Source organism: Pseudomonas sp. P4795 (assembly GCF_048822895.1).
Lineage (GTDB): Bacteria > Pseudomonadota > Gammaproteobacteria > Pseudomonadales > Pseudomonadaceae > Aquipseudomonas.
The window spans coordinates 1-229,062 of record NZ_JBMFBT010000009.1; the positions used below are offsets into that span (position 1 = coordinate 1).

Sequence of the window (229,062 nt, forward strand, 5' to 3'; positions counted from 1 at the left end):
GATCTTATTCGGGTAATTCGACCAACCCATCAACATCAGTCATCGCCCGCTCCAGCAGATCGGCCGGCAGACTTTTACTCGCCCGCGCACCCAACAATTTCAGCTGTTCGCTGCGACTGACCAGATTGCCGCGCCCTTCGGTGAGCTTGTTACGCGCCGAACTGTAGGCCTTATCGAGCTGCTGCAAGCGATTGCCGACCTCGTCCAGATCCTGGATAAACAGTACGAACTTGTCGTACAGCCAACCGGCGCGCTCGGCAATTTCGCGGGCGTTCTGGCTCTGGCGTTCCTGTTTCCACAGGCTGTCGATCACGCGCAAGGTTGCGAGCAACGTGGTCGGGCTGACGATCACGATGTTGCGATCAAAGGCTTCCTGAAACAGCGTTGGCTCAGCCTGCAACGCGGCAGAAAACGCCGCTTCGATTGGTACGAACAGCAAGACGAAATCGAGACTGTGCAAGCCGTCGAGACGTTTGTAATCCTTGCCGGCCAGGCCTTTGACGTGATTGCGCAGCGACACGACGTGCTGCTTGATGGCGATCTGGCCGATGGCGTCGTCGTCCGCTGCGACGTATTGCTGATACGCGGTGAGACTGACTTTGGAGTCGACCACCACTTGCTTGTCGCCCGGCAGATAGATAATCACGTCCGGCTGAAAGCGCTCGCCGTCCGGACCTTTGAGATTGACCTGAGTCTGATACTCGCGCCCCTTCTCCAGGCCAGCATGTTCGAGTACGCGCTCGAGAATCAGCTCGCCCCAATTGCCTTGGGTTTTCTGGCCTTTGAGGGCGCGGGTCAGGTTGGTGGCTTCGTCGCTCAGGCGCAGGTTGAGCTGTTGCAGACGCTCAAGCTCCTTGGCCAGCGAGAAACGCTCGCGAGCTTCTGCCTGATAACTTTCTTCGACGCGTTTCTCGAAGGACTGGATGCGTTCTTTGAGCGGATCGAGCAACTGGCCGAGGCTCTTCTGGCTGGTTTCGGCGAACCGCTGTTCGCGCTCATCGAAGATCTTGCCGGCCAGTTCTGCGAACTGTGCGCGCAGTTCATCACGCGAGCCTTGCAGGTCGTCGAGGCGTTGCTGGTGGCTTTCCTGCTGCTCGCGCAACTCGGCGTTCAGCGAAGCGGCCTGGGCGTCGAGACGGCGCAGCTCGGCTTCTTTGTTGGCGCGCTCCAGATTCCACGCGTGCGATGCATCACGGGCGTCGTCGCGTTCGATTTGCAGCAACTCGACTTCGCGGCGCACCGCGGCCAGGTCAGCTTGCTTGGCGGCGTTGGCCTGAGCGAGGTCGGCGATTTCATCGCGACTGGCTTCAAGCTGCGCGTTGAGACCGTCCTGAGCCATTTGCGCCATGGCCAGTCGCTCTTCGAGCAGCGCGACATCAGCCTGACTGGTGCTGGCCCGGCGTTGCAGTTGCCAGGCAAGCGCCAGTAACGGCAGCGCCGCGCCCGCCAGACCGAGCAGGATGCTGGTCAAGTCCATCGCCATCGTCATTCCCGCCGATCAAATAAAGCCTGAAGGTTAACCAAGGCATCAGGTCTTGGACAGCCCAGTCTGCGATCAGACCGAGTTCCTGTTGTGCGCGACGGTCACCAGCGCGGGCGGCCTGGCGCAGCAGGTCCTGGCCAATCCGGCGATCGCGGGCGTTGCCGCACTCACGGCACATCAATTGACCGAGACGGCTTTGCGCAACCACCACACCTTCGCGCGCAGGCTGTTTGAGCAGGCGGCCGGCGAGGTGCTTGGCATTCTGATTGTCACTCAGGCACGGGCTGTCCAGCAGCCATTCGGCCACGCGAACGGAAAATCGCTTGGGAGCGGTAACACGCGGGGTCTGTGAGGTAACAGCTTCTGGCGTTGAGCGAAACTTCATAAAGCACTGTAGGGCAGATCGGAAGGCGCGCCACTCTACTCTTTTTTTCGCACAGGTAAAGTCGAAAAAACCCGGCACGCCCGTGCTAGAGCAAGCGCTCGGGACAATCCACAGAAGCTGTGGATAAGTCAGTGGACAACCCACTTTGAACTCTCGCAAAGCCTTGTGGAATGGGCCTCGCAGTCAAACTGACGATTTTTTCACCAGTTAAAAAAACCGATGTTTTTCATTGACTTAAACTTTCGGTGCAGGCAGCTACCTGAGTCAGGATTGATATGACAGCGCCGTTACCGCGTGCGCAACTAATGTGCACAAGTACCTGTTACGCGGTTATATGGATGCACGTTTTTGGGCATTCACTAGCAACGCACGCCAACTCAGTCAATCTATTTTCATATTGTGGGTTGCTCTCTTCGAAGGGTTCCATTACTATCCGCGGCGTTAGTACCAAGCTGAAAGTCAATTCCGGTCGAACAACTCCTCGCGGTCAACCTTCTCAACAGAAGCCTTCACCGACAAAACAGGATCGACCCCTCGATGGTTTCCAGGTAAATCTTGCGCCGACACAACCTTTGAAATGAATGCAAAGGGTGTTGCGAAGAACATTTACTCTGACCGAACCAACCTGCAAATTGATCAGGATCTTCACCCCGGGCCCAGAACCTTTGCCCTTGATGTGTTGCCTGCCCTCCTAAGTACCTACCTGCCAGCCCAAGCGCGCCAATTTATCAGCGCTTCAAACTGGCTGCTTTGTTCCAGTCGGGTTCTTCGTTCGACCAATGGTGGTCAACGTCACTGGAACGTTTTAACGCTGCACGGTTCTTATCCGTGTCATTTGTAGGAACACCTAATAACTATGTCGACTCAAATCCATACTCAGGATGCCATTCGCACCCTAACCAACGCTTTTGCTCCAATGAACTGCCTGATCATGGCCGCTCGCAAAGGCTGCTTCAGCTTCACCCTGGTCAATGAACACGGGATCGCCCGCCACAGCGAGCGTCTGTATCCCGACCAGTACTCCAGCGCCGAACCGCTGCAGGCTATCATTGACCGTACTCGCCAGGCACTGGTTGCCTGAGACGACGAAACGGCTGAAAAAGCAAAGCCTCGCTTAAAACGCGGGGCTTTTTATTGCCTGATATTTCACTTTTCCCGGTTTCCGGCTAAGCACCAACCGATATAACGGTTATAACTGCTCGCCGGAAATATTGTAAAAACAGGCCTTTACGTCGCGAATATGACACTACACTTCAACTCAAGCGGCGTAATCCGCTTCCGGCGAGCCTGACTCGATCCACCGCTGCCAAGCCCCACCTCAGGCATCGCCGCCCACTTCGTATTTCGAGGGTTTTATGGGTATCGCTGCCAGCGAACTGTGCCGTTATGTGATTCGTCCTACGCTGATTTATCTGGGACGCCACTGCGCAACTGCCGAAGCCCTGCTGCTGGGTATCGCTGCCAGTCAGTCTGCCCTTGGTTCTGCTCTGCATGACCGCCGTGGCCACGGCCTGTACCGCATTGCCGAACACCGGCATCAGGCGCTGTGGGATCACTACCTGGCGCTGGATCCGGAGCGCGCCAGCCTGGTGCGCGGCCTCGCCAGCCAGCATGCGTTTCTCAGCGGCCCGCATCTGGAACTGACCGTCAATCTGCGTTACGCCACTGCCATTGCCTGGCTGCTGGTAGAAGAACAGAACCCCATCCTCCCCGACTCCGACGATCTGCTGGGCATGGCGCGCATCTGGCGCCAGACTTTTCAGCCGCAAGGTCGCCTGCGCGATTTCACCTCTGCCTGGCAAACCTGTGTTTCATCCATGAATCAGGTCGCTTGCTGACCCACCAGTTTCGCAAGATCCTGCAACAGGTCGCGAATTTGGTCGGATTGTCCTACAAAACCGCTCTAACTCAAGCCATACGGACTATAGCGCTGAGGCGAAAATCTTGGTAATTTCCGCCCCGGTGATCACCAGGAGTTCTAATAATGAAAAAAGTAATGCTCAAAACCACCCTTAGCCTTGCCGTTACCGTGGCATCCACGCAGATTTTCGCCGCTGGCTTTGCCATCAACGAACACAGCATCAGCGGGATGGGGACTGGGTACGCCGGGCGATCTTCTTCTGCCGACGACGCAAGTACTGTTTATGGCAACCCTGCCGGCATGTCGCGCATCAAGCGCGAACAAGTGACTGGCGGTGTTGCGTTCCTCGACGCTTCGACCGATATCAGCGACGGTAGCTCCAGCCCGAATGGCGGGAGCAACAAAGGCGATATGGTGCCCTTCACCTCCGTACCTATGGGCTACTACGTCAAGCCGATCGATGATCACTGGGCATTCGGTTTTGGCGTATACGTCCCGTTTGGTCTGATTACCGATTACGAAAACGGCTTCGCCGGCCGCTATTTCGGCAGCAAGTCCGAAGTACAAGTCATCACCATGCAGCCGACGATCAGCTACGCCTTCAACGACAAGGTGTCGATCGGTTTCGGTCCGACCATCAACCGCATCGACGGTGCGCTGGAATCCAACCTGTCGATCACCCAGGCCCTGCCGGACGGCAAAGTCAAGATCAAGGGTGACGACACCGCTCTGGGCTACAACATCGGCGTGCTGGTACAAGCTACCGACAGCACTCGCGTGGGTCTGACTTACCACTCGAAAGTCGACTACAAACTCGAAGGCAACACCAAGGTCAACTACGGTGCCTTGGCCTTGGCCGGACTCAGCTCCAGCCAGAAGTACGACGCTTCGCTGAAGATCACCACGCCTGAATCGGTGGATCTGTCGGTTACCCAGGCGATCAACGATCAGTGGAACGTTTACGCCGGTACGACTTTCACCCGCTGGAGCCAGCTGAAGGAAATCACCGTCAAGAACTCCGGCGTGCAACCTGCACTGGCTGGTCAGTTCGGCGAAATCACCGAAGACCAGAACTGGCACGACTCTTGGGCTTACGCCATCGGTACTTCGTATCAGTTGAACAAGGAATGGGTTCTGCGTACCGGTCTGACCTTCGACCAGTCGCCGACTAACAACGTCGACCGTTCGCCGCGTATTCCTACCGGCGACCGCACGATTTTCAGCCTCGGTGCCGGCTGGAGCCCGACCGAAGACCTGACCATCGACGTCGCGTATTCGTACCTGAAGGAAGAGAAGGTCAACATCCGCAACGAGAACGCACGCGGCCAGACTTACAATTCCCAGTATGAAAACTCGGCAAACGGCTTCGGTGTCGGCGCAACTTACCGCTTCTGATGCTGTACGGCGAGGCTGACCCCTCGCCCACCAAAAAGCCCCGCGCTCGTTAAAGAGGCGGGGCTTTTTCAATGGGCGTCGATCAGGGTTTCAACGGTTTCGAGGCGATGGCTTTCTCGATGGCAGCGATGAATTCCGGATCATCCGGTTTGGTCAGGCTGGAGAAGTTGGCAATGACCTTGCCCTGACGATCAATCACGTACTTGTAGAAATTCCACTTCGGCGCGCTGCTCTGCGCGGCCAGCACCTGAAACATGTGGGTGGCGTCGTCACCACGGACTTTCTGCGGCTCGGTCATGTTGAACGTTACGCCATAGTTGGCGTAACAAACCTTGGCGGTCTCTGCGCTGTCCTTGGACTCTTGCTTGAAGTCATTCGAGGGGACGCCAAGCATTTCCAGGCCTTGCGCCTTGTAGCGCTGATTCAGCGCCTCCAGACCTTCGAACTGCGGGGCAAAACCGCAGAAGCTGGCGGTGTTGATCACCACCAGCGGCTTGTCGGCGTATTGTCGGCACAGATCAATCGATTCCTTGGCGCGCAACTTGGGCAGCGAACCCTGTAACACCTCCGGGCAGTCCGCCGCCTGGGCCAGTCCGGTCAACGCCATCAGCAACGCAGGAACAGCACACCAGCGCTTGAGCATGTCGGGCATCCTTCTAAGTCGTCAGGCTTCGACGTTACTCGCGCTCGCCGCCTGCTAGCAAGCGGCTTTCTAGCAAATGCTCATGCCCAGTTGCATCAGCGCCAGTCCACCCTGATGCCAGCCCCACCACACCAGCGCGAGCAATGCGGCACCGAGTGCAGTGACGAGGATCTGCGGCCAGTAACGATTCATGCAGCGTTCGCCCGGGTTTGCAGGCGCGCCACCGGACGCTCGCGCACCGGCCAGTTCAGCGCGGCCGCCAACAGGCTCAAGAGAATCGCCACTTGCCAGATCAAGTCATAACTCCCGGTTCGGTCATACACCACCCCGCCCAGCCAGCCGCCGAGGAACGAGCCGAGCTGATGGAACAGAAACACGATGCCTCCGAGCATGGACAGGTTGCGCACGCCAAACAAGGTCGCCACGGTGCCGTTGGTCAGCGGCACGGTCGACAGCCAGAGGAAGCCCATAGCCATGCCGAACGCATACGCCGTGATCGTCGTCACCGGCAACCAAAGGAACAAGCCGATCACCACCGCCCGCAGCAAGTACAACCCGGTGAGCAGACGCGGCTTGGACATACGCCCGCCGAGCCAGCCGGCGGTGTAGGTGCCGAAGATGTTGAACAGCCCGATCAGCGCCAGCACCGTGGTGCCAACCGTCGCCGGCAAGTGCTGATCGACCAGATACGCCGGCAGATGCACACCAATGAACACCACTTGAAAACCGCATACGAAAAAACCGAACGCCAGCAGCCAGAAACCGGAGTGCGAGCAGGCTTCACGCAACGCTTCAGACAAGGTTTGCTCGTGGCCGAGCACCGGCAGTGGCTTGTCCTTGAGCATGCTCACCAACGGCACGATCAGCGCCACTAGCAAACCCAGCACCAGCAATGCCGCCGACCAGCCGAGCCAGCTGATCAGCCCGAGCGTGCCGGGCAGCATGGCGAACTGGCCGAAGGAGCCGGCGGCACTGGCGATGCCCATGCCCATGCTGCGTTTCTCTGGCGGCACGGCGCGACCAACCACACCAAGAATCACCGAGAACGAAGTCCCGGACAGGCCGAGGCCGATCAACAACCCGGCACTCAGCGACAGCGTCACCGCCGAATCAGACAAGCCCATGAAGACCAGTCCGAGCGCATAAAGCACGCCGCCGACCAGCACCACTTTTGCCGCACCAAAACGGTCGGCGAGTGCCCCGGTGAACGGCTGCGCCAGACCCCAAATCAAATTCTGCAGGGCGATGGCGAAGGCAAACACACCGCGCCCCCAGCCGAACTCGGCGCTCATCGGCGAGAGAAACAGACCGAACCCGTGGCGCACGCCCAATGACAACGCCAGAATCAGCGCACTCCCGAGCAACACCCAACCGCACGTACGCCACATTGAACTCATTGTTATTCTCCAGTCACGGGTATATACCCGCTTAAGGTCGGCAAAACCGGCGTTACGCCAGTTCGTCCAGCAGTCTCAGCAAGGTTTCACGCTTCTCGGCGCCCAATTTATCGATCAATCGCTGTTGCGCCGCTTCCCACGCCGGCAGGGCCGCTGCCAAGCGATGTGCACCGATTTCGGTGAGCTTGACGATGCGGTTACGCATGTCTTCGCCCTCGGCCAGCGCCACCAGGCCCTCGCCTTCCAGCACCCGCAGATTGCGCCCGAGGGTGCTGCGATCCAGGCCCATGGCTTCGGCCAGCTCGGAAATGCTCGGCTGATCCAGCCGCTGCAAATTGCACAGTAAAGAATACTGGGCAACGTTGATCCCGAAGCCGTCGAGGGCGCCGTCGTAATGCCTGCTGACGCCACGAGCGGCGCGACGCAGGTTGGTGCACAAACACTGAGAAGGAAGCATGATGCGTGTATATACCCGCGAGTCTGTTAAATCAAGTTACACATCAAAATAATGCCAGTCCGACGAGGACTGCCATCTCGAGCAATTCCAGCAGCGCGCCAGCGGTATCACCGGTGGTTCCGCCCAATCGTCGCACCGTCAGATGCCGCAACCAGACAAACCCTGCGAGCGCCACCAGCAACGCAACGAGACCGCTGAATCCAGCCAGCAACACGCAACCCAACGCACTTACCGCAAGCACCCGCCAACCCGCCTTGCGCGGCAGATGATCCGCCAGCGCCTGCCCCAATCCTCCGGCGCGCACGTAAGGCGTAGTCAGGAACAACCCGAGCAACGCCGCGCGACCGATCAGCGGCACGATGATCAAAGCCATGCCTTGCTGCTGCTCGATCACCGCCAGCAACGCCGCAAACTTCAGCAGCAGCACCAACACCAGCGTCACCACCGCAATCGGCCCGCTGCGCGGATCTTTCATGATCAGCAGCGTGCGTTCGCGATCACCAAACCCACCGAGCCAGGCATCGGCGCTGTCCGCCAGCCCATCGAGATGCAATGCGCCGCTGAGCAGCACCCACACCGTCAGCAACAATGCCGCATGCAGCAGGATTGGTGCACCGGCCAACGCAATGCTCAGCGCCCACAGAATCAGCCCGAACAGCAATCCCACCAGCGGATAAAACAGCAAAGAACGACCAAGCGCCTCAGGTGCGGGCATCCCCGGCAGACGCACCGGCAGGCTGCTGAGAAATTGCAGGGCGATCCACAGTGGCAGCATCTCAGCAGACTTCCTTGAGCACGCCGTCAGCCGCGACGTTCAGCGAAAACAGACTTGCGTGAGCGACCTCGACATTGAGCAATTGCTCCCGCGGCAAACCACGTGCGCGGGCCAGCAATAAACGCATCACGCCGCCATGACTGATCAGCAAAACGCGTTCGCCGGCATAGGCTGCATGCAACCGCTCGACTGCTGCCAGAACCCGTCTGGAAAACTCAATCACCGGCTCACCCTGCGGCGGCGTAAACCCATACGGGTCAGCCCAGAACAAACCCAGCGCCTCGGCATCGGTCTCCATCAACGCCGCCGCGCTCTGGCCCTCCCAAGCGCCGAAGTGCAGTTCTTGCAAATCCTTGTCCAGCGTCACCGGCAGATCCAGTTGCGCGCCGAGCTCCTCAGCGAATCGCGCACAACGCTGCAACGGCGAGCTGACCACTCGATCCCACGGCCCCTGCCCGACCACCGCCGCACGCATCTGCGCCCAGCCTTTTTCGGTCAAAGCGTCGTCAAGACTTCCGCGCAGGCCGCCGCCGAGTTCGGTTTCACCGTGGCGCAGCAGATCCAGACGTAACGTCATGCCGGACGATCCGCCACTGCCGCTTCGGCGAAGGTCGCCATCTGCCCGTGCAGATCACATGCCAGACGCAGCAACGGCACCGCCAGCGCGGCACCACTGCCCTCGCCCAAGCGCAGACCGAGTTCCAGTAATGGCTCGGCATTCAGCGTTTCCAGCACATGCCGATGACCCGGCTCGGCACCGCGATGACCGAACAGCAGCCACTCGCGGCAGGCCGGATTCAGACGCACCGCCACCAGCGCAGCGACCGTGCAGATAAAGCCGTCAACCAACACCGCAACGCCTTCTTGGGCACACGCCAGATAAGCGCCGACCAGCGCCGCGATTTCGAAACCGCCGAGGTTGAACAGGGTTTGCAAAGCATCGCCACGTTGCGCGGCATGCAGCGCCAGTGCGCGCTCGATCACTTGCGCCTTGTGGCTGACGCCTTCGGCATTCAGCCCGGTGCCGGGGCCGGTCAGGTGAATCACCGGGCAGTCGAGCAACGCGCAGGCCAGCGCACTGGCGGCAGTGGTGTTGCCGATGCCCATTTCGCCGCCGATAAACAATTGCGCGCCGGCCGCTTTCGCACGCAGCACGCTGTCACGCCCGGCCTGCAACGCCAGCTCACCCTGCGCCGCAGTCATGGCCGAGCCGTGGGCGAAATTCGCCGTGCCCGGGCCGATATTCAAATGACGCACGCCCGGCAGATTCAGCGACGGCGTGACCGTGCCCAGATCCACCACTTCAAGTTGCGCGCCGAGTTGTCGCGCCAGCACGCTGATCGCCGCGCCGCCGCTGACAAAGTTCAGCAGCATCTGCCCGGTGACTTCCTGCGGAAACGCCGACACGCCTTCAGCGACCACGCCGTGATCGCCCGCGAAAATCGCGATCCACACCTGATCCAGACGCGGCTTGACCTGCCCCTGCAACCCGGCCAGTTGCACCGCCACAGATTCCAGACGCCCGAGCGAACCAGCGGGTTTGGTCAGTTGCTGCTGACGCGCCGCCGCTTGTGCAACGGCATCGGCATCCAGCGCTTGGCACGGGTTCAGCCACCAGGTTTGGGTCATAACGCAGGTCCTTTCAAAGTCAGGGGCAGGCCGGCGACGGTCAGGACCACTCGCTGACAACGCTCGGCCAAAGCTTGATGCAGCCAACCGGCTTCATCGACATAGCGGCGAGTCAATTCGCCCAGCGGCACGACACCCATTCCGGTCTCGTTGCTGACAAAAATGATTTCCCCCGGCAGCGTCGCCAGGCAATCAAGCAGCGCTTCGCGTTCGGCGGCGAGGCGCTCGGCATCGTCGAGCATCAGCAGGTTGGTCAGCCACAACGTCAGGCAATCGACCAGCAGGCACCGCTCGGCGCTGGCGTTTTCGCGCAGGACGCTGGCCAGTTCCAGCGGTTCTTCGATCAACGCCCATTCGGCGGGACGACGCTCGCGATGATGGGCCACGCGTTCGCTCATTTCACCGTCGAGCGGTTGGCTGGTGGCGATATAGGTCACGGCCAACGCGCTGTCGCTGGCGAGTTTTTCTGCCAGACGACTTTTGCCGGAGCGCGCGCCGCCGAGGATCAGTTGGAGCATGAAGGCATCCTGAAAATTGTATGTTGTGGCTACTGGCCCCATCGCGGGCAAGCCCGCTCCCACAGGGGTTGCGGTGGATCAAGCAACTCACAAACCTGTGGGAGCGGGCTTGCCCGCGATGGGGTCATTGAATTCACCTCAAATCCCACAGAGCTGACGCAACAAATCGGTATCGAGGTGCTGCTCCACCAGATCCGCCAGGCGTTCGATATCGCGCTCGCGCAAGCCGTGGTAATCCACCTCCTGAACATCGCTCAACCCGGCCCAACGCAACAGCGCCGCACTGGCCGCCGGCGACTCAAACAGCCCGTGCAAATAAGTGCCGAAAATCTGCCCATCGAGACTTTGTGCGCCATCGCAACGACCGTCATCCAGATGCACCGCAGCCTGTTCCAGCGCCGGCCCGGTGGTCACGCCCGCATGAATTTCATAACCGCTGACCTCGGCATCTTCCAGCGCCAGCCGCCCACGCACATTGCGCAATTGCTTCTCGGCTTCGAGTTGGGTGGCGAACGCGAGCAAGCCGAGGCCGGCACTGGAACCCGGTGCGCCCTCAAGACCCAAAGGATCGAGCACCTGCTCGCCAAGCATTTGCAGACCGCCACAAATCCCCAGCAGTTTTCCGCCGTAGCGCAGGTGGCGACTGATCGCCGTGTCCCAGCCATTCGCGCGCAAATACGCGAGGTCGCTGCGTACGCTTTTCGAGCCGGGCAGGATGATCAGATCGGCCGGCGGGATCGCCTGGCCGGGGCCGATGAATTGCAGGTCCACTTGCGGGTGCAACCGCAGCGGATCGAAATCGGTGTGGTTGCTGATGCGCGGCAAAACCGGCACCACGACTTTGAGCACTTGCTCGGCCTTGTCAGTCTGGCGCTGATCAATGCCGTCCTCGGCCTCAAGATGCAGATCCATCACGTACGGCAGCACGCCGATCACCGGTTTGCCGGTGCGCTGTTCCAGCCAGTCGAGGCCCGGTTGCAGTAAGGCGATGTCGCCGCGAAAACGGTTGATGATGAAGCCTTTTACGCGTGCCTGTTCGCTCGGCGACAGCAGCTCCAGCGTGCCAACCAGATGCGCGAAAACCCCGCCACGATTGATGTCGGCGATCAGCACAACCGGGCAGTCCACCGCCTCGGCGAAGCCCATGTTGGCAATGTCGCCGGCACGCAGATTGATTTCGGCTGGCGAGCCTGCGCCCTCGACCATGACCAGCGGATACGCCGCGCTCAAGCGCTGATGCGAGGCGAGCACGGCTTGCATGGCGATGGCTTTGTAGTCGTGATAGGCCACGGCGTTCATGCTGGTGACCGCGCGACCATGAATGATCACTTGCGCGCCCGTGTCGCTGTTGGGTTTGAGCAGCACCGGGTTCATGTCGGTGTGCGGCTCGAGAAACGCGGCTTGCGCCTGCACCGCTTGCGCGCGGCCGATCTCGCCACCGTCAGCGGTTACGGCGCTGTTGAGCGCCATGTTCTGCGGCTTGAACGGCACGACAGCGATGCCCTGACGTGTGGCCCAGCGGCATAGGGCCGTGACCAGCGTACTTTTGCCGGCATCGGACGTGGTGCCCTGCACCATCAATGTGGTCATGAACGTTCCTTGGCGAAAGCTTGCAGCGCTTGTTCGAGACGCGCTTCTTCGGCGCTATCGGCAGGCAGGCCGAAACGCAGACTGCTGTTGTGCGCGAAGATGCGCAGGAGGATGCCGCGTCGGGCCATGAATTCGTGCAGTTCGGCGGCCTGTTCGGTGGTCAGCCACTGGAACAATGCGCAGCCGCCATGAGGTTTGAAGCCGTAACGCTCAAGCAGCAACGCCAGCCGTTCACTGGCCTCGTCGCTGCGGATACGCTGTTGCGTGTGACCTTCAGTGTCTTGTAGACAGGCCTGGCCGAGTACACGGGCCGGCCCGCTGACGGCCCAGGGCCCGACTTGTTCGGCGAGCAACTTGAGCAATCTGCGCTCGGCCAGCACAAAGCCCAGTCGCACCCCGGCCAGACCAAAAAACTTGCCGAACGAGCGCAACACGATCAGGCCGACCAGATGGGTAAACCCGGCCAGGCTCAAATGCGGGGTGTTGTCCATAAACGCTTCATCAACCACCAGCCAGCCACCGCGTTGCGCCAATCGCGCGTGCCAGTCGAGCAACCGCGCCGGAGTCAGACTCAGGCCGGTCGGGTTGTTCGGGTTAACGACAACCAGTACATCGAGGCTGTCGATGAAGAAGTCGACTTCCTGCTCCAGCACTTCACGCACGATGTAGCCGCTGCGGCGCCAGGCTTCGGCGTGTTCGGCATAACACGGCGATAACACGCCGACTTTGCCGGCCCGGCGCAAACGCGGCAGCAACTGAATGGCCATCTGCGAACCGGCGACCGGCAGCACGTGCGCGGCGCCGTAGTAATCGCAGGCAGCCTGCTCCAGACCGTCATCGGTTTCCGGCAGCCGCGCCCAGGCGCGCAACGGAATGTCCGGGACCGGAAACGGCCACGGCGCGAGACCGCTGGACAGGTCGAGCCAGTCTTCCTCGGCGATCCCGTATTCAAGCGCCGCCCTGCGCAACCGGCCACCGTGCTCAAGCATAGAATTCAGCCCCCACGCAGAGAATCAGCAGCCATAACCATACGCCGCGCTGGACCAATTGCCAGCCACGGTCGATGGAGTCGGCATCGGCCGGCGCGCCTTCGCCGAGTTGCGGGCGCTGGTGCAGTTCACCGTGATAAATCGCCGGCCCACCGAGCTCCACGCCGAGCGCACCGGCACCGGCGGCCATCACTGGACCAGCATTGGGGCTGTCCCACTGCGGCGCTTGCGTGCGCCAGCATTTGAGGGCGAGTCGGGTTTTGCCCAGCAGCGCGTAGGTCAACGCCACCAGTCGTGCAGGAATGTAGTTGAGCATGTCGTCGATTTTCGCCGCTGCCCAGCCGAAACGCTCGAAGCGTTCGTTGCGATAGCCCCACATCGCATCCAGCGTATTGCTCAAGCGATAGAGCACCACGCCCGGCGCGCCGGCCACGACAAACCAGAACAGCGCGGCGAACACCGCATCGCTGCCGTTCTCCAGTACCGATTCGGTGGCGGCACGGGCGACGGCGGTGCTGTCGAGTTCATCGGTCTGCCGGCTGACCAGATAACCGACGCGCTTGCGTGCTTCTTCCAGGTCGTCGCTGCGCAAAGCCTTGGCCACCGGTTCGAGGTGCTCGCCGAGACTGCGCATGCCGAGCGCGCAATACAGCGCGAGAATCTCGACGATCCAGCCCACGTATGGCGCCCAGGAAAATGCCGTGGCGAGCAAGGTCAGCGGCAACACCGCAATCACCCACGCAGTGACGCCATGACTGCGCCAACCGCGACCGCCGCTATTGAAACGTTGCTCGATGCGCCCGGCAAAATTGCCGAACGCCACCAGCGGATGCCAGCGTTTGGGTTCACCCAGCAGCGCATCCAGCGCCACTGCGGCGACACTCAACAACGCCACACTCATTGACTCACTCCCCAATAATTTTCGTACAGCAACTCATTAAGCGGACGCGCCTGCGCCCACCCTTCGAGTACCAGCATCGGCGCCGGATAGAATTCCTTGACCGGCCCGAGGCAAAGCACCGCCAACGGCTTGGCCCCGGCCGGCAGATTCAACAAATCAGCCAGCGCTTGCGGTTCGAACAGCGAGACCCAGCCCATGCCCAGCCCCTCAACGCGCGCGGCCAGCCACAGGTTCTGAATTGCACAGGACAGCGAGGCCATGTCCATTTCCGGCAGCGTGCGCCGACCGAAAATATGCCGCTCGCGATCATCCATCAGCGCGGCGACCAGCACTTCGGCGCAGTCGTTGATGCCTTCGACTTTCAGCGTCATGAACTCGTCGCTGCGCTCACCGAGGGCTTCGGCGGTGCGCACGCGTTCTTCTTCGACGAGGGTTTGAATCTGCCCACGCAAGGCGCGGTCGCTGATGCGGATGAAGCGCCACGGCTGCATCAGGCCCACGCTGGGTGCCTGATGTGCGGCTTCGAGCAGACGCCGCAGCAAGTCAGGCTCGACGGTGCCGCCACTGAAGTGGCGCATGTCGCGGCGTTCGGCGATGGCTTTATAGACCGCTGCACGTTCGGCTTCGGTATATGCGTTGTCAGTCATGGCCTCATCGCTGGCAGGCCAGCTCCCACAGTGGGCGGTGCAATACCTGACGAAACGCAATCCCCTGTGGGAGCTGCGGTGCGACGATTCGACTTGCCAGCGATGGCGGCCTCAAGGTCTGGTGTAAACAGAGCAGCGACAGCCACAGGATTCGACGGAAAATAAAAGTGCACGTAAGACGCGGTCATCCGCCCCTGCCGATAAACCGCTTCCGCACCGCGTCCGCCGTTGGGGCTGTGGCCTCGGGCAATCGGTGTCAGTTCGGTGGTGGTCAGGGAATGGTGATAAGTGTGGCCGCGCAGTGCGCCCTCCGGCACTTCGACGTCCTGCAACGCCAGCGCCGCCAGACGTTTCTGCATCGTCGCATCGCCGCGCAACAGGCCGACCAGTTCGGCGCGGGTGCCTTCGACATCAGTCAACGAATCGAGCAGATAGAGCATGCCGCCGCACTCGGCGAGCAGCGGTTTGCCGGCCGCGTGATGTTGGCGGATCGCATCAAGCATCGAGGTGTTCTGTGCCAGCGCGACGTGGTGCAATTCCGGGTAACCGCCAGGCAGATACAAACTGTCCGCCTCGGGGATTTGCGTGTCGCGGATCGGCGAGAAGAAGCTCAATTCGGCGCCCATTGCGCGCAGCAGATCAAGGCTGGCGCCGTAAGTGAAGGCAAAGGCTTCATCGCGGGCCACGGCAATCCGTACGCCTTTGAGCAGTGGTTCGACGACCAACTCGTCCGGCGCGGCGAATTCGACGGCCGGTGGCAGCGCTACCTCGCAACTGCTGGCCAGTGCATCGGCAGCGGCGTCGAGGCGCACGTCCAGATCATTCAGCTCGCTGGCCTGCACCAGTCCGAGGTGACGGCTCGGCAGTTCGATGCCGGTCTCGCGCGACAATGCGCCGTACCAACGCAGCCCTTCAGTCAGGCTGCCTTCAAGCAATTGCGCATGCCGCAGCGTGCCGACGCGGTTGGCCAACACCCCGGCAAACGGCAAGTCCGGCTGATAACGCGCCAGGCCCAGCGCCAGTGCGCCGAAGGTCTGCGCCATGGCGGTGCCGTCGATCACGCCGAGCACCGGCACACCGAAGTGCCGCGCCAGATCGGCGCTCGACGGCGTGCCGTCAAACAGCCCCATCACACCTTCGATCAGAATCAGATCGGCTTCGGCGGCGGCTTCCCACAGCAAGCGGCGACTTTCCTGTTCGCCGACCATCCACATGTCCAGTTGATAGACCGGCGCACCGCTGGCGCGCTCGAGGATCATCGGGTCGAGAAAGTCCGGGCCGCATTTGAACACGCGCACCTTGCGCCCCTGATTGCGATGCAAACGAGCGAGCGCAGCGGTGACGGTGGTCTTGCCCTGACCGGAGGCCGGCGCGGCGATCAGTACCGCCGGGCAGTGACGTGGTTGCTTCAAAGTTCGACGCCTTTCTGCGCTTTGATCCCGGACTGGAAGGCGTGCTTGAGCATGCCCATCTCGGTGACCGTGTCGCCCATCTCGATCATTTCCGGCTTGGCGCCGCGCCCGGTGACGACCACATGCTGCATCGGCGGACGCGCCTGCAAATCGCTGAGCACTTGATCGAGATCGAGGTACCCGTGCTTGAGCGCGATGTTCAGTTCATCGAGCACCACCAGACCAATCGACGGATCGCGCAGCAGTTCACGAGAGACTTCCCAAGCGGCTTCGGCAGCGGCGATATCGCGCTGGCGATCCTGGGTTTCCCAGGTAAAGCCCTCGCCCATCACATGGAAGCGCACTTGCTCGGGGAAGCGACGGAAGAACAATTCCTCACCCGTGCTGTTGCGGCCCTTGATGAACTGCACCACGCCGCACTGCATACCGTGGCCCATGGCGCGAGCGAGCATGCCGAACGCCGAACTGCTTTTGCCTTTGCCGTTGCCGGTCAGCACCAGCACCAGGCCGCACTCGTCCGGCGAATTGGCGATGCGTTCGTCGATCACGGCTTTTTTACGCTGCATGCGCGCCAGATGGCGTTCGTCGCGCTCGGGGGAATCGGTCATGGGGGAGCTCTCCGTTGAGGCTGGATAACGGCGGGCAGGCACAAGAATAGACGGCAAAAAGCCTGGCATCGCCCACCGTGATGCCGCTGGATGGATCAGGCCGGTCTCCGGGCTCATGAGCGGCGCATTCGTCGGACTGCGCGCCTTCCCGCTTGTTCAGCAGTGGCATCAGACGCAGTTTTTACTCATTTACCGTTGCGGGGGCAGCGCCGGGATCGTGATCGGTCTTCGCTTGAAGACAATCCTCACCGGCTTCCCTGTTTCACTCTGTCGACGTACGTCACAGAGCACCTGAAACAAGCGGCGAAGGTTAGAGGGTTGGGGGTGGAGCGTCAATTAAAGAGGGGCGCGCTCGCGTAATAACTGCCGCCGATCAAATATATACCGCCATTGTTGTGCCACACTCTCAGCAGTGATATCAAAGAGCCATGCTTTTACCAAAAAAGCGCCATCACAATAACAAGGGAGTGCACCATGCAAGGCATGATCATCAGCAACCCGCGACTGGAGTTCCTGCGCCCGGTGCTGGAACGCTGGTTTGACTGTATCGACCGCTACAACGCCGTGCGCGGCGACAACGACACGCCGTACTGGCATGACGAAAAAGCCAACCTCGGCCTGCTCTCGGCAGCCGCGTGGATGGCCGAGTTCGTTACGCTGCGCGATACGGCCACGCGCAAGCAGAACGAGGAAGGCGAGCGCAATGCGCGCGCCGATCTGTTTCTCGCCGGGGCCGAAGACCGCGCATTCATTCAGGCGACTCAGCGCTGGCCGCGAGTCAACAGCCTGAATCTGACTCAAGCCCTGGCGGATATCACCAGCGAAGCCAAGCGCATCAGCTACGCCAGCGACCTCAAACTCGGCTGCCTGTTCGTCGCCCCGCAAAAGGCCCAGCACAGCGCCAGCCCGGAAGAATTGCAGGACATGGTCGACGACCTGCAAAAGGAAAACACCTGCGCCGTGGCCTGGTATTTCCCCTACGCCTACCGCAAATTGCACAGCGACGCCGGCAACTATCATCCGGGCATCGCCGTGCTGTTCAAAGAGGCGCGCGGCTGAGCAGTTGAACCATCGGGCTTGTACGCTTCTCTATGATTAACAATGCATTCATAGGGAAGATCAGCAATGCGCAAGCCCCAGCTCGTTTTTGTCATCGCGCTCGCCGGAGGGCTCGCCGCCTGTGGTGAATCCTCCAGCCTGCAAGTCATCGACGGCACCGGCCCGTCACCGAAGCTGCCAGAACCGAACAAAACCCTGATCCCGACGGTGAACATCGCCCCGGCAGTCGGCTGGCCGGCGGGGGCGAAACCGACGGCGGCGGCCGGCACTCAGGTCGCAGCGTTCGCGGAAAACCTCGACCATCCACGCTGGCTGTATGTGCTGCCGAATGGTGACGTGCTGGTCGCGGAAACCAATGCGCCGCCCAAACCTGATGACGGCAAAGGCATTCGTGGCTGGGTGATGGAAAAAGTCATGGGCCGTGCCGGTGCCGGTGTGCCGAGTCCGAATCGCATCACCCTGTTGCGCGACGCCGACCACGACGGCGTGGCTGAGACGCGCACGGTGTTTCTGCAAAATCTCAACTCGCCGTTCGGCATGACACTGGTCGGCAATGACCTTTATGTCGCCGACACCGATCGGCTGCTGCGCTTCCATTACGAAGCCGGCGCCACCGAGATCAAGACCCAGCCGATCAAAGTCGTGGATCTGCCCGGCGGCACGCTGAACCATCACTGGACCAAAAACGTCATCGCCAGCAAGGACGGCAGCAAGCTGTACGTGACCGTCGGCTCGAACAGCAACGTCGGCGAGAACGGGCTGGATAAAGAGGAAGGTCGCGCGGCGATCTGGGAAGTGGATCGCGCTACAGGCAATCACCGCATATTCGCTTCGGGTATCCGTAATCCCAACGGCTTGGCCTGGGAGCCGCAGAGCGGTGCATTGTGGACGGCAGTCAACGAGCGTGACGAGATCGGCAGCGATCTGGTGCCAGACTACATCACGTCGGTCAAGGATGGCGGCTTCTATGGCTGGCCATTCAGCTATTACGGTCAGCACGTCGATGTCCGCGTCGAGCCGCAGAGTCCGGATCTGGTAGCCAAGGCAATCGCGCCGGATTACGCGGTCGGCCCACACACTGCTTCGCTGGGTCTGACATTCGCTGAAAGCAACACGCTGCCGGCGCAATTCAAGGAAGGCGCATTCATCGGCCAGCACGGCTCGTGGAACCGTAAACCGCACAGTGGCTACAAAGTGATTTTCGTGCCGTTTGCGGCGGGCAAGCCGACTGGCAAACCGGTGGATGTGCTGACCGGGTTCCTCGACAAGGATGAAAATGCCTTGGGTCGCCCGGTGGGCGTGGTGATTGATCAGCAGGGTGGATTGCTGGTCGCGGATGACGTGGGGAACAAGGTGTGGCGGGTTTCGGCCAGCAAATAACCGATCATTGCCTGACGCATAAAAAAAATGTGGGAGCCAGCCTGCTGGCTCCCACATTTGTTTTGTGCAGCTTGGGTTACGGGTTATGCGCCAGATGCTCCGGCTGCAACACTCGTTTGGCGCTCAAGTAAGCTTTCTGCCAATAAGCCTTGGACAGACTGTCCAGTTTCACCGTGCCGCCAGTCGCTGGTGCATGCACGAAGCGCCCTTCTCCGACGTAAATCCCCGCATGACTGACCTGCGAGCCGCCATTGGTGGCGAAGAAGATCAGGTCACCGGTCTGCAAGCCTTCTTTGCCGACATTCGGCGCCCGCATCACGATCAGCTCGCGGGTCGAACGCGGCAGGCTGATGCCGGCCGCATCGCGGTAGACAAAACCGATCAGACCGCTGCAATCAAAACCTGAATCCGGCGTGTTGCCGCCCCAGCGATAAGGCGTGCCTACCAGCCCGAGCGCGCGGAACAGCACGTCTTCGGCAGCAGGCGAAAAACTTTGAGAAGGACTGAACACGACCGGCGCGCGTACAACCGGCGTGGGCGGCGGCGTGCGACTGGCGCAGCCACTGAGCAGCGCTGCGAAAAGCATGAAGGTGAGGCGGGCCGACATCGTCATAAGCAGAACATCCTGATCTGGCTGCGGCTTTAACTGCCGATTCGACAGAAAACAAAACCGCCTGCGTCAGACGCAGGCGGTTTGCCATCAATATAGATTCAGGATTCTAGCGGCTACGCGGCAAACTTCAAGTAAGACTTTAACTTCACCTTGTAAAGTTTAGGTCTATTACTCCTGAAGGGCCGTTTTTGTCGCCACGGACGTGGCGACAACAGGGTGATTACTTGCGAGCGGTAACCACGGTAGGCGCGTTCGCCAAAGCGCGTTTGGCTTCGATGAAGGTCTTGCTCCAGTAGCTGTCACCCAGGCTGTCGATGCGAACACCGCCACTGCGACGACTGCTGGAATGGATGAACTGGTTGTCACCCAGGTAGATCCCGGCGTGACTTACGCGACCGCGACGACCGTTAGTGGCGAAGAACAGCAAATCGCCCGGCTCAAGATTACTGCGCGCAACCAGAGGTGCATCGACGTTGATCATTTCGCGGGTAGAACGCGGCAGGTTCATGCCGGCCTCTTCGCGGAACAGATAGCCAATGAAACCGCTGCAATCGAAACCGGCTTCAGAGGTACCACCGAAACGGTAACGGGTACCGATCAGGGACATGCCGCGTTCAAGGATGCTGTCAGCCAGAACTGGAAGCTGGTAAGGCTTGCTGCCGTTGAAATTGGCCAGTTCTTTTTCGGTGTCCAGCTCTTCCTGATAAATAACGGAAGACTGAGCAGTGGCAGAATTTTTAACCTGTTGGGGCTGCTCTTGGACTGGAGAATGAGCAGCGCAACCGAATAACAGGGTGACGAGTGCGAGAGGCACGAGGGGTGCGAAGCGCTTTAGCATGGGCACGACCGTGGCTGATAGTTGTAAAGAAGCCGAGACTATGCCCGCTATCATCCTCATTTGCAAATTCAATCGATCTTTTTGTGACTTCCGAGTTTCTCGTTTACATCTAAGCGCTTAAGCCCATTTGAAACGATACGCAGCTGGCACACCGTGCCGGAAAGCGGATTTTCTGGCGCCTGAAAGATGCCGAAACGCGCTGAAAGCTACGTTTCAAGCGGGTCTCACCAGCCGAGGGTTTCTTTCAGAAAGGGGATGGTCAGCTTGCGCTGAGCTTGCAATGACGCCTGATCGAGCTGCTCCAGCAGATCAAACAGTGCGCTCATGCTGCGCGTGCCGCGAGTCAGAATGAAATGCCCGACTTCATCGGTCAGGTGCAGACCGCGACGTGAGGCACGCAATTGCAGCGCACGCAATTTGTCTTCGTCGGAAAGAGGACGCATCTGGAAAATCAGCGCCAGGGTCAGGCGTGATTTCAAGTCAGCCAATTTGACCGGCAACTCACGTGGCGAAGTCGATGCGGCGATCAACAAGCGCCGACCGCTGTCACGCAGACGATTGAACAGGTGAAACATCGCCTCTTCCCAGTCAGCCTTGCCGGCAATCACCTGCAAGTCATCCAGGCACACCAGTTCGTACTGCTCAAGGTTGTCGAGGATGGTCACGCCGCGATCCATCAACTCGGCCAGCGGCAGGTAAACCGCCGGTTCCCCCATCTGTTCGAAGCGCAGACACGCAGCCTGCAACAGATGCGTACGCCCTACCCCGTGCTTGCCCCACAGATAAATCAGGCTCTCCGTCCAGCCGGCGTCGGCTTCGCAGAGGCGCTCGACATAGCCGAGTGCAGCGGCATTGGCGCCTGGGTAGTAGTTGATGAAGGTGGCGTCGTCACGCAGACGCACACCTAGGGGCAGCTGAATCGGTTTCATGCTGACTGAACAGTTCTCAAGGAACCGTTAGTGGCCTCTGTGTAAAGTGAGCGGAAGTTTATACCCGTCAAGCGGAGCGCACAATGCGACAGACCCCAAGCAAAATCAAAGGTTTGCGTTAATGCAGCGGTTTTATGACAGTTTTACTGACGCTGCAGAGACAAGTATCACCTGCAGAACACGGGCCAACCCGGTTATCCACCGGGCGGCCCGTCGCGATGATTACAGCTTGGGTTCATCCAGGCCGCTGTAAATGTCGGAGTCCTTGTACACATCGTGCATATGACGCACTAGCACCATGATGACCGCCGCGACCGGCAATGCCAGCAGCACACCGGTGAACCCGAATAACTCGCCACCCGCCAGGATCGCGAAGATCACCGCCACCGGATGCAGACCAATGCGGTCACCCACCAGCCATGGTGTCAGCACCATGCCTTCCAGCGCTTGACCGACCATGAATACAGCAACGATTCCGATCATCGGGTACAGATCTCCGCCAAACTGGAACAGCCCGGCGATCAACGCCGCACCGATACCGATCACGAAGCCCATATACGGCACAATCGCCGCCAGACCGGCAATCAAACCGATCAAAAGGCCCAGTTCCAGCCCGACAATCATCAGACCCGCCGAATAGATCACACCAAGCGCCAGCATCACCAGCAATTGCCCACGTACGAACGCGCCGAGCACTTCGTGGCATTCGCCAGCCAGTGCCACTACACGCTCCTCGCGATCACGCGGCAGCAGGCTACGGATCTTGGCCATCATCACGTCCCAGTCGCGCAGCAAATAGAAACTCACCACCGGGATCAGCACCAGATTCGCCAGCCAGCCGATCAACGCCAGACTCGAGGCGGTAGCCTGACTCAGTACCACACCGACGATATCAGTGGTCTGGCCCATGTGTTCACTGATCGCCGCTTTGACTTTATCGAACTTCCAGAACCCGTCCGACAATCCGAGCTTGGCCTGCGCCCATGGCACGGCCGTGTGTTGCAGCCAGTCGAGCATTTGCGGCGCCAGTTCATACAGGCGCATCAGTTGCCTGGCGAGCATCGGCACCAGCACCAGCATCAGCGCGGTGACAATCAGCGTAAACAGCGCAAATACCGAAATCACGCCCCAGGTGCGCGACAACCCCAACTTCTCCAGACGATCCACCAGCGGATCGAATAGATAAGCGAGCAGTAACGCCACCAGAAACGGCGTCAGGATCGGGTGCAGCAACCAGACAAATGCGCAAAGCAGGACAACCCCACCGAGCCAGAACCAACGCCGTGTATCGGCCATTTACCACTCCTGCTTCATCTATATAGGGAAAGACTTACCAACGGAAACGCAATGACGGCGCGGCAGGTGCCGGAGCCGGAGCAGCAACCGGCGCTGCACCGGGAACCGCAGGCTGCGGCGCCGCTACCGGCGCCGGCGCTTCGGCCGGCAACTCTTGCAACTTGGCCAGCGACAATTGCGCACGCATCTGATCGGCGCTGCCATTCACGCGATACACAATACGATCGCCGTCAACACTCTGCAGACGCACGCCAAACGGTTCGAGTAACCGCAACAGTGCTGCGTAATGCTCAAGATTCATGCCCTGCACTTCCAGGGTCTGCTGGCCCGAAGCGCCTGGCCTGGCAACAAAGCGTGGCGCCAACCGCGCGGTGACCGCCAGCATAACCGCATCAGCGACCGCAGCCTGATCGGCGCCCTGCACGTTGCCCGCTTCTTTTTTATCGCCAAGCCACAGCTGCCATTTGGCCTGCCATTGCCCACCCTCTTCACGCGCATGCACTGCCAGCAAGGCGTCAGCGTTATAGCGCTCAGACGCATCACGCAACGGCGCCGGGTCCGCGCCTTCGAGGACTGGGCCGGTAGCCACCAGTTGCTCGCTCAGATCAGCCAGCGGCAGACGCAGTGGCAAACCACGATGCTGAGCCGCGCGGCGCAACGGCGCCGCCGTCGCCTGACCATCGCCAACCAGACTCGAACCTTCAGCGGAATCGTTCAGCCACCAGCTCAGAATCGACGGCCGACTGGCGCCCCACAACGCCAGCCCGGCGCGGCGCAATGCCTGCTCGGTAGTGCCCGGATCGAAATCGACCTTCAACACTTCCGGCGGCCCGGCGTCGAAGCCGAACTGACTGATGATCTGTTGCGGGTCCTTGCGCACTGGCGCCAGCCCTGGGTTCTGCACGGCTTTCGGATCGCCCGTCAGGCGCAGCACCAGCGTGTCCAGCGCAGCCTGCGTCGCGCGATCACGCTCCTCAGGCGTCTGGCCGCTGACTGGCTCACGCACTTGATAAAGACCTTTGAGATTTTCGGCATGACTCGCCAGGCTGACCAGAGACAAACAGCCCACACACAACAATTTACAAAAACGCATGGAGAATTCCCGTCGACAGGAGCGGCTGGAACAGGCCGCGTGAACCGGTTGAGCAATGGCTGTGACCCCCGGCCGTTACAAAACATTCACACGCTGGCAGTAAGTTTTTGCACAGTGGTAACGATAGACGGTTAATCGCCACACCTTATACAGGCACCCTTAACAGCTTCTAAACCTTCGATTGCAAAATTTTTCCGGTGATATGGCCCTGCCCGTCGGCGCGAGGATGGCCGCTGCCCCTCAAGCCTGATAAAATCGCGCGCCTTCGCAGACCGGCAACAGCCGGGCGTCATGAAAATCGCGTGAGGCAATCGCCCCGTCGATTTTGGCGTCCCCGCTGAATTCGGTCGTTACCCAGAAATCCCCCCTAAAGGCCTGGATCATGAGCAAGCAACCCTCCCTGAGCTACAAGGACGCCGGTGTAGACATCGACGCCGGTGAAGCATTGGTCGAACGCATCAAGAGCGTCGCCAAGCGCACTGCGCGCCCGGAAGTCATGGGCGGCCTGGGCGGTTTCGGCGCCCTCTGCGAAATCCCGGCCGGCTACAAGCAGCCAGTGCTGGTGTCCGGTACTGACGGCGTCGGCACCAAGCTGCGTCTGGCTCTGAACCTGAACAAGCACGACAGCATCGGCATCGATCTGGTCGCCATGTGCGTCAACGATCTGGTGGTGTGCGGCGCAGAACCCCTGTTCTTCCTCGACTACTACGCTACCGGCAAACTCAATGTCGAGACCGCGACCCAAGTCGTGACCGGCATTGGCGCTGGCTGCGAATTGTCCGGTTGCTCGCTGGTTGGCGGCGAAACCGCTGAGATGCCAGGCATGTACGAAGGCGAAGACTACGACCTGGCCGGTTTCTGCGTCGGCGTCGTGGAAAAAGCCGACATCATCGACGGCTCGAAAGTCGCCACTGGTGACGCGCTGATCGCCCTGCCATCGTCCGGCCCGCATTCCAACGGCTACTCGCTGATCCGCAAGATCATCGAAGTATCCGGCGCCGACATCGAAAACACCCAGCTCGACGGCAAACCACTGACCGACCTGCTGATGGCCCCGACCCGCATCTACGTCAAGCCGCTGCTCAAGCTGATCAAAGACACCGGCGCCGTTAAAGCCATGGCCCACATCACCGGTGGCGGCCTGCTCGACAACATCCCGCGCGTTCTGCCTAAAGGCGCTCAGGCCATCGTTGACGTGGCGAGCTGGACCCGCCCTGCGGTGTTCGACTGGCTGCAAGAGAAAGGCAACGTTGACGAAACCGAGATGCACCGCGTGCTGAACTGCGGCGTGGGCATGGTGATCTGCGTGGCGCAAGAGCACGTTGAAATCACTCTGAACACCCTGCGCGAAGCTGGCGAGCAGCCTTGGGTCATCGGCGAGATCGCTGCAGCTGCCGAAGGCGCTGCTCAGGTTGAACTGAAGAACCTTAAGGCTCATTAATGTCCGCAACCTGTGATGTCGTGGTGCTGTTGTCCGGCACCGGCAGTAACTTGCAGGCTTTGATCGACAGCACGCGGACCGGCGACAGCCCGGTCCGCATCGCCGCGGTGATTTCCAACCGCGCCGACGCCTACGGCCTGCAACGCGCCAGAGACGCGGGTATCGAAACCCGCTCGCTGGATCACAAGGCTTTCGAAGGTCGCGAGGCCTTCGATGCCGCTCTGGTCGAACTGATCGACGCCTTCAATCCGAAACTCGTGGTACTGGCCGGTTTCATGCGCATTCTCAGCGCTGACTTCGTGCGTCACTATCACGGTCGCCTGCTCAATATCCATCCGTCGCTGCTACCCAAATACAAAGGGTTACACACTCATCAGCGCGCGCTGGAGGCCGGCGATGCCGAACACGGCTGCTCCGTGCACTTCGTCACCGAGGAACTCGATGGCGGACCACTGGTCGTACAGGCAGTAATACCGGTAGAGTTGCACGATTCGCCGCAAAGTCTGGCGCAACGGGTTCACGTTCAGGAACACCTGATCTATCCGCTGGCCGTACGCTGGTTCGCCGAAGGACGGCTGAGCCTCGGCGAGCAAGGTGCTTTACTGGACGGCCAGCCACTCGCGGCCAGCGGTCACTTGATTCGTAACTAGGAGATATTATGCGTCGCGCCCTGCTCTTCGCTTGCGCTCTGCTCGCCATGCCTTTCGCACAGGCTGCAGACCTTCAACCGTTCTCCGCCAGCTACACCGCCGACTGGAAACAGCTGCCGATGAGCGGCACTGCCGAACGCAGCCTGACCAAGGATGCCAAAGGCGTCTGGACCCTCAGCTTCAAGGCTTCGATGATGATCGCCAGCCTGACCGAGACCAGCACTCTGACGCTGGACAAGGACACGCTGCTGCCGCAGTCCTACCACTTCGAACGTGGTGGTCTGGGCAAAGCCAAGAAGGCCGATCTGGACTTCGACTGGGCCAACAAACTTGTGACCGGTACCGACCGTGGCGACGCGGTGAAAATCCCGCTGAACCGCGGCATGGTCGACAAATCCACCTACCAACTGGCGCTGCAACATGACGTCGCCGCCGGCAAGAAAAGCATGAGCTATCAGGTGGTTGATGATGGCGAAGTCGACACTTACGACTTCCGCGTGCTGGGTTCGGAGAAAGTCGAAACCAAGGCTGGCCAGATCGATGCGATCAAGGTCGAGCGCGTGCGTGACCCGACTCAGAGCAAGCGCATCACGGTTCTGTGGTTCGCCAAGGATTGGGATTACCTGCTGGTGCGTTTGCAACAGGTTGAGACTGACGGCAAGGAGTACAACATCATGCTTCTTGACGGCACGGTCAACGGCAAGGCTGTCAAAGGCAGCTGATCCGATCGATGTGAAAAGCCCCGCAGATGTGGGGCTTTTTTTCGCATGCAACACGCCCCTCTTGTAGGAGCTGCCGCAGGCTGCGATCTTTTGATCTTGATCGTAAGCAGCGAGATCAGAATCAAAAGATCGCAGCGTGCCGCAGCTCCTACAGGGGTACGTTTCAGACCGAAAACTTGGCCACCATCCCGTTCAAATCCACCGCCAGCCGCGACAGTTCCTGGCTCGCTGCACTGGTCTGATTCGCTCCCGCCGACGTCTGCATCGCCAGATCGCGAATATTCATCAGATTGCGATCTACCTCGCGCGCCACCGCTGCCTGCTCTTCCGAGGCACTGGCAATCACCATATTGCGCTCGTTGATCAGGGTGAACGCCGAAGCAATCTCCTCCAGCGCCACCCCGGCGGCCTTGGCTAACTCCAGCGTCGAACGCGCGCGCACGTTGCTTTGCTGCATCGAGCTGACAGCCGAATCAGTACCCTGCTGAATCCCGCCGATCATCTGCTCGATCTCTCGCGTCGATTGCTGCGTGCGATGCGCCAGCGCGCGCACTTCGTCCGCCACCACTGCGAAACCACGCCCGGCGTCACCGGCCCGTGCAGCCTCGATCGCCGCGTTGAGCGCCAACAAGTTGGTCTGCTCGGCAATCGAGCGAATCACGTCCAGCACTTTGCTGATGCTGTAGACCTTTTGCGCCAGATCTTCGACCTGCGTGGCATTGGCAGTGACGTCGCCGGCCAGTAACTCGATCGAAGAGACCGTTTGCCGCACTTGCTCGCGACCATGCTGAGCAATGCGATCCGACTCGCGCGAGGCCTCGGAAGTGGCCACCGCATTGCTGGCCACCTCTTCAACCGCCGCAGTCATCTGATTCACCGCCGTCGCCGCTTGCTCGATTTCCAGACTCTGCTGATGCAGCCCGCGGGTGGCGTCTTCCGTGACGCAGCTCAGCTCTTCCGAAGCCGATGCCAATTGGCTGGAGGACTCGGAAATACGCCGAATGGTTTCGCGCAGGTTGTGTTGCATGGCCTGCAACGCTTGCAGCAGGCGCGCCGGTTCGTCCTTGCCGGAGATGTTGATATCACCGGTCAGATCGCCACTGGCCACCACTTCAGCGACATTCAACGATTGCGAAAGCGGCAGGACAATGCTGCGGGTCAGCGCCAATGCCAGCGCAATAGTGATCAACGCAGTGACGCCGATCATCACCCCGACCCACACCCGCGAATTGCTGAACACCAGCCGCGCCGCTTCAGTAGCCAGGTTGGCGTTGTGTTTGTTCAGCTCGACCAGCTCACGCAACGTGACGGCAATTTCGTCGGCCAACGGGCTCATCTGGCCATTGAGAATCGCCGCGGCCTCGTCCACCCGGTCTTGCGCCGACAGCGTCATCACCTGTGCCTGAAACTCCAGATACTTGTGCTCGGCAGTTTTAAAGCGATCAAACAGCGCGCGCTCCTCGGGCAACACGATCAACACGTTGTAACGTTGCTGGGCCTCGCTGAGCACGCCGCGCAGCTCGGTGAGTTTGGCGATATTCTGTTCCAGTGCCTGCGGATCGCGATTAAGCAGCAGGCGCATGGTCAGCGCACGCAGGCGCAGCATGTCCTGACTCATTTCACCGACCGCCATCACGCTTGGCAGCCAGTTGTTGTCGACCTGATCGGATTGGGCACGCATGTTGGACATTTGCAGCAAAGCGAACGCACCGAGGGCGAACACCATCAACGCCAGCAGGCCAAAACCCAGTCCGGCCCGCGGCGCAATATTGAGACTACGGATACTCATTGCTCTGGTTCCTTCCAAAAGCGCTGCATCAACCCTGCAGCTGGTTGCTCTAGAAGGTATCGGCCCTTTGCTAATTTGCGTAAGACCAAAACGTGATATCAAAGAGCCTTGATACTTCGAACACTCGGCATTAACGATTCAGCGCTATTGTGCGGACTTCACGACCGTTCGCGGCAAGATTGCCAGAAAGTTATCTCGCGCGACTTTTTGCGCCACGTCCGCTGGCAAAGCATCGAGGAACGGCTTGAAGCTGTGCATTTCCTTACCGAGCTTGTCGAAACGTCCTACGACGTCGGAGCCGAGCATGAAGCGCTCCGGATGTCGCTCGACTAATGCCAGCCACTCCGCGCGCGGTTTGCCCTGCTCGTCCAGCAGATAGGGCGTGAGCATGCTCCACGACAGATCGACGTACAGATTCGGATAGGCCTCAAGCATGCGCGTCAGCGTCGGCAGCAGAAAATCCAGTTGGGTTTGATGCCGGTGAATCTCGGCGCTGGTGCCGGCGTGCGCCCAGATAATCCGCGTGTGCGGATGATTACGTAGCGGCTGCTCGATTTCCTGCAAATACAGCGGATTCTTCTCACGCTTGGAGGTGATGTTGGAATGCACCATCACCGGCAGATCGTTTTCTGCCGCGAGGTGATAGATACGGGTCATGGCTTCGTTGTTGGCTCGCGGCGTGTCGCCGGAGGTCAGCGCCGTCAGGTCGTCATGCCGGGTGAAGACTTCGCCAATGCCCTGCCACAGGCCCGGATACAGATCGAGCATGCGCTGAATGTGCGCAGCGGAGTTCTTGTCGTTGGGGTTGAAGCCAGACAGGAATGGATGGAAGTGCTGGCGTTGATCGGGCGTCAGTTTCTGCACCGCGTCAGCGATGATCACGTCAGTCGCGCTGTACCAATAGGCATCCGCGTCGTCACCAGCGTAATAGCGCGGTCGTTTGGGTTCGTCTTCGTGCCACTTCTTGGCCACGGGAATGCCGGAAATCATCACATGCTCGATGGAATTTTCTTTCATGGCCGTCAGCAATTTCGGCATGCCCGCGCTTTCCTGGAAAAAATCCACGTAATGCAGGTGCGCGTCGCTGTAGGTGTATTCCCGCGCATGCGCAGCGCCGGCACACATCAACAGGCAGGCAAGACTCAGACGATACAAGGACACAAGCGTTCTCCGGCAGATAGGCATAGCCTAGACCTCCGCCGCACGAGCAGGGTTCAGCCGGCAACAAAGTGGAACGCGACTCTGTCGGAATGCTCTATACCTGCAAGGTCTTCTGATCGAATGACTTTTCCAACCGCATGCGAGGTTCACATGACTGTTACCGTCAATACCGTCTCCGCCGAAGGTTTGCGTCACACCGTACAGATCGATGAGCATGAATTGTTTGCCGATGCCCCGGTCGCTGCGGGTGGCGAAGGCTCGGCACCCGAGCCGCACGATTACTTCGATGCTGCTCTGGGCGCCTGCAAAGCCTTGACGCTGAAGATGTACGCGAAGAAGAAAGATATCCCGCTGACCGGCGTGGGCGTCGAGGTCAAACGCGACAACAGCGAAGAGCAAAAAGGCAAATACGCCCTGCACGTTACCCTGACGCTCAAAGGCGTACTGACCGATGCTCAGCGTGAAGAATTGCATCGCGTGGCCGACCGCTGCCCGATTCACAAGCTGATGACCACCAGCGAAGTCACCATCGAAACCCACGCCCCACAAGGCTTCGACAGCCAGTAATCACTCCGACTACAGCGGCGGGTTATGCTTCGCGCATCGCCCGCTCAGCCTGGAATGCACCATGAACACTCCACTTCTGATCATCCGCCCGCGCGCCGAAGACGTCGAAGGCCAGCCGATTCTGCGCCCGCTGCCGTCAGCCAAATGCCGCAGCGTCGGGCCTTTCGTGTTTTTCGACCACATGCTCGAAACGGTTTATCCGCCTGGCACAGGTATGAACATCCGACAGCATCCGCACATCGGTCTGTCGACACTCACCTATTTATTTGAAGGGCAGATCCAGCACAAGGACAGCCTCGGTTCGGACCAGGTTGTGAGTGCTGGTGATGTCAGCTGGATGACGGCGGGGAGCGCGATTGCTCACGTCGAGCGCACGCCACAGCCGTTGAAGGACAGTGGTTTCAGGTTTCATGGCTTGCAGATCTGGCTGGCTTCGCCGAAAGACCATGAGCAAGGCCCGGGGCATTACAACCATCACCCGGCTTCGACGTTGCCGGTCAGCGATAACCTCGGCGTGCAGATCCGCATGATTGCCGGGTCAGGCTTTTGCCTGGAATCGCCGGTGCCGGTGCTTTCTCCTACGTTGTATGCCGAGTTGAAAATGCAGACGGCGACCACGCTGTTGATTCCGACCGAGCATGCAGAGCGAGCGTTGTATGTGTTGAGTGGCGATGCGCAGTTGAATGGCGAGACTGTGAAGCCGCATGCGCTGGTGGTGTTGCCGGCGGGCGAAGAGATAAGTCTGTTCGCTGACAGTGACTGTCACGCGGTGTTGTTCGGGGGTGCGCCTCTGGATGGGCCACGGCGGATCAACTGGAATTTTGTCGCGAGTGATCCGGCGGCGATTGATGAAGCGCGGCGCAAGTGGGCGGCTGGGGATTGGCCGACGGTGCCGGGGGAAGTTGAGCGGATTGAGTTGCCGCGTTAGACCTCCTTACCCTCACCCCAGCCCTCCCGAAACGTCGGACCGCCCACAGGGAGAGGGGGCCGACCGAAGTGTCTGGCGTAATACATCGACCTGGAAGATTTTGTCGATTATGGATTCGGCAAAGTGCTTTCAGGTCGGCATAAACACTCAGCATCCCGGGATCAGTCCCCTCTCCCTCAGGGAGAGGGCTAGGGTGAGGGGCTTTTCAGCCTTTAAACACTTCATCCAGCAAATCATGCATCGACTTGAACGCCCGCGCAGCGGTCTTCGCGTCATACATCATCTTGCCCGGCACGTTCGCATGCGGATCGGTAAACGAGTGCACCGCACCGCCGTAACTCAACAACTGCCAATCGACACCCGCCGCATTCATTTCATCTTCGAACGCCGGCAACTGCTCTTTCGGCACCAATGGATCGGAAGCGCCATGCAGCACCAGAACCGAGCCTTTGATGTTGTTAGCATCGGCCGGATTCGGCGAGTCCAGCGTGCCGTGGAACGACACCGCCGCCTTCACCGGAGCGCCAGTGCGAGCCAGATCCAGCGCGCAGCAACCGCCAAAGCAGAAACCGAACACCGCCAGTTTTGAGGTATCCACTGCCGCCTCACCCTGCGCCTGCAACTGCTCGAAAGCCGCCTGCATGCGCTTGCGCAGTAACGCACGATCGTTCTTCAACGGCATCATCGCCGCGCCAGCCTGATCGGCATTCTGCGGACGCACCGACTGACCGTAGACGTCAGCAATCAACACCACATAGCCCTCGGCCGCAACCGACCTGGCGATGTCTTCCGCACCAGCGCTGACACCCATCCAGTTCGGCGCCATCAACAAACCCGGACGCGCACCTTTGTGTTCGGCATCAAACGCCAACCGACCTTCATAAGGCTGGCCATCAATCTGGTAGACCACGGAACGCACAGTGACTTGGCTCATTTCTGACTCCTGATTGGCTAAACACCAGAATGAAAAAACCCGCCGAAGCGGGTTTTTCCTACAACGTGATCAAGCTGACAGTTCGACCAGCAGCTTGTTCAGGCGACGCACATAATCGGCCGGGTCTTTCAAGCTTTCGCCGGCAGCCAGCGCAGCCTGATCGTGGAGGATGTGCGACAAGTCGCGGAAGCGATCATCGTCAGGCTCATTGTCGAGTTTCTCGATCAACGCGTGGCTCGGATTAAATTCGAAAATTGGCTTCGATTCCGGCACCTTCTGCCCGCTCGCTTCGAGGATCTGGCGCATTTGCATACCCAGGTCCTGCTCGCCGATGGCCAGAATGGCTGGGGAATCGGTCAGGCGATGGGAGACCCGCACTTCAGCCACGGAATCGCCCAGCGCTGCCTTCAGACGCTCAACCAGACCTTCTTTGGACTTGGCGACTTCTTCTGCGGCTTTCTTGTCTTCTTCCGAATCCAGATTGCCCAGATCGAGGTCACCGCGCGCCACGTCGACAAAGGTCTTGCCGTCGAAGTCGCTCAGGTAGCTCATCAGCCACTCGTCGATACGGTCGGTCAGCAGCAGCACTTCGATGCCTTTCTTGCGGAAGACTTCCAGGTGCGGGCTGTTCTTGACCTGCGCGTAGGTTTCGCCGGTCAGGTAGTAGATCTTGTCCTGACCTTCCTTGGCGCGAGCCAGGTATTCGGCCAGACCGACAACTTGCTCGCCATCGGTGTTGGTCGATGCGAAACGCAGCAGACCGGCGATTTTTTCCTTGTTGGCGAAATCTTCTGCCGGGCCTTCTTTCATGACCTGACCGAAGTTTTTCCAGAAGCTCTTGTATTGCTCAGGCTCGTTTTTCGCCAGTTTTTCCAGCATGTCCAGCACGCGCTTGGTCAGCGCCGATTTCATCGAGTCGATGATCGGGTCTTTCTGCAGGATTTCCCGCGACACGTTCAGCGACAGGTCGTTGGAATCGACCACGCCTTTGATGAAGCGCAGGTACAGCGGCAGGAACGACTCGGCCTGATCCATCACGAACACGCGCTGCACGTACAGCTTCAGGCCTTTCGGCGCTTCACGCTGGTACAGATCGAATGGCGCACGGGCCGGCACGTACAACAGCGAGGTGTATTCGAGCTTGCCTTCGACCTTGTTATGGGTCCAGCTCAGAGGATTCTCGTAATCGTGACCGATGTGCTTGTAGAACTCCTGGTATTCCTCGTCCTTCACTTCTGTGCGCGGACGGGTCCACAGAGCGCTGGCACGGTTGACGGTTTCCCACTCAACGGCCGGCTGCTCTTCGCCTTCGGCAGCCGCAACTTCTTTCGGCACTTCGATCGGCAGAGCGATGTGGTCGGAGTACTTCTTGATGATGTTGCGCAGACGGTAGCCGTCAGCGAACTCGTCTTCACCGGATTTCAGGCGCAGGACGATGCGCGTACCGCGTTCGGTTTTTTCGACGTTGGCGACTTCAAACTCGCCCTCGCCTTTCGACGACCAGTGCACGCCCTCGCTGGCAGGTGCGCCGGCACGACGGCTGTATACGTCAACCTGGTCGGCAACGATGAACGCGGAGTAGAAACCCACACCGAATTGACCGATCAGGTGCGAATCTTTCTTCTGATCGCCCGACAGGTTTTTCATGAAATCGGCAGTGCCGGACTTGGCGATGGTACCCAGGTGGGTGACCACATCGTCGCGGTTCATGCCGATGCCGTTGTCTTCGAGGGTGACGGTGTTGGCCGCCTTGTCGAAGCTCACACGGATTTTCAGTTCAGCACCGCCTTCGAGCAACTCTGGCTTGGCCAGGGCTTCGAAGCGCAACTTGTCGACGGCATCAGAGGCGTTCGAGATCAATTCGCGAAGGAAGATTTCCTTGTTGGAATACAGCGAATGAATCATGAGGTGCAGCAATTGCTTCACCTCGGTCTGGAAGCCCAGGGTTTCCTTTTGAGTTTCCACGCTCATGGTCATCAAACTCCAATCAGATGGCATTGGCCGCGACCCAAATGGTCGGCGGCGGGTTGTTCATTGAGTTGGGGGCAGCGTTCAGGATTTCAAGGGCTCATCAATTTTGAAATGCGCACGCGCGGTGGCGATCGGTTCGCCCTCGGTGGACTGCCATGCAGTGATCGCGACGTTGGCCACACGCCGACCCTGACGACACACCTGACACTTGGCCCAGGTGTCGCGAAACTGCCCGGTGCGCAGGTAATCCAGCGAGAAATCGATGATCTTCGGCACACCCGGCGCCCCGGTAAAAATCAGCAGATGCAGGGCCGCGGACAACTCCATGAATCCGGCAATCACCCCGCCGTGGATCGCCGGCAATAAAGGGTTACCAATGTTGTCCTTGTTCGCCGGCAGCTTGAACAGCAGCTCATCGCCGACGCGCGAACACTCGATGCCGATCAGACCTGCGTAGGGGATCAATTGCAGCAGCGGCGCGTAGTCGCCATTTTTGTGAGCGTCTTGTAATTGCTGCTTGAGGTCGTCGCTCACAGGCCTTCTCCCCTGATCGCGCCGCCGAAGCCTTTGGTGCCTTTGATGTTCTTACCCATACGCATGAAAGTGCCGACCACATGGGCGATGGGTTGCTCGGGGTCATCCTGATAAGCGAAGCCGCGAGCGAAAATCACGTCGGTGGTGACGCGGTAGCATTGCGCGAAGCCGTAGACGTCTTTGTGCGGCTCGGCGGCGTGCATATAGTCGATACGCAGGTCGAGCGTCGGGCAGACCTCGAATTCCGGCAGCACGCACAGAGTGGACATGCCGCATGCAGTGTCCATCAACGAGGTCAGCGCGCCGCCATGAATGACTCCGGTCTGCGGGTTGCCGACGATTTTTTCGCTGTATGGCAGGATCACCGTCAAGCCGTCGTTGCTCGCGCTATGCACTTGCAATCCGAGTACCTGGCAGTGGCGCAAGGCTGAGAGAAATCGTGTCGCACGTTCAAAAACGAGGTTTTCGGCCATTTGATAATTACTCTCGTTAGTCGTCAATTCAGGTAGTAGAGCCTGCACTAAAAGTTCCACTGTAAAAGAAAGTTATATATCTAGAAGAAACGTGGAACTTAACCTGAGGGACCGTGCTCGAAAGGCCAGTAGTTATTTTCCATAAGGAGAAACACCCCATGCGTAAGACTTTAGCTATTGCCTTGATGTTGACCGCTTCCCTCGGTCTCGCTGCCTGCGATAAAAAATCCGAGGACAAAGCTCAAGATGCAAACCAACATGCTGAGCAAGCTCAGCAAGACATGAACAAAGCTCAGGATAAAGTGAACGACGCAGCGAAAGAAAACGCCAAAGCTGCCGAAGCTCAGGCTGAATCGAACAAAGCTGCAGCAGAAGAAGCTGCCAAGAAGCAATAAGCTGCTTCTTGCTTTGATCGCTGTACAAGAAAACCCGCCTAGTGCGGGTTTTCTTATGCCTGTCACTTGCTGCTAAACCAACTCACCCACCACTAGTTGCCAGCGGCTGAAAGGCACAATCACCGGGATAACCCGGGCGACCATCACACACCTTCAGACAGCCCACCCCGTCCTTGAACTTTGCACTGACCGATAGTACATAGCCGTACTCCGGCGTTATCACGTTCAATGTCGATGCACAGGACGTCTTCGTATCGAAGCGAAAAGTGATCGTTTCATGTCGCTGCCGACGTTGAAACAGCAGAGCGAAGGTATGACCGCTGTTCCACCTCGATTTACTCGGCACCACAAAACGATAGTGCTGTTCGTTCAGGCGCTCGCCAAATACCTTGAATTCGCTGCGTCCCTTCTCAATCCCCGGTATCGGGTAGGGAATTGGCAGTATGTAAGGCAGCCCGGTCAGGCCTGCTCTGACGTCCAGACCCTTCTGGTAATAAGGCACTTCGATATGAGGAAAACCGTCGTGAGTGATCCGGTCATCGCCATGAAATTGATTTTGCGAGGGTGTGTAATCCGGGGGCAACGCGAACTGGACGTCGAAGGTGAGCAATGCCTGGCTGGCATCCAGATTTTCCGAGAGGAATTCTCTGTTGCTCGCGCCATCGTCACTGACACAACCCTCCAGCGACACCACCATTCCTATCAACAGCAGGAAGCCACAACCCGATAGTGAATTTTTCATCAGACTCAGCGCTCGGACAGGGGAAGTGCGGGGCCGAGGCCACGGCCAACCAGTTCCCATGTGTCGTTTTTGGCCTGCCATTGGAAGCGCGTTGCAAACCAGGCAATCTTCATATTCCGGGCCAGCCGGTGTTCGCTGACTTGAGGTACGCCATTCTTGAGCGCCTGGGCTGATTGGGCGCGGGCCGCCCTCCAGATGTCCGTCAGCTCACCAACGTTGGCATCGGGTGGCAACTGATAAGCGGCGGTCAGGCCGTCCTCTCGGCCGGCCACCAATATTTCCTTGGACGTCAGGTACGCCGCCAGCCTATTGTCGGGCGACACCGCCAGCAGATCTCCCCATACCCGATTGCCGTTGGCCTTGACACTCGTATCGAACCACAGCACTTCGCCCGTTCGGGTATCCAGTGCACGGCCGGACTCGGCGAATAGCAACATGTCTTCACGGCCTGGTTGCGGCACGCCCCAGTCGGGAAACTTTTCATTTTTGAGAGGGCTGAGCTGACGCGACAGGGGCGTGCCGTTCTGGACGCTGACGAGCAGTGTGCTGACCCCATCGTAGCCCGATGTGACGGCCAGAAGCATCGGCTGCCCTTCCCTCAGCGCTATGATCGGACGCACCTCTTTGACTACGCGGGCGCCGAAAGGCCAGTACTCCTGCGACCGAAACGCAATGGCGTAGTGCGGCCCCGGGCCATAGACACTGTCTGCACGCGGGCTGATCAGGAAATCGCCGAATCGCCTTACCCCGGGCGCATCAGCCTCAACGGGTGGCGAAGCTTGCGCTAAAGCAGCGCACGCCATAAGGCCCCATATCCAGCGACCGAGTCGACGGTATGGCGGCTTACACATGTGAAATCCTTTCAAGAACTGCCTTCCATGAAAAACCGAAGCCGGATGTTACAACGTCATTTGCACTAACGCCCAATGATCTGCATAACCGCAGGACCGTCAGCTAGAGCAATAACGTTTTGAATGTCGGACTGATCATCAGCAGTAACGAACACACTAATCCCACCAGCCATACCAGACTGCGAGGCGTGGGCAGATCCGCCAGGTAGAACCACAAGTAGAGGATTCGCGCGACGACGAAAATGATCGCCAGTGTATCGATCAGCCATCCTGCCGTTTGCGTGGTGTGCGCCATCAACACACCCACCGCAAACAATATGAACGCTTCGATACTGTTCTGGTGCGCAGCCAGCGCCCTTGCGCCGTAGCCGGTCAGTTGCGCCTGTTGCTGACGCGGCAGGTGGTTGTTGTAACCGCCCTGCTCTTTCATGGCCTTGCCCACCGGCATACGCGCCACATAGATCATCAACGCGCTGACAAACACACACCAGAACGGAATACTCATTCAAACGACCTCTTTGTTCGCCTCAGGAAGAGGCGCCTCTGTAGGGGTATAGACCATCACGTCGAGAACGTCGGAATGGAACTCGCGGCGATACAACACCAGCACCACACCCGTGCTCATCAGCATGAACAGCCACGGGCTGACGAACCAGGCGAGCATGGTCATGCCGAAGTAGTAGGAACGCAGCCCGAAGTTGAACTGGTTGGCCGCCATCGAAATGACTCGTGCGGCGCGCGAAGCGAACGCTTTGCGCTCCTGCTCCGAGACATGCCGCTCACCAATCATCGGCGCCGAACCGATCAGAATCGCCGCGAAGTTGTACTGGCGCATGCACCAGCTGAAGGTGAAGAACGCGTAGACAAACACCATCGCCAGACACAGCAACTTGATCTCGGACATGCCCTGCGAGGCCTGCTGCACCATCGGAATATCCGCCAGCAACGACACCGCCCGCTCGGACGCACCGAGCACGGTAAGAATACCGGCGAGGATAATCAGGGTGCTGGAAGCGAAGAACGAGGCATTGCGCTCAAGGTTGCCGATCACGCTGGCGTCGGCGATGCGGTTGTCACGCAGGAGCATGCGGCGCATCCAGTCTTCGCGGTACAGGTGCAGCACGCTGGCCAGGCACGCGGTGTCGCGGCCCTTCCAGGAGGCGTAACGGGTGTAGCCGCCCCAGCACGTAACAAACCACAGCGCGGCGAGCAGGTGGATCAAATTGGCTTGAATGAACGACATGCAATTCCCTGTGATGAATATTTCGGCAACCCTTCGACGTTAGCTCAGAGAAAAAGACACTGCCTGACGCCCATAAAAAATGCCCCGTATCGATTGATACGGGGCATTTCTGTTTAATTGCTCAGCAGCCGTTTGTAGCGGCTCGGCAATCTTATGCGAGGGCTTCGCTGCGCTTGCCCAACAGACGGTCGCATACCATCGCGACCACCAGCGTCATCACGCACGGCACCAGCCACGCCAGACCCTGCTCGCTCAGCGGCAACTGAGCCATTTGCGACGGCAGCCAGTCAGCCAGACCAGCGCCTTTCAGTGCGTCGATGCTGCCGAACACAAACGACACCAGCATCACCGGGCCGAGAATGCGGCTGTGCTCATGCCAGAAGTCCTTGCAGAAGCTCAGGCCGACCAGAACGATGCACGGCGGGTAGATCGCGGTGAGCACCGGGATCGAGAACGCGATCAGGTTGGTCAGGCCGAGGTTGGACACCAGCAGCGAAAACGCGGCAAGGATAATAACCAACGTCTTGTAGGACAGCGGCAGCACGCCGCTGAAGTATTCGGCGCAGGCGCAGGTCAGACCCACAGCAGTCACCAGACACGCCAGTGAGATCAGCACCGCAAGGAAACCGCTGCCCAGCGAACCGAAGGTGTGTTGCACGTAAGCATGCAGCACCGCGGCGCCGTTGGTAGCGCCCGCAGCCACTTCATGGCTGCCGGAACCGAGACGGAACAGGCTGACATACACCAGCGCCAGACCGACGCCGGCAATCAGCCCGGCGATGATCGCGTAACGGGTGATCAGCGCTGGCGACTCGACGCCACGCGAGCGGATCGCGTTGACGATGACGATGCCGAATACCAGAGCGCCCAAGGTATCCATGGTCAGATAACCATTGATGAAGCCTTGGGAGAACGGTGCCGCAACGTATTCCGGCGTGGCCACGCCGATGTCACCGGCCGGCAGCGCGAACGCGGCAATGCCGAGCACCGCCAGGGCGATGATCTTCAGCGGCGCGAGGAAGCGGCCTACGGTATCCAGCAGACGGCCCGGATACAGCGAGATGAAGAACACCAGCAGGAAGTACACCGAGCTGTAGAGGAACAGCGCCAGCGGGCTTTCGCCGGTCAACGGCGCCAGACCGACTTCGAACGATACGGTCGCAGTGCGTGGCGTCGCGAACAACGGGCCGACCGCGAGGTAGCACGCAGCTGCCAGCACACCACCGGCGATTTTGCCGATCGGGCTGCTCAGGGCATCCATCGCACCGCCGACCTTGGCCAGCGCCACGACAGTGATGACCGGCAGGCCAACCGCCGTGATCAGGAAGCCCAGCGCTGCCATCCAGACGTGAGGCCCGGACTGCAGACCGACGATAGGCGGGAAGATGATGTTGCCGGCCCCGACGAACAGGGCGAAGGTCATAAAACCAAGTGCCAGGATGTCCTGACCTTTCAAAACTTTCATTAAGGAAATACCACACTACTGAATCGGAATTTAGAGGGGGATTGCCCTGTGGGATTAGGGAAATGCTGTCGATCCGTATGGGATTGACCCTTATAGCGCGGTGCTGCCTTGTGGGCGGCGGACGCAAAAATGGCTGCTAGCCTAACGAATTTGCCTGACAAACGCACTGTTAGAGGGCGAACTATCCGATACGCGACGTTGCTGTGTCGCATTTACGTATCTATTTTTCACAACTGAACATTCTTGAATGCCAGAAATGACAAAGGCCACCCGAAGGTGGCCTTTGTCTGGTGAAGCGTCAGCTAAGCGCGAGGCTTACTTGACAGCCCAACCGGTCAGCTCGGCCAGGGCCTTGCCGATGTCTGCCAGCGAACGCACGGTTTTTACACCTGCGTCTTGCAGAGCAGCGAATTTCTCGTCTGCAGTGCCTTTGCCGCCAGAGATGATTGCGCCAGCATGGCCCATGCGCTTGCCCGGAGGAGCAGTCACACCAGCGATGTAGGAAACAACCGGCTTGGTCACGTGTGCCTTGATGTAGGCAGCAGCTTCTTCTTCAGCCGAACCGCCGATCTCACCGATCATAACGATCGCTTCGGTCTTCGGGTCTTCCTGGAACAGCTTCAGGATGTCGATGAAGTTCGAACCCGGGATCGGGTCACCACCGATGCCGACGCAAGTCGACTGACCGAAACCGGCGTCAGTAGTCTGCTTCACAGCTTCGTAGGTCAGGGTGCCGGAACGCGAAACGATACCGACTTTACCTGGCAAGTGAATGTGACCTGGCATGATGCCGATCTTGCATTCGCCTGGAGTGATCACGCCTGGGCAGTTAGGACCGATCAGGACAATGCCCAGCTCGTCGCAAACTACTTTGGCATCCAGCATGTCCAGGGTAGGAATGCCTTCGGTGATGCAGACGATCAGCTTGATGCCGCCGAAAGCCGCTTCCAGGATCGAGTCCTTGCAGAAAGGAGCCGGAACGTAGATCACGCTGGCGGTAGCGCCAGTGGCCGCTACAGCGTCTTTCACAGTGTTGAACACTGGCAGACCCAGGTGCTCGGTGCCGCCCTTGCCCGGAGTTACGCCACCAACCATCTTGGTGCCGTATTCGATGGCTTGCTGGGTGTGGAAACTACCTTGCGAACCGGTAATACCCTGGCAGATAACTTTGGTGTCTTTATTGATCAGGACGCTCATTACTTGCCCTCCGCAGCTTTAACGACTTGTTGAGCAGCGTCGGTCAGGCTGGTAGCAGCGATGATGTTCAAACCGCTTTCTGCCAGTACTTTAGCGCCCAGTTCAGCGTTGTTGCCTTCAAGACGAACAACAACCGGGATTTTCACGCCGACTTCTTTCACTGCACCGATGATGCCTTCGGCAATCATGTCGCAACGAACGATGCCGCCGAAGATGTTGACCAGTACTGCAGCGACGTTGGAGTCGGACAGGATGATCTTGAACGCTTCGGTAACGCGTTCTTTGGTAGCACCGCCGCCCACGTCGAGGAAGTTGGCTGGTTTACCGCCATGCAGGTTGACGATGTCCATGGTACCCATGGCCAGGCCAGCACCGTTGACCATGCAACCGATGTTGCCTTCCAGTGCTACGTAGTTCAATTCGAACTTGGCAGCATGCGCTTCGCGCGGATCGTCTTGCGACGGATCGTGGAAAGTCTTCAGCTTAGGCTGACGGTACATGGCGTTGGCGTCGATGTTGATCTTGGCGTCGAGGCAGTGCAGATCGCCGTCAGCCTTGATCACCAGCGGGTTCACTTCCAGCAGAGCCAGGTCGTGATCCTTGAACAGTTTGGCCAGACCTACGAAGATCTTGGCGAACTGAGCAACCTGCTTGCCTTCCAGACCCAGCTGGAATGCCAGCTCGCGACCCTGGAATGGCTGAGCGCCAACCAGTGGATCGATAGTGGCCTTGAGAATTTTTTCTGGGGTTTCGTGAGCGATCTTCTCGATGTCCACGCCACCTTCGGTGGAAGCCATGAACACGATGCGACGGCTCGAACGGTCAACGACAGCGCCCAGGTACAGCTCTTTAGCGATATCAGTGCACGATTCAACCAGGATCTTGGTGACTGGCTGGCCATTGGCGTCAGTCTGGTAAGTCACCAGACGCTTGCCCAGCCACTGCTGTGCGAAGGCTTTGGCGTCTTCTCTGCTACGAACCAGCTTTACGCCGCCCGCTTTACCGCGACCACCAGCGTGGACCTGGGCTTTGACAACCCACTCACTGCCGCCGATTTTGTCGCAAGCTTCTGCTGCTGCTTCCGGGGTGTCTACTGCGTAACCAGTGGAAACTGGCAGGCCGTATTCAGCGAACAGCTGCTTACCCTGATACTCGTGAAGATTCATGCTTATTACCGTCTTCGTTAGGTACTGCGCATTCGGCGCTGCGCTCTTGATGAGTGCCGCGCCACCTGTGACTGCTGCTTGCGTAGCTGAGCTACGCAAGACTGCGTCCAGCGGACTTTCCGCGGTGAGTCTTGCTCGCAAGGCTCACGACGGGCCATTACCGCCGTGGTTTCTTATTGTGTCTTAACGCTTTTTGCGGTTGGCAATGTGGATGGCGCCGCCATTCACAGCCAGAGCAGCTTCGTGCAAGGCTTCAGACAGGGTCGGATGGGAGAAAACCATCATGCCCAGGTCTTCAGCGCTGGTGCCGAATTCCATACCGATCGCGCCCTGCTGAACCAGCTCTGCAGCGCTCGGACCAATCACGTGCACGCCCAATACGCGGTCGGTCTTGGCATCAGCGATGACCTTGACGAAACCACCGGTATCGTTGGCGGCCATGGCACGGCCGGAAGCGGCGAACGGGAAGGTGCCGACGTTAACTTCAACGCCTTCGGCTTTCAAGGCCTGCTCGGTTTTGCCAACCCACGCGATTTCCGGGTGAGTATAAATAACCGAAGGGATCAAGTCATAGTTCATCTGGGCTTTGTGGCCCTTGATGCGCTCGACAACCATGATGCCTTCTTCGGATGCCTTGTGAGCCAGCATCATGCCGCGTACCACGTCACCGATGGCGAAAACGCCCGGTACGGTGGTGGCGCAGTGATCATCAACGTGCACGAAACCGCGCTCGTCGAGGGTCACGCCGCTGTCGGAAGCCAGCAGATCAGTGGTCACCGGACGGCGACCAACTGCTACGATCAACTTGTCGAAAGTGATGGTCTGTTCGCCATTGGCATCGGTGTAGTTAACGACAACTTCGTTGCCGTTGACTTTCGAACCGGTGACGCGAGCGCCCAGTTTGATGTCCAGACCCTGTTTGGTCAGGGTTTTCAGCGCTTCCTTGGAAACAGCGGTATCCGCTGCCATCAGGAAAGTGTCCAGCGCTTCCAGGACAACCACTTCCGAACCCAGACGCGACCATACCGAACCCAGTTCCAGGCCGATCACGCCAGCGCCGATCACGCCCAGACGTTTTGGTACCGATTGGAATTCCAGTGCGCCAGTCGAATCAACGATGACATTCTGGTCGACCGGAGCCGGTGGAATGTCGATCGGACGCGAACCTGGAGCCAGGATGACGTTTTCGGCTTCGATGATTTCTACCGAACCGTCAGGCTTGGTGACTTCGACTTTCTTGCCAGCCAGCAGTTTGCCGTGGCCCTGGATCGAAGTAACGCCGTTGGCCTTGAACAGGGTAGCAACGCCGCCGGTCAGGTTCTTGACGATGCCAGCCTTGCGGCCAACCATCGCAGCGACGTCCATTTTGACTTCGCCGGTCGAGATACCGTGAACGTTGAAGCTTTCTTTCGCTTCCTTGTATTTCCAGGAGCTGTCCAGCAGCGCCTTGGAAGGAATGCAGCCGACGTTCAGGCAAGTGCCGCCCAGCGCCAGTTTGTCTTCCTTGTCGGTGTACTTCTCGATGCAGGCAGTGGTGAGGCCCAACTGAGCGGCTTTGATAGCTGCCACGTAGCCACCAGGGCCAGCACCGATCACTACTACGTCAAATTTCTGCGACATTCAAAAAATCCTCTTGAGCGAAAAGCTTCAAGCCGCGCGCTGCAAGCCAGGCTGCCTTTTCGTGCAGCTTGAAGCTTGCAGCGCGTGACTGCTTCTATCAGATATCCAGCAACAGACGAGCCGGATCTTCCAGCAGGTTCTTGATGGTCACCAGGAAGGTCACAGCTTCTTTGCCATCGATCAGACGGTGATCGTAGGACAGTGCCAGGTACATCATTGGACGGATCACGACCTGACCGTTGATGGCCATCGGACGCTGGATGATGTTGTGCATGCCCAGAATCGCTGCCTGCGGCGGGTTGACGATCGGAGTCGACATCATCGAACCGAAGGTACCACCGTTAGTGATGGTGAACGTACCGCCGGTCATTTCGTCCATCGACAGTTTGCCGTCACGGGCTTTCTTGCCGAAGGTGGCGATGCCGCCTTCGATTTCAGCCAGGCTCATCAGTTCGGCGTTACGCAGAACCGGAACCACCAGACCGCGGTCGCTGGAAACAGCAACACCAACGTCGGCGTAGCCGTGGTAAACGATGTCTGCACCGTCGATCGAAGCGTTGACCGCCGGGAAGCGTTTCAGCGCTTCGGTGGCAGCCTTGACGAAGAACGACATGAAGCCCAGGCGCACGCCGTTGTGCGACTTCTCGAACAGGTCCTTGTACTTCGAACGCAGGGCCATGACTTCGGTCATGTCGACTTCGTTGAAAGTGGTCAGCATCGCCATGTTCGACTGTGCTTCAACCAGACGCTTGGCCACGGTGGCGCGAACGCGGGTCATTGGCACGCGCTTCTCGACGCGATCGCCAGCAGCCAGTACCGGGGCAGCGGCCGATGGAGCGGCAGCCTTGGCCGGTGCAGCAGCCGGTGCAGCTTTCTTGGCTTCAACAGCGGCAACCACGTCTTCCTTGGTCACACGGCCATCTTTACCAGTGCCTTTTACGGACGCCAGGTTGATGCCGTTTTCTTCAGCCAGCTTGCGCGCAGCAGGCGCAGCGATAGCATCTTCGTCAGCGCCGGCGGCAGCTGGAGCAGCAGCCTGTGCAGCGGCCGGAGCAGCAGCGGCAGCCGGAGCAGCGGCAGCAGCGCCGCCCGCTTCGATGGAGCCCAGGACTTCGTCGGACAGAACGGTGTCGCCTTCGTTCTTGACGATTGCGCCCAGCACGCCGTCGGCGGTAGCCAGAACTTCCAGTACGACTTTGTCAGTTTCGATGTCGACGATCAGGTCGTCACGCTTGACGGCGTCGCCCGGTTGCTTGTGCCAGGTGGCAACGGTGCCATCGGCAACCGATTCCGGGAAAGTGGGGGCTTTGATCTCGATAGCCATTATCTGTAGTTCCTTAAATTCGGTTTCAGGTGCGCGAAGGCGTTAAACGGTAAACGCGGCTTGCAGCAGTTTTTCCTGCTGCTCGGCGTGCATCGATGCGTAACCACAAGCAGGTGCAGCAGAAGCCTCACGGCCCGCGTACTCAAGTACGAGAGACTTGTCGAGGTTGCTGATGCTGCGGCGCAAGTGATGCTGGCTGCAGTACCAGGCGCCCTGGTTCATTGGCTCTTCCTGACACCAGACGGCATGTTTGGCGTTGGTGTAAGGAGCCAGGACTTCTTTCAAGTCGTCCTCAGGGAACGGGTACAGCTGCTCGATACGCACAATGGCGATATCTTCGCGGCCTTCGGCACGGCGTTTTTCCAGCAGGTCGTAGTAGACCTTGCCGCTACACAGAACTACGCGCTCGACCTTTTGCGGGTCCAGTACGTCGATTTCCGGGATCACGGTCTGGAACGAACCTTCGGCCAGATCTTCCAGAGTCGAGACGGCCAGCTTGTGGCGCAGCAGCGACTTAGGAGTCAGGACGACCAATGGTTTGCGCAGCGGGCGAATCACCTGACGACGCAGCAAGTGGTAGATCTGAGCCGGCGTGGTCGGTACAGCTACCTGAATGTTGTGCTCGGCGCACAGTTGCAGGTAACGCTCCAGACGAGCCGAAGAGTGCTCAGGACCCTGACCTTCATAACCGTGCGGCAGCAGCATGGTCAGACCGCACAGACGGCCCCACTTGTGCTCGCCGCTGGTGATGAACTGGTCGATAACCACTTGGGCACCGTTGGCGAAGTCGCCGAACTGGGCTTCCCAGATCACCAGCGCATCCGGCGTGGTGGTCGAGTAACCGTATTCGAACGCCAGAACGGCTTCTTCCGACAGGAACGAGTCGTACAGGTCAAAACGCGGCTGACCGTCGTACAGGTGCTGCAACGGAATGTAAGTGCCAGCATCTTTCTGATTGTGCAGCACAGCGTGACGGTGCGAGAACGTACCGCGGCCGATGTCCTGACCGGTCATGCGAATCGGGTGACCTTCGAACGCCAGGGTCGCGTACGCCATGGTTTCGGCGTAACCCCAGTTGATCGGCAGGCCGCCGGCTTGCATTTTCTGGCGATCTTCGTAGATCTTCGCAACCTGGCGCTGAACCACGAAGCCTTCCGGAATTTCCAGCAGCTTGGCGGACAGTTCCTGCAAGGTCTTCAGGTCGAAACTCGTGTCGTGACGCGCAGTCCAGGCATGGCCCAGATATGGACGCCAGTCCACGAACAACTCTTTGTTCGGTTCTTTGACCAGGCTTTTCACTACGTGCAGACCGTTGTCCAGCGCGTTGCGGTATTCGTCGACTTTCGCCTGAACACGCTCAACGTCGAGCACACCGCTCTGGGTCAGACTGTCAGCGTACAGCTCACGGGTAGTGCGCTGTTTGGTGATCTGCTGGTACATCAGAGGCTGGGTGCCGCTAGGTTCGTCAGCTTCGTTGTGGCCGCGACGACGGTAGCAGACCAGGTCGATTACCACGTCACGCTTGAACTGCATGCGGTAGTCGATGGCGAGCTGGGTCACGAACAATACGGCTTCCGGATCATCACCATTTACATGGAGGATCGGCGCCTGGATCATTTTCGCAACGTCGGTCGCGTACTCGGTGGAACGCGAGTCCAGCGGGTTGCTGATGGTGAAACCAACCTGGTTGTTGATCACGATGTGCACGGTACCGCCGGTCTTGAAACCGCGGGTCTGCGACATCTGGAAGGTTTCCATCACCACGCCCTGACCGGCGAATGCCGCGTCACCGTGGATCGAGATCGGCAGAACCTTCTCACCGGTAGGGTCGTTACGACGATCCTGACGGGCGCGAACCGAACCTTCTACCACCGGGGAAACGATTTCCAGGTGAGACGGGTTGAACGCCATCGCCAGGTGAACTTCACCGCCGGTGGTCATCACGTTGGACGAGAAGCCCTGGTGATATTTAACGTCACCGGAACCCAGCTCGACCTTCTTCTTGCCTTCGAACTCGTCGAACAGCTCACGAGGGTTCTTGCCGAAGGTGTTGACCAGCACGTTGAGACGGCCACGGTGGGCCATGCCGATCACGACTTCCTTGGTCCCGTAGGAACCGGAACGCTGGATCAGCTCGTCGAGCATCGGAATCAGGCTCTCGCCGCCTTCCAGACCGAAACGCTTGGTACCCGGGTATTTGGTACCCAGGTATTTTTCCAGACCTTCGCCGGCGGTGACGCGCTCGAGCAGGTGGCTCTTGATGTCGGCGGAGTACGTTGGACGGCCGCGCACGCTTTCCAGACGCTGCTGGAACCAGTGACGCTGCTCGGAATCGGTGATGTGCGTGAATTCAGCGCCGATGGTGCGGCAATATGTCTGCTGCAACGCTTCGTGAATTTCGCGTAGGCTCGCTTCCTCTTTGCCGATGAACAGGTCGCCGGCACGGAAGGTCGTATCAAGATCGGCATTGGTCAAGCCGTAATGATTGATCGACAGGTCTGCAGGTGCAGGACGCTGCCACAGCCCCAGCGGGTCAAGCTGGGCTGCCTGGTGGCCACGCATACGGTAGGCCTGGATCAATCGCAGCACTTCAACTTGCTTCTTCTCGTGCTCACTGCTCACGCTCCCGGCGGAAACCGGTTGAGCGCGGCGCTGGTTCTTTGCCAGCAGCACGAAATGATCGCGAATTGTGGAGTGCGAAACATCAGTGGCAGAGCCGCCGTCGGCAGGCAGCTTCTGAAAGTAGGTGCGCCACTCTTCTGGCACAGCGTTAGGGTCGTGCAGGTAGAGCTCGTAGAGCTCTTCCACATAGGCAGCGTTTCCACCTGAAAGGTAGGCGCTGTTCCACATGCGCTGCATCACGCTTTCTTGCATGCTTGGTCACCCTCGGTTAGGGGAACACCATCGATGTCGACACCGAGCAAACTTGCAGAAGTCCGAATGCAGCGACTAAAACAAGCCACTTAGGATCACACTGATAGTCCGGGTACCAGCCCGGATGCCCCTGCTTGTCTCATTTCTTCAAAATAAGAGCCGCAGCTTATGGCTGCTGCTCTGGTTATAGCCTTGGCGCGGGTTGAAGCCCGCGCCACGGCCTCTACAGTTGTTGCGGTGCTACAGGTACATCGGCTGAATCACACGCCGCTGGAGAGCAACATGTTACGGATGTGACCGATGGCCTTAGTCGGGTTCAGGCCTTTCGGACATACGTTGACGCAGTTCATGATGCCCCGGCAGCGGAAAACGCTGAACGGGTCATCGAGCGAAGCCAGACGCTCGGATGTCTTGGTGTCACGGCTGTCTGCCAGGAAGCGATACGCTTGCAGCAGAGCAGCTGGACCCAGGAACTTGTCCGGGTTCCACCAGAAGGACGGGCAAGAAGTCGAGCAGCAAGCGCACAGGATGCACTCGTACAGACCGTCAAGCTTTTCACGCTCTTCAGGGGACTGCAGACGCTCGATGGCCGGAGCCGGCGTATCGTTCTGCAGGAATGGCTTAACCTTCTCGTATTGCTTGTAGAAGATGCTCATATCGACAACCAGGTCACGGATAACCGGCAAACCTGGCAGCGGACGAACGATCAACTTGTTGCCTTTTACGACAGCGGACAGCGGCGTAACGCACGCCAGACCGTTTTTGCCGTTGATGTTCATGCCGTCGGAACCGCAGACACCTTCACGGCAAGAGCGACGATAGGAGAAACCCTCGTCCTGCTCTTTGATCAGGGCCAGCACGTCTAGCACCATCAGATCTTTACCACCGGTATCGATCTGGAATTCCTGCATGAACGGCGCGGCGTCCTGATCAGGGTTGTAACGATAAACGCTGACTTGCAACATGGCGGCCACCCTTAATAAGTCCGAATCTTAGGTTCAAAAGTCGGAACAGTTTTCGGCGAGAAGTTCACGGCACGCTTGGCGACGCGCTTTTCACCCGGGAAGTACAGGGTGTGGCACAGCCAGTTTTCGTCGTCACGATCTTCAAAGTCTTCACGGGCGTGCGCGCCGCGGGACTCTTTACGGACTTCGGCCGCGATAGCAGTAGCTTCAGCGACTTCCAGCAGGTTTTGCAGCTCAAGCGCTTCGATACGTGCAGTGTTGAACGCCTGCGACTTATCGTTGATCTTGACGTTGGCGATACGCGTACGCAGGTCAGCCAGCTGGGCGATACCTTTCTGCATGTATTCGCCGGTGCGGAACACACCGAAGTAGTTCTGCATGCAGCTTTGCAGCTCGCGACGCAGGGTAGCAACGTCTTCGCCGTCGGTACGGGTGTTGAGTGCGTTCAGACGCGACAGGGCTGCATCGATGTCAGCTTCGATGGCGTCATCGTATTCGATGCCGTCAGTCAGCGCTTTTTCCAGATGCAGACCGGCTGCGCGGCCGAATACCACCAGGTCGAGCAACGAGTTGCCGCCCAGACGGTTGGCACCGTGAACCGATACGCAAGCCACTTCGCCTACCGCGAACAGACCATGAATGATCTGGTCTTCGCCATCAGCGTTCTGGGTGATCGCCTGACCGTGAATGTTGGTCGGCACGCCGCCCATCATATAGTGGCAAGTCGGAACCACCGGAACCGGAGCAACAACCGGGTCAACGTGGGCGAAAGTCTTCGACAGTTCGCAGATGCCTGGCAGACGGCTGTGCAGCACTTCCTCGCCCAAGTGGTCGAGTTTGAGCATTACGTGGTCGCCATTCGGACCGCAACCGTTACCGGCGATGATCTCTTTAACCATCGAGCGGGCAACCACGTCACGACCGGCAAGGTCTTTGGCGTTCGGAGCATAACGCTCCATGAAACGCTCGCCGTGCTTGTTGATCAGGTATCCACCTTCACCACGGCAACCTTCGGTAACCAGTACACCGGCGCCGGCGATGCCGGTCGGGTGGAACTGCCACATTTCGATGTCTTGTACCGGCACGCCTGCACGCAGAGCCATGCCGACGCCGTCACCGGTGTTGATCAGGGCGTTGGTGGTGGAAGCGTAGATACGACCTGCACCGCCGGTAGCCAGAACAGTAGCCTTGGCGCGGATGTAGGTGGTTTCGCCGGTTTCGATGCAGATTGCGATCACACCAACGAACTCGCCCTTCTGGTTTTTCACCAGATCGACAGCGTAGTACTCGTTGAGGAACACAGTGCCGGCTTTCAGGTTGCCCTGATAAAGGGTGTGCAGCAGCGCGTGACCGGTACGGTCGGAAGCGGCGCAAGTACGGGCAGCCTGCCCGCCTTTACCGTAATCCTTCGACTGACCGCCGAACGGACGCTGGTAGATGCGGCCCTGTTCGGTACGCGAGAACGGCATGCCCATGTGGTCAAGCTCGTAAACGGCAGCCGGGCCTTCCTGACACATGTATTCGATAGCGTCCTGGTCACCGATATAGTCGGAACCCTTGACGGTATCGTACATGTGCCAGCGCCAGTCATCGTTCGGATCGGCAGAAGCGATCGCGCAGGTGATGCCACCCTGAGCCGATACAGTGTGCGAACGAGTCGGGAAAACCTTGGTGATCACGGCAGTCTTGTGACCGCCCTGTGCCAGTTGCAGCGCTGCGCGCATGCCAGCACCGCCGCCACCAATAATGATGGCGTCGAAAGAAATCGTTGGAATGTTAGCCATGAATCAGATACCCCAGAGAATCTGCACACCCCAGACGAAGTAAGCGAACATCGCGACGCCGCATACTGCCTGGAAAAGGAAACGTACTGCAGTCGCGGACTTGCCCAGCGCCATCGGCGTCAGGTAGTCGGTCGCGATGGTCCACATGCCGACCCAGGCGTGAGCGCCCAGGGCAACGAGGGCCAGCAGACTGAAGATACGCATCCCGTTGTGAGCGAACAGGCCGTGCCATTGCTCGTAGCCAATGCCAGGGTTCGCGGCGAGGTAGCCGATCAGGAAGATGAAATAAGCCGCGAGAACGACCGCAGACACACGCTGCGCCATCCAGTCATAGAGGCCCGAACGCGAAAGGTTCGTAACGCTGGTTACCATATCCAAACTCCTGCCAGAACGATCAGCACCACGGAAATGGCGATGATGATTTTCGAGCCCAGGCGGCCGCCTTCCAGCGTCTCACCGATGCCCATGTCCATGATCAAGTGGCGCACGCCGGCAACCAGGTGATACAGCAGAGCGGACAGAAGGCCCCATGCTACGAACTTGGCCAGCGGACTGGTCAAGCATGCCTTCACCTCGACATAACCTTCCTCGGAACCCAGGGATTTGCCCAATGCATAAAGCATGATGCCAAGGCCCAGGAAGAGGATGATGCCGGAAACACGGTGAAGAAACGACGTAACGCCGGTGATGGGGAGTTTGATGGTCCTTAGGTCTAGGTTTACAGGTCGTTGGCTTTTCACGGCTTTTTTTTCACACTGAAGAGCCCCTAACAATCAGGGCAAAGTTGTTGGGGAGTGCACTGGTCAGGTAACCACCACCCAGGGATGCGACCCCCAATGAAAGCAAGCCCAAAAGCCCTTGGCGGTCGGTCGCCGAGTATAGACAGTTAGGCTACTAATGACAACGCAATCACCTACCCCCAATAGCGGATTGCACAAGTTGAATAAAAGGCGTAAATGGCAGGCAATTTCGAGGAAAAAGTACGGTTAAAGCCTTCTGGAGCAAGACTTTAGGCAAATTGACATTCGAATTTATCTCACTATAGTGGTGCGGGCCCTGCGTGGGGGGTCTGTCTGATGATTTCAAGCATAAATAGGAGGCCACATGGCTGACAAAAAAGCGCAGTTGATCATCGAGGGCGCAGCCCCCGTCGAGCTGCCCATTTTAACCGGCACCGTTGGTCCCGATGTTATCGATGTTCGGGGCCTGACGGCCACGGGCCGCTTCACGTTTGACCCGGGTTTCATGTCGACCGCCTCGTGCGAATCGAAGATCACTTATATCGACGGCGACAACGGCATTCTGTTGCACCGTGGCTACCCGATCGAACAACTGGCTGAACAGTCGGACTACCTGGAAACCTGCTATCTGTTGCTCAACGGCGAATTGCCGACTGCAGAACAGAAGGCCCAGTTCGTCAGCACCGTGAAAAACCACACGATGGTTCACGAGCAGTTGAAAACCTTCTTCAACGGCTTCCGTCGCGACGCCCACCCGATGGCCGTCATGTGCGGCGTAGTCGGCGCCCTCTCGGCCTTCTACCACGACTCCCTGGACATCAATAACCCGCAGCATCGCGAAATCTCCGCGATCCGCCTGGTTGCCAAGATGCCGACGCTGGCAGCGATGGTTTACAAGTACTCCATGGGTCAACCCATGATGTACCCGCGCAACGACCTGACGTACGCGGAAAACTTCCTGCACATGATGTTCAACACCCCGTGCGAGATCAAACCGATCAGCCCGGTGCTCGCCAAGGCCATGGACAAGATCTTCATCCTGCATGCCGACCACGAGCAGAACGCGTCGACCTCCACCGTACGTCTGGCGGGCTCTTCGGGTGCCAACCCGTTTGCCTGTATCGCCGCCGGTATCGCCGCACTGTGGGGCCCTGCCCACGGCGGTGCGAACGAAGCCGTATTGACCATGCTCGATGAAATCGGCGATGTCTCGAACATCGACAAGTTCATCGCCAAGGCCAAGGACAAGAACGATCCGTTCAAGCTGATGGGCTTCGGTCACCGCGTTTACAAAAATCGCGATCCGCGCGCTACCGTCATGAAAAAGACTTGCGACGAAGTGCTGAAAGAACTGGGCATCAAAAACGATCCGCAACTCGAACTGGCCATGCGCCTGGAAGAGATCGCGCTGACCGACCCGTACTTCATCGAGCGCTCGCTGTATCCGAACGTCGACTTCTACTCGGGTATCATCCTCAAGGCGATCGGCATTCCGACCAGCATGTTCACTGTGATTTTCGCGCTGGCACGTACTGTTGGCTGGATTTCGCACTGGAAAGAGATGCTCTCCAGCCCGTATAAGATTGGCCGTCCGCGTCAGCTGTACACTGGGTATGAGTCGCGGGACATTACCAAGCTGGAAGATCGCAAATAAGATTTCTTTTGCTTTGATGTCTTGAGTTGCATTCGGGAACGGCCTCTATTTTTATAGGGGCCGTTTTTGTTTGTGTGGCGGTTTTTGGGTTGGGGGCATATCCGTTGCTGCGGTGATGGCTTCTTAGGGTTCCGCCCTTACGGCGGGTCACCTTTTCCAAACGCCGGGATGCCGGCCCAGCGAAAAGGTAACCCAAAAGGCTTTACCCTGACGTACGGCACTTCGCCTAGGCTCAGTGTTCCCTCGCTACGGCGCCCATTAGGGGCATCGCCTCCGGTTTGCTGCGCTGCACCTCCTCTCGATGTATGCGGCTTCGCCGCACGGCGCTGCGCGCCTACCCCTGATGAGCGCCTACGCTCGGCCTGCCGATGGGGCTGGAGATCAAAAGCGACAGCAAAAGCCAGATCAAAAGATCGCAGCCTTCGGCAGCTCCTACAGGGGGTGTGGACATCCGGGAGAGATTGGTCGGCCCTCAGGCCGCCATCGCTGGCAAGCCAGCCCCCACAGGTTTTGAGATCCATCCGAAAACCGCACTTCGCTTTTCACCACTCATCACAATGAGCGTTAGCTCGAGTACCGCTTTTGATTTCGAGCGCCCGTCGGCAGGCTGAGTGGAGGGATTGATCCGGGGGTGGGAGCGTAGCGACCGTTCGACGAAGTCGAACACATCGAGAGGAGGTGCAGCGCAGCAAACCGGAGGCGATGCCCCCTGATCAATCCCGGAGCGAAGAAACCCGAGCCACAGCGAGGGCCGAACGTCAGGGCAAAGCCTTTTGGGTTACCTTTTCGGCGTCTGGAAAAGGTGACTCGCCGTAAGGGCGAAACCGCAAGAAGCCATCACCGCAGCAACGGATATGCACCCCAAAACCCGATAACCGCCCACACAAAAAAAAATGCCCCAATCTCACGACCAGGGCATTTTCTCAAAACTAATGGCGCTTAGTGCGAAACCGCCCCGCTCGCCCCCAACCCAGTCTGCGAACGCACAAATTGCGGGAAGAACAACGCCCGCTCCCTGTCCGCAGCAGCCGACTTGTCAGTAATCGAGAAGAACCAGATCCCCACAAACGCAATGATCATCGAAAACAGCGCCGGATACTCATAAGGGAAAATCGCCTTCTCGTGATGCAGAATCTGCACCCAGATGGTTGGACCAAGGACCATCAAGCCAACCGCGCTGATCAGACCCAACCAGCCACCAATCATCGCGCCACGAGTGGTCAGCTTCTTCCAGTACATCGAAAGCAGCAGCACCGGGAAGTTACAGCTCGCAGCAATCGAGAACGCCAGACCAACCATGAACGCGATGTTCTGGCTTTCGAACAAGATACCCAGACCGATCGCCAACACCGCCAAGGCGATAGTGGTGATCTTCGACACGCGAATCTCGTCCCTCTCGTTCGCCTTGCCCTTCTTGATCACGCTGGCGTAAAGGTCGTGCGAAACCGCCGAAGCACCGGCCAGTGTCAGGCCAGCCACAACCGCGAGGATGGTCGCGAAGGCCACCGCCGAGATGAAGCCGAGGAAGATGCTGCCGCCGACTGCGTTCGCCAGATGCACCGCCGCCATGTTGTTGCCGCCGAGCAGAGCGCCCGCTGCATCCTTGAACGCCGGGTTGGTGCTGACCAGCAGGATCGCGCCGAAGCCGATGATGAAAGTCAGGATGTAGAAGTAGCCGATGAAGCCAGTTGCGTAGAGCACGCTCTTGCGAGCTTCTTTCGCGTCACTGACGGTGAAGAAGCGCATCAGGATGTGCGGCAGGCCGGCGGTACCGAACATCAGCGCCAGACCGAGGGAGAACGCCGAGATCGGATCTTTCACCAGCCCGCCCGGGCTCATGATCGCTTCCCCTTTGGCGTGAACCTTGATCGCTTCAGAGAACAGTGTGTTGAAGTCAAAGTTGACGTGTTTCATCACCATCAGCGCCATGAACGAGGCACCGGACAGCAACAGCACGGCCTTGATGATCTGCACCCAAGTGGTCGCCAGCATGCCGCCGAACAGCACGTACATGCACATCAGCACGCCGACCAGGATCACCGCAACGTGGTAGTCGAGGCCGAACAGCAGCTGGATCAGCTTGCCGGCGCCAACCATCTGCGCGATCAGGTAAAACGCTACGACCACCAGCGAACCGCAGGCGGACAGCGAGCGAATCTGGGTTTGCCCGAGGCGGTAGGACGCCACGTCGGCGAAGGTGTATTTGCCCAGGTTACGCAGGCGCTCGGCGATCAGGAACAGAATGATCGGCCAGCCCACGAGGAAGCCGATCGAATAGATCAGGCCATCGTAGCCGGAGGTGAACACCAGCGCGGAAATCCCCAGGAAGGACGCCGCCGACATGTAGTCACCGGCAATCGCCAGACCGTTCTGGAAGCCGGTGATCTTGCCGCCGGCCGCATAGTAGTCGGCCGCCGAGTTGTTTTTCTTCGACGCCCAATAGGTGATGTACAAGGTCGCGCCAACGAACGCCACGAACATCAGGATCGCCGGAATGTTCAGCGGTTGTTTGGCCACTGCACCGGTCAGGGCGTCAGCCGCCCAGGCACCCGGCGCAAAAGCTGCAACGCTCAATAGAGCCAATAGACGCCGGATCATTGCTGAGCCTCCTTGAGAATCGCATTGTTCAGGTCGTCGAATTCGCCGTTGGCGCGTTTCACGTAGATGCCGGTCAGGATAAAAGCCGAGAGAATCAGCCCGACACCGATCGGGATGCCCCAGGTAATGGATGACTCAGGACTGATCTTCGCGCCCAGAATATGCGGCCCGTAAGCAATCAGAAGGATGAATCCGGAGTAAAGCCCGAGCATGATCGCCGAAAGAATCCAGGCGAACTTTTCTCGCTTGCTGACCAGCTCCTTGAAGCGCGGGCTGTTTTGAATCGAGAGGTAAATGCTGTCGTTCATTGTTTTTATCCTCGCAGCACAAATTTTTATAGTTGGAACATATCCACTGTATGCGGCTGCGAGCCGGGTTCCAGACGACCTTAGTAGTAGACCGCCATGACACTTGTGCCAATTTCCAGCACACACAAAAAACTGTGGGAGCTACGGTGCGACCGCAGCTCCCACAGGGTATGGCGCTGCTGCTGTTATTTGGTCCAGTCAGCCACGCGCTCCGGGTGTTTGGCTACCCATGCTTTAGCCGCTGCATCAGGCTTGGCACCATCCTGAATCGCCAGCATCACTTCGCCGATTTCGTCTTTCGAGGCCCACTGGAAGTTTTTCAGGAACTTGGCCACTTCCGGCGCCTTGGCTTCGAGTTCTTTGCTGCCGATGCTGTTGACGGTTTCAGCCGCGCCGTACACGCCCTTCGGATCGTCGAGGAAGCGCAGTTTCCACTTGGCGAACATCCAGTGCGGCACCCAACCGGTGACGGCGATGGATTCGTTTTTCTTCTCGGCTCGGGTCAGCTCGGCAATCATGCCGGCGCCGGAACTGGCCTTGAGCGAGTACTTATCGAGGCCGTAATCCTTGATTGCCTGATCAGTCTTGAGCATCACACCCGAACCGGCGTCGATGCCGACAATGCGATTTTTGAAGGTGTCGTCGGTTTTCAGGTCTTCGATGGACTTGGCTTTCACATATTCCGGCACGATCAGGCCGATTTTTGCATCCTTGAAGTTCGGGCCGTAATCGACGACCAGATCCTTGTTCTTGGTCCAGTAATCGCCGTGGGTCACTGGCAGCCAGGCGGACAGCATTGCATCGAGTTTGCCGGTAGCAACGCCTTGCCACATGATTCCGGTGGCGACGGCTTGCAGTTTCACGTCGTAGCCGAGTTTCTGCTTGATCACTTCGGCCGCCACGTGGGTGGTCGCGACGCTGTCGGACCAGCCGTCAACGTAACCGATGTTCAGGGTTTTGGTTTCAGCACTGGCGAGCGTGGATCCCACCGCAAGCACCAGAGCGGCACCTGCGCCTAAAAGTCGTCGCATCTTCATCGTTACTTCCCCGAAATGCTGCGCCCGACGGATGCCGGGCGACGTCAACGTATTGTTATGGTGCACAGCGCCCATCACGCCTGACCGCAATCTGGATCGAATGTCAGTGCGCTTTATCAACAGAGAGCTGACGGCTTTGATCATCAACCTGACGCCCATCGCGACCTGCTCTGCCAGCGACCTCAAGCCATCGAGAAACGACATCAGAACGCCATTAATCTCGCGCCGGGAAAGCGCCTCGGGCAATCCGCCCGAACTTTGCATGTCAAAGTGATGCGGGCCACCTGACCGGTGATAAATGCAGGTAACATGCGTCGCTTTGCAGCCACTCGGCCTGACCATGTCCGCGACTTCACGCTCTCCTCTTCTTCCTTATATATTCGCCAGCCTGCTCGGGCTGTTTGCGCTTTGCGGCTTCTGGTATGGCCTCGGTAAACCGGTGATTCTGCCGGACGCCGCCACGCCGACGCACAAGCTGCAATGCGCCTCCTACACCCCGTTCGATAAAGATCAGTCGCCGTTCGACGTGCCATTCAAACTGCGCCCCGAGCGCATGGACGCCGACCTCGCCCTGCTCGCCACGCGCTTCGAATGTATCCGCACCTACTCCATGACCGGCCTCGATGCTCTGCCGGATCTGGCGCGCAAGCATGGCTTGAAGTTGATGATCGGCGCCTGGGTGAACAGCAACCCGGTGGACACCGAGAAAGAAGTCGACCTGTTGATTGCGTCGGCCAACGCCAACCCGGACGTGGTCAGCGCAGTGATCGTCGGCAACGAAGCCTTGCTGCGCAAGGAAGTCACTGGCGCGCAACTGGCTCGCTTGATCAACAAGGTCAAAAGCCAGGTCAAGCAACCGGTTACGTATGCGGATGTCTGGGAGTTCTGGCTCAAGCACCCGGAAATCGCGCCGGCGGTGGACTTCCTGACCATCCACTTGCTGCCGTACTGGGAAGACGATCCGTCGAACATCGACGCGGCACTGCAACATGTGGCCGAGGTGCGTCAGGTGTTCGGCAACAAATTCGCGCCTAAAGACGTGATGATTGGCGAAACCGGCTGGCCGAGCGAAGGCCGTCAGCGTGAAACCGCCCTGCCGAGCCGGGTCAATGAGGCCAAGTTCATTCGTGGTTTTGTCACCATGGCCGAGCACGAAGGCTGGCATTACAACCTGATTGAAGCCTTCGATCAGCCGTGGAAACGCGCCAGCGAAGGCGCGGTCGGCGGTTATTGGGGCCTGTTCGATGCAGATCGTCAGGACAAAGGCATCCTCGCCGGCCCGGTGTCGAACGTGCCGTACTGGTCGCAGTGGCTGGCGGTCGGCGGTTTGATTTTCCTTGGCACGCTGTTGCTCGGCGGTCGCGTGCGCAACACTCGTTCAGCGTTGGTGCTGCCGCTGCTGGGCGCCCTCGCCGCGTGTTCGATTGGCGCGTGGGGCGATCTGGCACGAGTGACCACGCGGTTTGCCAGTGAATGGTTGTGGGTCGGCTTGCTGACGGCTTTGAATCTGCTGATCCTGGCGCACGCCGCGTTGACCTTGAGCGCGCGCACCGGCTGGCGTGGGCGCGCGTTCAATCTGCTGGAGCGTCGCGCGGGCTGGCTGGTGTCGGCGGCGGGGTTTGCCGCAGCGGTGATGATGCTGGAGCTGGTGATCGATCCGCGTTATCGCAGCTTTCCGAGTGTGGCGTTCATTCTGCCGGCGCTGGTTTACCTGTGCCGACCGGTGAGCGTGCCGCGTCGCGAGATTGCCTTGCTGACCTTCATCATCGGCGCGGGGATTGCGCCACAGTTGTTTGTTGAAGGATTGCTTAATCAGCAGGCGTGGGGTTGGGCATTCGTAAGTGTGTTGATGGTTGCTGCGTTGTGGCGCTGTCTGCGGGTTCGCAAGGGCTGACCTTCATTCTGTGACGGCCTCATCGCTAGCAGGCTAGCTCCCACAGGGATATGTTGTGAAACACAGATGTTGTGTTCACAAAGATCCCCTGTGGGAGCCAGCCTGCTGGCGATAGCGCCAGATCAGGCGCTACGGGATTCTCTGACCAACCGCAACCCGGCAATCACCACCGCAAACACCGCCAGCGTGGTGTTGTACAACGCCAATGCCGGCAACCCGAACACCAGCGCCAGCACCGCCAGCCACCACCCTGCCCGCCCTGGCACTACAAAACCGAGCAGCGCCGCAGCCAACGCCGTCCAGCCCAGCACCTTGAAATGAATCATCCACCCAAGATTTGCGCGCAACTGACATTCCCAGCGGCTGGCCTCATCGACGCAGATGCCGACCCACTGCCCGTCCTCCATGAAACCGTAACGCGCGCCGTAACTGGCAGCCAGCCACAACGGCAGCAGAACAAGCAGTAGAATCACGGGCAAGCGGCGGGACATGAGGTACTCCAATCATCGAAATCGGCGGCCAGCTTAATCTGCCGCCACCCATACGCAAGCGCTAACAACACTTAACTGGCCATTCAATCGCTGCAAAGTGTATCGTTTAGCTACTATTACCCCGAATTCTGCCTGTTTGGTGCCGAGGCATGGCACTTTGGCGCAACCGCGGTGGTCATAGCCTGCGAACTTCATTCGGCACCTTCCTTTAAGGGATTCAGTCATGCTCCGTTCCTTGCGCTTCGCCGCCTTCTTTGGCGGCCTTATTTTGAGTGCGTCCGCACTGGCGGTGGATATCGACGCCGCCAGCTATGGCTATCCCTTGACCAACCCGTTCGAGGCGACCATCGCCACGACGCCGCCGGACTTGCGCCCGGAGTTGCCGCTGGACGAGGACATCAATCAGTCCGACCGCAGCCTCACACTGCGCCCGGAGCGTGAGTTCACCCTGCCGGACAATTTCTGGGCAGTAAAAAAGCTGACTTACCGCATCGCCACCCAGGACAAACCTGCACCGCTGATCTTCCTGATCGCCGGCACCGGCGCACGCTATGACAGCACGCTCAACGAATACCTGAAAAAGCTGTATTACAAGGCCGGCTACAACGTCGTACAACTGTCGTCGCCGACCAGTTTCGACTTCATCAGCGCCGCGTCGCGCTTCGCCACCCCGGGCGTGACCAAGGAAGACGCCGAGGACATGTACCGGGTGATGCAGGCCGTGCGTGCGCAGAATCCGAAAGTGGCGGTCACCGACTATTATCTGAGCGGCTACAGCCTCGGTGCTCTTGATGCCGCCTTCGTTGCGCATCTGGACGAGACCCGCCGCAGCTTCAACTTCAAGAAAGTCCTGCTGCTGAACCCGCCGGTCAACCTCTACACCTCGATCACCAACCTCGACAAGTTGGTCCAGACCGAAGTGAAAGGCATCAACAACAGCACCACTTTCTATGAACTGGTGCTGAACAAGCTGACCCGCTACTTCCAGCAAAAAGGCTATATCGACCTCAACGACGCCCTGCTCTATGACTTCCAACAGTCCAAGCAGCACCTGACCAACGAACAGATGGCGATGCTGATCGGCACCTCGTTCCGTTTCTCGGCGGCGGACATCGCATTTACTTCGGACCTGATCAACCGTCGCGGCCTGATCACTCCGCCGAAATACCCGATCACCGAAGGCACCAGCCTCTCGCCGTTTCTCAAGCGTGCGCTGCAATGCGACTTCGACTGCTACCTGACCGAACAGGTGATTCCGATGTGGCGCGCCCGCACTGATGGCGGCAGCCTGCTGCAACTGATCGATCAGGTCAGCCTGTACGCGCTCAAGGATTACCTGCACGACAGCCCGAAAATCGCCGTCATGCATAACGCCGACGACGTGATTCTCGGCCCGGGCGACCTCGGTTTCCTGCGCAAGACCTTTGGTGATCGCCTGACTGTTTACCCACTCGGCGGCCATTGCGGCAACCTTAACTACCGCGTCAACAGCGACGCCATGCTGGAGTTTTTCCGTGGCTAAATATCTCCTGCTGACTGCAGCGTTACTCTGTGCAGGCGTGGCCCAGGCCGACAACAGCAAAGCCAATGCACCGGTGGTCATCGACAGCGACGGCTTCAAAGAGCCGTTGACCAAACTCAAGTTCAACCCGGGCCTGGATCAGCGCGAATTCGAGCGTTCGACGCTCAGCGCGCTGAACGTCTACGACCCGCTGGAAGAGTGGAACCGTCGTGTTTATCACTTCAACTACCGCTTCGACCAATGGGTGTTCCTGCCGGTGGTCGATGGTTATCGCTACATTACGCCGAGCTTTTTGCGTACTGGCGTGAGCAACTTCTTCAACAACATTGGCGACGTGCCGAACCTGGTCAACAGCCTGTTGCAGTTCAAAGGCAAGCGCTCGATGGAAACCACCGCGCGCCTGCTGCTTAACACCACCATCGGCATCGCCGGCCTGTGGGATCCAGCCACCTCGATGGGCCTGCCGCGCCAGAGCGAAGACTTCGGTCAGACCCTGGGCTTCTACGGCGTACCGGGCGGCGCCTACTTCGTGTTGCCGATCCTCGGCCCGTCGAACCTGCGCGACACCGCCGGCCTCGCCGTCGATTACACCGCGGAATCGGCGATCAACTTCCTCAACGTCTCGGAAGTCAGTTCCAACCACCCGGAACTGTGGGCACTGCGCGCCGTCGACAAGCGCTACCAGACCAGCTTCCGCTACGGCCAGCTGAATTCGCCGTTCGAGTACGAGAAAGTGCGTTACGTGTACACCGAGTCGCGTAAGTTGCAGATCGCCGAGTAAACCCGGCAGCCACAAAAAAGGGCCATTCGATGCGAGTCGAATGGCCCTTTTTGTTTGCGTCCGGGTTTAACCTTTCAACGCTTTCCACAGCTTGCCGATCACCATCACGCCGGCCAACACCACCGCACCCGCGATAATCCCTGCCACGGCGTTGAGCAGCGTCGGCACCACAAACCCGGCCCCACCGGCCGCTGCGCTGACGCCTTCGATCCAGTGATGCACCACCGGCACGCCGTGCGTGAGGATGCCGCCGCCGACCAGGAACATCGCCGCCGTGCCGATCACCGACAGGCTTTTCATCATGTACGGCGCTGCACGCAGGATGCCGTTGCCGATGCTTTTGGCCATTTTCCCAGGCTTCTGGGTCAGCCACAGGCCGAGGTCGTCGAGTTTGACGATGCCCGCTACCAGGCCATAAACACCAACGGTCATGACGATGGCGATGCCCGACAGTACGATCACTTGCTGAGTCAGCGAAGCGCCGGCCACGGTGCCGAGGGTAATGGCAATGATTTCCGCCGACAGAATGAAGTCAGTGCGGATCGCGCCTTTGATCTTGTCTTTCTCGAACGCCACCAGATCGGTCGCGGGATCGGCGACTGCTTCGGTCAGTTGCGCATGCTCCGCCTCGTCTTCGGCCTTGCTATGCAGAAACTTGTGCGAGAGTTTTTCGAAACCTTCGAAACACAGGTAGGCGCCGCCGACCATCAACAGCGGCGTCACCAGCCATGGCACGAACGCACTGATCGCCAGTGCCGATGGCACGAGGATCAGTTTATTCAGGAACGAGCCCTTGGCCACCGCCCACACCACGGGGATTTCCCGTTCGGCGCGCACCCCGGAGACCTGCTGGGCGTTCAGCGCCAAGTCATCGCCAAGCACCCCGGCGGTCTTCTTGGCGGCCATTTTGGTCATCAACGCAACGTCGTCGAGTACGGCGGCGATGTCGTCGATCAGCACCAGCAAACTGCTTCCTGCCATGAATCATGTTTCCTTCTGTGAATAATGCTGCGCAGCATAGCGCGACCGCAGACCACATGGGGCATTGTTGAGCGCCGCGTAAGGCCGGTGCTACCATGCGCAACCGCCAGAACAGGCAAGGAACCACCTGGTTTATGAGCACTATCCGCGAGCGCAACAAAGAACTGATCCTGCGTGCCGCCAGTGAAGAATTTGCCGACAAGGGCTTCGCTGCGACCAAAACCAGTGACATCGCGGCCAAGGCGGGGTTACCCAAACCCAACGTCTACTACTACTTCAAGTCCAAGGAAAACCTCTACCGCGAGGTCTTGGAAAGTATCATCGTGCCGATACTGCAAGCCTCGACGCCGTTCAACGCGGACGGCGTGCCGAGCGAAGTGCTGAGCGGCTACATCCGCTCGAAGATCCGCATTTCGCGCGACCTGCCGTTTGCCTCGAAGGTGTTCGCCAGCGAAATCATGCACGGCGCTCCACACCTGAGCGCCGACCTGGTGGAACAGCTCAACAGCCAGGCCAAGCACAACATCGACTGCATCCAGACCTGGATCGACCGAGGCCAGATCGCCCCGCTCGACCCCAACCACCTGATGTTCAGCATCTGGGCCGCGACCCAGACCTACGCCGATTTCGACTGGCAGATTTCTGCGGTGACCGGCAAGGACAAACTGGACGAAGCGGATTACGAGGCAGCGGCGCAGACGATTATTCGGTTGGTACTCAAGGGGTGTGAGCCGGACTGATAGACCGTGGTGACCGCATCGCTGGCAAGCCAGCTCCCACACTGGACCCGTGGCAATCACAAATGTCCTGTGGGAGCGAGCTTGCTCGCGAATAGCGACTACACAGACTTTCGCTCAAACCCAAATCGCATCCCACAGCGGATAGTCGCCAAGCTTCTGCACCAAACCCGCCCGCAATGGGTTGGCCACGACATACCGCGCCACTTTGACCAAATCCTCCTCCCGCCGAAGTGCCCGATCATGAAAGCCTTGTTGCCAAAGACTACCCTTTCTACCGGCAGCCATATTCACCGCCCGCGCGCTCAAGGATTTGGTTTTTTGCATCAACTGACTCAGTGAGCCTCGCTGCAAGTTGATCAACCAGTGGAAGTGATCGGGCATGACCACCCAAGCCAACGATTCAGCCAAGCCTTGTGACTGGACAGATCGAAATTGGTCAACAACCAATCTGCCCAATGCAAACTCACTGAAAACAGGTTCGCGATACAAGGTATTGGCAGTCAGTAAATACAGGCGGTTGGGCTCGTCATAACGACCAAGACGCAACCGATGGGAAGCTGATAGTTTCGGCATTCCTATATCCTTTCAAGAGAAGACCTGAAAGGTTAGATCTCCAGAGGATGAGATACCGGACAGACTGATGGCCGAATGTGTCCGCTGAATCGCCTTCGCGAGCAAGCTCGCTCCCACAGTGGGTTTAAGTTGTTCACACATTTTGTGTCAGAGTTCCAGACCTGTGGGAGCGAGCTTGCTCGCGAAGACTTCAGCCTCTGGCTCCGCGATATCATGCAGCGTTCCCCGCGCCCTGGATCACCCATCAATACACCGCCATATGCCGGCACGAGACGCATAGCTAAGGTGATGGCAGCGAACCTGCGTTCTCAAGCTTCCTCCCCCATCAACCAGCGCAGCGCTTGCGGGAGTGAGGTGCTCCAGTCGTCGGGGAAGACGTGCCCACCCTCGTGGGTGCGGGACTTGACCTCGTTACCATCGCTGAACAGTTTGCGGAAATCGGCGCTCATCTGCTGATTGCCCGGGCCTTCTTTCTGGCCATTGATGACAAACACACGCTTGCCGCGAGCCTTGCTTTCGGTGGGTGTCGGCTGCATGCCGCCGGGCGACAACAGCAGCGCGCCGGCGTAATCGTCCGGATGCTGCGCCAACAAGGCGCCGGCATGTTGCGAACCTTGGGAGAAGCCCATCAGAAACACCCGTTTGCGGTCGATGCATTGTTGCGCTTCCAGGGCTTTGAGGCCCTGCTGCACCGTCTGATGGGTGCCTTCGAAGCCGGGGCCGATCCAGCGGAAGCTGTCGACTGCGTTGATCATCTGCGTGCCGTTGATCCCCAGAATGATTGCGCCAGTATCGGCCAGCGGTTGGTAGCCCTCACCCAGCTCGCCATTGACGCCATAACCGTGCAGCCAGACCACGACGGGGCGGCAGGCTTTTGGCACAGGAATGTTCGCCGACGGGTTGAGCACGGAAATCGCGCCGACCTTGCCTACAGCGATTTTCTTGTAGCGCTCCTGCGCGTTGGTCAGCACCGATTTATAGGTGGCGGTCTCGCGCAGCTCAGAGAAATCTTCGTCACCGGCCAACAGCGGGCCGAACCACAGGCCGCGATCATCGGCTTCTTGCAGATAGCGCAGTGCGAGTTTGTCATCACCACGCCGGGCAAACAGTGCGGCAACCTGATAAGGCGCGAGGATTTGCTTGGGATCTTCACGGCTGGCGGCCAGATAAACTGCGATCGCCTGCAAGGTGTCAGTGTCTGACAGAGTCTCGGCGCGTTCCATCAGTTCGGGAACATCGTCGGCGTTGAGCAGCGCAGAAACTACCGGACTGAGCGCGTTGAAAGCGATTTCGTCGGGATCGAGCTGTTCGGCGGCATGCAGAAAAGAGCTGCTGAGGGTCATGGCCGTGGCCAGAGAGATGGCATATAGCGTCTTCACGCTGATCTTCCTTGATACAAAAACGGGGCGGCAGTCTAACGACGCCGCCCCGCTTAGTCATCACCACAATGCCAGCCGTGGCGATTTAGTTCAGATCAAGCCGCCACGCCTGCATCGGCGCGCAGATCCAGCGCCTCCACCGCTTTGATCGCCACCTGCTCATCAATATCCGACACATCGCCACTGATGCCGATCGCCCCCAGCACATTCCCCGCCTGATCGCGGATCAACACACCACCCGGTGCCGGCACGACGCTGCCCTGACCCATGCTGTTGAGTGCGGCGAAGAACGCCGGGCGTTGCTGAGCATCCACTGCCAGCAAGCGTGAGCCCTTGCCCAGCGCAATGGCGCCCCAGGCTTTGCCGATGGCGATGTCCGGGCGCAGCAGGCTCGCGCCGTCTTCGCGTTGAAGGGTGACCAGGTGGCCACCGGTATCGAGTACCGCGATGGTCAGCGGGGCTGCGGAGATTGCGCGCCCTGCGGCGATGGCCTGATTGACCAGGTTGACTGCAACTTTCAAGGTTAAAGCGCTCATGGTGCCGTCCTCATTTTGTTATAGGGAAAGCTGTTGGCTGCGCGAAAGTGCCGCAGCTAGATCCAACAAATAGAACACAATGAGTTATTTTTTTGTATACAATAATTCTCGAAAAGCGCCCCATGCGACGAAAAGCCACAGTAGATACGGCTTCCGACGAATGAAACGGGCGCTTGAGAAAATGGATTGACCTGCGCCGTCCGCCGTGAATAAACTCTGCGCAAAGCCACTTGTATACAATTACAAAACGTAAGAGGCACAAAACCATGAGCAAAATGAGAGCAATCGAAGCCGCCGTTCTGGTGATGCGCCGTGAAGGGGTTGATACCGCTTTTGGCATTCCCGGCGCTGCGATCAACCCGCTGTATTCCGCCCTGCAGAAAGTCGGTGGCATCGATCACGTCCTCGCTCGCCACGTTGAAGGCGCCTCGCACATGGCCGAGGGCTACACCCGCACCAAGGCCGGCAACATCGGCGTGTGCATCGGCACTTCCGGCCCGGCCGGTACGGACATGGTCACCGGTCTGTACAGCGCCTCCGCCGACTCGATCCCGATTCTGTGCATCACCGGCCAGGCGCCGCGTGCTCGCATGCACAAGGAAGATTTCCAGGCTGTCGACATCACCAGCATCGTCAAGCCGGTTACCAAGTGGGCGACCACCGTTCTGGAGCCGGGCCAAGTGCCTTACGCGTTCCAGAAAGCCTTCTTCGAAATGCGCTCCGGCCGTCCAGGCCCGGTGCTGATCGACCTGCCGTTCGACGTGCAGATGGCGGAAATCGAATTCGACATCGACGCTTACCAGCCACTGCCGCTGTTCAAGCCGACCGCAACGCGCATTCAGGTTGAAAAAGCCCTGGCCCTGCTCGATCAGGCCGAGCGTCCATTGCTGGTCGCCGGTGGCGGCATCATCAACGCTGACGCCAGCGACTTGCTGGTTGAGTTCGCTGAGCTGACCGGTATTCCGGTGATCCCGACCCTGATGGGTTGGGGCACGATCCCGGACGATCACCCGTTGATGGTCGGCATGGTCGGTTTGCAGACTTCGCACCGTTACGGCAACGCGACCATGTTGAAATCCGACGTGGTGCTGGGCATCGGTAACCGTTGGGCCAACCGTCACACCGGTTCGGTTGACGTCTACACCGAAGGCCGCAAGTTCATTCACGTCGACATCGAAGGCACGCAGATCGGTCGCGTGTTCACGCCGGATCTGGGCATCGTTTCCGACGCCGCTGCGGCGCTGACGGTGTTCATCGAAGTCGCGCGTGAATGGCAAGCCGCCGGCAAACTGAAAAACCGCAGCGCCTGGCTGCAAGATTGCCAACAGCGCAAAGCCAGCCTGCATCGCAAGACTCACTTCGACAACGTGCCGGTCAAGCCGCAGCGCGTTTACGAAGAAATGAACCAGGTGTTCGGCAAGGACACCTGCTACGTCAGCACCATTGGTCTGTCGCAGATTGCCGGCGCGCAGTTCCTGCACGTCTACAAGCCGCGGCACTGGATCAACTGTGGTCAGGCCGGCCCGTTGGGCTGGACCATTCCGGCAGCGCTGGGCGTGGTCAAGGCCGATCCGAGCCGTAAAGTCGTGGCCCTGTCGGGGGACTATGATTTCCAGTTCATGATCGAAGAACTGGCGGTCGGCGCTCAGTTCAAACTGCCTTACATCCACGTCGTGGTGAACAACTCGTACCTGGGCCTGATCCGTCAGGCGCAGCGCGGGTTCGAGATGGACTACTGCGTGCAGCTGTCCTTCGATAACCTCAACGCGCCGGAACTCAACGGTTACGGGGTTGACCACGTCGCAGTTGCCGAAGGCCTCGGCTGTAAAGCACTGCGTGTGTTCGAACCGTCGGAAATCGCCCCTGCCCTGCGCAAGGCCGAACAGATGATCGAAGAGTTCAAAGTACCGGTGATTGTCGAGATCATTCTGGAGCGTGTGACCAACATCTCCATGGGAACCGAGATCAACGCCGTCAACGAATTCGAAGACCTGGCACTGGTCGGCAACGACGCGCCGACGGCGATTTCGTTGCTCGACTGATTGCCTTTAGCCCCCTCTCCCTTGGGGAGAGGGCTGGGGTGAGGGAACGATGTTGTGGCGTTCGCGGGATTTTGGGCCAACCTTGATTCTCCCCTCACCCTAACCCTCTCCCCCAGGAGAGGGGACTGATCGCGTTTAGTCTGACCCACCGTGTCAAATCCGCTTTTAGGAGACCACCATGCCGCGTTTCGCAGCCAACCTGTCCATGCTGTTCACCGAACAGGATTTTCTTGCCCGTTTCGACGCCGCCGCCAAGGCCGGTTTCAGCGGTGTCGAGTACCTGTTCCCGTACGATTTCAGCTCTGCCGAAATCAAGGCCAAACTTGATGCCAATGGCCTGACCCAAGTGCTGTTCAACCTGCCGGCCGGTGACTGGGCCAAGGGCGAGCGCGGGATTGCCTGCCTGCCGGATCGGGTTGAAGAGTTCCGTGCCGGGGTCGATCTGGCCATCGCGTATGCGCAGGTTCTCGGTAACACTCAGGTCAACTGCCTGGCCGGCATCCGGCCGCAAGGCGTGGACGATGCCACTGTTGAAAAGACCTTCGTCGCCAACCTCAAGTACGCCGCCGACAAGCTGCAAGCGGTCGGCATCAAACTGGTGATGGAAGCGATCAACACCCGCGACATTCCGGGTTTCTACCTGAACAACACGGCGCAAGCCCTGTCGATTCGCGAGCAGGTCGGCAGCGCCAATCTGTTCCTGCAATACGACATCTATCACATGCAAATCATGGAAGGCGATCTGGCCCGCACCCTGCAATCGCACCTGGGCGAGATCAACCATGTGCAACTGGCGGACAACCCTGGGCGTAACGAACCGGGGACTGGCGAGATCAACTATCGCTTCCTGTTCGAACACCTCGATCGCATCGGTTATCAGGGCTGGGTTGGCTGTGAATACAAACCGCTGACCACCACCGAGGCTGGCTTGGGTTGGCTCAAGAGCCATAACGCGATCTGAATGACAACGCATAACCCCTGTGGCGAGGGGATTCATCCCCGTTCGGCTGCGCAGCAGTCGTAATAGCTACACCCGAGCATTGCGAAAAACTTGGGGCAGCTTCGCTGCCCAACGGGGATAAATCCCCTCGCCACAAAAAGCTCATCGACTCAGCGTCGGGGGCTACACAAAAACAAGAGGATTTTCTCATGGCTAAAATCGGATTTATCGGCACCGGCATCATGGGCCACCCAATGGCGGCGAACCTGCAGAAAGCCGGTCACAGCCTGTTCCTGTCGGCGCACCACGATGCGGCTCCGGCTGATCTGGTCGCCGCTGGCGCCATCGCCCTGGCCAATCCGCGCGAAGTCGCGCAGGAAGCCGAGTTCATCATCGTCATGGTCCCGGACACCCCGCAGGTCGATGACGTGCTGTTCCGCGCCGATGGCGTTGCTGCGGGCCTGAGCAAAGGCAAAATCGTCATCGACATGAGTTCGATCTCGCCGACCGCCACCAAGGCGTTCGCCGCGAAGATCAACGAAAAAGGCGCGCAATACCTCGACGCTCCAGTCTCCGGTGGTGAAGTCGGCGCCAAGGCGGCGACCCTGAGCATCATGATCGGTGGCGACGCCGATGCTTTCGAACGCGCACTGCCGCTGTTCCAGGCCATGGGCAAGAACATCACGCTGGTCGGTGGTAATGGCGACGGTCAGACCGCCAAGGTTGCCAACCAGATCATCGTGGCGCTGAACATTCAAGCGGTTGCCGAAGCCCTGCTGTTCGCTTCGAAAAACGGTGCCGATCCAGCCAAGGTGCGCGAGGCACTGATGGGCGGTTTCGCCTCTTCGAAGATTCTCGAAGTGCACGGCGAGCGCATGATCAAAGGCACCTTCGATCCGGGCTTCCGCATCAGCCTGCACCAGAAGGATCTGAACCTGGCCCTGCAAGGCGCCAAGGAGCTGAACATCAATCTGCCGAACACCGCCAACGCTCAGCAAGTGTTCAGCACCTGCGCGGCCATCGGTGGCAGCAACTGGGATCACTCGGCGCTGATCAAAGGCCTGGAACACATGGCCAACTTCTCGATTCGCGATAAAAAATAATCCGCGCCTGTGGCTCGCTCTCTGTGGGAGCGGGCTTGCCCGCGATGGCATCGACTCGGTTTTCCTGAATGACCGCGGTGCCTGAATCGCTGGCAAGCCAGCTCCCACAGGGATCGCGTCGCTGCACCGTTGTCGCTTTATCCCAATAACAAGAATTCCGGGAGCCCGCCATGTCGGTCGATCCGCAACAACTGCTGCGCGAGCTGTTTGCCACAGCCATCGACGCGGCCCATCCGCAGCAAGTCCTTGAAGCTCATCTGCCAGCCGACCGCAGTGGCCGGGTGATCGTCATCGGCGCCGGTAAAGCCGCAGCCGCCATGGCGCAAGTGGTCGAGCGCTGCTGGACCGGCGAAGTCTCTGGCCTGGTAGTGACCCGTTACGGTCACGGCGCCCCGTGCGAAAAAATCGAAGTGGTCGAAGCTGCGCATCCGGTACCGGACGCTGCCGGCCTGGCCGTGGCCAAACGCGTGCTGGATCTCGTTAGTAACCTGACGGAAGACGACCGCGTGATCTTCCTGTTGTCCGGCGGCGGCTCTGCCCTCCTCGCCTTGCCGGCCGCAGGCATCACCCTCGCCGACAAGCAATCGATCAACAAAGCCCTGCTCAAATCCGGCGCGACCATCGGCGAGATGAACTGTGTGCGCAAGCACCTCTCGGCGATCAAGGGCGGACGCCTGGGCAGGGCCTGCTGGCCGGCGACTGTGTATACCTACGCGATTTCCGATGTGCCGGGCGACCTCGCTACGGTCATCGCTTCCGGGCCGACCGTGGCCGACCCGAGCACCAGTGCCGAAGCGCTGGCGATCCTCAAACGCTACAACATTGAAGTGCCAGCCTCGGTGCGCAACTGGCTGCAAAGCCCTGAATCGGAAACCGTCAAACCCGGCGACCCGAGCCTGGCGCGCAGTCATTTCCAGTTGATCGCCCGGCCACAGCAATCACTGGAAGCGGCGGCGGTGAAATGTCGTCAGGCCGGTTTCAGTCCGCTGATTCTCGGTGACCTGGAAGGCGAGTCGCGCGAAGTCGCGAAAGTCCACGCCGGTATCGCGCGGCAGATCGTCCAGCACGGCCAGCCACTGGCGGCGCCGTGCGTGATTCTGTCTGGCGGCGAAACCACGGTCACCGTGCGCGGCAATGGTCGCGGCGGACGCAACGCCGAGTTTCTCCTCAGCCTGACCGACAGCCTCAAAGGCCTGCCCGGCGTCTACGCGCTGGCCGGTGACACCGACGGCATCGACGGTTCGGAAGACAACGCCGGGGCGATCATGACCCCGGACAGCTACGCCCGCGCCGCCGCCCTCGGTTTGAGCGCCAGCGACGAGCTGGATAACAACAACGGTTACGGCTATTTCGAGGCGCTCGACGCATTGATCGTCACCGAGCCGACCCGCACCAACGTCAACGACTTCCGCGCCATCCTGATCCTCGAGAGCCCTAAACATGACGCCTGATAAAAAGGTCAAAATCCTCGCCACCCTCGGGCCTGCGGTGGATGGCATTGCTGATATCCGCGAACTGGTCGAGGCCGGGGTGAATATCTTCCGCCTGAATTTCAGCCACGGCGATCACGCCGACCATGCCAAGCGCTATCAGTGGATCCGCGAAGTCGAGCGCCAGCTCAACTATCCGCTGGGCATCCTGATGGATCTGCAAGGTCCGAAACTGCGTGTTGGCAAATTCGCCGACGGTAAGGTGCAGCTGCATCGCGGCCAGGCCTTTCGCCTTGATCTGGATGCAACGCCGGGCGATGAACGCCGAGTAAATCTGCCGCACCCGGAGATCATCGAAGCACTGGAAGCCGGCATGGACCTGCTGCTCGACGACGGCAAACTACGTCTGCGCGTGGTCACCAAATACGCCGACGCCATCGACACCACCGTGCTGAACGGCGGTGAACTGTCGGATCGCAAAGGCGTGAACGTGCCGCAAGCGGTGCTCGACTTGAGTCCGCTGACGGCCAAGGATCGCCGCGACCTGAGCTTCGGTCTGGAGCTGGGCGTGGACTGGGTGGCGCTGTCATTTGTGCAGCGTCCGCAGGACATCATCGAAGCCCGTGCGCTGATCGGCGACAAGGCCTTCCTGATGGCGAAAATCGAGAAGCCGTCGGCGGTTGAACAACTGCGCGAGATTGCTGAGCTGAGCGACGCAATCATGGTTGCCCGTGGCGATCTCGGCGTGGAAGTGCCGGCCGAAAGCGTGCCGCAGATCCAGAAAAATATCATCAGCACCTGCCGCGAACTCGGCAAACCGGTGGTGGTGGCGACGCAGATGCTTGAGTCGATGCGCTTCTCCCCGGCACCGACTCGCGCCGAAGTCACCGACGTCGCCAACGCGGTGGCCGAAGGTGCCGATGCGGTGATGCTCTCGGCGGAAACCGCGTCCGGCGAATACCCGCTGGAAGCGGTGCAGATGATGAGCAAGATCATCCGCCAGGTTGAGAATGGCCCGGATTATCAGACGCAACTGGATGTCAGCCGGCCGAAAGCCGAAGCCACCGTATCCGATGCGATCAGTTGCGCGATCCGTCGCATCAGCAACGTGTTGCCGGTGGCGGTGCTGGTGAATTACAGCGAGTCCGGCACCTCGAGTTTGCGTGCGGCGCGCGAGCGGCCGAAAGCGCCGATCCTCAACCTGACACCGAACCTGCAAACCGCTCGCCGCCTGAGCGTGGCGTGGGGCATTCACTCGGTGGTCAATGATCGGCTGCGCCAGGTCGATGAGGTGTGTTCGACGGCGCTGGAAATCGCCCAGGCGCAAGGGATGGCGCAGCGTGGCGATACGTTGTTGATCACTGCGGGCGTGCCGTTCGGGCAGCCTGGATCGACTAACTCGCTGCGTATCGAGACGTTGATCTAGAGCGCTCACACCCCTGTGGCGAGGGGATTTATCCCCGTTCGGCTGCGAAGCAGTCGTCGCTTTTAGGCTTGACGGTTTTCAATAGAAAAACCGCACTCGTCCAGATAGGGGCTGCTTCGCAGCCCAACGGGGATAAATCCCCTCGCCACAGTTTTTTTTGCAAGACCTTTTGATTTTCCAACTGCCCAGATTTTCTCAACATGCCTGCCAATCATTTCAACACCCACTGCCCCGACTGGGCCGAGGCTTTGCTCAACGGTTTCAGTCAGATTTTCCTGCAGCGCCATCCGCTCTGCGGGTTGCTCTGCCTGTTGGCCATATTGTTCACCGCACCAGTGTTGTTCGCTGGCGCGCTGCTCGGTGCGGTCGCCGGGTTGCTTACCGCGCAACGGCGCAACTACGCCAAGGCTGATCGTCAGGCTGGATTGTTCAGCTACAACGGCGTGCTGCTCGGGCTGTTGCTGAGTTTGTACTTCCCGTGGTCGCCAATGCTGCCGCCGCTGATTCTCGCCGCTGGCGGCCTGAGCGCGATGATCACGCAGCAGTGGCTAAAGCGTGTACGCATCGCCGAGCGTCTGCCCGCCTACACCGCGCCCTTCGTGTTGCTGAGCTGGATGTTTTTGCTGTTTGCCGAGCCAGCGGTGCCCGCGCCGATGCTGGAGCTGGATACGTCTAATCTTCTCGCTGCCGCGCTTAGAGGCTTCGGCCAGGTAATGCTGCTGGACGATCCGCTGGCCGGTGTCTTGATCGCCGTCGGCTTATTGGTCGCTGATCGCCGGGCATTTTGCTGGGCATTGCTGGCTTCGCTCATCGGGTTGGGTTCAAGCCTGTTGCACCACGACAGCCAAATCGCACTGCTTGGCCTCGGCAGCTACAACGCCGTGCTCGCCGCCCTCGCCTTCAGTGCGCAGCGCCAGCAGCCATGGTTGCCGCTGTTCGGCATCGGCCTGGCGCTGTTGTTGACGCCGCTGTTCAGCGCCATCGGGGTGGCCACGCTGACTGCGCCGTTCATCCTCGCCTGCTGGCTGCTGCGCACCGGCATCCGGTGGATGCAGCAACCCGCGTCTTGCGCTCATGGGGAGAATCAACCTAGGCTTCGCTGATCATCGGTTCAGGCGGTATCCATGGACAGCAGCAAAAACTGGCGTGAAGAACTTTACGTCATGGTTTTCCAAAGCGACACCAAGGCCGGGCGGCGCTTCGACGGCATCCTGCTGTTGATCATCCTCGCCAGCATTGTGATCGTGATGCTCGACAGCATCGACTCCATTCACCAGAACTACGCCAATGTGCTGGCGTACATCGAGTGGGGCTTCACGCTCATCTTCGCCATCGAATACGGCCTGCGGCTGTACTGTTCGCCCAAACCGTTGCGCTATGCGTTCAGCTTTTACGGGCTGGTGGATTTGCTGGCCATCGTGCCCGGCATTCTTGCGCTGTATTACGCCGACGCGCAGTACCTGCTGATCATCCGCATCATCCGGATGCTGCGGATTTTCCGCGTGCTCAAGCTCAGCCCGTACCTCAAGCAAGCCAACTATCTGATGTCGGCGCTGCGCGGCAGCAAGCAGAAGATCGTGGTGTTTCTGGTCAGCGTCTGCACATTGGTGACGGTGTTTGGCACGCTGATGTATGTGATCGAAGGCCCGGAACATGGCTTTACCAGCATTCCCAAAGGCATCTATTGGGCTATCGTGACCCTGACCACCGTGGGCTTCGGCGACATCGTGCCAAAGACTCCGTTGGGCCAGGTTATTTCGTCGCTGGTGATGATCACCGGTTACTCGATCATCGCCGTACCGACCGGGATTTTCACCGCCGAACTGGCCAACGCCATGCGCGGTGAGCAACTGCAACACGACTGCCCGGTGTGCAAAAAAAACAGCCATGAACACGGCGCGGCATTCTGCTCGCGCTGCGGTAATCAGCTGTTCAAGAAACTGGAATAAGCAAAGTCCTTTTTAATCTTTAAAGGACTATGCACGCCCGGCTATAGTCGCTGGCAAAACGGTATCACCCCCAATACAGAACAAGGAATGCGCAGTGAAAAAACTCTTTGGCGCCTCACTTCTCGCCGCCGGTCTGGCCTTCGGTAGCGTGGCTCACGCCGCACCGACCCTGCTCAACGTTTCCTACGACGTGATGCGCGATTTCTACAAAGACTACAACGCTGCCTTTCAGAAACACTGGCAAGCCGAGCACAAGGAAGACATCACCGTGCAGATGTCCTTCGGCGGTTCGAGCAAGCAGGCGCGTTCGGTAATCGATGGCCTGCCGGCCGATGTCATCACCATGAACATGGCGACTGACATCAACGCCCTGGCCGACAACGGGCAACTGGTGCCGAAAGACTGGGTCACCCGTCTGCCGAACAACAGCGCGCCGTTCACTTCGGCCACCGTATTCATCGTGCGCAAGGGCAACCCGAAAGCCCTGAAAGACTGGCCGGATCTGCTCAAGGACGGCGTGCAAGTGATCGTGCCCAACCCGAAAACCTCGGGCAACGGTCGCTATACCTATCTCTCGGCATGGGGTTACGTGCTGAAGAATGGCGGTGACGAGAACAAGGCCAAAGACTTCGTCGGCAAACTGTTCAAACAAGCGCCAGTGCTGGACACCGGGGGCCGTGCCGCGACCACCACGTTCATGACCAACCAGATCGGCGACGTGCTGGTGACCTTCGAAAACGAAGCGGAAATGATTGCCCGCGAGTTCGGTCGTGATCAGTTCGAAGTGATCTACCCAAGCGTCTCTGCCGAAGCCGAGCCGCCAGTGTCGGTGGTCGACAAAGTGGTCGACAAGAAAGGCACCCGCGATGCTGCCAACGAATACCTGAAGTACCTGTGGTCGCCGGAAGGTCAGGAAATTGCCGCGGCCAACTACCTGCGTCCGCGTGACCCGGCGGTGCTGGCCAAATACACCGACCGTTTCCCGAAAGTCGACTTCCTGTCAGTCGAGACGACCTTCGGTGACTGGCGCACGGTGCAGAAGACCCACTTCAATGATGGTGGGGTGTTTGATCAGATCTACAGCGGGCAGTGATGCCAGAGCGGTAACCGAAAAGGCGACCTGATCGGGTCGCCTTTTTGCATTCAGGTCCGCCGATGACGACACTTCCCTCGACGTCTCTCATTACGCAGCGTAATAACTGATATCAATCGAAAGCGCCTACCGCCGGTCCGGCGTGTCCCTTAGCCTCAGCGCATTCCTTTGTTCACTTGATCGAGAAAAACTCTATGACCGCCACAACTCACACAATGACCCGAGGCATGGTGCTGCTGTTCGCCTTCTGCTGCGGCGCCATCGTTGCGAATATCTACTACGCGCAACCGATCATTGGCCTGATTGCACCGGACATCGGCCTGACCGACACCATGGCCAGCTTCATCGTGTCACTGACGCAGATCGGTTATGCACTGGGCTTGTTCTTTCTGGTGCCGCTGGCTGATCTGTTGGAAAACCGTCGCCTGATGATCATCACCACCGTGGTGGCGATTGCCAGCCTGCTGGCTGCGGCGTTCACCGACCAGCCGAACCTGTTTTTGCTGGTCTCGTTGCTAGTGGGTTTCAGTTCGGTGTCGGTGCAGATCCTGATTCCACTGGCCGCACATCTGGCGCCGGAAGAATCCCGTGGCCGAGTGGTCGGCGGGATCATGGGCGGCTTGTTGCTGGGTATCTTGTTGGCGCGACCGGTCTCCAGCGTAGTCGCCGATCACCTCGGCTGGCGTGCGATGTTCATGATTGCGGCAGGGTTGATGGCAGCGATCAGCATCGTCCTGGCCCTGACCGTGCCCAAGCGTCAACCAGATCACAGCGCGAGTTACGGTCAACTGCTCGGCTCGCTGTGGACGCTGTTGCGCCAACAACCGGTGCTGCGTCAGCGCGCGTTTTATCAGGGGTGCATGTTCGCCACCTTCAGCCTGTTCTGGACTGCGGTGCCGCTTGAACTGGCGCGTAATCATGGCCTGAGCCAGACCCAGATCGCGATTTTCGCCTTGGTCGGGGCCATCGGGGCTATCGCCGCCCCGATCAGCGGACGCCTGGCCGACGCTGGCCACACCCGCATCGCCTCGCTGCTGGCGATGTTGTTCGCCAGCCTGAGCTTCCTCCCCGCCTTCATCCACCCGGCCTACAGCGTTATCGGCCTGGCCGTGACCGGCGTAGTCCTCGATTTCTGCGTGCAGATGAACATGGTGCTCGGCCAACGCGCGGTGTATTCCCTCGACGCGAAAAGCCGTGGCCGCCTCAACGCGCTATACATGACCAGCATCTTCATCGGCGGCGCGTTCGGCTCCTCGGTGGCCAGTGCAGTGTACGAACATGGCGGCTGGTTGTGGATCGTGATCGTCGGCAGCGTGTTTCCGCTGTTGGCGTTGCTACGGTTCTTGAGCGTGTCGGACAAGCGTTTGCTGGCGACTGCTTAAGCCATGAAAAAGCCTTGTCGGATTAAAAATCCGACAAGGCTTGGGACTCAATAACGAACCAGCTTCTCCATCGCCGCGTCCGCCAGAAACGAGGATCGGCTTTTGACATTGTGCTCGCGCACATAACGGTCGATGCGCTGGATGACATAACCGGGCAGCGTCACATTGACCTTCTCGGTCTTGCCCATGTACGGCGCGATGTCCAACTCCAGCATGCCCCAGCCCATCTCGGCAAATTCCGGATTGTTGCGGTGGTTGGCCGCCGAAGTCGGCATGGGAATCGAATCACCGTCGGAAGCGATCTCTTGCAACATGATGTGCGCGATCTCGACGGCGGCGTTGTAGGCATCTTCAAACGTATCCCCGGCCGTAACCGCGCCAGGAATATCGGGGATCTGAATACCGATGGCGGTGTTCTCGTCGCCCCATTCGATACAGATTGGATATTGCATTATGGATCTCCTGAGTAACCGGCTGACGGGTTGTACAACCCCGCGCGCCGCCTGACAAAAGTAACCCTAGAGTTATCTTTACTCAAGCACAGAAAGTGTCGGGGCGACGTCTGGTTGTTTTGCAGCATGTGAATGGTCTCACTTCACACAGCAAAACGGCGATCCTAAGATCGCCGTTTTCTTCACTGCCCGAACCGTTTACCCAACCCCGCCGGCACGCCGTGGATGTTGGTGTCTTCCCACGGGCCGTTGGGGCTGATGGCGCGGCTCCAGCCGTTGTTCCAGCGATAGTAGGTGCGCTGACGGTAGAAGGTGTTGGTTTGGTCGTCGAGGACGTAGACGCCGAGTTTCTGGTCCCAATGGCTGTTGCCGCCCGGTGGTGGGGCGAAGCTGGCCGAGGTGCGCGGGACGGGTTTGGCCGGTTTGGCCGGAATGCTGGTCTTGCCCGGGGTCGGGGTTGGCGACGGGGTCGGACTTGGCTGCGACGGCGGGATCGGTGGCAGGCTGGTCGGTTCCGGGCGTTGCACCGCACAGGCGCTGACCGCGAGGGTCAGCGAGATGACTGCAATTCGAGCAAAGGCGTTCATGGCGGTGCTTCCAGTGGTCTGCCGGACGGTTATTTGTCCGGGCTGTCGATGGTCAGTGTCTGCGGCGCGGTGGTGCTGCTGGCCAGAGGCCCGCTGCGGCCGACCCACTCCCCGGCGGTCGGTTGACCGGCGCGGGAGATGCGTGCAACCAGTTGGACTTCAGGGAAGTTCGACAGTTTCAACTGCGGCATCATCGCGTCGGCATCACCCAGTTCGACGGTCACCGGCAGGTCGGCGACGGTCATGCGCTTGGCCGCCAGCGGCGCCGGTGGGCCGGAAGTGGCGCGGGCGAAGATGAACACGCTGTCGCCCGGTTGCACTTTGTCTTTCAGTTCTTTGGCCAGATCGACGCTGACCCGCAGCAGTGCAGTTTTTGCTACTGGCGCCACAGCAACCTTGCCGCCGCTGGCTTGCAGTTTCTCGCCAGCGCGGGCGATGCCGCCTTGCAGCGCTTCGCGGGATTTGTCTTCTGGCGGCAGTTGCGCCAGCAGACGGTTCCAGTAATCGATGGCTTCCTGATAACGCTGGCCTTCGAACGCGGCGATGCCCAGTAGACCGAGGCTGGTGACTTCCTTCGGATCGGCTTTCAGCGCTTCGTCGGTCAGCGCCTGCACCTTGTCCGACCACTTCTTGTTGTCGGCAAAATACTGCGCCTGCGCCCACTGCCCGAGCAGTTCCGGCTGGCGACCGGCGAGAGTGACGGTGCGTTCGAACATCTTCGCCGCGTCCGCCGGGCGATCCTGAGCCATGTAGGTGCGACCGAGGAAATACAGGCCTTCGGCCGAATCCGGTTGCGCCGCCACGGCACGCTCAAGGCGTTCGGTCATTTGCTCCATCGACTGCGGCGCCTGGGCGAATTCGCGGGTCAGTTCAACCTTGTCGCTGGCACCGAAATGCAGATACAGCGCAAGGCCCAATACCGGCACCAGCACCGCCGCCAACAACGGCAGCGGTTTACCCAGTTTGGCAACCCGCGCCGGCGCAACGCCTTCGGTGTCGGCGAGCAATTCACGCGCGGCCTCAGCACGACCGCTGTCCATTTGCGCGGCATCGAGCACGCCTTCGGACTGTTGCGATTGCAACTCGGCCACGCGTTCCTGATACAGCGCAACGTTAAGGGCGGTGCGATCTTCCTCGCGCTGGGCACGACGGCCGCGCAACACGGGGATCAGCAGAAAACTCAGGGCGACCAGAAGCAACAGCCCTGCGGCAAGCCAGAAATCAATCATTCTTGGTTTTTATCCAACAGTTGGTCGAGGCGCTGACGTTCTTCGGTGGACAGCGATTGCGCGGTGTTGCTGCGTTGCTCGCGGCGACGACGGCGGACGATCAGCACAATCACCGCAAACCCACCGAGCAGCAGACCGGCCGGGCCAAACCACAACAGCGCAGTCTTGGCATTCAGTGCCGGTTTGTAGCGCACGAAATCGCCGTAGCGATCAACCATGAAATCGATGATCTGCTGATTGTCCTTACCCTCACCGAGCATGCGGAAAATCTCTTTACGCAGGTCGGCGGCAATCGGTGCGTTGGAGTCGGCGATGTCCTGGTTCTGGCATTTGGGGCAGCGCAGTTCCTTGGTCAATTCGCGGAAACGCTCGCGGTCACCTTCTTTGGCGAACTCGTAAGTGTCGATGGCCGCGTGCGCCACCCCGGCCAGACTCAAACCCAACACGACAGCGGCTAAAAAGCGCTTCATGGCTTGGCCTCATCGACCAGCGCCTGATACTTGGCCGCGAGGTTTTCACGCCAGACCTGCTCGTCGATCACCCCGACAAACTTGTCGCGGATGATGCCCTTGGCGTCGATGAAGAAGGTTTCCGGCGCGCCGTAAACGCCGAGGTTCAGGCCCAGCGAGCCTTCTTCGTCACGGATATCCAGCTGATACGGATTGTGGAATTCGGCCAGCCACTTCAAGGCATCAGCATTGACGTCCTTGTAGTTGATGCCGTAGATCACCACACCGCGCTCGGCGAGTTTGTTCAGCACCGGATGCTCGACCCGGCAGGAAATGCACCACGTACCCCAAACGTTGACCAGTGCCGGTTTGCCGAGAATATCGGCTTTGGTCAGGGTCTTGTCGCCCTGCACTGACGGCAGGGAAAACTCCGGGAAAGGCTTGTTGATCATCGCCGACGGCAGCTCTGCCGGATCGAGATACAGACCGCGATAAAGAAACACCGCCACAAGCAAAAAAATCGCCAGCGGGACCAGCATCAACCAACGTCTCATGCAGCGGCTCCTTCCATGCCCAGCGCTTCGCGCACACGGGCTTTGACCTTGACTCGATAACGCCGATCCAGCGCCGCCAGCAGACCACCTACACCTGTGAGCAAACCGCCGAACCAGATCCAGCGCACGAACGGTTTGACGTGCACGCGCACCGCCCACGCGCCATCACCGAGCGGTTCTCCCAAGGCGACATAGAGGTCGCGGGTGAATCCGGCGTCGATCCCGGCTTCGGTCATCACCGAGTTCTGCACGGTGTACAGACGTTTTTCCGGGTGCAGCACGCTGATTTCCTGACCGTTGCGGATCACCCGAATGGTGCCCTTGTCGGAAGTGAAGTTCGGCCCCTCGAAATGCTTGGCGCCTTCGAACACGAACTGATAACCGCCCAGCGCCATCGACTCACCCGGCGCCAGACGCAGGTCGCGTTCGGCACTGTTCTGGCTCGACAACACCACGCCCAGCGCGCACACCGCGATACCGAGGTGAGCGATCTGCATGCCCCAATAGCTACGAGTCAGCGTTGGCAAACCCTTGATCAGACCTTTGTGGCGGGTCTTGTCGATCAGGTCACGCACACCGGCAAGCAACACCCATGCGGCGAGCATGAAGGTCGCGAGCACCGCCCAGTTGAAATCGCCGTACGCGATACCGGCGACCACTGCCAGCGCCGCGCTGCCGAGCAGCACCGGAGTCAGCATGCCCACCAGCCATTTCACCGGAGTGTCTTTCCAGCGCACGATCACGCCGACCGCCATGACCATCATCAGCAACGCCATCAATGGAATGAACAGCGCGTTGAAATACGGCGGGCCAACCGACAGCTTGGCGCCGCTGATCGCGTCGAGAATCAGCGGATACAGGGTGCCGAGCAGAATCATCGACGCCGCCACCACCAGCACCAGGTTATTACCCAGCAGCAGGGTTTCGCGCGACCACAGGTTGAAGCCGACTTGGCTCTTGACCACTGGCGCGCGCAGCGCAAACAGGGTCAGCGAACCGCCAACGACAAACAGCAGGAAGATAAGAATGAACACGCCGCGCTCCGGGTCGGAGGCAAATGCGTGCACCGAGGTCAGCACGCCGGAGCGCACGAGGAAGGTGCCGAGCAGGCTCAGCGAGAACGCTGCAATCGCCAGCAAAACCGTCCAGCTCTTGAACACGCCGCGTTTTTCCGTGACGGCCAGCGAGTGAATCAGCGCCGTGCCGACCAGCCATGGCATGAACGAGGCGTTTTCCACCGGGTCCCAGAACCACCAGCCGCCCCAGCCAAGTTCGTAGTACGCCCACCACGAACCGAGGGTGATGCCGATGCCGAGGAACGCCCAGGCGACAATCGTCCACGGACGCGACCAGCGCGCCCACGCCGCATCAAGACGACCGCCCATCAACGCGGCGATAGCAAAGGCGAACGCTACCGAAAACCCGACGTAACCCATGTACAACATGGGCGGATGAACGATCAGGCCGATGTCTTGCAGCAATGGATTGAGGTCAGCACCATTGCTGGGCATTTGCGGCAGGATGCGTTTGAACGGGTTGGACGTGAGAATTAGGAACAGCAGAAAACCGGTACTGATCATGCCCATCACCGCCAGCACACGGGCGAGCATGACTTGCGGCAACTGCCGCGAGAATACCGACACCGCGAACGTCCAGCCGCCGAGAATCATTGCCCACAGCAGCAGCGATCCTTCGTGCGCACCCCACACCGCGCTGAATTTGTAATACCACGGCAAAGCGGTATTGGAGTTATTGGCAACATAGGCGACGGAGAAATCATCGCTCATGAACGCGTAGGTCAATGCGCCGAAGGCGAACAGCAAAAACGCAAATTGCCCCCACGCGGCCGGTTGCGCCAGGCTCATCCACAAACGGTCGCCGCGCCAAGCACCGAGCAACGGCACCACGGCCTGCACCAGCGCAAAACACAGCGCCAGAATCATCGCCAGATGACCGAGCTCAGGAATAAACAGTGCGGAAGTCATCGATCAACCCTCCTTCGCTGGGGTCGGTGCGGATTGACCGCTGTCCTTGAGTGCTTTGGTCACTTCCGGTGGCATGTACTTTTCGTCGTGCTTGGCGAGCACTTCGTCGGCAACCACCACGCCGTCGGCGTTGATCTTGCCGAGGGCGACGATGCCTTGGCCTTCACGGAACAGATCCGGGAGGATGCCGCGATAGGTGATGGTTACGGATTTGCTGAAGTCGGTAACCACGAAGCGCACGTCCAGCGAATCCTTGGAGCGTTGTAGCGAGCCCTTCTCGACCATGCCGCCGGCGCGAATCCGCGTGTCCTGCGGGGCCTCACCGTTGGCAATCTGCGTCGGCGTGTAAAACAGATTGATGTTCTGCTGCAGGGCGCTCAGGGCCAGGCCGACGGCAGCGCCGACCCCGACCAGAATTGCCAGAATGATGATAAGACGCTTTTTACGCAGCGGATTCACTTGCCGTTCTCCCGGCGCAGACGACGCGCCTCTTGTTGCAAATAGCGCTTGCGGGCCGCAATCGGCACCACCACGTTGAGGGCCAGCACCGCGAGGCAGATGCCGTAGGCCGACCAGACATACAGGCCATGATGGCCCATGGCGAGGAAGTCGCCGAACGACGCGAAACTCATCGAGCGGCCTCCAGACTGTGCTGCACTTCGGCTTTCACCCAACTGGCGCGGGCTTCACGCTTGAGCACTTCCAGGCGCATGCGCAGCAACAACACCGCGCCGAAAAAACAGTAGAAACCCAGCACCGTCAGCAACAGCGGCAGCCACATCTCGGCAGGCATCGCCGGTTTTTCGGTAAGGGTGAACGTCGCGCCCTGGTGCAGTGTGTTCCACCACTCCACCGAGTATTTGATGATCGGAATGTTGATCACACCGACAATCGCCAGCACCGCGCAGGCCTTAGCCGCGCTGTCGCGATTACTGATGGCATTGCCCAGCGCGATCAGACCGAAATACAGGAACAGCAGAATCAGCATCGACGTCAGACGCGCATCCCAGACCCACCACGAACCCCAGGTCGGTTTGCCCCAGATCGCCCCGGTGACCAGCGCCACGGCGGTCATCCACGCACCGATAGGCGCCGCGCATTGCAGGGCGACGTCGGCCAGTTTCATTTTCCACACCAGACCCACCACGCCGCACACCGCGAGCATCACGTAGATCGACTGCGCGAGCATCGCGGCAGGCACGTGGATATAGATGATGCGAAAGCTGTTGCCCTGCTGATAGTCCGGCGGCGCGAAGGCCAGGCCCCAGACGACGCCGACAGCGATCAGCAGCAACGCAGCGATGCTCAACCACGGCAACAGCTTGCTGCTGATGCCGTAAAACCATTTGGGCGAGCCGAGCTTGTGAAACCAGGTCCAGTTCATACTGTTTCCATCACGGGTGCCGCTCATCGTTGTGAACGGGCTTAGGGTCTTTACTGGTCAAATTTTGACCAGACCTCATTATTCGCCGACGCTGATCTTCAGGCCAGCAGCTATTGCAAAGGGTGTCAGGGTGATCGCCAGGGCGGTCAGGCTACCAAGCCACAGCAGATACCCGGTCGCCGGCATGCCTTGGAGCGCTGCCTGCAAGGCGCCACTGCCAAGAATCAACACCGGGATGTACAACGGCAGAATCAGCAGCGCCAGCAACAGGCCACCGCGTTTCAGACCGACCGTCAGCGCCGCGCCCACCGCACCGAGCAAGCTCAGCACCGGGGTCCCCAGCAACAACGAAAGCAGCAACACCGGCAGACAGGCGGCCGGCAAGCCGAGCATCAACGCCAGTAACGGCGAGAGCAAAACCAGCGCCAGACCGGAGAACAGCCAGTGTGCCAGCACCTTGGCCAACACCAGAAGTGCCAGGGGGTGCGGCGAAAGGACCCACTGTTCGAGGGACCCGTCTTCGAAATCACTGCGGAACAGCCCGTCCAGCGAGAGCAGGACCGACAACAACGCGGCCACCCAGACTAACCCCGGGGACAGGTTTTGCAAGACTTGTGTCTCCGGGCCGACGGCCAGCGGGAACAACGCGATGACGATGGCGAAGAAAATCAGCGGATTGGCCAGCTCCGCCGGGCGGCGAAACAGCAGTCGGGATTCACGGGCGATCAGCAGACCAAAGACACTCATGCTGCCCAATTCCCGAGATCGATGTCGCGATAACCGGCCGGCGTTCGGCTCAGCGTGTGGTGGGTGGTCAACACCACCATGCCGCCGCGTTCGCAGTGCTCGGCGAGATGCGCTTCGAGCTGCGCCACGCCCTGCTTGTCGAGGGCGGTGAACGGTTCGTCGAGGATCCACAACGGCGGACTGTCCAGATACAAGCGCGCCAGCGCCACGCGGCGTTGCTGACCGGCGGACAGGCTGTGGCAGGGAACATCTTCGAATCCGCGCAATCCTACAGCGGCCAGTGCTTGCCAGATCGCTTCGTGTCCAGCCGGCTGATGCAGCGCGCACAGCCACGAAAGGTTTTCTTCCGGGGTCAGCAGTTCCTTGATCCCGGCGGCATGGCCGATCCACAGCAGGTTGCGCGCCAGTTCGCTGCGTTGCGCGGCCAGCGGCTTGCCGTTGAGCAGCACTTGACCCTCGGTCGGCTGCATCAGACCGGACAGAAGACGTAGCAAACTGGTTTTACCGCTGCCGTTTGGGCCGCTGATCTGCAGCATGTCGCCACTGACCAGGCGCAATTCGAGATTTTCGAAAAGCAGCCGCAGATCACGCTCACAAGCGAGGGCAACAGTTTGCAGGACAGGACTGGTCAAGGGTTCACGGGCCTTATACGGTTCAAGTCGGCTCTGGCGCGGCCGTTAAAGAGTTGCAGCATAGATGCATCGACGGCTCGATCTAGAGAGCTGCGTCAAACAATTGCAATGTTTTCGCCACTCTCGGAACGACGGGCGGCATTATACATGTCGCCACCCTCTCTCCAGAGTGCATTTTCCTCAGGTTGTGTCCGCGTATGACAGGCGAAATGAACATCCTCCCGCTCCCGCCCACCACCCCGGCGACCGTTCGCCCGCAGGTGGGTGAGTTGCTTAAGCTGCTGACCCCGGTCGAAGGTTTGATCGGCGCCGGGCAAAGCGCCAAGGCCGAGGTGTTGTCGCTGAAGCAGGCCGATCAGACCTTTCAGTTGCTGCTCAAAGTGACGCTCGACAGCGGCCGCCAGACCACCGTGCAAGCCACCAGCACCCAGCCGTTGCCGCAGGGCACCAGTCTGGCGATCACCCAGCCATCGGCGGGTAATCTGGCGATCACCGTGCAGCAGGCGATTGCCAGCAGCGTCGCCACCCTCACGCGCATCGACACCGCGCAATTGCCGGTCGGCACCCTGCTGCAAGGCAAGGTGCTGACCTCGCAGGCGCTGCCGCAAACGCCGGGGCAACCGACGGTGTTTCGCTCGATGGTCAGCCTGCTCAACACTGCGTTGAGCGGCAGCACATTGAGCATCGACAGTCCGCAACCGCTACGCATTGGCACGCTGCTGTCGGCGCTGGTGCAGGACACGCAAACCCTGAAATTTCTGCCGCTGAGCAATCGTCAGGAGCAGTTGGCAGTCAGCCAGCAACTGGTCAGCCAACAGAGCCGCCAAGGTTCGCTGGATGGTTTGCTGAAACTCCTGCAGAGCCTGCCCGCCGACAGCCAAACCACCCAGGATTTGCGCGCAGCGGTCGACAAACTGCTCGCCGGCCTGCCGGATGTGCAGCAACTGAGCACGCCGAAAGGTCTGGCGATGGCGCTGGCCAACAGCGGCATGTTTCTCGAGGCCAAGCTGCTGACCGGGCAGAACCCGACGCTGGCCCCGGACATGAAAGCCGACCTGCTCAAGCTGATCGCGCAACTCACCCCCGGTTTGCCCGGCAACACCAATCTGAATGCGATCCTCGCCGCCAACACCCTGGCGCAGGCGATGCCGAGTTTCGTGCGCAACGCGCTGGGCATGCTTGGCCAGGTCAGCGCCAAACCTTTGCCGAGCAGTTTCCCGCTGCCGGATCGGCTGCTGCAAAGTCAGGATGGCGAAGGTGATCTGGAGCACTTGCTGCGCCTTGCCGCTGCGGCCGTGTCGCGCCTGCAAAGCCATCAGTTGTCGAGCCTGGAACAGACCGGTGTCACCGATGACGGTCGCCTGCTAAGTACCTGGCAGCTGGAAATTCCGATGCGCAACTTGCAAGACATCGTGCCGTTGCAGGTCAAGTTTCAGCGCGAAGAAGCGCCAGAAAAAGAAGAGCAAAATGAACAGCGCCGCGATGATCGCGAACCGAAAAAACAGCTGTGGCGCGTCGATCTGGCGTTCGACATGGAACCGCTGGGTCCGATGCAGATTCAGGCGCAGTTGATCAGCGGCAGCCTGTCCAGTCAGCTGTGGGCCGAGCGGCCGTACACCGCGAGCCTGATCGAAAGCAATCTGGCCGCACTGCGCCAACGCCTGTTGGATTCCGGGCTGAACGTCGGCGACCTCGACTGCCACCTCGGCAGCCCGCCGCAAGGCAACCAGACCCGTCTCGAACAACGCTGGGTGGATGAAACCGCATGAACGATTCCAGCGCTCCACGCCAGGCCATCGCCCTCAAATACGACGGCAACCACGCGCCGACGCTCACCGCCAAGGGTGACGAAGAACTCGCCGAAGAAATCCTGCGCATCGCCCGCGACTACGAAGTGCCGATCTACGAGAACGCCGAGCTGGTGCGCTTGCTGGCGCGCATGGAATTGGGCGACAGCATCCCGGAAGAGCTGTACCGCACGATTGCCGAGATCATCGCGTTTGCGTGGAATCTGAAGGGCAAGTTCCCGACGGGACAAGACCCGGATGCGCCGATGGTCGAGAAAGACATCACCGAACGTGGAGAGGATTATTAAGCCTTAAAAGCAAAAGATCGCAGCCTTCGGCAGCTCCTACGCTGGATTTTGTAGGAGCTGCCGCAGGCTGCGATCTTTTGATCTCGCTCTTAGTTCTTGTGCAACTTGCGCATCAATTCCGCCTCAGCCTGGGTCAACCCGCAGGACTGAGTCAGTTCATCGACACTCGCGCCCATTCCCACCAGTTTCGCCGCTTGAGCGAATGACAGGCTGGACGGGTCGCGCTGTTCCAGTTGAGCAAGTTTGTCCGGTATCGGCCCGACTACCGCGCGCAGCTCATGCAGGGCGTCGCCCATGCGCACGGTGCCGTTCTGGTAGTCGTCGACACGCTTGGCCAGATCCTTGATGCGCTGATCACGCAGCGCATCGCCCTCGGCCTGTTGCGCAGTGATCACTCGCTGCGCCTTGATGTACGCGACAAACATCGCCAGCGTGCCTGCCCAGAAGAGGAACAGGACAATGACCGCAACCTCAAGAATCAATCAGATGTTCTCCAGATCCGACCATTCTTCTTCGCTCATCATCTTGTCCAGTTCGACAAGGATCAGCAGTTCGTTGTTCTTGTTGCACACGCCTTGAATGAACTTGGCGGATTCTTCGTTACCGACGTTTGGCGCGGTTTCGATTTCCGACTGACGCAGGTAAACCACTTCAGCCACGCTGTCGACCATGATCCCGACCACTTGCTTGTCGGCTTCGATGATGACGATGCGGGTGTTGTCGCTGATCTCGCCGCTGTTCAGGCCGAAGCGCTGACGGGTGTCGATCACGGTGACCACGTTACCGCGCAGGTTGATGATGCCCAGCACGTAGCTTGGTGCACCCGGAACCGGAGCGATCTCGGTATAGCGCAGGACTTCCTGAACGCGCATCACGTTGATGCCGTAGGTTTCGTTGTCCAGCTTGAAGGTTACCCATTGCAGGATCGGATCTTCAGAACCCTTTGCCGCCGTCGCCTTGTCGTTCATACCCTAGCCCCTCGAAATACCGCGCCTGGCGGTTTATGTTCTGTGCACCGTCATGAGTATGCCGGTGCCTGTCTGTTATGTAAGTGTCATGTCGGTTTGTGGTTCGGCTTACTGCCGGACATGTGCTTTGCCCCGCCGCTGGCGATCAACTCGGCCAGTGCAGCGACATCGAGCAAGGCGCACATGTGTTCAATCACCGTGCCGGCGAGCCATGGCCGCTGACCTCGATGACTTCTCCATTTGATTTCATTCGGGTCCAGACGCAACGAGCGACTGACCTGATGCACCGCCAGCCCCCACTCGTAACCTTGTACCGAAATCACGTACTGCAAGCCCTGACGGAAATCATCGCGGTAGCGATCCGGCATGACCCAGCGCGCGGTATCCAGCACTTTCAGGTTGCCGGCCTGGCTCGGCAGAATCCCGAGGAACCATTCCGGCTGACCGAACAGCGGCGTCAGCTCGTGACCGGCCAGTGAATAGATCGAGCCGAGGCATACCAGCGGCACTGCCAGGGTCAATCCGGCCACATCGAACAGCAGGCATTCGAACGCCTCGGATGCCCAGGCAGGACGGCCGTCGGTGTCTACCGGCGGCGGTGGATTGCTTGGCGGCAGATGCACTTCGACCAGTGGCGGAACCAGTGCCTGAACGACCGGCGCTGGTTCGGGTGCTACCGGTTCCGGCGTCGGCTCGACCGGCTCAGGTGCAGCCTGCATCAATTGAGTTTGCAACAGCGGTGCGAGTGTCGAGGCCAAGCGCGGCGGCTCTGCCGTCTCCAGCAACACCACCGGCGCCTTGGCCACCGCAGCAGGCGCAGCAACCGGCGCAACAGGCCTGGCCGCTTTCTCGGCATCACGCGCCTGCTCTTCCAGCACTGCAGCCTGGAATTCATCCAGTGCTTCAGCGCTTTCAACCACCTCAGGCTGCGCCGCAATCTCCACCGGCAATTCGTCGGGAATTTCCTCCAACAAACTGTCCAGATACGACTGCAAAGCCATTTGCGGCTTCGACGTCAACTTCACCGGCCGATTCATACTCAAGCCACCTGCGGAACAAGTTGTTGCGCGAGCAGATGCTTGAGCAGCGCGCGATACGCCAGCACGCCACGGCTCTTGCCATCGAATTGCGAAGGCGTGACACCGGCCCGGCTGGCGTCGCGCAGACGGGTATCGACCGGGATGTAACCCTGCCAGATATCCTCGGGAAACTTGTCGCGCAGCACGCGCAGGGTATGCATCGAAGCTTGTGTGCGGCGGTCGAACAGGGTCGGCACGATGCTGAACGGCAGCGCCTGTTTGCGCGAGCGGTTGATCATCGCCAAGGTGTTGACCATGCGCTCCAGACCTTTCACGGCCAAGTGCTCGGTCTGCACCGGGATCACCAATTGCTGGCTCGCGGCCAAGGCGTTGACCATCAACACGCCGAGCAACGGCGGGCTGTCGATCACCGCGTAATCGAAGTCCTGCCACAGCTGCGCCAGACTCTTGGCGATCACCAGCCCCAAGCCACTCTGCCCCGGCGACTGGCGCTCGAGGGTGGCCAGCGCGGTGCTTGAGGGCAGCAGGGAAATGCGTGCGTCGCTGGTCGACAGCAGCAACTGACCGGGCAGACCTTGCGGCACGCTGCCCTTGTGCAGGAACAGGTCGTAGTTGCTGTGTTCCAGACTGTCGGGGTCGTAACCGAAGTAGCTGGTCATCGAGCCGTGCGGGTCGAGATCGACCACGACCACGCGCTTGCCCGCCTCCGCCAGCAAACCGGCTAAAGCGATAGAAGAAGTGGTTTTACCAACACCACCCTTTTGATTGGCGACTGCCCAGACTCTCATTCGGATCGTTCCTCCCGGCCGATATGCTCGACCGAGACATAGCTCAGCGTATTAATGCGGGCGACGGAGAATTGACGGCACTCTCGCGTCCCGGCGTCTTGACCGGGGTCGGTGCAGTTTGTGTGCCAGCACGCTTCAATGCGGCGTCCGGTTTCGCGTTGGCGGTTCCGGTGCCTGTCAGGCTGCGGCGTACATCGAGGTTGCGCGACACCACCAGCACCACACGCCGGTTTTTCGCCCGGCCTTCGGCGGTAGCGTTATTGGCCACTGGCTGAAACTCGCCGTAGCCGACCGAGGCCAGCCGGCCAGGGTTTACGCCCTGCATCGCCAGCATGCGCACGATGCTCGCCGAACGCGCCGAAGACAGTTCCCAGTTGGTCGGGTACTGCGAGGTACGGATGGGTTGATCGTCGGTAAAGCCTTCGACGTGGATCGGGTTGTCGAACGGTTTGAGGATCGCCGCAACCTTGTCGATGATGTTGAACGCGATGTCGCTCGGCATGGCATCGCCGCTTCCGAACAACAGGCTGGAGTTGAGTTCGATCTCGACCCACAACTCGTTGCCACGCACGGTCATCTGGTTCGAACTGATCAGGTCACCAAATGCAGCGCTGATGTCGTCGGCGATGCTTTTCAGCGGATCGCTGGCCCCGGCAATGCCGGCATCGATCTGTTCGGCGTCTTTGACCAGCGGCTTGGCCGGGGTCACGGTTTTCGGGCGCTCGTCGCCAATCGGGATCGGTTTGAGCGCGCGATCGGAGTCCTTGAACACCCCGACCAGCGCTTCGGAAATCTCTTTGTATTTGCCTTCGTTGATCGACGAAATCGAGTACATGACCACGAAGAACGCAAACAACAAAGTGATGAAGTCAGCGTACGACACGAGCCAGCGCTCGTGGTTTACGTGTTCTTCCTGGTGGCGACGACGTGCCATGAGGTTAGTCCCTTAATCCATGAAGCCCTGAAGCTTCAACTCGATGGAGCGAGGGTTTTCACCTTCGGCGATCGACAAAATGCCTTCCAACAACATTTCGCGATAACGCGACTGCCGCAACGCGATTGACTTCAATTTGGCCGCCACCGGCAACAGGATCAGGTTGGCACTGGCCACGCCATAAATGGTCGCGACGAACGCCACGGCGATGCCGCTGCCCAACTGGGTCGGATCGGCAAGGTTGCCCATCACGTGGATCAGGCCCATCACCGCACCGATGATGCCGATGGTCGGCGCGTAGCCGCCCATGCTTTCAAAGACTTTGGCGGCTTCGATGTCGCGTGCTTCCTGAGTGTAGAAATCCACTTCGAGGATGCTGCGAATGGCTTCCGGCTCGGCACCGTCGACCAGCAATTGCAGGCCTTTGCGCGAGTAGTTGTCCGGTTCGGCATCGGCCACGCCTTCCAGACCCAGCAGGCCTTCCTTGCGTGCCGTGAGGCTCCAGTTGACTACGCGATCAACGCCGCCCGCCAGGTCGACACGCGGAGGAAAGAAGATCCACGCCAGAATCTGCATCGCGCGTTTGAACGCGCTCATCGGCGATTGCAGCAGCGCGGCACCAACGGTGCCGCCGATCACGATCAACGCGGCCGGACCGTTGGCCAGCGCGCCGAGGTGACCGCCTTCAAGGTAGTTGCCGCCGATGATGGCGACGAACGCCATGATGATCCCGATCAGGCTGAGAACATCCATCAGACGCACGCCTCGACCAGGTGCTTGCCGATATCGTCGAGGCTGTAGATCGCATCCGCGAGGTCAGCTTTGACGATGGCCATCGGCATGCCGTAGATCACGCAGCTGGCCTCGTCCTGTGCCCAGATCGAGCTGCCGCCCTGCTTGAGCAGGCGCGCGCCTTCACGGCCGTCGGCGCCCATGCCGGTGAGTACCACCGCCAGAACTTTGTCGCCGTAGGATTTCGCTGCTGAACCAAAAGTGATGTCGACGCAGGGCTTGTAGTTCAGACGCTCGTCGCCCGGCAGGATTTTCACCGCGCCACGGCCATCGATCATCATCTGCTTGCCACCCGGTGCCAGCAACGCCAGACCCGGACGCAGGATGTCGCCATCCTCGGCTTCCTTGACGGTGATGCGGCACAGCTTGTCCAGACGCTCGGCGAAAGCCTTGGTGAAGGCTGCCGGCATGTGCTGGATCAGCACGATTGGCGCCGGAAAGTTGCCCGGCAACTGGGTCAGCACCCGTTGCAGCGCAACCGGACCGCCGGTCGACGTGCCGATGGCTACGAGCTTGTAGGATTTGCGTTTCGGTGCCGGCGACGAGGCGCTGGCTGCCGGAGTGCGCGTCGGCGCAGGAGCCGGTGCCGGACGCGCCGGAGCGCTGTGGCTGCCATAGCTCGACGATGCCGGTGCAGGCGCTGGTGTCGGCGCCGGTGCAGCGGCAGGCGCTGGTGTGCTGTAGGCACTGAAACGACGGTTACTGCGCGAGATGCTATGCACTTTTTCGCACAGCATCTGTTTGACCTTCTCGGGATTGCGCGAGATGTCTTCGAAATTCTTCGGCAGGAAATCCACCGCGCCGGCGTCCAGCGCATCCAGGGTTACCCGGGCGCCTTCGTGGGTCAGCGAGGAGAACATCAACACCGGGGTCGGGCAGCGCTGCATGATGTGCCGCACTGCCGTGATGCCATCCATCATCGGCATCTCGTAGTCCATGGTGATCACGTCCGGCTTGAGCGCCAGGGCCTGATCGATCGCCTCTTTACCGTTGGTTGCCGTGCCGACAACCTGGATGCTCGGATCCGCTGAAAGAATTTCCGAGACGCGGCGGCGGAAAAAACCCGAATCGTCCACCACCAGGACTTTGACTGCCATAAACACTCCATTAGGTGCAGCGGGACGTCGTCGCCCCGCCGCCCCGGATTCAAATACGCCGTGCGGCGTAACGCTTGAGCATGCTCGGAACATCGAGAATCAGTGCAATGCGGCCGTCACCGGTAATGGTGGCGCCGGACATGCCCGGAGTTCCCTGGAGCATTTTGCCCAATGGCTTGATGACCACTTCTTCCTGGCCGACCAGTTGATCGACAACGAAGCCGATGCGCTGAGTGCCCACCGAAAGGATCACCACATGGCCTTCACGCTGCTCTTCGTGAGCGGCGGAGCTGACCAGCCAGCGCTTGAGGTAGAACAATGGCAGCGCCTTGTCCCGCACGATCACCACTTCCTGCCCGTCTACCACGTTGGTGGTCGACAGATCGAGGTGGAAGATTTCGTTGACGTTGACCAGCGGGAACGCGAACGCCTGATTGCCCAGCATGACCATCAGGGTCGGCATGATCGCCAGGGTCAACGGCACCTTGATGACGATCTTCGAACCCTGGCCCTTGGTCGAGTAGATGTTGATCGAACCGTTGAGCTGAGAAATCTTGGTCTTGACCACGTCCATGCCGACACCACGGCCGGACACGTCGGAGATCTCGGTTTTGGTCGAGAAACCCGGGGCAAAGATCAGGTTGTAGCACTCGGTATCGCTCAGACGATCCGCCGCATCCTTGTCCATCACGCCGCGTTTTACCGCGATGGCGCGCAAGACGTTCGGGTCCATGCCTTTGCCGTCATCGGAGATCGACAGGAGGATGTGATCGCCTTCCTGCTCGGCCGCCAGAATCACCTTGCCGCCACGGGACTTGCCCGAGGCTTCGCGTTCTTCCGGCGACTCGATGCCGTGGTCGACCGCGTTGCGCACCAAGTGGACCAGCGGGTCGGCGAGGGCCTCGACAAGGTTTTTGTCGAGGTCGGTTTCTTCGCCGACCAGTTCCAGGATGATCTCTTTCTTCAGCTGACGCGCCAGGTCGCGAACCAGACGCGGGAAGCGCCCGAAGACCTTCTTGATTGGCTGCATCCGCGTTTTCATCACCGCGGTCTGCAAGTCAGCCGTGACCACGTCGAGGTTCGACACAGCCTTTTGCATGGCTTCGTCGCCGCTGTTCAGACCCAGGCGCACCAGACGGTTACGCACCAGCACCAGCTCGCCGACCATGTTCATGATTTCGTCGAGGCGCGCAGTGTCGACCCGCACGGTGGTCTCGGCTTCGCTCGCCGGTTTTTCCGGTGGCGGTGCAGCAGCCGCAGCACGGGCCGGAGCCGGTGCAGCAGCGGCGGCCGGTTTTGGCGTTTCGGCTTTCGGCTCAGGCGCTTTGGCGACAGGCTTCGGCGCAGCGGCCGGGGCCTTGGCGGCAGGCGTGGCGACGGCAGACGTGCTGCCAGCGGACGCGGTGCCGACTTCAATGAACTTGCCTTTGCCGTGCAGTTCGTCGAGCAGCGATTCGAACTCGTGATCGCTGATCAGATCGCTGCCCGCAGCGGCCGCCGTCGGGGCTGCTTGCGCAGGCACCGAGGCAATCGCCGATTCCAGCGCATCAACGGCAAAGTTGCCCTTGCCGTGCAACTGATCGAGCAACGCTTCGAATTCGTCGTCGGTGATGTCCGAGTTGTCGCCCTTGGCCGGTGCAGCAGGCGCCGCAGGAGCAGCCGCCGCCGGTGCAACAGCGTCCACCGCGAACTGGCCTTTGCCGTGCAGTTGATCGAGCAACGACTCGAACTCGGCATCAGTGATTTCATCGCTGGCCGCGGCAGTTGCAGCAGGCGCAGCCACAGGTGCCGGGGCTTCAGCTTCGGCCTTGACGGCGTTCAGCGAATCCAGCAACTGTTCAAATTCGTTATCGGTGATGTCGCACGATTCGCTCTCGGCGACCGGCGCTTCCACCACTTCTTCAACCGCTACGGCGTCAGCCGATTGCGGTTCAGCCAGACGCGCGAGGGCGGCCAGCAGTTCAGGTGTTGCAGCAGTAATCGGGCTGCGCTCGCGCACTTCGGTGAACATGCCGTTCACCGCGTCCAGTGCTTCGAGTACAACGTCCATCAGCTCTGCATCAACGCGACGTTCACCCTTGCGCAGGATGTCGAACACGTTTTCGGCGATGTGACAGCACTCCACCAGCTCATTGAGCTGAAGGAAGCCGGCGCCCCCTTTTACAGTGTGAAAACCGCGAAAAATTGCGTTGAGCAGATCAGCATCATCCGGGCGGCTTTCCAGCTCGACCAATTGTTCTGACAGCTGCTCAAGAATCTCGCCGGCCTCAACCAGGAAATCCTGAAGGATCTCTTCATCGGCGCCGAAGCTCATTAATGGGGTGCTCCTACAGGTCTAAAAACCCAAAAAACCTAAAATTCAAAAACTCTAGAATCCGAGGCTGGATAACAAATCGTCCACATCGTCCTGACCGGACACAACGTCTTCTCGTTTATCGGCATGAATCTGCGGACCTTCACCCTGCGAGAGATGTTTTTGTGGATCTTTTTCAGCGAGCATCGCCGCACGGTCATGTTCGATGCCCGCAAAGCGGTCAACCTGACTGGCCATGAGGACGAGTTTGAGCAGATTGCTTTCGACTTCGGTGACCAGTTGGGTCACGCGCTTGATCACCTGACCGGTCAGGTCCTGGTAATCCTGAGCCAGCAGAATGTCGTTGAGGTTGCTCGACACCGCACGGTTGTCCGTGCCGCTGCGTGCCAGAAAACCGTCAACCCGACGCGCCAGCTCGCGGAACTCTTCAGCCCCGACTTCGCGACGCATGAAGCGGCCCCAGTCGGCGCTCAGGCTCTGGGCTTCATCAGCCAGGCCATTGACCAGCGGGGTGGCGCTTTCCACCAGATCCATGGTGCGGTTGGCCGCAGCTTCCGTCAGCTTGACCACATAGCCCAGACGCTCGGTTGCGTCGGTGATTTGCGACACTTCCTCGGCCTGCGGCATGTTCGGGTCAATCTGGAAATTGACGATCGCACTGTGCAGTTCACGTGTGAGCTTGCCAACTTCCTGGTACAGGCCACGGTCACGGGTCTGATTGAGCTCATGGATCAGTTGCACAGCGTCGCCGAACTTGCCCTTTTCAAGGCTTTCGACCAATTCGACCGCGTGTTTTTTCAGGGTCGATTCAAAATCGCCCTGTGAAGATTCGTTGTTGTCCATAGCTCCCCCGTGGCGCAGTTTCTCAACCGATGCGTTCGAAAATCTTCTCGATCTTGTCTTTCAACGCCTGGGCCGTGAAGGGTTTCACCACATAGCCGTTAACACCGGCCTGGGCTGCTTCGATGATCTGTTCGCGCTTGGCTTCAGCGGTCACCATCAGCACTGGCAAGTGCTTGAGTTTTTCATCGGCGCGCACGTGGCGCAGCAGGTCGATACCGGTCATGCCCGGCATGTTCCAGTCTGTTACCAGAAAGTCGATGCTGCCGCTGTTGAGAACCGGAATGGCGGTGATGCCATCGTCAGCCTCGACCGTGTTGGTGAACCCAAGGTCACGCAACAGGTTTTTGATGATCCGCCGCATCGTTGAGAAGTCATCAACGATGAGGATTTTCATGTCTTTGTTCAATTCGACCTCCAAGCAGTCTTAAACGCGCCCAGCACCTGGACGCGCCATTTCAATCATTCCGGCAAAGCACTCGATGACTGTCTGGAGCACAACAGAGCAAGACCGGTGCCGTTCACCACCGCACCAGCCTCCTCTACAGTGTCCCCACACTGTCTTCAGCGCGCTCGCCACTCCCCCAAACGCCCCCGCAAACGGGCCGCGCACTGGCTGTGTAACTGGCTGACCCGCGATTCGCTGACGCCAAGGACTTCACCGATTTCCTTGAGGTTCAGCTCTTCGTCGTAGTACAGCGCCAACACCAGTCGCTCACGCTCCGGCAAATTGGCAATCGCGTCCGCCAGCGCAGCCTGGAAGCGCTCATCTTCCAGATCGCGCGACGGCTCAAGATGAGCACTCGCGCCGTCCTCGTGCAGCCCTTCATGTTCGCCGTCCTGTAACAGGTCGTCGAAACTGAACAGGCGGCTGCCCAAGGTATCGTTCAAAATCCCGTAATAATCGTCGAGACTCAATTGGAGTTCGGCCGCAACTTCGTGATCTTTAGCGTCACGGCCGGTTTTAGCTTCAATCGAGCGAATTGCGTCGCTGACCATACGGGTATTGCGGTGAACCGAGCGTGGAGCCCAATCCCCTTTGCGCACTTCATCGAGCATGGCGCCGCGGATCCGGATGCCCGCGTACGTTTCGAAACTGGCGCCTTTGCTGGCGTCGTATTTGGTCGAGACTTCCAGCAGACCGATCATCCCGGCCTGAATCAGATCTTCGACCTGCACACTGGCCGGCAGTCGCGCCAGCAAGTGGTAGGCGATGCGTTTGACCAGTGGCGCGTAACGCTCGATCAACTCGTACTGCGCGTCACGTGCCGACTTCTTGTAGTAATTCATACCGCTGGCTGTCATAGGACGGGCCCTGCCGTTTGCTGCACGAGGCGCTCGACGAAAAATTCCAGATGCCCACGCGGGTTGGCCGGCAGCGGCCAGGTGTCAACCTTCTGTGCGATCGCCTTGAACGCCAGCGCGCACTTGGAACGCGGGAAGGCTTCATAGACCGCACGCTGCTTCTGCACCGCTTTACGCACGCTTTCGTCGTAAGGCACGGCGCCGACGTATTGTAGGGCGACATCGAGGAAGCGATCCGTGACCTTGGTCAACTTGGCGAACAGGTTGCGCCCTTCCTGCGGGCTCTGCGCCATGTTGGCGAGGACGCGGAAGCGGTTCATGCCGTAATCGCGGTTGAGCAACTTGATCAGCGCGTAGGCGTCTGTGATCGAAGTCGGCTCGTCGCAGACCACCAGCAACACTTCCTGCGCTGCGCGCACGAAACTGACTACCGAGTCACCAATACCCGCAGCGGTGTCGATCACCAGTACGTCGAGATTGTCGCCGATGTCGCTGAACGCCTGAATCAGACCGGCATGTTGCGCCGGGCTCAGGTGCACCATGCTCTGAGTGCCGGAAGCGGCCGGCACGATGCGAATCCCGCCGGGGCCTTGCAACAACACGTCGCGCAGCTCGCAGCGGCCTTCGATCACATCGGCCAACGTGCGTTTGGGCGTGAGGCCCAGCAGAACGTCGACGTTCGCCAGCCCCAGGTCAGCGTCCAGCAGCATGACCCGACGGCCAAGTTCTGCCAGCGCCAGGGACAAGTTCACTGAAACGTTAGTCTTGCCGACGCCACCTTTGCCGCCGGTCACCGCGATCACCTGTACGGGATGCATGCTGCCCATGTTATTTCTTTACCTTGTCTTGCATAGACGGAGGCCACATTACTGGCTGCGCGTTCACAACCGGAACAATGCGTGGCAGACCACCGATGTAGGTACAAAAACTGTTCATTACCTCAGCCAACCTGCTTGGTCGGACTGTGGTAGATATCAGCGAACATGTCGGCCATGGCTTCTTCGCTGGGTTCTTCCTGCATTTGCACGCTGACGGCGCGGCTGACCAATTGATGACGGCGCGGCAGATGCAAATCATCCGGAATCCGTGGGCCGTCGGTCAGATACGCGACCGGCAATTCATGACTGATCGCCAGGCTCAACACTTCGCCAAGGCTGGCCGTTTCATCCAGTTTAGTCAGGATGCAGCCGGCAAGCCCGCAACGCTTGTAACTGTGATAAGCGGCGGTTAGAACCTGTTTCTGGCTGGTGGTTGCCAATACCAGATAATTTTTTGAGCGAATGCCACGCCCGGCCAGACTTTCGAGCTGCATGCGCAGTGCCGGATCGCTGGCTTGCAGGCCGGCGGTATCGATCAGCACCACGCGTTTGCGCAGCAGTGGATCCAGCGCCTGCACCAGCGATTGGCCCGGGTCGACGTGAGTCACCGAGACGTTGAGGATGCGGCCCAAGGTCTTGAGCTGCTCCTGCGCGCCGATGCGGAAACTGTCCATGCTCACCAGCGCGATGTTCTGCGCGCCGTACTTGAGCACGTAGCGTGCGGCGAGTTTGGCCAGGGTGGTGGTCTTGCCCATGCCGGCGGGGCCGACCATGGCAATCACGCCGCCCTCTTCCAGTGGCTCGACTTCCGGGGTGGCGATCATCCGCGCCAGGTGCGCGAGCAACATGCGCCAGGCCTGACGGGGTTCTTCAATTTCGGTGGTCAGCGCCAGCAGATCGCGCGACAACGGGCCGGACAGGCCGATGCGTTGCAGACGACGATACAGATTGGCCTGCGCCGGACGGCTGCCTTGCAGCTGATTCCAGGCCAGCGTGCCGAGTTGCACTTCCATCAGCTCGCGCAGACTGTTCAGTTCGAAACGCATCGAATCCAGCGCGCGCGGGTCGATACCGCCGGAGGCTTGCGCAGGTGCTGGAGCAGGACGTGCCGGAGCGGCGTAAGTCGGCTCGCTCAACGGCTCGGCAGCGGTCAGCGGCAGGCCGGCGGTCAACGGCAGCCCTGAAAACAATTGTTGATTGGTGTTGCCGTCGGCTTCGCCACGCAGGCTCAGCTCGGCCTGGGCGGTGACGATGCGCGACTGGGTCTTGCGCAGCTCATCTTCGAGTTCCATGTTCGGAACACGCGGAGCCAGCGCCGACAACTTGTAATCGAGCGCGGCCGTCAGCTCGACACCGCCGGCAATGCGGCGGTTGCCAATGATGGCGGCATCAGCGCCCAGCTCATCACGAACCAGCTTCATGGCCTGACGCATATCGGCGGCGAAAAAACGCTTAACTTGCATGTACCACTACCTCAGCCGTTGGGCCCTACTGTCGCAACGATCGTCACTTGCTTGTTATCCGGTATTTCCTGGTAGGCCAGCACGTGCAGTCCAGGGACTGCCAGGCGACCAAAGCGCGAGAGCATCGCGCGCACCGGGCCTGCTACCAGCAGGATCACCGGCTGACCTTGCATTTCCTGACGCTGGGCCGCTTCGATCAACGAACGCTGCAGCTTCTCGGCCATGCTCGGCTCCAGCAGAACGCCCTCTTCCGAGCCTTGTCCTGCCTTCTGCAGACTATTGAGCAATATCTGTTCCAACCTTGGCTCCAGCGTGATAACTGGCAGCTCGGACTCAGTCCCTACAATGCTTTGGACGATGGCACGCGAAACGCCGACCCGCACCGCAGCCACCAGCGCGGCGGTATCTTGACTCTTGGCGGCGTTGTTGGCGATGGCTTCGGCGATGCTGCGAATGTCGCGCACCGGCACATGTTCGGCCAACAGCGCTTGCAGCACCTTGAGCAACTGCGACAGCGAAACCACGCCCGGCACCAGCTCTTCCGCCAGTTTAGGCGAGCTTTTGGCCAGCAATTGCATGAGTTGCTGCACTTCTTCGTGGCCAATCAGCTCACTGGAGTGCTTGTACAGAATCTGGTTCAAGTGCGTTGCCACCACAGTACTGGCGTCCACCACGGTGTAGCCAAGTGACTGCGCCTGTGCGCGCTGGCTGATTTCAATCCACACCGCCTCCAGGCCGAAAGCCGGATCTTTGGCGGTTATGCCGTTGAGGCTGCCGTAGACCTGACCGGGGTTGATCGCCAGCTCGCGATCCGGGTAGATCTCGGCTTCGGCGAGGATCACGCCCATCAAGGTGAGGCGATAGGCACTCGGTGCCAGATCGAGGTTGTCACGGATATGCACAGTCGGCATCAGGAAGCCCAGATCCTGCGAGAGCTTCTTGCGCACGCCTTTGATCCGCGCCAGCAACTGACCACCCTGATTGCGATCCACCAACGGGATCAGGCGATAGCCAACTTCGAGGCCGATCATGTCGATCGGGGTCACGTCGTCCCAGCCGAGTTCTTTGGTTTCCATGGCGCGGGCCGGCGATGGCAGCAGTTCCTGCTGACGCTTGACCTCTTGCAGCGCGACGACTTTGGCCACGTTCTGCTTCTTCCAGAACAGGTAGGCGCCGCCAGCGGCCAGCGCGGCCATGCTCAGGAACGAGAAGTGCGGCATGCCCGGCACCAGGCCCATGACCGCCATCAGACCGGCAGCCACCGCCAGCGCTTTCGGCGAGGCGAACATCTGGCGATTGATCTGCTTGCCCATGTCTTCCGAACCGGAAGCACGGGTCACCATGATCGCGGCGGCAGTGGACAACAGCAGTGATGGCAATTGCGCCACCAAACCGTCACCGATGGTCAGCAAGGCGTAAACCCGACCGGCATCGCCGAAGGTCATGTCGTGCTGGAAGATACCGACGGCCATGCCGCCGATCAGGTTGATGAACAGAATCAGCAGGCCGGCGATGGCGTCACCGCGTACGAACTTGCTGGCACCGTCCATCGAGCCGTAAAACTCTGCTTCTTGTGCGACTTCAGTACGACGGGCCTTGGCCTGGTTCTGGTCGATCAGACCGGCGTTGAGGTCGGCGTCGATCGCCATTTGTTTGCCGGGCATCGCATCGAGGGTGAAGCGCGCGCTCACCTCGGAAATCCGCCCGGCACCCTTGGTCACCACGACGAAGTTGATGATCATCAAGATCGCGAAAACCACGATACCGACCACGTAGTTACCGCCGATCACCACCTCACCGAAGGCCTGGATCACCTTACCGGCGGCGGCATGGCCGTCCTGACCGTGGAGCATGACGACCCGCGTCGACGCCACGTTGAGCGCCAGCCGCATCAGCGTCGCCACCAGCAGGATGGTCGGGAACACCGCAAAATCCAGTGGTCGCAGCGCGTACACGCAGACCAGCAACACGACAATCGACAGCGCAATGTTGAAGGTGAAAAACACGTCGAGCAGGAACGGCGGTATCGGCAACATCATCATTGCCAACATGACCAGCAGCAACAACGGCACGCCCAGATTGCCTCGACTGAGGTCGGCAACGTTTGTGCGTGCAGTGTTGATTAACTGAGAGCGATCCACCGGTTTTCCCCGTTCCTTTAAAGCAAACTTTTGACGCCCAAAGCGGGCGTACGGCGGCTATTGCAAGAAGCCTTCCAACTTTTGCGCATGCCAAAAAAGATCGCCAACTACCCCCTGTGGAGCTGCCGAAGGCTGCGATCTTTTGATCTTGTTTTTTAAAAGCAAAATCAAAAGATCGCAGCCTCCGGCAGCTCCTACACAGACCAGTGCACTCGGCAAAAAAGGAAAAAGGGGACGTATTTATTTACCCGGTTTCATCCGTGCCCTCCCCAAGCGGGCGCGCGATTTTTTTGTTTAAGGTCGATTCGATGTCAGCGTTGAATAGTGTTTAAAGCCATGTCCGTAAGGCCACGCATCCTTGCGCCTTTGCCTACACGTACGCCAGAATCGGCCGGCTTGTGCGCTTTGGGGTCGGGTTCTATTGTGGGTCGGTCGCTGACGAATCAGCGATCGGGTTTAGCGACTCGGACCATCTCAGTGCACCAGCGTTCGTGGCTTCGTTGTGGGACTATTCGCCCGCAAATTACGTTATGGCGGCTGTATGCGGGAGACCTCTGGGTCTACCGGGGTGCCTGTGACCGGTTCGCTAACCTGCGTACAGCTGCCACCTTCACTTGTTTAGCGACAGGGAAAGGGTGGCTCCATAACCTCAGGAGCTTCACCATGATCAAACCAACGCCAAACCCACCAGAAATCGACGCCACCTCACCCTACGAATCCCTCGATTCAAGAAAACTCAACGAAGCCGCCGACCGCGCGCTCGATCACTATCTCTGCCCGCCCGGATCTACTCCACCTCCGCGCAAGACCCGCGGGATGTACGCCGTTACCGCGGACTGCAAAAACGAGGAACTGCTGGTCGATGCCTGCGAAACATTTGCTTCGGCCAGAACCATCGCCAACGACTTCGCCTACCTCTTGCCGGCGTCGCAGCGCAGGACGCTGCTGGGTGTCACCCAACTGATCATGCTCGGGGAGCTGGCGGTGAATCGGGTGCTGGCTAATCTGGAGTTGCCGGGCTGATCTGTACCCGGCACCCTTTGTGGCGAGGGAGCTTGCTCCCGCTCGGCTGCGCAGCAGTCGTAAATCCTGAGCACGCGGTATCTCTGCAAGTTCGCGGTGACTGGTTTCGGGTCTGCTGCGCAGCCCAGCGGGAGCAAGCTCCCTCGCCACAATAAGCGTTTCTTCAGTTGTATCGGGGTTTCTGATCTGGGACTGCTGCGCAGTCCAACGGGGCGGTGCGACGTTTCGCCAAGTCCCCTCGCCACAATGATCTCGGTAGGTGCCGGATTGGCATTTGGTCGGGCATAAAAAGGCCGCCGCCCAGTTCAATCTGGACGGCGGTTTTTTCGTTTCAAATGTTTGTGCGGGTATTGAGAGCGAGCTGCTGATCAATACCGGAGGATTTTGACTTTTCCGTGCTTGCTCCTCGGCAACTCGAACTCGACCTCGCCGCCCACTTTAACGTTCGCATGCAGGGCATCAGCCAATGAAATGCTGAATCGGTAGTCTTTGGCAGTCAGAAAAAAACCAGTGGCTTCGGCAAAGGAAAGGCAACGTCCCGAGGGTTTCGGAGTGATGGTGCCTCTACCGGTTTTTTCGTCATAGCTGCTGAATATACCTTTCATTGTCCTGCTCCCTTGCACTCGCTCGCATGACAGCGCCAGTTACGCGGCACCACATTGCATCAAACTGCAAAATCACGGCGGTGGCACCTGTCAGAGTTGACAGTAAAGGGAGACCTCGGACGAATGGCACAATTGCACCGCCACGCAAAACCCGCAGGATGTACCTGATCCTCGGTAATACGCAGATCCTGTGGCGAGGTACATGCCGGATTGGGCTTTGTCAGGAATCGCGGCGCAGATCCGGCGGGATCGGCAGGTCGTCCTTGAGCGGATCCGGGCGTTTGCCCTTGCCAGCGCGATGCTGGCGGATCTGGTAGACGTAGGCCAGTACCTGAGCGACCGCCAGATACAGCCCACCAGGGATTTCTTCGTCGAGTTCGGTGGAGTAATAGATCGACCGTGCGAGGGCCGGCGATTCGAGAAGCATGACGTTGTTGGCCACGGCGATTTCGCGGATTTTCAACGCGAGGAAATCACTGCCCTTGGCCAGCAGCAGCGGCGCCCCGCCCTTCTCCGAGTCGTACTTGAGCGCGACGGCGTAGTGGGTCGGGTTGGTGATGACCACGTCGGCATCCGGAATCGCCGCCATCATGCGCCGCTGCGACATCTCGCGCTGCAACTGACGAATGCGTTGCTTGACCTCGGGCTTGCCGTCCTGATCCTTGTGCTCGTCGCGCACTTCCTGCTTGGTCATCTTGAGCTTTTTGATGCTTTCCCAGATCTGCACCGGGACATCCACCGCGGCGATGATCGCCAAGCCGCAGGCCATCCACAACGAACTCCAGCCGACCAGTTGCAAGCTGTGGATGATCGCCCGGTCCAGCGGCTCATGGGCGATACGCAGCAGGTCGTCGACATCGTTCGACAACACCACCAGCGCCACCGCGAGAATAATCAGAAACTTGGCCAGGGCCTTGAGCAGCTCGATTACCGACTTCATCGAGAACATGCGCTTGATGCCGGCACCGGGGTTCATCCGGCTGAATTTCGGGGCCAGGGAACCCGCCGCGAACAACCAGCCGCCGAGGGCAATCGGGCCGATGATCGCTGCCAGCACCAGGGCGATCATGATCGGTTGAATCGCCACCAGCGCGATCAGTCCGGAGTGCATCAGGAACTTGCCCATGTAGGTCTGATCCATGATCTCTTCGCGCGTCAGCGTGAAGTTGATCCGCATCAGGTCCATCAACTCTTGCGCGAGCATGCCGCCGAAAATCAGCAGCGCGCAGGTACCGGTGACCATGATCGCCAGAGTATTGAGCTCTTTGGAACGGGCGATCTCGCCCTTCTCACGGGAATCCTTTTTGCGTTTCTCCGTGGGGTCTTCTGTTTTGTCTTGACCGCTTTCGCTCTCAGCCATGACTCAGCGCGCCCGTGCCAGTTCGCGTAACCACTGCAAAGCCTCGGTGGCCAGCGGTTGGTACTGATTGAGAATATCCGCCAGCCCCACCCAGACAATGAACAGCCCGAGCACCAGGGTCAGCGGGAAACCGATGGAGAAAATATTCAGTTGCGGCGCGGCGCGAGTCATCACGCCAAACGCGATGTTGATCACCAGCAGTGCAGTCACCGCAGGCAAAACCAGCAACAGTGAAGCGCCAAGCACCCAGCCGAGTTTAGTGGCCACGTCCCAATAATGCGTGACCGTCAGGCCACTGCCGACCGGCAGGGTGGTGAAGCTCTCGGTGATGACCTCGAACACCACCAGATGGCCGTTCATCGACAGAAACAGCAGGGTCACCAGCATGGTGAAGAACTGCCCGATCACTGCCACCGATACGCCGTTGGTAGGGTCGATCATCGACGCGAAGCCCATACCCATCTGCACCGCAACGATCTGCCCGGCGATGGCGAACGCCTGGAAAAACAGCTGGAGAGAAAAGCCAAGCAATGCGCCGATCAGAATCTGCTCGGCAATCAGCAGCAACCCGCTCAGATCCAGCGGACTCACCGCAGGCATCGGCGGCAAACCCGGCGTGATCACCACAGTGATCGCCAGCGCCAGATACAGACGCACGCGTTTCGGTACGAGGGTAGTGCCGAAGACCGGCATCACCATCAGCAGCGAGCCGATGCGAAACAGCGGCAACATGAAACTCGCCACCCAGGTACTGATCTGAGTGTCGGTCAACTGCAACAGCGACTGCATGGCTTAGCCGATCACCAGCGGAATGTTTTTGTACAACTGGATGATGTACTCCATGAAGGTCTGCACCATCCATGGGCCGGCGACGATCAGGCTCACCAGCATCACCAGCAGACGCGGCAGGAAGCTCAGGGTCTGTTCGTTGATCTGCGTGGCCGCCTGAAACATCGACACCAACAGCCCCACCAGCAAGCTCGGCACTACCAGAATCGCCACCATCATGGTGGTCAGCCACAAGGCTTCACGAAAGATATCGACGGCGACTTCTGGCGTCATGGCGAAACACCTCCGAAACTGCTGGCCAGGGTGCCGATGATCAGCGCCCAGCCATCCACCAGCACGAACAGCATGATTTTGAACGGCAGGGAAATGATCAGCGGCGAGAGCATCATCATACCCATGGCCATCAGCACGCTCGCGACCACCAGGTCGATGATCAGGAACGGGATGAAGATCATGAAGCCGATCTGAAACGCGGTTTTAAGTTCGGAGGTGACGAAGGCTGGCACCAGAATGGTCAGCGGCGCGGCATCCGGAGTGGCGATGTCGGTACGCTTGGACAGGCGCATGAACAGCTCCAGATCGCTGGAGCGGGTCTGCGCGAGCATGAAGTCCTTGATCGGTACCTGAGCTTTTTCCACCGCTTGCTGCGCGGTGAGTTTTTCCGCCAGATACGGTTGCAGCGCATCGTTGTTCACCCGGTCGAACACCGGGGCCATGATGAACATCGTCAGGAACAGCGCCATGCCCGTGAGGATCTGGTTCGACGGCGTCTGTTGCAGGCCGAGGGCCTGACGCAGGATCGAGAACACGATGATGATTCGCGTGAAACTGGTCATCAGGATCACGGCCGCCGGAATGAAGCTCAGGGCGGTCATGATCAGCAAAATCTGCAAGCTGACCGAATATTCCTGCGCGCCGTCGGCGTTGGTGCCCAGCGTGATCGCCGGAATCTGCAACGGATCGGCGGCCAGTGCCAGCGGCGCGGCCAGCATCAGGGCCAGGGTCAAGACGATGCGCAACGCACCCATTACTTCGTATCCTTTTGATCCTTGCCGAGAATCTTCAACAGATGCTGAGCAAATTCCGGGGTCGCTTTTTCAGGGGGGCTCGATACCACGACCGGCTCCTTGAGCACGTGCAGCGCGGTGATGGTGCCCGGGCTCAGACCGAGCAGAATCTGCTCGTTACCGACCTGCACCAGCAGCAAACGGTCACGCGGGCCGAGTGCCCGCGAGGCGATCAGATCGATCACCTGGCCTTTGCCCGCAGGCCCGGCCTGCTGCACGCGGCGCATCAGCCAGGCGAGGAAGAAGATCAACCCCACGACCAGCAACAGCCCCAACACCAACTGAGTCAGTTGCCCGGCGACGCTGCCGCTGACGGCGGGAACGGCGGCAGCCGCAGCCGTGGCGCTGGCAGCCGGCTCGGCCGCCAGCACACTGAACGGCAACACCAGCACTGCGCCGAGCACACAACCGAGAAGCTTTTTCACTCAGCGCAGCTTCTTGATGCGTTCGCTTGGGCTGATCACGTCAGTCAGGCGGATGCCGAACTTCTCGTTGACCACAACCACTTCGCCATGCGCGATCAGGGTGCCGTTGACCAGAACGTCGAGCGGCTCACCGGCCAGACGATCGAGTTCAATCACCGAGCCCTGGTTGAGTTGCAGCAAGTTGCGAATGTTGATGTCGGTGCTGCCGACTTCCATCGAAATCGACACCGGGATGTCGAGAATCACATCCAGGTTCGGCCCGTCTAGGGTCACCGGGTCGTTGTTCTTCGGCACGCTGCCGAACTCTTCCATCGGCAGTCGCGAGCCGCTGGATGCGTCGGCAGCCAGCAGTGCGTCGATTTCGGATTGGCCGTCACCGGTTTCTTCCAGGGCAGCCGCCCATTCATCAGCCAGAGCCTGGTCGTCCTGGGCGTTCATATCGTCGTTCATCGTGTGTCCTCGGCGGGCAACAATTCAATTAAATGCGTAGGGGATTTTCGCGCCGCTTCAGCGGCGCTCGATCGGCTCGATCACTTGCAACGCGAGGTTGCCTTTGTGCGAGCCCATCTTGACCTTGAAGGCCGGCACGCCGTTGGCGCGCATGATCATTTCTTCCGGCATCTCGACCGGGATCACATCCCCCGGCTGCATGTGCAGGATGTCGCGCAGCTTGAGCTGACGACGAGCAACGGTGGCACCAATCGGTACATCGACGTCGAGCACGTCCTGGCGCAGGGCGTTGACCCAGCGCTCGTCCTGATCGTCGAGATCGGACTGGAAACCGGCGTCGAGCATTTCGCGTACCGGCTCGATCATCGAGTACGGCATGGTCACGTGCAGATCGCCGCCACCGCCATCGAGTTCGATGTGGAAGGTCGAAACCACAATTGCTTCGCTCGGGCCGACGATGTTGGCCATGGCCGGGTTCACTTCCGAGTTGATGTACTCGAAGTTGACTTCCATGATCGCCTGCCAGGCTTCTTTCAAATCGACGAACGCCTGCTCCAGCACCATGCGCACTACACGCAGTTCGGTCGGGGTGAACTCACGCCCTTCGATCTTCGCGTGACGGCCGTCGCCGCCAAAAAAGTTGTCCACCAGTTTGAACACCAGTTTGGCGTCCAGAATGAACAGCGCGGTGCCGCGCAACGGTTTGATCTTGACCAGGTTGAGGCTGGTCGGCACGTACAGCGAGTGCACGTATTCGCCGAACTTCATCACCTGCACGCCACCGACAGCAACGTCCGCCGAGCGGCGCAGCATGTTGAACATGCTGATGCGGGTGTAACGGGCGAAACGCTCGTTGATCATTTCCAGAGTCGGCATGCGTCCGCGGACGATGCGATCCTGGCTGGTCAGGTCGTAGCTTTTGACACTGCCGGGTTCGGCAGCGTTATCGGTCTGTACCAGACCATCGTCGACGCCATGCAGCAACGCATCGATTTCATCCTGGGACAGCAGATCCTGCACGGCCATGTCGTGTTCCTACTGCAGTACGAAATTAGTGAAAAGCAACTGTTCGATCACCACTTTGCCCAGCTCTTTCTGCGCCACTTCCTGCACGCTCGCTGTAGCCTTCTGGCGCAACATCTCCTGACCGACCGGCGTCGCCAATGTGGCGAAATCCTGACCGGAGAAGAGCATGACCAGGTTGTTGCGGATCACCGGCATGTGCACTTTGAGCGCTTCGAGATCAGCCTGATTGCGCCCGAGCATGGTGATGCTCACCTGCATGTAGCGCTGACGCCCGTTCTGCGTGTAGTTGGCCACGAAGGCCGGAGCCATTGGCTCGAAAATCGCCGGTTGTTTGCCGACCGGGGCAGCTTCAGCCGCTTCGGCAGGCTTGCTCTGAGCGCTGTGCATGAAGAACCAGGTCGCCCCCACGGACGCGCCGATCGCCAGCAGCAACCCCAGCACGATCACGATGATCATCTTGAGTTTGCCTTTGGTTGCCGGGTCTTTTACCGCTGGTGCTGCTTCGCTCTTCGCCATGCCAATAATCCGTCACTAATCGGGTTTTCACAGTCGCACGGCTAGGCAAGAGCAAGTGTTATGCCAGAAGTGTCGGAGGGGTGATCTGGAGAGCCGCACATAACAAATGTGGGAGCTAGCCTGCTAGCGATGGCGGCACCCCAGTCAACTGAGATGTTGACTGCCAGGGCCTCATCGCCAGCAGGCTGGCTCCCACAGTTTTACGCGGTGTGTCAGGCGTAATAATCGACCGCGCTGGTGCCGATCACGCTAGTGGTCTGCGCAGCAGCTTCAGCCACGCTGGCCGCCGCCAATTCTTCATCGACCGAATCCAGACGACCGCCGGAAGCGCTGGTGCGCCCACCCTGCCCCTGCTGCGCCTGTTCCTGACCTTGCCAGCCACGGCCCTGATCGGCCACGTTGACGTCAACCTGGCCCATGCCCTGCTGGACGAACATGTCGCGCAGGCGATGCATCTGACCGTCGAGGGCTTCGCGTACGCTCGGATGCGCACTCATGAAGGTGATTTGCGTTTGTTGATCCGGAACCATGTTCACGCGGATATCCAGACGCCCGAGCTCAGCCGGTTGCAACTGGATATCGGCCGCCTTCAGATTGACGCTCGACAGGTACATGACACGGTTGACCACTTCTTCGGTCCAGCCGCTCTGATGCATGGCGATCGGCTGATTCACCGGCACGGCATTCGCGGTTTTCGGCGTGGCTGCCTGAGTCAGTGCCGCGAGACGGTTGGCAAAGTCATCGACCCGGGTGTCGCTGGTGGCCGACTTCAGATCCTTCAGGCCATCGTCGAGCAGACCGCTGAACGCCTTTTCACCACCCTGACTGGTGCTGTCCTTGTCCGCCTGCACATCAAGCATGCTGGCCATGCCGGTGGCAAAAGTCTGCGCGGCGGTCAATTCACCGTCGGCTTGTGCCTGATTGGTGGCAGCTTTGGGCTGCGCCTGGCTGGAAGCGGAGATGTGCCCACTCTGCTCCATCGCCATGCGCACCGCCGGCAACGCATCAAGCGGGTCGGCCTCGGGATCGAATGCGCTGTCGCCGGTGGCCGCTGGGTCTTTGACGATCCCCGGCAATACCGCGACCAGCGGTGTTTCAACCTCAGACTTGGCCGAGGCGTCGACTACCGGCGCCGGCACAACTGGCGGCGTGACCTGCGGCTGCACGGCGGCTATCAGCGCGGGATCCAGCGTCGGATCAACCGGAGCCGTGTCGGCAACTGGGGTTTGCGCGGTGTCAGTCGAGTCGTGGCTGGCGGTTTTATCTTCAGTCGCCGCTGCCGGTTTGTCGGCGGGCAAGGCATTGCCGCTATCGGCAACGGCTGGCTCAGAGGCGGCAGACTGTTCCTTGCTGACATCCTTTTTACCGCTGCCGTCAGAAACCTTGTCACGCGCGGTTTTCTGCGCACTGTCGGCAGACACTGAAGGCTTGTTCTGACCTTGGTCGGCGAACACCTTAGCGAAGCCGGAAGCCTTGTCCCCGGGCTCTGGGGCCACTGCCGATGGTTTGGCAGAGGCGGCTTGCGCCTTGGCCTGGGCGGCGGTCTGAAGAAAAATGTTGGGACTTGCAGGCATGACACGGTCTCCGCTGCACTGGGATCGTAGGTACAGGTGCCAGAGATGGTTGCAAGCGTCGGGCCAGTTTCGCCTGGCGCGATAGAAAAGCGCCGGGCGGTTGACTCAATGGGCGTGGGAACGCAGGCGTTCAGCCTCATAAACCGGGCGCACTTCGCCGAACTCGCTATGGATGTCGGCCACCAGCTTGAGGATTTCGGAGGGACTTTTTTCCCTCGCGTGCTGTTCCAGCTCCTGGCACAGCTCGGCGAGGCGGGTTGCGCCCATATTGCTGCTGCTGCCCTTGAAGCTATGGGCGACGGAAGACAACACCTCGGCGTCGGCCGTCTGCTGCAATTCGCGCAGGCGATTGTCGGAATCGACGAGGAAGGTATCCAGCAATTCCGGATAAGCCTCCTCCATGACCTCGTGCAACGTGTTGAGCACGTCGCGATCCACATGTTTATCAGCCACTTGCTCACTCCTTGATCAAGAATGCGCGGATTATGCCAGAGCTTCCCAGAAAAACTCCACGCGGGCACTGCGACCATCGTCGGACCAGCCAGCATTTGCGGCCAGTTGCCGCACAAGGCTGACCCCACGGCCCGACAGACGGACACCATCCAGCGGCCGCTCCATCACGCGCGCCACATCAAAACCCTTGCCGCTGTCTTCGACCCGCACCACCAGGCAACCGCCCGCGCCCTGTGGCGTAATCTGCAAATGCACGCGCACATAACCATCCTGTAACGCCTCAAGGCGCGCATTGCGTTGTTCATAGTAGCGGGCGAATCCCGAGGCATCGCGCTTGAGACTGGAATCCAGACCGAGCACGCCATGCTCCAGCGCATTCGAATACAGCTCGGCGAGCACGCTGTACAGCGCTCCGCTCTGGGCGCGCAGGCCATGGACTTCCATCATCAACTGCAACAAGAACGGCAATGGATTGAAGCGCCTGAGCGTGGCGCCACGGAACTCGAAACTCACCGACCAGTCCAGCGGACACGACTGGCCGCTGTCGGAATACACCGGCGCCGACGGATTGAGCCGCACCGCGTCAAGCAGGCTGACTTCGACCATGCTCACATCGTCACGCGCCTCGCCGCGAAAATCCTGCAATGCTTGCTCGATCTCTTCGAACAGGCGATCCGGCTGGCGATTGGCGGCAAACACTTGCTGTAAACGCTCGACACCAAACAACTGGTCATTGGCGTCACAGGTGTCGATCACCCCGTCGGACAACAGAAACACCCGATCCCCCGCCGCCATCGAGTGCACTTCGGTGCGATCGTCAAACATCTGCGGGCTCAGTACGCCAAGCGGCAAGTGCCGCGCCGCCAGCGGTGTGCGCTCTCCCGTGGCGATACGATGCAAGTAGCCGTCGGGCATGCCACCGTTCCACACCTCGACCGATCGCCGTTGAACACTCAGACACAGCAGCGTCGCACAACAGAACATATCGACCGGCAGGATGCGCTTGAGCTTGGCGTTCATCTCGCGCAGGGTTTCGGCCAGGCCGTAGCCCTTGGCGGTCATGCCGTAGAACACTTCGGCCAGCGGCATGGCACCGACCGCCGCCGGCAGACCGTGGCCAGTAAAATCACCGAGCAGCACGTGCATGTCGCCCGCCGGGGTGTAGGCCGCGAGCAACAGATCGCCGTTGAACAGCGCGTAGGGCGATTGCAAGTAGCGGATGTTCGGCGCGCTCAGGCAACCGGAGTGCGCGACTTTGTCGAATACCGCTTTGGCGACGCGTTGCTCATTGAGTAAATAGTCATGGTGCCGGGCGATCAGGTCGCGCTGCTGCAGCACCGTCGCCTGCAAGCGCCGCAAGCGATCCATCGCCTTGATTTTGGCGGACAGGATCACTTGGTTATAGGGCTTCGCCAAAAAGTCGTCACCGCCGGCATCCAGACACCGGGCCAAGGCTTCGCTTTCGGTCAGCGAGGTGAGGAAGATGATCGGCACCAGGGTTTCGCCGGCCAGCGCCTTGATCTGGCGCGCCGCTTCGAAGCCATCCATCACCGGCATCATCGCGTCCATCAACACCAGTTGCGGTTGCTGATTACGGAACAGTTCGACGGCTTCGGCGCCGTTGGCCGCTGTCAGCACCGAATGCCCCTGACGACGGACGATGGTCGACAACAGCAGGCGGTCGGCGGCACTGTCCTCGGCGATCAGGATCGTCAGCGGCTCTTGCGCCTGCATGGTCGTCAACTGATGTCGAAGAGTTTGTCGAAATTGGAGATGGCGAGAATCTTGCGCACGTCGGAGTTGCTGTTGATCACCTGCACATCCGAGTCGTCGCCGCCAGCATGGTCACGCAGCAACAGCAGCATGCCCAGCGCCGAGCTGTCGAGGTAGGTGGCTTCTTTCAGGTCGACGACGATGGATTCAGGTTTTTTATTGAGTCGCTCGTAGGACTCGCGAAATTCCTGATGGCGACCGAAATCGAATCGACCCTTGACCGAAATCGTCAGTTTTTGCCCATCCGCAGATACTTCTGTAACGACTGACATTGTCTGGCTTCCTTGTCATGAACAAACTTGTACAAGGTTTAGCACTTGGCATGGGTTGGGGCAAGGAGCAAGCAAGATCAAAAAACATCACGCCGTGGCAGGCGCTGGGATAATTCGTCGAGCAGCTTCTGCTCGCGCTTGTCTTCGGCGCGCTGCGCTTCGTCGCGGTAGCGCTGGACCAGTTTGCGCAAGCCTTCGACGCGGGCGAACGCTTGTTGCCAGGCATCACGCGCCTTGTCGAGGTTGTTCTGATGCCATTGCAGGCTTTGCCGCTGCTGATCAACGGCAGTGTCGAGTTGCGCGAGAAAGCCCTGAAAACCCAGCAGCCACTGTCCGGACACGCCAGTGCTGCCGCGTACGATCCACTGTTCCGAGTAATCCAGACGAAAGGCGTTGAGGTCGGCGAGTTTGCTTTCGGCAACTTTGACCTGGCCCTGGAAATGACCGAGGCGCAACACGGCGGTTTTTTCGGCCTTTTCAGCCATGTCCACCACTGGTGCCAGGCGTGCAGCGCGGCTCAGGGCCATGACCGGTTACCCGCCGGCCGCAGGCGCGAAAATCGTTTCGAGGTAAGCCTCGCTCTCGCCCAGGCTGATCTTATCGTTCAGGCCTTGGCGCAGGTAGCGCACCAACTGCGGTTGCAGGGAAATCGCCAGATCGGTCTCGCGATCACCGCCAGCGACATAGGCGCCCACGCTGATCAGGTCGCGACTCTGTTGATAGCGCGACCACAGTTGTTTGAAGTATTGCGCGCGCCGCATATGCTCGGCCGAGACCACCGCCGGCATGACCCGGCTGATCGACGCTTCGATATCGATGGCCGGATAGTGACCTTCTTCGGCCAGACGCCGCGACAACACGATATGTCCGTCGAGCACGCCTCGCGCAGCATCGGCAATCGGGTCCTGCTGGTCATCGCCCTCGGACAACACGGTGTAGAACGCGGTAATCGAACCCCCGCCCTTCTCCGCATTACCAGCGCGCTCCACCAGTTTCGGCAGTTTGGCGAACACCGATGGCGGGTAACCCTTGGTCGCTGGCGGTTCGCCAATGGCCAACGCGATTTCCCGCTGCGCCTGAGCGAAACGGGTCAGTGAATCCATCAGCAACAGGACATTCTTGCCCTTGTCGCGGAAATACTCGGCGATGCGCGTGCAATACATCGCCGCGCGCAAACGCATCAGCGGCGCATCGTCCGCCGGCGAGGCGACGACGACGGAGCGCTTGAGGCCTTCTTCACCGAGGATGTGCTCGATGAATTCCTTGACTTCGCGACCCCGCTCACCGATCAGCCCGACGACGATAATGTCGGCCTCGGTGAAGCGCGTCATCATGCCCAGCAATACCGATTTACCCACGCCAGTACCGGCGAACAGACCGAGACGCTGACCGCGACCGACCGTCAACAAACCGTTGATCGAACGAATGCCCACGTCCAGCGGCTCGCTGATCGGATCACGGTTGAGCGGGTTGATCGTCGGGCCGTCCATCGGCACCCAGTCTTCGGCTTTCATGCCGCCCTTGCCGTCCAGCGCGCGACCGGCGCCGTCGAGTACGCGACCGAGCATGCTCATGCCCATCGGCAAGCGACCGGTGTCGACCATTGGCACCACACGGGCGCCGGGGGCGATACCGGCGACGCTGCCAACCGGCATCAGGAAGACTTTGTTGCCGGAGAAGCCCATGACTTCGGCTTCAACCTGCGAAGGGTGATAGCTGTCGTCGTTGATCACCATGCAGCGCGTGCCCATGGCGGCGCGCAGACCTTCGGCTTCGAGTGTCAGGCCGACCATGCGTAGCAGGCGCCCTTCGAGAATCGGCGCAGCAGCTATTTCGACGGCTTCGGCGTAACTGCCCAGGCGCTTGGCGAAACTGGTGCGTTCAAGGCGCATCGGCTTGGTCCGCGAGCGGCTCTTCGGCGATGGCAGCCGGTTTGACGGCTTCAGGCAATTCCAGGCTCAGGTCCGGCTCGGCCGGGTGCAAAGCCTGTTCGTGCAACTGATCGAACAGCTTGGCCATGACCTGGCTGACGCGGGTTTCGATGCTCGCGTCGATCCGGCTGTGCTCGGTTTCGACCCGGCAACCACCCGGCAGCAAGGCTTCGTCTTCAACGATGCGCCAGGTTTCCTCATGACGTTCGCGCAGGGCTTTGACCTGTTCGAAATCCTGCGGATTGACGTACAGCCGCACATTGCCCACGCCCAGCGGCAACAGCTTGAGGGCGTCGCGCATGACGTGTTCGATCTGCGTCGAGTCGATGGCCAGTTCGCGCTGAATCACCTGTTTGGTGATGTGCTGCACGAGGTCGACCAGCGATTTTTCGATCTGCGTGTCTTGCTCGGCAATTGGCTCGAACAGGTTCGCCATCAGTTGCTCGAGGCTGGCGACTTTCGCCGCCAGCGCCACTTCGGCTTCCTGGCGCACCTTTAAAGTGGTGCTGTGAAAACCTTCCTTCTCGCCGGTAGCGAAGCCCTCGTTGTAAGCCTCCTGACGGATGCTTTCGAGTTCTTCCAGGGTCAGTGGCTGGACTTCTTCCAGCGGCACTTCTTCCATTTCCGGCGGTTCAGGCTCGGGTTCTGGCTCAGGTTCGGGTTTCGGCGGATCGAAGCTTGGGATGGCCCAGGTTTCGAAACCGCGGACATCGCGGGCACGGATCAGATCCGTCACATCGTCGTCGTGCTTGTCCATGGGCTTAGATCATTTCCTCGCCGCCCTTGCCACCGAGCACGATTTCTCCGGCTTCGGCCATACGGCGGGCGATGGTGAGGATTTCCTTCTGCGCGGTTTCGACGTCGCTGACGCGCACCGGGCCTTTGGCCTCGAGATCGTCGCGCAACAGTTCGGCCGCACGCTTGGACATGTTCTTGAAGATCTTTTCTTTGACGCCTTCGTCCGAACCCTTGAGGGCCAGCACCAGCACGTCCGAGGACACTTCGCGCAGCAACGCCTGAATGCCACGGTCGTCGACATCGGCGAGGTTGTTGAACACGAACATGAGGTCTTCGATCTGACCGGACAGGTCTTCGTCGACTTCGCGGATCGAGTCCATGAGCTGACCTTCGATGGAGCTGTCGAGGAAGTTCATGATGTCCGCCGCACGCTTGATGCCACCCAGGGTGGTGCGCGAGGCATTCGAGTTGCCGGAGAACTGCTTCTCGAGAATCTGGTTCAATTCTTTCAGCGCGGCAGGCTGCACGGTGTTCAACGACGAAACGCGCAGGATGATGTCCAGACGCACTTTGTGGTCGAAGTTGCCGAGCACTTCACCGGCCTGATCCGGGTCGAGGTACGCGACGACGATGGCTTGAATCTGCGGGTGCTCGTAACGGATCACGTCCGCCACGGCACGCGGTTCCATCCACTTCAGGCTGTCCAGACCGCTGGTGTTGCCACCCAGCAGAATCCGGTCGATCAGGCCGTTGGCCTTGTCTTCGCCCAAGGCCTGAGTGAGCATTTTGCGCACGTAGTCGTCGGAGCCGACCCCGAGGCTGGTCTGGTCGCCGACGATGTCGACGAACTCGCTCATCACCTGCTCGACCTGCTCGCGGTGGACGTTGCCCATTTGGGCCATCGCCACACCGACACGCTGAACCTCTTTGGGGCCCATGTGGCGCAGCACTTGGGCGGCGTCGGTCGAACCCAGGGACAGCAGCAGAATCGCGGCTTTATCGACCCGGGACAATTTGGCGACGGCGGCTCGGTTATCACTCATCTGCGTTAATCCACTCTTTCACGACCTGGGCCACACGACCCGGATCTTCTGCCACCAGACTCTTGATTGCGTTCAACTGTGCGTCATAGCCTTCGCTCGGGCTCGGCAGCAAGATGCTGGTCGGGCCGCCGAGGCTTACGCGATCGTTCGACAGTTCGCCGTCGAGACCGCCCATGCCGCCCAGTTCCATGTCGCCGCCCAGACCGGCCAGCTCCTTGGATTTGCCGCCGCCGGTGATGTTGTTGAGCACCGGACGCAGCACGCCGAACACCAGCACGAGGATGAACAACACACCCAGCACTTGTTTGACGATGTCCCAGAACCATGGCTGGGAGTAGAACGGAATATCGGCAATCACTTCGCCGCGTTCGGCGGAGAACGGCATGTTGATCACGCTGACGCTGTCGCCACGGCTGGCGTCGAAACCGACGGCGTCTTGCACCAGGCGCGTGAAGCGCGCCAATTCGTCGGTGGTCCACGGTGCACGCGTAGTCTCGCCGTTGGCTGCGTTGACCTTGACCTGATCGTCGACAACAACCGACACCGACAGACGGTTCAGGCGACCCTGCTGCTGTTTGGTGTGGCTGATGGAACGGTCGAGTTCGAAGTTCTTGGTGGATTGCTGACGCTTGTCTGCCGGGTACGGCGCGAGCATTGGCTGGCCGGTGGCCGGGTCCATGATCTGCTGACCGTTGGCATCAACCAGCGGCTGACCCGGTTGCACCATGCTCGCCGGCGCGGCTGCGCCACCGGTGGTTTGCGGGGCCGAGGCTGGCGCTGGCGGCTGGTTGCTCAGAGCACCCGGCACACCTTGCGGGCCATTGCTGGCGGTGCGTTGTTCGTTGACCGACTGTTCGCTGCGCAACGCCGGTTGATCCGGGTTGAACTGTTCGGCAGTCGATTCGACGGCGCTGAAATCGACGTCGGCCGAGACTTCAGCCTTGTAGCGATCGTTACCCAGTACCGGTTGCAGAATGTTGTGCACGCGCTGGGTGAGCATGCTTTCCATGCGGCGGCTGTAATCGAACTGCTTGCCGGCCATGGTCATTTCGGAGTTTTCCGCCTGATCCGAGAGCAGCGTGCCCTTCTGATCGACGACGGTGATCTGCGATTTGCTCAATTCGGGAACCGAGGTTGCGACCAGGTTGATGATCGCCACCACCTGGCCCGGCTCCAGCGAACGACCGGAGTACAGCTCGACCAATACCGAAGCACTCGGCTTGCGCTCGTCACGCACGAACACCGAACTCTTCGGAATCGCCAAATGCACGCGCGCGCCCTTGACGTTGTTCAGGCTGGAAATGGTGCGCGCCAGTTCACCTTCGAGGCCGCGACGATAACGGGTCGCTTCCATGAACTGACTGGTGCCCAGACCTTGTTCCTTGTCGAGGATTTCAAAACCGATATTGCCATCGCTGGGAGTGACACCAGCGGCCGCGAGCTTGAGCCGCGCACGGGACAGGTCATCGGCCTTGACCAGCAAGGCACCGGAGTTCGGTTCGACGGTGTAGGGAATGTCGGCGGCGGCCAGGGTGTCCATGACCTGCTTGGCGTCCATCCCGGCCAGGCTGCCGTACAGAGGACGGTAATCCGGCTGCTGCGACCACAGCACCACGGCAAAGCCAATCGCCACGCTCGCAGCCAGGCCGACCAACAGGCCCACCTGACGCAGCACGGTCATCTCGGAGAGGTTTTCCAGGAAGGACAGGCCGAAAAGCGGCGGTTTGCCGTCAATCGGGGTGGTCTTGGCCGGAACGTTATCGGCGACTGCTTCTGCCATGACTCAATCTCGTCCTTATACCGGCATCTGCATGATGTCTTGATACGCCTGAACCAGCTTGTTGCGTACTTGGGTCAGCGCTTGAAACGACACGCTGGCTTTCTGCGAGGAAATCATCACGTCCGTCAGATCGACGCCGCTTTTACCGATTTCGAACGCATTGGCCATCTGGGAGGAGGCCTGCTGGGTATCGCTGACTTTGTTGATCGCCTGACCGAGCATGTCGGAAAAGCTGCTGCCGGACATTTCCGGGACAGCGGCCGATTTCGGCGCAGACATGGCGTCCATTTGCATGGCGCGCATGTCCAGCATCAACCGATTAAATTCAATACCTTGGCTCATGGTCTACTCTCTTGGGCGGCCCGCAATTTTTTGACACTCACTCGGCGGGTACACAGGTGTTAGCAACAAGGGTGCCAGCTCTCGGCCGGCGCTTTCAGAAATACCGTTCAAACGTTTCGCAGTGATTCAGATGGCGAACAGATACGCCTCGACATCCATCCCCGCATCACGCATTTGCGCCAGTTTGTAGCGCAGCGTGCGTGGGCTGATTCCGAGTTTTTCCGCCGCCTCTTTGCGCCGGCCACGCTCGGCGCGCAGGGTGTCGATGATCATTTGAAACTCATGCCGACGCAGGTCATCGCCCAGCGCGCCGGGCGCATCGGACTCGATTTCGATGTCGCGAACGTTCGGTTGCAGCGCAGCCGTCACCGGCAACGCGGCGAATGTCACCGCCCCGGCGAGACAGAAATCCTGCGGCTGGATCAACCCGCCCTGCTGCAAGATCAACGCGCGCTGAATCGCGTTGTCCAGTTCCCGCACATTGCCCGGCCATGGATATGCGGTCAGACACGCGCACGCCTCAGGCGAGAGTTTCGCCGCTGCGTGCTTCATTTTATTGACGTGTTTGGCCAACAGCCTTTCAGCCAGCGGCAGGATATCGGCAGTTCTTTCGCGAAGTGGACGCCAGGCCAGGGGAAATACCGACAGACGGTAAAAAAGATCTTCACGAAAGCGCCCCGCCGCCACTTCAGCCGCCAGATCACGGTTGGTGGTGGCGACCACGCGGATATCGAGACTGATCGGCTTGCGCGCACCAACGCGCTCGACTTCGCGCTCTTGCAGCACCCGCAGCAACTTGGCCTGCAGGCCCAGCGGCATTTCGGAAATCTCATCGAGCAGCAACGTGCCGCCATCGGCCTGCTCGAACTTGCCCGCCTGCGCCGCGATGGCGCCGGTGAACGAACCTTTCTCGTGACCGAACAACGTCGCTTCGAGCATGTTGTCGGGAATCGCTGCGCAGTTGATCGCAATAAATGGCTGCGTGGCGCGACGGGATTGCTGATGGATATAACGCGCCAGCACTTCTTTGCCGGTGCCGGACTCGCCAGAGATCAAAACTGTCGAATCACTGCGTGCCACGCGCGCGGCCAATTCGAGTAACTGTGCTGACGCAGGTTCGACCGCAATCGGGCCTTCGCCTTCAATCGCACCGATGCTGCCCAAGGCATGCCGCGCCACCAGATCCAGCAACGCCTTGGGTTCGAACGGCTTGACCAGATAATCCGCCGCGCCCTGGCGCATCGCATCGACTGCGCGCTCGACTGCGCCGTGCGCGGTCATCAACAGCACCGGCAATTGCGGCTGACGTGCGCGCAACAGGCACAGCAACTGATGGCCATCCATGCCCGGCATGTTGACGTCGCTGAGCACCAGACTGAACGGCTCACGCTCCACGGCTTTCAGTGCATCTTCGGCCGAACCGACCGCGTGGTAGTCATGGCCGGCGAGCAGCAGCGTATCCGCCAGTGCTTCACGCAGCGCGCGGTCATCCTCGACCAGCAAAACCTTGATGCCCATATTTTTTACTCAGCTCCGTGTACAGCGCAAAACAGCGGCAGGATCACCTGCGCGCAGGTGCCGCGCCCGACCCGCGAGCGCAGTTGCAATTCTCCCTGATGGGCACGCGCCACCGCTTTGACCACGGTCAGCCCGAGGCCGGTGCCGGTGACTTTGGTGGTGAAAAACGGCTCACCGAGGCGCGCCAGCACCACTGGATCGATACCGCTGCCGCTGTCACTCACGCTCAGGCGCAGAGTGTTGTCGCGGGTGTAGCAATGCACTTTCAGGCGCACTGCACTGGCACTGGCACTGGCCTGAATCGCGTTTTCGATCAGATTGAGAATCGCCCCGACCAGCGTGTCGCGGTTGCACAGCAACTCGCCGGCATGGCTGTCGCATTGCCAGCGGATTGGCAGGTCCTGGACGTGGGTCGACGCCGCAGACTGCAACGCCTGCATCAAAGCAGTCGGCGTGATGCGGTCGGTCATTGGCAACTCGCCGCGAGCGAACACCAGCATGTCGCGCACTTGATGCTCCAGCTCGTGCAGGCGCTCCTTGAGCCGCCCGGCAAAGCGCTGCTGCGTGGCGACCGGCAGTTCCTGCTCGGTCAAATGACTGGCGTAGAGCAACGCGGCGGACAGCGGCGTGCGGATCTGATGCGCCAGCGAAGCGACCATGCGCCCCAACGACGACAGACGTTCATGGCGCGCCAGTTGATCTTGCAGATGACGGGTTTCAGTCAGGTCGTTGAGCAGCACCAACTGCCCCGGCTCGGCATCCAGCGAGCGGGTGGCAATCGACAGGCGTCGACCGTTCTTCAGAGAGATTTCGTGGCCGTCGTCTTCACGCGGCGCGAAGCAGCGGGCAATCACGTGACGCCACAACTCGCCTTCCAGCGGCAAACCCAGCAGTTCGGTGGCGGTCGGGTTGGCTTCGCAGACGACACCGTGCCCATCGATGACGATAACGCCACCAGGCAACAGATCGAGGAGGTTTTGCAGACGGTTGGCCAGGCGTTCTTTTTCCGCCAGCTCTTGCATGCGCTGGGCACTGACTACAGCCAGTTCACCCTTGAGCTCGGTCACCCGTGCTTCAAGCATGCTGTAGGAGTCGGTCAACTGGCTGGACATCTGATTGAACAGCGCGAAGGCCTGCTCAAGTCCCTGACGGCTCGCCTGTTCTGCGCACGGCAGCTGCGCCGAGGAGTCGGCAACTGGAGACATCTGGGAGGCTTGGGGCATTGTGCTCACTCGCTTGGCTGACCGTCAGTTAAACGGAACGTTGCGAGGGCTATAGCAATACCCGTGCCTAAAAAAAACTGCTTATAAATGAAGCAGTTGAAAAACAGGCGTCAATCCTCCGCCTGTTCATCTCCGTCGCGCCGGCTCATGCCGTACTTGCGCATCTTCTCCACCAGCGTAGTGCGGCGAATGCGTAAGCGTTCAGCGGCGCGCGCCACAATGCCATTGGCATCGTCGAGCGCCTGTTGGATCAGGCCCTGCTCCAGACCACCGAGGTAATCTTTCAAGTCCAGACCTTCCGGCGGCAACATGGCGTTGGCGGAGAAGTCCGGCGTATGGCCGTTGATCGCTACGCGTTCTTCAAGATCACTGCGCAGGCTGTCGACCAGTTGCTCGTCCTCGTCATCGACGTAGCGGAATTTCTTCGGCAACTCGACCACACCGATCACCCCGTACGGATGCATGATCGCCATGCGTTCCACGAGGTTGGCCAGCTCGCGGACGTTGCCCGGCCAGCCGTGACGGCACAGCGACATGATCGCAGCCGAATTGAAGCGGATCGAACCGCGCTTCTCGTGCTCCATGCGCGAGATCAATTCGTTCATCAGCAACGGAATGTCTTCGACGCGCTCACGCAGCGGCGCCATCTCGATCGGGAACACGTTCAGGCGATAGTACAAATCTTCGCGGAAGGTGCCGATCTCGATCATGCTTTCGAGGTTCTTGTGAGTCGCGGCGATGATGCGCACGTCGACACTTTGGGTCTTGTTGCTGCCCACGCGTTCGAAGGTTCGCTCCTGCAACACGCGCAGCAGCTTGACCTGCATCGGCAGCGGCATGTCGCCGATTTCGTCGAGGAACAGCGTACCGCCGTTGGCCAGCTCGAAGCGGCCCGCACGGCTGGTGATCGCGCCGGTGAAAGCGCCCTTCTCGTGGCCGAACAATTCGCTTTCCAGCAACTCGGCCGGGATCGCCCCGCAGTTGACTGGCACGAACGGCGCATCGCGGCGCTTGGAATGGTAATGCAGGTTGCGTGCGACCACTTCCTTGCCGGTGCCTGACTCGCCGAGGATCAGCACGCTGGCGTCGGTGTCGGCCACTTGCTGCATCATCTGCCGCACGTGCTGGATCGCGCGGCTGGTGCCGACGAGGCTGCGAAACAGATTGGGTTCGCGATGACGACCGCGCTCACGGGCCTGGTCATACATCTCGCGATAGACCTGGGCACGGTGCAGGGAGTCGAGCAATTTGCTGTAGCTGGGCGGCATTTCGAGGGTCGAAAGCACGCGGCGGCGCTGGTCGTCAGGCAGGTCGACGGAAGAATTATCGCCCATCAGCAAAACCGGAAGGAACTCATCCCAGGTTGAGAGTGTCTTTAACAAGCCCAAAAGTGCACCTGGAGCATTGACCGTCCCGATCAATACACAAATGACTTCACGACTTGATGACAAAGAGCCGACTGCCTGCTGCCAGTCATGGCTACCGCAGGGTAAATTTTCTTCGCCAAGAAAATTTAAAATCACCGCAAGGTCGCGGCGGCGGACGCTATCGTCATCGATCAGCAGAATTTTGGTTTCACGCCACATGCAATAGCAACTTCCCTAGTCAACTCAATGCCCGAAAATAAGGGGCAAGCGAGACGCTTGCAGGACACCATGTGCCTGTAGACGCCCGAAATCTGTAATCAGCCACTAGTTAAGTCAAAAAACCGTGCACAGTCAAATTTATGGCGCACGTGTCTGGATTAACTGAGGGTTAATTAACCAAACAGATGGTAAACCTTTGCCGCATTCTGCGCTTGGGTGATCTGCGACATCTCATCGGCAATTGCCTGACGCTCACCCATGGCAGCGTCAAGCAGTTGCTTGTAGACGTGCAGCAACTCCTCAAGATTGTCGCGCAACGCCACCTCATCCAGCGCAGCCTCACTCAAGACGTCTTCCATGCAGGAACGGCAATCGAGATCCAATTGGCCGATGACTTCCCAGTTGCGGTCGGCCAGGGCACCGATCAGCGCTTGCCGGGTGTCTTCGATTCGCTGCAATACAAGACTCATGGTGATCTCCTTAGAACTGAGGAGCTGGCGTAGGCGCGATGGCGTCCCAGCCTTCTTTGACCGTGCGCAGCAAACCGGCAACTTCATCGAGAATGCGCGGGTCGCTGGCGATGTTCGCTTCAGCCAGACGCTTCATCATGTAGATGTACAGACTGTCCAGATCACTCAGCGTATCCGCGCAGTTGTCCAGATCCAGGCCTTCACGCAGCCCGCTGACAATGCCAATGGCCTTGCTGATCGACGTGCATTTGGCCGGTACGTCTTTTCGCTCGATGGCGCCTTTGGCCTGAGCGATGCGATCCAGGCCACCTTCCATGAGCATCTGGACCAGACGGTGCGGGCTCGCTTCGGAGGTCTGAGCGTGTGCGCCGATCTTCTGATATTGCCGCAGCGCTAACATTGGGTTCATGGTCTACCTCATTGCCACAATGACTCGTATGACCAGTGTATCGCCATCGAGCCAAAAAACTTTAGCGTAAAAGACAAAAACCCGGCGCGCCTCTGAAAGCGCAGCCGGGTTTTTGTCGTTCGAGATTTACTTCGCGGATTGCTGCGCGGTCAACGACGCGAAGAACGAGGTAATGTTGCTCGCCGTCGCTTTCATCTGCCCAACCAGCAAGTCCATGGCGTTGTATTTGGCCGTCAGGGTCTTGGTCAGGTTGGCGACACGAATATCGAGTGCCTCCTGCTGATTGGCAATCTTCTTGCCGTTCGCGGTCAGATCAGCAAGGCGCTGATCAAGCATACCTTTGGATGTGATACTGGCGGGCTTGAGATACGGGTCGAGCGACTTGCTCATACGCGACAACAGGCCATTGGTGTCGTTGGTGCCCGCGAACAGTTGCTGTATCTGACCAGTGGTGCCGGGCGTAGCCATGCTTTTGGTAAACGCGGCTGCGTCGAACTTCAGCTCACCCGTGTTCTGGTCGGTCATTACACCAATTTGCGACAAAACGCCTACTGGGCCACCCGTCGTATTATTGGTCAGTTCTGCGCGGATGTCGCTCATCAGCTTGCGCGTCATCGAATCGCCAGTGAACGCAGCCTGCACGGTCAGCTTGCCATCCTCGTCCGGCGTCGCTTTGGACAAGGTATCAATAGTTTTCTTGAGCGTGTTGTACGCATCAACGAAGGATTGAATCGAGGTCTGCAGACCTTTGGTGTTGGGCTCGACGCCCACCGTCACAGTTGTGCCTGGCGCAGTGGTGGTCACCAGATTCAGGGTCAGGCCACTGACTGCACCCGTCACGGTATTGGTCTTGCTGGTCACCGGCAGACCGTCGATGGTCAGGCTCGCATCCTTGGCCAGACCGTTGATCGAACCGGAACTGCCCGCCGTCGGTGTAGCGCCCATTTCCTGAGTGCCATCGATCTCCAGGCCGGCGATGCCGCTGAGTTTGAGATCTGTACCTGCGCCAGTCTTGTTCGAACTGACGACCAGACGCGAAGCACCGCTGCTGTCAGTCACGATATTGGCGGAAATACCGGCAGGACCCGCCGAGGCGTTGATAGCGTCGCGCGTGCTCTGCAACGTCGCGTTGGCCGGAATCGTGACCGGGATATCAATACCATTTTGAGTGATTTTCAGAGTACCACTCGGAATGGCACTGGCTGCACCGCCGGCGAAGGCTGCGCTGGCTACTTTCGAGCCGGTGGCCAAGGACGAGACGAAAACATTGTAAGTGCCGGCAACTGCAGTGTTATCACTCGTCGCGGTAAGCACCGAAGGCGTACCTGAAGTCGCCGAGAAACCGGCAAACGCAGGCGCGGTCTTGCTGCCCAGGTTGGTCATGGCGGTCTGGAATGCGGTCAACGCACTCTTCAACGAACCGACACCGGAAATCTTCAGAGAATTGTTCTTCGTCTGGGTGTCGATCTGCGTCTGTTTCGGCGCTTTGTCAGCATTGACCAGTGCGGTCACGATTGCGCCGATGTCCAGGCCGGAACCCAGGCCGGAGCCGGGTAGAATTGGACTTGCCATGTGCATCTCCTTTCATGATGTTGCCAGTCTTTTGACCTTTGCCAGCGCCTAAAGCACTTCAAACACTATTCATGCCAGCTATCAGACTTTAGCGTCGAACAATACATGACTCGCATTGCTCAGACTTTCAGCCAGCTTGAGGGCTTCTGCGGAAGGGATCTGTCGTACAACCTCACCCGTTTCGCTCGCGATCACCTTGACGATGACCTTTCCAGAATGCTCGTCAATCGAGAATTCCAGGTTGCGCTTGATCGACTGTACAAACTTTTCGATCTCCTGCACCGCCAGTTTCAGCTTGGTCTCATCCGAATCACCGCTCTTTTCGGGAGCAGCGACCACAGCGACGACCTGAGGCTTCGTCTCTGGCTGTTTGTCAGCGACGATGTTGGCTGGCTTGGGCGCCGGATAAGCCACGTTAAGCTTGACGCTCATGTCCATGCTCATCACCTCTGAACGTAAAAAGCGAGAGAGCACGACAAGCGCACTCCCCCGCTAAAACTTATTCCGAAATTACTGAAGCAGCTTCAGTACAGCGGAAGGCAGTTGGTTGGCTTGAGCCAGTACGGAGGTCGAAGCCTGTTGCAGGGTTTGCTGCTTGGTCAGGTTAGCAGTCTCAGCGGCGAAGTCGGTATCTTGTACGCGACCTTGTGCTGCAGTGGTGTTTTCCACGATGTTCTGCAGGTTGGAGATGGTGCTGGTCAGACGGTTTTGCGAAGCACCCAGGCTCGAACGAGTGCCGTTGATCGCGGCAATTGCAGCGTCGATCGCGGTGATTGCGTTGTCGATGTTGGCAGCAGCGCCCGATACGCTTGCACCGGTCAGAACTACAGTACCGCTACCTACGGACAGGCTGACGGCGTCGAACTTGGAGCTCAGTACCAGGTCGATGTGGTTAGCCGAACCGGTGTTTGCGCCCACTTGCAGGGTCACAGTACCAGCCGAACCGTCCAGCAGGTTTTTGCCGTTCAGGTTGGTGGAAGCAGAGATACGGGTCAGTTCGTCCGACATCTGGGCGAATTCGTCGTTCGTTGCTTTCTGGTCGATGCTGCCGTTGGTACCGGTACGGGCTTTAACAGCCAGTTCACGCATACGCTGCAGAATGTCGGTCGAAGCTTGCAGAGCGCCTTCAGCGGTCTGAGCAACGGAGATACCGTCGTTGGCGTTCTGGATCGCCTGGTTGCCACCACGGATCTGGGAAGTCATGCGGGTAGCGATCTGCAGGCCAGCGGCGTCGTCTTTAGCGCTGTTGATTTTCAGGCCGGAAGACAGGCGCTGCATCGAAGTCGACAGAGCGTCGGAAGCGCGGTTCAGGTTTTTCTGAACGTTCAACGACGTAGTGTTGGTGTTTACTGTTAAAGCCATGACGAATTCCTCGTTGGTTGGGTACTGCGGCTTCCGGCCCTGGCAACCGCCGGGTATGGCCTAGAGAACCTTCGTAATAGTTATCGTCGGGTTTGCAGGTTGCTTGAGGGCTTTTTGAAAAAATATTGCCATCACCCTGCCACTCCCAAAAAAACAAGGGCTTAGCGCGCTCCGCCCACGAAAAAAATGACGCCAAAAAACTGCCCGTACCACCAACCCTTGCGCCAGAGCCGTCGATCCCCCCTCAGCGCTGCGCGCTGTCGAGCAATTCAATCAGTTCATACTCGACGAAATCGGCAAGCCCCAACCAATCCTGGCGTTCCTGACACGCCAATATGTGTGTCAGCACCTGTGCCCACGACTGCTGAACCTCCTCAGAGGCGAGTGAAAAAAACCGCTGCGCCTCGTCGAATACGTCGACCATGGTCAGCGCCGCTTCGACATCACGCCCCAAACGAAACAATCCGGCGCATTCGCGGCATGCGCTGATGCAATCCATCTGCGCACTCATTGCACAAACTCCGGATTGAATTGCGTGCCCACGATCATCGCCCCTGCCCGACTGCTGTTAAGGAAGCTGACCTCTGGATGCAGAGCGATGTAACGCTCCAGCACACACAGGTAGCCACGAAAGTTCAACTGCGTCCTGACCCGTTCGCCATTGCCGTCACGGACCCAGTGCCGAGCCTGCTCCAGGGCTGGCCCCAGATCGCCATCGTTCCATCCGGCATGCGTCTTGTTCATCGGGAAGGCAAAGTCGGCGCCGAACAGGGTGATGCGCGTGCCGCCCATTTTCACGGCCAGGTCCACGGCGGGGTGAATCACACTGCCACCCGCATGCAATTCGGCCCGAGGGTGCTGATCACGCAACGTGGCATAGACAGGGCTGGCGGTATAAGCGCCATAGCGCTTGCCCCTCCAGGCCTTCAACACCTGCGGTGAGCTCATGGGCAGGTACACCAGCGGGATGCCGTCGGACTCCTCGAAAGGCAGGTGCCGAAAGCTGATCAACTGATCGATCGTCACCACCAGATCGGGAATGATCCCGTGCTGGCGCAAAGGCCGATAGGCCGTGTCGACACAAATGAACAGCGGACGGTCGACCTGACCGCGCACCGACGCCAGCCGTTCAAAATGCCCTTCCAGACTCGGCCCGGTGCCGATCACATAGATTTCGCGGCCGCTGCAGGTGCCAAACAGTTGCGCCACGTCATCATCGCCAAGCAGCACCTCCAGGCTATCGCGCAAGCGCTGCTGAATCGCCGGCAATTGCGGATCGAACTCGCGATTGTTGAAACTCAGGTGAACCTCATTGACCAGCCGATCACGAATCTTCGCGCTGAAGTCATCGGCCAGGAGCATTTCGGCGGGCAGCGCAAAAAACGGCGTGTGGATATCCGCGTGATCGCCGGCATACATCAGTTCCACTCTGGGGTCTTCAAGCCATGGCCGCTGGTCGAGCAACTGCAGAACCAACGCAAACAAGGCGCCGTTGAGGATGTGCACATACAACCTCTCCAGTGCGGCGCGCTCGAGCAACACCGACGGCAGGTCGCCAAGGCCGGTGCCGTAGATGTGCACCCGGGGCTTTTCCGGCAGGCTGGCCGCCTGGACCCGGGCCTCGTGGATCCGGTCGTGGCGACTGGTCAGTTGAATCCCGTCCACACTCAGCGTAGAGCCCAGGCCTTGCACCAGTTCGGCTTGAATGGCCGACGCGTCCTCAGCCAGCAATCGTGCAAACACCGCCGGCCAGCGTTGCTGGATCACCTGGGCGTTGGCTTGGAAAAACTCGCTCATGGTGCCTTGCGCTCCGTTTCAGGCAAAAAAAATAGCGTTCAAGGTTAACCTTGAACGCTATTTTTGTATCCGCCGTTTTTGACCAGACTCAAGGACGATAGATAATCGCCGAGCCCCACGACAGGCCAACGCCGAAACCGCTGATCGCCACGCGCTGCCATTGCGAGTCGAGCGCATGTTTTTCCAGCAGCAACGGAATGCTCGACGACACGGTGTTACCGGTCTCGACCATGTCCTTGATGAACTTCTCCGGCTCGCCTTCGAAGCGTCGCGCCACGGCATCGACGATCGCCGCGCTGCCCTGGTGGATGCAGAACGCATCGATGTCATCGGACTTCAGACCGGAGTCGTCAAGCAATTCATGCAAGTGCGCCGGGACTTTGAGCAGCGCGAAGTTGAACACCTGACGACCGTTCATGAAGAACACGCCATCGGTCACCTTCAAGTGCGGTGCGCCGGCACCGTCGGTGCCGAACTTGGCTTTGCCCAAGGCCCAGAGCGGATCTTCACCCATCCAGGTCGCGGTGGCGGCATCGCCGAAAAGCATGGTGGTGTTGCGATCTTCCGGGTCGACGATCTTCGAATACGGGTCAGCGGTGATCAGCAGACCGTTTTTCAGGCCGGCGGCTTCCATGAAACCCTTGATCGCGTAGATGCCGTAGACGTAACCGGAGCAGCCCAGGGAAATATCGAACGCCGCGACCGTGGTCGGCAGGCCGAGCTTGTCCTGGACGATGGCTGCGGTGTGCGGCAGACCTTCTTCGTCACCGTTCTGGGTGACCACGATCAGCGCGTCAATCGCTTCACGTTTCAGCGCAGGGTTGCTGGCGAACAGCGCATTGGCTGCTTCAACACACAGATCGGAGGTTTCCTGATCAGCGTCTTTGCGTGGCAGAAAGGCTGAACCGATCTTGCCGAGGATGAAATCTTCATCCTTCTCGAATTTTGCACCTTGTGCGTAATTGTCCACGCCGGCTACAGGAACGTAGCTCGCAATGCTTTTTATGCCAATCATTACGGCTTCCCAATAATAAACAGCCCAATACCACCGCTCGCAAGGATTCGAGGGGCGCCGACAGACAGACAAAAGCCGCCACAACGGGCAGCCACGGGGGAGCGCAAAGGGCTATCACTGCAACCGATAACGGGTCAGGCGCCATCTCCCCGGTCAATACAATACAGTGAAGATGCGCGTTATGACTCACAGGTCACGCTATTTTGCCGAATCGGTGCAGATCGGCTTATTCGATCAGTGACCAGTCCAGCGGCGTGCCGCGTTTGATCGGCGCGCGGGCGCGGCGTCCGAGAACCGCCTCGGTGTGCTTGGGTGGCAGACCGAGACCGGGACGAATCGCCCGCAGATTGTCCGCACTAAAGGCTTCACCAGCGGCCATATCAGCGGTGACGTACAGCGAACGGCGGTAAACCACCGACTTCAGTTCAGCCTCAGTCGGGCCGTATTGCACCTGGCCCATGGCCTGCCAGGCGCGTTCGGTTTCCAGCACCAGGCTGGCCATTTCTGCCGGCTCCAGCGAGAAGCTGGCGTCCACGCCACCCGCCGCGCGGTCCAGCGTGAAGTGTTTTTCTACGACAGTGGCACCTAATGCAACAGCGGCCACCGACACGCCAACACCCATCGAGTGATCGGACAGCCCGACTTCACAGCCAAACAACTCGCGCAGATGCGGGATCGTGCGCACGTTACTGTTGGCCGGCGTCGCCGGATAAGTGCTGGTGCACTTGAGCAACACCAGATCCTTGCACCCCGCCTCACGCGCCGCGCGTACGGTCTCGTCGAGTTCAGCGATGCTGGCCATGCCGGTGGAGATGATCAGTGGTTTGCCGGTGGCGGCCACGCGGCGGATCAACGGCAGATCAGTGTTTTCAAAACTGGCGATCTTGTAGGCCGGCACATCGAGGCTTTCCAGAAAGTCCACCGCCGTGTCATCGAACGGCGTCGAAAACGCGAGCATCCCCAGTTCTTTCGCCCGGGCGAAGATCGGCGCGTGCCATTCCCAAGGCGTGTGGGCCTTTTCATACAAGTCATACAGCGATGTGCCGGCCCACAGACTTCCCGGATCCTTGATGAAGAATTCGCCCTCAGTCAGATCCAGAGTCATGGTTTCGGCGGTATAGGTTTGCAGCTTCAAGGCATGCGCGCCGGCCTTGGCCGCCGCTTCGACGATCTGCAGCGCCACGTCCAGCGACTGGTTATGGTTGCCGCTCATCTCGGCAATGATGAAGGGCGGCGCGTCGGCACCGATCAGACGGTTGCCAATCTTGAAACTGCTCATGTGCGGTGTTCCTTGAAAACTCGGGTAAACCCGCAAGCACCGAGGATCAACCCGGCCTCGCGAAATACATTAAATGCGGGTCGATTGACCATCCGGCGTCGCCGGGCGTACCGCGTCAGCCAGTGCTGTCGCCACCCGCCGCGCACCGCGCCCATCCACCAGTTGCCGCGAACGCTCGGCCAGGCTCTGGCGCAAATAATAGTTGTCGGCGACAAAACCGATCGCCAGTCGCAGTTGCTCGACACTGACCTGCTCACGCGCGCCCATGAACACATGCGCGCCGGCCGCCGCCATGATCTCGCCGTTGGCCTGCTGGTTGTTCGACACCGCAATGCAGATCGTCGGCAGACCCAGCGCCGCACGCTCCCAACTGGTGCCGCCGCCAGCGCCGATAAACACATCGGCTTGAGTCATGCGCTGATAGAAATCGCTGACAAAACTGTGCAGGCGCCAGTGTGGGCGCGTCTCGGCAAGGGTCTGCATCTGCGCCCATGCCGGGTTGTCGGCACCGGCGAGAAAATCCACTTCCAGCTCCGGGAAATCCGCCAGCGCGAGCATCGCGTGATGAGTCTGCATGGCAGCGTCGAAGCCGCCGAAATTCACCAGCACGCGCGTTGCCTTGGGTTTGATCTCGATGGCCGGGCAGATGAACTCTTCACGCAGCATCGCGTAACGCGGGCCGAGCAAGGTTTGGCAGTGTTCCGGCAGCAGCGGCGCATAGTTTTCGTGCAGGCCGGACAGATTCTGATTGAGCAGCAGATCGACGCTATAACGCCGGGTCGCCAGATCGTCGACCGCAGCAATCCGAGGTGCCCAGCGGCGCGCGGCGGTTTGCCAGTGATGATCGAGACCGTAGTGGTCAGCGATGATCCAGTCGAACCCGGCCTGCCCTTCAAGCAGTGCCGCCAACGCGTCGATATCCGCCTGCCACGGCAGCATCGCTTCGATGGCCTGCTGCGGGTCTTCATCGGCGTAGCGCTCGGGCAGCGCGAAAGTCTGAAAACCTTCAGCATGCAAGAAATCGAGTCGATGCCCCGGCAAACGCCGGCAGGCAAACGCGACATGACTGCCCTGCGCGCGCAGCACTCGCGCCAGCGTCAGGCAACGGGCGATGTGGCCACTGCCGATAGTTGGCGAGGCGTCGGCGCGGATCAGCACTCTCATTGCAGCTCTCCACCGGCCTTGAGCGCGGCGTAGAGATATTCGGCACGCTGCCAGTCTTCAGGCGTGTCGATGTCCTGCACCAGATGCCGCGGCAAAATAACCGGCAGACTGGCCGGCGAAAACATGACCTCGCCACTCAGCCAGGCCGCACTGCGTCCCCAGTAGAACTGGCCTGCATCCTGAAAGGCTTCAGGCAGATCCTGCGAGCGGGTATTGCGAAACTGCGGATAGAGCGGCGTCAATGCGCCCTGCCCGTCCAGGGTCAGCGCACGTTGCACCGGAAAACCGAAACTGCACACCGAAAACGCGAACGACTTGTCTGCATGCTGCTCAAGCAACTCAAAGCCCTGACGCAGATAACGCGTCTGCAACAAAGGTGCGGTGGCGTACACACAACAGGCATAGTCGAAGGCCGGCAGTTGCTGCAAGGCATGCACGATCACCGCCGCAGTGCCGGCGAAATCATCAGCCAACTCCGCCGGACGCATGAACGGCACCTCGGCGCCATGCGCGCGGGCGATCTCGGCGATCTCCTGATCATCGGTGCTGACCACCACCTGATCGAACAGACCCGACTCCAGCGCCGTGCGAATCGAGCGGACGATCATCGGCACGCCGTCGAACGCTTTGAGGTTCTTGCGCGGGATGCGCTTGCTGCCACCGCGCGCCGGAATGATCGCCACACAACTCACGTAAAACTACTCCTCAAGCAGCAGCCGACGCAGATGCTCGACCACATGGTCCTGTTGTTCTTCGCTGAGCAGCGGGAACAGCGGCAAGCTGATCGCCTCGGCGTAATAACGTTCAGCCTCGGGGAAATCGCCCTCGGCAAAACCCAGGTCGCGATAGTACGGCTGCAGATGCACGGGAATATAGTGCAGATTCACCCCGATCCCGGCCGCGCGCAAACCTTCGAACACCTGACGATGGCTGAGATTGCAGCGCTCCGTCTGCAAGCGCACCACGTACAGATGCCACGCCGACTCGGCCTCCGGCTGCGGGCTGGGCAAGGTCAGTGGCAAGTAGGCGAGCAGTTGATCGTAACGCGCCGCCAGTTCACGGCGACGCGTTACGAAATCATTCAGTTTGCTCAGTTGCGACAGCCCCAGCGCCGCTTGCAGATCGGTGATCCGGTAATTGAAACCGAGCTCGATCTGTTGGTAGTACCACGGGCCGTGACTGGCTTCGCTCATCTGCTGCGGATCGCGGGTCATGCCGTGGCTGCGCAGGCGTTGCAGACGCTCGGCCAGCTCCGGGCGATTGGTCAACACCATGCCGCCCTCGCCACTGGTGATGATTTTCACCGGGTGGAAACTGAACACCGTCATCGCCGCGAATTCGCCGCAACCGACCGGACGCCCAGCATAGGACGCACCCACCGCGTGCGAAGCATCTTCGATCACGGTGAAGTTGTAGCGCGTCGCCAGTTCGGCAATCTGGCGCATGTCGCAGCTCTGCCCGGAGAACGCCACCGCAACCAGGACTTTAGGCAGTTTTTCTTCGCGCTCGGCTTGCTCAAGCTTGGCCGCCAGCGCAAAAGCGTCGAGGTTCCAGGTCAGCCGGTCGATATCCACGAAGTCGACATCGGCCCCGCAGTAACGCCCGCAATTGGCCGACGCGAGAAAGGTGTTCGGCGTGGTCCACAGTCGATCACCCGGCCCCAGTCCCGCAGCCAGACAGGCAATGTGCAGCGCCGCTGTGGCGTTGCACACCGCCACGCCGTAAGCCGCCTGGCAACGTTCGGCCATGGCCTGTTCGAAGCGCTCGATGGTCGGCCCTTGGGTCAGCCAGTCGGACTGCAGCACCTCGACAACGGCGTCGATGTCCGCCTGATCAACGCTCTGCCGACCGTAGGGAATCATGCCGAGAGATCCGCGTGCAGGTCAGCGATCTGCCCCACCGAGAGGAACTGCGGATTGGTGTCGGAGCGGTATTCGAAATCCTCGCCGACCGAATGGCCACGCTCGCCGAGCTGATCCACGGCAAAATCCACGTCGACGCTGGTAAAGCGAATCGACGGCTGAATCGTGTAGTGATCGTCGAACTCCAGGGTCATCCGCGCATCGTCCAGCGGCACCATCAATTCATGCAGTTTCTCGCCCGGACGAATACCGACATTCTTGTGCGGCAAATGCCCGGCCATGCCGCGCGCCAGATCGACGATGCGGATCGACGGAATCTTCGGCACGAACACTTCGCCGCCATGCATGCGCGCGAAGCTGTCGAGCACAAATTGCACGCCGTGATCGAGGGTGATCCAGAAACGCGTCATGCGCTCGTCGGTGATTGGCAACTCGGTCGCGCCTTCAGCAATCAGCTTGTTGAAGAACGGCACTACCGAGCCGCGCGAACCGGCGACGTTGCCATAGCGCACCACGGCAAAACGCGTGTGCTGCTCGCCGGCAATGTTGTTGGCGGCGACGAACAGTTTGTCCGACAGCAGCTTGGTTGCGCCGTACAGATTGATCGGGCTGGCCGCTTTGTCGGTGGACAGCGCGACAACCTTTTGCACGCCGTTGTCGATGGCCGCCGCGATGATGTTTTCCGCGCCGTTGACGTTGGTGCGGATGCATTCGGTCGGGTTGTATTCGGCCGCCGGCACCTGCTTCAACGCCGCCGCATGGATCACGTAATCGATGCCGCGCATGGCCTGACGCAAACGCTCGGCATCGCGCACGTCACCGAGAAAATAACGCATGCACGGCGCGTTGAACGTCTGCTGCATCTCGTACTGCTTGAGCTCATCGCGCGAAAACACCACCACGCGCTTGGGCTGATATTGCTCCAGCAAGCGGCGGATGAAGTTGCGCCCGAACGAGCCGGTGCCGCCGGAGATGAAAATCGATTTACCGTTGAACATGTCTTGAGTCCTGTTTGCTGTGCGCAAGGCTTAAGCGAGCAATTGCGCCCAATCAATCGGAGCACTCGGTGCCAAGGTAAAACCCTTGCCGGTCAGCGCCAGATTGGCGTTGTACAGCGGATCGGCGGCGAACATGCCCGGCCATTTTTCGCGCAGCGCTGCCAGAGCTTCTGGCGCATCAGGTGTGCGACCCTGGTGGATGACCTGCACCAGCGGCGTCCACACCGTGAGGTAACCGGCAGCACCGGCCTTGAGGCACAGATCGACATCGCTGTAAGCGTCAGCAAAGGTCTCTTCATCCAGCCCGCCGAGCGCATTGAACAGCTCTTTGCGCACCATCAGGCACACGCCGGAGACGGCCGAGTAGTTCTGCTCCACCAGCAGGCGTTGCATGTACACCTCGGCGTCGTGCTTCTCGCCAACAAACGCCGAGCCGACGCCGTCATTCATCCCCAGAATCAGCCCGGCATGGGCAATCTTGCGGTCGCGGTTGATCAGCTTGGCACCGACGATCCCGACTTCCGGACGCTGCGCGTGGTTGAGCAGCGATTCGATCCAGTTCGGGTTGACCACTTCACTGTCCGCCGCCATCAGCACCAGGAACTCACCTTGCGCCTGCTCGCTCGCGGCATTGCACAACGCCGCCTCGCTCAGTGGCTGGTTGCTGCGCAGCACCTGCACCCGGGGGTTGTTCAGCGCGCCGAGCCAATCGTTGACCGCTGCCGAGTGATTCGGATTGGCCGCAATCAACACCTCGTACTGGGTGTAGCGGGTTCGCAGCAGCAAGCCTTCGAGACAACGTTGCAGCGCCGGCAGATCATCCGAGGCCGGCACAATCACCGACACCTGCGGGCGGCCCGGATGGCGATAATCCACCTGCCAGGTGCCCGGCAACGACGAGGTGACCTGCGCCTTGTAGCCGCGCGTGCTCAGGTGACGCAACAACGCCTGACGTTCATCCGGGTTGTCTTCCAGCGCTTGCGCCTGGGTGATCAGCAACGGTTCGTCGAGGTGCGCCAGACCGCCCACGCCACCCTGTTCGATGATGCGCAGCAGCAGGTCGAATTCCAGCGCCTTGCTGAAATCAGGCTGATAACCACCGGCCTCGACCAGCACGTCGCGACGAATCAGCCAGTGCCGCGCCATCAGCGCCGGGACACTTTGCAGCAGGTCGAGGTTGAAGCCGCTGCGGAATACGTTGACCAGCGCGCCCTCGGCCGTGCGCTGGATTTCGTCGGTCGCGACGGCGCGGCAGTCACCGGCAGCCTGCAACTCCAGACCGGCACGCAACAGACCACTGGCGGTAAATTCGTCGCCGGCCTCAGCCAGCAGCAACCAGTCGGCGGACGACTGGCCAACACTCGCGTTCAGCTTGTCGACGAAGTTGCCCTGAGTGACGCGCACAAAGTGCAGGGTATTTTGCGCGGTGGTCGCGGCCGGCGGCTCGCCGGTGGTGAACACCACTACTTTGAAGGCCTTGCTGCCGCTTTCCAGCAAACTGTCCAGCGTGACCTGGATCTTATCGATGTCGTTGTCCAGATCGAGCAGCAAAATGCCGAACTGCGGACCACCATCATTCGCCGCCAGATGACGCGAAATTGCATGCGTCTGTTCGGCATCAGGTTGGCGCTCGGCGAGCCATTGGATCAAGCGACCTGTCAGCATCTTGCTGAATGCCGAGTGATTGCCTTCCAGCGACACGGCTTCCAGGCGCGCAAGCCAGTCACCGAGTTCTTGCGCTTCTTGCGATTCGCCCATTGCTTGCAGCTGAGTCACCAGGCGCCTGACCACATCGCGATTGAACACGTTGCTGTCGTGGGCCTGCCACAAACGGTCAATCACACTCTCCGGCGTGTCGTTGTTGCGCGCCAGCATCAGGTGCTGTTGCCGCGCCCAGATGCCCTCCAGCCCTCTCAACTGGACGCGGCCCGCCGGCATTGCATGGATAAGAAACTCGAAGTGGGTCAACTGATCGAAGAACGCCTGATTGTAGAACGGCATTTCGACGTACTGTTTCGGGCCGAAACGGCGCTGTGGGTCGGCATCGGAGTCAGTCCAGGTCGAATCCAGAATCAACTCGGCGGTCAACGCACGATTGGTGCGCAGACTGTCGGCCAGTGCTTCGAAGCTCTCGAGCGCAAAGGCTTTACCCTGCTGCGGATCCGCATGCTGCACTTGGGTTGGCAAGCTGGCGAGGAAACCGGCGAAGGCTTCACGCTCGGCGACATGCTTGGCGTCGGTATAGGCCAGCGAGTGGTAGATCTCGGTGTTGTGGTCGGATTGCTCATAGTTGAGCTCACGCACCACGTAGGGGATCGGCAGAATTCGTGCCTTGCCCCGGGCCAGCATATACCAGGTGTGGCCAACCTCTTGCCATTGGAAGATCGTGTCTTCGGGCATTGCGGCATACCAGTCACGCAGAATTGCAGTGCGCTGCACGGCGTAAAACGGCGGCAGGTACTGCCACATGTATTCCGTCAGGCGCTCCTGGGCCAGATCGGAGCAGTAGTCCTCGCAGACCTTCTTGTCACGGCGGTAGTAGCTAACGCTGTTGGGCAGCGCCAGGTACATCATGCTGTAGCCATGGCACAGGCTGTAATCGGGGTTGGCTTGCATGAAGGCCACCGCCTCATGCAGAGCATCGTGCACGAGGAAGTCATCGTCGGCGGCAAACACCATGTACGGCGTCTGCAACTGCTCCACGCCATACGCCAGCTTGGCGCGGATGCCCCAATAGCCGAACTGCGGCAAGTGCCGGTAATCAACATTGGCAAACTGTGCGGCCATGCCCGGTTGAGCCTCGACCGAGGAGTCCAGCACAAGAATCCTGCACGGCAGGCTGCTGTAAAAACGCACGGCACGACGCAGAAACGCCGGTCGTTCGTGAGAAATCAGCACAACGGTCAACTGGTCGTCGAGTGCCAAACCGTGTTCAGAACTATTCTTGCCTTGCATACTTTCCCCACAAACGGCGAGTCGCCGAAAACTCAATTCTGTCGATTAACGTACGCGACGTAGATAGCCGTCCGGCGCCACTGTGATCAGCAACTTGCTGTGAATGGCCTGGTCGATTTCAAAAGCAGTGTTTTCTTTCAGGTAGGCCCACACTGCGGTTTTCGGGTTATCACCTTTGCCCCACGGACGATCCGGAAAAGCGTCTGCCGGCATGTCCTCGACCACGGTATCCATGACCACGCAGTAGCTGCCCACCGAGACCATCGGTGCATACAGGCGCAGCTCTTCGAGCACGTGTTCATGGGTGTGGTTGGAGTCGAGCACCACCAGCACTTTCTTGCCCTCGATGCGCGCGCGCACTTGGTCGACAATCGCAGTATCGATGCTCGAACCCTGGATCATGCTGATGCGTTTGCTCATCGGGTGAGCTTCGATCGCTTCGCGGTTGTGCTGACGGATATCGATATCAACGCCCAACACTTCACCATGGCCGACCAGTTCCAGCATCGAGGCGTAAAACACCAGCGAACCGCCATGAGCAATGCCGGTTTCCACGATGATGTCCGGACGCAGATTCCAGATGATCTCCTGCATCGCGACCATGTCCTGCGGGAACTGAATGATCGGGCGTCCCATCCAGCTGAAGTTATAGGTGTACTTGTGCTTTGCGGTGGTGCCGACCCAAGCGAGGGATTCGGCTTGCAGCGCCTTGTCCTGTTGCAGGCCTTCGATGTTGGTTTTTACTTCTTCGCGAAACTGCTCATGAGGATTCATTGCAACTCTCCAAAAAAAGGGGAAACGCTTACTTGAATACCTTGCCGTCGGGGTAAGGCACTGCGTTGGTCTTGATGATCCTGGCGGGGTTGCCCACCACGACCGAAAAATCCGGGACGTCCCTGGTCACCACGGCGCCCGCACCGATCATGACCCAGCGGCCGATGCGCAGGCGCGGCAGGATCGTGGCATTGGTACCGATGAACGTGCCGTCGCCGATCTCCACGCAACCGGCGATGCACACGCCGGGCGCCAGGAACACCGAATGGCCGATCCGGCCTTCGTGTCCCACTACACTGCCGGCGCTGATGCTGGTGTTATCGCCAAGCGTCACTTCAGCTTGCAGCAATACGCCTTCCTGCAAATAGCTGCCCTGCCCCATGCGGGTCATTGTCAGGTCGATGCCAGGATGGATGAACTGGCCCAGGCAGGCACCCGCCTCGACCAGTTCACAGGTGGTTTCGTAGCGCAGTCGCGTGCTGCCGGTAATCAGGTTGACGAACCGCACGTCCGGCCCTTTGAGTTCTGCGACACACTGCGAACCGCCAATCACCGGAACACCATGAAACAGCGTGCCGTGCTTGCGCGGATCATTGTCCAGAAACGCAAATTCGGCGTTCGGCGTATGACGCTTGACCGCGTGCAGCATGCGCACCGCTTCCGGGTTGGCGGCGCCTAACAGATAGGTCTTCACAATGTTTGCCTGCGAGCAAGCAAGTCGAGGATCACGGCGACGACACGCTGCTGATCGGCGTCGGTCATTTCGTGATAGCTCGGCAGGTTGAAAGCGCGCTCGGGCAACGCGAACGCTACAGGCGTTTCAACTATTCGTTCACTGAACATTGGCAGCGAGGACAGCGGCCAGAAAAACACTCGGGCATCGATATCGGCGACCTGAAATGCCGCGATCAACTCATTGCGATGGATGCCGGTATCGGCATCAAACACTACGGTCGGCATCCAGTAACCGTTGCGCCCATGGATCGGTTCCGGGTTCAAGGACACACCCGGCACGCCTTCAAGTGCGTGCGCATAGTTGGCGAAAATCGCCCGTTTGCGCTCGATAAGCTCTTCGATGCGTTCGACCTGAGCGCAGCCGATCGCCGCTTGCAGGTTGCTCATCTTGTATTTGAAGCCGACGAAATCCGGCCAGAATTGCTTGGTGCTGCCCGCCACTCGACCATGATTGGAGAGCGTCAGGACGCGTTCGTACAAGGCTTTGTCCGAGGTGACAAACATGCCGCCCTCGCCCGTGGTCATGGTTTTCGTGCCATGGAACGAGAAGGCACCGAAAGCGCCAAGCGAACCGGCAGCCTGGCCGCGCCACTGCGAACCGATGGCTTCCGCCGCATCTTCGATCACCGGGATGCCGAACTCGCGACCGATCGCCAGCAAGGTGTCCATGTCACACAGATTGCCGTACAGATGCACGGCCAGAATCGCCTTGGTACGCGGGCTGATCGCGTTTCGCACTTGTTGTGGATCGAGGCACCAGCTATCGCTGAGCACGTCGACAAACACCGGGGTCGCGCCCAGATAAGTGATCGGCGCCGCCGAAGCGATCCAGTTGGTATTGCCCAGAATCACTTCGTCGCCGGCACCCACGCCGAGGGCGGCCATGCCCATGTGCAAGGCACCGGTGCAACTGGAAGTGGCAATCGCATAAGTCGCGCCCAGATGCTCGGCAAACCCTTGCTCGAAGCGCGTCAGGTATTCGTAGCAGCGCTCGCCCCAGCCATTTTGCACGGCATCCAGAACGTAACGTGCTTCGAGCTCGCCGACACTCGGTTTGGTGTAATGAATTCTGCTCATCGAATACTCAACTCCGGAACCGCCACCACAAATCGTGCACCCCATGTTTTGGCCTCGGCCAACTGCTCGGTCACTTCGCTCAACAGGTTCCATGGCAGCACGAGGATGTAGTCGGGTTTTTCCACTGCGATACGCTCGGGCGCGACGATGGGAATTCGGCTGCCGGGCAGGAACTTGCCCTGCTTGTGCGGGTTGGCATCGGCGACCCAGGCCAACAGATCGGCGCGGATGCCGGCGTAGTTGAGCAAAGTGTTGCCCTTGGCTGCCGCGCCGTAACCGACCACGCGTTTGCCCTCGGCCCTGGCCTGCAACAGGAAACGCAGCAGCTCATGCTTGATGCGTTCAGCGGCCGGCGCCAGCGTGGCGTAGTACTCGGCGGTTTTCACGCCGGCAGCGAGTTCGGCCTGCAATTGCGCTTGCACCGCTGGCTGCACCGCGCGGCGTTCGCCGTCCTGGCGCTGCACGAACACCCGCAGCGATCCGCCATGGGTAGTGAGCTGGCTGACGTCGAATACTTCCAGGCCATTGCGCTCGCACAAGGTCTGCACGGCGGTCAGCGACAGATAGGAATAATGCTCGTGATACAGCGTGTCGAACTGCGCGCCAGCCATCAGCGTCAACAGTTGCGGAAATTCGAAGGTGGCGACGCCGCTCGGCTTAAGCAGCGCGGCGAACCCGCCGAGGAAATCATTGATGTCCGGCACATGCGCGAGCACGTTATTGGCGGCCATCAAATCAGCAGCCCAGCCTTCGCTGTTCAGTTGCGCGGCGGTGTCGCGGCCGAAGAACAGCTCGCGAATGTCCAGACCTTTAGCGCGCGCGGCTTGTGCAGTGCTACGAGTCGGTTCGACGCCCAGGCAGGCGATGCCGCGCTGGGCCACGTACTGCAACAGGTAACCGTCGTTGGCGGCGACTTCCACCACGCGGCTGTCGGCGCTCAGGCCGAAGCGCTCGACCATCTCGGCCACATAACGCTCGGCGTGGGTCAGCCAAGTGCTGGAGAACGAACTGAAGTAGGCGTACTCGGCGTCGAACAGGCTGTCAGCGCGGGTGTAATCCTCGGTCTGCACCAGCCAGCATTGCTCGCACACCGCGACTTTCAGCGGCACCCATTGCTCGGCCTGTTCCAGCCGATCGGCATGCACGTAGGCGTTGGACGGCGGCGAGGTGCCGAGGTCGATCAACGGCAGGCTCAGCGGTGCGGCGCACCCACGGCAGTTCATAGACGCACTCCAGCAAAATGTTGATCAAGCGCGGGATGGCTGGAATCCCGGGCTGACAGATTATTGACGGGTAACGGCCAGGCAATCGCCAGCCGTGGATCGTTGACCGACAAACCGGCCTCATGCGCAGGCGCGTAATCGGCGCTGTGCAGATAGAGCAATTCGGCGTCGTCAGTCAGGGTCTGGAAGCCATGGGCGAAGCCCGCCGGGATCAGCAGACTGCGACCGTCGCCGGCCTTGAGATGCTCGGCGTGCCAGTGCAGAAAAGTCTCTGAGTCGGGGCGCAGATCGACCGCCACATCCCACACTTCACCGCGCAGGCAGGTGATCAGCTTGGCTTCCGGCGCGTTGGCATTCTGATAATGCAGACCACGCACACTGCCGCGCTCACGGGTGCAGGAATGGTTGATCTGGCGAATATGAAACGCCGCGCCAAAGGCACTCAGACTGCCTTCGCAAAACAGCCGCGCGAAGTGCCCGCGATCATCTTCAAAGCGCTTGTGCACGACGTTGAACAGCCCGGCCAATGGCAAAGCCTGCAAAGAAAACTCGCTCACAGCGCGCCTCGGTACAGGTTCAATTGGCCGAGTGTCACGGCGCGCATGTCATCGCCGTTCTGCCACGCCAGGTGCCAGTCGAGCGTCTGGGTCAGGCAGTCCTGCAACGACCAGCGCGGTTGCCAGCCGAGCAGCTGACGCGCGCGGCTGCTGTCCAGACGCAGCAGGCCGGCCTCGTGCAAGTCACTCGGTTCGATGCGCAAACCACGCGCCTGTGGCCAGCGGCTGGCGAGCAATTCGACCACTTCGCCGACGCTGCACATGTCCGCTTCGCTCGGGCCGAAGTTCCACGCACCGGCGTATTCCGGGCCTTGTTCGTAGAGCCCGGCGGCCAGTTGCAGATAACCGGCCAACGGCTCCAGCGCGTGCTGCCATGGGCGCACGGCTTGCGGGTAACGCAGGGTTACCGGCTCATCAGCCGTCCACGCCTTGAGCACGTCGGGAATCAAGCGTTCCGGGGCAAAGTCGCCGCCACCCAGCACGTTGCCGGCGCGCGCGGTGGCCAGGGCCAGACCATGCTCGGCATACTTTTCGGCCGGGAAAAACGACGCCGCATAGGATTGCGCCAACAGCTCGCAGCAAGCCTTGCTGCTGCTGTAAGGATCGTGACCGCCGAGGGCTTCGTCTTCGCGGTACGGCCACAGCCATTCCTTGTTGGCGTAGACCTTGTCGGTGGTCACCAGCACGCAGGCGCGCACACAACCGACCTGACGAATCGCTTCGAGCAGGTTGAGCGTACCCATCACGTTGCTCGAATAAGTGCCGAGCGGATCACGGTAGCCTTCACGCACCAACGGCTGGGCTGCGAGGTGCAGCACGATCTCGGGCTCGGTGTCGGCGATGATCTCAAGCAGAGCGCCGAGGTCACGCAGGTCGCCGCGTTGATCGTTGATGCCTTCGTGGAGCCGCGCCAGTTCGAACAGGCTCGGTTCGGTCGACGGATCCAGCGAAAATCCGCTGACATCGGCACCGAGGCTTTGCAGCCACAGCGTCAGCCAACTGCCCTTGAAACCGGTGTGACCGGTGACCAGAACACGCTTGCCACGCCAGAAGTTTGCACTCAGGCCCACTGCTTCCATGGGGCCTCCCCGCTCTGCCACAACGCTTCGAGGTGGTTTTTGTCGCGCAGGGTGTCCATCGGTTGCCAGAAGCCGTCGTGCTGGTACGCCATCAGCTCGCCGCGCGCGGCCAGCCCATCGAGCGGGCCGGATTCCCACGAAGTCTCATCGCTGTCGATCAGTGGCAGGACTTTGGGTGACAGCACAAAGAAGCCGCCGTTGATCCAGCCGCCGTCGCCGCGCGGCTTTTCGGTGAAACCGAGCACGCGATCGCCTTCACGATCCAGCGCGCCGTAGCGTCCCGGTGGTTGTACGGCGGTGACTGTCGCAAGCTTGCCGTGGGTCAGGTGGAAGTCGACCAAGGCACTGATGTTCAGATCCGAGACACCGTCGCCATAGGTAAAGCAGAACGCTTTTTCGTCTTCCAGATACCGCGAGGCGCGCCGCAGACGGCCACCGGTCATGGTTTCTTCACCGGTATCGATCAGCGTGACGCGCCATGGCTCGCTGAAGTTCTGGTGCACGTCCATGCGGTTTTCGCGCATGTCGAATGTCACGTCGGAGGTGTGCAGAAAGTAGTTGGCGAAGAAGTCCTTGATCGCGTAGCCCTTGTAACCGAGGCAGATCACGAAGTCGTGAATTCCGTGCGCGGAATACTGCTTCATGATGTGCCAGAGAATTGGCTTGCCGCCGATCTCGATCATCGGTTTCGGCTTGAGGTGCGACTCTTCACTGATGCGCGTGCCCAAGCCACCCGCCAAAATAACTGCCTTCATCGTCTCCCCTCTTGTTCTTCACAGGGCTGCGCGTCGCTTTCTGAAGCTTGCGGCCTTCTGGCTAAACCTTTGCGCCGGTTCGGGCGCAGGGGCAATGGCCGCGAGCGCTCGTTTTATGGCGATTTACGGGGGACTTGCAGGAAACGCGCCAGCTCGCTGGCCGCCCGGATACTTACGTCGGCAGCAGCGACGAGTGCCCGGATAAAAAAAAGGGAGCCCGATCTTTCACGATCGGGCTCCCTTCGTTACAGCTCGAAAATGCCTTCAATGCCACAAGGCAGATGGATCAACCAAACATGCTGAATCCATCGGGGTTGATCGGCAGTATGTCACCGTTGTTGGCCTTGAAGTGCTCGATAGTGTTATAGCCAGCGAACCAGTCCTGCAGCTTGACGCCTTGGGCGGTCGGGTCGGACGACGCGTGATATTTATCGTTGAGGTACAGGTCGTTACCCACCCGATCCAGCTGCAGCGTACTGGCCGACTCGATGTTATTCAGGATCAGGGTGTCATTGGTGCTGAGCCCGTCATCGCGGATAGTCACCTGCAGGCGGGTGTTGACATAATAGATGTCATCACCCTCTCCGCCGTTGGCAAAACCACTGGCTATCATCTGCCCGGGTGGAGTGAACAGGGCACCAAACGTCATGTAGTCATTGCCCGCGCCACCGAGCAAGACAAAATTCTTACCCGTACCGAGCAGATTATCACTGCCTGCGCCGCCATCCGCGGTGCCATTGACGACAGAAACCGCGTCATTACCATCCTCACCAAAAGCGAAGGTGCCACGGTCATCTGCAGCGCTGAAGATAATATCGCTACCATTGCCGCCGTACAGCATGTCCGCTTGCGGCCCACCGGCCGCAACATCGACCGAGAAAGGTCCGAGCGGGGTGTTGAAGCTGCCGTAAATGACATCGTTGCCGTCGCCGCCGTAAATCACGTCATTACCCAGCCCACCTTCAAAACCGTTGGCCAGCGCGTTGCCTGTCAACGTGTCATTGAAGTTGCTGCCGATGATGTTCTCGACGTTGATCAGCATATCGCCTTGCGCATCGCCACCTTGATTGACGCCGGTTTGCAGATTGATGTTTACCGCCGTGGCGCTGCTGACGTACCAGGCCGTGTCGATCCCTTCACGGCCGTCAATTACGTCGGCACCAGCGCCACCGACAATGTTGTCGTTGAGCGCCGTACCGGACAAGGTATCGGCAAAATTACTGCCTTGGAAAATCTCGATCGCGGCGAAGGTATCACCAGCGGCATCACCGGCGTTGACGTTGGTTTTCAGGTCAATGGTGACCGCACTGTCGGACGACTCGTAGCTGACCAGATCCAGACCTGTGCCGCCATCGAATGCATGGGCGGCAGTACCGCCAACAAATACGTCGTTGAAATTCGAACCACGCATCGCTTCGATGCTGCTGTAAGTGTCACCCAGCGCGATCCCGGTATTGATTCCGGTTTTCAGGTTGATGCTGACGCCAACAGTGCTATCGGCATACGACACAGTGTCCATGCCGCCACCGCCGATGAACTGGTCGGCACCGCCACCGCCATACAGCAGATCGTTGCCATTGCCGCCAGTGATGATGTTGTCGAGGGCATTGCCGATACCGGTAAACGCTCCGGTCCCGGTGTAGGTCAGGCGCTCGACGTTGGCCGCCAACGTATGGTCCTTGTAGCTGACCCGTACTTCGTCGTTGCCGCCGCCGGCTTGCTCGATGACCGTCACACCACCGCCATTGACGTAGTAAGTGTCGTCACCTGCACCGCCCTCATAAGTGGCGAAGAGGTACGCGTCAGTGGTAAAGCTGTCGTTAAACGCCGTGCCGATGACTTTTTCAATACCGGCCAGGGTCACGCCCTGCGAATCACCGCCAACACCTGCCAGACCGGTGCCCGGACGGATATCAACGTTGATGCCGGCAGTCGAAGTCGAATAATCAACGGTATCAAAACCTTCGCCGCCATCGACGCCAGTGATCCGGCTATCGACAACGAAGGTGTCGTTGTATTTGGAGCCGGCGACCACTTCGATACCGTTGTAGGAATCGCCCGCACCGATTCCCGAGATGACGCCGGTTTTCAGGTTGATGTTCATCGCGACCGTGCTGTCGAGGTACGACACGGTATCGCGACCGGCGCCGCCGATGAATTGGTCGGCACCGCCACCGCCATAAAACAGGTCGTTGCCATTGCCGCCAGTGATGATGTTGTCGAGGGCATTGCCCCAGCCGGTAAACGAGCCAGTACCGGTGTAGGTCAGGCGCTCGACATTGGCCGCGAGCATATGGTCCTTGTAGCTGACCCGTACTTCATCATTACCACCGCCAGCCTGTTCGATGACGGTTACGCCGCCACCGTTGACGTAGTAGATGTCGTCTCCCGCGCCACCGTCGTAGGTTGCGAAGAGATAGGCGTCGGTGGTGAACGTATCGTTGAACGCCGAGCCAATGACTTTTTCAACACCGGCCAGGGTCACGCCCTGCGAATCACCGCCAACACCTGCCAGACCGGTGCCCGGACGGATATCAACGTTAACGCCTGCTGCCGAAGTCGAGTAATCGACGGTATCAAAACCTTCGCCGCCATCGACGCCAGTGATCCGGCTATCGACAACGAAGGTGTCGTTGAATTTCGAACCGGCAATCACTTCAATACCGTTGAACGTATCACCCGCGCCAATCCCCGAGATGACGCCGGTTTTCAGGTTGATGTTCATCGCGACCGTGCTGTCGAGGTACGACACGGTATCGCGACCGGCGCCGCCGATGAACTGGTCGGCACCGCCACCACCATAGAACAGGTCGTTGCCATTGCCGCCAGTGATGATGTTGTCGAGGGCATTGCCCCAGCCGGTAAACGAGCCAGTACCGGTGTAGGTCAGACGCTCGACGTTGGCCGCGAGCATATGGTCCTTGTAGCTGACCCGCACCTCATCGTTGCCACCGCCAACCTGTTCGATGACGGTTACACCGCCACCGTTGACGTAGTAAGTGTCGTCACCTGCACCACCCTCGTAAGTGGCGAAGAGGTAGGCGTCAGTGGTGAAGCTGTCGTTGAAAGCCGAGCCAATGACTTTTTCAACACCGGCCAGGGTCACGCCCTGCGAATCACCGCCAACACCTGCCAGACCGGTGCCCGGACGGATATCAACGTTAACGCCTGCTGTCGAAGTCGAGTAATCGACGGTATCAAAACCTTCGCCGCCATCGACGCCCGTGATCCGGCTATCGACAACGAAGGTGTCGTTGTATTTGGAGCCGGCGACCACTTCGATACCGTTGTAGGTATCGCCCGCACCGATTCCCGAGATGACGCCGGTTTTCAGGTTGATGTTCATCGCGACCGTGCTGTCGAGGTACGACACGGTATCGCGACCGGCGCCGCCGATGAATTGGTCGGCACCGCCACCGCCACCGCCATAAAACAGGTCGTTGCCATTGCCGCCAGTGATGATGTTGTCGAGGGCATTGCCCCAGCCGGTAAAAGAGCCAGTACCGGTGTAGGTCAGACGCTCGACATTGGCCGCGAGCATATGGTCCTTGTAGCTGACCCGTACTTCATCATTACCACCGCCAGCCTGTTCGATGACGGTTACGCCACCGCCGTTGACGTAGTAGATGTCGTCTCCCGCGCCACCGTCGTAGGTTGCGAAGAGATAGGCGTCGGTGGTGAACGTATCGTTGAACGCCGAGCCAATGACTTTTTCAACACCGGTCAAAGTATCGCCCTGCGCATCGCCGCCGACACCTGCCAAACCGGTGCCTGGCCGGATGTCAATATTGACGCCCGCTGCGGAAGCCGAGTAATCGACCGTGTCGACACCCTCACCGCCATTCAACTTGTCTGCACCGGCTCCACCGATGAGGATGTCATTACCGGCCCACCCATTGATCTCATCATCACCCGCAGTACCCGTCAGCGTATCCGCGCCGTTTGTCCCGTTTATTACAGCCATTATTTCTTCCTTGCCTTGTTGTTGAACCGGTACCGATTCGCGTGGCGATCACACGTTGTCGCAGCGAACGTTAAAGAGTCACGAATGTGTTGATATCGACAGGAAACGATTACAGCTTTAGGTGTGACTCAGAAAATGTATCTGGATTGATGCAAATACGAACTTCACATACAAAAAAACAGGCGACTGCAAAGTCACCTGTTTTTTAAATGTGGCCGATACGAGTCGTATCAATCCGCCAGCCAGCCATTTTCCCAGTAGCGCAGGTTGTCGCCGCGCAGCACGTAATCGCGCAGCACCACTTCGCGCAATTCGTCGCCCATGCGGTAACTGGCGTCCGGATCGGCCAGGTGCATGCGGATCGCTTGCAGCCATTCATCCGTGGAGTTGCTCTTGATCCGCGTACACGGCAAGTAACCGCGATAGGCCTCGGTGTCGGTGCAGATTACCGGGTAGCCACAGGCGCCATATTCCAGCAGACGCAGGTTGCTCTTGCAGTCGTTGAAGATGTGGAATTCCAACGGCGCCAAGGCCAGATCAAGATTCAGGCTGGCGAGTTTTGCCGGATACACCTCCAGCGGAATCACCCCATGGAATTCGTGCATGTACGGCAGCAGATCGTCCGGGCACATGCCGAAGAACACCCAGTCGACTTCATTGGCCAGCTCGCGCACCACCTCGGCGATCACCGCCAGGTCACCGTGGTGACTGGTGCCACCGCCCCAGCCCACGCGCGGTTTTTTCGTGGTACGGCGCTGGCTGCGCAGGTCGCACCACAAATCTTTGGAGAGCATGTTCGGCACCACGCGGATGTCGTGATGCATGTCGGACAACGCGTTGGCCAACGGCTCGGTCGACACGACCACGCGATCACACAGACCGATCGCGCGGCGCACCATGCGCTCCATGTCTGGTTTGACCGGCATGTTGCGGATATGCGCATTACGATGCGGGACGTCGATCACGTAGTCATCGAGTTCGAAGATGCGCCGCGCATTGAAGAATTTCTTCAGCGGCGGAATTTCGTCGATGGCGTGTTCCGAATAGCGCCCTTGCAGCACGATCACATCGGGTGACTGCCGCTCGATTTCGATGATTGAGGGCAGGCCATAGCAAATACGCCCTTGCGCCCTGCTCGCCGCTTCCAGTTCGATCATCGGCTGGCTCATCCGGTAGTGACCGATGGCAGAAGCATTGATCGGTACCGCCAGCACGTTGGGCAATTGCGCCTTGGAAAAAGCGCTCCAACCGGTACGCAGGCCAGGCTCGAGACTGAAGCTGGTGGCACCGATACCCTGCAACGTCAGATTGACGTTGTACGCCGGGTCACGCGCAACCAGCGGCAGCCAGCGCTGATAAAACGTCTCCTGCTCATCCGCATGTTGTTGCAGCTCTTGCGGCGTCGCCGCGACCACTGGCTGCGCACCCAGTGCCAGCAAGGCGTGAGGATTCCACACCACCAGATAACCTTGCTGACCGACGCGCAAACACAGGTCGATGGCATTCAGTTCCTGAGTCAGATCCTGCTCGTCGAGTCCGCCGGCAGCCTCGAATACCGCCTTGCGGATCAGCAGGCAATCGCCACCGACCGCACTCAGGTCATGCGCAACTTGCAGGCGGAACATGTAGCCGTCCGACTGCAATGGCTGGCCATAAAACGGCAAGCCGGCCGGCCCTTGCAGGCCGAGTATCAGCCCCGCGTGCAACACGCAGCCGTCCGGATTGAACAACTTGGCACCGACCACGCCGACTTCCGGGCGCTGCGCATGGTTGAGCAACTCGTCCAGCCACTCCGCGTGGGTGATGACCGCAAAGGCATTGAGCAGCAGCACGTACTCACCACGCGCCTGCCCCACCGCAAAGTTGTACATGGCCGAAGCGTTGCCCTGCTGCGGATACGCCAGAACGCGTACCCGGTCGCTGCCCAACTGCGCCATGCCCTCGAGCCATGCCAGCGCCTCGGGACTCTGACTGCCGTTGTCTACCAACAGCAACTCATATTCGGAGTAAGCGGTCTTTTCCAGCAGCGTCTCGACACAGCGCTGCACAGCGGCGGTCTGATCCCGGGCGGCAATGATGATCGACACCAGCGGGCGACGAACGTGCTTATAGTCGATCCGATTGAGCAGCGGGGAGCCGCTGTCGCGTAGCTCATGAGCGATCCCGAGACGTTGCAGATGCGCTTCAAGCAGGCGCGGATTTTGCGCCAGTACGCCAGGTTCGGAGAGCCATTTCGACAGATCGAATGACGACTCCAGCAACACCTCGGCAACGTGCCCGATCACCTGCGTACCGTCGCTCTCGACCATCCGCCAGAGCAGATCGTGTGGCGCCAGCTCGGCGAACGTCGACTCGAACCCGCCCAGCGCGAGGAATCGTTCACGCTGAAACGCCAGCGCCCGCCCGACGTAGGGAAAGCTGCGCATCAGGTCGAGGTTGAAATCCGGCTTGAACGCAGGCTCCGCCGATTCGCCATCGCGCAGGCTGCCTTCATCGCTATACAGACAGCTCAGCGCGGGCGACTGCGCGATCCGCTCGGCCATGACCAGCAGCGCCGGCGCCACTGGACGATCGCCGGCCTGCAACAGATAGATCCAGTCGGCGCCCTCCAGTTGCGGCAGGAGCGCGTTGATCTGCTCAAGTCCGTCGTCCTCCAGCGGCATATGGAAAATTCGCCCGTCAAGCCGTGCTTCCGTGCAAGAGGCGGACAACACGAGGATCAACTCCGCTGGATAGTCTTGCGCGGCGAGCGCCTCCAGTGTGCGCTTGAGGCCGGCACGACTGCCCTGCGCGTCAATGATGATCGGCACCATGCGCGGCTGATAGGACCAACCGGCGAGCGTTTCCGGGAGCAACCTGCGCTGCCCGTCAGTCAGCACCCGACATTGCAGCCACTGTGCGTAAAGTTCGGCAAAACTGAAGCTGTCGACACCGACACAGCATTCCTGGCGGCTTTGCTTGGAGCCGAGGGTCCGGCTCAGCGGCAGCTCTTCCCATACGCGTGGCGACTCGTCGGCCTTGGTCAACGGGATGTAACGCACCCAACCGGACGCAGGTGCCTGCTCACCGCTGCGTGCCTTGAGCATCTGCAAAATCCATTCGCGCTCGATTTCAACCGCGTCTTTCATCGGTTGTTGCGCGCTCAGACGTTCCGGGTACAGCCGTTCGGCACTCAGTACGTTGTTCGACACCGCCAGATTGCCGCGCCGCAGCAAGCAGACAAACAAGGCGAAATCGAGGGTCGCGACGAAGCAGTGACCTTCCTGGGTCAGCGCCGGCAACAGCTCTTCGACATCGGCGCGACGGAACAACGCATTGCTGAATCCGCCAAGCACGTTGACCGGGAATTTTTCAAAGACGCTCAGCAGGTCGTCGCCCTTGAACAGGCCGCTGACCGGCGACAACGCAGTGTTTTCCAGGCGCGACGGCAGGACGATGTCGCTGGCATCCCATAACAGTCGCGGGGCCAACACCAGGCTGACTTCGGCGCGTGACATCTCATGCGCCTGCTGCTCGATGCAATCGGCATAGAGATGATCGTCGTCACACAGGATCTTGATGTACTCGCCCTGCGCTTCCTTTACGCACGCCTGCAGATTGCCGATCAGGCCCAGCGTGCGCGGATTGCGCACGTAGCGCACCGCGACCGCCGATTGCTCGACTACGCGCGCCACGATGCTTTCAATCTCGTTGCCCCGGCTATCGTCGCAGACAATGATCTCGAGATTGGCGTAGCGCTGAGTCACGGCACTGCTCAAGGCCTTGCTGAAAAAGCGCGGGTTGAAGGCCGGAATGACCAGGCTGACGAGGGGAAGTGAATTCACGGCGGGCTCACAGGCGGTGCGAGCCCGCTCAGAAAAGCGAGCCCTTGAAACCGCTAAAGACATTAACTATTGAAGGGACAGGGTATACCGGGCGCCGGGCGCCCGGCTGTCGTCAGATTTTGTTGAACAGGCCCAACTGGCTGATTTTGCTGAACGCCAGTTGCGCGGCTTGCAGCATGGTCTGTTGCAAGGTCAGACGCGTCATCACTTCGGCCGGATCCGAATCACGGATCGAGCCTTGGGTCGTGGCGTTCGCCAGCGTCAGGCTCTGGTTGGTGGTGCTCTGGTCATCCAGCGACTGACCCCGCGCGCCGATCGAAGTGATGGCGGCGCCGATCTGGTTACCGGCGCTGTCGAGGTTGCCGAGGGCCGATTCCATCGCGCCCTGGAACTTCTGCTTGGCCACCGCATCGCCGTCGAGCGGAGTATTCAATGCAGCCATCATCTGGCCCAGGGTGTCGAGCACGTTCTGGGTCTGGTGGTCGTTGGGCTGGATCGAAAACTGGTCGCCATTGGCCGGTGTACCGCCAATGGCGAAAGTCACACCGGCCGCTGTGGCATTGCCGCCGACCATGGTGCCTGACGATACGGGTTTGCTGTCGGCAGTCACCGGTGCCGCGTACAGATCGAAGTCAGTGGCGCTGGTGAACTTGAGCACGGCGCCACCCGGGAAGGTGCTGGTGTACGCCGCCTGGTTGGAAACGCTGGAGCCAGTGATCACGGCAGTCGACGGGTTGCCCGGGCTGCGCGCAGTGGTGAACGAGTCAGGCGTTACCGACAGCTGGAAGCTATGGCCGGCAATCACCGCATCCGGGTTGGTATCACCGGTCTTGAGGTTGATGTTCAGCTTCAGATCGACGCCACGGAAACTCACGGTCTGGTTGGCGCCGTTGGCATTGCTGACCACGCCGTTCTGAGTGGCCTCAGAGGTCACGTCGTTACCCAGCGCATCCGTGATTTTCAACTGGGTGCTGCTGAGGAAGCTGACGGTGTACGGCTCGCCACCGGTGAATTTCGAGTTGTAGGTGGCGGCAGTGCCAACCGTACCGTTGGTCAGCACTACGCGACCGTCATCCACGGCCGGTGCAGTCATTTGCGTCTGCGTGCGGCTGGTGTTGATGGTCTGCTGGAAGGCATCCCAACCGGTGGTGTTGGTCGCAACGTTCAGACCATCGCCAATGCCCAGATTGATGCTGGTCTGGTCACCGTTGTAGGTGTAAGTCCCATCGACATTTTGCGAGTACGGTGCAGTGTCAGTCTTGGAGCCGGAGAACAGGTAATTACCGTCGGCATCCTTGGCGTTCATCAGGCCCAGCACTTGTTGCTGGATCTGGCTCAGCTCGGCCGCATATGCCTTGCGGTCAGCGTCGGTCTTGTTGCCGTTGTTCGCCGCCAGGCCGATTTCCTTGGCGCGTTGCAAGGCGTCGGTGATCGAATCCAGTGTCGATTCCTGCACGGTCAACGTGCTTTTGGTCGAATTGATATTGCCCTTGTATTGCTCAAGCAAGGCACTCTGCTGACCCAGGCGCAGTAAACGGCCGGCACCGACCGGATCATCGGCGGCGGTGTTGATGCGTTGCAGGCTGCTCGCCTCGGCGGCGGTCGCCAGCGCGTTGTTGAAGTTACGCTGATAGTCCGCAGCTTGCGTGCCGTAATATTGGGCGGTGGAAATGCGCATGAATTACGACTCCTTAAAGGCTGTTGATCAGCGTAGCGAAAGTTTCCTGCGCCGCTTTGATGATCTGCGACGAGGCGGTGTAGTACTGCTGATATTTGACCAGGTTGCCGGTCTCTTCATCGAGGTTGACCCCGGACAACGAATCGCGGGCGCCTTTGGCCTGAGTCAGAATCGCCGAGGTGGCGGTGTTGTCCGACTTGCTCTGCGCAGCCTTGGTGCCCACGTTGGTCACCAGTTTGTTGTAGGCGTCGGTCAGGCTGATGCCCTTGCTTCCCGAGCCGGTGTCCACGGTTTGTTTGGTTTGCAATGCGACCAGCGATTGCGCGTTGCGGTTGTCCGAGGACGCCGCGCCGGTCAGGTTCATGGTGAAGGTTTCACCGGCCTTCGGCGTGGCGCTGACGGTGGTCTGTACGGTGAAGGTCTTTTGTACGTTCGGGATGACGGTGGTGTCCATCACCGGGTTGCCGCTGGCATCGACGATGCCGACCTTGAGATTCAAGGTGTTGGCCTGCCCCGGAACGATGGTGCCGGTGCCCATGGAGAAGCCCTTGGCATCAACCAGTTTATACGGCTGACTGCCGTTGGCGGCAGTACCGAACTCCAGTCTGACCGGCGTCGAGTACTTGAGCGCGGCCTGCATGTCGGCCTGCGCCACCGGGTTGTAGATGTCGATGGTGCTGCTGAGCGTCGGCTGGGTGTAGCTGCCGGAATTGTTCGCGCTCGCCACCCCGGTCAACGGCCCTGCTGCGGCGATTTTCTTCGCGTCGGTCAGCACGGTCTGAATGCTGGCTGCCGCGTTACGGGTCGGCGTCACCTTGAAGCTGTCGCCAGCACTCAACGCGCCGCCATTCAGCGCCAGGGTAAAGCCGTCGATCACCGGCGGCGGTGTGGTCGTGGTGCTGAAAGCGCCCATGTCGGTGCCGTCGGAACGCTTGACGCTGTAGTCGGTGGCGCTGGTGAAAGTGATCTGATAATCGCTGGTGGTCAGCTTGCCCGTGTCCTTGATGGTCACATCAAGGTTGCCCGAACCGACACTGTTGCCGTCTTTGGCAATACTGCGCTGACTGATCAGTGCAGCACTGTTGATGTTGTTGAAAATCGCCGCGCCGAAATCACCGTTCTTGTCGATGCCTTGGGCTTGCTGGCTGTTGACCTGATCGGCCACCACCAGCGCCACACGGCCCAGCTCGTTGAGCGCTGGGTCGAGGACTTCGTTGCGATAGGTCAGCAGACCGCCGATTTCGCCACCGCTGATCACGGACGTGATGTCGATGGTGCTCGAACCGCGATCCATCTGGATGCCCATGCGCGACGGGTCGGTCTTGCCTGGCACGGTGCTCAGGGTGTTAGTGGTGTTGCCGACGACCAGTGGCTGGCCGCTGCCGACGTACACGTCGAAGCTGGTGCCGCGCTCTACTACCTGTGCGCCGACCAGCTCGGAGAGCTGACGCACGGCTTCGTTACGAGAATCGAGCAGGTCGTTGGGCTGGCCACCGCTGGTGGAAATCTCGCCGATTTTCTGGTTCAGGTTGGCGATCGAGGTGGCGAGCTTGTTCACCTGGGACGCCATGTCCGAGAGGTTGCCGTTGATCGCGGTGTTCTGATCGGTGAGCTGCTTCGACAGCGCGTTGAATCGGCCGGTCAGCGCCTGCGCGCCGGTCAGCACCGACTGACGCGAAGTGTCGTCGGTGGCCGAAGTCGATACACCCTGCATCGAGGTGAAAAATTTCTGCAGCACGCCGGTCAGGCCGGTGTTGCTGTCGGACAGCGAAGCGTCCAGCCCGATCGACTGAGCGCCGTACGCCGCGGCTTCGCTATTGAGCGAAGTGGCAGTGTGCAGTTGCGTTTCCAGATAGGAGTTGTACACGCGGCGCACATCGGCCAGCGTGGTGCCGGTGCCGATGAAAACGCTGCCGTACTGCTGCGAGGACTTGGTGCCCTGCACGGTTTGCTGGCGTGAATAACCGGCGGTGTCGACGTTGGCAATGTTGTTGCCGGTCGTGGCCAGAGAGGATTGGCTTGCAGACAACCCCGACATCCCGATATTGAGCAAACTCATGATTCAAACCTTACCTTATGTTTATAAAGGCGTCGTGGACACGCCCGCCGCAGCGTAGTTCTGGGTGTCGCTCTGGGTGTTACCCATCTGCCTGGCAATCTGCGAAATCTTGCTTGCGTAGTTCGGGTCGGTCGCGTAACCGGCCTTCTGCAACTCGCGTACAAACTGTTCTGGGTTATCGGCCGACTTCAGCACTTCTTGATAGCGATTGTTGCTCTGCAACAAAGTCACCAGGTCATGGAAGCTGTCCTTGTACGAGGCGTAGGAACGGAACTCGGCCGTCTCCTTGACCATCGCACCATTGCGGAACTCGCTGGTGATCGCCCGGGCCGAATCGCCCTGCCAATTGCTGCTGGCCTTGATGCCGAACAGGTTGTGGCTGCTGCTGCCGTCCTGAGCGCGCATGACCGATTTGCCCCAGCCGGTTTCCAGTGCGGCCTGGGCCACGAGGTAACGCGGATCGACACCGATACGCTCGGCAGCCTCTTTGGCCATCGGCAGCATGGTGTTGACGAATTCGTCGGCCGAACTGAAGGCTTTCTTCGCCGGCGCCAGCGGAATCTGCGCCATCGCGCGACCATAGACCTGCATCTGCCCGCCCGAAGCTTTCTCGGCTACGGCGCGCTCCAGCCAGTCGCCGTTGTACAGCGGGCCAGTGCCGGTGATGGCGACCGTCGTGCTGCGCTGCGGCAACGCGGTGTTGTTGACCGGCGTGCTTGCAACAGTGGCCGAGGGCACCAGACCTGCGAGCAAACGATCCGCCAGTTTCGGCGGCAGTGCCAGACGACGCTGGTTGATCAAGGCCATGTCATTGCTGTGCGCGAGCTGAGTGCTCGGCACTTTGGCCGAACGCGAGGCCCACAGCGGACGCTCGCCATTGAGTCGCGACAGCGCGCCGTTGGTGCCGAGGGTGCCCGCGGCAATCGGCGTCGCCATGTTCGCGGCAGCGGCTTTCGCTTCTGCCTGCTTGGCAGCGGACGCAGCTTCAGCCTCGCCCGGCGCCATCGGTTTGTTCTTCGACATCTGGCGCATCAGCACGTCGGCCAGACCGATACCACCGCCCTCGCGGGACATGGAAACCGCCAGTTGCTGGTCGTACATTTCCTGATACTGCTTGGCGGCCGGCGTATTGAGCGGATTGTCCTCGCCCAGCGCGTTGGTCGCCGAGCGCATCGACTTGAGCATTTCACCGAGAAACAGCGACTCGAATTCCTGCGCAACCTTGCGCATGTTCGCATCGCTGTCCTTGTCGCCGACCTTGAGCTGATTCAGACGATTGAGGTCGGAGTAGGAACCCGAATCGCTGCTGCCAACCACACCGCTTTTGCGCATATCCATAGTGGCCGTCCTCAGATCACGATCAGGTCGGCTTGCAACGCGCCGGCCTGCTTCAGTGCTTCAAGAATCGCCATCAAGTCACCCGGTGCCGCGCCGACCTGGTTCACCGCCCGCACGATCTCGTCGAGGGTAGTGCCCGGGCCGAACTTGAACATCGGTTTGGCTTCCTGTTCGGCGTTCACACGCGAGCGCGGCACGACCGCCGTCTGGCCGTTGGACAACGGACCAGGCTGGCTGACAATCGGGTCTTCGGTGATGGTCACGGTCAGGCTGCCGTGGGTCACGGCGGCCGGCGAGACTTTCACGTTCTGGCCGATGACGATGGTGCCGGTGCGCGAATTGATGATGACTTTCGCCACCGCCTGACCCGGATCGACTTCGAGGTTTTCCAGGATCGACAAGTAGTCGACACGCTGGCTCGGATCGAGTGGCGCGGTCACGCGAATCGAACCGCCATCAATCGCTTGCGCGACGCCAGGGCCGAGCATGTCGTTGATCTTGTCGACGATGCGCTTGGCAGTGGTGAAGTCGGAACGGTTGAGGTTCAGCGTCAGGCTGTTGCCCTGATTGAAACCGCTCGGCACCGAACGCTCCACCGACGCACCGCCAGGGATGCGACCGGCCGACGGAACGTTGACGGTGATCTTCGAACCGTCACGTCCTTCCGCATCAAAACCGCCGACCACGAGGTTGCCCTGAGCCACGGCGTAGACATTGCCATCGATACCTTTGAGCGGGGTCAGCAACAACGTGCCGCCGCGCAGGCTCTTGGAGTTACCGATCGACGAAACGGTGATGTCGACTTGCTGACCGGGCTTGGCAAACGCCGGCAGATCAGCACTGATCGACACCGCTGCAACGTTCTTCAACTGCACGTTGCCCGACCCGGGCGGCACCTTGATGCCGAACTGCGAGAGCATGTTGTTGAAGGTCTGCAGGGTGAACGGGGTCTGCGTCGTCTGGTCACCGGTGCCGTTAAGCCCGACCACCAGGCCATAGCCGATCAATTGGTTGGAACGCACGCCGGAGATACTGGCGATGTCCTTCAACCGTTCGGCTTGTGCAGTGAATGCCACCGGCAACAACAGCGCGGCCAGCATCAGGCTTTTCAGATTCAACGTGGCCACCTAGAAAGGGAACAGCGGGCTGAGGAAGAAACGGTCGAACCAGCCTGGCTGACTCGTATCGGCAAACGCACCGGTACCCGAATAGGTGATGCGCGCATCGGCAACCCGGGTCGACGAAACGGTGTTGTCGGTGGCGATGTCATCGGCGCGAACCATACCGGCGATGCGCACCAGTTCGTCACCGGTGTTCAGCGTCAGCCACTTCTCGCCACGCACCGCGATGATGCCGTTGGGCAACACATCGGCAACGGTGACGGTGATCGAACCGGTCAGGCTGTTGCTCTGCCCCGACTTGGCATCGCCCTTGGTCGAGCGGTCGGCGCTGTAGCCGGCGTTCAGGCTGAGGTCGCCGCCACCAATCGGATTGTTGGTGGTCAGGCTGGAGCCGAACAACGAGCTCAGACCAACCGAGTTGTCACTGTTCTTGTCCATCTGCGAGTTGGCGTTCTTGCTCGCCTGCGTGCGCTCGTTCAGGGTGATGGTGATGATGTCACCGACCCGGAACGCCTTGCGGTCGCTGTACAGGTTCTGCTCGAAACCGGCCTGATAGATCGAGCCGTTATTGGCCGCAGCCGGCAACGGCGTGCGCGGCAGCACCGGAGCGTAGTAAGGGTCATTGGGCTTGGGCGTCGGAGCGACGCAGCCCGCGAGCGAGACCACCCCACTCAATGCCAGAACAGATACAAAGCGATTCATGACCCTACCTCACGGTGTTGCAGGCAGCCTCATGGCCACCCCAAAGACTTGATTACAGATTCTGCGTTACGAACGAGAGCATCTGGTCGGCGGTGGAAATCACCTTGGAGTTCATCTCGTAAGCGCGCTGAGTGGTGATCATGTTGACCATCTCTTCAACGGTGCTGACGTTGGACGTTTCCAGGGTGTTCTGCAGCGTGGTACCGAAACCCGCCAGACCCGGAGTGCCGACTTGCGGCGCGCCGGAAGCAGCGGTTTCCAGGAACAGGTTGTTGCCCACGGCTTGCAGACCGGCCGGGTTGATGAAGTCAGCGGTCTGCAGGTTGCCGATCACTTGCGAAGCGGCGTTGCCAGGCAAGGTCACGGAAACCGTGCCGTCATTGCCGACGGTGAAGGTTTGCGCGTCATTCGGGATAACGATCGCAGGCTCCAGAGCGAAACCGCTGGCGTTGACGATCTGGCCATTGGAATCGAGGTGGAACGTACCGTCACGGGTGTAGGACGTGGTGCCGTCCGGCTGCAGGATCTGGAAGAAACCGCGACCGTTGATGGCCATGTCCAGCGGCTGCTCAGTCGTTTGCAGGCTGCCGGCGGTGAAGTTTTTCTGGGTGCCGACGATGCGCACACCGGTACCCAATTGCAGACCCGTCGGCAGTTCGCTGTCTTGAGTCGACTGAGCGCCTGGCTGGCGTTTGATCTGGTACAGCAGGTCCTGGAATTCTGCGCGGTCACGTTTGAAACCCGTGGTCGACACGTTGGCCAGGTTGTTGGAAATGGTAGTCAGGTTGGTGTCCTGAGCGGACAGACCTGTTTTGGCAACCCATAGAGCCGGAAGCATTCGATTCTCCTCGTGCGCCTGTTTTACGGCGCGACGTTCTGATAATTAGCTGATCTGCAAGACCCGAGCCATGGCCTGGTCGTCGTCTTTGGCGGTGTTCATCATCTTGATGTGCAACTCGAACTGCTTGGCCAGGGCCAGCACCGAGGTCATCTCTTCGACGGCATTGACGTTGCTCGACTCAAGAAAACCCGAGACCAGTTTGACGTTGGCATCGGCCTGCGCCGGCTGGCCGTCCTTGGTGTAGATCGAGCCGTCGAGGCCTTTATTCATGTTCTTGATGTCCGGGTTGACCAGTTTGATCCGGTCGACTTCGGCCATCACGCGCGGGCCTTCACCCATCGCGCGAATACTGATGGTGCCGTCTTCACCGACTTCGATCTGCTGCTCGGGCGGCACGGCGATCGGACCGCCATTGCCCATCACCGGCATGCCGTTGCCGGCGCGCAACACCCCGAGGGCATCGACGTTGAGGCTGCCGGTGCGCACGTAGCTTTCGCCACCGCTCGGGTTCTGCACGGCGATCCAGCCGTTGCCGGTCACGGCCACGTCGAGGTCACGACCGGTCTGCACCAGCGAGCCAGGCGTGAAGTCAGTAGCGGGCCGCTCGCTCATGGCAAACGCACGCGCCGGAAAGCTGTCACCGAACACCGGCATCGAACGCGCCTGTTCCAGGTCGCGCTGAAAACCGTTGGTGGAGATGTTCGCCAGGTTGTTGGCATGCGCCTTTTGCGCCAGTGCGTTCTGGCTGGCGCCGGTCATTGCCACATAAAGGTACTTGTCCACACTCTTTCCTCTGCATGCCGGACGTTTGCCGCCCACCGCTGTACTGCTGAGCCTTAAGCAATTTGCAGACCAACTTTTTTCTGGCAGCACGAAGCCCGGCAAACAAAGGACTTGAAGGGTTTTAGGGGGAAAAGGGAAATGTATCGAAGTCGAAAAACCGGCGGTGGAATGCCGCTATGCGGCAATGCTGATCTCTGAGGTTGCTGAAGAACTTGTGGCGAGGGGATTTATCCCCGATGGGTGGCGAAGCCGCCCCGATACCGATGAACGCAATTCACTTGATACACCGCATTGGATGGCTTTGGGGCGGCTTCGCCACCCATCGGGGATAAATCCCCTCGCCACAGGGGTTCTTCTTAACTTCCGGAATCTTTGCCGACTTCATATTCGCGCAATTTGTTGGCAATCGTGGTGTGCGAGACGCCGAGTCGCTTGCCGAGTTGCCGACTGCTCGGATGCTCCGAATACAACCGCTCCAGCACCGCCTTCTCAAAGCGCCCGACAATTTCGTCCAGCCCGCCCTCAAGCGAAAAATCGCCAAGCGGCTGACGCACGCCGTAATCCGGCAGGCGAATATGCTCAGCCTTGACCGTGCCGCCGTCACACAGCGAAACCGCCTGAAACAGCACGTTCTCCAGTTGCCGCACATTGCCCGGCCAGTGGTAATGACTGAGCCGATCCATCGCCGCTGGCGCCAGTTTCGGCAGTGCGCAGCCGATCTGCCGACTGGCCTGATCGAGGAAGTGTTCAACCAGCGGTGTCAGCCCGTCGAGGCATTCACGCAGTGGCGGGATGTGCAGCGAAAGCACGTTCAAGCGATGGTACAAATCCTGACGAAACTCACCGCGCGCGCACAGTTCGGACAAGTCCACCTGCGTCGCGCAGATCACCCGCACATCCAGATACACCTCTTCATCACTGCCGACGCGACGGAAGCAACCGTCCTGCAAAAAGCGCAGCAATTTCACCTGCAGCCGCGGGCTCATTTCGCCGACGCCATCGAGAAACAACGTACCGCCCGCCGTCAGCTCCAGCAGCCCGAGCTTGCCTTCGGCGCGCGCACCTTCGAAGGCGCCGGGGCCGTAGCCGAACAGCTCGGTCTCGGCCATCGACTCCGGCAAACCCGCGCAGTTGAGCGCCATCAACGGCGACTGCCCGCGCGGACTCGCCAGGTGACAGGCGCGCGCCAGCAATTCTTTGCCGGTGCCGGTTTCGCCTTCTATCAATAGCGGCGCGTCCAGCGGTGCCATACGCCGAGCTTCGCGCACCACGGCGGCCATGACTTTGGAACTCTGGAAGATGCTGTCGAAGCCGCGCAGTTCCTGTTTGCGCACGTTGTAGATGCGCTCGCCGACCCGGTCCGCGCGATGCAACGTCAGCACCGCGCCGGCCATGGCTTCGCTGTCGTCGTGTTCGGATTGCAGCGGTGCGATGTCGGCGAGAAACACATCACCCTTGACCTTGACCCGCATGCCGTTGATCCGCGATTTGTTGGCGCGCACCAGTTCCGGCAAGTCGAAATCTTCGGCGTAACGCGACAGCGGAATTCCCGGAACCTCGTCGACGCGCACCCCGAGCAACTGCGCCGCCGCGCGGTTGGCCGCCACGATCGAGCCGCCCATATCGATCGACAGCACCGGAAACTCCAGCGCGCCGAGCAAGGCGTTCAATTCCATATGCCGACGTTCGCTGGGCATCAGCCCGACGCGCTTGACGCCAAACACCCCGGCAATCGCTTCGAACTTCGGGCGCAGCGCCTGGAACTGAATGTTGATCAGGTTCGGGCAATGCAGGTAGATCGCGTTGCCGTGCTCGCCACCAACTTCGCCACGCGCGACGTTGATCCCGTACTCCACCAGCAAGTTGAGAATGTCGCGCAGGATGCCGATGCGGTTCTGGCAGTGGACTTTGATACGCATATAGAAGGCCCGATACAGGTCAATGGGCGGGTTGGCGCGGATTTTTCTGCGCCGGTCGCAAGATAGTCGTCAAGATTATGTGACAGCCGAAGGCTTTTTCACACCCGGCAATCACCGCAAACACGACTTTGCGCACTATACGTAACGAAAACTTTACGAATGACGCTGAGTTTGCCCACGCCCACAGGTTTCAACCTGCTGCATCAACCCGCGCTCTCAGGTAATTCTGAATCCATCGCTGGACATAACAAGAACGAATTCCCCTAGCAGGAGAGCAGTATGAAGCAGACGCAATACGTGGCTCGCGAGCCCGATGCGCAAGGTTTTATCGACTACCCCGCCGAAGAACACGCGGTGTGGAACACGCTGATCACCCGCCAGTTGAAAGTGATCGAGGGTCGCGCGTGCCAGGAATACCTGGACGGTATCGAAAAACTCGGTCTGCCCCACGACCGCATTCCGCAACTCGGCGAGATCAATAAAGTCCTCGGCGAGACCACCGGCTGGCAGGTCGAACGCGTGCCTGCGCTGATTCCCTTCCAGACCTTCTTCGAATTGCTCGCCAGCAAACGCTTCCCGGTGGCCACGTTCATTCGTACCCGCGAAGAACTGGACTACCTGCAAGAGCCGGACATTTTCCACGAGATCTTTGGTCACTGCCCGCTGCTGACCAACCCGTGGTTCGCTGAATTCACCCACACCTACGGCAAGCTCGGCCTGCAAGCCAGCAAGGAAGAACGCGTGTACCTGGCGCGTCTGTACTGGATGACCATCGAGTTCGGTCTGGTCGACACGCCGCAAGGCCAGCGCATCTACGGCGGCGGCATTCTGTCCTCACCAAAAGAAACTGTGTACTCGCTGTCGGACGAACCTGAGCATCAGGTCTTCGATCCACTGGAAGCCATGCGTACGCCGTACCGCATCGACATCCTGCAACCGGTCTACTTTGTCCTGCCGAACCTCAAGCGCCTGTTCGACCTCGCCCACGAAGACATCATGGGTATGGTCAAGCAAGGTATGCAGATGGGTCTGCACGCGCCGAAATTTCCGCCAAAGCCGAAAGCGGCCTGAGCAGAACCCGCTCGCGACTTGCGTGCAAAGATAGTAATTTCCAACAAGAATCGAACTCAGGAATACACCATGTCCACTTTGAACCAAGCCCACTGCGAAGCCTGCCGCGCCGATGCGCCACAAGTCAGCGACGAAGAACTGCCGATCCTGATCAAGCAGATCCCTGACTGGAACATCGAAGTTCGCGACAGCATCATGCAGCTGGAAAAAGTTTTCCTGTTCAAGAACTTCAAACACGCGCTGGCCTTCACCAACGCAGTCGGCGAGATCTCCGAAGCCGAAGGTCACCACCCGGGCCTGCTCACCGAGTGGGGCAAAGTCACCGTGACCTGGTGGAGCCACTCGATCAAAGGCCTGCACCGCAACGACTTCATCATGGCCGCGCGCACTGACGAAGTGGCCAAGACCGCAGAAGGACGCAAGTAATGCACTTCGACGCCATTGGCCGGGTACCCGGCGATCCGATTCTCGGTTTGATGGAGGCTTATGCGCAGGATGCCAATCCGCGCAAATTCGACCTTGGCGTCGGCGTTTACAAAGATGCCCAAGGCCTGACGCCGATCCCCGAGGCGGTGAAAATCGCCGAGGCGCGTCTGGTCGAGAGCCAGAACACCAAGACCTACATCGGTGGCCACGGCAATCCGTTGTTCGGCAAAGTCATCAATGAGCTGGTGCTCGGCGCTGATTCGGCACTGATCGCCGAACAGCGTGCCGGCGCCACCCAGACACCGGGCGGCACCGGCGCCCTGCGCCTGGCCGCGGACTTCATCGCCCAGTGTCTGCCGGGCAAAGGCGTCTGGCTGAGCAACCCGACCTGGCCAATCCACGAAACGATTTTCGCGGCGGCCGGGGTCAAGGTCAGCCATTACCCATACGTGGGCAGCGACAATCGTCTCGACGTTGAAGCAATGCTCGAAGTGCTCAATCAAGTACCGAAGGGCGACGTGGTTCTGCTGCACGCCTGCTGCCACAACCCGACCGGTTTCGACCTCAGTCATGACGACTGGCGCCGCGTGCTGGACGTAGTGCGCAGCCGCGATCTGCTGCCGCTGATCGACTTCGCCTATCAGGGTTTTGGTGATGGTCTGGAGCAGGACGCGTGGTCAACCCGACTGTTCGCGGCCGAGCTGCCGGAACTGCTTATCACCAGTTCGTGCTCGAAGAACTTCGGCCTGTACCGCGACCGCACCGGTGCGCTGATCGTCTGCGCGAAAAGCGCCGACAAGCTCATCGACATCCGCAGCCAACTGGCCAACATCGCCCGCAACCTGTGGTCGACCCCGCCGGATCACGGCGCGGCAGTCGTCGCCACCATCCTCGCCGACCCCGAGCTGAAAAGCCGCTGGGCCGACGAAGTTGAAGCCATGCGCCTGCGCATCGCCCAACTGCGCAGCGGTCTGGTCGAAGCGCTGGAACCGCACGGCTTGCGCGAGAAGTTCGCACACATTGGCGTGCAACGCGGGATGTTCTCCTACACCGGTCTGTCGCCGGAACAGGTGAAACAACTGCGCGAGCATCACAGCGTGTACATGGTCAGCTCGGGCCGGGCGAACGTCGCCGGGATCGATGCAACCCGCCTCGACCTGCTGGCCGAAGCGATCGCCAACGTCTGCAAATAACCAAACACCGCAACACCCCTGTGAGAGCTAGCCTGCTAGCGATAGCGCAAAGTCAGTCGATGCATCATCGAATGACACACCGCCATCGCTAGCAGGCTAGCTAGCTCCCACAGTTGTTTGTGTTAGCTGTACCAACGAACCAATCGCTGATGTCGTCGCTCGATAGCGTCAGATCTTTCTTAAGTAATCCAAAGCATTTAAACGCAATCAACCATGGCTGTTTATCGACACGCCGTGATACGCCCAAAAGGCTACAAAACCTTGCGCCGTTGCCTACGGCTACGCCAGAATCCGCCGGCTTGTGCGTCCACGGCTCGCTGCGTAACTTGGTCCGTATCACTGATCCTCAGTGATCGGGTTTAGTAGCCTGCGGTAATTTGGCTGGACGTGCGCACCTCAGACGGATATCTCGATATCTGCTCTTGATGGTGGCTGTACGCAGGGCGCCTTCGGGCGCGCCGGCTTTTAGCTGAGTTCCCCGGTCTACTAACCTGCGTACAGCTGCCACCCCTTGCGTTTAGTAGCAAAAGGGCTGGCGCTCCATTCAGGAACACAGCTTATGCATAAGGTCACACCGAATCCGCCGGTCATTGAACCGGCATCAGTCACAGATCCAGCCTCCCCCTACGAATGCCCCGATTCGAAAACATTTAACAAGGCCGCCGAGCGAGCGCTCGCCTTTTACCTAGGCCCGCCCACCGCCAAAATCATGGCCGCGCCCTACTATCCCAATCGCCTCTACATGGCCAACCCGAAGTCCAGCAACGAATCCATGTTGGTCGACGCCAGCGAAACCCTGGGATCAGCCAACGTCATGCTCAATGACTTCGCCGCTTTGCTTGAAGGGACGCATCGCAAGACCTTGCTGGGGATCGCGCAGATCGTGATGCTGGGGGAATTGGCGGTCAATCAGGTGCTGGATAATCTGGTACCGACTGAGTAACTCCCTGTGGCGAGGATAAGTCCTCGCCACTTTCTACCTTCGACACCCCTGGATATCGCCTCGTAATTAGCGAGAAGTAGAAGTAAACACACCAGTGCTTTCTACTACGTATTCGTCCCAGTTAATAATCTCTTTCGGAAAATGTGAAGGAAAACTATCCGCCAAAACGGAAATACGGCGATTTTCAAGCATTTGCATAGAAGATGTTTCCACCCCTTTTTTTGAGAGTATGTGCGCAAGTTCCCACATCGGAAGGTTGTCGGGAACGTTCGAAAAAATTCTTGTCTCCACCGTGTTCACCTTTAATAAAAAGTCTGCGAGAACTTAATTGATCTCGCAGACATCATGCCTGCGATTCAGGCGCCTGAAACCTGACAGAAATGACAGTTTTTTAGTGAAAATTGCGCTATTCAGCTAAGCGTTCCGTTCGTTTCGGGCATAACCAATCAGATCGTGATGCTGGGGGAATTGGCGGTTAATCAGGTGCTGGATAATCTGGTACTCACCGAATATCCCTGTGGGAGCGTGGCTTGCCCGCGATGGCGGCGTATCAGGCGACATCAATGTATGGCGTGCCGACGCCATCGCTGGCAAGCCAGCTCCCACAGTGATTTGTGGGCTGCCTCCTTCCATGCGGCCATTTGTCGCAATAAATGGATATAAAACTTAGATTGTCATTTTTCCTGCTGTATCCTGCGCAGGCTTTCTGAAAGCGCGGATCTACCAGATCTATCAACAGACTTAGCGAGGAGCGCAACCATGCACGAGATTCCTAATCTCCCCTTCCCAAGCCTGCACGAACCTGAGCAGACGACCACGCAACAAGCCGGCGCAGCACAGGCCGAGCCGCAAGAAGCAGTTGAAAGCCGTCCGGCCGACAGCGACGAGTAAGCAATACCCGCCGTACAGACCGTGTGGAAAGCGCTAAGATGCGCTTTCCACACTGCCTGAAACCTGAGCCACCATGTCCAAAGAATTCGATGAACAGCAGGCCGCGACCCTGATCGGTGCCACCGAGAAGATGATCGAGATCTGGAGTCGCCTCTCGCCGGAGAAGCAAGCCGCCCTGCTCGCCCGTTTCGGCAGCGAAGAAAACGCCCTCGCCGCGTTGGTCACCACGCAATTGGTCGCCCCGGCCAAATAGTTTTACTTTTCCCCGCCCCACACACGCCCACGCCGGTATCATGAGCAGCCTATCTATTCTGCTCGTCCCGTGGATCGTTACCCATGTCGTTGTCTATGCCAGAACCCCAGCGCCCCCTGGCGGTTACGCTGCAAGTCGTTTCCATCGTCCTCTTCACGTTCATCGGCTACCTGAATATCGGCATTCCACTTGCCGTGCTACCCGGTTACGTCCACAGCGACTTGGGTTTTGGCGCGGTCATCGCCGGGCTGGTGATCAGCGTGCAATACCTTGCCACCCTGCTCAGCCGCCCGTATGCCGGCAAGATCATTGATAACAAGGGCAGCAAACTGGCGGTGATGTATGGCTTGGCCGGGTGCGGTCTGAGCGGTGTGTTCATGCTGATTTCGGCGTGGACGCAGAGCTTGCCGATGCTCAGCTTGATCAGCCTGTTGATTGGTCGCCTGGTGCTGGGCAGCGCGGAAAGTCTGGTCGGCTCGGGTTCGATCGGCTGGGGCATTGGCCGGGTCGGCGCGGCAAACACCGCCAAGGTGATTTCGTGGAACGGCATTGCCAGTTACGGCGCCATCGCCATTGGTGCGCCACTGGGCGCACAGTTGGTCAGAGAGTTGGGCTTGTGGAGCATGGGCGTGAGCATCGTGCTGCTGTCGGTGCTCGGCCTGTTGCTGGCGTGGCCGAAAATTGCTGCGCCGATCGTGGTCGGCGAGCGCTTGCCGTTCATGCATGTGCTGGGCCGAGTGTTTCCGCACGGTTGCGGTCTGGCGCTGGGATCGATTGGTTTCGGCACCATCGCGACCTTCATCACGCTGTATTACGCGACGCAACATTGGGAAAACGCGGTGTTGTGCCTGAGCCTGTTCGGTGCCAGTTTCATTGGCGCGCGGCTGCTGTTTGGCAACCTGATCAACCGACTTGGCGGGTTTCGCGTGGCGATTGCCTGTCTGTCGGTGGAAACCCTGGGCCTGCTCCTGCTGTGGCTTGCGCCGGACGCGCATTGGGCATTGGCCGGTGCGGCGTTGAGCGGGTTCGGTTTCTCGCTGGTGTTCCCGGCGCTCGGGGTGGAAGCGGTGAACCTGGTGCCGGCCTCCAGCCGTGGTGCGGCGGTCGGGGCTTATTCGCTGTTCATCGATTTGTCGCTGGGCATCACCGGGCCGCTGGCCGGGGCGATTGCGGCGGGCTTCGGCTTTGCTTCGATCTTTCTGTTTGCCGCCCTCGCTGCCCTAAGCGGTCTGGGCTTGAGCATCTATCTGTACCGGCACACCGCCAAGTACCGCGGAGACTAGAAATCCACCTTGCCGCGCCCGGCCTTGATGCTGCCGCGCTTGGTTTTCGATTCGAGCCGACGCTTCTTCGAACCGAGAGTCGGCTTGGTCGGGCGGCGTTTCTTTTCGACTTTGGTGGCGCTTAGAATCAGCTCGGTCAGGCGCTCCAGCGCATCGGCGCGGTTAGCTTCCTGCGTACGGTATTGCTGAGCCTTGATGATCAACACGCCATCGCTGGTGATGCGACTGTCGCGCAACGCGAGCAGACGCTCCTTGTAGAACTCCGGCAAGGACGAAGCAGGAATGTCGAAGCGCAGGTGCATGGCACTCGAGACCTTGTTGACGTTCTGTCCACCCGCGCCTTGCGCACGAATGGCGGTCAACTCGATCTCGGCATCCGGCAGATGCACAGTGTTGGAAATCTTCAGCATTGCATTCTCATCGTGAAACCTGACGTCTCGTTACATCCCTGAAGCTGCTCGTGGGCACGGCTTCAAGGGCATTTCCAATTTCTGACCGGCCACTATACACAGATGAAGTATCATCCCCGCCCATACAACCTTGGCACTAACTATCCCAATGCAGGAAGCATAAGCATGACCAGCAAAGCAGTTATCGTTTTCAGTGGCGGACAGGACTCCACAACCTGCCTGATTCACGCCCTCGCCCACTACGATGAAATTCACTGCATCACCTTCGACTATGGTCAGCGCCATCGCGCGGAAATTGAAGTTGCCCAGCACCTTGCGAAGAAGCTCGGCGTGGTCGTGCATAAAGTGCTCGATGCTTCTTTGTTGAATGAGCTGGCGATCAGCAGCCTGACACGCGACAACATTCCGGTGCCGACCGTGAACAGCTCCGGTGAAAGTATTCCGAGTACCTTCGTGCCGGGCAGAAACATCCTGTTTTTGACCCTGGCTTCGATTTATGCGTATCAAGTTCAAGCGAAAACAGTCATCACCGGTGTTTGCGAGACTGACTTCTCTGGCTATCCAGACTGTCGAGATGAGTTCGTCAAGGCTTTGAACAAAGCCATTGAGCTAGGCATGGATTACCCATTGAAGCTGGAAACGCCGCTGATGTGGCTGAACAAGGCAGAAACCTGGGCCTTGGCCGATTACCACAATCAACTGGATTTGATTCGCGAACAAACACTGACTTGCTATAACGGCATTATGGGCAGCGGATGTGCCGATTGCGATGCTTGCAATCTTCGCGCGAAAGGACTGAACGAGTTCTTGAATAACAAATCGCAAGTTACACAGAGCTTGAAAGCCAAGCTTAAACTTTCGTAAAACACAAAATCGCTCACTCAGACATGCACACAATGGCATGCCAAGTGAGCGCCAGCCTTGGCTTATCGAGTCTGGACTGCGCCTGTCAAATATTTCTTGAACAATGACCTTGCCCCGTATGCAGGCAAGACGTTAAAGAACGCAAAGCAGACTTTAATCGCAATCTGAACGTAGATCATGCTGAGGATCGCACTGTTCTCCATAACGCCATAAAACGCGATATAGCAGAACAGAAAACTGTCGATGATTACCGCAAACAACGTACTCAAAAACACCCGCAGGAACAGAAACTTCGAGTTGGTGAGTTCTTTGATTTTGCACAACAACCAAGAATTTATGTTTTCAGACACCAGAAACGAAATAGAAGATGCAACCAGCACTGAAGACAACTGGCTGATGACATCATTGTAAGGCCCATCGAGTTTCCAGCCTGGCAAGCCAGGAAGATGAGTGGTAATGGCCAACAGAATAATAATGGCCGCATTGCTGATGAAGGCAAAAAGTATCGCCTTGCGCGCCAGTCTCAGGCCAAACGTCTCATTCAGCAAATCAACGATCAGAAACGTCAGGGGATACAGGAATGTCCCCGGTGTCACGACGACATCGAAGTATTCCAGATAAATTGGCTTGGTCGCGGCAATACTGGTGAAGATATAGAGTGTGAACAGCATCAGGTTCAGAATGATGTAAATCATCCATGAACTCTCATGACGGTCGTTCATTTCGTAGGCGGTGAGCGCCCCGCCCTGGGAGTAGAACTTCTTGTACAGGTTTTTCACTTCGATTTTATTCAGATTATCCATAATCTCACTATTCAACACTTCGCTCAGTTTTATTTTAATGATTTTGCCCGTCGCGATAATCATGATCACGGCCAGGCTTTTTTCGTTTTCAAATCCCAATAGCTTGTATTTGCTGTTTTCCATTTCAACACTACAGCCCATTAAATCGTTCCTCGATTATGTCTCCGACAACACAAAAACGATCCGCAACAACGCCGACCTCTTTGGTTATAAGCAGCTTTTTGGTGATGTGGTCATACACCAGCTTTTCCCTGTCGCTGGTTGACGAACCTTTTTGCACTATCAATAAATCGCTCGACTCATTCTTGCCGCTGATTTCGTTTTCCAACAGCACACCGATCAAATTGAAGGATGTTCCGAAATAGTAGGTCAATGGGAAAATGGTCGCCAGCTCACCAATTCGCTTATTCAGATTCTGTAGAACCAGACTCTCTTTCAGAATAGGCACTGCGGCGGGGTTCATATTGCCCTGCGGTGAAATACTGCTGTCTATTATTTCCTTCTCTTGAAAATCGATAGTTTCTATTTCTTCATAAGAAACGCCGAAAAAATCAGAAATCTTACGCACCGTGGACTGCTGTACGTTTACCACCTTGCCTTCGAGAATGTTATAGATGGTAGTTCTGGTCAGGCCACTGGAGTTGCACAAGGACAGTTGAGTTTCACCGCGACTTTTTATCAAGTACTTGATGTTGTTCTTGAGATTCTCCGATCTTTCTTTTCTGTGCATGAAATGCTTACCCGTCCTTTTTATCCGCAATCAAGGATACGCCCTGAATACTCACTCAGTACTCACAAGCGAAGTACTTGATTACGGCTTTCTCCGTATGAAAGCCGCGAGCGATCATAGCATCGCTCCATTCCTTGAGCCCGGCACACGCAGTTTTACACCTAACCCCCATGCAAAAAGAATCATTTTCTTTGAATAATGTTCATTTTTCTGATTAATTCGGTGGCATTCCTGACTGAAAAATCTATGATGCACCCAGCCGTCCTGCGCTCAAAGCATCGTGCTCAGGTATGAAACGCTGGCTGCCGGTACAGACGTTAGTTGGGCGCGCATGGGCGCCACAACACGGATCGTCTGCATCGGAGGTACACCACGCAAGCTCAGGAAAGTCGCGCTGTTGTTCGCAGCGCGCAACACACAGGGAAGGTAAACAGACGATGGCAGTCATGACTGAACAGCCTGCGAGCCAGGTAGATTTGCTGCGCCGTGGCCTGGCGGATCTTCGTGCAGAAGATGCCGAACTGGCGCAGATCCTCGACGCTGAAATCACGCGTCAACACCGCACGCTGTCGCTGATCTCCTCCTCCAGCGCAGTCAAGCCGCGCACTTTGGTGGCATCCGCTTCGACGCTGGTCAACGTAACCGCTGAAGGCATGCTCGGCCGACGCGGTCACACCGGTTGCGAAAACGCCGATCGGGTTGAGTCGCTGGCCGTGCGCAGAGCGCGCGAATTGTTCGGCGCCCAATACGCAAACGTGCAATCGCATTCGGCGTCGAACGCCAATTACCAAGTGCTGACGGCCCTGCTTGAGCCTGGCGATACTCTGTTGGGAATGGCCGTCGAACATGGCGGGCACCTCACCCATGGCTGCCCGACTGCATTCTCCAGCGACTACTACAAGGCCATCCAGTACGGCACGACTGCGCAAGGCCTGATCGATTACGACGAGGTGCGCACGCTGGCGCTGGCGCATCGCCCGCGCATCATCATGTGCGGCGCAACGGCTTACTCGCGTGTGGTGGATTTCCAGCGTTTTCGCGAAATTGCCGATGAAGCCGGCTCGCTCCTGCTGGCTGACATTTCGCACATCGCCGGACTGGTTGCCACCGGGCGCCATCCGAATCCGATCGACGTTGCGCACGTCACCACCACTTGCACTCACAAGCAACTCGCCGGCCCGCGTGGTGGCTTGATTCTGTCCGGCCGAGACGCGAACACCAAAGTCCCCGGCCTGCGGATCACCTTCAGCCGTGCGCTTGAGCAAGCCGTATATCCGGGCATGCAGGGCGCGCCGGCAGTGAACATGATCGCGGCCAAAGCGGCGGCACTGGGCTACGCGATGTCTGCCGAATTCGACGCTGACATGGCGCGCATCCGCGCCACGGCAGAGGCGATGTCCAGCGCGTTTCAGGCGCATGACTACGAGGTCATCGGCGGCGGCAGTGACAACCATACGATTCTGCTGCGCCTGCGTGGCGGCATCACCGGCTGCATGGCGCAATCGGCGCTGGATCAGTGCGGGATCATCGTCAACCGCCATCGCGTACCCGGCGAAACCCGAGCGTCCCACATCACTAGCGGCTTGCGCATCGGCACTGGCTGCATGGCGCAGCGTCACATCGATGCCCAAGGCTGCCGCGAAGTCGTCGAGCTGATCTGCCGGATTCTCGACAACCTCACGCCACTCGGCGAGCAGGATTACACGCTGCAACCTGCACTGCGTGAGCAATTGCGCCTACAGACTGAAGCGCTGTGCATGCGCTATCCCATCGCAGATTACGCATAACCCGTCTTGCGCAGACAAAAAACCCGGCGCTTGGCCGGGTTAGTTGTTTGTGCGTCAGCGCTTACTTGGCAGCACCTGCCGCCTGCACAGCTTGTTGCGCGCCGCGTTTGTTCTTGATCACGTAGCAGACCCACATGAACACGACCCACACCGGAATCGCGTACACCGAGATCTGGATGCCCGGAATCAGCAGCATCACACCCAGAATGAATGCAACGAATGCCAGGCAGATGTAGTTGCCGTACGGATACCACAGCGCTTTGAACAACGGCGTCTGCCGGGTCTTGTTCATGTGCTGGCGGAACTTGAAGTGCGAGAAGCTGATCATCGCCCAGTTGATCACCAGCGTCGCTACAACCAGCGACATCAGCAGCTCAAGCGCGTGTTGCGGGATCAGGTAGTTAAGCAACACTGCCACCAGCGTCACCGCTGCGGAAGCAAGGATCGAACGCACCGGCACGCCGCGCTTATCGATCTTCGCCAGCGCTTTCGGCGCATCACCTTGCTCGGCCATGCCCAACAACATGCGGCTGTTGCAGTAGGTGCCGCTGTTGTACACCGACAACGCAGCGGTCAAGACCACGAAGTTGAGGATGTGCGCGGCGGTGTTACTGCCGAGCATCGAGAACACTTGTACGAACGGGCTACCGCTGTAGGAATCGCCGGAGGCATTGATGTTGGCCAGCAGGGCATCCCACGGCGTCAGCGACAGCAGGATCACCAGTGCGCCGATGTAGAAAATCAGGATGCGGTAGATCACCTGGTTGATGGCTTTCGGGATCACGGTCTTCGGCTGATCGGCTTCAGCTGCGGTGAAACCGAGCATTTCCAGGCCGCCGAAGGAAAACATGATGATTGCCATGGCCATCACCAGACCGCTGACGCCATTGGGGAAGAAACCACCGTGCGACCACAGGTTGCTCACCGACGCTTGCGGGCCGCCATTGCCACTGACCAGCAGATAGCTGCCCAGCGCGATCATGCCGACAATCGCCACCACCTTGATGATTGCGAACCAGAATTCGGCTTCACCGAAGACTTTGACGTTGGCCAGGTTGATCAGGTTGATCAGCACGAAGAAGCCAGCAGCGGTCACCCAGGTCGGAATATCCGGCGCCCAGTAGTGCACGTACTTGCCGACCGCTGTCAGCTCGGACATGCCCACCAGAATGTACAGAATCCAGCAGTTCCAGCCTGACAGGAAACCGGCAAAGCCGCCCCAGTACTTGTGCGCGAAATGGCTGAAGGAACCCGCCACCGGCTCTTCAACGATCATTTCGCCGAGCTGGCGCATGATCATGAACGCGATGAAGCCGCAGATGGCATAGCCGAGGATCATCGACGGGCCGGCGGATTTCAGGACCCCGGCCGAGCCGAGGAACAATCCGGTACCGATCGCGCCACCGAGGGCGATCAGTTGAATGTGTCTGTTTTTCAGGCCGCGTTTCAGCTCGCCTGATTGCGAGGGTTGTCCACTCATGAAAAAGGTCTCACGCAAGGTTTGATGATGTTCAGTAGACGTTGCTGCAAGGTTGCGATTTGGCAGCCTCGATCAAACCCCAGCGCAGGCACCAGGAGTTCAGCTTTTTTACAACGGTCATGCGTCACCTGTTTGTTTTTATCTGTGACGAAATCGAACCCGGCACGCTCGTGACGCGACGGAGTGAACAAGGCGGATGGCCTTGAGATTTACGCGATTACGCAGAGGGTCACAGCTAAAACGCGGCGCATTGTACACCGCTAACCCCCTGCTGCCAGACACCGCTGGATCAGCGTGTCGGTTGCCGGGATTGCGCGTGTCCGCCTCGAGTAGCCCGGGCGACTGCAAAATTTGATTCAGGCCTTTGCAGGCCGTCGGTATGGACGAGTGAAAAGTCGCCCACAGAGGAGAGGTGAAATCGGATTACGGCGTTCATTGCGCCTCCTTCTTGTTATGCACCTGCACGACAGGCGTAGGGCGCATCTCATCGTTCAAAGCGTTCTGAAACAAGCGCGCCAGAGCCTTGCACGGCTCAGCACAGGCGGGCCTTCGGCATGAATTCCTTACAGCCGCGCCAAGCTCCGTAATCCATGGGACTAAAGCGCGTATTTCGTAAACAATACGTTACATCGCGTAACGCATAGTTTCCGATTCAGAAAAATCTGTAGGTCGTCTGCAAATTGACGGAGGCAAGCTTGCTAACGAAAAAGCCGTTTAGTTTTTTGTTTTCAAATAAGAAAACGCCGTCAGAAAAACGGAATAAAAAGTTCATTTAAAAATTAAATGGATAATTTTTTGCGCAACAAAACATCGTCAACTAGGTTCTTCACGTCCTGCCGGGGTTCGTGACCGGCAAGTCAGCGCACTGTTCCGCGAGCCATTGGCCGTTGAGAGTGCGCCGCTATTCCAATCGTGAAAGTCATCTAGGAGATCGACCATGCAAGTACTGGAAAAAGACCTGGACACCGAACTGCAACTGGACGAATGGTTCGAAGCACCGACTCATGACGCCGCCGTGGAAATGATGCAAGCCGACGCGGTCGTACCGTTCGGCACGGCGATGTGGCCTCTGTAACACGTCCCGGGCAGGCACGATCCGGCCGGTCGTGCCTGCCGCTTTTCTCACGGTCTGTCCGGGAGGGCTCATGGATAAGCCACGCGCGATTTCGCATTTCCTCTACTACCTCGAACATCACCCAGCCTTGGCCGGACTTGAATCAGCCAAGGTGCTGCTGGGGCACACTGCCGATTACGAAGCGCTGACCGGCGCCATCGCCGAACAATCCGGCGACCATCCGCGCTTCCAGTTCAGCGCCCGACGCCTGGACCTGGAATCCACCGCAGCGCTGACTTCGGCGATCACCGACAGCGATCTGTACATTTTCTTCTACGACTCTTCCACCCTGCCCAACCCGCGCCCCGAAGGCCCGGAGTTTGTCCGCGCGCTGCAAGCGGTAATGGCCGAGAACTGGAAGAAATCGCTGCTGTTCAAGGACTACGGCGATTATTTCTACGACACCTTCAGCGTCACGCCGCAACGCATTGCCGGGCTGAATAGCCATCTGATCCAGCGCATGTCGCAGGCCACCACCCTGAGTTTCAAGGACGAGCACGGCTCATGGTTCGAAACGCCGATGAGCAGCATCAAGAAATGGACCGACATCAACGGTGTCGGCAATTTCGATCTCGCGCCAGGTGAAATCGCCACTCACAGTGAAGCGATCAATGGCCATGTGAAGTTCAAAGGCACGTTCCTCAGCACCATTCCGTTTGCGCGCAAGTACGGCGTGCTGGAGTCGCCGCTGGAGCTGTGGATCGAGAATTCGACCATCAGCCGCATCGCCACCGAGGTGCCGGGGCTGGAGCATGATTTCAACAAGTACCTGGATGCCAACCCGTCGAACCGGCGGATCGAGGAGCTGGGGATTGGTACCAACGAAGGCGTGAAAAAGCTGTATGCGCGCAATGCCGGATTCGAGGAGCGCCATTGCGGTTTGCATCTTGGGTTGGGTGGTGGGGCCAAGGGCAGTCATCACCTGGATCTGATTTTCTCCAGCGGAGTGTTGGCGCTGGATGACAAACCGGTGTTTGACGGCAGGTTTGTTTTTTAGGCGACTGACGCCATCGCTGGCAAGCCAGCTCCCACAGGGATTATGTCGATTACAGAATTTGAATCCACCCCGAATCCTGTGGGAGCTGGCTTGCCAGCGATGACGGCCTCAAAACCACGACATAACTTTCGCCAGACGAAAAAAAACGCCAACCCTGAGGTTGGCGTTTCTGGTTCAGCGCAAAAACCGCTTACTCAGGCTTGCGACGACCAAAGCCCGGACGCTGACCGGAACCAGCCGGTGCGCCACGGCGCTTGCCCGACGGCTTGTCGCCATCAACCAGCTTGATGCCTGGACGCTTCGGCGCCGGCTTGGCCGGGCGCTTGTTGGTGTCCGCTGGACGATCCGCCACTGGCGTACCGCGACCGGCAGGAGCACCACGCTCGCCACGCTCAGTGCGACCGTTGGCCGGACGCGGAGCGCGCTCGCCGTCACGGGCGCCAGCAGGCTTGCGCGCTGGACGCTCGCCTTCGATGTGCGGCTCACGCGATGGACGCGGGCCGGTCGGGGCGCCAGCGGCTGGACGCAGCGTGCGCACGCGCTCGGTCTTGCCCATCGGGCGCGATGATTTGCGTTGCAGACGCTCGAGCTTGTCTTTGCTCTTGGCATTCAGTTGCGGCATGGCCACCGGGGTCAGGCCGACTTCAGCGCTCAGAATGTCAACTTCATACTGGCTCATTTCGCGCCAGCGGCCCATCGGCAGGTCGGAGTTGAGGAACACCGGACCGAAACGCACGCGCTTCAGACGGCTGACCACCAGACCCTGGGATTCCCACAGACGACGAACCTCACGGTTACGGCCTTCCATCACCACGCAGTGATACCAGTGGTTGAAGCCTTCGCCGCCCGGCGCCTGCTTGATGTCGGTGAACTTGGCAGGACCGTCTTCCAGCACCACGCCAGCCTTCAGACGCTCGATCATCTCGTCATCGACTTCACCACGTACACGCACGGCGTACTCACGGTCCATCTCGTAGGACGGATGCATCAGACGGTTGGCCAGTTCACCGTCAGTGGTGAACATCAGCAGACCGGTGGTGTTGATGTCGAGACGGCCGATGTTGATCCAGCGCCCTTCTTTCGGACGTGGCAGCTTGTCGAACACGGTTGGGCGACGCTCAGGGTCGTCACGGGTGCAGATCTCGCCATCGGGCTTGTTGTACATGATCACGCGGCGGACCGACTCGGCGGCTTCTTCGCGCTTGATGACCTTGCCATCGATGGTGATTGCGTCGTGCAGGTCGACGCGCAGGCCCAAGGTGGCGTCTTTGCCATTGACCTTGATGCGGCCGGCAGTGATCCAGGATTCAACATCGCGGCGCGAGCCGACGCCGATACGGGCGAGGACTTTTTGCAGCTTCTCGCCTGCTGGGCCGATTTCCTGGTCGTCTTTCTGGTCGTTGATACTCATCTGGGCACCTCCCGGTGTGGTCTGTTCAGAACGCTCTGAATTAAGCGTACTGAAGCTTTGAAATCTGGGTTCTTTGCCGAAGGGATCGACGAAGGGTCGCGAATCATACGCGGATGTGAGCGTTGGCGCACCAAAGACTAGCTGATTGATCGACAGTTATTTTCTTTTCCGCCGACCGGCATTGCCCAGTTTGATCAGGCGCAGCGCGGCTTCGGCGAGTACCGTACGCTTGTCGTCCTTGTCGAGTTTCTTCCAGGCTTTGATCTCGCGCTTGCTGCGCCCGCAGCCGATGCAGATGTCATCGGTGAATTTACAGAGGCTGATGCAGGGGTCTTTGGTTGAGCTCATGCTCAGTCCTCGAATTCGCGGCGCTCGGCTTCGATGGCTTCCGCCAGGGCGCGGGCTTCGGCTTCTTCTTCGCTCAGTTCGGGTTCCGGCGCGGCTTGCTCAAGGGCGGCCACGGCGGCCAGCAGTTTTTCCCGGGCTTCAGCGACGCCGAGCACATCGTCTTCCTGCTCTGGTACTGGTTCGGCTTCTGGCTCGGTCTCGAGCTCAATTTCAACTACAGGCTCTGGCGGCTCGTCGTCAAACTCTGTCGACATCGGCTGACCATCCGCCACATCGCGCAGCAAATCGTCGAAGTCGGTCTTGATCCCCTCCTCCATGCTGTCCAGCTCAAGCAGCAAGGTGTGGAAACTGGTTTCTTCCTTCTCCTCCTCCGGCTCGGCGCTGGCGTCGGCCAATTCCTGCAGGCTGGCGGGAACCGGTGCGTCGTCGAAGTCCAGAATCGGGTCCGGTTCCAGCTCGCGCAGTTCGGCCAGCGGCGGCAGGTCGTCGAGGTTCTTCAGATTGAAATGATCGAGAAAAGCCTTGGTGGTGGCGAACATCGCCGGTTTGCCGGGCACGTCGCGGTAACCGACGACGCGGATCCACTCGCGCTCCATCAGCGTTTTGACGATGTTGCTGTTGACCGCCACGCCACGCACGTCTTCGATTTCGCCACGGGTGATCGGCTGGCGATAGGCGATCAGCGCCATGGTTTCGAGCAAGGCGCGGGAATAGCGCTGCGGACGTTCTTCCCACAAGCGCCCGACCCATGGCGAGAACTTCTCGCGGATTTGCAGGCGGTAGCCGGAGGCAACTTCTTTAAGCTCGAACGCGCGACCGTCGCAGGACTTTGCGAGCAAGGTCAGGGCTTTCTTGAAGACCGGCGGCTCCGGGCGCTCGCCTTCTTCGAATAGCTCGAAAAGGCGTTCAAGCGATTGCGGTTTTCCCGAGGCCAACAGAAAGGCTTCAAGCAGGGGCGCCAGCTCGCGGGGTTCAGTCAGGTTCATGTTTCGACTCGTTATTCGGCTCGGGCTCGCACGTGGATCGCGGCGAACGGCTCATTCTGCACCAGCTCGACCAAGGATTCCTTGACCAGTTCAAGGATCGCCATAAAGGTCACCACCACGCCGAGCTTGCCTTCCTCGGCAGTGAACAGCTCGATAAACGGCACAAACCCGCCGCCCTTGAGCCGTTCCAGCACATCGCTCATGCGCTCACGGGTGGACAGCGCCTCGCGGCTGACCTGGTGGCTTTCGAACATGTCGCCACGGCGCAAGACTTCGGCCATGCACATCAGGATTTCTTCCAGCGCCACGTCCGGCAACAGCTTGCGCGCGCGGGCTTCGGGGGCGTCAAGCTTGGGCACCACCACATCGCGGCCAACCCGGCTCAGGCCATCGATACCTTCGGCAGCAGCCTTGAAGCGTTCGTACTCCTGCAAGCGGCGGATCAGTTCGGCACGCGGGTCGTCCTCCTCGTCTTCGATGGTTTCCGCTCGCGGCAGCAGCATGCGCGATTTGATCTCGGCGAGCATCGCAGCCATCACCAGATATTCGGCGGCCAGCTCCAGACGCACCGACTGCATCAACTCGACGTACCCCATGTACTGGCGGGTAATTTCCGCCACCGGGATATCGAGGATGTTGATGTTCTGTTTGCGGATCAGATACAGCAGCAGATCGAGCGGGCCTTCGAAAGCTTCAAGGAAAACCTCAAGTGCGTCCGGCGGGATGTACAGGTCCAGCGGCATTTCCATGACCGCCTGGCCATAGACCATGGCAAACGGCAGTTCTTGCTGGGCGCCGGCCTGCGGATCGACGGTTTCCACTGCGGACATTCAGGCCTCGACCATGAACGGAGCCGGGTCGCCGCAACCGACGCGCACCACTTCCGGATCGTCGCCGGTCAAGTCGATGACCGTCGATGCCTTGATCCCACCGAAACCGCCGTCGATGATCAGATCAACCTGATGCTCGAGCAACTGGCGCATTTCATAGGGATCGGTCAGCGGATCTTCATCGCCGGGCATGATCAGCGTCACGCTCATCAACGGCTCACCCAATTCGGCAAGCAGCGCCAGCACAATCGGATGGCTCGGCACACGCAGGCCGATGGTGCGCTTCTTCGGATGCAGCAGCAGGCGTGGCACTTCGCGGGTGGCGTTGAGAATGAAGGTGTACGGGCCGGGCAGATGCGCTTTGAGAATGCGGAAGGTGCCGGTGTCGATCTTGGCGAACAGACCCAATTGCGACAGATCGCTGCAGATCATCGCGAAGTTGTGCTTCTCATCGAGCTGACGCAAGCGCCGAACGCGCTCCACAGCATTCTTGTCGCCCATCTGGCAACCGATAGCGTAGGAAGAGTCCGTGGGATAAATCACCACCCCGCCCTTGCGGATGATTTCAACAGCCTGTTTGATCAGGCGCGCTTGCGGGTTTTCCGGATGGATCTGGAAAAATTGACTCACATTCTCTACCTGTTCAGACGGCGGCAATAACTGTGTCATGTTTGAACCGGCACCACAGGGGCGGCAGGTCCTCAGGAAGCGGCCGGTACTGGCCGATCTCGGACCAGCCACCAGGGCCATGGAAATCACTGCCGGCAGTGACCAGCAGACCGAACTCACGGGCAAGGATCGCCAGGCTGCCCACCTGTTCTGCGGGCTGATGGCCATTGACCACCTCGATTGCGTGCCCGCCTGCTTGAATATAGTCGGCAATCAGTTTTCGGCGCTTGCTGCGGGTGAAATCGTAGTGCCACGGATGCGCCAGACTGACCCAGGCCCCGGCGGCGCGCAGCGTGCCGACAGTCTCTTCCAGGCTCGGCCAGTGTTGCTTGACGTCGCCCAGCTTGCCGGCGCCGAGCCATTTGCGAAACGCTTCGGCGCGATCCTTGACGAAACCTTCACGCACCATCCAGTCGGCGAAATGCGGACGGGCCGGGGCGTTGCCGCTGTCGCCGAGTTCCTGCTGGATCTGCCGCGCGCCATCGAGGGCGCCGGGCATGCCTTTGAGCGCAAGTTTGCGGCTTATCTCTTCCGACCGTAGCCAGCGGCCATCGTGCAATTTGGCGATCGCCTCGACCAACGGTACGGCATTTACGTCGAAACCGTAGCCCAGCACATGAATGGTCGCGCCGCCCCAGGTGCAGGACAATTCGACGCCGTTGATCAGTTGCATCCCCAGCTCGGTGGCGGCGCTGCGCGCTTCGGCGAGGCCTTCGAGGGTGTCGTGATCGGTCAGGGCCAGAACTCGCACGCCATTTTCAAACGCACGCGCAACCAGTACCGCAGGCGCCAATGCGCCGTCGGAGGCCGTGCTGTGGCAGTGCAAATCAACATTCACGGGGATGTGTAACCTCAAATAAGCTGGCGCTATCGCGCGCCGATATGTTTGTTATTATGCCGCCACATCCGGCATCTGGCTCTCACTGTGAAACAATTCATCGATTTCATCCCGCTTCTGCTGTTCTTCATCGTCTACAAACTCGATCCACGCACCGTCGATATCGCCGGGCATGAGTTGACTGTAGGCGGTATTTACAGCGCCACCGCGATGCTGATCATCAGCTCCCTGGTGGTGTATGGCGCCCTCTTCATCAAACAGCGCAAGCTGGAGAAGAGCCAGTGGCTGACCCTGATCGCCTGCCTCGTGTTCGGCAGCCTGACCCTGGCCTTCCACAGCGAAACTTTCCTCAAATGGAAAGCCCCGGTGGTCAACTGGCTGTTCGCCGTGGCCTTCATCGGCAGCCATTTCATCGGTGACCGCCTGTTGATCAAACGCATCATGGGCCACGCGCTGACCTTGCCGGATCCGGTCTGGACGCGGTTGAACATCGCCTGGATCGCGTTTTTCCTGTTCTGCGGCGCGGCCAACCTGTTTGTCGCCTTCACCTTCCAGAGCTACTGGGTCGACTTCAAGGTGTTCGGCAGCCTGGGCATGACCGTGCTGTTCCTGATCGCACAGGGTATTTACCTGTCGCGTCACCTGCATGACACCGATACCACAACGCCAAAAACCGAGGACTGACATGCTCTACGCAATCATTGCTACCGACGTCGCCAATTCCCTGGAAGCCCGACTGGCTGCCCGCCCTGCACACCTTGAGCGCCTGCAGGTACTCAAGGGTGAAGGCCGCATCGTCCTGGCCGGCCCGCACCCGGCGGTCGACAGCAATGATCCGGGCGCAGCGGGTTTCACCGGCAGCCTGATCGTCGCCGAGTTCGACTCCCTCAGCGCCGCCCAGGCCTGGGCTGATGCCGATCCGTTTATCGCGGCGGGCGTCTACGCCAACGTCAGCGTCAAACCGTTCAAGCAAGTCCTGCCTTAACAAGTAGAGAACCTTGTGGCGAGGGAGCTTGCTCCCGCTGGGGCGCGGAGCGGCCCCGCTGTTCAACTCACGACGCTGGAGACTGCTGCGCAGTCTAGCGGGAGCAAGCTCCCTCGCCACGGTTACCTATCCCCTCACGGTCGGCGAAATGGTTTCTGGCACTGAACCTTGATAGTTCTTGCTGCTCTCAATCGCTCATTATTCTCGTTTGCCTGCCGACAACCTGCCCAATATCCATTTGGAAACAGGTGTCGCGATGCGCAAGGGTCCGTTGTGTCTGATGTTGTTGACGTTGTCGATCGTGGCCCCCGCCCATGGCGAGGAAGGGACTGAGGGCGGCAACTCGACGCCATTGTCGTTAAGTGCCGGCAGCCAGATCACCGAATTGCAGCAGCGCCTCAAGGCCAGCGAGCAGCAGCGCGAAGAACTGAGCAAACAATTGCAAAGTGCCGACAACGAACGCGAAAGCGCCCAACTCGGCCGCTTGCGTCAGGAAAATCAACGTTTGAAGCTGCAACTCAAGGAAGCCCAGGCCAGTCCAATGCCGCGTCTGCTGACTGATCAGCAGCAATGGTTCGTCACTGGGGCCGGAGTTGCGCTATTGGCGCTGCTCTGCGGTATCTTTGCCAGTGGTGCAAGTCGAAAACGTCGACAATGGCTAAATTGAGTGAGTCATGAGCGAGCTGTTACTGATTGATGATGACCAGGAGTTGTGTGAACTCCTGAGTAGCTGGCTGAGCCAGGAAGGCTTCCAGGTGCGTGCCTGCCACGACGGCCAGAGCGCCCGCAAGGCACTGGCCGAAACCTCGCCGGCCGCCGTGGTGCTGGACGTCATGCTGCCCGACGGCAGCGGTCTGGAACTGCTCAAGCAATTGCGCAGCGATCACGCTGATCTGCCGGTGCTGATGCTCTCGGCCCGTGGCGAACCGCTGGATCGCATCCTCGGTCTGGAACTGGGAGCCGACGATTACCTGGCCAAACCCTGTGACCCGCGCGAACTCACTGCCCGCCTGCGCGCCGTGCTGCGCCGCAGTCATCCGACGGCTGTGACCACTCAGGTCGAACTCGGCGATTTGATGTTCAGCCCGGTGCGCGGCGTGGTCAGCATCGAGGAAAAGGAATTCACCCTCACCGTCTCCGAAAGCCGCCTGCTCGAAGCCCTGCTCAAGCAACCCGGCGAGCCGCTGGACAAACAGGAACTGGCGCAGATCGCCCTCGGCCGCAAGCTGACCCTGTACGATCGCAGCCTCGACATGCACGTCAGCAACCTGCGCAAAAAGATCGGCCCGCACCCCGACGGCCGCCCACGGATCGTGGCGCTGCGCAGCCGCGGCTACTATTACAGCCTGTAAGTTTTGTCAGGTCGGCACCAAAGCGTGTTTACCCAAGCTTTACACTGCGCTGACCGCCGCTGACCTTGATCTCCGTAATCTGAACTCATCCGGAACGTACCGGGAACGAGACAAGGAGATACACCATGCGCAAGACTCTTATCGCTCTGATGTTCGCTGCCGCTCTGCCAACCGTCGCCATGGCCATGCCCCAAGATGGCGGCCCGATGGGTGGCCCGCTCGACGGTCCGCGCCACGGCGGTCAAATGCACGGCATGCACGGCAAAGGCCCGTACAGCGAGCTTGACCTGTCCCGCGAACAGCGCGAGCAGATCCGCAAGATCATGGGCGAGCAGATGCACGAGCGTAAGCAGACGGTCGACAAGTACCTGGACAAGCTCTCGCCAGCCGATCAGAAAGCTCTGAAAGACGAAATGGCCGCCAACCACAAGAAAGCCGAATCTGACGTACGTGCGGTACTGAAGCCGGATCAACAGAAGAAATTCGACGAGATCCAGAAGAAGAAAGCCGAACGCCGCGCCGAATGGGCCGAGTTCAAAGCCTGGAAAGCGCAACAGCCGCAAAAGGCGCAATAATGCTCTAGTGTCACGCCCAACCCAACGGCTCAGCGCCGTTGGGTTTTCTTTGCTTGAGGATTTTCTGTGCGTTCATTGTTCTGGCGTATCCTCGCCAGCTTCTGGCTGGCCATCGCTCTGGTTGCAGGGCTCTCCATTCTGCTCGGGCACATGCTCAATCAGGATGCGTGGATTCTCAGCCGCCATCCGGGCCTCAACACCCTGGCAGCCGACTGGACCCAGACCTATGAAGCCCAGGGCGAAGACGCCGCTCAGAACATCCTCGAACAGCGCAAACGCCAATACCACATCGACGTGCAAGTGCTAAACGAGAGCGGCGACCCGGTAGTGCGCGGCACCTTTCCACGCCGAGCGGCCGCCTTCGAAGCACGCCAGAACAACGATGACCGACGCCTGCCATGGCGGCGTCTGACCGACGAGTTCACCAGCGAAAAAAGCGGCGACACTTACCTGTTCATCTACCGCATCCCCCATCCCGAACTCGACTCCTGGCATCGTGAAAGCCTGCTCTGGCCATTGAGTGCGCTGGGCATCGCGCTGGTGGTATTGACCCTGTTCAGTCTACTGGTGACGCTGTCCATCACCCGCCCGCTCAGCCGCTTGCGTGGTGCGGTGCATGACTTGGGGCAGACCACCTATCAGCAGAACAGCCTGGCGCGACTGGCCAACCGGCGCGATGAGTTCGGCGTGCTGGCCAACGATTTCAACCGTATGGGCGCGCGCCTGCAAAGTCTGATCGGCAGTCAGCGGCAGTTGCTGCGTGACGTTTCCCACGAACTGCGTTCACCGCTGGCGCGATTGCGGATTGCCTTGGCGCTGGCCGAACGGGCCAATCCTGAAGAGCGCGAGAAACTCTGGCCACGTCTGACCCGCGAGTGTGATCGGCTGGAGGCGTTGATCAGTGAGATTCTGGTACTGGCACGGGTGGATGCCGACAATGCCAGCGCCGAAGATGTGGACTTGAATGCCTTGCTCGGCACGCTGCAAAAGGATGCGCAACTGGGCTCGCCGGAGCAGACCGTGCTGCTGGAGGTCGAGCCGCAACTGAACCTCAAAGGCTGGCCGACCATGATCGAACGCGCGGTGGACAATCTGTTGCGCAATGCTCAGCGCTTCAATCCGGTCGGGCAGGCGATTGAATTGCAGGCTGCACGTCAGGGCGAGCGGATTGTGGTGAGTGTGCGCGACCATGGGCCGGGGGTGCAGGCTGAGCATTTGAGCCAGTTGGGCGAGCCGTTTTATCGGGCGCCGGGGCAGACTGCGGCGGGACATGGCTTGGGGCTGGCGATTGCGCGGCGGGCGGCGGAGCGCCATGGCGGGAGCCTGGTTTTGGCGAATCATCCTGATGGTGGGTTTGTTGCCAGTCTGGATTTGCCGTTGGTGCCGGGGATCGTGGTGCAGCCCTGAAGAGCCCCTCACCCCAGCCCACTCCCGGAGGGAGAGGGAGCCGACCGAGGTGTCTTGCGTCATACATCGACCTGAAGAACCGAGCTGATTATGAATTCAACAGAACCGTAATCCGCGTCGATCTGGATTCGGCAAAGATCGCTCAGGTCGATGTACCTCTGAAGCATCCCCCAATCAGTCCCCTCTCCCACGGGGCGGTCCGACGTTTCGGGAGGGCTAGGGTGAGGGTGCTTTTCAGCTTTCAGGCTTTACCAGGCCAGGCACTAACAAACTCCGCCAGATCAACCTTCTCCGCCACCCGCGGCTCTTTCTGCGGCGTCCCCAGATACAGGAACGCAATCACTTCCTCACCCTCGACCAACCCCAAGCCTTGCGCCACATGCTGCGAATAAGCCAGATCCCCAGTACGCCAAACCGCACCAATCCCCTGCGCATACGCCGCCAGCAAAATCCCGTGAGCCGCACACCCGGCCGCCAGCAACTGCTCAGCCTTCGGGTACTTGACGTGATCCTGCAACTTCGCGATCACCACAACCACCAACGGCGCGCGCAACGGCCCGTTACGCGCCTTGTCGATCACCGCCTCGGTCACTTCGCCGCCCTGCAATTTAGCCGCTTCAGCCAGCAACTCACCCATCTGCTCGCGCGCCGCACCTTCGACGGTCAGAAAACGATAAGGCTGCAAATGCCCGTGATCCGGTGCACGCAGCGCCGCGCCAAACAGGGCTTCGCGCTGTTCGGCAGTCGGGGCCGGATCGATCAGTCGTGGGACGGAAACACGGTTGAGCAAAGCGTCGAGAGCCTGCATCGGCCACCTCCTGGAAAAAATGTCCGACTATTCTAGCGGTATCTTCCACCGGGATGCCGGTTTACATGCCCTGCCCCACGGGTAGAATGGCGACCTTCCCACATCAGCCCGAGCGGACTTCATGGCGTTGCCGACCTTACGCATCATTGGATTCATCATCGGCATCTTCCTGATCACCCTGGCCATCGCCATGGTCGTGCCCATGGCCACCCTGGTGATCTACGAGCGCACTGGCGATCTGCCGTCGTTCCTCTGGGCGAGCATGATCACCTTCGTCGCCGGACTCGCGCTGGTGATTCCCGGACGCCCGGAACACATTCACCTGCGCCCGCGCGACATGTATCTGTTGACGGTCAGCAGTTGGCTGGTGGTGTGTATTTTCGCTGCGTTGCCGTTTCTGCTGACCCAGCACATCAGCTACACCGACTCGTTTTTCGAAAGCATGTCCGGCATTACTGCGACCGGTGCCACCGTGCTCAACGGTCTGGACAACATGTCGCCGGGCATTTTGATGTGGCGCTCGCTGCTGCACTGGATCGGCGGTATCGGCTTTATCGGCATGGCGGTAGCGATTCTGCCGCTGCTGCGCATCGGTGGCATGCGCCTGTTCCAGACCGAATCTTCCGACCGTTCGGAAAAGGTCATGCCGCGCTCGCACATGGTGGCGCGCCTGATCGTGGCGGCGTACGTCGGCATCACCATTCTCGGCAGCCTGGCCTTCTGGTGGGCCGGGATGAGTCCGTTCGATGCGATCAACCACGCGATGTCAGCGATTTCCACGGGCGGGTTTTCCACCTCCGACCAATCGCTGGCCAAGTGGACGCAACCGGCGGTGCACTGGGTGGCAATCGTCATCATGATTCTCGGCAGCCTTCCCTTCACCCTGTACGTGGCCACGTTGCGCGGCAACCGTCGGGCGCTGATCAAGGATCAGCAGGTGCAGGGTTTGCTCGGCATGTTGCTGGTGACCTGGCTGGTGCTCGGCACCTGGTATTGGTGGACCACCCAGCTGCATTGGCTGGAAGCGTTGCGCCATGTGGCGCTGAACGTGACTTCGGTGGTCACCACTACCGGGTTCGCACTGGGGGACTACAGCCTGTGGGGCAATTTCTCGCTGATGCTGTTTTTCTACCTGGGTTTCGTCGGCGGTTGCTCAGGATCGACAGCGGGCGGGATCAAGATTTTCCGCTTTCAAGTCGCCTACATTCTGCTCAAGGCCAACCTTAATCAGCTGATCCACCCGCGCGCGGTGATCAAGCAGAAATACAACGGTCACCGCCTCGACGAAGAAATCGTGCGTTCGATCCTGACGTTTTCGTTCTTCTTCGCCATCACCATCTGTGTGATCGCCCTGCTGCTGTCGCTGCTCGGGGTCGACTGGATGACGGCATTGACCGGCGCCGCCAGCACCGTGTCGGGCGTCGGCCCTGGTCTGGGCGAAACCATCGGCCCGGCCGGCAACTTTGCGACGCTGCCGGATGCGGCCAAGTGGATTCTGTCGTTCGGCATGCTGCTCGGCCGACTGGAGATCATTACGGTGTTCGTGCTGTGTATTCCGGCGTTCTGGCGTCACTGACAGCGTTCGGCGTTTGCTGCAATCGCGCCCGGTAATCGCCGGGCGTGGTGTCAAACCAGCGGCGAAAGGCGCGAAAAAAATTGCTCGGGTCGGCAAAGCCCAATAGATAAGCAATCTCCAGCAGAGTCATGCTCGCCTGCGCGAGGTATTGCTCGGCCAGTTCACGGCGCGTGTCATCGAGCAACTGCTGAAAACTGGTGCCCTCCTCCTGCAACCGACGCTGCAACGTGCGCTGGGACAAGTGCAGGGTTTGCGCCACCGTATCGCGCTTGGGTTCACCCTGTGGCAGCAAGCGGCACAGCACCTGGCGTGCCTTGTGCGTCACGCGACTTTCGGAAAACCGCGCCAGATATTCCCCGGCAAACCGGTCATGCAGCAGCGCCATCGCCTCATTGGCAGTCGGTAGTGGCGCTTCCATGTCGGCACGTTCGAAGATCAACGCGTCATACGCGGCGTTGAACACCAGCGGCGCATGGAAGGCTTGTCTGTAAGGTTCCAGATCATCCGGCTGATCGCCCTGCACCAGCACTTTGCGTGGATGCAGCGCACGCCCGGTCAGCCAACCGCACAGGGCGAGCGCGCAGGCCAGCGAGGCTTCAGCACTTTGCCGGGTCGGCGGCAGATGATCGCCGTGCACCGTCAGGATCAGCGCATAACCTTCGTCAAGCAGGCGAAAACTCAGGTCAGCACTCTCTGCGATGATCCGCTGATAACGCACCAGCCGCTGGAAGCCTTCGGCCAGGGTGTTGCTGGACATCAACGCGTAACCGGCGACATGGAACGAGGCCGGGCGCACCACTTTGCCCATGTTCAGGCCGATAGCGGGATTGCCGGACAGCTCGACGGCCCGTTGCCAGAGTCGGGTCATGGAATCTTGCGGGAAGCGCGCGTCCGGATCATCCAGCGCCGCATAGTCGAGCCCCAGTTGCCTGAACAGAACCCGGCAATCCAGGCCGTCCATTTCCAGTGCTTTGACAATCCCCATCGCCCAGCTTGCAGAAGTCGTTCGTTCGCTCATGGCGTTTTTCTTTTAGAGAACGGGCCGCATGCCACGGCCTGATTTGCGAAGGATACTAAAGTGGCGCCGATTGTCACTGGCCGACGCCAATGATCACTCTAGACTCAAATAAGCTACCCGCCGAACATCTTGCCATCAGAACAATAACCACAGAGATCGCAGTCGTGGAAAACATCAAGCCGTTCAACAGCTTCGCCGAGTTCTATCCGTACTACCTCGGCGAGCACAACAACAGCACGTGCCGGCGCCTGCATTTCATTGGCACCACGCTGGTGATCTGCATTCTTGCGCTGAGCATCGCCAAAGGCGCCTGGCTGCTGTTGCTCGCCCTGCCGGTCGCCGGGTACACCTTTGCGTGGATCGGGCACTTCTTCTTCGAAAAAAACCGCCCGGCGACTTTTCAGCATCCGTGGTATAGCCTGCTCGGCGACTTCGTGATGTACCGCGACATGATCCTTGGCCGTGTGCCGTTCTGAATACGTTGTGTGCCCGGAGGACGGCCGATGAACGCTAATGCCCGCTTCACCCATATGCAGGACGGTACCCAGGAAGACTGGGCGATCATCGCTGCAGACTTCAGCGCCTACGCACGCCAGTTGCCGGGGCGGATCCTCGCTCACCTGAAATTGCTCGAAGGCGATTTTGGCGGCTTCCCGGTGGATCGCCTGACCCACTCGCTGCAAACCGCGACCCGCGCCTTTCGCGATGGCCGCGACGAGGAGTACGTGGTCTGCGCCCTGCTGCATGACATTGGTGACACCCTCGGTTCCTACAATCACCCGGACATTGCGGCGGCGATTCTCAAGCCGTTCGTCAGCGCCGAGAATCTGTGGATGGTCGAGAAGCACGGAATTTTTCAGGGCTATTACTTCTTCCATCACCTGGGCATGGATCGGCACCTGCGCGAGCAGTTCAGTGAGCATCCGCAGTACCACGCGACGGTCGAGTTTTGCGCCAAATACGATGCGGCGGCGTTTGATCCGGATTACGACACGTTGCCGATGAGTTTCTTCGAGCCGATGCTGGAACGGCTGTTTGCCCAGCCGAAGAACTCCATCTACAAAGCCGCAATGGAAGAACACAGCCCGGCCTAAGGTCAAAAGATCGCAGCCTGCGGCAGCTCCTACACAGATCCCCTGTAGGAGCTGCCGCAGGCTGCGATCTTTTGACTTTGCTTTTAAGCCAATTCAGCAACCTTGGCCGCTTTCAGCTCTGCGTCTCTAGCTTGCGCATCTGCCAAACGATACAGCTCGATCGTGCCATCCCAATGCTCGATCAGCGCCGTACACGACTCCACCCAATCACCACAGTTGAGGTAATCCACCTCGCCGACCTTGCGAATCTCCGCATGGTGAATGTGCCCGCAGACCACGCCATGCAGTCCGCGCTTCACGCATTCATGCGCAATCGCTTCTTCGAAGTCGCTGATGAAACTCACCGCCGTCTTCACTTTGTGCTTGAGGTACGCCGACAGCGACCAATAACCGTAGCCGTAACGGGCGCGCCAGTGATTGAGCCAACGGTTGAGAGTCAGCGTGAACTCATAAGCCGAGTCGCCGAGGAACGCCAGCCAGCGGTGATAACGCGTGATCACATCAAACTGATCGCCGTGAATCACCAGCAAATGCCGGCCGTCTGCCGTGACATGCACCGCTTCATCGACCAGTTGAATATTGCCGAGGATCAACTTCGAATAACGCCGCAGAAATTCGTCATGGTTGCCGGTGACGTAGATCACCTCGGTGCCGCGCTTGCTCATGGTCAACAAGCGGCGAATCACGTTGGTGTGCGCTTGCGGCCAGTACATGCCGCCGCGCAGTTTCCAGCCGTCGATGATGTCGCCAACCAGATAGACCTTATCGGCGTGATAGCCCTTGAGAAACTGCGACAGATGCTCGGCCTGGCAATCTTTGGTGCCAAGGTGCACATCGGAAATCCACAGGGTGCGCACTCTTTGTTTACGGCTGGGTCTGGCAAGCTCGGCGCTGGTCATGGGCGACCCTCTACGATGTTTTTGCCACTCTGCGCCCGGTGGGTTAATCGTCCATGACAACTGTGCGTCAGTCTCGTGACAACGCTTGAACAATTCACAGGACGACTTCAGGATGTCTCCTACACAAATGCGACACGGGGCTGACGACAACTGTCGGTAGTCTGCTGACAGACACATCAGGCAGAACACGATTCAATGGCGCAAATGTATTCGATCCAAGGACAGCAATGACTCCCCGTACCGCCCTCGGCGCCCTGCATATTGGCGCACTGATGTTCGGCCTGACCGGCGTATTCGGCAAACTCGCGGCCGCCTCGCCTGCGGTGATCGTGTTCGGCCGTGCCGCGTTTGCCGTGCTCGCACTGGCCTTCTTCGCGCGCTTCGCCAGTCAGCAGGGCTGGCAAAAACTTCAGGCTGTGGACTGGCGTCGATTGGCGTTGAGCGGCGTATTGCTGGCCGGGCACTGGGTAAGTTTTTTCATTGCGGTGAAAGTCGCCGGGGTCGCAATCGCGACGCTGGGTTTCGCCAGTTTCCCGGCCTTCACGGTGATCCTTGAAGGGCTGATCTTCCGCGAACGCATCCGCGCCAACGAGATTCTGCTGGTGGTACTGGTGAGCGTCGGTCTGGTGCTGGTGACCCCGGCGTTCGATCTCGCCAGCGGCGCGACCACCGGGTTGCTCTGGGCGATTCTCTCTGGCCTGCTGTTTTCCCTCTTGTCACTGACCAACCGCGCCAGCTCCGGGCGCATTCCGGCGGTGCAGGCGGCGCTGTGTCAGAACGTGGTGGTGGCGCTGTGTCTGCTGCCGGTGGCGGCGCCGCAACTCGCTGAGGTGCGGGCCATTGACTGGCTGTGGATTGCCCTGCTCGGAGTATTCTGCACAGCCGTCGCGCACAGTCTTTTCGTCGCCAGCCTCGCGGTGATCAAGGCGCGCACCGCTGCGGTGGTGTTTGCCATGGAGCCGGTGTACGGCATCACCGTCGCCTGGCTGCTATTCGATGAAAACCCGACTCTGCGCATGCTGCTTGGTGGTGCGCTGATCATTGTCGCCATCGTGGTGTCGAGCCGGATGTCAGGCAGCGCCGACAAGAAAACCGTCGCCGCCGAAGCTGCGTCTCACTGAGTGCGATCGTTGTGGCCGAGGTCACGCTCGGGATCGATCTGATCACGGACTCGCTGCTTGAGCACCTTGGCCTCGGGAAACCCGCCGTCGGCCTTGCGCTCCCAGATCTGCGTGCCGTCGCAGCTGATGTGAAACACCCCGCCGGTGCCCGGCACCAATGACACTTTGCCGAGGTCGTCTCCGAAGGTGCTGAGCAGCTCTTGCGCCAGCCATGCGGCGCGCAGTAGCCACTGGCACTGCGTGCAATAAGTAATGACGATTTCCGCTTTTGTTACGGACATGATTGCTGAAACTCCTGATCCAGAGAGGCGCCGCTATAATAACCGGCTTTATCGCTCTGCCCGAGACTCACGATGCGCCGTCTGCTGATCTGCCTGCTGCTTGGTTTCCTTCCAATCTTCGTCCACGCCGCTGAAGCGCCGCGACCGAAAGTCGGCCTGGTGCTGTCCGGTGGCGCTGCCCGTGGGTTGGCGCACATTGGCGTGCTCAAAGCGCTGGAAGAGCAAGGCATCAAGATCGACGCGATTGCCGGCACCAGCATGGGCGCGGTGATTGGCGGCTTGTACGCCTCGGGTTACAAGATCGACGAGCTGGAAAAACTTGCCCTGAACATCGACTGGCAACAGGCGCTGTCCGACGCCCCGCCGCGCGGCGACGTGCCGTTCCGGCGCAAGCAGGATGACCGCGACTTCCTGGTTAAACAGAAACTCAGCTTCCGCGACGACGGCAGTCTCGGCTTGCCGTTGGGCGTCATTCAAGGCCAGAACCTCGCGCTGCTGCTCGAGAGCTTGTTGGCGCACACCAGCGACACGCGGGATTTCGACAAGCTGCCAATCCCGTTCCGCGCCGTGACCACCGACATCGCCAATGGCGAAAAAGTGGTGTTTCGCAAAGGCCATCTACCGCAGGTGATCCGCGCCAGCATGTCGATCCCGGCAGTGTTCGCCCCGGTCGAACTCGATGGGCGGCTGCTGGTGGACGGCGGCATGACTGACAACATCCCGCTCGACGTGGCGCGGGAAATGGGCGTCGACGTGGCCATCGTGGTCGACATCGGTACGCCGCTGCGCAACCGCAAGGAACTGGTCACCGTGGTTGACGTGCTGAATCAGTCGATCACTCTGATGACCCGGCGCAACTCCGAAGAACAACTGGCGACCCTGCACTCGAATGACGTGCTGATCCAGCCACCGCTGGCGAGCTTCGGTTCAACCGATTTCGGCCGCGGCCAGGAAATGATCGACGCCGGCTACCGTGCGACTAAAATCCTCGATGCGCGCCTCGCCCGCCTCAGACCCGCGCAGACTCAGGATGCCGAGCTCAACGCTGCCCGCGCCCCCGGTCAGCGCACGCCGATCATCACTGCGATCAAAGTCGAGAACGACTCGAAAGTCGGCGACGACGTGATCCGCTATTACATCCGCCAGCACATCGGCGAACCGCTGGACATGGGCCGCCTGCAATCGGACATGGGCACCTTGTACGGCCTCGATTACTTTGAGCAAGTGCAATACCGCGTGGCGCACAAAGGTGACAATCACACGCTGGTGATCACCGCGCGCGGCAAACGCAGCGGCACCGATTATCTGCGCGTCGGCCTGAACCTGTCGGACGATATGCGTGGTGACAGCGCCTTCAACCTGGGCGCCAGTTACCGGGTCAACGGCATCAACCGTCTTGGTGCCGAGTGGCTGACGCGGGCGCAGATCGGCGACAAACAAGAGTTGTACAGCGAGTTTTATCAGCCGCTGGATGTTGGCTCGCGTTACTTCGTCGCGCCCTACGCCGCGTTCGAAGCGCAGAACGTCGAGTCGGTGCTCGACAACGATCCGGTCGCCCAGTACCGCGTCGAGCGCTATGGTTTTGGTTTGAATGTCGGCCGGCAGATCGGCAATAGCGGTGAAGTGCGCTTCGGCGTCGGCGAGGCCTGGGGCAAGGCCGACGTGCGGATTGGCGATCAGGATTTACCGAGCGAGAGCTTCACCGAAGGTTTCTACACGCTGAAATACTCGTTCGATTCGCTGGACAACGTGTACTTCCCGCACGAAGGCGAGGACATCGGCCTGACCCTGACCCAGTTCGAACCAAGCCTGGGTTCGGATACACGCTACCGGCAATGGGAGTTCAAACTCGACAAAGCCATGAGTCATGGGCCGGACACGCTGATCCTTGGCGGGCGCTATGGCCGCACCCTGGATGACGCCAACGTGGTGACTTCAAGCTTTCTGCTGGGTGGCGCGCGGCAGTTGTCCGGGTTCCGCGAGGATGCGATCTCCGGGCAGAACGTCAGCCTGATGCGCGCGGTGTATTACCGTCGCCTGACGCCGCGCTCGTATCTGCCACTGGACTTCCCGCTGTATGCAGGTGCTTCGCTGGAGCGCGGTCGAGCGTGGAACAACGACAATGAATTCGACAGCGGCTACATCAATGCAGCCAGCGTGTTCATCGGGTTTGATACACCGCTGGGGCCGCTGAATTTCAGCTACGGCTTGAACGATGCGGATGAGCAGGCGGTTTATCTGAATCTGGGCCAAACCTTCTGACCCGGATTCAACGAATCCCCGCCAACAACGTCCGCGCCGTTTGTCTGAGCGGCTCGTCGGCCTCCTTGAGCAATTCGTTGAGCAAGGCAATCGCGCTGTCGAGGTCGCCGTCGTCAATGCAGGTTTGCGCTTGTTCAAGTTTTTCGGCGTTGGCGGCTTGCAAAGGTTCTGCCGGTTGCAGCTCGAGGGGTTCGAGTTCAAGTGACTGATCGGGATCGCCAAATGCATCAAGAAATTCGTCGTCGAGCGACTTATCGGTAGCCGAAAGACCGTCATCCAGATCCCAACTGGAATCGATCGACAGATCTTCCAGATTCAATTCGAAGTCGTCCTCGGCAGCCAGGGGCGCGGGCTCGGCAGGAACAACCGGCGCAGCGGACACAAAGGGCAACACCGGTATCAACGCCGCAGCACTGAACAGTTTCGGGTGGCGCGCGCGGATGTCTAGCAACTGCTGCTGATCGACGCCGAGTTCTCGCAGATGCTCTTCCTGCTCGTCATAAGCGGGCGTGTCGCCCTGACGCCCCAGCACTTCGAGCAATTGCAAGCCAAGGTCGATGCGCTGCGGTTCTTTGTGCAAGGCATCGCGCAGCAGACCGACCGCTTCGCCAAGCCGTCCATAGGCCAGATAAATGCCCACTGCCTCAAGAACATCGCCAGCTACCGGTTCGTCGCGTTGCTCGTCGCGGTGACTCGCAGTCATCGCCTGCCCCGGCTGAGCGTCTTCAACTTCAAGCTCATTGCGCAGCGGTAACGGTGGTGGCGCGTCCGAGCCAAAGGTCTGTTGACGTCGACGCCGTACAAACAACCCCGCTCCCAGCAACGCCAACACCACCAACAAGCCACCCAGTAGCGGCCAGTTCAAAGCGTCTTCCTCAGTCTGGTTTGGTGCGGGCACCGGAGCCGGTGTCGGCGCTACAACGACAGGTGCAGGTGGCGGTTTTTGCACCTCAGCCAATCTCACCTGCAATTCACTGACCTGTTTTCTTCCATCGGCGATTTGCACATCCTGTGTCTGCAACTTCAGATTCAGCTCATCAACGGTTTTCTGCAGTTGCTGGTTCTGCAACACACTGGCCGCCAGTTGCTCAGCCAGCGCGTCATTCGCGGGGGCGGCCGGCGGTTGCTGCACAGGGGCCGCCGCGCGCTTGGTCTGCTCTGTCGCAGACAGTGCTTCGGGAGTGGGAAATTCGGAAGATTGTGGTCGGGCATCCGGCTCGTCGCTGGCCGGCACAATGCCCGGAGAACCCGGCGGATCGATCAGCACCGTGTACTCGCGCAGCAGACGGCCGTTGGGCTGATTGAGCTGCACCAGAAAATTCAGGAAAGGTTCGTTGACCGGTTTGCTCGAGGTCACGCGGATCATTGCGCGGTTGCCGCGCAGGATCGGGGTGAACTTGAGGCCATTGAGGAAAAACACCCGCTCGATCCCGGCCTGACCGAATTCGTCGGCCGTCGCCAGACTGACCGACAGCTCGCTCTCGCTCAGCCCTCCGGCATCCAGCAGCGCGATGTCAGCCTTGAGCGGTTGATTGAGCGCCGAGTGCACGGTGATGTCACCGAGCCCCAGCGCCCATGACGCGGTGGACCAGACAAGTACACCGGCCAGCAACAGCGAGTTGGCGCAACGCAGTACAACGTGCCGACTTTCGAGCATGAGCATCCCTTTTATAAGCAAAACCGACTTCTATGCGTTCGCACATCCGGTACGAACACGATATTGCCCAGTAGTTCTTATAGTCGGCCCAGCGCGATCTCTCAAAAAACCGGCGTGCGGTTATGCCTCAAGATTTTTCCAGATTGCCCAGAATGTGCCCGTGAACACGCATGCAGACCTTTAAATCCGCCTCGTCCACGCCATCGAACAATTCGTGGCGCAGTTGCGTGGCAATGGTTTCGATCTGTTCGATCAGGGGTAGAGCCGGGGCGCACAAGACGATTTTTTTCGCCCGACGGTCTTCCACAACGGACTGGCGCTGCACCAGGCCCTGGCCTTCCAGACTGTCGAGCAATCGCGCGAGGGTCGGCCCTTCGACACCGACGCTCTGCGCCAGTTCACGTTGAGTCGGGGCTTCTGCGAAGCGTGCCAGATGCAGCAGCACCAGCCAGCGCGCCTGGGACAAGCCCAGCCCGGCCAGACGGCGGTCCAGTTCGGCACGCCAGCCGCGTGACATCTGGGCCAGTTGCATGCCAAAACGGTGTTGATCGGTTAACGGCATAAAACTCTCGTGATTAGACTGACAAATAGAGAAAAACTAATTATTAGTCAGCTAAGCATGACATTTGGCTATAGGCAAGAGCCGTTCCGTACTGAATCGTTACATCGGTATAACGTTGGCAGAAACGCCGTCTCGCATCGTTTACATCTCGCTCACATTTCAAATTCGGATTGCAACGCAGCCCGCACGCAGTACAGGACGCCTTCCGGAACACGCCCGGCGAACAGCGCTGCGATCTCGGCAACCGGCGGCAACTCTCCTTCGCCATCAAGAAACGCGTCCTGAACCTCGCCCATCAAATCTTCCGGCAGATCCAGTGCCTGTTCCAGCGACAACTGTTGCTTGCCAATCGCCTCGGCGAGCATGGTGTAGACGTTCTTCTCCGAGCACTGCAACTGCCCGGCGATCTGCACTGGAGTCATGCCGGCACGGGCCAGGGTGATCAGCTCGTGGCGCACATCGGCCACAACCTTCGGCGCCTCGGCCTGACCGCCAAGCACTTCGAGGAAAGCGTCGCCGTAACGCTCGAGCTTGCGCGCGCCGACGCCGCTGACCCGGCCCATTTCCGCCAGCGAGGTCGGCTGGCTGCGGAGCATCTCCAGCAGCGTCGAATCGGGGAAGATGACGTACGGCGGCACGCCGTGTTCTTCCGCCAGTTTGCGTCGCAGTGCGCGCAGGGCTTCCCACTGCTCGCGCTCTTCGCCGCGCACCAGTTGACTGGCCGGGCTCTTGCTGGCGCTTTTGGCGGTGGTCTGCGCCTTGAGGTCGCGACGCAGCTCCAGTGTCACTTCACCCTTGAGCAGCGGCCGGCACGTGTCGCTCAGACGCAATCCGCCGTAGCCTTCATGATCGACATCGGCCAGACCACGTGCGACCAATTGGCGGAACAGCGAGCGCCATTCGCTCTCGCCCAGCGCCTTGCCGACACCGTACACCGACAGATGCTGATGGCCGAAGCTGCGGACTTTTTCGTTGTCCTTGCCCAGCAGCACATCCACCAGGTGACCGACGCCATAACGCTGACCGGTGCGGAAAATCGCCGACAGCGCCTGACGCGCCGGCTCGGTGGCGTCCCAGGTCTGCACGCCGTCGGTGCAGTTGTCGCAGTGGCCGCACGGCTCGGGCATGTCTTCGTCGAAGTAGGCCAGCAGCGTCTGACGACGGCAGCGGGTTTCTTCGCATAGCGAGAGCATGGCGTCGAGCTTGTGCTGCTCCAGACGCTTGTGGCGTTCGTCGCCTTCGGAGTTTTGCAGCAGTTGCTTGAGCATCACCACGTCTTGCAGGCCGTAAGCCATCCACGCGTCCGCCGGCAGACCGTCACGGCCGCCGCGTCCTGTTTCCTGGTAATAGGCTTCAAGAGATTTCGGCAGATCGAGGTGCGCGACGAAGCGCACGTTGGGCTTGTCGATACCCATTCCGAACGCCACGGTGGCGACCATGATCAGGCCTTCCTCGTTGAGGAAGCGCTTCTGATTGAACGCGCGCAGCTCGTTGGGCAGACCGGCGTGATACGGCAGCGCCGGGAAACCCTGCTCGCTGAGGAACGTCGCGACTTCTTCGACCTTCTTGCGCGACAGGCAATAAACGATGCCGGCATCGCTGCGCCGCTCGGCGAGGAATGCGAGCAACTGCTTGCGCGGCTGCTCCTTGGGCACGATGCGGTAAAAAATGTTTGGCCGGTCAAAGCTCGACAGAAAACGCTCGGCGTTCTGCAAGTGCAGGCGCTCGACGATTTCTTCGCGGGTACGTTTGTCCGCCGTGGCAGTCAGCGCGATGCGCGGCACATTCGGGAACAGTTCAGCGAGTTGGCCGAGTTGCAGGTACTCGCGCCGGAAGTCATGGCCCCACTGCGACACGCAATGCGCTTCGTCGATGGCGAACAGGGCGATTTCCAGGCTCTGCAAAAACGCCAGCATGCGCGGCTGCACCAGACGCTCGGGCGCCAGATAGAGCATTTTCACTTCGCCGCGCTTGATGCGGTTGGCAAGATCGCGCTGCTGTTCGGCGCTCAGCGTGGAGTTCAAAGCAGCAGCGGCCACGCCCAACTCTTCAAGAGTGGCGACCTGATCGTCCATCAACGCGATCAGCGGCGAAACCACCACCGCCAAGCCTTCGCGCAGCAGCGCCGGGACCTGGAAACACAACGATTTGCCACCGCCGGTCGGCATCAGCACGAGGGCGTCACCGCCACTGGCCACGCGCTCAATGATTGCACCCTGACGGCCACGGAAACTGTCGTAGCCGAAGATGTCCTTGAGGACGCGTTGAGCCTGTTCGAGCATAAAAACTCCAAAAATCTACCGAAACATCCCTGCACAGGCTGGTTCAAGGCAGCCAACGCTGCTTAAACAAAACGTAAGGGCGCATTGCACGGCGCCGTTCGTCTCAGCCGCGATGCCGGCAGGGATCGCAAAGCGCGGCAGTATACCCGAGCCCTCCCCCGCAGAGGGCGCCGCCGAGAAGAAGCTTGTGCGGGCAAATCTGCCGCGCGGCTGGCTTGAGCGCTCAAGAAGGCCTAGAATTCGCGCATTGTTTATTATTCCCAAGGTAACCCCTCAATGTCCTTCGCTGAGCAACTGACCCGCCTGCAAGTCTTCCTCGACGCCGACGAACTGCATGACGAGGCGCTGGACTACGTGGCCGCCCACGGTTACCTGACCGCGCTGTCGATCTGTTCCGAAGACGTGCCGGAGCGCGAGTGGATCGACGCGCTGTTCTCGGAAGAGCCGCGTTACAGCAGCGAAGCCGAGCGCGCCGAGATCGAAGCCACGCTGATCGGCCTCAAGGCACACATCGCCCGCCAACTGGCGTCCGATGAAGAATTCGAACTGCCATGCGAGCTGGATCTGGGCGACGACCCGGACGATTCCGAACTGCGCGGCTGGTGCATCGGCTTCATGGAAGGCGTGTTCCTGCGTGAAGCGGCATGGTTCGAAACCGCCGAAGAAGAAGTCAGCGAAATGCTTCTGCCGATCATGGTCGGTTCGGGCCTGTTCGACGAACAGCCAGAGTTCGAAGACATCGCCAAAGACGCCAACCTGATGGACGACATGATCGTGCAGATCCCGGAAGCCCTGACCGCGCTGTACCTGCTGTGCAACGCGCCAGACGAAAAACCGGCGATTCTCAAGCCACGTCACCACTAAGATCCAGCCTATGGACAACCCCATAGGCAACCGGCCCCTGATGTTGCGCTACCTGCTGCTGGCCATCGGCTGGCTCAGCGTGGCATTGGGGGTGATCGGGATTTTCCTGCCTGTCCTCCCCACAACTCCCTTCCTGTTACTCGCGGCGGCCTGCTTCGCCCGCAGTTCCCCCCGTTTCTATCAATGGCTGGTCGAGCACCCACGGCTCGGGCCATGGATCCGCGATTACCTCGACGGCAACGGCATTCCACTCAAGGGCAAGGTCTACGCGATCGGGCTGATGTGGGTGAGCATTCTGTTCTCGTGTTACCTGGTGCCGCTGCTGTGGGCGCGCGGGTTCATGTTGACCAGTGCGGTGTTGGTGACGGTTTATATTTTGCGGCAGAAGACTTTGCGTAAGTCCTGACGACGATGTAAGCGCTGCTGCGCTATATCGATCTGACAAAGTTGTGCTGTGGGGGGTTGCGCAGTTGATCATGCTCGGGGAACTGTCGGTGAATCGGGTCTTGGATAATCTGGAGTTGACAGAGAAAGCGAGTCCTCAGCAACACGCGGTCCCTGTGGTGAGGGGATTTATCCCCGTTCGGCTGCGCAGCAGTCGTAAATGCTGAATGCGCGGTATTCCTGTGTACCGAGGTCTCAGGTTTTGGGGCTGCTGCGCAACCCAACGGGGACAAGTCCCCTCGCCACAGGGATAATTGCCAGCAGTTAAATCGCACAAAAAAAACCCGCCGTCCCGTTTCATCGGGGCGGCGGGTTTTGTTGTTTCAGCGCTCGGGTCAGACGGTGTCCACCTTCAACGAATGATCATTCAGCATCCCGGTGATGATCGTCGCCGTGTCGTGCCCGCTGGCGATCATCCCGCCCGCCCCCGGTGTCACGCCGTAGTGGCTGGCGAGGTTGACGCCGGCCAGGTCGATGGTCTGGTTCGGCGTGGCGCCGGCCATGGCGCTGACGTCGATGCTGGTCATCACCGATGCACCGCTGCCGCTGACGGTGAAGTGCAGATAGTCATCGAGTGACGCCGTGGTGGCGTTTTCACCTTGCAGCAGTTGCGACAGGTCGAGCTTATCGGTGCCGGGGGTGAAGTCGGTGACGACGTCGTGGCCGCTGTTGCCCTTGAGCCACTGGAAGGTGTCGGCCCCTGCCCCGCCGGTCAGGGTGTTGTTGCCCAGGCCGCCGATCAGCCAGTCATCGCCGCCACCACCGTTGAGGGTGTCGTTGCCGAGGCCGCCATTGATCACGTTGCTGTTGTTGTCGCCGGTCAGGCTGTCGTTGAAGTTGGAGCCGACGAGGTTTTCGATGCCGGTCAGGGTATCGGTGCCGGCGCCCAAGGTATTTTGCGCGCCGAGGGTGCCGAGGTTGACCGTAACGCCTGCGGTGGCATGGGCGTAGCTGGCGGTGTCGATGCCGGTGCCGCCGTCGAGCAGGTCATTGCCCGGCCCGCTGTAGAGCAAGTCATTGCCGGCGCCGCCGTGCAGTTCGTTGTTGCCCGAGCCTGCAGTCAGCACATCGTTGCCGTCGCCGGCGTTGATGATGTTGTTGCCGGTGCCCGCCACCAGCACGTCGTCGCCGGCAGTCCCCGTGAGGGTGTGGCCGTCCTGGTAGCTGATGGTCACGTTCGCCGTGTCGCTGCCGCCGTGGTTGTCGTTGGCGGTGTACGTGCCGTGGTAGTCCGGGGTGATGTCGTGCGCCCCGGCGTAGTTGAGGGTCATGGTCAGCTGGTAGCTTTCCGCCGCGGTGCTGCCTCCCGAGGTGTTGGTGATATTGGTTATGTGAATCTGATAGGTGCCGTCAGACGAGGCGGTCAGGGTCTGACCGTCAGCCAGGGCGATCCAGCTGCCGCCATTGAGCGAGTACTCCATGCTCACATGACCGGCCGCCAGGTTGTGATCCAGGTTGAGGGTTTCACCCTGGCGCAGGTTGACGGTGATGCGATCCTCATCGTTGGCATTGACGTTGCTCACAGCACCGAGGTAGCCGCTGACCACCAGTACGGCCGTCATGGTCGCCGCGTTGGCGCTGAACGAATTGCGCACGTTGGCCAGGTTCTGGTTGGCTGCGGTGTTGCCGATCCCGGTGAAGCTGATCGCACCGGTGCCGGTGAAGTCCGCTGCCTTGGAGATCCAGCCTGTATTAAACGAAGTTGGCGTGGCGTTGAGCGGGTCGCCATTGGAGTCGGTATCGTTGGCCAGCAGCAGTTCGCCCGGCACCACGATGTTGCCCGACAGCACGTTGGTGATGACGTGGTCGTCCATCGCCACTGGAGGCGCGTTGGGGATCACTTTCACGGTCAGCGTGGAGCTGGCGAGGTCGCCGTCATTGTCGCTGACGGTGAAGCCGATGTTTTCGGTAATCACCACGGCGGTGGTTTTTTGCGAGGTGTAGGTGTAGTCGCCGGTGTCGAGGTTGATCACCAGAGTGCCGCCATTGTTGGTGGCGATGCTCAGGCTGTTGGTCGCCGTGTTGAAGGTGCCGTGATTGACGCCGCCACTCGGGGTCAGCGAACCCTGGCCGCTGAGGGCTTTTGGATCGTAGGTGTAGGTGGTGCCATCGATGACGATGGATTTGATGAAACCGCCATCCGCGCCGAAGGTGCCGCCCTCGCCCAGCAACGAACCGGTGACCGGAGCGCCCTGTACGGTGCCCGACAGTACCGAGTTGAGTTGATTGAGGTCAGTCACCACCACCGCATTGGTGTTGGTGTGACTGATGCCGTCGTAGGCCAGTGGATCGAGGTTGGCGTTGCTCACGCCGCTGCCGAGGCCGATCGCGTAGTTCTTGATGTTGTTGGCATCGAGGAAGTTTTTCAGCGCAGCTTCGTCAGCGGCGTTGATGTCGCCCTCGTTGGGTTTGCCGTCGGAGAAGAAGTAACCGACGTTCTGCGCCCCGGTGAGTTTGCCCGAGGTGTTGAACGCGGTTTGCATCACCGCCACGGCCGCGTCGTAGTTGGTCCCGCCACCGGCAGTCAGGCCGGCGAGGATGGTCTTGGCGGTGGCGACATCGACCCACACGGCGGTGCGGTCGGTGGCGTTGCTGCTGAAGGTCACCAACTGCACTTTCACATCGCCGAGATCGTCGTACTTGTCGAGCAAGGCACTGATTGCCTGCTTGGCCAGCGCCAGCCGCGACAGGCCCGGTACGCCGGAGGCATCGGCCATGCTGCCGGAGATGTCGAGGACGATCAGCAGGTTGGAATCGATCTCCACCGCCGCCACTGAACGATCCGAGGCGACGGCTTTCGGCACGTCATCGACGATATTGACGACGATGGTGCTGGTGGTGCTGTTGCCCAGTGCATCGGTGGCTTTGTAGGTGAACGACTCACTGAGAGTATTCGGTCCGTCGTTGGCGTTCGGCGAAGTTTTCGGCGCCGAGGTCAGGGTGTAGGTGTACGTGCCGTTGGGGTTGAGCAGGATCTGCCCGTAACTGCCCGTGGCACTGCCAACCAGCGTGTAAGTCAGTGCGCCGCTGCCGCCGGTGACCGCGCCGACCAGCGTGCCCGTGGCGGTTTCGCCAGTGTTGCCTGGCTCGCTGCCGGTGACCGTGCCGGGCGCCAGATCCTGGCCGTCCTTGGTCAGGTCGAGGGCTTTTTCATAGACGGTTACGTCCTGATCGACCGAGGCCAGTAGTTTGCTGTCGGCGACGTTGATGGTGATGGTCGTGGTGCTTTCATCACCGTCACTGTCGCGGATGCTGTAGGTGAACGTGTCGGTGGCGCCCGGTGGGCTGACCGAGTTCGGGTTGCTGTGGTAGACGGCGTTGCCCGCCGCATCGAGGGTCAGGTAACCGTAGGCGCCATTGATGTTGCTGTTCAGTCCGCCCACGGCCGAGGTCGCGGTATTGCTGCCGGCACGCACGCCAATAATCGTCGCCGCGCCATCGGCACCGCTGACGTCATTGCCCAGCACGCTGATGTTGACCGTGCCGCCCTCCGCCACCGAGCCGCTGTCCGCTTGAGCGGTCGGCAGGTCGTCGACGATGTTGACGTTGATCTGGCCGTTGGCGGTGCTGCCATCGGTGTCAGTCGCTACGACGTTGAAGTTCTCGGTGATGCTGTTGGCGCCGTTGGCGTTCGGGTGGGTTTCGTTATCCACCAGGGTGTAGCTGTAGCTGACCACGCCGGTGGTTGCGTTGAACCCGGTGATGGTCAGCGTGCTGCCCAGCGGCGTCACCACCGATTGCGGGAAGCCTGCGGCCACGCCGTTGGTGACCAGCGCGATGCCGCCCACGGTCAGGGTTTGCAGACCGTCGAGCGCGGTGACGGTGAAGGTGCCGCTCTGGGTCAGCGCCGGAGTGTTGGGGCTGGTGCCGTCGCTGAGATTTTTCTCGTAAACGGTGAGTTCGCCGCCATAGACGTCGAGGCCGTTGAGCACCACTGGATCGTCGTTGTTGTGGATGTTCAGCACTAGGTTCGCAGTGCTGGTGTCGCCGTCGGCATCGGTCAGGGTGTAGGTGAAAGTTTCGGTGCCGTTGCCGCCGCCGTGCAGATTCTTGAAGTCCGCATCGTTGGTGTTCAGCGTGTAGGTGTAAGTGCCATTGGCATTGAGCACCAAGGTGCCGTAAGTGCCGGTGAAGGTGCCGGGGGTGATAGGACCTGTCGCGACGACATCCGCGCCTTGCACGTCGTTGGTCAGCACGTTGCCGTTGAGGGTCAGCAACGATTCGGAAGCCGTGTTGGCATTGCTGTCATTCACAGCTGTCGGCACGTCATCGACGATGCTTACCACGATGGTGCTGGTGACCACGTTGCCCAGCGAATCGGTCGCCTGATAGGTGAAGGTTTCGGTCAGCGTGTTAGCGCCGTCATCGGCTTGCGGCGTGGTACTGGCCGGTGAGGTCAGGCTGTAGGTGTAGGTGCCGTTGGAATTCAGCACGATCTGCCCGTAGTTGCCGGTGGCACTGCCGACCAGCGCGTAGCTGATCGCGCCGACTGCGCCCGTAACCGAGCCGACCAGCGTGCCGGACGCGGTTTCGCCAGTGCTGGTGGGGTCGCTGCCGACCACAGTGCCAGGGGCCAGATCCTGGCCGTCCTTGACCAGATCCAAAGCTTTTTCGTAGACGGTGACGTCGGTATCGCTGGTCGCGTACAGCTTGCTGTTCGCCACGTCGATGGTGATGGTGGTGGTGCTTTCATCGCCGTCGGAATCGCGCACGGTGTAGACGAACACGTCCACTGCACCCGGGCCGCTGACGGTGTTCGGGTTGCTGTGATAGACCGCGTTGCCATTGGCGTCCAGGGTCAGGTAGCCATAGGTGCCATTGATCTGCGAATTGAGACCGGTAGTGGCCGAAGTCGAGGTATCGGAACCGGCGCGCACGCCGATCACCGCGCCAGTCACGGCCGGGCCATCAGCGCCACCGATGTCATTGTTAAGCACGTTGCCGCTGACGGTTGCGCCCTCTTGCACCGAAGCTGCATCGGGTTTGGCGGTGGGCAGGTCATCGACGATGTTGACGTTGATCTGACCGCTGGCAGTACTGCCGTCGGTGTCGGTCGCCACCACGTTGAAGTTTTCCGTGATGCTGTTGGTGCCGTTGGCGGTTGGATGCGCTTCGTTATCGACCAGGGTGTAGCTGTAACTGACCACGCCAGTGGTCGCGTTGAACCCGGTGATGGTCAGCGTGCTGCCCAGCGGCGTGACCACCGATTGCGGGAAGCCTGCTGCCACGCCGTTGGTGACCACTGCTATGCCGCCGACGGTGAGGGTTTGCAGACCGTCGAGCGCGGTGACAGTGAAAGTGCCGCTTTGAGTCAACGCAGGGGCATTGGGACTGGTGCCGTCGCTGAGGTTTTTCTCGTAGACGGTGAGTTCACCGCCGTTGACGTTCAGGCCATCGATGATCACCGGATCGTCGTTGTTGTGGATCTGCAGAACGAGGTTGGCGGTGCTGGTATCGCCATCCGAATCGGTGATGGTGTAGGCGAAAGTTTCAGTGCCGTTGCCGCCGCCAGTCAGGGCTTTGAAATCGGCGTCGCTGGTGTTCAGGGTGTAGGTGTAGGTGCCGTTGGCATTCAGCACCAAGGTGCCGTAGGTGCCGGTGAAAGTGCCGGCGGTGACCGGCCCGGTCGCAACGCGGTCGGCGCCTTGCACATCGTTGGGCAGGACATTGCCTTCGAGCGTGAGCAGGGTTTCGGAGGCGGTGCTCGCGTTGCTGTCGTCCACCGCTTTCGGCAGGTCATCGACGATGTTCACGTCGAGCGTGGCGTTGGCAGTGGTGCCGTTGTCATCGACCACGGTCACGGCGAATTGCTCGTTCAGCGTGTTGGCGCCGTTGGCATTCGGATGCGCTTCGTTATCGACCAGGGTGTAGCTGTAACTGACCACGCCAGTGGTCGCGTTGAAACCGGTGATGGTCAGCGTGCTGCCCAGCGGAGTGACCACCGATTGCGGGAAGCCTGCCGCAACGCCATTGGTGACCACGGCAATGCCGCCGATGGTCAGCGATGTCACGCCGTCGAGTGCGGTGATGGTGAAGGTGCCGTTTTGGGTCAGCGCGTTAGCATCTGGAGCGCTGCCGTCGCTGAGGTTTTTTTCGTAAACGGTGAGTTCGCCGCCGTTGACGTTCAGGCCATCGATGATCACCGGGTCGTCGTTGTTGTGGATCTGCAACACGAGGTTGGCAGTGCTGGTATCGCCGTCGGCATCGGTGATGGTGTAGGCGAAAGTTTCAGTGCCGTTGCCGCCGCCAGTCAGGGCTTTGAAATCGGCGTCGCTGGTGTTCAGCGTGTAGGTGTAGGTGCCGTTGGCATTGAGCACCAAGGTGCCGTAAGTGCCGGTGAAAGTGCCAGCAGTGATCGGCCCGGCGTTGGGGCCGGTGGGCACGCGGTCGGCGCCTTGCACGTCGTTGGGCAGGACGTTGCCTTCAAGCGTGAGCAAGGTTTCGGAGGCGGTGCTCGCGTTGCTGTCATCCACGGCTTTCGGCAGGTCATCGACGATGTTTACGTCGAGCGTGGCGTTGGCAGTGGTGCCGTTGTCATCGACCACGGTCACGGCGAATTGCTCGTTCAGCGTGTTGGCGCCGTTGGCATTGGGGTGTGCTTCGTTATCGACCAAGGTGTAGCTGTAACTGACCACGCCCGTGGCCGCATTGAACCCGGTGATGGTCAGCGTGCTGCCCAGCGGAGTGACCACGGATTGCGGGAAACCTGCGGCCACGCCATTGGTGACCACGGCAATGCCGCCGATGGTCAGCGAGGTCACGCCGTCGAGTGCGGTGATGGTGAAGGTGCCGCTTTGAGTGAGTGCGTTGGCATCCGGGGCGCTGCCGTCGCTGAGGTTTTGCTCGTAGACAGTAAGTTCACCGCCGTTGACGTTCAGGCCATCGATGATCACCGGATCGTCGTTGTTGTGGATCTGCAGAACCAGATTCGCGGTGCTGGTATCGCCGTCGGCATCGGTAATGGTGTAGGCGAAAGTTTCAGTGCCGTTGCCGCCGCCAGTCAGGGCTTTGAAATCGGCGTCGCTGGTGTTCAGGGTGTAGGTGTAGGTGCCGTTGGCGTTGAGTACCAAGGTGCCGTAGGTGCCGGTGAAAGTGCCGGCAGTGATCGGCCCGGCGTTAGGGCCGGTGGGCACGCGGTCGGCGCCTTGCACGTCGTTGGGCAGGACGTTGCCTTCAAGCGTGAGCAAGGTTTCGGAGGCGGTGCTCGCGTTGCTGTCATCCACGGCTTTCGGCAGGTCATCGACGATGTTTACGTCGAGCGTGGCGTTGGCAGTGGTGCCGTTGTCATCGACCACGGTTACGGCGAACTGCTCGCTTAGCGTGTTGGCGCCGTTGGCAGTCGGATGCGCTTCGTTATCGACCAGGGTGTAGCTGTAACTGACCACGCCAGTGGTCGCGTTGAACCCGGTGATGGTCAGCGTGCTGCCCAGCGGAGTGACGACGGATTGCGGGAAACCTGCGGCCACGCCATTGGTAACCACGGCGATGCCGCCGATGGTCAGCGAGGTCACGCCGTCGAGTGCGGTGATGGTGAAGGTGCCGCTTTGGGTCAGTGCGCTAGCATCCGGAGCGCTGCCGTCGCTGAGGTTTTTTTCGTAAACGGTGAGTTCGCCGCCGTTGACGTTCAGGCCATCGATGATCACCGGGTCGTCGTTGTTGTGGATCTGCAACACGAGGTTGGCAGTGCTGGTATCGCCGTCGGCATCGGTGATGGTGTAGGCGAAAGTTTCAGTGCCGTTGCCGCCGCCAGTCAGCGCTTTGAAATCAGCATCGCTGGTGTTCAGGGTGTAGGTGTAGGAACCGTTCGGATTGAGCACCAAGGTGCCGTAAGTCCCAGTGAAAGTCCCGCCAATCACCGGGCCGCTGTTCGGGCCAACCGGGATGCGGTCGGCGCCCTGAATGTCATTCGGCAACACACTGCCGGTCAAGGTCAGCAGGGTTTCCGAGGCGCTGTTGGCATTGGTGTCATCAATGGCTTTGGGCACGTCGTCGGTGATGTTGACATCGAGGGTGCCGGTCGCGGTGTCGCCATTGCTATCGCCAGCGACCACGGTGAATTGTTCGCTGAGGCTGTTCGCGCCATCACCGGCCGCATGGGTTTCATTGCCGTTGAGGGTGTAGCTGTAACTGACCACGCCGGTCGCCGGGTTGTAGCCGGTGATGGTCAGCGTGCTGCCGAGTTGCGTGGTGATCGATTGTGGGAAACCGACCGCTACGCCGCCGACCACCACATTGATGCCGCCGATGCTCAGACTGGTCAATCCGTCCGGTGCATTCACAGTGAAGCTGCCGGTCTGGGTCAGCGCGCCAGGATTGGCGGCGGAGCCGTCGCTCAGATTGGCTTCATTGAGATTCAATTCGCCGCCATCGACAGACAAGCCGCCGAGGGTCACAAGGTTGTTGACTGGAGGTGGTGGCGGAACAATCGGCGCGACCGGATCAGCATCGCCATCGCCGTTATCCAGCGCCGCCTCGCGGCGTTCCAGCGGAAACTCGGGGATCCCGCCAAAACCGGCAGTCGGGAAGCCGATAGTCGGATCGACCCGCCCGCCGACTTCTTCCAGCAACACAAAAGTATGCCCGCCACCTAACTCACCGGTCGTGTTGCCCGGGGTGTTGGGGCCGGCGGCAGTGGCTTCAGCGGTTTTGCTCGGGTCTTCACCGGCAGCGATGGCTTTCTGGATCTGCTCGACGTCGGTCAACTGTGAATCGGTCGGGGTCAACGCATCAGCCGTGTGCACTTGACCAGGCTGATCGGCAAGCAACTGCGCAGTCAATTCCAGGCTGCTGCCTCGGCCCAAAGTCAATTCCTTGCCATTTTGCAGATGAACGGCAACCGCGCCCTCGGCGCCAGTGACCAATTGATCCCCTGCAAACAGGCGGTCGCCCTCGACGAGCGCGCGGCGAGTACCGTCGCCCGCAACCGCAAAAACCTGACCAATGACCTTAGTGACGATCCCGATGAGCGTTGCCATGTGCATCTCCTGGGCGCCGACCACCGTCGGCACTGGTTAACGAAGCAGCCCATGGCTCAATCGGGTTGTCGGGGTGACGCTCGCACCTCGACAGTTCGTTTCGCCGGTGACGCAAAATCAGAAACTCCCGCGCCTTCAAGCACTTGGAATTCCTGATCGATGCCGCTAACCGACTAACGCTACGTAACGGTGGTGAATCACTCGAGTGACAAAAATCTGTCGCTCATCAACCGCTACGCGTCCCTCCCCTTTAGCAGTACTTCGCCGTATGTCGCAAAGTTGATTGGAACTTTCCTCAAGCCTTTTTGTGCTCCCTAAAGCGCATGAAACAAAGGCTTTCGAGTGGAACAATGTGCCGGATTTCGAGAAGCGCATAAGTTTTTTTTGGAATAACCGTTATGAAAATTTTTTCTTAGCTACGCTTCAGGATGTTCTTAGCTCTGTTGTTACAGGCATGAAACGCTTTTCACTATAAAAGACGTCAAATAATTGGCGACAACGAAATACCATCAGGACTCAGGGAGATGCACCCATGCGCGTTTTAACCCCCCTCTGCAGCGCGGTTTTGCTGGCCATGGCTTGCACTTCTCAAGCCCAGGCCATGAACCTCACCGAAGCCATCCAGAGCACTATCGCCACGCACCCCGAATTGGCTTCGCGCGTGGATGCGCGCCTGTCGGCTGATGAACAGGTGAAAGTCGCCAAGGGTGGCTTCTACCCGTCGGTCGATTTGAACGCCGCTTACGGGCGCGGCTACAGCGACAACACCAATACTCGGGCTTTGGGTAATCACAACACTGAAATCCTCACCTACACCCAGTCCGAGTTGCGCATGCGGCAGATGATCTTCGACGGTTTCAATACCGCCAACGAGGTCGAGCGCACCAAAGGCGTGTCCAACTCACGCGCTTACTACGCGCAAGGCACCGCTCAGGATCTGGCCCTGCGCACCATCGAGGTCTACCTCGAAGTGCTCAAGCGCCGCGAACTGGTGACCCTGGCCACCAACAATCTGCAAGCGCACTTGCGCGTGAATGATCAGATCGGGCTGCGCACCGAGCGCGGCATCGGCAGCACCGCCGACTCCGACCAATCGGTAGCGCGTAAGGCGCTGGCGCAGAACAACCTCGACACCGCCGAAGTCGATCTGGCCGATGCCGAAGCGAATTTCTACAGCGTGGTCGGACGCATGCCCGATGAGCTGGAAACCCCGGCCTCGACGCGCGGCGAATTGCCTACCGACCTGCGCGAAGCCCAGCAAAGCATGGTCGAGAACAATCCTTACCTGAAATCCGCGCAGGCCGACGTACAGTCAGCCGAGAGCCAGTACGAAGTTGCCAAGTCGCCGTTCTACCCGCGCTTTGATGCGGAGGCAGCGGTCGGCGCCAACAACAACGTGCAGGGTGACGAAGGCCACGACAACGAATGGCGCGTCGGCGTGGTGATGAACTACAACCTGTTCCGTGGTGGCAGCGACAAGGCGCGTCTGGCCGCCAATGCGCATGACATCAACCAGGCGATGGACATCCGCAACAACGCGCTGCGTCAGCTCAACGAGAACATCCGTCTGGCATGGAACGCCATGACCAACGCCAAGAAACAAACCCCGACCGCCCGCGAATACGCCGACACCACCAAACGCGTACGTGCGGCATATCAGGATCAGTTCGGCTTGGGCCAACGCACCCTGCTCGACTTGCTCGACAGCGAAAACGAGCTGTACAACGCCAACCGCCGCTACGTCGAAGTACGCTACACCGAGGAATACTCGATGTACCGCGTGCTGGCCAACATGGGCCAACTGCTGAGCAAACAACGGGTGGTGCTGCCGGCCGATGCGATTGCGTCCAGCGAGGTGAAGAACGAAGCACGCCTCCCAGAACTGAAGTAGATCTCTGTGTAGGAGCTGCCGCAGGCTGCGATCTTTTGATCTTGAAAAACAAAGTCAAAAGATCGCAGCCTGCGGCAGCTCCTACAGGAGTGATGTGAATCCGAAGCCAGGGGAGCGATCAATATGACTAGCATGGCCGAACCCGGCAACACCGGGATCGATCCGCGGCTGAGCTTCGATGATCCGTTACTCGACGGTCTGTTGATCCTCTGCAAACTCCACGGCGCGACAGTCAGTCGCGCCAGCCTGAGTGCCGGGTTGCCTTTGAACAAACAACGCCTGAGCCTGGACCTGCTGCCCCGCGCAGCGGCCCGGGCCGGGTTGCAGGCTCGATTGTTACGGCGTGAACTGAAAGACATCTCGCCACTCAACTTGCCGATTCTACTGTTGCTCAACGATGGTCGTACCGCCGTGCTGCGGCGCTTCGGCGACGACGGCAAGGCACTGATTCTGCCCAGCGAAGCCGATGGCGGCGAGCAATGGGTCAGCCGTGAAGAACTCACCGAACACTACGCCGGTCAGGCGCTGTTCGCCCGGCCGAGGCACGAACTCGAAGACCTGCGCTCACCCTTGGTGCCACGGGTGCAGGCATGGTTTCGCGACACGCTGAAACTGTCGAAATGGCTGTACAGCGACGCAATCCTCGCCAGTTTCCTGATCAACCTGTTGGGCCTGATGGTGCCGCTGTTCGTCATGCAGACCTACGATCGCGTAGTGCCGAACCAGGCCACCTCGACGTTGTGGGTGCTGTCGATCGGCCTGCTGATCGGCACCGGTTTCGAACTGGTGCTGCGGGTGGTGCGCGCGCACTTGCTGGACACCGCCGGCAAGAAAACCGATGTGATCCTTTCCGCGACTTTATTTGAACGCATCACCGGCATGTCGATGAAGGCGCGGCCGGCGACCATCGGTGGATTCGCGCAGAGCATTCATGACTTTCAGGGCCTGCGTGAATTCCTCACCGCCGTGACCCTGACCAGCCTGATCGACCTGCCGTTTGTGGTGCTGATGCTGGTGGTGATCGGCCTGCTCGGCGGCTGGCTGGTGATCATTCCGCTGCTGGCGTTTCCACTGACAATCATCTTCGCCATGATCATTCAGGCGCGCCTGCGCGACACCGTGCAGAAGAGTTTGAGCCTCGGCGCCGAGCGTCAGGCGCTGCTGATCGAAACCCTCGGCGGCCTGGAAACCCTCAAGGCGTGCAGCGCCGAGAGCGAGCGCCAGCACAAATGGGAAAGTACCCACGGCGCCCTCACCCGCCTCGACAGCCATGCGCGCAACCTCTCGGCGCTGGCCACCAACGGCACGCTGTTCATCCAGCAGTTTTCCGGGATGGCGACTATTGTCGCCGGGGTCTACAGCATCATAGCCGGCAACCTCAGCGTCGGTGCGCTGGTCGCGACTTACATGCTCGGCAGTCGTGTGCTCGCACCGCTGGGGCAGATCGCCGGACTGATCACGCGCTATCAGCAAGCGCAACTGACGATGAAAAGTACCGACGCGCTGATGTCGCTGCCGCAGGAACGCGACGGCAAACAACGGCCGCTGGAGCGCACGCAATTGCAAGGCGCGCTGGAGGTCAACGGCGTGACTTTTCACTACAACGGCCAGAACGCTCCGGCCCTGAACAACATCAGCTTCAGCATGCAGGCTGGCGAACGCATCGGCATCATCGGTCGCAGCGGCTCGGGCAAAAGCACGCTGGCGCGGCTGGTGATGGGCTTCTACGAACCGGAAGAAGGCCAGCTCCTGCTCGATGGTCTCGACCTGCGACAACTGGATGTCGCCGACCTGCGCCAACAGATCGGCTACGTCGCCCACGACTTGCCGCTGCTGGCCGGCAGCCTGCGCGACAACCTGACCCTCGGCGCACGCTACGTCAGCGACGCGCGCATGCTCGAAGTCGCCGAACTGACCGGCGTCACCGAACTGGCGCGCCAGCATCCGCAAGGTTTCGACCGGCCGGTGGGCGAGCGCGGGCAATTGCTTTCCGGTGGCCAACGCCAAGCGGTGTTGCTGGCGCGGGCGCTGTTGCTCGATCCGCCGATCATGCTGCTCGACGAACCCACCAGTGCGATGGACAACAGCAGCGAAGACGCCCTGCGCCAGAAGCTGCACGGCTGGGTGCAAGGCAAGACGCTGCTGCTGGTCACCCACCGCACCTCGATGCTCAGCCTGGTGGATCGCTTGCTGGTGCTGGACAACGGCCGGATCGTCGCTGACGGTCCGAAAGAAGCGGTCATCGATGCACTGCGCAAGGGCCGTGTCGGCTCGGCGGCGGTCTAGGAGTTGCGCATGTCTGCTTCATCGAAAGATCGTGGCTACTTCGACAGTTTCGGCAAAAGCGCCGAAGCCGAGTTCATGCCGGAAACTGCTGGCGCTGCATTGCAGGATTCGCCGCGCTGGTCGCGGATCACCGTGTGGCTGGCGGCGGGGTTGCTGATCAGTGCGCTGGTCTGGGCCAAGTTCGCCGTGCTGCAGGAAGTGACCATGGGCGAAGGCAAGGCGATTCCATCGAGCAAGATCCAGGTGATCCAGAATCTTGAGGGCGGGATCGTTACTGAGATCTTCGTGCGCGAAGGGCAAATGGTCGCCAAGGGTGACACCCTGCTGCGCCTGGATGACACGCGTTTTCGTTCGAACAAAGGCGAGAGCGAGGCTGATCGTTATGCCTTGACCGCGCAAGTCGAACGCTTGTCCGCCGAGGCTGAAGGTCGGCCGTTCAAGCTCTCGGCAGAAGTGATCGCCAAAGCCCCGCAAGTTGCCGAAGACGAACGCTCACTGCATGAGCAGCGCCAACGCCGTCTGGCCAGCGAACAGCGCACCCTCACCGAACAGCTGCGGCAGAAGACTCAGGAGCTGGCCGAATTTCGCTCGAAACAGGGGCAGTTCAGTTCCAGCCTGGCGTTACTGCAGCAAGAGATGAACATGTCGGAGCCGCTGGTGAAAACCGGTGCGGTGTCGCCTGTGGAAATCCTCCGGTTAAGACGCAGCGCAGTGGAGATTCGCGGCTCGCTGAACGCCACGACGTTGGCGATCCCGCGCGCCGAATCGGCGATCAACGAGATCAAAAGCAAGATCGACGAATCGGAGCAGACCTTTCGTTCGGAAGCGGCCAAGGAGCTCAATGAGAAGCGCACCGACCTGTCGAAAATCACCGCCTCGAGCATCGCCATCGACGACCGAGTCAGCCGCACCACGGTGACCTCGCCGGTGCGCGGGGTGATCAAGCAGATGAAGGTCAACACCATCGGCGGCGTGGTGCAGCCGGGCAGCGACATGGTGGAAATCGTGCCGCTGGAAGATAACTTGCTGATCGAAGCCAAAGTGCGTCCGCAAGACGTGGCGTTCCTGCATCCGGGCCAGAAAGCCATGGTCAAGTTCAGCGCCTACGATTACACGATCTACGGCGGGCTGAGCGCGAAACTGGAGCTGATCGGCGCGGACACCATCACCGATGACAAGGGCAACAGCTTTTATCTGATTCAGGTGCGCACCGATAAAAACCATTTGGGCGGGGATGTGAAACCGCTGCTGATCATTCCGGGGATGGTCGCGACGGTGGACATTATTACCGGGGAGAAAAGTGTGCTGGATTACCTGCTTAAACCGGTGCTCAAAGCCCGGACCGAGGCGATGCGCGAAAGATAACATCAAAAGATCGCAGCCTTCGGCAGCTCCTACAGGGGATCGCGTACACCCTTGTAGGAGCTGCCGAAGGCTGCGATCTTTTGATCTTCAGCCACCGTGATTCTTTTGGTAAGTCTCCTGCCCCATCGCCGCGATTTGCCCTTCGATCAACGCCTCGAACGGCTTGAGCAGCGCTTCGAACGACGTCGGCGCTTCCAGGGTCTGCAATGCCTGCACAATCGCCTCAACCGTCGACAACGCCCCCGGCCCCGGTGCCTTGCGCAACCGATAGCGCGACACCCCACCATCCACCAGCGTCACCCTCGGCAACGCCGCCAGCAGCGGGTTCAGGTGCAACATCTTGCGCGCCTTGCGCCAAGTGCCGTCGGGAACCACCAGCAGCAGCGGCTCATCGGACGCCGTATAAGCCTGCATCGGCTGCGCATCCTCGGCGGGGAACAACAGACGCGCCTGATACCCCGGCTGATTCAGCAGCGCCGGCAGATCCTCGAACACTTCCCCGACAATCAGCTCGGCATTGGTCAACCCCAGCGCCGCCAGCCGCGCGGTGTTCAGTGCATGACTGACCTCGCTCGGGTGCTGCAACAGCAACACCCGGGTGCGGCTGTCGAGGCTCGGGATCAGCGGGCACAGGCAGTGGGTTTGTGGGCGCAGGCAGCGCGGGCATTGGGGTCTGGACATGGTTACTTTTCCTTCAAGCTCAAGCCTGATTGAGCTGAGCTTTGAGCAGATCGCGGAAGGTCTGGATCAGCGGTTCGCGACTGCGGCCGCGGCGCATGATCATCGAAAACGGTGCTTGATAACCGAAGGTCGCCGGCAGCAACACGCGCAGATCACCCTTGTCGGCCCAGGCTTGCGCGTAGTGCTCCGGCAAGTAACCGACGTAGGCGCCGGAGAGCACCAGAATCAGCTGCGCCTCCATACTTTCCACCGTCGCGGCGCTGTGTTTGAAACCGTGGCGGGCCAGTTCGGCTTGGCTCCAGTAACCGCGCCCGACCATGCGTTGCTGGGTGATGACTTGCTCGGGAATCCGCCGCTCATTGAACAACGGATGCCGGCTGCTGCAATACAACCAGTGCTGCTCGCGGTACAGCGGCATGTACACCAGACCGCTCATGCGCGTGGAAAACGCGCCGATGGCCAGATCGAGGCGATTGTCCTGCACGCCGAGTTGCAATTCATACGGACTCATCACCGACAGATGCAAATGTACCGCCGGGTGTTCCTGACTGTAGGCACCGATGGCCTCGGCGAAAGGCAAGGCCTTGTCGCTGACGGTCGAGTCGATCACACCCAGATTGAGCGTACCGCGCAGTTCGCCCTTGAGCGCGGCGGCGTACTGCTCGAAACCTTCGAGTTCGGCCAGCAGGCGCAGGGTTTCCTGATGAAACAGCTCGCCTTTGCTGGTGAGACTGAACCCGCCCCTGCCGCGATGACACAGCACCAGACCGAGCGCGGCTTCGAGCTGGCTCATGTAGGTGCTGATGGCCGAGGTCGACAGGTTGAGTTCCTGCTGCGCGTTGGCGAAGCCTTGATGGCGGACCACGCTGGTGAAGATGCGCAGGAGTTTCAGGTCGGGTAGAGCGTTGGCCATGGGTTACTCCCGGCTCTGGTGTTGTCTGTGGGAACTGCCCCTCACCCCAGCCCTCTCCCGGAGGGAGAGGGAGCTGATCTTCATGGCTTTCAAATCCTGAGTTCGGCTCGATATCTCAGGTCGATGCAAATCCTGAGAACAACGCGGTCGGCCCCCTCTCCCTCCGGGAGAGGGCTGGGGTGAGGGCAACAAAGTCTAATCCGCCATCGCCCATTAGTTTAGAAAAATCTGAACTAAGTATTTGCCCGTAGCGATTCTTCCCCGTCACTACATTTCGCAGAATCGGCCCCCAGCGGCGCCCTTTCCTCCTTGAAACCGGCGCGCCGACATAAATAAAACAATGACGATGAGGCCTTACCCGTGGACAAGATTCTTCACCAACCACTGGGCGGCAATGAAATGCCGCGCTTCGGCGGCATCGCCACCATGCTCCGCCTCCCCCACTTGCCAACCGCTGCCGGTCTGGACGCTGCCTTCGTTGGCGTGCCGCTTGACATCGGTACTTCGCTGCGCCCCGGTACTCGCTTCGGGCCGCGTGACATCCGCACCGAATCGGTGATGATCCGCCCGTACAACATGGCCACCGGCGCCGCCCCGTTCGATTCGCTGTCGGTCGCCGACATCGGTGACGTGGCGATCAACACCTTCAACCTGCTCGACGCCGTGCGCATCATCGAAGAAGCCTACGACAACATCCTCGAACACAACGCGATCCCGATGACCCTGGGTGGCGACCACACCATCACCCTGCCGATCCTGCGTGCGATTCACAAAAAACACGGCAAGGTTGGCCTGGTGCACATCGACGCTCACGCTGATGTGAACGATCACATGTTTGGCGAGAAAATCGCCCACGGCACCACCTTCCGTCGCGCCGTCGAAGAAGGCCTGCTGGACTGTGATCGTGTGGTGCAGATCGGTCTGCGCGCGCAGGGCTACACCGCTGATGACTTCAACTGGAGCCGCGATCAGGGCTTTCGCGTGGTGCAGGCCGAAGAGTGCTGGCACAAGTCGCTGGCGCCGTTGATGGCCGAAGTGCGCGAGAAAGTCGGCGGCGGTCCGGTGTACCTGAGTTTCGACATTGACGGCATCGATCCGGCATGGGCGCCTGGCACCGGAACCCCGGAAATCGGCGGTCTGACGACCATTCAGGCGATTGAAATCATTCGCGGCTGCCAGGGCCTCGACCTGATCGGCTGCGATCTGGTAGAAGTCTCGCCCGCTTATGACACCACCGGCAACACCTCGCTGCTGGCCGCCAACCTGCTGTACGAAATGCTCTGCGTACTGCCTGGCGTCGTCCATCGCTGAGGATCGGTCATGAACGAGCTCGATCAGGTTCTGAAAGCCGCTGCCGATCTGGTGACGGCGTTTGCCCGCAATGATCGCGAAGCTTACTTCGCTGCATTCAGCAGCGACGCAAGCTTCGTGTTCTACACCCTCGAACAACCGCTGTTGTCGCGCGATGCCTATCAGGCGTTGTGGGACCGCTGGCGCGCCGAGGATGGCTTCGAGGTGCTTTCCTGCACCTCAAGCAACGCCTTCGTCAGCCTGCAAGGTGACGTGGCGATTTTCATCCATGACGTGGCCACCGAGCTGCGCATGCAAGGGGAGCAACACTTCAGCCAGGAGCGCGAGACGATTGTTTTCAAGAAACAAGCGTCGAGCCTAGAACAACAAGGCCATTGGCTGGCCTGCCACGAACATTTGTCCGCAATGCCGGAAGGGCTGCCATCCCCTTAGCCAAGACAGGTGACGCTCACGCACGATGAGCGCGCCTTTATGATCGGAGCAGATCATGAATAACAACAACAACGAAAAAAGCCTTCGCAGCATCGAAACAAACGGGGTCGAACAGATCCCGGACCATGAGCGTGACGCCCGACCCAGCGACCTGTTTCGCTTGATCTTCGGCGGCGCCAATACCTTTGCCACCGCTGTGCTCGGCAGTTTCCCGGTGCTGTTCGGTCTGTCGTTTCAGGCTGGCGTCTGGGCGATTGTGCTGGGCGTGCTGGGCGGTGCGCTGATCCTCGCGCCGATGGGCCTGTTCGGCCCGCTCAACGGCACCAACAATGCCGTGTCTTCCGGTGCGCACTTCGGCGTGCATGGGCGGGTCGTCGGCTCCTTCCTGTCATTGTTGACGGCTATCGCGTTCTTCTCGCTCTCGGTGTGGAGTTCGGGCGATGCGCTGGTCGGCGGCGCCAAACGCTTGATCGGCCTGCCGGAAACCGACCTGACGCTGGGCCTGGCCTACGGCTTGTTCGCTCTGCTGGTGCTGACGGTTTGCATCTACGGCTTCCGCTTCATGTTGTGGGTCAACCGCATTGCGGTATGGGCCGCGAGCCTGTTGTTCTTGCTCGGTATCTTCGCCTTCGCCCCCGCCTTCGACAGCCAGTACGCCGGCAGCCTGGCACTGGGTCAGGCAGGGTTCTGGGCGGCGTTCATCGGTGCGGCACTGGTCGCCATGAGCAACCCGATTTCCTTCGGTGCGTTCCTCGGTGACTGGTCGCGCTACATTCCTCGAGAAACGCCGAAGGGCCGCATCATGTTCGCGGTGATCGCCGCGCAACTGGCGACGCTGATTCCGTTCCTGTTCGGCCTGACCACCGCGACCATCGTGGCGATCAAAGCCCCGGACTACATCGCGGCCAACAACTATGTCGGCGGCTTGCTGGCAGTCTCGCCGAGCTGGTTCTTCCTGCCGGTATGCCTGATTGCGGTGATTGGCGGCATGTCCACCGGCACCACCTCGCTGTATGGCACCGGGCTGGACATGTCCAGCGTGTTCCCGCGCCTGCTGTCGCGGGTCAAGGCGACGCTGCTGATCGGCGTGCTGTCGATTGCCTTCATCTTCATCGGACGCTTCGCGGCGAATCTGGTGCAGAGCGTGTCGACCTTCGCTGTCCTCATCATCACCTGCACCACGCCATGGATGGTGATCATGATCATCGGCCTGGTGGTGCGTCGCGGCTTCTACTGCCCGGATGACCTGCAAGTGTTCACTCGCGGCGAACAGGGCGGGCGCTACTGGTTCAGCCACGGCTGGAACTGGCGCGGCCTGGGCGCGTGGATCCCGAGCGCGGCAGTGGGTTTGTGCTTCGTCAACTTACCGGGGCAGTTCGTCGGCCCGCTGGGTGAATTGGCCGGTGGCATCGACATCAGCCTGCTGGTCACGCTGGGCCTGGCCTCGCTGCTGTACCTGATGCTGCTCAGCTTGTTTCCGGAACCGCCGGCGGTGTACGGCCCGAAGGATGCGCGTAGCCAAGGCGTGAAAGCCCCGGCAAAAACACCGCTGCGCCAGGCTGCCTGACACGCCCCATTGCCTGTGGGAGTCAGCCTTCTCCCACAGTGTTGCACCCCATAAAAAAGACAATCGGAGACACGCCACCATGGCTTTGGATTTATTCGTCGTCCTCATCTACGCCGCCGGCATGCTTTTGCTCGGCTACTTCGGCATGCGCAAAGCCAAGACCAATGAAGACTTTCTGGTCGCCGGGCGCAACCTTGGCCCGAGCCTGTACATGGGCACCATGGCCGCCACGGTTCTCGGCGGTGCTTCGACCGTTGGCACTGTGCGCCTGGGTTACGTGCATGGCATTTCCGGTTTCTGGCTGTGCGCGGCGCTCGGTTGCGGCATCGTCGCGCTGAACCTGTTCCTCGCCAAACCGCTGCTGAAACTGAAGATTTACACCGTCACCCAGGTGCTGGAAAAACGCTACAACCCGATGGCCCGCTCGGCGAGCGCGGCGATCATGCTGGCCTACGCGCTGATGATCGGCGTGACCTCGATCCTCGCCATCGGCACCGTGCTGCAAGTGCTGTTTGACCTGCCATTCTGGGTCTCGGTACTTGTCGGTGGTGGCGTGGTGGTGATCTACTCGGCGATCGGCGGCATGTGGTCGCTGACCCTGACCGACATCGTCCAGTTCATCATCAAGACCGTCGGCCTGATGTTCATCCTGTTGCCGATCTGCCTGTACCGCGTCGGCGGTTGGGACGAGCTGGTGCTGAAACTGCCGGCCACGGCCTTCAACTTCACCACGATCGGCTGGGACACGATCATCACCTACTTCATGATCTACTTCTTCGGCATCCTGATCGGTCAGGACATCTGGCAACGGGTGTTCACGGTCAAAACCGCCAAAGTCGCGCAATACGCGGGCAGCATTGCTGGCATCTATTGCATCGTCTACGGCCTCGCTTGCGCGCTGATCGGCATGGCCGCACATGTGCTGATCCCGGATCTGGATAACGTCAACAACGCCTTCGCCGCCATCGTCAAACTGTCGCTGCCGGACGGCATCCGTGGGCTGGTGATCGCTGCCGCACTGGCGGCGATGATGTCCACGGCCAGCGCCGGCCTGCTTGCCGCTGCCACCACGCTGACCGAAGACCTGCTGCCGAAACTGCGCGGCGGCAAGCCGTCGAGCCTGCGTATCAACCGTCTGTTCACGTTCCTGACCGGCATCGTGGTGCTGGGCATCGCGCTGGTGGTCAATGATGTGATCAGCGCGCTGACACTGGCCTACAACCTGTTGGTTGGCGGCATGCTGATCCCGCTGATGGGCGCGATTTTCTGGAAACGCGCCACCACCGCCGGTGCAATCGCCAGCATGGGCCTGGGCTTCGCCACGGCGCTGTTGTTCATGTTCAAGGATGGTCTGGATGCCAACACGCCGATCTACTACAGCCTCGGTGTGGGTCTGGTGAGTTTTGTGCTGGTCAGTCTGATGTCCCGTCGCCCGGGCATCGTCGCCAATGCGATTTAAGCTGAACCAATAGCAACAAGTTTCTTCGACGGGTGTGGCGTCGGTTGCCCCACCCGTTTTTTTTCGTCTGCGCAAAAGCAAAAGATCGCAGTCTTCGGCAGCGGCTACAGGTAAATCTGTAGACGCTGCCGAAGACTGCGATCTCTTGATCGTTAAACTTTCAGCCCGGGGACATTACCGCCGACGTTGCTGACGGCGACGCTGTTCGTCATCGGTGCGAATCGGGATCGGTTGCATTGGCGGTTCGATCAAGCCCAGAGCAACACCCAAATCGTGCAGCCAGTTTTGAATTTTCTCTTTCATCGTCATGCCCCCTTCAGGGTGGTGCTGAGCGACCGGAATTCTGAGGCCGCTTCGTACTGATAATAGTCCGAAGTCCTACGCAATGCTCGGGCAAATCCGCAATGATCTGTTACTGAATTGATCAGAATGCCCAGGCATTGGTTCAAGCCGTTTCTCGCGAGTCTTCGCCAGCCACGGGATAGAGCGCTTGCTGCTGTTCGATCCAGGCATTGAGGTTGGCGCCGACCATGCCGCGCCGCCACATCAGCCAGGTCGTCGCGCTGGCAAACGGCTCGGCCAACGGGTGCACCGCGACGCTTTCGCGCCCCGGCAGACTGGCGAGCATCGACTCCGACATCAGCGCCACGCCGCTGCCGGCAATCACGCAGGCGAGCATGCCCTGATACGACTCGATCTCCATCGCCCGGCCCATCGCCGCGTGATAATGCGCGAACCACGACTCCAGCCGCGCCCGGTAGGCGCAGCCATGACGGAAGGTAAACACCGCGCGCCCTTCGACATCCTTGGCGCTACGAATCGGTGCATGCTCGGCCTCGCTGATCAGCACCAGCCGTTCATCGCACAGCGGCACGCCGTCAATGCCAGCCAGTTGCGGCGGGCCATCGACCAGCGCCGCGTCGAGGCGCCCGGTGAGCAAACCTTCGAGCAATTCACCGCTTGGCCCGGACTGCACTTGCAGATTCACCGCCGGGTATTGCTTGTGATAACGCGCCAGCAACGCCGGCAAGTGGATCGCCGCGGTGCTGTACAGCGTGCCGAGGACGAAATCCCCGGCCGGTTGCCCGCCCATCACCGCCGCACTGGCCTGATCGCGCAATGCGAACAGTTTGCCGGTGTAGTCCAACAGGACTTTACCCGCAGGCGACAACTGCAAACGCTGACGCTCACGCACGAAAAGTTCTACGCCGAGCTGCTCTTCAAGCTGTTTGAGCCGGGTCGACAGATTCGACGGCACACGGTGCAGGCGTTCGGCGGCACGGGTGATCGAACCCTCCTCGGCTACCGCCTGAAAGATCCGTAGTTGGCTGAACTCCACAACCTTTCTCCAAAACAGAACAAGTTGATCACTATTATTCAATTTTAAAGAAAGTCAATCGGTCCTAGCCTGACGGTCATTGCTTCTTGATCGGACTCCAGACCATGTCACCACTGATTCGCTTACTCGCCTGTTTCATCGCCCTGATGATGGCCATGGGCATCGGGCGTTTCGCCCTCACGCCGCAACTGCCGCAGCTACTCAGCGAAGGGCAGATTGATCTGACTGCCGCCGGTTTGATTGCGGCGGCGAATTACCTTGGTTACTTGCTCGGCGCGGTGGATGCGATGTTTTCCCGGCGTCCGGGTCAGGTTCAGGCGCGCCTGCATGGCGGGTTGTGGTTGTGCGTGTTGCTGACCCTGGCGTCGTTCTGGGCCAACGGGTTCTGGGCGCACTTGCTGTTGCGCTTTGGCACCGGCGTGGCGAGTGCCTGGGTGCTGGTGATGATCACCGCCTTGAGCCAGCCGCTGGCTGCGGCGGCGGGTCGTCCACGGCTGGGTGCGTTAGTGTTTGCCGGGCCGGGATTGGGGATTTTCCTGACGGGGTTGCTGGCGCTGTTCTCACATCTGTTGCATCAGACTTCCGCGACGTTGTGGCTGATGTATGCCTCGGTCGCGCTGGTGATGTTGCTGGGGATTGTGCGGATTCTGCCGCAACCGGCAGTGAGCGCTGTGATCGCTCCTGCGGACACTACGCCGACTCGCGGCATCGGCCGATTGGCTGCGGTGTATGCGCTGTACGGCGTTGGCTACATCATCCCAGCCACGTTCCTGTCGCAAATGGCCAACGCGCAATTTCACGGGCAATGGCAGGCGGATCTGTTCTGGCCGTGCTTCGGTCTGGCGTCGGCGCTTGGCGTGTTGCTGGTCAGCCTGCGCCGGCATGATGCGGACACCACGCGACACTTTTTAATGGCCACGCTGTGGCTGCAAGCGGCGGGGGTGTTTGCTTGTCTGCTGGGCAGCGGCGTCGGCCTGGCGTTAGGCGTGATCCTCTGCGGCACGCCATTCCTGGCTTGCATGCAACTGGTGATGCAGCGTTCGCGGGAACTGGCCCCGCACGCCACCCAACGCAACGCCGGGCTGCTGACCGCGTGCTTCGCGGTCGGGCAGCTCAGCGGGCCATTACTGGCGGCGTTGAGCAGCCATTTCAGCGGCGGGTTGCAACCGGCGCTGGTGATCGCCGGTTGCGGACTGTTGATCGCCGGCCGCCTCGCTCTGCAACCCGTCAGTGCTGGCCGAGGGCTTTGCGCAAACGCCGACGCACCCACTGCTCGGCGCTGACGAACGTGATACCGAGCAGCACCAGCACCGCGCCGATGATGAAGTTCAGGCTCAGCTCTTCGCCGAGCAAGACCACGCCGAAGGTGACACCGAACAACGGCGTCATGAACGAAAACACTGCCAGGTTGGCCGCCAGATAACGTCGCAGCAGCCAGAACCACGTCAAATAACTGAAGAACGACACCACCAGCCCTTGAAACAGCACGCTGCCCACTGCCACCGCTGTCAGGCTGACATGGGTGATCTGACCGCTGAGCAGCGCGATCGCCAGCAAACCGATGAAGCCGACAATCAACTGGTAGAACAGCGTCAGCGTCACCGGCGCTTCCGACAGGCGCGAGGCGCGCACGACTACGGTGGTCGCGCCCCAACTGGCCCCGGCCAGCACGCCGAGGGCATCGCCGAGCAGCATGCGCCGGTCAAGGTTGTCCCACGACACGCCACCGGCAAACGCGATGGCGATGCCGACAAACGCGAGGAAAATCCCCAGCCACTGCACCGGCCGCAGGCGCTCGCTGGGCAACAGAAAGTGCACGCCGAGCGCAGTGAAAATCGGCGCGGTGTAGAGGAACACCGACATGTGCGCCGCTGTGGTCAGTTGCAAGCCTTCGGAGATGAACAGAAACTCCAGACCGAACAGCCCACCGGCCAGCAGCCCACCCTTCCAGGTGCTGCCGACCTGATCCCAGCCGCCCTTCCAGCAGATCAACAATCCTACAAGTAGCGCGGAAATCCCCGAGCGTCCCGCCGCCTGCATCACCGGCGCAATGTCAGTCGCCGCCCACTTGATCAGCACCTGCTGCACGCCCCAGATCAGGCACAGGCCGATCATCACTTGCAGGGCAAAACCGTCGGCATTGCGCCGAGCGATGCTCATCGCGAAACCTCGAAAACACACAACATGACGGCCATCCAATGGTCAGAAACAGTGCCGAGGATTATCAATCAGTCAGACGGAAAAAGCCTTCTGGAAAAGACATTCAGTTCTCCAGTGACGTCAGCGGTGAATGGCCGCCGGCTGCGCCGTCAATCGCGGGCAAGCCCGGCTCCCACAGTGTCCGCGTCGTATTCAGAATTTGCGACCGACCACAAAACCTGTGGGAGCTGGCTTGCCAGCGATGAGGCCCGCACTGGCCAAACACATTACGAGTTCGAACCAGTGACCTTGCTTGCAACCAAAAACCCCACCGTGCAAGCCGCCGCCGTAGCAAACGTCCCCCACGCCCAATCCATCAACGACACTTGCACCGACCATCCGCGCAACGTCGCCCAATTGGTCAGATCATAAGTGCCGTACGCCACCAGCCCGAGCAACGCGCCCATGCGTGCGGCGCTCTGCCAGGTCAATGCGGGTAAAACCACGAACATCAGGCAACCTAAAACGTACAGGCAATAAAAAACCGCTGCTGGCACCAGCAACGGTTTTTCGAGCATCAGCGGACCAAGCAGTTCGCGATAGGTCGGCGCCATCAGGATGCCGAGCCAGAGCCCGTCGAGCATTAGAAATGCCGCCAGCGTGGCGACATAGGCAATCAAGTTTCTCTTCATCACGCCGCCCTCTATGTCTTACATGGGGCCGGCGGTGATCAGGTTAGTTCAATGCGATCCGCATGAATGACGATTTTGCCATCCTTGTACAACGCACCGATGGCCTTCTTGAAGTTGCCCTTGCTCACGCCGAACAGGCTGCTGATCAGCGCCGGATCGCTCTTGTCGCTGACCGGCAAGGTGCCGTTGTTGTCGCGCAACTTGGTGAGGATCTTCGAGTTCAGGCTGCTCGCCGCTTCCTGACCTACCGGTTGCAGGCTCAGGCTGATCTTGCCGTCGGCGCGCACTTCCTTGATGAAACCTTTTTCGCTCATGCCGGCACGCATGAACTTGAAGATTTCGTTCTTGTGGATCAAGCCCCAGTGCTTGTTGTTGATGATTGCCTTGAAGCCCATGTCGGTGGGTTCGGCAACCAGCAAGTCGACTTCCTGACCCACGCTGTAGTTGGCCGGGGTCTTGTCGAGATAACGATCCAGACGCGCTGTGGCGGTGATGCGGCGGGTATGTTTGTCGAGATAGACGTGCACCACGCAGTATTCGCCAGCCGTCATCTGACGTTTTTCTTCGGAATACGGCAGCAATAGATCCTTCGGCAGCCCCCAATCGAGGAACACACCGATGCTGTTGACTTCAACTACTTTTAAACTGGCAAATTCACCGACCTGAACTTTAGGCTTTTCAGTGGTGGCGAGAAGTTTGTCTTCGCTGTCCAGATAAATGAAAACGTTGAGCCAATCTTCATCTTCGCTTGGAATATCTTTAGGGATATAACGGTTGGGCAAAAGAATCTCGCCATCGGCACCGCCGTCCAGATATAAACCGAAGTTAGTGTGTTTAACCACTTGCAAACTGTTGTAGCGCCCGACTAAAGCCATTTCCAATACCCTCATTGCGTGGGCGGCATTCTACCCGTTTTTGCCCGGCGGGGCCGCTGGCAGATCCGTCGCCAGCAGAAAATCTGCGGTAGAGCTTGAGAATCAAGCGTTTACCGTGGCACCACCGCCGCTCGTCAGACCAGCGTCAGCGCTTGCCGGTGGCTACGCTCAACCGCATCACGCGCAAATCTTCTTAATGTTGTTATTTAAAACAGCAGGTTAGCGCAATATTCCGGTTAATTAATCGAGAATATCTCAGTGACGAGGTGGGTTATTCCGGGGGATATTTACCAAGCAACTGTCAAGTATTTCCTGTACGATGCCTGGCCGAGTTACTTTTCTACAGGTTAATGGCCGCCATGCGTGTAAAAGCATCCACCAGCAAAGCAAAGCCAGCTCCAGCCGTTGAAACCAGCGAATCGATCAACAATCAGATCGCAGCGTTTCTGAAGTCCGGCGGTGAGATTCAGCAAATTGCCAAAGGCGTCAGCGGCCAGACGTTCGGCCCGTCCAAGCAGATCAGCCTGGGCAAAAAGTAATACCGGAATACCCCCGTCCAGAGACGCTTTGCGTTTCGAAGCGTCTGGACTGGAACCGCGCAACACCCTCCTCGCTGTAAACATATTCCAAATCAATAACGCATAAATCGACGAACGGCCCTCAACGCCGATCATTCGTCGGTATCCTTGCACGCGTCTGGATCAAGCGTTTCAGCAGGTTTTTATCCCCTGCGCTCGCTGCTCATGGAGTGACGCATGCTCAAATCTTCCTGTTTATTGCTCGTAGGTCTGCTGGCCGCAACGACTGCCCACGCGCAGATCTTCCAACGCGAACTCGGCGACTTCGACCTCAAACTCGGCACCACGCCCAGCCGCAGCATGGCTGAAGGCCTGGTCAAACCGTCGGCAGTCGGCTCGTTTCACGGTGGCCTCGATCTGACCCACGGCAGCGGCCTGTACATCGGCCAGTGGTCGCCAAGCATGGGCATCTCGCCGGGGAAGAACCTGGAAATCGATTCCTACGTGGGTTTTAAACAGCCTTTCGACCAGACCCTCGGCTACGAAATCGGCATGATTCACTACAGCTACCCAAAGGTAGACACCCTCGACAGCCAGGAAGTGTTCGGTGGCCTGACCTTGCTCGGCAGCCGCTTCGGCGCGGCGTTCAGCAACGATCCGGACAAGCAGAACAGCACGCTGTTTGCCGACCTCGGCGGCAATCAACCGTTCGGCATCGGGATCAGCATGAAGTACACCACCCATGAGCTCACCACACCGGTTTCGGTGGACGGCGGTTATGTCAGCAGTTTTACCGATTGGTCGGTGAAATTTTCCCGGCCCTTCATGGGCGTCGATCTCGACCTGACCTACAGCAATTCGAGCCTCAGCGGCAGCGACTGCTCGGCCTACTCCGGGCACAACAGCGAGTGCGACGGACTGGTCACGCTCAAGGCCCAGCGCACGTTCTATTGATCGGCTGAACTGCCGGGCCCATCCTGCGTTCACATAAGAAGCAGTTTCCCGAAGCCAGGCTCACGCAAGGATTCGCCCATGTCGCGCTGGTGCAAAAACATCGCCGTTCTGCTGATTGTCTCCCTCGCCCTCGGCGCTTGCAGCCGCGTTGGCCTGGCCTACCGCAATCTCGACGTGATCATTCCGTGGACGCTCGGCGACTACCTGGACATGAACGGCGAGCAAAAAAGCTGGTTCAACGAACGCCTGCGCGAACACCTGAGCTGGCACTGCACCACGCAACTACCGGGTTATCTTGACTGGCTCGACCGCTTGCAAGTGATGGTCGAGACCAATCAGGTCACCGACACCGCCCTGCAGCAACGCACCGTTGAAGCCAAACAGGCGATTGCCGAAACCGCGCGTGAGATCACGCCATCGGCCATCGAATTGCTGCAA

Annotated in this window: 214 protein-coding genes, 2 pseudogenes and 1 riboswitch (1 of these 217 only partly in view); of the genes and pseudogenes, 63 read left to right on the top strand and 153 right to left on the bottom strand. The window is 59.7% G+C overall.

Annotation, left to right across the window (positions count from 1 at the left end; genetic code table 11):
* Positions 1-4: 4 nt before the first annotated feature.
* Both rmuC and ACOI8A_RS22795 read right to left on the bottom strand, forming a co-directional pair.
* Positions 5-1,369: a DNA recombination protein RmuC gene (gene rmuC / locus ACOI8A_RS22790; protein ID WP_420648098.1), complete on the bottom strand. Its 1,365-nt coding sequence runs from the start codon at positions 1,367-1,369 to the stop codon at positions 5-7.
* 178 nt (positions 1,370-1,547) lie between these two features.
* Positions 1,548-1,868 (bottom strand): annotated as a pseudogene (locus tag ACOI8A_RS22795) (sel1 repeat family protein); the annotation flags it as partial.
* 856 nt (positions 1,869-2,724) lie between these two features.
* On the opposite strand from ACOI8A_RS22795, the gene ACOI8A_RS22800 reads away from it, so the two are divergent.
* From ACOI8A_RS22800 to ACOI8A_RS22810, 3 genes are all read left to right on the top strand, one after another.
* Positions 2,725-2,949 carry a hypothetical protein gene (locus ACOI8A_RS22800; RefSeq protein WP_420648078.1) on the top strand — a complete coding sequence of 75 codons (225 nt, stop codon included), beginning with the start codon at positions 2,725-2,727 and terminating at the stop codon, positions 2,947-2,949.
* A gap of 274 nt (positions 2,950-3,223) precedes the next feature.
* Entirely contained in the window at positions 3,224-3,706 is a 483-nt protein-coding gene (locus ACOI8A_RS22805; RefSeq protein WP_420651430.1) for a hypothetical protein, read from the top strand.
* 146 nt (positions 3,707-3,852) lie between these two features.
* Positions 3,853-5,124, top strand: a complete 1,272-nt coding sequence (locus tag ACOI8A_RS22810; RefSeq protein WP_420648076.1) for an OmpP1/FadL family transporter — start codon at positions 3,853-3,855, stop codon at positions 5,122-5,124.
* Positions 5,125-5,206: 82 nt separating this feature from the next.
* Here ACOI8A_RS22810 and ACOI8A_RS22815 read toward each other — a convergent pair whose 3' ends face one another.
* The 14 genes from ACOI8A_RS22815 to cobO all read right to left on the bottom strand — a co-directional run bounded on the left by ACOI8A_RS22815 (position 5,207) and on the right by cobO (position 16,690).
* A complete protein-coding gene (locus ACOI8A_RS22815) occupies positions 5,207-5,767 on the bottom strand; it encodes a glutathione peroxidase (RefSeq protein WP_420648075.1) in 561 nt (186 codons plus the stop codon).
* Positions 5,768-5,836: 69 nt separating this feature from the next.
* Positions 5,837-5,959 (bottom strand): hypothetical protein, encoded by a 123-nt coding sequence (locus tag ACOI8A_RS22820; protein WP_420648074.1) that lies wholly within the window; start codon positions 5,957-5,959, stop codon positions 5,837-5,839.
* A complete protein-coding gene (locus tag ACOI8A_RS22825; RefSeq protein WP_420648073.1) occupies positions 5,956-7,164 on the bottom strand; it encodes an MFS transporter in 1,209 nt (402 codons plus the stop codon). The genes ACOI8A_RS22820 and ACOI8A_RS22825 overlap by 4 nt, the downstream gene beginning before the upstream one ends.
* A gap of 52 nt (positions 7,165-7,216) precedes the next feature.
* Positions 7,217-7,621, bottom strand: coding sequence for a MarR family winged helix-turn-helix transcriptional regulator (locus ACOI8A_RS22830; RefSeq protein ID WP_420648072.1), 405 nt, complete (start codon positions 7,619-7,621; stop codon positions 7,217-7,219).
* Between the two features lie 43 nt (positions 7,622-7,664).
* Positions 7,665-8,396 (bottom strand): adenosylcobinamide-GDP ribazoletransferase, encoded by a 732-nt coding sequence (locus ACOI8A_RS22835; protein WP_420648071.1) that lies wholly within the window; start codon positions 8,394-8,396, stop codon positions 7,665-7,667.
* Position 8,397: 1 nt separating this feature from the next.
* Positions 8,398-8,973 (bottom strand): alpha-ribazole phosphatase family protein, encoded by a 576-nt coding sequence (cobC, locus tag ACOI8A_RS22840; RefSeq protein WP_420648070.1) that lies wholly within the window; start codon positions 8,971-8,973, stop codon positions 8,398-8,400.
* Positions 8,970-10,025: a nicotinate-nucleotide--dimethylbenzimidazole phosphoribosyltransferase gene (cobT, locus tag ACOI8A_RS22845; protein WP_420648069.1), complete on the bottom strand. Its 1,056-nt coding sequence runs from the start codon at positions 10,023-10,025 to the stop codon at positions 8,970-8,972. The genes cobC and cobT overlap by 4 nt, the downstream gene beginning before the upstream one ends.
* Positions 10,022-10,543, bottom strand: a complete 522-nt coding sequence (gene cobU / locus ACOI8A_RS22850) for a bifunctional adenosylcobinamide kinase/adenosylcobinamide-phosphate guanylyltransferase (protein ID WP_420648068.1) — start codon at positions 10,541-10,543, stop codon at positions 10,022-10,024. The genes cobT and cobU overlap by 4 nt, the downstream gene beginning before the upstream one ends.
* 138 nt (positions 10,544-10,681) lie before the next feature.
* Positions 10,682-12,133: a cobyric acid synthase gene (locus tag ACOI8A_RS22855; protein WP_420648067.1), complete on the bottom strand. Its 1,452-nt coding sequence runs from the start codon at positions 12,131-12,133 to the stop codon at positions 10,682-10,684.
* Complete coding sequence (cobD, locus tag ACOI8A_RS22860; RefSeq protein ID WP_420648066.1) at positions 12,130-13,122, bottom strand: threonine-phosphate decarboxylase CobD; 993 nt, start codon at positions 13,120-13,122, stop codon at positions 12,130-12,132. Before cobD ends, ACOI8A_RS22855 begins: the two co-directional genes overlap by 4 nt.
* Positions 13,115-14,023, bottom strand: a complete 909-nt coding sequence (gene cbiB, locus ACOI8A_RS22865) for an adenosylcobinamide-phosphate synthase CbiB (protein WP_420648065.1) — start codon at positions 14,021-14,023, stop codon at positions 13,115-13,117. Before cbiB ends, cobD begins: the two co-directional genes overlap by 8 nt.
* Positions 14,020-14,670, bottom strand: coding sequence for a 5,6-dimethylbenzimidazole synthase (gene bluB / locus ACOI8A_RS22870; protein WP_420648064.1), 651 nt, complete (start codon positions 14,668-14,670; stop codon positions 14,020-14,022). The genes cbiB and bluB overlap by 4 nt, the downstream gene beginning before the upstream one ends.
* Positions 14,667-16,082: a cobyrinate a,c-diamide synthase gene (locus ACOI8A_RS22875; protein WP_420648063.1), complete on the bottom strand. Its 1,416-nt coding sequence runs from the start codon at positions 16,080-16,082 to the stop codon at positions 14,667-14,669. The genes bluB and ACOI8A_RS22875 overlap by 4 nt, the downstream gene beginning before the upstream one ends.
* Complete coding sequence (cobO, locus tag ACOI8A_RS22880) at positions 16,079-16,690, bottom strand: cob(I)yrinic acid a,c-diamide adenosyltransferase (protein WP_420648062.1); 612 nt, start codon at positions 16,688-16,690, stop codon at positions 16,079-16,081. Before cobO ends, ACOI8A_RS22875 begins: the two co-directional genes overlap by 4 nt.
* 80 nt (positions 16,691-16,770) lie before the next feature.
* Positions 16,771-17,000: riboswitch (cobalamin riboswitch) on the bottom strand.
* Positions 17,001-17,164: 164 nt separating this feature from the next.
* Between cobO and ACOI8A_RS22885 the strand changes: the two genes are divergently transcribed.
* On the top strand, positions 17,165-17,749 hold the full coding sequence (locus ACOI8A_RS22885) for a hypothetical protein (RefSeq protein WP_420648061.1): 585 nt from the start codon (positions 17,165-17,167) through the stop codon (positions 17,747-17,749).
* Between the two features lie 66 nt (positions 17,750-17,815).
* Positions 17,816-19,129 (top strand): PQQ-dependent sugar dehydrogenase, encoded by a 1,314-nt coding sequence (locus ACOI8A_RS22890; RefSeq protein ID WP_420648060.1) that lies wholly within the window; start codon positions 17,816-17,818, stop codon positions 19,127-19,129.
* Positions 19,130-19,205: 76 nt separating this feature from the next.
* On the opposite strand, the gene ACOI8A_RS22895 is transcribed toward ACOI8A_RS22890, so the two are convergent.
* The 6 genes from ACOI8A_RS22895 to ACOI8A_RS22920 all read right to left on the bottom strand — a co-directional run bounded on the left by ACOI8A_RS22895 (position 19,206) and on the right by ACOI8A_RS22920 (position 24,282).
* Positions 19,206-19,742 (bottom strand): C40 family peptidase, encoded by a 537-nt coding sequence (locus ACOI8A_RS22895; protein WP_420648059.1) that lies wholly within the window; start codon positions 19,740-19,742, stop codon positions 19,206-19,208.
* Positions 19,743-19,962: 220 nt separating this feature from the next.
* The gene (locus ACOI8A_RS22900; protein WP_420648058.1) at positions 19,963-20,580 is read right to left on the bottom strand and encodes a C40 family peptidase; all 618 of its coding nucleotides are present in this window, start codon (positions 20,578-20,580) and stop codon (positions 19,963-19,965) included.
* A gap of 224 nt (positions 20,581-20,804) precedes the next feature.
* Positions 20,805-21,509 (bottom strand): DnaA regulatory inactivator Hda, encoded by a 705-nt coding sequence (hda, locus tag ACOI8A_RS22905; RefSeq protein WP_420648057.1) that lies wholly within the window; start codon positions 21,507-21,509, stop codon positions 20,805-20,807.
* Between the two features lie 222 nt (positions 21,510-21,731).
* A complete protein-coding gene (locus ACOI8A_RS22910) occupies positions 21,732-22,805 on the bottom strand; it encodes an AI-2E family transporter (RefSeq protein WP_420651429.1) in 1,074 nt (357 codons plus the stop codon).
* 34 nt (positions 22,806-22,839) lie between these two features.
* On the bottom strand, positions 22,840-23,898 hold the full coding sequence (locus ACOI8A_RS22915; protein ID WP_420648055.1) for a DUF2066 domain-containing protein: 1,059 nt from the start codon (positions 23,896-23,898) through the stop codon (positions 22,840-22,842).
* Positions 23,899-24,138: 240 nt separating this feature from the next.
* On the bottom strand, positions 24,139-24,282 hold the full coding sequence (locus ACOI8A_RS22920) for a hypothetical protein (protein ID WP_420648054.1): 144 nt from the start codon (positions 24,280-24,282) through the stop codon (positions 24,139-24,141).
* On the opposite strand from ACOI8A_RS22920, the gene purM reads away from it, so the two are divergent.
* Genes purM through ACOI8A_RS22935 form a run of 3 tightly spaced genes read left to right on the top strand, consistent with a single transcriptional unit; the run spans position 24,281 to position 26,711 of the window.
* Entirely contained in the window at positions 24,281-25,339 is a 1,059-nt protein-coding gene (gene purM / locus ACOI8A_RS22925) for a phosphoribosylformylglycinamidine cyclo-ligase (RefSeq protein WP_420648053.1), read from the top strand. The two genes, ACOI8A_RS22920 and purM, sit on opposite strands and share 2 nt — an antisense overlap.
* A complete protein-coding gene (gene purN, locus ACOI8A_RS22930) occupies positions 25,339-25,989 on the top strand; it encodes a phosphoribosylglycinamide formyltransferase (protein WP_420648052.1) in 651 nt (216 codons plus the stop codon). The genes purM and purN overlap by 1 nt, the downstream gene beginning before the upstream one ends.
* An 8-nt stretch (positions 25,990-25,997) precedes the next feature.
* Positions 25,998-26,711, top strand: coding sequence for a DUF3108 domain-containing protein (locus ACOI8A_RS22935; protein ID WP_420648051.1), 714 nt, complete (start codon positions 25,998-26,000; stop codon positions 26,709-26,711).
* 163 nt (positions 26,712-26,874) lie between these two features.
* Here ACOI8A_RS22935 and ACOI8A_RS22940 read toward each other — a convergent pair whose 3' ends face one another.
* Together ACOI8A_RS22940 and ACOI8A_RS22945 are read right to left on the bottom strand one after the other, a co-directional pair.
* A complete protein-coding gene (locus ACOI8A_RS22940; protein WP_420648050.1) occupies positions 26,875-28,500 on the bottom strand; it encodes a methyl-accepting chemotaxis protein in 1,626 nt (541 codons plus the stop codon).
* A 144-nt stretch (positions 28,501-28,644) separates the two neighbouring features.
* A complete protein-coding gene (locus ACOI8A_RS22945; RefSeq protein ID WP_420648049.1) occupies positions 28,645-29,685 on the bottom strand; it encodes an amidohydrolase family protein in 1,041 nt (346 codons plus the stop codon).
* Between the two features lie 126 nt (positions 29,686-29,811).
* Here ACOI8A_RS22945 and ACOI8A_RS22950 point away from each other — a divergent pair, with 126 nt between their 5' ends.
* Together ACOI8A_RS22950 and ACOI8A_RS22955 are read left to right on the top strand one after the other, a co-directional pair.
* A complete protein-coding gene (locus ACOI8A_RS22950; RefSeq protein ID WP_420648048.1) occupies positions 29,812-30,228 on the top strand; it encodes an OsmC family protein in 417 nt (138 codons plus the stop codon).
* 61 nt (positions 30,229-30,289) lie between these two features.
* The gene (locus ACOI8A_RS22955; protein ID WP_420648047.1) at positions 30,290-31,156 is read left to right on the top strand and encodes a pirin family protein; all 867 of its coding nucleotides are present in this window, start codon (positions 30,290-30,292) and stop codon (positions 31,154-31,156) included.
* A 205-nt stretch (positions 31,157-31,361) separates the two neighbouring features.
* Here ACOI8A_RS22955 and ACOI8A_RS22960 read toward each other — a convergent pair whose 3' ends face one another.
* From ACOI8A_RS22960 to ACOI8A_RS22975, 4 genes are all read right to left on the bottom strand, one after another.
* Positions 31,362-32,090, bottom strand: coding sequence for a dienelactone hydrolase family protein (locus ACOI8A_RS22960; protein ID WP_420648046.1), 729 nt, complete (start codon positions 32,088-32,090; stop codon positions 31,362-31,364).
* A 69-nt stretch (positions 32,091-32,159) separates the two neighbouring features.
* Positions 32,160-34,061 carry a molecular chaperone HtpG gene (gene htpG, locus ACOI8A_RS22965; protein ID WP_420648045.1) on the bottom strand — a complete coding sequence of 634 codons (1,902 nt, stop codon included), beginning with the start codon at positions 34,059-34,061 and terminating at the stop codon, positions 32,160-32,162.
* Between the two features lie 81 nt (positions 34,062-34,142).
* A complete protein-coding gene (locus tag ACOI8A_RS22970) occupies positions 34,143-34,595 on the bottom strand; it encodes a PaaI family thioesterase (protein ID WP_420648044.1) in 453 nt (150 codons plus the stop codon).
* The gene (locus tag ACOI8A_RS22975) at positions 34,592-35,068 is read right to left on the bottom strand and encodes a PaaI family thioesterase (protein ID WP_420648043.1); all 477 of its coding nucleotides are present in this window, start codon (positions 35,066-35,068) and stop codon (positions 34,592-34,594) included. Before ACOI8A_RS22975 ends, ACOI8A_RS22970 begins: the two co-directional genes overlap by 4 nt.
* 158 nt (positions 35,069-35,226) lie before the next feature.
* Between ACOI8A_RS22975 and ACOI8A_RS22980 the strand changes: the two genes are divergently transcribed.
* On the top strand, positions 35,227-35,463 hold the full coding sequence (locus tag ACOI8A_RS22980; RefSeq protein WP_420648042.1) for a hypothetical protein: 237 nt from the start codon (positions 35,227-35,229) through the stop codon (positions 35,461-35,463).
* Positions 35,464-35,545: 82 nt separating this feature from the next.
* Here ACOI8A_RS22980 and ACOI8A_RS22985 read toward each other — a convergent pair whose 3' ends face one another.
* The 14 genes from ACOI8A_RS22985 to sdhC form a co-directional block, all read right to left on the bottom strand.
* Positions 35,546-36,205 (bottom strand): hypothetical protein, encoded by a 660-nt coding sequence (locus ACOI8A_RS22985; RefSeq protein WP_420648041.1) that lies wholly within the window; start codon positions 36,203-36,205, stop codon positions 35,546-35,548.
* A 5-nt stretch (positions 36,206-36,210) separates the two neighbouring features.
* A complete protein-coding gene (locus tag ACOI8A_RS22990; protein WP_420648040.1) occupies positions 36,211-36,789 on the bottom strand; it encodes a hypothetical protein in 579 nt (192 codons plus the stop codon).
* Positions 36,790-37,159: 370 nt separating this feature from the next.
* Complete coding sequence (locus tag ACOI8A_RS22995; RefSeq protein WP_420648039.1) at positions 37,160-37,561, bottom strand: MAPEG family protein; 402 nt, start codon at positions 37,559-37,561, stop codon at positions 37,160-37,162.
* Positions 37,562-38,299, bottom strand: coding sequence for a DUF599 domain-containing protein (locus tag ACOI8A_RS23000; protein ID WP_420648038.1), 738 nt, complete (start codon positions 38,297-38,299; stop codon positions 37,562-37,564). It abuts the gene before it with no gap.
* Between the two features lie 151 nt (positions 38,300-38,450).
* The gene (brnQ, locus tag ACOI8A_RS23005) at positions 38,451-39,764 is read right to left on the bottom strand and encodes a branched-chain amino acid transport system II carrier protein (RefSeq protein WP_420648037.1); all 1,314 of its coding nucleotides are present in this window, start codon (positions 39,762-39,764) and stop codon (positions 38,451-38,453) included.
* 315 nt (positions 39,765-40,079) lie between these two features.
* Positions 40,080-40,961, bottom strand: a complete 882-nt coding sequence (gene sucD / locus ACOI8A_RS23010) for a succinate--CoA ligase subunit alpha (protein WP_128608023.1) — start codon at positions 40,959-40,961, stop codon at positions 40,080-40,082.
* Positions 40,961-42,127, bottom strand: coding sequence for an ADP-forming succinate--CoA ligase subunit beta (gene sucC, locus ACOI8A_RS23015; protein WP_420648036.1), 1,167 nt, complete (start codon positions 42,125-42,127; stop codon positions 40,961-40,963). Before sucC ends, sucD begins: the two co-directional genes overlap by 1 nt.
* 183 nt (positions 42,128-42,310) lie before the next feature.
* A complete protein-coding gene (lpdA, locus tag ACOI8A_RS23020; RefSeq protein ID WP_420648035.1) occupies positions 42,311-43,747 on the bottom strand; it encodes a dihydrolipoyl dehydrogenase in 1,437 nt (478 codons plus the stop codon).
* 97 nt (positions 43,748-43,844) lie between these two features.
* On the bottom strand, positions 43,845-45,071 hold the full coding sequence (gene odhB / locus ACOI8A_RS23025; protein ID WP_420648034.1) for a 2-oxoglutarate dehydrogenase complex dihydrolipoyllysine-residue succinyltransferase: 1,227 nt from the start codon (positions 45,069-45,071) through the stop codon (positions 43,845-43,847).
* 42 nt (positions 45,072-45,113) lie between these two features.
* The gene (locus ACOI8A_RS23030; protein WP_420648033.1) at positions 45,114-47,945 is read right to left on the bottom strand and encodes a 2-oxoglutarate dehydrogenase E1 component; all 2,832 of its coding nucleotides are present in this window, start codon (positions 47,943-47,945) and stop codon (positions 45,114-45,116) included.
* A gap of 260 nt (positions 47,946-48,205) precedes the next feature.
* Entirely contained in the window at positions 48,206-48,910 is a 705-nt protein-coding gene (locus ACOI8A_RS23035; protein ID WP_420648032.1) for a succinate dehydrogenase iron-sulfur subunit, read from the bottom strand.
* An 11-nt stretch (positions 48,911-48,921) separates the two neighbouring features.
* Complete coding sequence (sdhA, locus tag ACOI8A_RS23040; RefSeq protein WP_420648031.1) at positions 48,922-50,694, bottom strand: succinate dehydrogenase flavoprotein subunit; 1,773 nt, start codon at positions 50,692-50,694, stop codon at positions 48,922-48,924.
* A gap of 3 nt (positions 50,695-50,697) precedes the next feature.
* Positions 50,698-51,066: a succinate dehydrogenase, hydrophobic membrane anchor protein gene (gene sdhD / locus ACOI8A_RS23045; protein WP_045057756.1), complete on the bottom strand. Its 369-nt coding sequence runs from the start codon at positions 51,064-51,066 to the stop codon at positions 50,698-50,700.
* Complete coding sequence (gene sdhC, locus ACOI8A_RS23050) at positions 51,060-51,434, bottom strand: succinate dehydrogenase, cytochrome b556 subunit (RefSeq protein WP_420648030.1); 375 nt, start codon at positions 51,432-51,434, stop codon at positions 51,060-51,062. Before sdhC ends, sdhD begins: the two co-directional genes overlap by 7 nt.
* Positions 51,435-51,798: 364 nt before the next feature.
* Between sdhC and gltA the strand changes: the two genes are divergently transcribed.
* Positions 51,799-53,088 (top strand): citrate synthase, encoded by a 1,290-nt coding sequence (gene gltA / locus ACOI8A_RS23055; protein ID WP_071486445.1) that lies wholly within the window; start codon positions 51,799-51,801, stop codon positions 53,086-53,088.
* A 939-nt stretch (positions 53,089-54,027) separates the two neighbouring features.
* Here gltA and ACOI8A_RS23060 read toward each other — a convergent pair.
* From ACOI8A_RS23060 to ACOI8A_RS23070, 3 genes are all read right to left on the bottom strand, one after another.
* On the bottom strand, positions 54,028-55,686 hold the full coding sequence (locus ACOI8A_RS23060; protein WP_420648029.1) for a cation acetate symporter: 1,659 nt from the start codon (positions 55,684-55,686) through the stop codon (positions 54,028-54,030).
* Positions 55,683-55,994: a DUF485 domain-containing protein gene (locus ACOI8A_RS23065; protein WP_266018425.1), complete on the bottom strand. Its 312-nt coding sequence runs from the start codon at positions 55,992-55,994 to the stop codon at positions 55,683-55,685. The genes ACOI8A_RS23060 and ACOI8A_RS23065 overlap by 4 nt, the downstream gene beginning before the upstream one ends.
* Before the next feature lie 185 nt (positions 55,995-56,179).
* Positions 56,180-57,031 (bottom strand): glycine betaine ABC transporter substrate-binding protein, encoded by an 852-nt coding sequence (locus ACOI8A_RS23070; protein WP_420648028.1) that lies wholly within the window; start codon positions 57,029-57,031, stop codon positions 56,180-56,182.
* A 298-nt stretch (positions 57,032-57,329) separates the two neighbouring features.
* On the opposite strand from ACOI8A_RS23070, the gene ACOI8A_RS23075 reads away from it, so the two are divergent.
* Positions 57,330-58,925: a beta (1-6) glucans synthase gene (locus ACOI8A_RS23075; RefSeq protein WP_420648027.1), complete on the top strand. Its 1,596-nt coding sequence runs from the start codon at positions 57,330-57,332 to the stop codon at positions 58,923-58,925.
* A 122-nt stretch (positions 58,926-59,047) separates the two neighbouring features.
* Here the strand turns inward: ACOI8A_RS23075 and ACOI8A_RS23080 are convergent, their stop codons facing one another.
* The gene (locus tag ACOI8A_RS23080; RefSeq protein ID WP_420648026.1) at positions 59,048-59,416 is read right to left on the bottom strand and encodes a hypothetical protein; all 369 of its coding nucleotides are present in this window, start codon (positions 59,414-59,416) and stop codon (positions 59,048-59,050) included.
* Between the two features lie 223 nt (positions 59,417-59,639).
* Here ACOI8A_RS23080 and ACOI8A_RS23085 point away from each other — a divergent pair, with 223 nt between their 5' ends.
* Together ACOI8A_RS23085 and ACOI8A_RS23090 are read left to right on the top strand one after the other, a co-directional pair.
* Positions 59,640-60,938: a serine/threonine protein kinase gene (locus ACOI8A_RS23085; RefSeq protein WP_420648025.1), complete on the top strand. Its 1,299-nt coding sequence runs from the start codon at positions 59,640-59,642 to the stop codon at positions 60,936-60,938.
* Positions 60,931-61,719, top strand: coding sequence for a VacJ family lipoprotein (locus tag ACOI8A_RS23090; RefSeq protein WP_420648024.1), 789 nt, complete (start codon positions 60,931-60,933; stop codon positions 61,717-61,719). The genes ACOI8A_RS23085 and ACOI8A_RS23090 overlap by 8 nt, the downstream gene beginning before the upstream one ends.
* Positions 61,720-61,785: 66 nt before the next feature.
* Here the strand turns inward: ACOI8A_RS23090 and ACOI8A_RS23095 are convergent, their stop codons facing one another.
* On the bottom strand, positions 61,786-62,700 hold the full coding sequence (locus tag ACOI8A_RS23095) for a DUF808 domain-containing protein (protein ID WP_420648023.1): 915 nt from the start codon (positions 62,698-62,700) through the stop codon (positions 61,786-61,788).
* A 134-nt stretch (positions 62,701-62,834) separates the two neighbouring features.
* Between ACOI8A_RS23095 and ACOI8A_RS23100 the strand changes: the two genes are divergently transcribed.
* Positions 62,835-63,440 carry a TetR/AcrR family transcriptional regulator gene (locus ACOI8A_RS23100; protein ID WP_420648022.1) on the top strand — a complete coding sequence of 202 codons (606 nt, stop codon included), beginning with the start codon at positions 62,835-62,837 and terminating at the stop codon, positions 63,438-63,440.
* 114 nt (positions 63,441-63,554) lie between these two features.
* Here the strand turns inward: ACOI8A_RS23100 and ACOI8A_RS23105 are convergent, their stop codons facing one another.
* The 3 genes from ACOI8A_RS23105 to ACOI8A_RS23115 all read right to left on the bottom strand — a co-directional run bounded on the left by ACOI8A_RS23105 (position 63,555) and on the right by ACOI8A_RS23115 (position 65,928).
* A complete protein-coding gene (locus ACOI8A_RS23105) occupies positions 63,555-64,013 on the bottom strand; it encodes an REP-associated tyrosine transposase (RefSeq protein WP_420648021.1) in 459 nt (152 codons plus the stop codon).
* A gap of 308 nt (positions 64,014-64,321) precedes the next feature.
* Complete coding sequence (locus tag ACOI8A_RS23110; protein ID WP_420648020.1) at positions 64,322-65,392, bottom strand: hypothetical protein; 1,071 nt, start codon at positions 65,390-65,392, stop codon at positions 64,322-64,324.
* A 95-nt stretch (positions 65,393-65,487) separates the two neighbouring features.
* On the bottom strand, positions 65,488-65,928 hold the full coding sequence (locus tag ACOI8A_RS23115) for a GlcG/HbpS family heme-binding protein (RefSeq protein ID WP_420648019.1): 441 nt from the start codon (positions 65,926-65,928) through the stop codon (positions 65,488-65,490).
* 266 nt (positions 65,929-66,194) lie between these two features.
* Between ACOI8A_RS23115 and gcl the strand changes: the two genes are divergently transcribed.
* From gcl to ACOI8A_RS23160, 9 genes are all read left to right on the top strand, one after another.
* Positions 66,195-67,970 (top strand): glyoxylate carboligase, encoded by a 1,776-nt coding sequence (gene gcl, locus ACOI8A_RS23120; protein WP_420648018.1) that lies wholly within the window; start codon positions 66,195-66,197, stop codon positions 67,968-67,970.
* Positions 67,971-68,148: 178 nt separating this feature from the next.
* A complete protein-coding gene (hyi, locus tag ACOI8A_RS23125) occupies positions 68,149-68,931 on the top strand; it encodes a hydroxypyruvate isomerase (RefSeq protein ID WP_420648017.1) in 783 nt (260 codons plus the stop codon).
* Positions 68,932-69,119: 188 nt separating this feature from the next.
* A complete protein-coding gene (locus tag ACOI8A_RS23130; RefSeq protein ID WP_420648016.1) occupies positions 69,120-70,013 on the top strand; it encodes a 2-hydroxy-3-oxopropionate reductase in 894 nt (297 codons plus the stop codon).
* A 170-nt stretch (positions 70,014-70,183) separates the two neighbouring features.
* Positions 70,184-71,464: a glycerate kinase type-2 family protein gene (locus ACOI8A_RS23135; RefSeq protein ID WP_420648015.1), complete on the top strand. Its 1,281-nt coding sequence runs from the start codon at positions 70,184-70,186 to the stop codon at positions 71,462-71,464.
* Entirely contained in the window at positions 71,454-72,869 is a 1,416-nt protein-coding gene (pyk, locus tag ACOI8A_RS23140) for a pyruvate kinase (RefSeq protein WP_420648014.1), read from the top strand. The genes ACOI8A_RS23135 and pyk overlap by 11 nt, the downstream gene beginning before the upstream one ends.
* A gap of 200 nt (positions 72,870-73,069) precedes the next feature.
* Positions 73,070-73,972, top strand: coding sequence for an urea transporter (locus tag ACOI8A_RS23145; RefSeq protein WP_420648013.1), 903 nt, complete (start codon positions 73,070-73,072; stop codon positions 73,970-73,972).
* Positions 73,973-73,993: 21 nt separating this feature from the next.
* Positions 73,994-74,818 (top strand): ion transporter, encoded by an 825-nt coding sequence (locus tag ACOI8A_RS23150; protein WP_420648012.1) that lies wholly within the window; start codon positions 73,994-73,996, stop codon positions 74,816-74,818.
* A 94-nt stretch (positions 74,819-74,912) separates the two neighbouring features.
* The gene (locus ACOI8A_RS23155) at positions 74,913-75,911 is read left to right on the top strand and encodes a sulfate ABC transporter substrate-binding protein (protein WP_420648011.1); all 999 of its coding nucleotides are present in this window, start codon (positions 74,913-74,915) and stop codon (positions 75,909-75,911) included.
* Positions 75,912-76,105: 194 nt separating this feature from the next.
* Entirely contained in the window at positions 76,106-77,293 is a 1,188-nt protein-coding gene (locus ACOI8A_RS23160; protein ID WP_420648010.1) for an MFS transporter, read from the top strand.
* 47 nt (positions 77,294-77,340) lie between these two features.
* Here ACOI8A_RS23160 and ACOI8A_RS23165 read toward each other — a convergent pair whose 3' ends face one another.
* From ACOI8A_RS23165 to ccmA, 11 genes are all read right to left on the bottom strand, one after another.
* The gene (locus ACOI8A_RS23165; RefSeq protein ID WP_420648009.1) at positions 77,341-77,745 is read right to left on the bottom strand and encodes a type II toxin-antitoxin system HicB family antitoxin; all 405 of its coding nucleotides are present in this window, start codon (positions 77,743-77,745) and stop codon (positions 77,341-77,343) included.
* A 182-nt stretch (positions 77,746-77,927) separates the two neighbouring features.
* Complete coding sequence (locus tag ACOI8A_RS23170; RefSeq protein WP_420648008.1) at positions 77,928-78,332, bottom strand: hypothetical protein; 405 nt, start codon at positions 78,330-78,332, stop codon at positions 77,928-77,930.
* A gap of 29 nt (positions 78,333-78,361) precedes the next feature.
* Positions 78,362-79,561 (bottom strand): c-type cytochrome biogenesis protein CcmI, encoded by a 1,200-nt coding sequence (ccmI, locus tag ACOI8A_RS23175; RefSeq protein WP_420651427.1) that lies wholly within the window; start codon positions 79,559-79,561, stop codon positions 78,362-78,364.
* The gene (locus ACOI8A_RS23180; RefSeq protein ID WP_420648006.1) at positions 79,558-80,031 is read right to left on the bottom strand and encodes a cytochrome c-type biogenesis protein; all 474 of its coding nucleotides are present in this window, start codon (positions 80,029-80,031) and stop codon (positions 79,558-79,560) included. Before ACOI8A_RS23180 ends, ccmI begins: the two co-directional genes overlap by 4 nt.
* Positions 80,028-80,564: a DsbE family thiol:disulfide interchange protein gene (locus ACOI8A_RS23185; RefSeq protein WP_420648005.1), complete on the bottom strand. Its 537-nt coding sequence runs from the start codon at positions 80,562-80,564 to the stop codon at positions 80,028-80,030. Before ACOI8A_RS23185 ends, ACOI8A_RS23180 begins: the two co-directional genes overlap by 4 nt.
* Positions 80,561-82,549 carry a heme lyase CcmF/NrfE family subunit gene (locus tag ACOI8A_RS23190; protein WP_420648004.1) on the bottom strand — a complete coding sequence of 663 codons (1,989 nt, stop codon included), beginning with the start codon at positions 82,547-82,549 and terminating at the stop codon, positions 80,561-80,563. The genes ACOI8A_RS23185 and ACOI8A_RS23190 overlap by 4 nt, the downstream gene beginning before the upstream one ends.
* 3 nt (positions 82,550-82,552) lie before the next feature.
* The gene (gene ccmE / locus ACOI8A_RS23195; RefSeq protein WP_420648003.1) at positions 82,553-83,008 is read right to left on the bottom strand and encodes a cytochrome c maturation protein CcmE; all 456 of its coding nucleotides are present in this window, start codon (positions 83,006-83,008) and stop codon (positions 82,553-82,555) included.
* Positions 83,005-83,181: a heme exporter protein CcmD gene (gene ccmD / locus ACOI8A_RS23200; protein WP_420648002.1), complete on the bottom strand. Its 177-nt coding sequence runs from the start codon at positions 83,179-83,181 to the stop codon at positions 83,005-83,007. Before ccmD ends, ccmE begins: the two co-directional genes overlap by 4 nt.
* Positions 83,178-83,933 (bottom strand): heme ABC transporter permease, encoded by a 756-nt coding sequence (locus ACOI8A_RS23205; protein WP_420648001.1) that lies wholly within the window; start codon positions 83,931-83,933, stop codon positions 83,178-83,180. Before ACOI8A_RS23205 ends, ccmD begins: the two co-directional genes overlap by 4 nt.
* 78 nt (positions 83,934-84,011) lie before the next feature.
* Positions 84,012-84,680 (bottom strand): heme exporter protein CcmB, encoded by a 669-nt coding sequence (gene ccmB / locus ACOI8A_RS23210; RefSeq protein WP_420648000.1) that lies wholly within the window; start codon positions 84,678-84,680, stop codon positions 84,012-84,014.
* Positions 84,677-85,312, bottom strand: a complete 636-nt coding sequence (gene ccmA, locus ACOI8A_RS23215; RefSeq protein ID WP_420647999.1) for a cytochrome c biogenesis heme-transporting ATPase CcmA — start codon at positions 85,310-85,312, stop codon at positions 84,677-84,679. The genes ccmB and ccmA overlap by 4 nt, the downstream gene beginning before the upstream one ends.
* Positions 85,313-85,509: 197 nt before the next feature.
* Here ccmA and ACOI8A_RS23220 point away from each other — a divergent pair, with 197 nt between their 5' ends.
* Positions 85,510-87,081 carry a flagellar hook-length control protein FliK gene (locus ACOI8A_RS23220; protein ID WP_420647998.1) on the top strand — a complete coding sequence of 524 codons (1,572 nt, stop codon included), beginning with the start codon at positions 85,510-85,512 and terminating at the stop codon, positions 87,079-87,081.
* Positions 87,078-87,407, top strand: coding sequence for an EscU/YscU/HrcU family type III secretion system export apparatus switch protein (locus ACOI8A_RS23225; protein ID WP_420647997.1), 330 nt, complete (start codon positions 87,078-87,080; stop codon positions 87,405-87,407). Before ACOI8A_RS23220 ends, ACOI8A_RS23225 begins: the two co-directional genes overlap by 4 nt.
* 89 nt (positions 87,408-87,496) lie before the next feature.
* Here the strand turns inward: ACOI8A_RS23225 and ACOI8A_RS23230 are convergent, their stop codons facing one another.
* The 14 genes from ACOI8A_RS23230 to flhA all read right to left on the bottom strand — a co-directional run bounded on the left by ACOI8A_RS23230 (position 87,497) and on the right by flhA (position 101,907).
* Complete coding sequence (locus tag ACOI8A_RS23230; RefSeq protein WP_420647996.1) at positions 87,497-87,889, bottom strand: DUF2802 domain-containing protein; 393 nt, start codon at positions 87,887-87,889, stop codon at positions 87,497-87,499.
* Positions 87,890-88,375, bottom strand: a complete 486-nt coding sequence (locus ACOI8A_RS23235) for a chemotaxis protein CheW (RefSeq protein WP_108226832.1) — start codon at positions 88,373-88,375, stop codon at positions 87,890-87,892.
* Positions 88,376-88,461: 86 nt separating this feature from the next.
* Positions 88,462-89,412 (bottom strand): CheW domain-containing protein, encoded by a 951-nt coding sequence (locus tag ACOI8A_RS23240; protein ID WP_420647995.1) that lies wholly within the window; start codon positions 89,410-89,412, stop codon positions 88,462-88,464.
* Positions 89,413-89,414: 2 nt separating this feature from the next.
* A complete protein-coding gene (locus ACOI8A_RS23245; RefSeq protein ID WP_420647994.1) occupies positions 89,415-90,203 on the bottom strand; it encodes a ParA family protein in 789 nt (262 codons plus the stop codon).
* Between the two features lie 43 nt (positions 90,204-90,246).
* A complete protein-coding gene (motD, locus tag ACOI8A_RS23250; RefSeq protein WP_420647993.1) occupies positions 90,247-91,137 on the bottom strand; it encodes a flagellar motor protein MotD in 891 nt (296 codons plus the stop codon).
* A gap of 12 nt (positions 91,138-91,149) precedes the next feature.
* Positions 91,150-91,890 carry a flagellar motor protein gene (locus tag ACOI8A_RS23255; RefSeq protein WP_420647992.1) on the bottom strand — a complete coding sequence of 247 codons (741 nt, stop codon included), beginning with the start codon at positions 91,888-91,890 and terminating at the stop codon, positions 91,150-91,152.
* Positions 91,890-93,026 carry a protein-glutamate methylesterase/protein-glutamine glutaminase gene (locus ACOI8A_RS23260; protein WP_420647991.1) on the bottom strand — a complete coding sequence of 379 codons (1,137 nt, stop codon included), beginning with the start codon at positions 93,024-93,026 and terminating at the stop codon, positions 91,890-91,892. The genes ACOI8A_RS23255 and ACOI8A_RS23260 overlap by 1 nt, the downstream gene beginning before the upstream one ends.
* 49 nt (positions 93,027-93,075) lie before the next feature.
* Positions 93,076-95,340: a chemotaxis protein CheA gene (locus ACOI8A_RS23265; RefSeq protein ID WP_420647990.1), complete on the bottom strand. Its 2,265-nt coding sequence runs from the start codon at positions 95,338-95,340 to the stop codon at positions 93,076-93,078.
* A 54-nt stretch (positions 95,341-95,394) separates the two neighbouring features.
* Positions 95,395-96,183, bottom strand: coding sequence for a protein phosphatase CheZ (locus ACOI8A_RS23270; RefSeq protein WP_420647989.1), 789 nt, complete (start codon positions 96,181-96,183; stop codon positions 95,395-95,397).
* 22 nt (positions 96,184-96,205) lie between these two features.
* Positions 96,206-96,577: a chemotaxis response regulator CheY gene (locus ACOI8A_RS23275; protein WP_008072643.1), complete on the bottom strand. Its 372-nt coding sequence runs from the start codon at positions 96,575-96,577 to the stop codon at positions 96,206-96,208.
* A gap of 167 nt (positions 96,578-96,744) precedes the next feature.
* Positions 96,745-97,485, bottom strand: a complete 741-nt coding sequence (gene fliA / locus ACOI8A_RS23280) for an RNA polymerase sigma factor FliA (RefSeq protein ID WP_007920004.1) — start codon at positions 97,483-97,485, stop codon at positions 96,745-96,747.
* Positions 97,482-98,312, bottom strand: coding sequence for a flagellar synthesis regulator FleN (gene fleN / locus ACOI8A_RS23285; RefSeq protein ID WP_003222917.1), 831 nt, complete (start codon positions 98,310-98,312; stop codon positions 97,482-97,484). The genes fliA and fleN overlap by 4 nt, the downstream gene beginning before the upstream one ends.
* A 113-nt stretch (positions 98,313-98,425) precedes the next feature.
* Positions 98,426-99,766: a flagellar biosynthesis protein FlhF gene (gene flhF, locus ACOI8A_RS23290; protein WP_420647988.1), complete on the bottom strand. Its 1,341-nt coding sequence runs from the start codon at positions 99,764-99,766 to the stop codon at positions 98,426-98,428.
* A gap of 11 nt (positions 99,767-99,777) precedes the next feature.
* The gene (flhA, locus tag ACOI8A_RS23295; RefSeq protein ID WP_420647987.1) at positions 99,778-101,907 is read right to left on the bottom strand and encodes a flagellar biosynthesis protein FlhA; all 2,130 of its coding nucleotides are present in this window, start codon (positions 101,905-101,907) and stop codon (positions 99,778-99,780) included.
* Between the two features lie 663 nt (positions 101,908-102,570).
* Here flhA and ACOI8A_RS23300 point away from each other — a divergent pair.
* A complete protein-coding gene (locus tag ACOI8A_RS23300; RefSeq protein WP_420647986.1) occupies positions 102,571-102,930 on the top strand; it encodes a DUF6124 family protein in 360 nt (119 codons plus the stop codon).
* Positions 102,931-103,298: 368 nt separating this feature from the next.
* On the opposite strand, the gene ACOI8A_RS23305 is transcribed toward ACOI8A_RS23300, so the two are convergent.
* From ACOI8A_RS23305 to ACOI8A_RS23565, 53 genes and pseudogenes are all read right to left on the bottom strand, one after another.
* Entirely contained in the window at positions 103,299-103,535 is a 237-nt protein-coding gene (locus ACOI8A_RS23305) for a hypothetical protein (RefSeq protein ID WP_420647985.1), read from the bottom strand.
* A gap of 220 nt (positions 103,536-103,755) precedes the next feature.
* Positions 103,756-104,895 carry a flagellar biosynthesis protein FlhB gene (gene flhB / locus ACOI8A_RS23310; protein WP_420647984.1) on the bottom strand — a complete coding sequence of 380 codons (1,140 nt, stop codon included), beginning with the start codon at positions 104,893-104,895 and terminating at the stop codon, positions 103,756-103,758.
* 3 nt (positions 104,896-104,898) lie between these two features.
* The gene (gene fliR / locus ACOI8A_RS23315; RefSeq protein ID WP_420647983.1) at positions 104,899-105,684 is read right to left on the bottom strand and encodes a flagellar biosynthetic protein FliR; all 786 of its coding nucleotides are present in this window, start codon (positions 105,682-105,684) and stop codon (positions 104,899-104,901) included.
* 3 nt (positions 105,685-105,687) lie between these two features.
* Positions 105,688-105,957 carry a flagellar biosynthesis protein FliQ gene (gene fliQ / locus ACOI8A_RS23320; RefSeq protein ID WP_420647982.1) on the bottom strand — a complete coding sequence of 90 codons (270 nt, stop codon included), beginning with the start codon at positions 105,955-105,957 and terminating at the stop codon, positions 105,688-105,690.
* Positions 105,954-106,712, bottom strand: a complete 759-nt coding sequence (gene fliP, locus ACOI8A_RS23325; protein ID WP_420647981.1) for a flagellar type III secretion system pore protein FliP — start codon at positions 106,710-106,712, stop codon at positions 105,954-105,956. The genes fliQ and fliP overlap by 4 nt, the downstream gene beginning before the upstream one ends.
* The gene (fliO, locus tag ACOI8A_RS23330; RefSeq protein WP_420647980.1) at positions 106,712-107,176 is read right to left on the bottom strand and encodes a flagellar biosynthetic protein FliO; all 465 of its coding nucleotides are present in this window, start codon (positions 107,174-107,176) and stop codon (positions 106,712-106,714) included. Before fliO ends, fliP begins: the two co-directional genes overlap by 1 nt.
* Positions 107,177-107,626 (bottom strand): flagellar motor switch protein FliN, encoded by a 450-nt coding sequence (fliN, locus tag ACOI8A_RS23335; protein WP_042558227.1) that lies wholly within the window; start codon positions 107,624-107,626, stop codon positions 107,177-107,179.
* A 57-nt stretch (positions 107,627-107,683) separates the two neighbouring features.
* A complete protein-coding gene (gene fliM / locus ACOI8A_RS23340; RefSeq protein ID WP_038363850.1) occupies positions 107,684-108,652 on the bottom strand; it encodes a flagellar motor switch protein FliM in 969 nt (322 codons plus the stop codon).
* 9 nt (positions 108,653-108,661) lie between these two features.
* Positions 108,662-109,168, bottom strand: a complete 507-nt coding sequence (fliL, locus tag ACOI8A_RS23345) for a flagellar basal body-associated protein FliL (RefSeq protein ID WP_420647979.1) — start codon at positions 109,166-109,168, stop codon at positions 108,662-108,664.
* 212 nt (positions 109,169-109,380) lie between these two features.
* Complete coding sequence (locus ACOI8A_RS23350; protein ID WP_420647978.1) at positions 109,381-110,742, bottom strand: flagellar hook-length control protein FliK; 1,362 nt, start codon at positions 110,740-110,742, stop codon at positions 109,381-109,383.
* A 105-nt stretch (positions 110,743-110,847) separates the two neighbouring features.
* Entirely contained in the window at positions 110,848-111,195 is a 348-nt protein-coding gene (locus ACOI8A_RS23355) for an Hpt domain-containing protein (protein WP_420647977.1), read from the bottom strand.
* Between the two features lie 30 nt (positions 111,196-111,225).
* The gene (locus ACOI8A_RS23360) at positions 111,226-112,929 is read right to left on the bottom strand and encodes an ATP-binding SpoIIE family protein phosphatase (protein WP_420647976.1); all 1,704 of its coding nucleotides are present in this window, start codon (positions 112,927-112,929) and stop codon (positions 111,226-111,228) included.
* A gap of 5 nt (positions 112,930-112,934) precedes the next feature.
* Entirely contained in the window at positions 112,935-113,240 is a 306-nt protein-coding gene (locus ACOI8A_RS23365) for an STAS domain-containing protein (RefSeq protein WP_420647975.1), read from the bottom strand.
* A gap of 77 nt (positions 113,241-113,317) precedes the next feature.
* Positions 113,318-113,767 carry a flagellar export protein FliJ gene (gene fliJ / locus ACOI8A_RS23370; protein ID WP_420647974.1) on the bottom strand — a complete coding sequence of 150 codons (450 nt, stop codon included), beginning with the start codon at positions 113,765-113,767 and terminating at the stop codon, positions 113,318-113,320.
* 6 nt (positions 113,768-113,773) lie between these two features.
* Positions 113,774-115,132: a flagellar protein export ATPase FliI gene (gene fliI / locus ACOI8A_RS23375; protein WP_420647973.1), complete on the bottom strand. Its 1,359-nt coding sequence runs from the start codon at positions 115,130-115,132 to the stop codon at positions 113,774-113,776.
* Complete coding sequence (fliH, locus tag ACOI8A_RS23380) at positions 115,122-115,928, bottom strand: flagellar assembly protein FliH (protein WP_420647972.1); 807 nt, start codon at positions 115,926-115,928, stop codon at positions 115,122-115,124. Before fliH ends, fliI begins: the two co-directional genes overlap by 11 nt.
* 4 nt (positions 115,929-115,932) lie before the next feature.
* Complete coding sequence (fliG, locus tag ACOI8A_RS23385; protein WP_007958288.1) at positions 115,933-116,952, bottom strand: flagellar motor switch protein FliG; 1,020 nt, start codon at positions 116,950-116,952, stop codon at positions 115,933-115,935.
* Complete coding sequence (fliF, locus tag ACOI8A_RS23390; protein ID WP_420657820.1) at positions 116,945-118,732, bottom strand: flagellar basal-body MS-ring/collar protein FliF; 1,788 nt, start codon at positions 118,730-118,732, stop codon at positions 116,945-116,947. The genes fliG and fliF overlap by 8 nt, the downstream gene beginning before the upstream one ends.
* Before the next feature lie 15 nt (positions 118,733-118,747).
* On the bottom strand, positions 118,748-119,074 hold the full coding sequence (fliE, locus tag ACOI8A_RS23395) for a flagellar hook-basal body complex protein FliE (protein WP_420647970.1): 327 nt from the start codon (positions 119,072-119,074) through the stop codon (positions 118,748-118,750).
* A gap of 126 nt (positions 119,075-119,200) precedes the next feature.
* Entirely contained in the window at positions 119,201-120,592 is a 1,392-nt protein-coding gene (locus tag ACOI8A_RS23400) for a sigma-54-dependent transcriptional regulator (protein WP_420647969.1), read from the bottom strand.
* 5 nt (positions 120,593-120,597) lie between these two features.
* The gene (locus ACOI8A_RS23405; protein WP_420648097.1) at positions 120,598-121,797 is read right to left on the bottom strand and encodes a sensor histidine kinase; all 1,200 of its coding nucleotides are present in this window, start codon (positions 121,795-121,797) and stop codon (positions 120,598-120,600) included.
* A 128-nt stretch (positions 121,798-121,925) separates the two neighbouring features.
* Positions 121,926-123,401 (bottom strand): sigma-54 dependent transcriptional regulator, encoded by a 1,476-nt coding sequence (locus ACOI8A_RS23410; RefSeq protein ID WP_420647968.1) that lies wholly within the window; start codon positions 123,399-123,401, stop codon positions 121,926-121,928.
* A gap of 173 nt (positions 123,402-123,574) precedes the next feature.
* Positions 123,575-123,871, bottom strand: coding sequence for a flagellar protein FliT (locus tag ACOI8A_RS23415; protein WP_420647967.1), 297 nt, complete (start codon positions 123,869-123,871; stop codon positions 123,575-123,577).
* A gap of 10 nt (positions 123,872-123,881) precedes the next feature.
* Complete coding sequence (gene fliS / locus ACOI8A_RS23420) at positions 123,882-124,280, bottom strand: flagellar export chaperone FliS (RefSeq protein ID WP_420647966.1); 399 nt, start codon at positions 124,278-124,280, stop codon at positions 123,882-123,884.
* A 126-nt stretch (positions 124,281-124,406) separates the two neighbouring features.
* Positions 124,407-125,852, bottom strand: a complete 1,446-nt coding sequence (gene fliD / locus ACOI8A_RS23425; RefSeq protein WP_420647965.1) for a flagellar filament capping protein FliD — start codon at positions 125,850-125,852, stop codon at positions 124,407-124,409.
* Between the two features lie 81 nt (positions 125,853-125,933).
* A complete protein-coding gene (locus ACOI8A_RS23430) occupies positions 125,934-126,290 on the bottom strand; it encodes a flagellar protein FlaG (protein ID WP_420647964.1) in 357 nt (118 codons plus the stop codon).
* Between the two features lie 72 nt (positions 126,291-126,362).
* Positions 126,363-127,214 carry a flagellin domain-containing protein gene (locus tag ACOI8A_RS23435; protein ID WP_420647963.1) on the bottom strand — a complete coding sequence of 284 codons (852 nt, stop codon included), beginning with the start codon at positions 127,212-127,214 and terminating at the stop codon, positions 126,363-126,365.
* Between the two features lie 244 nt (positions 127,215-127,458).
* Complete coding sequence (locus ACOI8A_RS23440; protein ID WP_420647962.1) at positions 127,459-127,725, bottom strand: hypothetical protein; 267 nt, start codon at positions 127,723-127,725, stop codon at positions 127,459-127,461.
* Positions 127,722-129,011 (bottom strand): motility associated factor glycosyltransferase family protein, encoded by a 1,290-nt coding sequence (locus tag ACOI8A_RS23445; RefSeq protein ID WP_420647961.1) that lies wholly within the window; start codon positions 129,009-129,011, stop codon positions 127,722-127,724. The genes ACOI8A_RS23440 and ACOI8A_RS23445 overlap by 4 nt, the downstream gene beginning before the upstream one ends.
* Positions 129,012-129,099: 88 nt before the next feature.
* Positions 129,100-130,026 (bottom strand): ketoacyl-ACP synthase III, encoded by a 927-nt coding sequence (locus ACOI8A_RS23450; protein ID WP_420647960.1) that lies wholly within the window; start codon positions 130,024-130,026, stop codon positions 129,100-129,102.
* A 226-nt stretch (positions 130,027-130,252) separates the two neighbouring features.
* Entirely contained in the window at positions 130,253-131,305 is a 1,053-nt protein-coding gene (gene pseI / locus ACOI8A_RS23455; protein WP_420647959.1) for a pseudaminic acid synthase, read from the bottom strand.
* A gap of 90 nt (positions 131,306-131,395) precedes the next feature.
* Positions 131,396-132,469, bottom strand: a pseudogene (gene pseG, locus ACOI8A_RS23460) (UDP-2,4-diacetamido-2,4,6-trideoxy-beta-L-altropyranose hydrolase); the annotation flags it as partial.
* Positions 132,466-133,161, bottom strand: a complete 696-nt coding sequence (gene pseF / locus ACOI8A_RS23465) for a pseudaminic acid cytidylyltransferase (RefSeq protein ID WP_420647958.1) — start codon at positions 133,159-133,161, stop codon at positions 132,466-132,468. The pseudogene pseG and the gene pseF, both read right to left, overlap by 4 nt.
* Before the next feature lie 6 nt (positions 133,162-133,167).
* Entirely contained in the window at positions 133,168-134,331 is a 1,164-nt protein-coding gene (gene pseC, locus ACOI8A_RS23470) for a UDP-4-amino-4,6-dideoxy-N-acetyl-beta-L-altrosamine transaminase (RefSeq protein WP_420647957.1), read from the bottom strand.
* A complete protein-coding gene (pseB, locus tag ACOI8A_RS23475; RefSeq protein WP_420647956.1) occupies positions 134,328-135,329 on the bottom strand; it encodes a UDP-N-acetylglucosamine 4,6-dehydratase (inverting) in 1,002 nt (333 codons plus the stop codon). Before pseB ends, pseC begins: the two co-directional genes overlap by 4 nt.
* Positions 135,330-135,359: 30 nt before the next feature.
* Positions 135,360-138,284, bottom strand: a complete 2,925-nt coding sequence (locus ACOI8A_RS23480) for a glycosyltransferase family 2 protein (protein ID WP_420647955.1) — start codon at positions 138,282-138,284, stop codon at positions 135,360-135,362.
* A 45-nt stretch (positions 138,285-138,329) separates the two neighbouring features.
* Positions 138,330-139,058, bottom strand: coding sequence for a cephalosporin hydroxylase family protein (locus ACOI8A_RS23485; RefSeq protein WP_420647954.1), 729 nt, complete (start codon positions 139,056-139,058; stop codon positions 138,330-138,332).
* Between the two features lie 28 nt (positions 139,059-139,086).
* Positions 139,087-139,752 carry an acetyltransferase gene (locus ACOI8A_RS23490; RefSeq protein WP_420647953.1) on the bottom strand — a complete coding sequence of 222 codons (666 nt, stop codon included), beginning with the start codon at positions 139,750-139,752 and terminating at the stop codon, positions 139,087-139,089.
* On the bottom strand, positions 139,749-140,870 hold the full coding sequence (locus ACOI8A_RS23495; protein WP_420647952.1) for a DegT/DnrJ/EryC1/StrS family aminotransferase: 1,122 nt from the start codon (positions 140,868-140,870) through the stop codon (positions 139,749-139,751). The genes ACOI8A_RS23490 and ACOI8A_RS23495 overlap by 4 nt, the downstream gene beginning before the upstream one ends.
* Positions 140,867-142,093 carry a methyltransferase domain-containing protein gene (locus ACOI8A_RS23500; RefSeq protein ID WP_420647951.1) on the bottom strand — a complete coding sequence of 409 codons (1,227 nt, stop codon included), beginning with the start codon at positions 142,091-142,093 and terminating at the stop codon, positions 140,867-140,869. The genes ACOI8A_RS23495 and ACOI8A_RS23500 overlap by 4 nt, the downstream gene beginning before the upstream one ends.
* A complete protein-coding gene (locus ACOI8A_RS23505; RefSeq protein ID WP_420647950.1) occupies positions 142,090-142,650 on the bottom strand; it encodes a dTDP-4-dehydrorhamnose 3,5-epimerase family protein in 561 nt (186 codons plus the stop codon). The genes ACOI8A_RS23500 and ACOI8A_RS23505 overlap by 4 nt, the downstream gene beginning before the upstream one ends.
* Entirely contained in the window at positions 142,647-143,729 is a 1,083-nt protein-coding gene (rfbG, locus tag ACOI8A_RS23510; protein WP_420647949.1) for a CDP-glucose 4,6-dehydratase, read from the bottom strand. Before rfbG ends, ACOI8A_RS23505 begins: the two co-directional genes overlap by 4 nt.
* Positions 143,711-144,484: a glucose-1-phosphate cytidylyltransferase gene (gene rfbF / locus ACOI8A_RS23515; RefSeq protein WP_420647948.1), complete on the bottom strand. Its 774-nt coding sequence runs from the start codon at positions 144,482-144,484 to the stop codon at positions 143,711-143,713. Before rfbF ends, rfbG begins: the two co-directional genes overlap by 19 nt.
* A gap of 286 nt (positions 144,485-144,770) precedes the next feature.
* Entirely contained in the window at positions 144,771-148,448 is a 3,678-nt protein-coding gene (locus ACOI8A_RS23520) for a beta strand repeat-containing protein (protein WP_420647947.1), read from the bottom strand.
* A gap of 230 nt (positions 148,449-148,678) precedes the next feature.
* Complete coding sequence (locus tag ACOI8A_RS23525) at positions 148,679-152,272, bottom strand: glycosyltransferase (RefSeq protein ID WP_420647946.1); 3,594 nt, start codon at positions 152,270-152,272, stop codon at positions 148,679-148,681.
* A 112-nt stretch (positions 152,273-152,384) separates the two neighbouring features.
* Positions 152,385-153,950 (bottom strand): flagellar hook-associated protein 3, encoded by a 1,566-nt coding sequence (locus tag ACOI8A_RS23530; RefSeq protein WP_420647945.1) that lies wholly within the window; start codon positions 153,948-153,950, stop codon positions 152,385-152,387.
* 13 nt (positions 153,951-153,963) lie between these two features.
* Positions 153,964-156,009, bottom strand: a complete 2,046-nt coding sequence (gene flgK, locus ACOI8A_RS23535; RefSeq protein ID WP_420647944.1) for a flagellar hook-associated protein FlgK — start codon at positions 156,007-156,009, stop codon at positions 153,964-153,966.
* Positions 156,010-156,030: 21 nt separating this feature from the next.
* The gene (gene flgJ, locus ACOI8A_RS23540; RefSeq protein ID WP_420647943.1) at positions 156,031-157,347 is read right to left on the bottom strand and encodes a flagellar assembly peptidoglycan hydrolase FlgJ; all 1,317 of its coding nucleotides are present in this window, start codon (positions 157,345-157,347) and stop codon (positions 156,031-156,033) included.
* Positions 157,348-157,358: 11 nt separating this feature from the next.
* Positions 157,359-158,447 carry a flagellar basal body P-ring protein FlgI gene (locus ACOI8A_RS23545; RefSeq protein ID WP_420648096.1) on the bottom strand — a complete coding sequence of 363 codons (1,089 nt, stop codon included), beginning with the start codon at positions 158,445-158,447 and terminating at the stop codon, positions 157,359-157,361.
* A 27-nt stretch (positions 158,448-158,474) separates the two neighbouring features.
* Complete coding sequence (gene flgH, locus ACOI8A_RS23550) at positions 158,475-159,170, bottom strand: flagellar basal body L-ring protein FlgH (RefSeq protein WP_402805901.1); 696 nt, start codon at positions 159,168-159,170, stop codon at positions 158,475-158,477.
* Positions 159,171-159,222: 52 nt separating this feature from the next.
* On the bottom strand, positions 159,223-160,008 hold the full coding sequence (flgG, locus tag ACOI8A_RS23555; RefSeq protein WP_420647942.1) for a flagellar basal-body rod protein FlgG: 786 nt from the start codon (positions 160,006-160,008) through the stop codon (positions 159,223-159,225).
* Positions 160,009-160,053: 45 nt separating this feature from the next.
* Positions 160,054-160,794, bottom strand: a complete 741-nt coding sequence (locus ACOI8A_RS23560; RefSeq protein ID WP_420647941.1) for a flagellar basal body rod protein FlgF — start codon at positions 160,792-160,794, stop codon at positions 160,054-160,056.
* Positions 160,795-161,150: 356 nt separating this feature from the next.
* Positions 161,151-162,713, bottom strand: coding sequence for a sigma-54-dependent transcriptional regulator (locus ACOI8A_RS23565; RefSeq protein WP_420647940.1), 1,563 nt, complete (start codon positions 162,711-162,713; stop codon positions 161,151-161,153).
* Positions 162,714-162,992: 279 nt separating this feature from the next.
* Between ACOI8A_RS23565 and phhA the strand changes: the two genes are divergently transcribed.
* From phhA to ACOI8A_RS23600, 7 genes are all read left to right on the top strand, one after another.
* Positions 162,993-163,784: a phenylalanine 4-monooxygenase gene (gene phhA / locus ACOI8A_RS23570; protein WP_420647939.1), complete on the top strand. Its 792-nt coding sequence runs from the start codon at positions 162,993-162,995 to the stop codon at positions 163,782-163,784.
* Between the two features lie 69 nt (positions 163,785-163,853).
* Entirely contained in the window at positions 163,854-164,210 is a 357-nt protein-coding gene (locus ACOI8A_RS23575; protein ID WP_003222798.1) for a 4a-hydroxytetrahydrobiopterin dehydratase, read from the top strand.
* Positions 164,210-165,403, top strand: coding sequence for an amino acid aminotransferase (locus ACOI8A_RS23580; protein WP_420647938.1), 1,194 nt, complete (start codon positions 164,210-164,212; stop codon positions 165,401-165,403). Before ACOI8A_RS23575 ends, ACOI8A_RS23580 begins: the two co-directional genes overlap by 1 nt.
* A 559-nt stretch (positions 165,404-165,962) precedes the next feature.
* Positions 165,963-166,346, top strand: coding sequence for a DUF6124 family protein (locus tag ACOI8A_RS23585; RefSeq protein ID WP_420647937.1), 384 nt, complete (start codon positions 165,963-165,965; stop codon positions 166,344-166,346).
* A gap of 759 nt (positions 166,347-167,105) precedes the next feature.
* Positions 167,106-167,237, top strand: a complete 132-nt coding sequence (locus ACOI8A_RS23590; RefSeq protein WP_420647936.1) for a hypothetical protein — start codon at positions 167,106-167,108, stop codon at positions 167,235-167,237.
* 73 nt (positions 167,238-167,310) lie between these two features.
* Positions 167,311-167,490, top strand: coding sequence for a hypothetical protein (locus tag ACOI8A_RS23595; RefSeq protein ID WP_420647935.1), 180 nt, complete (start codon positions 167,311-167,313; stop codon positions 167,488-167,490).
* An 83-nt stretch (positions 167,491-167,573) separates the two neighbouring features.
* On the top strand, positions 167,574-168,773 hold the full coding sequence (locus ACOI8A_RS23600) for an MFS transporter (RefSeq protein ID WP_420647934.1): 1,200 nt from the start codon (positions 167,574-167,576) through the stop codon (positions 168,771-168,773).
* On the opposite strand, the gene arfB is transcribed toward ACOI8A_RS23600, so the two are convergent.
* The gene (gene arfB, locus ACOI8A_RS23605; protein ID WP_420647933.1) at positions 168,770-169,183 is read right to left on the bottom strand and encodes an alternative ribosome rescue aminoacyl-tRNA hydrolase ArfB; all 414 of its coding nucleotides are present in this window, start codon (positions 169,181-169,183) and stop codon (positions 168,770-168,772) included. The genes ACOI8A_RS23600 and arfB overlap by 4 nt on opposite strands.
* A gap of 165 nt (positions 169,184-169,348) precedes the next feature.
* Between arfB and queC the strand changes: the two genes are divergently transcribed.
* Positions 169,349-170,047, top strand: a complete 699-nt coding sequence (gene queC / locus ACOI8A_RS23610; protein ID WP_420647932.1) for a 7-cyano-7-deazaguanine synthase QueC — start codon at positions 169,349-169,351, stop codon at positions 170,045-170,047.
* 62 nt (positions 170,048-170,109) lie between these two features.
* Here the strand turns inward: queC and ACOI8A_RS23615 are convergent, their stop codons facing one another.
* Entirely contained in the window at positions 170,110-170,991 is an 882-nt protein-coding gene (locus tag ACOI8A_RS23615) for a queuosine precursor transporter (RefSeq protein WP_420647931.1), read from the bottom strand.
* Entirely contained in the window at positions 170,981-171,580 is a 600-nt protein-coding gene (locus ACOI8A_RS23620) for a helix-turn-helix transcriptional regulator (RefSeq protein WP_420647930.1), read from the bottom strand. Before ACOI8A_RS23620 ends, ACOI8A_RS23615 begins: the two co-directional genes overlap by 11 nt.
* A gap of 437 nt (positions 171,581-172,017) precedes the next feature.
* On the opposite strand from ACOI8A_RS23620, the gene glyA reads away from it, so the two are divergent.
* The gene (glyA, locus tag ACOI8A_RS23625; RefSeq protein WP_420647929.1) at positions 172,018-173,367 is read left to right on the top strand and encodes a serine hydroxymethyltransferase; all 1,350 of its coding nucleotides are present in this window, start codon (positions 172,018-172,020) and stop codon (positions 173,365-173,367) included.
* 61 nt (positions 173,368-173,428) lie between these two features.
* On the opposite strand, the gene ACOI8A_RS23630 is transcribed toward glyA, so the two are convergent.
* Positions 173,429-174,847: an amino acid permease gene (locus tag ACOI8A_RS23630; protein ID WP_420647928.1), complete on the bottom strand. Its 1,419-nt coding sequence runs from the start codon at positions 174,845-174,847 to the stop codon at positions 173,429-173,431.
* Between the two features lie 937 nt (positions 174,848-175,784).
* Between ACOI8A_RS23630 and ACOI8A_RS23635 the strand changes: the two genes are divergently transcribed.
* Entirely contained in the window at positions 175,785-175,922 is a 138-nt protein-coding gene (locus ACOI8A_RS23635; RefSeq protein ID WP_420647927.1) for a hypothetical protein, read from the top strand.
* A gap of 70 nt (positions 175,923-175,992) precedes the next feature.
* Positions 175,993-176,958, top strand: coding sequence for a leucyl aminopeptidase (locus ACOI8A_RS23640; RefSeq protein ID WP_420647926.1), 966 nt, complete (start codon positions 175,993-175,995; stop codon positions 176,956-176,958).
* A gap of 190 nt (positions 176,959-177,148) precedes the next feature.
* Here the strand turns inward: ACOI8A_RS23640 and rluB are convergent, their stop codons facing one another.
* From rluB to ACOI8A_RS23670, 6 genes are all read right to left on the bottom strand, one after another.
* Positions 177,149-178,369: a 23S rRNA pseudouridine(2605) synthase RluB gene (rluB, locus tag ACOI8A_RS23645; RefSeq protein WP_420647925.1), complete on the bottom strand. Its 1,221-nt coding sequence runs from the start codon at positions 178,367-178,369 to the stop codon at positions 177,149-177,151.
* A gap of 156 nt (positions 178,370-178,525) precedes the next feature.
* Complete coding sequence (locus tag ACOI8A_RS23650) at positions 178,526-178,717, bottom strand: DUF1289 domain-containing protein (protein WP_420647924.1); 192 nt, start codon at positions 178,715-178,717, stop codon at positions 178,526-178,528.
* Between the two features lie 2 nt (positions 178,718-178,719).
* Positions 178,720-179,703, bottom strand: a complete 984-nt coding sequence (gene scpB, locus ACOI8A_RS23655; RefSeq protein ID WP_420647923.1) for an SMC-Scp complex subunit ScpB — start codon at positions 179,701-179,703, stop codon at positions 178,720-178,722.
* A gap of 11 nt (positions 179,704-179,714) precedes the next feature.
* On the bottom strand, positions 179,715-180,473 hold the full coding sequence (locus ACOI8A_RS23660; protein WP_420648095.1) for a segregation and condensation protein A: 759 nt from the start codon (positions 180,471-180,473) through the stop codon (positions 179,715-179,717).
* Between the two features lie 60 nt (positions 180,474-180,533).
* A complete protein-coding gene (locus ACOI8A_RS23665) occupies positions 180,534-181,163 on the bottom strand; it encodes an L-threonylcarbamoyladenylate synthase (protein ID WP_420651425.1) in 630 nt (209 codons plus the stop codon).
* Positions 181,164-181,176: 13 nt separating this feature from the next.
* Positions 181,177-182,040 (bottom strand): PHP domain-containing protein, encoded by an 864-nt coding sequence (locus ACOI8A_RS23670; RefSeq protein WP_420647921.1) that lies wholly within the window; start codon positions 182,038-182,040, stop codon positions 181,177-181,179.
* Positions 182,041-182,127: 87 nt separating this feature from the next.
* On the opposite strand from ACOI8A_RS23670, the gene ACOI8A_RS23675 reads away from it, so the two are divergent.
* The 6 genes from ACOI8A_RS23675 (at position 182,128) to ACOI8A_RS23700 (ending at position 186,359) form a co-directional block, all read left to right on the top strand.
* Positions 182,128-182,724 (top strand): septation protein A, encoded by a 597-nt coding sequence (locus ACOI8A_RS23675; protein WP_420647920.1) that lies wholly within the window; start codon positions 182,128-182,130, stop codon positions 182,722-182,724.
* A gap of 1 nt (position 182,725) precedes the next feature.
* Complete coding sequence (locus ACOI8A_RS23680) at positions 182,726-183,025, top strand: YciI family protein (RefSeq protein WP_420647919.1); 300 nt, start codon at positions 182,726-182,728, stop codon at positions 183,023-183,025.
* A 256-nt stretch (positions 183,026-183,281) separates the two neighbouring features.
* The gene (locus ACOI8A_RS23685; RefSeq protein WP_420647918.1) at positions 183,282-183,692 is read left to right on the top strand and encodes a translation initiation factor 2; all 411 of its coding nucleotides are present in this window, start codon (positions 183,282-183,284) and stop codon (positions 183,690-183,692) included.
* 7 nt (positions 183,693-183,699) lie between these two features.
* Positions 183,700-184,377: a response regulator transcription factor gene (locus ACOI8A_RS23690; RefSeq protein ID WP_420647917.1), complete on the top strand. Its 678-nt coding sequence runs from the start codon at positions 183,700-183,702 to the stop codon at positions 184,375-184,377.
* A 125-nt stretch (positions 184,378-184,502) separates the two neighbouring features.
* Positions 184,503-184,952 carry a Spy/CpxP family protein refolding chaperone gene (locus ACOI8A_RS23695; protein WP_420647916.1) on the top strand — a complete coding sequence of 150 codons (450 nt, stop codon included), beginning with the start codon at positions 184,503-184,505 and terminating at the stop codon, positions 184,950-184,952.
* A 66-nt stretch (positions 184,953-185,018) separates the two neighbouring features.
* Positions 185,019-186,359, top strand: a complete 1,341-nt coding sequence (locus ACOI8A_RS23700) for an ATP-binding protein (RefSeq protein WP_420647915.1) — start codon at positions 185,019-185,021, stop codon at positions 186,357-186,359.
* A 241-nt stretch (positions 186,360-186,600) separates the two neighbouring features.
* Here the strand turns inward: ACOI8A_RS23700 and ACOI8A_RS23705 are convergent, their stop codons facing one another.
* A complete protein-coding gene (locus ACOI8A_RS23705; RefSeq protein WP_420647914.1) occupies positions 186,601-187,167 on the bottom strand; it encodes a nitroreductase family protein in 567 nt (188 codons plus the stop codon).
* Positions 187,168-187,288: 121 nt separating this feature from the next.
* On the opposite strand from ACOI8A_RS23705, the gene ACOI8A_RS23710 reads away from it, so the two are divergent.
* Complete coding sequence (locus ACOI8A_RS23710) at positions 187,289-188,743, top strand: TrkH family potassium uptake protein (protein WP_420647913.1); 1,455 nt, start codon at positions 187,289-187,291, stop codon at positions 188,741-188,743.
* On the opposite strand, the gene ACOI8A_RS23715 is transcribed toward ACOI8A_RS23710, so the two are convergent.
* Entirely contained in the window at positions 188,700-189,761 is a 1,062-nt protein-coding gene (locus ACOI8A_RS23715) for an AraC family transcriptional regulator (protein ID WP_420647912.1), read from the bottom strand. The genes ACOI8A_RS23710 and ACOI8A_RS23715 overlap by 44 nt on opposite strands.
* 164 nt (positions 189,762-189,925) lie before the next feature.
* Between ACOI8A_RS23715 and ACOI8A_RS23720 the strand changes: the two genes are divergently transcribed.
* Together ACOI8A_RS23720 and ACOI8A_RS23725 are read left to right on the top strand one after the other, a co-directional pair.
* Complete coding sequence (locus ACOI8A_RS23720) at positions 189,926-190,237, top strand: Mpo1-like protein (RefSeq protein WP_420647911.1); 312 nt, start codon at positions 189,926-189,928, stop codon at positions 190,235-190,237.
* Positions 190,238-190,264: 27 nt separating this feature from the next.
* Positions 190,265-190,855, top strand: coding sequence for an HD domain-containing protein (locus ACOI8A_RS23725; protein WP_420647910.1), 591 nt, complete (start codon positions 190,265-190,267; stop codon positions 190,853-190,855).
* An 83-nt stretch (positions 190,856-190,938) separates the two neighbouring features.
* Here ACOI8A_RS23725 and ACOI8A_RS23730 read toward each other — a convergent pair whose 3' ends face one another.
* Positions 190,939-191,754: a UDP-2,3-diacylglucosamine diphosphatase gene (locus tag ACOI8A_RS23730; RefSeq protein WP_420647909.1), complete on the bottom strand. Its 816-nt coding sequence runs from the start codon at positions 191,752-191,754 to the stop codon at positions 190,939-190,941.
* Positions 191,755-191,981: 227 nt separating this feature from the next.
* Between ACOI8A_RS23730 and ACOI8A_RS23735 the strand changes: the two genes are divergently transcribed.
* Positions 191,982-192,875, top strand: coding sequence for a DMT family transporter (locus tag ACOI8A_RS23735; RefSeq protein WP_420647908.1), 894 nt, complete (start codon positions 191,982-191,984; stop codon positions 192,873-192,875).
* Here ACOI8A_RS23735 and ACOI8A_RS23740 read toward each other — a convergent pair.
* Positions 192,869-193,156, bottom strand: a complete 288-nt coding sequence (locus ACOI8A_RS23740) for a SelT/SelW/SelH family protein (RefSeq protein WP_420647907.1) — start codon at positions 193,154-193,156, stop codon at positions 192,869-192,871. The two genes, ACOI8A_RS23735 and ACOI8A_RS23740, sit on opposite strands and share 7 nt — an antisense overlap.
* Before the next feature lie 72 nt (positions 193,157-193,228).
* Between ACOI8A_RS23740 and ACOI8A_RS23745 the strand changes: the two genes are divergently transcribed.
* The gene (locus tag ACOI8A_RS23745) at positions 193,229-195,418 is read left to right on the top strand and encodes a patatin-like phospholipase family protein (RefSeq protein WP_420647906.1); all 2,190 of its coding nucleotides are present in this window, start codon (positions 193,229-193,231) and stop codon (positions 195,416-195,418) included.
* A gap of 7 nt (positions 195,419-195,425) precedes the next feature.
* Here the strand turns inward: ACOI8A_RS23745 and ACOI8A_RS23750 are convergent, their stop codons facing one another.
* The 3 genes from ACOI8A_RS23750 to recQ all read right to left on the bottom strand — a co-directional run bounded on the left by ACOI8A_RS23750 (position 195,426) and on the right by recQ (position 199,919).
* Positions 195,426-197,075 carry a FimV/HubP family polar landmark protein gene (locus tag ACOI8A_RS23750; protein WP_420647905.1) on the bottom strand — a complete coding sequence of 550 codons (1,650 nt, stop codon included), beginning with the start codon at positions 197,073-197,075 and terminating at the stop codon, positions 195,426-195,428.
* 127 nt (positions 197,076-197,202) lie between these two features.
* The gene (locus tag ACOI8A_RS23755; protein WP_420647904.1) at positions 197,203-197,637 is read right to left on the bottom strand and encodes a MarR family transcriptional regulator; all 435 of its coding nucleotides are present in this window, start codon (positions 197,635-197,637) and stop codon (positions 197,203-197,205) included.
* 152 nt (positions 197,638-197,789) lie between these two features.
* A complete protein-coding gene (gene recQ / locus ACOI8A_RS23760; RefSeq protein WP_420647903.1) occupies positions 197,790-199,919 on the bottom strand; it encodes a DNA helicase RecQ in 2,130 nt (709 codons plus the stop codon).
* A gap of 276 nt (positions 199,920-200,195) precedes the next feature.
* Here recQ and ACOI8A_RS23765 point away from each other — a divergent pair, with 276 nt between their 5' ends.
* A complete protein-coding gene (locus ACOI8A_RS23765) occupies positions 200,196-200,783 on the top strand; it encodes a UPF0149 family protein (RefSeq protein WP_420647902.1) in 588 nt (195 codons plus the stop codon).
* 10 nt (positions 200,784-200,793) lie between these two features.
* Positions 200,794-201,189, top strand: a complete 396-nt coding sequence (locus ACOI8A_RS23770; protein WP_420647901.1) for a YbaN family protein — start codon at positions 200,794-200,796, stop codon at positions 201,187-201,189.
* A gap of 373 nt (positions 201,190-201,562) precedes the next feature.
* On the opposite strand, the gene ACOI8A_RS23775 is transcribed toward ACOI8A_RS23770, so the two are convergent.
* Positions 201,563-210,202, bottom strand: coding sequence for a retention module-containing protein (locus tag ACOI8A_RS23775; RefSeq protein ID WP_420647900.1), 8,640 nt, complete (start codon positions 210,200-210,202; stop codon positions 201,563-201,565).
* A 532-nt stretch (positions 210,203-210,734) separates the two neighbouring features.
* On the opposite strand from ACOI8A_RS23775, the gene ACOI8A_RS23780 reads away from it, so the two are divergent.
* From ACOI8A_RS23780 to ACOI8A_RS23790, 3 genes are all read left to right on the top strand, one after another.
* Positions 210,735-212,093, top strand: coding sequence for a TolC family outer membrane protein (locus ACOI8A_RS23780; protein ID WP_420647899.1), 1,359 nt, complete (start codon positions 210,735-210,737; stop codon positions 212,091-212,093).
* Positions 212,094-212,216: 123 nt separating this feature from the next.
* Positions 212,217-214,379, top strand: coding sequence for a type I secretion system permease/ATPase (locus tag ACOI8A_RS23785; protein ID WP_420647898.1), 2,163 nt, complete (start codon positions 212,217-212,219; stop codon positions 214,377-214,379).
* A 9-nt stretch (positions 214,380-214,388) separates the two neighbouring features.
* Entirely contained in the window at positions 214,389-215,744 is a 1,356-nt protein-coding gene (locus ACOI8A_RS23790; protein WP_420647897.1) for an HlyD family type I secretion periplasmic adaptor subunit, read from the top strand.
* Between the two features lie 87 nt (positions 215,745-215,831).
* Here ACOI8A_RS23790 and ACOI8A_RS23795 read toward each other — a convergent pair whose 3' ends face one another.
* A complete protein-coding gene (locus tag ACOI8A_RS23795; protein ID WP_420647896.1) occupies positions 215,832-216,425 on the bottom strand; it encodes a tRNA-uridine aminocarboxypropyltransferase in 594 nt (197 codons plus the stop codon).
* Between the two features lie 19 nt (positions 216,426-216,444).
* A complete protein-coding gene (locus ACOI8A_RS23800) occupies positions 216,445-217,338 on the bottom strand; it encodes a LysR family transcriptional regulator (RefSeq protein WP_420647895.1) in 894 nt (297 codons plus the stop codon).
* A 360-nt stretch (positions 217,339-217,698) separates the two neighbouring features.
* Between ACOI8A_RS23800 and speB the strand changes: the two genes are divergently transcribed.
* From speB to ACOI8A_RS23820, 4 genes are all read left to right on the top strand, one after another.
* Positions 217,699-218,649, top strand: coding sequence for an agmatinase (speB, locus tag ACOI8A_RS23805; RefSeq protein ID WP_420647894.1), 951 nt, complete (start codon positions 217,699-217,701; stop codon positions 218,647-218,649).
* A gap of 9 nt (positions 218,650-218,658) precedes the next feature.
* On the top strand, positions 218,659-219,081 hold the full coding sequence (locus tag ACOI8A_RS23810) for a YybH family protein (protein ID WP_420647893.1): 423 nt from the start codon (positions 218,659-218,661) through the stop codon (positions 219,079-219,081).
* A 55-nt stretch (positions 219,082-219,136) separates the two neighbouring features.
* Positions 219,137-220,648, top strand: coding sequence for a purine-cytosine permease family protein (locus tag ACOI8A_RS23815; RefSeq protein WP_420647892.1), 1,512 nt, complete (start codon positions 219,137-219,139; stop codon positions 220,646-220,648).
* A gap of 79 nt (positions 220,649-220,727) precedes the next feature.
* Complete coding sequence (locus ACOI8A_RS23820; protein WP_420647891.1) at positions 220,728-222,107, top strand: sodium:solute symporter; 1,380 nt, start codon at positions 220,728-220,730, stop codon at positions 222,105-222,107.
* 174 nt (positions 222,108-222,281) lie between these two features.
* Here ACOI8A_RS23820 and ACOI8A_RS23825 read toward each other — a convergent pair whose 3' ends face one another.
* Together ACOI8A_RS23825 and ptrR are read right to left on the bottom strand one after the other, a co-directional pair.
* On the bottom strand, positions 222,282-222,410 hold the full coding sequence (locus tag ACOI8A_RS23825; protein ID WP_420647890.1) for a PA1414 family protein: 129 nt from the start codon (positions 222,408-222,410) through the stop codon (positions 222,282-222,284).
* A gap of 142 nt (positions 222,411-222,552) precedes the next feature.
* Complete coding sequence (gene ptrR, locus ACOI8A_RS23830; RefSeq protein ID WP_420647889.1) at positions 222,553-223,446, bottom strand: putrescine utilization regulator PtrR; 894 nt, start codon at positions 223,444-223,446, stop codon at positions 222,553-222,555.
* Positions 223,447-223,550: 104 nt separating this feature from the next.
* Between ptrR and ACOI8A_RS23835 the strand changes: the two genes are divergently transcribed.
* On the top strand, positions 223,551-224,729 hold the full coding sequence (locus tag ACOI8A_RS23835; protein WP_420647888.1) for an MFS transporter: 1,179 nt from the start codon (positions 223,551-223,553) through the stop codon (positions 224,727-224,729).
* On the opposite strand, the gene ACOI8A_RS23840 is transcribed toward ACOI8A_RS23835, so the two are convergent.
* The 3 genes from ACOI8A_RS23840 to ACOI8A_RS23850 all read right to left on the bottom strand — a co-directional run bounded on the left by ACOI8A_RS23840 (position 224,674) and on the right by ACOI8A_RS23850 (position 227,152).
* Complete coding sequence (locus ACOI8A_RS23840) at positions 224,674-225,606, bottom strand: DMT family transporter (protein WP_420647887.1); 933 nt, start codon at positions 225,604-225,606, stop codon at positions 224,674-224,676. The two genes, ACOI8A_RS23835 and ACOI8A_RS23840, sit on opposite strands and share 56 nt — an antisense overlap.
* A gap of 266 nt (positions 225,607-225,872) precedes the next feature.
* Complete coding sequence (locus tag ACOI8A_RS23845) at positions 225,873-226,277, bottom strand: DUF2177 family protein (protein ID WP_420647886.1); 405 nt, start codon at positions 226,275-226,277, stop codon at positions 225,873-225,875.
* A 38-nt stretch (positions 226,278-226,315) separates the two neighbouring features.
* Complete coding sequence (locus ACOI8A_RS23850; protein ID WP_420647885.1) at positions 226,316-227,152, bottom strand: S1 RNA-binding domain-containing protein; 837 nt, start codon at positions 227,150-227,152, stop codon at positions 226,316-226,318.
* A gap of 350 nt (positions 227,153-227,502) precedes the next feature.
* Between ACOI8A_RS23850 and ACOI8A_RS23855 the strand changes: the two genes are divergently transcribed.
* From ACOI8A_RS23855 to ACOI8A_RS23865, 3 genes are all read left to right on the top strand, one after another.
* Positions 227,503-227,691: a hypothetical protein gene (locus ACOI8A_RS23855; protein WP_186532130.1), complete on the top strand. Its 189-nt coding sequence runs from the start codon at positions 227,503-227,505 to the stop codon at positions 227,689-227,691.
* 216 nt (positions 227,692-227,907) lie between these two features.
* A complete protein-coding gene (locus ACOI8A_RS23860; RefSeq protein ID WP_420647884.1) occupies positions 227,908-228,624 on the top strand; it encodes a TorF family putative porin in 717 nt (238 codons plus the stop codon).
* Positions 228,625-228,702: 78 nt separating this feature from the next.
* Positions 228,703-229,062: the 5' portion of a DUF6279 family lipoprotein gene (locus ACOI8A_RS23865; RefSeq protein WP_420647883.1), read on the top strand. The gene runs 510 nt beyond the window's last position; the window shows 360 of its 870 coding nt (coding positions 1-360); its start codon is at positions 228,703-228,705; its stop codon lies beyond the right edge, outside the window.

Coding starts and splice junctions, on each gene's coding strand:
- ACOI8A_RS22800 (WP_420648078.1), top strand. CDS start 2,725: ATGTCGACTCAAATCCATACTCAGGATGCCATTCGCACCCTAACCAAC.
- ACOI8A_RS22805 (WP_420651430.1), top strand. CDS start 3,224: ATGGGTATCGCTGCCAGCGAACTGTGCCGTTATGTGATTCGTCCTACG.
- ACOI8A_RS22810 (WP_420648076.1), top strand. CDS start 3,853: ATGAAAAAAGTAATGCTCAAAACCACCCTTAGCCTTGCCGTTACCGTG.
- ACOI8A_RS22815 (WP_420648075.1), bottom strand. CDS start 5,767: ATGCTCAAGCGCTGGTGTGCTGTTCCTGCGTTGCTGATGGCGTTGACC.
- ACOI8A_RS22820 (WP_420648074.1), bottom strand. CDS start 5,959: ATGAATCGTTACTGGCCGCAGATCCTCGTCACTGCACTCGGTGCCGCA.
- ACOI8A_RS22825 (WP_420648073.1), bottom strand. CDS start 7,164: ATGAGTTCAATGTGGCGTACGTGCGGTTGGGTGTTGCTCGGGAGTGCG.
- ACOI8A_RS22830 (WP_420648072.1), bottom strand. CDS start 7,621: ATGCTTCCTTCTCAGTGTTTGTGCACCAACCTGCGTCGCGCCGCTCGT.
- ACOI8A_RS22835 (WP_420648071.1), bottom strand. CDS start 8,396: ATGCTGCCACTGTGGATCGCCCTGCAATTTCTCAGCAGCCTGCCGGTG.
- cobC (WP_420648070.1), bottom strand. CDS start 8,973: ATGACGTTACGTCTGGATCTGCTGCGCCACGGTGAAACCGAACTCGGC.
- cobT (WP_420648069.1), bottom strand. CDS start 10,025: ATGACCCAAACCTGGTGGCTGAACCCGTGCCAAGCGCTGGATGCCGAT.
- cobU (WP_420648068.1), bottom strand. CDS start 10,543: ATGCTCCAACTGATCCTCGGCGGCGCGCGCTCCGGCAAAAGTCGTCTG.
- ACOI8A_RS22855 (WP_420648067.1), bottom strand. CDS start 12,133: ATGACCACATTGATGGTGCAGGGCACCACGTCCGATGCCGGCAAAAGT.
- cobD (WP_420648066.1), bottom strand. CDS start 13,122: ATGCTTGAGCACGGTGGCCGGTTGCGCAGGGCGGCGCTTGAATACGGG.
- cbiB (WP_420648065.1), bottom strand. CDS start 14,023: ATGAGTGTGGCGTTGTTGAGTGTCGCCGCAGTGGCGCTGGATGCGCTG.
- bluB (WP_420648064.1), bottom strand. CDS start 14,670: ATGACTGACAACGCATATACCGAAGCCGAACGTGCAGCGGTCTATAAA.
- cobO (WP_420648062.1), bottom strand. CDS start 16,690: ATGACCGATTCCCCCGAGCGCGACGAACGCCATCTGGCGCGCATGCAG.
- ACOI8A_RS22885 (WP_420648061.1), top strand. CDS start 17,165: ATGCAAGGCATGATCATCAGCAACCCGCGACTGGAGTTCCTGCGCCCG.
- ACOI8A_RS22890 (WP_420648060.1), top strand. CDS start 17,816: ATGCGCAAGCCCCAGCTCGTTTTTGTCATCGCGCTCGCCGGAGGGCTC.
- ACOI8A_RS22895 (WP_420648059.1), bottom strand. CDS start 19,742: ATGACGATGTCGGCCCGCCTCACCTTCATGCTTTTCGCAGCGCTGCTC.
- ACOI8A_RS22900 (WP_420648058.1), bottom strand. CDS start 20,580: ATGCTAAAGCGCTTCGCACCCCTCGTGCCTCTCGCACTCGTCACCCTG.
- hda (WP_420648057.1), bottom strand. CDS start 21,509: ATGAAACCGATTCAGCTGCCCCTAGGTGTGCGTCTGCGTGACGACGCC.
- ACOI8A_RS22910 (WP_420651429.1), bottom strand. CDS start 22,805: ATGGCCGATACACGGCGTTGGTTCTGGCTCGGTGGGGTTGTCCTGCTT.
- ACOI8A_RS22915 (WP_420648055.1), bottom strand. CDS start 23,898: ATGCGTTTTTGTAAATTGTTGTGTGTGGGCTGTTTGTCTCTGGTCAGC.
- purM (WP_420648053.1), top strand. CDS start 24,281: ATGAGCAAGCAACCCTCCCTGAGCTACAAGGACGCCGGTGTAGACATC.
- ACOI8A_RS22920 (WP_420648054.1), bottom strand. CDS start 24,282: ATGATCCAGGCCTTTAGGGGGGATTTCTGGGTAACGACCGAATTCAGC.
- purN (WP_420648052.1), top strand. CDS start 25,339: ATGTCCGCAACCTGTGATGTCGTGGTGCTGTTGTCCGGCACCGGCAGT.
- ACOI8A_RS22935 (WP_420648051.1), top strand. CDS start 25,998: ATGCGTCGCGCCCTGCTCTTCGCTTGCGCTCTGCTCGCCATGCCTTTC.
- ACOI8A_RS22940 (WP_420648050.1), bottom strand. CDS start 28,500: ATGAGTATCCGTAGTCTCAATATTGCGCCGCGGGCCGGACTGGGTTTT.
- ACOI8A_RS22945 (WP_420648049.1), bottom strand. CDS start 29,685: ATGCCTATCTGCCGGAGAACGCTTGTGTCCTTGTATCGTCTGAGTCTT.
- ACOI8A_RS22950 (WP_420648048.1), top strand. CDS start 29,812: ATGACTGTTACCGTCAATACCGTCTCCGCCGAAGGTTTGCGTCACACC.
- ACOI8A_RS22955 (WP_420648047.1), top strand. CDS start 30,290: ATGAACACTCCACTTCTGATCATCCGCCCGCGCGCCGAAGACGTCGAA.
- ACOI8A_RS22960 (WP_420648046.1), bottom strand. CDS start 32,090: ATGAGCCAAGTCACTGTGCGTTCCGTGGTCTACCAGATTGATGGCCAG.
- htpG (WP_420648045.1), bottom strand. CDS start 34,061: ATGAGCGTGGAAACTCAAAAGGAAACCCTGGGCTTCCAGACCGAGGTG.
- ACOI8A_RS22975 (WP_420648043.1), bottom strand. CDS start 35,068: ATGGCCGAAAACCTCGTTTTTGAACGTGCGACACGATTTCTCTCAGCC.
- ACOI8A_RS22980 (WP_420648042.1), top strand. CDS start 35,227: ATGCGTAAGACTTTAGCTATTGCCTTGATGTTGACCGCTTCCCTCGGT.
- ACOI8A_RS22985 (WP_420648041.1), bottom strand. CDS start 36,205: ATGAAAAATTCACTATCGGGTTGTGGCTTCCTGCTGTTGATAGGAATG.
- ACOI8A_RS22990 (WP_420648040.1), bottom strand. CDS start 36,789: ATGCTTCTGGCCGTCACATCGGGCTACGATGGGGTCAGCACACTGCTC.
- ACOI8A_RS22995 (WP_420648039.1), bottom strand. CDS start 37,561: ATGAGTATTCCGTTCTGGTGTGTGTTTGTCAGCGCGTTGATGATCTAT.
- ACOI8A_RS23000 (WP_420648038.1), bottom strand. CDS start 38,299: ATGTCGTTCATTCAAGCCAATTTGATCCACCTGCTCGCCGCGCTGTGG.
- brnQ (WP_420648037.1), bottom strand. CDS start 39,764: ATGAAAGTTTTGAAAGGTCAGGACATCCTGGCACTTGGTTTTATGACC.
- sucD (WP_128608023.1), bottom strand. CDS start 40,961: ATGAGCGTCCTGATCAATAAAGACACCAAAGTTATCTGCCAGGGTATT.
- sucC (WP_420648036.1), bottom strand. CDS start 42,127: ATGAATCTTCACGAGTATCAGGGTAAGCAGCTGTTCGCTGAATACGGC.
- lpdA (WP_420648035.1), bottom strand. CDS start 43,747: ATGTCGCAGAAATTTGACGTAGTAGTGATCGGTGCTGGCCCTGGTGGC.
- odhB (WP_420648034.1), bottom strand. CDS start 45,071: ATGGCTATCGAGATCAAAGCCCCCACTTTCCCGGAATCGGTTGCCGAT.
- ACOI8A_RS23030 (WP_420648033.1), bottom strand. CDS start 47,945: ATGCAAGAAAGCGTGATGCAGCGCATGTGGAACAGCGCCTACCTTTCA.
- ACOI8A_RS23035 (WP_420648032.1), bottom strand. CDS start 48,910: ATGTTGCAAGTCAGCGTTTATCGTTACAACCCTGATCAGGACGCCGCG.
- sdhA (WP_420648031.1), bottom strand. CDS start 50,694: ATGGCTAACATTCCAACGATTTCTTTCGACGCCATCATTATTGGTGGC.
- sdhD (WP_045057756.1), bottom strand. CDS start 51,066: ATGGTAACCAGCGTTACGAACCTTTCGCGTTCGGGCCTCTATGACTGG.
- gltA (WP_071486445.1), top strand. CDS start 51,799: ATGGCTGACAAAAAAGCGCAGTTGATCATCGAGGGCGCAGCCCCCGTC.
- ACOI8A_RS23060 (WP_420648029.1), bottom strand. CDS start 55,686: ATGATCCGGCGTCTATTGGCTCTATTGAGCGTTGCAGCTTTTGCGCCG.
- ACOI8A_RS23065 (WP_266018425.1), bottom strand. CDS start 55,994: ATGAACGACAGCATTTACCTCTCGATTCAAAACAGCCCGCGCTTCAAG.
- ACOI8A_RS23070 (WP_420648028.1), bottom strand. CDS start 57,031: ATGAAGATGCGACGACTTTTAGGCGCAGGTGCCGCTCTGGTGCTTGCG.
- ACOI8A_RS23075 (WP_420648027.1), top strand. CDS start 57,330: ATGCAGGTAACATGCGTCGCTTTGCAGCCACTCGGCCTGACCATGTCC.
- ACOI8A_RS23080 (WP_420648026.1), bottom strand. CDS start 59,416: ATGTCCCGCCGCTTGCCCGTGATTCTACTGCTTGTTCTGCTGCCGTTG.
- ACOI8A_RS23085 (WP_420648025.1), top strand. CDS start 59,640: ATGCTCCGTTCCTTGCGCTTCGCCGCCTTCTTTGGCGGCCTTATTTTG.
- ACOI8A_RS23095 (WP_420648023.1), bottom strand. CDS start 62,700: ATGGCAGGAAGCAGTTTGCTGGTGCTGATCGACGACATCGCCGCCGTA.
- ACOI8A_RS23100 (WP_420648022.1), top strand. CDS start 62,835: ATGAGCACTATCCGCGAGCGCAACAAAGAACTGATCCTGCGTGCCGCC.
- ACOI8A_RS23105 (WP_420648021.1), bottom strand. CDS start 64,013: ATGCCGAAACTATCAGCTTCCCATCGGTTGCGTCTTGGTCGTTATGAC.
- ACOI8A_RS23115 (WP_420648019.1), bottom strand. CDS start 65,928: ATGAGCGCTTTAACCTTGAAAGTTGCAGTCAACCTGGTCAATCAGGCC.
- gcl (WP_420648018.1), top strand. CDS start 66,195: ATGAGCAAAATGAGAGCAATCGAAGCCGCCGTTCTGGTGATGCGCCGT.
- hyi (WP_420648017.1), top strand. CDS start 68,149: ATGCCGCGTTTCGCAGCCAACCTGTCCATGCTGTTCACCGAACAGGAT.
- ACOI8A_RS23130 (WP_420648016.1), top strand. CDS start 69,120: ATGGCTAAAATCGGATTTATCGGCACCGGCATCATGGGCCACCCAATG.
- ACOI8A_RS23135 (WP_420648015.1), top strand. CDS start 70,184: ATGTCGGTCGATCCGCAACAACTGCTGCGCGAGCTGTTTGCCACAGCC.
- pyk (WP_420648014.1), top strand. CDS start 71,454: ATGACGCCTGATAAAAAGGTCAAAATCCTCGCCACCCTCGGGCCTGCG.
- ACOI8A_RS23145 (WP_420648013.1), top strand. CDS start 73,070: ATGCCTGCCAATCATTTCAACACCCACTGCCCCGACTGGGCCGAGGCT.
- ACOI8A_RS23150 (WP_420648012.1), top strand. CDS start 73,994: ATGGACAGCAGCAAAAACTGGCGTGAAGAACTTTACGTCATGGTTTTC.
- ACOI8A_RS23160 (WP_420648010.1), top strand. CDS start 76,106: ATGACCGCCACAACTCACACAATGACCCGAGGCATGGTGCTGCTGTTC.
- ACOI8A_RS23165 (WP_420648009.1), bottom strand. CDS start 77,745: ATGCAATATCCAATCTGTATCGAATGGGGCGACGAGAACACCGCCATC.
- ACOI8A_RS23170 (WP_420648008.1), bottom strand. CDS start 78,332: ATGAACGCCTTTGCTCGAATTGCAGTCATCTCGCTGACCCTCGCGGTC.
- ccmI (WP_420651427.1), bottom strand. CDS start 79,561: ATGATTGATTTCTGGCTTGCCGCAGGGCTGTTGCTTCTGGTCGCCCTG.
- ACOI8A_RS23180 (WP_420648006.1), bottom strand. CDS start 80,031: ATGAAGCGCTTTTTAGCCGCTGTCGTGTTGGGTTTGAGTCTGGCCGGG.
- ACOI8A_RS23185 (WP_420648005.1), bottom strand. CDS start 80,564: ATGAGACGTTGGTTGATGCTGGTCCCGCTGGCGATTTTTTTGCTTGTG.
- ACOI8A_RS23190 (WP_420648004.1), bottom strand. CDS start 82,549: ATGACTTCCGCACTGTTTATTCCTGAGCTCGGTCATCTGGCGATGATT.
- ccmD (WP_420648002.1), bottom strand. CDS start 83,181: ATGAGTTTCGCGTCGTTCGGCGACTTCCTCGCCATGGGCCATCATGGC.
- ACOI8A_RS23205 (WP_420648001.1), bottom strand. CDS start 83,933: ATGAACTGGACCTGGTTTCACAAGCTCGGCTCGCCCAAATGGTTTTAC.
- ccmB (WP_420648000.1), bottom strand. CDS start 84,680: ATGAGTGTCTTTGGTCTGCTGATCGCCCGTGAATCCCGACTGCTGTTT.
- ACOI8A_RS23220 (WP_420647998.1), top strand. CDS start 85,510: ATGACAGGCGAAATGAACATCCTCCCGCTCCCGCCCACCACCCCGGCG.
- ACOI8A_RS23225 (WP_420647997.1), top strand. CDS start 87,078: ATGAACGATTCCAGCGCTCCACGCCAGGCCATCGCCCTCAAATACGAC.
- ACOI8A_RS23235 (WP_108226832.1), bottom strand. CDS start 88,375: ATGAACGACAAGGCGACGGCGGCAAAGGGTTCTGAAGATCCGATCCTG.
- ACOI8A_RS23240 (WP_420647995.1), bottom strand. CDS start 89,412: ATGAATCGGCCGGTGAAGTTGACGTCGAAGCCGCAAATGGCTTTGCAG.
- ACOI8A_RS23245 (WP_420647994.1), bottom strand. CDS start 90,203: ATGAGAGTCTGGGCAGTCGCCAATCAAAAGGGTGGTGTTGGTAAAACC.
- motD (WP_420647993.1), bottom strand. CDS start 91,137: ATGGCACGTCGTCGCCACCAGGAAGAACACGTAAACCACGAGCGCTGG.
- ACOI8A_RS23255 (WP_420647992.1), bottom strand. CDS start 91,890: ATGGATGTTCTCAGCCTGATCGGGATCATCATGGCGTTCGTCGCCATC.
- ACOI8A_RS23260 (WP_420647991.1), bottom strand. CDS start 93,026: ATGGCAGTCAAAGTCCTGGTGGTGGACGATTCGGGTTTTTTCCGCCGC.
- ACOI8A_RS23265 (WP_420647990.1), bottom strand. CDS start 95,340: ATGAGCTTCGGCGCCGATGAAGAGATCCTTCAGGATTTCCTGGTTGAG.
- ACOI8A_RS23270 (WP_420647989.1), bottom strand. CDS start 96,183: ATGGACAACAACGAATCTTCACAGGGCGATTTTGAATCGACCCTGAAA.
- ACOI8A_RS23275 (WP_008072643.1), bottom strand. CDS start 96,577: ATGAAAATCCTCATCGTTGATGACTTCTCAACGATGCGGCGGATCATC.
- fliA (WP_007920004.1), bottom strand. CDS start 97,485: ATGACAGCCAGCGGTATGAATTACTACAAGAAGTCGGCACGTGACGCG.
- fleN (WP_003222917.1), bottom strand. CDS start 98,312: ATGGGCAGCATGCATCCCGTACAGGTGATCGCGGTGACCGGCGGCAAA.
- flhF (WP_420647988.1), bottom strand. CDS start 99,766: ATGCAAGTTAAGCGTTTTTTCGCCGCCGATATGCGTCAGGCCATGAAG.
- ACOI8A_RS23300 (WP_420647986.1), top strand. CDS start 102,571: ATGATCAAACCAACGCCAAACCCACCAGAAATCGACGCCACCTCACCC.
- ACOI8A_RS23305 (WP_420647985.1), bottom strand. CDS start 103,535: ATGAAAGGTATATTCAGCAGCTATGACGAAAAAACCGGTAGAGGCACC.
- flhB (WP_420647984.1), bottom strand. CDS start 104,895: ATGGCTGAGAGCGAAAGCGGTCAAGACAAAACAGAAGACCCCACGGAG.
- fliR (WP_420647983.1), bottom strand. CDS start 105,684: ATGCAGTCGCTGTTGCAGTTGACCGACACTCAGATCAGTACCTGGGTG.
- fliQ (WP_420647982.1), bottom strand. CDS start 105,957: ATGACGCCAGAAGTCGCCGTCGATATCTTTCGTGAAGCCTTGTGGCTG.
- fliP (WP_420647981.1), bottom strand. CDS start 106,712: ATGGGTGCGTTGCGCATCGTCTTGACCCTGGCCCTGATGCTGGCCGCG.
- fliN (WP_042558227.1), bottom strand. CDS start 107,626: ATGAACGACGATATGAACGCCCAGGACGACCAGGCTCTGGCTGATGAA.
- fliM (WP_038363850.1), bottom strand. CDS start 108,652: ATGGCCGTGCAGGATCTGCTGTCCCAGGATGAAATCGATGCGTTGCTG.
- fliL (WP_420647979.1), bottom strand. CDS start 109,168: ATGGCGAAGAGCGAAGCAGCACCAGCGGTAAAAGACCCGGCAACCAAA.
- ACOI8A_RS23350 (WP_420647978.1), bottom strand. CDS start 110,742: ATGCCTGCAAGTCCCAACATTTTTCTTCAGACCGCCGCCCAGGCCAAG.
- ACOI8A_RS23360 (WP_420647976.1), bottom strand. CDS start 112,929: ATGCAGGCGCAAGAGCCGCTGACGATCCTGATCGCCGAGGACAGTGCC.
- ACOI8A_RS23365 (WP_420647975.1), bottom strand. CDS start 113,240: ATGTCAGTCGTTACAGAAGTATCTGCGGATGGGCAAAAACTGACGATT.
- fliJ (WP_420647974.1), bottom strand. CDS start 113,767: ATGGCCCTGAGCCGCGCTGCACGCCTGGCACCAGTGGTGGACATGGCT.
- fliI (WP_420647973.1), bottom strand. CDS start 115,132: ATGCGCCTTGAACGCACCAGTTTCGCCAAGCGCCTGGGCAGTTACGCC.
- fliH (WP_420647972.1), bottom strand. CDS start 115,928: ATGGACAAGCACGACGACGATGTGACGGATCTGATCCGTGCCCGCGAT.
- fliG (WP_007958288.1), bottom strand. CDS start 116,952: ATGAGTGATAACCGAGCCGCCGTCGCCAAATTGTCCCGGGTCGATAAA.
- fliF (WP_420657820.1), bottom strand. CDS start 118,732: ATGGCAGAAGCAGTCGCCGATAACGTTCCGGCCAAGACCACCCCGATT.
- fliE (WP_420647970.1), bottom strand. CDS start 119,074: ATGAGCCAAGGTATTGAATTTAATCGGTTGATGCTGGACATGCGCGCC.
- ACOI8A_RS23400 (WP_420647969.1), bottom strand. CDS start 120,592: ATGGGCATCAAGGTTTTGCTGGTCGAGGATGACCGCGCGCTGCGTGAA.
- ACOI8A_RS23405 (WP_420648097.1), bottom strand. CDS start 121,797: ATGTCTCCAGTTGCCGACTCCTCGGCGCAGCTGCCGTGCGCAGAACAG.
- ACOI8A_RS23410 (WP_420647968.1), bottom strand. CDS start 123,401: ATGTGGCGTGAAACCAAAATTCTGCTGATCGATGACGATAGCGTCCGC.
- ACOI8A_RS23415 (WP_420647967.1), bottom strand. CDS start 123,871: ATGAGTCTTGTATTGCAGCGAATCGAAGACACCCGGCAAGCGCTGATC.
- fliS (WP_420647966.1), bottom strand. CDS start 124,280: ATGAACCCAATGTTAGCGCTGCGGCAATATCAGAAGATCGGCGCACAC.
- fliD (WP_420647965.1), bottom strand. CDS start 125,852: ATGGCAAGTCCAATTCTACCCGGCTCCGGCCTGGGTTCCGGCCTGGAC.
- ACOI8A_RS23430 (WP_420647964.1), bottom strand. CDS start 126,290: ATGGACATGAGCGTCAAGCTTAACGTGGCTTATCCGGCGCCCAAGCCA.
- ACOI8A_RS23435 (WP_420647963.1), bottom strand. CDS start 127,214: ATGGCTTTAACAGTAAACACCAACACTACGTCGTTGAACGTTCAGAAA.
- ACOI8A_RS23440 (WP_420647962.1), bottom strand. CDS start 127,725: ATGAGTGCGCAGATGGATTGCATCAGCGCATGCCGCGAATGCGCCGGA.
- ACOI8A_RS23445 (WP_420647961.1), bottom strand. CDS start 129,011: ATGAGCGAGTTTTTCCAAGCCAACGCCCAGGTGATCCAGCAACGCTGG.
- ACOI8A_RS23450 (WP_420647960.1), bottom strand. CDS start 130,026: ATGATTGGCATAAAAAGCATTGCGAGCTACGTTCCTGTAGCCGGCGTG.
- pseI (WP_420647959.1), bottom strand. CDS start 131,305: ATGAGCAGTTTCAAGATTGGCAACCGTCTGATCGGTGCCGACGCGCCG.
- pseC (WP_420647957.1), bottom strand. CDS start 134,331: ATGATTCCCTACGGTCGGCAGAGCGTTGATCAGGCGGACATCGACGCC.
- pseB (WP_420647956.1), bottom strand. CDS start 135,329: ATGTTCAACGGTAAATCGATTTTCATCTCCGGCGGCACCGGCTCGTTC.
- ACOI8A_RS23480 (WP_420647955.1), bottom strand. CDS start 138,284: ATGCAAGGCAAGAATAGTTCTGAACACGGTTTGGCACTCGACGACCAG.
- ACOI8A_RS23485 (WP_420647954.1), bottom strand. CDS start 139,058: ATGAATCCTCATGAGCAGTTTCGCGAAGAAGTAAAAACCAACATCGAA.
- ACOI8A_RS23495 (WP_420647952.1), bottom strand. CDS start 140,870: ATGAGCAGAATTCATTACACCAAACCGAGTGTCGGCGAGCTCGAAGCA.
- ACOI8A_RS23500 (WP_420647951.1), bottom strand. CDS start 142,093: ATGAACTGCCGTGGGTGCGCCGCACCGCTGAGCCTGCCGTTGATCGAC.
- rfbG (WP_420647949.1), bottom strand. CDS start 143,729: ATGGAAGCAGTGGGCCTGAGTGCAAACTTCTGGCGTGGCAAGCGTGTT.
- rfbF (WP_420647948.1), bottom strand. CDS start 144,484: ATGAAGGCAGTTATTTTGGCGGGTGGCTTGGGCACGCGCATCAGTGAA.
- ACOI8A_RS23520 (WP_420647947.1), bottom strand. CDS start 148,448: ATGGCTGTAATAAACGGGACAAACGGCGCGGATACGCTGACGGGTACT.
- ACOI8A_RS23530 (WP_420647945.1), bottom strand. CDS start 153,950: ATGCGCATTTCCACCGCCCAATATTACGGCACGCAAGCTGCGGACTAT.
- flgK (WP_420647944.1), bottom strand. CDS start 156,009: ATGAGTTTGCTCAATATCGGGATGTCGGGGTTGTCTGCAAGCCAATCC.
- flgJ (WP_420647943.1), bottom strand. CDS start 157,347: ATGGATATGCGCAAAAGCGGTGTGGTTGGCAGCAGCGATTCGGGTTCC.
- ACOI8A_RS23545 (WP_420648096.1), bottom strand. CDS start 158,447: ATGCTGGCCGCGCTGTTGTTGCCGGTGGCATTCACTGCACAAGCCGAA.
- flgH (WP_402805901.1), bottom strand. CDS start 159,170: ATGAATCGCTTTGTATCTGTTCTGGCATTGAGTGGGGTGGTCTCGCTC.
- flgG (WP_420647942.1), bottom strand. CDS start 160,008: ATGCTTCCGGCTCTATGGGTTGCCAAAACAGGTCTGTCCGCTCAGGAC.
- ACOI8A_RS23565 (WP_420647940.1), bottom strand. CDS start 162,713: ATGCGTATCAAAGTCCACTGCCAGAACCGCATCGGCATCCTGCGCGAC.
- phhA (WP_420647939.1), top strand. CDS start 162,993: ATGAAGCAGACGCAATACGTGGCTCGCGAGCCCGATGCGCAAGGTTTT.
- ACOI8A_RS23575 (WP_003222798.1), top strand. CDS start 163,854: ATGTCCACTTTGAACCAAGCCCACTGCGAAGCCTGCCGCGCCGATGCG.
- ACOI8A_RS23580 (WP_420647938.1), top strand. CDS start 164,210: ATGCACTTCGACGCCATTGGCCGGGTACCCGGCGATCCGATTCTCGGT.
- ACOI8A_RS23585 (WP_420647937.1), top strand. CDS start 165,963: ATGCATAAGGTCACACCGAATCCGCCGGTCATTGAACCGGCATCAGTC.
- ACOI8A_RS23590 (WP_420647936.1), top strand. CDS start 167,106: ATGCACGAGATTCCTAATCTCCCCTTCCCAAGCCTGCACGAACCTGAG.
- ACOI8A_RS23595 (WP_420647935.1), top strand. CDS start 167,311: ATGTCCAAAGAATTCGATGAACAGCAGGCCGCGACCCTGATCGGTGCC.
- ACOI8A_RS23600 (WP_420647934.1), top strand. CDS start 167,574: ATGTCGTTGTCTATGCCAGAACCCCAGCGCCCCCTGGCGGTTACGCTG.
- arfB (WP_420647933.1), bottom strand. CDS start 169,183: ATGCTGAAGATTTCCAACACTGTGCATCTGCCGGATGCCGAGATCGAG.
- queC (WP_420647932.1), top strand. CDS start 169,349: ATGACCAGCAAAGCAGTTATCGTTTTCAGTGGCGGACAGGACTCCACA.
- ACOI8A_RS23615 (WP_420647931.1), bottom strand. CDS start 170,991: ATGGGCTGTAGTGTTGAAATGGAAAACAGCAAATACAAGCTATTGGGA.
- ACOI8A_RS23620 (WP_420647930.1), bottom strand. CDS start 171,580: ATGCACAGAAAAGAAAGATCGGAGAATCTCAAGAACAACATCAAGTAC.
- glyA (WP_420647929.1), top strand. CDS start 172,018: ATGGCAGTCATGACTGAACAGCCTGCGAGCCAGGTAGATTTGCTGCGC.
- ACOI8A_RS23630 (WP_420647928.1), bottom strand. CDS start 174,847: ATGAGTGGACAACCCTCGCAATCAGGCGAGCTGAAACGCGGCCTGAAA.
- ACOI8A_RS23635 (WP_420647927.1), top strand. CDS start 175,785: ATGCAAGTACTGGAAAAAGACCTGGACACCGAACTGCAACTGGACGAA.
- ACOI8A_RS23640 (WP_420647926.1), top strand. CDS start 175,993: ATGGATAAGCCACGCGCGATTTCGCATTTCCTCTACTACCTCGAACAT.
- rluB (WP_420647925.1), bottom strand. CDS start 178,369: ATGAGTATCAACGACCAGAAAGACGACCAGGAAATCGGCCCAGCAGGC.
- ACOI8A_RS23650 (WP_420647924.1), bottom strand. CDS start 178,717: ATGAGCTCAACCAAAGACCCCTGCATCAGCCTCTGTAAATTCACCGAT.
- scpB (WP_420647923.1), bottom strand. CDS start 179,703: ATGAACCTGACTGAACCCCGCGAGCTGGCGCCCCTGCTTGAAGCCTTT.
- ACOI8A_RS23660 (WP_420648095.1), bottom strand. CDS start 180,473: ATGGTCTATGGCCAGGCGGTCATGGAAATGCCGCTGGACCTGTACATC.
- ACOI8A_RS23680 (WP_420647919.1), top strand. CDS start 182,726: ATGCTCTACGCAATCATTGCTACCGACGTCGCCAATTCCCTGGAAGCC.
- ACOI8A_RS23685 (WP_420647918.1), top strand. CDS start 183,282: ATGCGCAAGGGTCCGTTGTGTCTGATGTTGTTGACGTTGTCGATCGTG.
- ACOI8A_RS23690 (WP_420647917.1), top strand. CDS start 183,700: ATGAGCGAGCTGTTACTGATTGATGATGACCAGGAGTTGTGTGAACTC.
- ACOI8A_RS23695 (WP_420647916.1), top strand. CDS start 184,503: ATGCGCAAGACTCTTATCGCTCTGATGTTCGCTGCCGCTCTGCCAACC.
- ACOI8A_RS23705 (WP_420647914.1), bottom strand. CDS start 187,167: ATGCAGGCTCTCGACGCTTTGCTCAACCGTGTTTCCGTCCCACGACTG.
- ACOI8A_RS23710 (WP_420647913.1), top strand. CDS start 187,289: ATGGCGTTGCCGACCTTACGCATCATTGGATTCATCATCGGCATCTTC.
- ACOI8A_RS23715 (WP_420647912.1), bottom strand. CDS start 189,761: ATGAGCGAACGAACGACTTCTGCAAGCTGGGCGATGGGGATTGTCAAA.
- ACOI8A_RS23725 (WP_420647910.1), top strand. CDS start 190,265: ATGAACGCTAATGCCCGCTTCACCCATATGCAGGACGGTACCCAGGAA.
- ACOI8A_RS23730 (WP_420647909.1), bottom strand. CDS start 191,754: ATGACCAGCGCCGAGCTTGCCAGACCCAGCCGTAAACAAAGAGTGCGC.
- ACOI8A_RS23735 (WP_420647908.1), top strand. CDS start 191,982: ATGACTCCCCGTACCGCCCTCGGCGCCCTGCATATTGGCGCACTGATG.
- ACOI8A_RS23740 (WP_420647907.1), bottom strand. CDS start 193,156: ATGTCCGTAACAAAAGCGGAAATCGTCATTACTTATTGCACGCAGTGC.
- ACOI8A_RS23745 (WP_420647906.1), top strand. CDS start 193,229: ATGCGCCGTCTGCTGATCTGCCTGCTGCTTGGTTTCCTTCCAATCTTC.
- ACOI8A_RS23750 (WP_420647905.1), bottom strand. CDS start 197,075: ATGCTCGAAAGTCGGCACGTTGTACTGCGTTGCGCCAACTCGCTGTTG.
- ACOI8A_RS23755 (WP_420647904.1), bottom strand. CDS start 197,637: ATGCCGTTAACCGATCAACACCGTTTTGGCATGCAACTGGCCCAGATG.
- recQ (WP_420647903.1), bottom strand. CDS start 199,919: ATGCTCGAACAGGCTCAACGCGTCCTCAAGGACATCTTCGGCTACGAC.
- ACOI8A_RS23765 (WP_420647902.1), top strand. CDS start 200,196: ATGTCCTTCGCTGAGCAACTGACCCGCCTGCAAGTCTTCCTCGACGCC.
- ACOI8A_RS23770 (WP_420647901.1), top strand. CDS start 200,794: ATGGACAACCCCATAGGCAACCGGCCCCTGATGTTGCGCTACCTGCTG.
- ACOI8A_RS23775 (WP_420647900.1), bottom strand. CDS start 210,202: ATGGCAACGCTCATCGGGATCGTCACTAAGGTCATTGGTCAGGTTTTT.
- ACOI8A_RS23780 (WP_420647899.1), top strand. CDS start 210,735: ATGCGCGTTTTAACCCCCCTCTGCAGCGCGGTTTTGCTGGCCATGGCT.
- ACOI8A_RS23785 (WP_420647898.1), top strand. CDS start 212,217: ATGACTAGCATGGCCGAACCCGGCAACACCGGGATCGATCCGCGGCTG.
- ACOI8A_RS23790 (WP_420647897.1), top strand. CDS start 214,389: ATGTCTGCTTCATCGAAAGATCGTGGCTACTTCGACAGTTTCGGCAAA.
- ACOI8A_RS23795 (WP_420647896.1), bottom strand. CDS start 216,425: ATGTCCAGACCCCAATGCCCGCGCTGCCTGCGCCCACAAACCCACTGC.
- ACOI8A_RS23800 (WP_420647895.1), bottom strand. CDS start 217,338: ATGGCCAACGCTCTACCCGACCTGAAACTCCTGCGCATCTTCACCAGC.
- ACOI8A_RS23810 (WP_420647893.1), top strand. CDS start 218,659: ATGAACGAGCTCGATCAGGTTCTGAAAGCCGCTGCCGATCTGGTGACG.
- ACOI8A_RS23815 (WP_420647892.1), top strand. CDS start 219,137: ATGAATAACAACAACAACGAAAAAAGCCTTCGCAGCATCGAAACAAAC.
- ACOI8A_RS23820 (WP_420647891.1), top strand. CDS start 220,728: ATGGCTTTGGATTTATTCGTCGTCCTCATCTACGCCGCCGGCATGCTT.
- ACOI8A_RS23825 (WP_420647890.1), bottom strand. CDS start 222,410: ATGAAAGAGAAAATTCAAAACTGGCTGCACGATTTGGGTGTTGCTCTG.
- ACOI8A_RS23835 (WP_420647888.1), top strand. CDS start 223,551: ATGTCACCACTGATTCGCTTACTCGCCTGTTTCATCGCCCTGATGATG.
- ACOI8A_RS23840 (WP_420647887.1), bottom strand. CDS start 225,606: ATGAGCATCGCTCGGCGCAATGCCGACGGTTTTGCCCTGCAAGTGATG.
- ACOI8A_RS23845 (WP_420647886.1), bottom strand. CDS start 226,277: ATGAAGAGAAACTTGATTGCCTATGTCGCCACGCTGGCGGCATTTCTA.
- ACOI8A_RS23850 (WP_420647885.1), bottom strand. CDS start 227,152: ATGGCTTTAGTCGGGCGCTACAACAGTTTGCAAGTGGTTAAACACACT.
- ACOI8A_RS23855 (WP_186532130.1), top strand. CDS start 227,503: ATGGCCGCCATGCGTGTAAAAGCATCCACCAGCAAAGCAAAGCCAGCT.
- ACOI8A_RS23860 (WP_420647884.1), top strand. CDS start 227,908: ATGCTCAAATCTTCCTGTTTATTGCTCGTAGGTCTGCTGGCCGCAACG.